Source organism: Streptomyces sp. NPDC020379, from assembly GCF_044387105.1.
Taxonomy (GTDB): domain Bacteria; phylum Actinomycetota; class Actinomycetes; order Streptomycetales; family Streptomycetaceae; genus Streptomyces.
Window position 1 is genome coordinate 57672 of record NZ_JBIRVR010000009.1, and the last position, 229660, is coordinate 287331.

A 229660-nucleotide genomic window follows, 5' to 3' on the forward strand; every position below is an offset into this window, starting at 1 on the left:
CCTCGCGGAGTCCGTGGTGGTCACCCCCACGTGCGGACTCGCGGGCGCTTCGCCCGCATATGCCCGCACCGCGCTCGCCCACTGCGTCCGGGCGGCGAGATCACTCGCGGACAACCCTGAGTGACGGCGCTCATGGGCTCGCCCATGGATCAACGGGAGGACGAGACGGTGGCTGGCGGACAGCACGGCGAGGAACAGCTCGCGGCGGAGGCTGCGCTTGTCGTGGCACCCGCGGAGGTACGGGAGCGGCACGCGCGGCTCGCCGAGCAGATCGAGGAGCACCGCTTCCGGTATTACGTGAAGGATGCCCCGGTCGTCAGCGACGCCGAGTTCGACCGGCTGCTGCGCTCGCTGGAGGCGCTGGAGGAGCGGTATCCGGCGCTGCGCACCCCCGACTCGCCCACCCAGAAGGTCGCCGGGGCGTACGAGACGGAGTTCACGGCCGTCGAGCACCGCGAGCGCATGCTCTCCCTCGACAACGCCTTCGACGACGAGGAGCTGGCCACCTGGGCCGACCGCCTGGCCAAGGAGGTCGGCGAGGGCGCGTCCTATCACTTCCTGTGCGAGCTGAAGGTCGACGGCCTCGCCGTCAATCTGACGTACGAGCACGGCCGCCTCACCCGCGCCGCCACCCGCGGCGACGGCCGCACCGGTGAGGACATCACGCCCAACGTCCGGACGATCGACGAGATCCCGGAGCGGCTCAAGGGCGAGCGGATCCCGGCGCTGGTCGAGATCCGCGGCGAGGTCTACTTCCCGATGGAGAAGTTCGAGGAGCTCAACGCCCGCCTGGTGGAGGCGGGCAAGCCGCCCTTCGCCAACCCGCGCAACGCCGCCGCCGGTTCGCTGCGCCAGAAGGACCCCAGGGTCACCCGGACCCGCCCGCTGCACATGGTGGTGCACGGCGTCGGCGCCCGCGAGGGCTTCGACATCGACCGCCAGTCGCAGGCGTACGAGCTGCTGCGCGAGTGGGGCCTGCCGACCGCCGCGCACGCCGAGGTCGTCGGCTCGCTCGCGGATGTGCGGAAGTACATCGCGCACTACGGCGACCCCGAGGTCCGGCACTCGATGGAGCACGAGATCGACGGCGTCGTCGTCAAGCTCGACGAGATCCCCCTCCAGGGGCGGCTCGGCTCCACCTCCCGCGCGCCGCGCTGGGCCATCGCCTGGAAGTACGCGCCCGAGGAGGTCAACACCAAGCTGGTCGACATCCGGGTGGGTGTCGGCCGCACCGGCCGGGTGACGCCCTACGCGGTGGTGGAGCCCGTCACCGTCGCCGGCTCCGAGGTCGAGTTCGCGACCCTGCACAACCAGGAGGTCGTCAAGGCCAAGGGCGTCTTCATCGGCGACACCGTGGTGCTGCGCAAGGCCGGCGACGTGATCCCCGAGATCCTGGGGCCGGTGGCCGATCTGCGGGACGGCAGCGAGCGGGAGTTCGTGATGCCGGCGGAGTGCCCGGAGTGCGGCAGCGCCCTCCAGCCGATGAAGGAGGGCGACATCGACCTCCGCTGCCCCAACGCCCGCGCCTGCCCCGCCCAGATCCGCGAGCGCCTCTACTACCTGGCGGGCCGCAAGTGCCTCGACATCGAGAACTTCGGCTATGTGGCGGCCACCGCCCTCACCCAGCCGCTGGAGCCGGCCACTCCGCCGCTGCTGAACGAGGGCGATCTCTTCGGCATGACGATCGAGGAGCTGCTGCCCATCAAGTCCTACGTCCTCGACATGGATTCCGGCCTGCCCAAGGTCGATCCGAAGACGGGTGAGAAGAAGGTCGTCACCTTCTTCGCGAATCAAAAGGGTGAGCCGAAGAAGAACGCCCTCGCGATGCTGGAGAACATCCAGGCCGCGAAGGAGCGCCCGCTGGCCCGCTTCCTCACCGGGCTCTCCATCCGCCACGTGGGCCCGGTCGCGGCCGAGGCCCTGGCCCGGGAGTTCCGCTCGCTGGACCGCATCGCCGAGGCGAGCGAGGAGGAGCTGGCCGCGGTCGAGGGCGTCGGCCCCATCATCGCGGAGTCCCTGAAGCAGTGGTTCGCCGAGGACTGGCACCGCGAGATCGTCGAGAAGTGGCGCGCCGCGGGCGTCCGCTTCGAGGACGAGGGGCACGGTAAGGAGGAGGGCCCCCGGCCGCTGGAGGGCCTCACCGTGGTCGTCACCGGCACGCTCTCCGCGTACACCAGGGACGGGGCGAAGGAGGCACTCCAGAGCCGCGGTGCCAAGGTGACCGGCTCGGTGTCCAAGAAGACGGACTTCGTGGTGGTGGGGGACAACCCGGGCTCGAAGTTCGACAAGGCGATGCAGCTGAAGGTGCCGGTGCTGGAGGAGGACGGGTTCGCCGTCCTCCTGGAGCGGGGCCCGGACGCCGCGCGCGAGGCGGCGGTGCCGACGGAGTGAGCGGGGTGCGCCGGAGCGCCCCGTCGGCACCACCGCTACGTGGCGGTGTCCTCAAACGCCGGACGGGCTCGGATGTGCCGCGGGTTGATGATCACCCTCCCCGCGATCCAGCCCGTCCGGCGACTGAGGGCGCGCCCGCCGGGGGTACCTCTGGGGGCACCCCGGACGGAGTCCGGGAGAGGTAGCTGGGGGAGCAGCGGCCCCGTGCGTCCGCCCCGCCACACACGGGGCCCGGATCACTACCAAAACCCAGGCCGCCACCCCACCGGAGTAATGCCCGCATAGGCAGTGGGCATTACCCCTACAGCGCATACCAGATGGCTACAAGAGGTCGGATCCCAATCGGGCAACCGCTGCCGATCGCTGCCCGCCGTAGCCTTCTGCGGCCTACTGTTGAGATGTGCGCCTGCCGTGGCGCGGGCACCGCCGGCTGTGAGAGGGACGGGCATGAAACCCACCGACAGCGCCGAACCGGCATCTCGGCTGCGCCGGGTCCCTCCGCCCGCGCTGCCGACGGTCTGTGTCACCCTGGCCGGCCTCGCGCTGGCCGCCGGAATCGGTCGCGTACTCACCGAAGGCCACGCCCTGTTCCCCGGCCATACCGTGGGCGTGGCCCTCGCCGCCCTCACCGCCCTGATCGTCGCCCACCTCGTCGCCCTCGGCCGCGACCGCTGGTGGGGCGGCACCGGCTCCGGGGCCGCCCTCACCCTGGCCGTCCTGCTGCTCTACGGCTGGCTCCCCGCCGTCCTGATCAGCATCTCCGTCGTGGTGCTCGTGGCCACCGCCCGCCGCCACCGCTGGCGCCAGGCGTTACTCCACGGCGCGGTCGACATCCTCGACATCCTCGGCATCGGGGCCGCGGGCCTGTCCCTGGCCGTGTGCCACATCGTCTCCAGCGTCGAGAACCCCTGGCTGCCCGACACCTGGCCGCTCACCGCGGTCCCCAAGATCGCCCTGGCCGCGTTCCTCTACCTCGTGGTCACCCGCGCCCTGCTCTGGTGTTCGATGGCCCCCCGCACCGGCCTGAGCAGCATCGCCCGCACCGCGCTCGTCCGCCAGGCCCTCGTCGGCGGCGCGCTGCTGGGCATCGCCCCGCTCATAGCCGTCGTCGCCGACCACGCGCCCATGCTGCTCCCGCTGTTCGCCGTGCCGCTCATCGCCCTGGACTCCACGCTCTGGATCGCCCGCGCCCGTGCCGAGGAGCAGCTCCGCGACCCGCTCACCGGCCTGCCCAACCGGCAGTGGCTGCTGGAGCGCACCTGGAACGCCCTCGACGAGGCCGAGCGCGCGGGCAGCCGCGCCGCCCTCGTCCTCATCGACCTCGACCGCTTCCGCTCCGTCAACGACACCCTCGGCCACCTCGCCGGGGACCGGCTGCTGTTGCAGATAGCGGAGCGGCTCCGGCTCGCCCTGCCGCGCGAGGCGGAGGCGGCCCGGCTCGGGGGCGACGAGTTCGCGGTCCTGCTCCCCACCGCCGACTCGCTCACCAGCGCCCAGCGCGTGGCCCGTTCCCTGGTCGCCGCCCTCGGCTCCCCGCTCGACCTGGAGGGGCTCACCCTCGTCCTGGAGGCCAGCGCGGGTGTGGCCGTCTATCCCGACCACGCGCTCGACGCCGGTGACCTGCTGCGCCGGGCCGACGTGGCGATGTATCAGGCCAAGCGCGACCGCAGCGGTGTCGAGGTCTACGAGGCCCGGCGCGACGGCAACACCCTCGACCGGCTCGGCCTGTTGGGCGACCTCCGGCGGGCGCTGGACGCCGGCGAGGTGGAGCTGCACTATCAGCCGAAGGTCGGCTTCGACGGCCATGTCGAAGGGCTGGAGGCGCTCGTCCGCTGGGTCCACCCCGAGCGCGGCAGAGTCTCCCCGGACGAGTTCATCGCCATCGCCGAGTCCTCGGGCCTGATGCCCCGGCTCACGGAGTACGTCCTGGAGACCGCGCTCGGCCAGGTCGCGAAGTGGCGGGCGATGGGGCTGAACGTCCCCGTCGCGGTGAACGTCTCGCCCCGCGACGTCCACACCCCCGGCTTCGCCGGGTCCGTCGCGGCACGGCTGGCCCGGCACGGCGTGCCCCCGGGAGCACTCCAGCTGGAGATAACGGAACACGTCCTCCTGGAGGACCCCCAGCGGGCCGCCGACACCCTCGCCGGGCTCACCGGCCACGGCGTGAAGATGTCCCTCGACGACTTCGGCACGGGCTACTCCTCCCTCGTCCACCTGCGGCGGCTCCCGGTGAGCGAGCTCAAGATCGACCGGTCCTTCGTGGCCCGGCTCGCCATCGACACCGAGGACGCGGAGATCGTGCGCTGCACGCTCGACCTCGCGCACTCGCTGGGCCTGCTGGTCGTCGCCGAGGGCGTCGAGGACGACGAGACGTGGGAGCGGCTGCGCGATCTCGGCTGCGACGCGGTGCAGGGGTGGCTGGTCGCCGCGGCGATGCCGCCGGACGAGACGACGGCGTGGCTGCGGCTGCGCAGCGAGAGCGGCTGGCACCGCGAGGTCGACCGCTTGCGGGTGGCGCCGGTGGCTCCGCCGGAGGAGGCGGAGGTCACCTGACCGGTGGGGCGGAGGTCCGCGGGCCGGTACCGGCCGTGGGCCTTGGAAGAACCGCGCTCCGCGCGGTGTCCTCAGGCGCCGGGCGGGCTGATTGGCTGGTGCGGGCGCGTAGTCGGGCCAGTTTGGTGCCCGAGGCCCCCGCGCGTCGCCGGCGGAAACGGTGCCCCGCCGCAGCGGGGACCGCCCCTCGGGAATATGCGTCGGCCTCGTCCTGGCGGAAGCCATAGGATTGGGCCATCAACCTGCCCAGAAACCGTCACGAACCCTGAGGATCGCCGCATGCCTGGCATCACGCGCGAGGAGGTCGCCCACCTCGCCCGGCTGGCACGTCTGGAGCTCAAGGACGAAGAGCTCGACCACTTCGCCGGACAGCTCGACGACATCATCGGCGCGGTCGCCCGCGTCTCCGAGGTCGCCGACCAGGACGTACCGCCGACGTCCCACCCGCTGCCGCTGACCAACGTCATGCGCGCGGACGAGATCCGTCCGTCGCTGACCCCGCAGGAGGCGCTGTCCGGCGCCCCGGCCCAGGAGCAGCAGCGTTTCAAGGTGCCGCAGATCCTGGGGGAGGACTGACCATGACTGCTGAACTGATCAAGCTGACCGCGGCGGAGATCGCCGCGAAGATCGCCTCGGGCGAGGTCACCGCCGTCCAGGTGACCGAGGCGCACCTGGCCCGCATCGAGGCCGTCGACGAGAAGGTCAACGCCTTCCTGCACGTGGACCGCGAGGGTGCCCTCGCGCAGGCCCGCGCCGTCGACGAGAAGCGCGCCCGCGGCGAGAAGCTCGGCCCGCTGGCCGGCGTGCCGCTCGCGCTCAAGGACATCTTCACCACCAAGGGGATCCCGACCACCGTCGGTTCCAAGATCCTCGAGGGCTGGATCCCGCCGTACGACGCGACGCTCACGCAGCGGCTGAAGGCCGCCGACGTCGTCATCCTCGGCAAGACCAACATGGACGAGTTCGCCATGGGGTCCTCCACGGAGAACAGCGCCTACGGCCCCACCGGCAACCCCTGGGACCTGACCAAGATCCCCGGCGGCTCGGGCGGCGGCTCCAGCGCCGCGCTCGCCGCGTACGAGGCCCCCCTCGCCATCGGCACGGACACCGGCGGTTCCATCCGCCAGCCCGCCGCCGTCACCGGCACCGTCGGCGTCAAGCCGACCTACGGCGCGGTCTCCCGCTACGGCATGGTCGCCTTCTCCAGCTCGCTCGACCAGGGCGGGCCCTGCGCCCGTACGGTCCTGGACGCGGCCCTGCTGCACGAGGCCATCGCCGGGCACGACCCGCTGGACTCCACCTCCATCGACGCCCCGGTCCCGCCGGTCGTCGAGGCGGCGCGGAACGGCGATGTCAAGGGCATGCGCGTCGGCATCGTCAAGCAGTTCCGCGGCGAGGGCTACCAGGCCGGTGTCCTCCAGCGCTTCGACGAGTCCGTGGAGCTGCTCAAGGAGCTCGGTGCCGAGGTCGTCGAGGTGGACTGCCCCTCCTTCGACCTGGCCCTGGCCGCGTACTACCTGATCGCGCCGTCCGAGTGCTCCTCCAACCTGGCCCGCTTCGACGCCATGCGCTACGGCCTGCGGGTCGGCGACGACGGCACGAAGTCCGCCGAGGAGGTCACCGCGCTCACCCGTGAGGCCGGCTTCGGCGACGAGGTCAAGCGCCGCGTGATCCTCGGTACGTACGCCCTGAGCTCCGGCTACTACGACGCGTACTACGGCTCGGCGCAGAAGGTCCGCACGCTCATCACGCGCGACTTCGAGAAGGCGTTCGGCGAGGGCGGTGTCGACGTGCTGATCTCGCCGACCACCCCGACCACCGCGTTCCCGATCGGCGAGCGCGCGGACGACCCGATGGCGATGTATCTCGCCGACCTGTGCACCATCCCGACCAACCTGGCGGGCAACGCCGCGATGTCGCTGCCCTGCGGTCTGGCGCCCGAGGACGGGATGCCGGTGGGCCTGCAGATCATCGCGCCCGCCATGGCCGACGACCGGCTCTACCGGGTGGGTGCCGCGGTCGAGGCCGCGTTCACCGCCCGCTGGGGACACCCGCTGCTCGAGGAGGCACCGTCGCTGTGACCGTCGAAAAGGCCGGGACCACCGGCAAGCTCGCGAAGGCCAAGGGCTTCAAGAAGTCCAAGCCCGGCACGTATCTGTCCATCGGCACCACGCTGTTCGGCGCGGTGAGCGTCGTGAAGCAGGCCAAGAAGGCCCGGGGCGAGCAGGACACGCTCCAGCTCGTGGACGCCATCGTCTCCGCCGCCGCCATCGCCACCGGCGTCGCCCTGCTCGTGCGCGAACTGCGCCGGATGAGCAGCGACGACGTTCTCGCGGACTGAGAGGTTAGTTTTCCGTGACCACCATCGACCTGGTGTCGTACGAGGACGCGCTGGCGTCCTACGACCCCGTCATGGGCCTCGAAGTCCATGTCGAGCTCGGCACCCGGACCAAGATGTTCTGCGGGTGCTCCACCGAGCTGGGCGCCGAGCCCAACTCGCAGACCTGCCCCACCTGCCTCGGCCTGCCCGGCTCGCTGCCGGTCGTCAACGCCGTCGGCGTCGAGTCCGCCGTGAAGATCGGTCTCGCGCTGCACTGCGAGATCGCCGAGTGGTGCCGCTTCGCCCGGAAGAACTACTTCTATCCGGACATGCCGAAGAACTTCCAGACCTCGCAGTACGACGAGCCGATCGCCTTCGACGGCTATCTGGACGTCCAGCTGGAGGACGGCGAGGTCTTCCGCGTGGAGATCGAGCGCGCCCACATGGAGGAGGACACCGGCAAGTCCACCCACGTGGGTGGCGCCACCGGCCGCATCCACGGCGCCTCGCACTCCCTGCTCGACTACAACCGGGCCGGCATCCCGCTCATCGAGATCGTCACCAAGCCGATCGAGGGCGCGGGCGAGCGGGCCCCCGAGGTCGCCAGGGCGTACGTCGCCGAGCTGCGCGAGCTCATCAAGGCGCTCGGCGTCTCCGAGGCCCGGATGGAAATGGGCCAGATGCGCTGCGACGTCAACCTGTCGCTGCGCCCGAACGGCACCGAGAAGTTCGGCACCCGCTCGGAGACGAAGAACGTCAACTCGCTCCGCTCCGTCGAGCGGGCCGCCCGCTTCGAGATCATGCGGCACGCGGCGGTGCTGTCCTCCGGCGGCACGATCGTGCAGGAGACCCGGCACTTCCACGAGGAGGACGGGTCCACCACGGCGGGCCGTATCAAGGACAACGCCGAGGACTACCGCTACTTCCCCGAGCCGGACCTGGTGCCGGTCGCTCCCGCCCGGGAGTGGGTGGAGGAGCTCCGGGCGCAGCTGCCCGAGCTGCCGCGCGTGCGCCGCAACCGGCTGCGCGAGGAGTGGGGCGTCACCGAGCACGACATGCAGTCGATCCTCAACGCCGGTGCTGTCGACCTGATCGTCGCCACCATCGAGGCCGGCGCCGATTCCGCCGCCGCCCGTAAGTGGTGGATGGGCGAGCTGGCCCGCCGGGCCAACGAGGCCGGTACGGACCTCGCGGCGCTGGAGATCACCCCGGCGCAGGTCGCGCGCGTGTGCGCGCTGGTCGCGGAGGGCTCCCTCAACGACAAGCTGGCCCGCCAGGTCATCGAGGGCGTTCTCGCGGGCGAGGGCGACCCGGACGCCGTCGTCGCGGCCCGCGGTCTCGCGGTCGTCTCCGACGACAGCGCGCTGGGCACCGCCGTGGACGAGGCCATCGCGGCCAACGCCGGCATCGCGGACAAGATCCGCGCGGGCAAGGTCGCTGCGGCGGGCGCGCTCGTCGGCGCGGTCATGAAGGCCACCCGCGGCCAGGCGGACGCGGCGCGCGTCCGTGAGCTGATCCTGGAGCGGCTGGGCGTCGAGGGCTGACCTCACGCACCACAGCTGTCACAGCCGTCAATGGCCGTCCCTCGCGTGAGGGGCGGCCATTGTCGTATAGCCGAATAACCGAATTCGGCCGCACTTGGCGGGAGTTGGCCGGATTTAGTCGGTACGTCCGCCGGGTGTGGAAACGGTCCGGCATGATCGCGGGTTGCGGGCTCAGGGTGTGTCCGCGACCAGACGGCTGGGGGTTAGTGATGCGACGGTTGAGCAGGGCGCTGACGGCGCTCGCGCTGGCGGGGGCCGGGGTGACGGCGATGGCTGCCCCGGTCACCGCGGCCGACGGCGGCATGGGGGACGCCGTGCCCGCCGTGCGCTGCGAGGCCGGCTGGGGAAGCCTCGCCAAGGTCGCCACGGACAGCGCCTACAAGTCGCTGCGGGACATCAGAACCGGACAGCACGACTGCTTCGACCGCATGGTCTTCGACGTCAAGGGCAGCGGGGAGCGTCCGATCGGCTACCGCGTGGCCTATGTCGACCGGCTGTATCAGGACGGTTCGGGCGAGCCCGTCCCGGTGGACGGCGGCGCGATCCTGGAGATCCGGGTGGCCGCGCCCAGCTATGAGCCGACCACGGGCCTGCGGACCTACCGCGGCCGGTTCGGTGAGCCGCTGCGGAACGTGGACCTCACGGGCTACCGGACCTTCCGGGACACCCGCTTCGCGGGCAGCTTCGAGGGGGACACCCAGATCGGTCTGGGCGTGCGGGCCCGGCTGCCGTTCCGCGTCTTCCAGTACGGCCACCTCGTGGTCGTCGACGTGGCCCACACCTGGGAGGCCCCGCCCCCGCCGCCGCCCCCGTCGGCGACGGCGGTGCCGCGCGTGCGGAGGTGACCGCCGGCCGGGGCCGTGCGGGCCGTGTGGGCTGAGCCACAAAGCGGACAAAGGATCTTTTTCGCCTGTCACAGTGGTGCGGAAGAGGCCCCCACGCCGTCCGCGTGCCCGCGGCCTCCTCCCCTCCAGCTCCAGCGGTCGGAACCACGGGTCATCACCCGGCGAGGTCGACGCGATATCCGGGAAGCAGGGAATGACCTCACTTGCCCGGTGGTGCCTGCGCCGCCGCTTCGCCGTCATCGTGCTGTGGCTCGTCGCCCTGCTGGGCACGGGCGCGGCGGCCGCGTGCTCCGGTTCCGCGTACTCCGACGACTACGGCGTCCCCGGCACCGAGTCCGCCCGCGCCACCGCCCTGATGGAGAAGGCGTTCCCCCGCGAGGGCGGCGACGACACCATCGTCTGGCACACCGACTCCGGCACCGTCCGCGCCCCCGGCGTCGAGCAGCGCATGAGCTCCGTCCTGCGCGAGGTCGCCGGGCTGCCCGGCGTCGCCGGGGTCAGCGGCCCGTACGGCAGCGACGGCGCGGCCCGTATCAGCCCGGACGGCCGCACCGCCTACGCCTCCCTGAACTTCGTGAACAGCGGTGGCGACCCGGACAAGGCGCAGGTCCAGCGGGTCGTCGACACCGCGCGGGCCGCCGCCACGGACCACCTCCAGGTCGCACTCGGCGGCAGCTCCATCGGCACCACCGAGGCGTCGAGCGGCCACCTCAGCGAGATCATCGGCGTGCTGGTCGCGGCGGTCGTGCTCTTCGTCGTCTTCGGCTCGCTCGCCGCCAGCCTGCTGCCCATCGCCACCGCGCTCGTCGGCGTCGGCACCGCCGCCATGGGCACCGTCCTGCTCGGCCACGTCATGACGGTCGCCGGCTTCGCCCCGATGCTGGGCACCCTCATCGGGCTCGGCGTCGGCATCGACTACGCCCTCTTCATCGTCACCCGGCACCGCAAGGGCCTGCGGGCCGGCCTGTCCGTGCACGAGGCGGCGGAGAAGGCCGTGGCCACCACCGGGCGCGCCGTCGTCTTCGCGGGCGGCACCGTCTGCGTGGCGCTGCTCGGCATGCTGATCCTGCGGCTCAGCTTCCTCAACGGCGTCGCCCTCGCCGCCTCGCTCACCGTCGTCCTCACCGTGGCCGCGTCCGTCACCCTGCTGCCCGCGCTGCTCGGGCTGATCGGCCACCGCGCGCTCAGCCGCCGCGAACGCCGCGCCCTCGCCGAGCGCGGCCCCCGCCCCGAGCTGCCCACCGGGCTCGCCGCCCGCTGGTCCGCCTTCGTCGAGCGCCACCCGAAGCTGCTGGGCGGCCTCGCCGCGGCCATGATGCTGATCCTCGCCCTGCCGGTGTTCTCCCTGCACCTGGGCACCTCCGACCAGGGCAACAACCCGGCGGCCTCCACCACCCGCCAGGCGTACGACATGCTCGGCAAGGGCTTCGGCCCGGGCGTGAACGGTCCGCTGACCCTCGTCGCGCCCCTCGACAGCGCCGCCGACCGGCTCGCCTTCAACCGCCTGCCCGACACCCTCCGCCACACCGAGGGCGTCGCCTCCGTGACCCCCTCGGCCCTGAACCACAGCGGCGACACCGGCGTGATCACCGTCGTGCCCACCACGTCACCGCAGTCCCGCGCCACCAGTGACCTCGTCGACCGGCTGCGCACCACGGTGCTGCCGCGGGCCACCGACGGCACCGGCGCGGAGGTCCAGGTCGGCGGCATCACCGCGAGCTACGACGACTTCGCGGGCGTCATCCTGGGCAAGCTGCCGCTGTTCATCGGCACCGTCGTCGGCCTCGGCTGCCTGCTGCTCCTGCTGGCCTTCCGCAGCATCGGCATACCGCTGAAGGCCGCCCTGATGAACATCGCCGCGGTCGCCTCCTCCTTCGGCCTGATCGTCGCGATCTTCCAGTGGGGCTGGGGCAGCGAGACCCTCGGCCTGGGCGCGGCGGGCCCGGTCGAGCCCTTCCTGCCGGTCGTCATGGTCTCGGTGCTCTTCGGCCTGTCCATGGACTACCAGGTCTTCCTGGTCAGCCGGATGTACGAGGAGTGGCGGGCCACCCGCGACAACTGCCGGGCCGTACGCGTCGGCCTCGCCGAGACCAGCCGCGTCATCAACTCCGCCGCGGTGATCATGATCTCGGTCTTCCTCGCCTTCGTGCTGAGCGGCGACCGTGTGATCGCGATGTTCGGTATCGGCCTGGCGGCGGCGGTGGCCCTGGACGCCTTCGTACTCCGCACGCTGCTGGTGCCCGCGCTGATGCACATGCTCGGCGGCGCGAACTGGTGGCTGCCCGGGTGGCTGGAACGGCTGCTGCCGCGCTTCAGCATCGAGCCGCCGGAAGCACCGGCGCCGCTGCCCGTCCCGCCGCCCCGCGCGGCGGAGTCCGTGCCTCAGCTCTGACGCCGCTCACCCAGCGGCTACGGGGCGGTGGCGCTCAGCCGGCCTGCCGGGGCCGTACGACCACGTGCCCCGAGTCGAGGTCCACCGGGCCGCGGCCGGGGTCGCCGTCGCCGACGTCCTCCCGGGTCAGCTCCAGCCGGTTCTGCTCCTCGTCGGTGTGCTCACGCCCCGGTGTGAACAGTTCCTCGAAGACATTGAACATCTCAACTCCCGTCGCAGCGCTGCCTCTCCAGCATGCCAGACGCGCGTGCGAAACCCGGAGGAGTGCGCGGCGGCCTCAGGACACCTCCAGCCGCAGCACGCGGTCGTCCGTGTCCCCCGGCTTGCCCCGGCCGTCCGTGTTGCTCGTCGTCACCCACAGGCCGCCGTCGTCGGCTGCCACGACCGTGCGCAGCCGCCCGTACCCGCCCGTCAGGAACGGCTGCGGATCCGCCGCCGGAACGGCGCCCCGCAGCGGGATCCGCCACAGCCGCTCACCCCTCAGGGCCGCCATCCACAGGGACCCCTTCGCGTAGGCGAGCCCGCTCGGGGACGCCTCGGAGGGCTTCCACTGCGCGACGGGGTCGCGATAGCCGGGGCGGCCCGCCCTGCCCTCCACGACCGGCCAGCCGTAATTGCCGCCCGGCTCGACGAGATTGAGCTCGTCCCATGTGTCCTGGCCGAATTCCGACGCCCACAGCCGCCGGTCCGCGTCCCACGCCAGCCCCTCCACATTGCGGTGGCCCGAGGAATAGATCACCGAGCCGGCCCGTGGATTGCCGGGCGCGGGCCGCCCGTCCGGCGTCATCCGCAGGATCTTGCCGCCGTACGACCCGGGGTCCTGGGCGCGCTCGCGCTCGCCGCCCTCGCCCGTGCCCGCGTAGAGCATCCCGTCGGGGCCGAAGGCGATCCGCCCGCCGTTGTGGATCTGCCCCTTGGGGATGCCCTGGAAGATCGTGTTCGGCGCGCCCAGCCGCAGCCCGTCGGGCTTGCCCGCGTCGTAGCGCAGCTGCGCGATCCGGTTGTCCGATGCGGTGGTGAAGTAGGCGTACACCAGGTGGTCCGTGGTGAAGCCGGGGGAGAGGGCCAGACCCAGCAGGCCCCCCTCGCCCGCCGCCGCGACGCCCGGCACCGCGCCCACCTCGCTCTGCGCGCCGTCCTTCGCGGCCACCCGGACGATCTTCCCCGTGTCGCGGGAGCCCACCAGCAGATCACCGCCGGGCAGCGGGGCGACGCCCCAGGGGGAGGCGAGCTTGGTGGTGAGCGTGCGGACGACCTTCACCGAACCCTCGGCGGGCGCCGCGGACGCGGAAGGCGCCCCCGAAGCACCGCTCCCGCCAGGGGACTTGACGCCCGAGGGGCCCGATCCCGGCCCGCCGCGGCCCGGCAGGCCCTCGCCGCCCGAACAGCCCGCGGCGCCGAGCAGCGCGCCCACGGTCAGCGCGGCCGTGACAGCGGCGAGGCGGGGGCGCGTCGCACGTCGTCGCATGGTGGGTTCCTCTCGCCGGGGCGGGGCAGGGTGCCGGTCGGCCACGGCACAGTTCCTTATACACGCTCCCACCGGCGTGCCCCCGCGAGGCGCCGCCTCAGTCCCAGGAACCCATGGCCTTCGGCAGGGCCGCGATCTCCGCGAAGTCCTCCGGCGTGAGCCGAAGTTGCGCGGCCGCCGCGTTCTGCCTCACCCACGCGGCCTTCTTCGTCCCCGGCACCGGCACCACGTGCCGGCCCTGCGCCAGCACCCAGGCCAGGGCGACCTGCGCGGCCGTCGCGCCATGGCGCCCGGCGACCCGCCGCAGCCCGGCCACTATCGGCTGGTTGGCCGCCATCATCTCGGCGGTGAAACGCGGGTGCCGCGCCCGGATGTCCTCCGGCTCGAAGCCCTGCCCCGGCGTGAGCGTGCCACTGAGGAAACCGTTCCCCAGCGGCATCGCCGCGATCAGCCCGACGCCCCGCGACGCGCACCACGGCACCAGCGCGTCCAGCGCCTCCCGGGACCACACCGACAACTCCGCCTGCACACAGCTCACCGGGAACACCTGCTGTATTCGCTCCAGCTGGCGGATCGTCGCGTCGTAGAGCCCGGCGCGCGACCGGCGGTGGGTCCGCGCGCCGATCGCGCACCACCCCAGGGACCGGACCTTGCCCGCTGAGACGAGCTCCGCCATCGCCCCCCAGGTCTCCTCGACCGGCACCTCGGGATCCGGCCGGTGCAGCTGATAGACGTCGATCACATCGGTCTGCAGCCGCCGCAGCGAGGCGTCGCACGCCCGCTTCACATAGCCGGGCCGGCCGTTGGCGACGATGTGCTGATCGCCCACCAGCAGCCCGCACTTGGTGGAGACGAAGGCTTCCGCGCGCCGCTCCCGCAGCACCCGGCCGACCAGCAGCTCATTGGTGAAGGGCCCGTACATGTCCGCGGTGTCCAGCAGGGTCGTCCCCGCGTCGAGCGCCGCGTGCACCGTGCGCAGCGCGCCCTCACCGCTCTGCTGAGAGGCGGTGTACGCCCAGTGCATGGGCATGCAGCCGAGGCCGATCGCGCCCACCTCGAGCGCCGCCGCACCGATTGTCCTGCGCTCCACCGGCCGTTCCCTCCCGTTCCTCGACCCCAAACTAACCTCTGCCGGGCAGGCGGCTTCGCATAGCCTCCTGGCATGAGTGCAGATCACAGCGGTTCCACCCGCCCCCTGGCCTGGCTGCCGATCCGCCCCGAGGAGATCGAGGGCCTGCCCGCGGCCCTGGACTACGCCTACTGGAACGGCGAACCCGACTACCCCACCGACCCCGCTCGCTGCGCCTTCTACGTCCCGCCCTATGTGACCAGCGGTGACCTGGTCGTGCGCCCGCTTTCCGCCATGACGGGCCTGCGGGTCGTCCAGACGCTCACCGCGGGCGTCGACCACATCCTGCCCGCCGTGCCGCTGCTGCCGTCGGGCACCCTCCTGTGCAACGCCCGCGGGCTGCACGACACCAGCACCGCCGAACTGGCCCTCACGCTCACCCTCGCCGCGCTGCGCGACATCCCCGGCTTCGTACGGGCGCAGGACGCGGGGGAGTGGGCGCAGGGTTTCCGCCCGGCGCTCGCGGACAAGAACGTGCTGATCCTGGGCTACGGTTCCATCGGATCCGCCATCGAGGACCGGCTCGCGCCCTTTGAGTGCGCGCGGGTCGTGCGCGTCGCGCGCTCCCCGCGCGAAACGCCCCGCGGGCCTGTCCACCCCGTCGCCGCGCTCCCGTCCCTCCTCCCCGCCGCCGACGTCGTGATCGTCGCGGCGCCGCTGACGGAGGGGACCCGCGGTCTGGTGGGCGCGGACTTCCTCGCGGCGATGAAGGACGGCGCCCTGCTGGTGAACATCGCGCGCGGCGGGATCGTCGACACCGAGGCGCTCCTGACCGAGCTGGGGAAGGGCAGGCTGCGGGCCGCGCTCGACGTCACTGACCCCGAGCCGCTGCCGCCGGGCCACCCGCTGTGGAGCGCGCCCGGCACCCTGATCACTCCCCATGTGGGCGGGCCCTCTTCGGCCTTTCTGCCCCGTGCCGAACGCCTCCTGCGTGATCAGCTGGCCAGATTCGCGCTGGACGCACCCCTGCAAAATGTCGTAGTCACTGCCCCCTAGTTGCCACGTAGAGGTACCGTTCGGCTGCACTCAGTGTTCATAACCCCGTTGCTGATTACACTATGTATATGAGCTATGTCCCTGAGTGACGAGTCTGGTGTATCGTCCGGACCGGGGGCTGCGCCGGGCACCGTACGGCGCAGCGAAGTACCGGCACTGAGGGGGGCGACGGGCGATGCACGGCCACTGGACGATCAACCCGACGCGGCTCACGCACCGACCACGGCACCACCGCACGGCGGCTCCACCGTCCCGCTCCCGGCCCCGGCCGGGCAGTCCGGGACGCCGGCGGCCTCATCTCTCCCTCCTCCGGGCCCACTTCGCCTGGCTCGGGGTCCCGCCCGGGGCGGCGACGCGGTGAGCGCCCCCGGAGCGACGCTGTCCCGCCGGCAGGCCGGCGGTTCCGGACCCGCGTCCCAGCTCCTCCTCGCCCTGGTCTGCGGCGGCTATGCCACGGGCGCGGCCTTCGGCTGGGGATCGAGCGAGCTGGCCTCCGCCATGGGCGACTTCGGGCTCGGCGGCGCGGCGGCGCTCGCCGCGGTCTCCTGCTTCTGGTACGGCCGGACGCACAAGACGCGCTTCCGGCTCGCCTGGCTGCTCTTCGCGGCCTCCTCCGCGATGGCGGGCCTCGGCAACATCGTCTGGGGGTGGTACGAGGTCGTCCTCGACGAGCGCGTGCCCACCCCCTCGGCGGCCGACTTCTGCTTCCTGCTCTTCGCGCCACCGGCCATCATCGGCCTGCTCGTCCTCGCCAGGCGCCCCGTCACCCGGGCCGGCTGGGTCTGCCTGGCCCTCGACGCCTGGCTGACCGGCGGCTCCCTGCTGACCCTGTCCTGGAGCCTGGCCCTCGCGCACACCGCGCACTTCGAGGGCGAGACCGTGGCGCACGCGGCCCTCTCGCTCGCCTATCCGCTGCTGGACATCGCCCTGGTGTCGATGGTCCTCGCGCTGCACTTCCGGCGCTCCACGGCCAACCGCTCCGCCATCAATACCGCCATCGCGGCCCTCGCGCTGACCGTCCTGTGCGACGCGCTGTTCACCTCACCGCTGCTGCGCTCGCACTACCGCTCCGGCCAGATCCTCGACGCGGGCTGGTTCGCGGGCTATCTGCTGATGGCGTACGCGCCTTGGGTGGCCCGCGAGGAGGACGACGACGCGGCGCCCGCCCGCTCCGCCCAGCACCTGAACCACCCGAGCCGGCCCATCGCCGGCTCGCTCGCCGCCCTCACGCCCTATCTGGCCGCCGCGGTCTGCACCCTGGGGATCCTCTACAACGTCCTGGACGGCCACCACGTCGACCAGGTCGTGCTCTTCACCGGCTGCACGGTCGTCCTGGCGCTCGTCATCCGCCAGGGCATCATGCTGCTCGACAACATCTCCCTCACCCAGGAACTGGCCCAGAAGGAGAACCACTTCAGGTCCCTCGTCCAGGGCTCCAGCGACGTCATCATGATCGCCGCGCCCACCGGGATACTGCGCTACGTCAGCCCCGCCGCCGCGGGCGTCTACGGCCGCGAGGCCGAGGAGCTCGTCGGGTCCGAACTGGCCTCGCTGATCCACCCGGAGGACCTGGGCAGAGTCGTCCACGAAGTGCGCCGCTTCCTCGCGGCGCCACCCGCCGAGGAGCCCACCACCCGGATCGAGTGCCGCTTCCGCTCCGGCACCGGCGACTGGCTCAACGTCGAGTCCACCGTCAACCGCCACCACGGCGGCCTCATCTTCAACAGCCGTGATGTCACCGAGCGGGTCCGGCTCCAGGCCCAGCTCCAGCACACCGCCGAGCACGACCCGCTCACCGACCTGCCCAACCGGGCCCTGTTCACCAAGAAGGTCCAGCAGGCGCTCGCCGGCCGCAGAGCGACCGACGCGGGCACCGCCGTGCTCTTCATCGACCTCGACGGCTTCAAGGCGGTGAACGACTCCGTCGGCCACCAGGCGGGCGACGAGCTGCTGGTCCAGGCCGCCCGCCGGCTCCAGGACTCGGTGCGCTCCGGGGACAGCACCGCCCGCTTCGGGGGGGACGAGTTCGCCGCGCTCATCATCGGCGACGGCACCCGCGACCCGGCGGCCCGCGAATACCGCATCCACGAGATCGCCGACCGGCTCCGGCTCACCCTCTCCCAGCCGTACAAGGTGGAAGGAGGCACCGAGGTCCGTGTGGCCGCCAGCATCGGCGTGGCGTTCGCGGAGCCCGGCATCACCCCCGGCGCCCTGATGCGCAACGCCGACCTCGCGATGTACCGCGCGAAGCAGGCGGGCAAGGGCCGCGTCGAGCTCTACGCACCGCAGATGCAGGCCGACGTGGTGCGCCGCGCCGAGCTGGCCACCCGGCTGCGCACCGCGCTGCACGAGGGCGAGTTCGCGCTGCTGCACCAGCCGGTGGTGGAGCTCCAGACCGGCCGCGTCACCGCGGTCGCCGCGCAGCCCCGCTGGCGCTCGGCCCAGGGGATACTGTTCACCCCCGCCGAATACCTCCGCGTCGCCGAGAGCGAGCGCGGCGACGAGGCCGCGCGCTTCGCCGAACTCGGCCGCTGGACGGTCGAGAAGGCCGTCGAGCAGGCCGCCCACCGCTGCCGCGCCGGCCACCCCGTGCCGGTCTACGTCCAGCTGTCGGCCACCCGTCTGATGGACAAGTCGCTGCCACCGAAGTACCTCGAAGGGCTGCTCATCCATCACGGCCTGCCCTCCGGCGCGCTCGTCCTGGAGCTGTCCGGCAGCGACCCCCGGGTCTCGCTGGACGAGTTGGAGCGGCGGCTGGTCACCCTGCGCCGGCTCGGCGTGCGGATCGCCCTGGACGGCTTCGGCAGCGGCTATGCCGCGATCAGCGCGCTGCGCAGGCTCCCCATCGACACGCTCAAGCTCGACCGCGGGCTGGTCGACGGCGTGGTGGAGTCCGCCCGGCTGCACAAGATCACCGCGGGGCTGCTGAGGATCGCCACCGACCTCGGGATGCAGTCCGTGGCCGAGGGCGTCGACGTGCCCGAGCAGGCGCTCGCCCTGCGCGCCATGGGCTGCACCCACGGCCTGGGCAAGGCGTTCGCGGGCCCGCTCGACGAACACCGGCTCCGCTACGCTCTCGACCGCGGCAGCTATCCGGTGCCCCGCCCCGCGGACGGCGCGAACGTGCTCGTCGGAGGCGCTCCGCCGGCCCCCGCGATCATGCCGTCGGGTGCCCGGTCGGGCGCGGCGGGCGGCGCGGGCTCCCTCGCACATGCTCCATTGCGCTCAAATAATGAGACGCCCGTCCCACCCGCTTGACACCTCATATGCGGCGGGTGGAGGGTCGGAGCCATGCGCACCCGAATTCTCGTACTTGGAAAGCGCGTCGGCTGAAGCAGGCCACCCAGTAAGTCCTGCTGACCACTCCGGCGCGCTCCCCTCGCTTGCCTCACGGCACGAGGGGTTTTTTGTTGCACCGGATGCACGCAGACCCACCCAAACCGCCCACCGCCGAAGCTGTCGTAACCGTCGAATCCTTACCGTCGAATCCCTCGAGAAGAGAATGTCGATGACCGAGCAGGCCACCGGGGCCCACCATCCGCAGCCGCGGGCCCGAAGCGGCGCGGCGCAGCAGCCCGCCACCGTCGAGCACGTCACGGGGGCGCAGTCCCTCATCCGCTCGCTGGAGGAGGTAGGGGCGGAGATCGTCTTCGGCATCCCGGGCGGTGCGATCCTCCCGGCGTACGACCCGATGATGGACTCCTCGAGGGTCCGTCACGTCCTCGTCCGCCACGAGCAGGGCGCCGGGCACGCGGCCACCGGATACGCGCAGGCCACCGGCAAGGTCGGGGTGTGCATGGCGACCTCGGGGCCGGGGGCGACCAACCTCGTCACCCCCATCGCCGACGCCCACATGGACTCCGTCCCGCTGGTGGCGATCACCGGCCAGGTCGCCTCCAAGTCGATCGGCACGGACGCCTTCCAGGAGGCGGACATCTGCGGCATCACGATGCCGATCACCAAGCACAACTGGCTGGTCACCGACCCCGCCGAGATCCCGCGGACCATCGCCGAGGCATTCCACGTCGCCTCCACCGGCCGCCCCGGCCCGGTGCTCGTCGACATCGCCAAGGACGCTCTCCAGGCGCGGACCACCTTCAGCTGGCCCCCGCACACCGACCTGCCCGGCTACCGCCCGGTCACCAAGCCGCACGCCAAGCAGATCCGCGAGGCCGCCAAGCTGATCACCCAGGCCAGGCGGCCGGTGCTCTACGTCGGCGGCGGCGTGATGAAGTCCGGTGCCACCGCGGAGCTCAGGGTGCTCGCCGAGCTCACCGGCGCCCCCGTCACCACGACCCTGATGGCGCTCGGCTCCTTCCCCGACAGCCACCCGCAGCATGTCGGCATGCCCGGGATGCACGGCGCGGTCGCCGCCGTCACCGCCCTGCAGAAGTCCGACCTGATCGTGGCCCTCGGCGCCCGCTTCGACGACCGGGTCACCGGCAAGCTCGACTCCTTCGCCCCGTACGCCAAGATCGTCCACGCCGACATCGACCCCGCCGAGATCGGCAAGAACCGCGCCGCCGATGTGCCGATCGTCGGGGACGCCCGCGAGGTCATCGCCGACCTGATCGTCGCGATCCAGGCCGAGCACGCCGAGGGGCACACCCCGGAGGCCGCCCGAACGGGATATGCGGCCTGGTGGGCCGACCTCAACCGCTGGCGCGACACCTACCCCCTCGGCTACGACCAGCCCGAGGACGGCAGCCTCTCCCCGCAGCAGGTCATCCAGCGCATCGGGCAGCTCGCGCCCAAGGACACCATCTACGCGGCGGGCGTCGGCCAGCACCAGATGTGGGCCTCGCACTTCATCGACTACGAACAGCCCCGCACCTGGCTCAACTCCGGGGGCGCGGGCACCATGGGCTACGCCGTGCCCGCCGCGATGGGCGCCAAGGCCGGTGCGCCGGACCGCACGGTCTGGGCGATCGACGGCGACGGCTGCTTCCAGATGACCAATCAGGAACTGGTCACCTGCGCCCTGAACGGCATCTCCGTCAAGGTCGCCATCATCAACAACGGCGCCCTCGGCATGGTCCGCCAGTGGCAGACCCTCTTCTACAACCAGCGCTACTCCAACACCGTCCTGCACTCCGGCCCCGGCGCCACCGGCAAGGAGGTGTGCGCCGGCACCCGGGTCCCGGACTTCGTCAAGCTCGCCGAGGCCATGGGCTGTGTGGGCCTGCGCTGCGAGGACCCGGCCCAGCTCGACGCCGTCATCGAGAAGGCCAACGCCATCAACGACCGCCCGGTCGTGGTGGACTTCATCGTCCATCAGGACGCCATGGTCTGGCCCATGGTCGCCGCCGGAACCTCCAACGACGAGATCCTCGCGGCGCGCGGCGTCCGCCCGGACTTCGGCGACACCGAAGACGACTGAGGCCAGGAGAGAGAAAGAGACCATGACCAAGCACACGCTCTCCGTCCTCGTGGAGAACACCCCCGGCATCCTCACCCGGATCGCCGCGCTGTTCGCCCGCCGCGGCTTCAACATCGACTCGCTCGCGGTCGGGGTCACCGAACACCCGGACATCTCCCGCATCACCATCGTCGTCAACGTCGAGTCGCTGCCGCTGGAGCAGGTCACCAAGCAGCTCAACAAGCTCGTCAACGTGCTGAAGATCGTCGAGCTGGAGGACAGCGCCGCGATCCAGCGCGAGCTGGTGCTGGTGAAGGTCCGCGCCGACAACGAGACCCGCTCCCAGATCGTCGAGATCGTCCAGCTCTTCCGCGCCAAGACCGTCGACGTCTCCCCGGAGGCCGTCACCATCGAGGCCACCGGCGGCAGCGACAAGCTGGGCGCGATGCTCAAGATGCTGGAGCCGTTCGGCATCAAGGAGCTCGTGCAGTCCGGGACGATCGCCATAGGGCGCGGCGCCCGCTCCATCACCGACCGCAGTCTGCGCGCCCTGGACCGCACGGCCTGACGGCCGGCCCTTCCGCATCACGAGACCCGAACACTTTTTCCCGCCCACCCGGCATACGGTGGGACGCACAACCGGAATCCCGGAAAACAAGGAGATACCTCAGTGGCAGCCGAGCTGTTCTACGACAACGACGCCGACCTGTCCATCATCCAGCGCCGCAAGGTCGCGGTCCTGGGCTACGGCAGCCAGGGCCACGCCCACGCGCTGTCGCTGCGCGACTCCGGCGTCGATGTCCGGGTGGGCCTGCACGAGGGCTCCAAGTCCAAGGCGAAGGCCGAGGAGCAGGGCCTGCGCGTGGTCACGCCCGCCGAGGCCGCGGCCGAGGCCGACGTCATCATGATCCTGGTGCCGGACCCGATCCAGGCCAAGGTCTACGAGGAGTCCGTCAAGGACAACCTCAAGGACGGCGACGCGCTGTTCTTCGGCCACGGCTTCAACATCCGCTTCGGCTTCATCAAGCCCCCGGCCGGCGTGGACGTCTGCATGGTCGCCCCCAAGGGCCCGGGCCACCTGGTGCGCCGTCAGTACGAGGAGGGCCGCGGCGTGCCGTGCATCGCGGCCGTCGAGCAGGACGCCTCCGGCAGCGCCTTCCAGCTCGCCCTCTCCTACGCCAAGGCCATCGGCGGCACCCGCGCCGGCGTCATCAAGACGACCTTCACCGAGGAGACCGAGACCGACCTCTTCGGCGAGCAGGCCGTGCTCTGCGGCGGCGCCTCCGCCCTGGTGAAGGCCGGTTTCGAGACCCTGGTCGAGGCGGGCTACCAGCCGGAGATCGCGTACTTCGAGTGCCTCCACGAGCTCAAGCTGATCGTGGACCTGATGTACGAGGGCGGCCTGGAGAAGATGCGCTGGTCGGTCTCCGAGACCGCCGAGTGGGGCGACTACATCACCGGCCCGCGCATCATCACGGACCAGACCAAGGCCGAGATGAAGAAGGTCCTGGGCGAGATCCAGGACGGCACCTTCGCCAACAACTGGATGAAGGAGTACGAGGCGGGTCTGCCGAAGTACAACGAGTACAAGAAGGCCGACGAGGACCACCTGCTGGAGACGACGGGCAAGAAGCTCCGCAAGCTCATGAGCTGGGTGGACGACAAGTAGTCGTCCCCGGGTGCGGGTCCCCGTGGCTTTCGGGGACCCGCACCCGATCACGCCGGGGTGACGTTTTTCCGCACGCGCCCGAGCCGGTTCCAACCCCCGATAGACTGCGGAGCATCAACGCGTCAGGCTCACAGCGTCGTGCGTCACACGCGGCTGCCCTTCACCGCCTTCGGCCGTCGGGACGGCCGTCCTCCCCCGTAGCCTGAACGGCGCGGGCGGGGCCCCATGGACTAGTGAGGACCACGTGAGCACTGCTTCGTCCCGTAAACCCGTCGTACTGATCGCGGAGGAGCTCTCGCCCGCGACCGTCGACGCCCTGGGTCCGGACTTCGAGATCCGGCACTGCAACGGCGCGGACCGCGCCGCCCTGCTGCCCGCCATCGCCGATGTGGACGCCGTCCTCGTCCGCAGCGCCACGAGGATCGACGCCGAGGCGGTCGCCGCCGCCAAGCGGCTGCGGGTCGTCGCGCGCGCCGGTGTCGGCCTGGACAACGTCGACGTCGCCGCCGCCACCAAGGCCGGTGTGATGGTCGTGAACGCCCCGACCTCCAACATCGTCACCGCGGCCGAGCTCGCGTGCGGCCTGCTGATCGCCACGGCGCGCAACATCCCGCAGGCCAACTCCGCCCTGAAGAACGGCGAGTGGAAGCGCTCGAAGTACACCGGCGTCGAGCTGTCCGAGAAGACCCTCGGCGTCGTCGGCCTCGGCCGCATCGGCGTGCTCGTGGCCCAGCGCATGTCCGCGTTCGGTATGAAGATCGTCGCGTACGACCCCTATGTGCAGCCCGCGCGGGCCGCGCAGATGGGCGTCCGGCTGCTGACGCTCGACGAGCTGCTGGAGACCGCGGACTTCATCACCGTCCACCTGCCGAAGACGCCCGAGACACTCGGTCTCATCGGTGACGAGGCGCTGCACAAGGTCAAGCCGTCGGTGCGGATCGTCAACGCCGCGCGCGGCGGGATCGTGGACGAGGCGGCGCTGGCCACCGCCTTGAAGGAGGGCCGGGTCGCGGCCGCGGGCCTGGACGTCTACGCCCAGGAGCCCTGCACGGACTCCCCGCTGTTCGAGTTCGACAATGTGGTCGCCACCCCGCACCTGGGCGCCTCCACCGGTGAGGCGCAGGAGAAGGCGGGCATCGCGGTCGCCAAGTCGGTCCGCCTCGCGCTGGCCGGCGAGCTGGTGCCCGACGCGGTCAACGTCCAGGGCGGCGTCATCGCCGAGGACGTCAAGCCCGGTCTGCCGCTTGCCGAGAAGCTCGGCCGGATCTTCACCGCCCTGGCGGGCGAGGTCGCGGTCCGGCTCGACGTCGAGGTCTACGGCGAGCTCACCCAGCACGACGTCAAGGTGCTCGAACTGTCCGCGCTCAAGGGCGTGTTCGAGGATGTCGTCGACGAGACGGTGTCGTACGTCAACGCCCCGCTCTTCGCGCAGGAGCGCGGCGTCGAGGTGCGCCTGACCACCAGCTCCGAGTCGGCCGAGCACCGCAATGTGGTGACCGTGCGCGGCACGCTCTCCGGCGGCGACGAGATCTCCGTCTCCGGCACGCTCGCGGGCCCCAAGCACCTCCAGAAGATCGTCGCGGTCGGCGACCACGACGTGGACCTGGCGCTCGCCGACCACATGGCCTTCCTCCGCTACGGCGACCGCCCCGGCGTCGTCGGCACGGTTGGCCGGATCCTCGGCGAGGCGGGCATCAACATCGCGGGCATGCAGGTCTCCCGCGCCCGGGAGGGCGGCGAGGCCCTCGTCGCCCTGACCGTCGACGAGTCCATCCCGGCCCCGGTCCTCGCCGAGATCGCGGAGGAGATCGGCGCGGTGTCGGCGCGTGCGGTGAATCTGACGGACTGAGGCAGAGCGCTGTACGGGGCCGGGCCCAAGGGTCCGGCCCCGTCCCGGACTCGGACCGGTCGCGGGCCGCGTCCTTGATACCGGCTCCGGCGAGGCCCGGGAACCGGTTGAGGAACTCGGACTTCGCGACGGCCGGACCGATCCCGCGCCCGGAGTGGTCGGGGCGCTCGCAGACCGTCGTCGTGTCGCTCATACGTATTCCACGGCGGTGCACGAATGCGTGAACGTTCCTGCCGGGTAGCCCTCGCACGGGGCCCGTTCGGGCCCCCGTGACGACAGGGGCCCGCGTGCGGAACGGGGCCCTCGGAGAGGGGATGCGGGATGAGGTTCTCCATGCGTACGGCCGTCGCCGCAGTGGCCGTGATCGCCGCGCTCGGCGGCCTGGGCGCCGTCGCCACCACGGCCCAGGCGGCCGGTGACAGAGCCGGGGCGATCACGGAGCCGCAGCGGCCCATGGACAATGTGCCCGCGCCGAGCTGTTCCGACAACAACAACACTGTGCCGTGCTGGGAGTACCAGACCTGGTACTGGACGTACGACAACTGCAACAAGGCGGGCACCAGCGCCGTGGACGCGGACCGGGGCAAGTTCGACAACCACGTGTGCGCGCTCACCGGCAACGGCGTCGGCGTGGGGCTCTGGCTGCACAAGCTGCACGACTGAGCCGACGGCGAAGGCCGTGGACGCGCGCCCGCACCCGGGCGCCGTCCACGGCCTTGAAGTCCGAACGGTCAGCGCTGCCCCGCGTGTTCGGGGGCGGGGGCGGGGCCGGGAGCCGGCGCCGTCTCCATGCGTACGTTCCGCAGCGCCGCCACCGTCAAGGCCGCCGCGACCAGCAGGATCAGCGTGCCGCCGGCCGCGGCGACGTTCATGCCGTGGGTGAACGCCTCGCGGGCCGTGGCCAGCACGCTCTCTCCCGCGCGGCCCGGCAGCCGGGCCGCCGCTCCCGCCGCGCCGCCGAGCGTCTCGCGCACCGCGGCGAGCGTGCCGTGCGGCAGGCCGGCGGGGAGCGAGGCGGTGACGTCGCGGCGGTAGACGGCCACGCCGACGCTGCCGAAGAGCGCCATGCCGAGCGCGCCGCCGAACTCCTGGCCGGTCTCCAGCAGGGCGGCCGCCCCGCCGGCCTTCTCCGGCGGGGCGGTGCCCAGCGCCATGTCGGAGACCAGCGCCATCACGGTGACGATGCCGCAGCCGACGACCGCCGACGCGACCAGCGTGAGGGCGAGCGAATCCGTGCCGCAGAGGCCGAGCAGCGCGTAGCCCGCGGCGGCGGTCACGAACCCCGCGGCGATGACGTACGCCTTGTGGATCCGCGCGCCCGCCGCCGTGGCCAGCGGCGCGGCAGCGCCCACCGCGAGCGACGGCAGGACGCCCCACAGCGCGGCCTCCAACGGGCTCTTGCCCAGGACCGACTGGAGGTACTGCGTGGTGAAGTAGGCGGAGCCCATCATCCCGAACGCGGCGACGGTGTTGACCGCGATGCCCGCCCCGAAGGCGGGGTGACGGAAGAGCTCGCGGCTGATCATCGCGTCCCGCCGGGAACGCTGGCGGTGGACGAAGACGGCGCCGACGGCCACCCCGGCGACCACGCACACCACCCTGGGCAAGGTGAACCCTCCCCCGGACCCCGTCGGGGAGGTGCCCCCGGCCGCGATCTCCTTCAGGCCGTAGATCACCGGCAGCACGGCACCCATGGACAGCGGCACGCTCAGCAGGTCGAAGCGGCCCGGCGCGGGGTCCTTGAACTCCGGTACGAGCAGCGGGACCAGCACCAGCAGGAGCGCCATCGCGGGCACGTTGACCAGGAAGACCGAGCCCCACCAGAAGTGGTCGAGCAGCAGCCCGCCCAGTACGGAGCCCAGCGCGATGCCACCCGCCATGGCCCCGGACCAGATCCCGACCGCCTTGGTGCGCTGCCCGTCGTCCTGGAACATATTGCGCACCAGCGCCATCGTGCTGGGCATCAGGGTCGCGCCGCCGATGCCGAGCACGGCCCGCGCCGCGATGAGCATCTCCGCGCTCTGCGCGTAGGCGGCGGCGACCGAGGCGGCGCCGAACGCCGCGGCCCCGAACAGCAGCAGCTTGCGGCGGCCGATCCGGTCGCCGAGCGACCCCATGGTGATGAGCAGCCCCGCGAGGGCGAAGGCGTAGCTGTCGAAGATCCACAGCTGCTGGGTGGCGCTCGGGGCGAGCTCCCTGCCGATGGCCGGGATGGCGAAGAAGAGGACGGACACATCCATGGAGACCAGGAGGAGGGGGAGCAGGAGGACGACGAAGGCCGTCCACTCCCTGCGCCCGGCACGTGGGCTGGGGTTTGTCATGACAGGAAATATACAAGCGTCTTAGACGCTTGTATAGAACGCTTGTATAAGACGGCTGTCTAGTACGTGTGTATGGTCCGGCGCTAGGCTGCTGACATGGGACATCGTGAAGATCTGCTCGCCGGCGCGAAGGCGTGCCTGCTCGAAAAGGGCTGGGTGCGCACCACCGCGCGCGACATCGTGGCGGCCTCCGGCGCCAACCTCGCCTCGATCGGCTACCACTACGGTTCGAAGGACGCGCTGATGATGACCGCGTTCGTCAAGATGACCGAGGAGTGGGGTGACGCGATGACCCGCGCCCTGGAGGCCGGCTCGCCCCCGGGTGCCTCGCGGGCGGAGCTCTTCACGGCGAAACTGAACACGCTGACGGCGGGGTTCGAGGAGAGCCGGCGGTTCTGGGAGCTCCAGCTGGAGGTGGTCGGTCAGCTGGGGAGCAGCCCGGAGTTGAAGAAGTGGCTGTCCGGCGTGTTCCCGGAGGGCCGGGAAGGCATGCTGACGATCTTCGAGGGCCTGGAGGGCAGCCAGGTGAGCGAGGAGGCGAAGCGGACCACGGGCGCCTTCTATCACGCCCTGTTCATCGGGATGTGGGTCCAGTGGGTCATCGAGGCCGAGTCCGCGCCGACCGGCGCGGAGCTGGTCGAGGGGATGCGCCAAGCGCTGGCCGGGCAGATCCTCGGGACGCCGTCGCCCTCGGCCGACGGAACTCCGGGCGGCCGCGAGGGCGCCTGAGCTCGGTGGTCCGGCGCCCAGGGTCGCCGGACCTCAAGGCTCACCGATATGAAGTGATCAGCCTGGCCAGGTGCCGCCCGGCGATCACCAACGGCTCGTCGCTCCGCGCGACTTGAGCCGCCAGCTCCGCGCCCTCCAGCGTGTGGATCACCGTGTGCGCGAGCTCGTAGGCGTCCTCCTCGGCGATCCCGCAGGCGCGGAGCTTGTCGGACACCAGCCCGCGCCAGCGCTCGAACGCTTCCGCCGCCGCCTGCTGGATGTCCGGCGCGTGCCCGGCCGTGCCCACGCTCGTCGCCGTGACCGGGCAGCCGTCGATCCAGTCGGAGGCGCGCAGCTCGCCGGCGACGGCACGGGCCACCGCGGCCACCGCCTCCGCCGGGTCCTCCTCGCCGGCCAGCACCGACCGCAGGATGTCCGCGAACTCCCGGTCGCCGTGCCGGATCGCCTCCGCCGCCAGCTCCTGCTTGCCGCCGGGGAAGAAGTGGTAGACCGAGCCGAGCGTCGCCTCGGCCTCCCGGGAGATCTGCTTGATCCCGGTCCCCTCGTAGCCCTGACGCTGCATCAGCCGTGACGCGGCCCGGACGATCCGTTCGCGTGTGCCGAGAGCGTCCGCGCCCGCCTGTGTAGTGGTCTTCACCCGGCAAGGATATCGAATAGAGCGTTCGTTCCAGAGCGTGCTAGGTTCCTCTCTGGATAGAGCGTTCGTTCTAGCGGGGGGATCTCCCATGTCTTTTCAGAGCAAGCAGGCCGTCACCGTCATCGGTCTCGGGCCCATGGGCACGGCGATGACCGAGGCGTTCCTGGCCGCAGGGCACCCGGTGACCGTGTGGAACCGCACCGCCGCCAAGGCCGACGCCCTCGTCGCCAAGGGTGCCGAGCGGGCGGCGACGGTCGAGGAGGCGCTGCGCGCCCATGAGTTGGTGGTGCTCAGCCTGACCGACTACGACGCGATGTTCGCGGTCCTCGGGCCCGCCGCCGCGGCGCTGTCCGGCCGGGTCCTCGTCAACCTCAGCTCCGACACCCCGGCGCGCGCCCGCGAGGCCGCCGCCTGGGCCGAGGAGCACGGCGCGCGCCACCTCACCGGCGGGGTGCAGGTGCCGCCCTCGGGCATCGGCTCGTCCGAGTCGGCCACCTTCTACAGCGGCCCCCGGGATGTCTTCGAGACCCACCGGCCCACACTGGAGGTGCTCACCGGCACCGACTACCGCGGCGCCGACCCGGGCCTGGCCGCGCTCCACTACCAGCTCATGATGGACATCTTCTGGACCACGATGAGCGGCTGGCTGCACGCCGTCACCGTCGCCGAGGCGCACGGCATCACCGCCGAGGAGGTCCGGCCGTACGCCACCTCGATCGTGTCGTCGGTCCCGGGCTTCCTCTCCTTCTACACCCCGCGCGTCGACGCCGGGCAGCACGGCGGTGACGTCGACAAGCTCGCCATGTGCACCGCTAGCGTCGACCACATCACGCAGACCGCGAAGGACGCGGGGGTCGACTCCTCACTGCCGGCCGCCGTCCTGGAGATCTTCCGCCGCGGACTCGGCCAGGGCCACGCGGACGACAGCTTCACCAGCCTGATGGAGACCCTCAGGAAGCCCGCGGCCTGACGCTTCGGGCGGTGCGGCCGTGACATCGGGGGTGTCACGGCCGCACCCGTGTGTGCGGACCTGTCCCGGAAGGCGTAGCGGTGTGCCGTATTCCGTCGTTGTGCGGGATGTGGCCGGATCGCGCGTAGCCGAGCGCTGCGGAGCGGCCTGCACTGGATGTACCGGCGGCCTGCGCCGAACCCGTCGTGACGACTTCACGGAACGGAAACCACCATGAGCACCTTCCGCATCTCCATCGACTCCGACCTCTGCGTCGGCTCGGGTCAGTGCGCGCTGACCGCGCCCGGCGTCTTCACCCAGGACGACGACGGCTTCGGCGCGGTGATCCCCGGCAATGAGGACGGCGGCGGCGACCCGCTGGCGCGCGAGGCGGTGCGCGCCTGCCCGGTCCAGGCGATCAGCGCCGAGGAGGACTAGCCTCCGCTCCTACAACCGGTCCGCCTTCAGGGCCATGTGGAGCAGCAGGCGGCCCTCGCCGTCGTCCAGGTCCAGGCCCGTGAGCTGCTCCACCCGGGAGAGGCGGTAGTAGAGCGTCTGCCGGTGGATGCCCAACGCCGCCGCCGTGCGGCCCGCCTGGCCCGCGCAGTCGAGGAAGACCTCCGCCGTGCGGGCCAGTTCCGTGTGCGCCGGGGCCAGCAGCGGGCGTACGGAAGGGTCCGCCGCGGCCTGTGCCGGCAGCGCGGACAACACGCGGTACGGGCCGATGCCCGACCACTCCGCCACCGGCCCCAGCCGCGCCTCCGCCCCGGCCGCCCGCGCGGCCGCCAGCGCCTCGCGCCAGGCGGCCGGCAGCTCCGCGAGCCCCCGGCGGGGAGCGCCGAGCCCGGCCGTGGCCCGTACGGGACGGCCGCCCGCACCGCCCGCGCGGGGCGAGCGCAGCAGCCGGTCCGCCGCCGTGAGCGCGGGCGCCGGGGCCGTCGTCGCCCGCAGCCGGATCAGCGCGGCCAGCGTCGCCGAGCCGTCCGGGAGGGCGTCCGGCACCGCGCACAGCGCCGCCACCCCCGGCTGCCCGGCCAGCGCCGATCCCGCACCGGGCCCCTCCGCGTCCCCCGCCTCACCCTCGGTGTCGCCGGCCGCCCGCCACGGCGCCACCGCGACCACCGCCAGCGGTCCGTCGCCCGCCGCGCCCAGCGCGTCCCGCAGGGCGGCCCGCGCCGAGTCCCGGCCCGCGGGCCGCCCGGTCAGCAACTCCCGCAGCAGCTCGCCCAGCTCCGCGCCCGCGCGGGCCTCGGCGGCCAGCAGCGCCCCGATCCGGGTGGTCGTCTCCATCGCCTGCGCGAGCCGCGGGTCCGCCAGCGGCACCGAGAGGTCCAGCCCGGACAGGTGCTCGTCGTCCAGCAGCCACACATAGCCGAGCACCACCCCCCGGTGGCGTACGGGCAGGCAGATGCGGCCCTTGAACACCCCCGCCGCGGGATCCGGCGGGATCCGCAGCGGAGCCTGGGCCCGCGCGATGCCGAACGCCTCGAACCACGCCCGGACGGCCGCGGTCGACCGGCGCTGGAGGATCGACCGGGTCCGCACCGGGTCCATCGTCAGCTCGATGTCGTCGTCACTGTCGTGGGCGCCGAAGGCGATCAGCCCGAAATCCCGGTCCTCCAGGGTCGCGGGCGCGCCGAGCGCGGCCGATATCTCGTCCACGAGCTGCTGATAGTCGCCGCGCATCGCCCCGCCGCGCTCCCTCCGGACCTGGGGCCCCTTCGTGCGGACCCGTTATGGCCCGATTTCGCCCCCCGGTTTCATGTGCCGCTCACTATTGTCATACATGTGTCTGAGATCCGGGCCACGGATGCGTGACAGCTGTCGATGGCCGAGGATCGCTGTGATCTCTAGTTTTCACGATGAGTTACTTATGCCGCCCCCACCGTGGGGCCGGCCGTCATCGTGGAGGTGCCCAGTGCTGGGTCCTGTGCTGCTCGCCGCGTCCCGCAGCGACGCCGTCCGCCGTCTCGTCTCGGCCGCGCCGGGCACCAAGCAGGTGGTCGCCCGCTTCATCGCCGGCGAGACCCTCGACCAGGTCATCCCGATCGTGAAGGACGCCGCGGCCGAGGGCCTGGAAGTCACTCTCGACGTCGTCGGCGAGGACATCACCACGGTCGAGCAGTCGTACGCCGCCCGCGACGCCTACCTCGAACTGATCGAACGCCTCAAGGAGCTCGGCCTCGGCACCAAGGCCGAGATGTCGGTCAAGCTCTCCATGTTCGGGCAAGCACTGGAGGGCGGCCACGAGCTGGCGCTCGCCAACGTCCGCCCGGTCGTCGAGGCCGCCGCGGCCATCGGCACCACGGTCACGCTCGACGCCGAGGACCACACCACCCTCGACTCGATGTTCGCGATCCACGAGGAGCTGCGGCGGGACTTCCCGCAGACCGGCTGCGTCATCCAGGCGTACCTCTTCCGCACCGAGGACGACGCCCGCCGCCTCGCCGCCGCCGGCAGCCGGGTGCGTATCGTGAAGGGTGCGTACAAGGAGCCCGCCTCCGTCGCGTATCAGGACAAGGCCGAGATCGACAAGGCGTTCGTCCGCATAGTCAAGATCCTGATGGCGGGTGAGGGCTACCCCATGATCGGCTCGCACGACCCGCGGCTGATCGCCATCTCGCAGGAGCTGGCCCGGCAGGCGGGGCGCAAACTGGACGAGTACGAGTTCCAGATGCTCTACGGCATCCGCAGTGAGGAGCACGTCCGGCTGGCCGCCGAGGGCCACCGGATGCGCGTCTACACGGCGTACGGGACCGACTGGTACGGCTATTTCATGCGCCGCCTCGCCGAGAAGCCCGCCAACCTGCGGTTCTTCGCCCGCTCCATCCTCACCAAGGGCTGAGCCGCCCGACCCCCCTGACGAGCCCCGAAGGAGAAACGGAACCCATGGACGCCGTTACCCAGGTCCCCGCCCCGGTCAATGAGCCGGTGCACAGCTACGCCCCCGGTTCCCCCGAGCGCGCCCGTCTCGAGGCCAAGCTCAAGGAGCTGGCGGGCAACCCGATCGACCTGCCGATGACGATCAACGGCGAGAAGCGGATGGGCGGCGGCGAGCCGTTCCAGGTCGTCCAGCCGCACAACCACGCCGCCGTGCTCGGCACCTTCAACAACGCCACGCGGCAGGACGCGCAGGACGCCGTCGACGCCGCGCTGGCCGCCGCCCCGGCCTGGCGCGCGATGTCCTTCGACGACCGCGCCGCGATCATCCTGCGCGCCGCCGAGCTGCTGGCCGGCCCCTGGCGCGAGACGCTGGCCGCCTCGACCATGCTGGGTCAGTCGAAGACCGCGCAGCAGGCCGAGATCGACACCCCGTGCGAGCTCGTCGACTTCTGGCGCTTCAACGTGCACTTCGCGCGCCAGATACTCGCCGAGCAGCCGGTCGCCAACTCCACCGGCGTGTGGAACCGCAGCGACCACCGGCCGCTGGAGGGCTTCGTCTACGCGATCACGCCCTTCAACTTCACCGCCATCGCCGGCAACCTGCCGACCGCCCCGGCCCTCATGGGCAACGTGGTCGTATGGAAGCCGTCCCCGACGCAGACCCACTCCGCCGTGCTGCTGATGCGGCTCCTGGAGGAGGCGGGCCTGCCCAAGGGCGTCATCAACCTGGTGACCGGTGACGGCCTCGCCGTCTCCGAGGTGGCCCTGAACCACCCCGAGCTGGCCGGCATCCACTTCACCGGCTCGACCAAGACCTTCCAGTACCTCTGGAAGACGGTCGGCAACAACATCGAGAACTACCGTTCCTACCCGCGCCTGGTCGGCGAGACCGGCGGCAAGGACTTCGTCGTCGCCCACCCGAGCGCCGACCGCGGCATCCTGAAGACCGCGCTGACCCGTGGCTCCTTCGAGTTCCAGGGCCAGAAGTGCTCGGCCTCCTCCCGTGCCTACATCCCGCGCTCCATCTGGGAGGACGGCTTCAAGGAGGAGTTCGCGGCCGAGGTCGACGGCATCACCATGGGTGATGTCACCGACCTGTCGAACTTCATCGGCGCCGTCATCGACGACCGCTCCTTCGCGAAGAACAAGGCCGCGATCGACCGCGCCAAGGCCGACCCGAGCTGCACGATCGTCGCCGGCGGCACGTACGACGACTCCGTCGGCTACTTCGTCCGCCCCACGGTCATCGAGTGCACCGACCCGGCGAACGAGGTCTTCACGACCGAGTACTTCGGTCCGATCCTCGCCGTGCACGTCTATGAGGACGGCGACTTCGACGCGATGCTGGCGCAGATGGAGTCCGTCTCGGCCTACGCCCTGACCGGCTCGGTCATCGCGCAGGACCGCGCCGCGGCCGCCGACGCGATGGAGAAGCTCCGCTTCGCCGCGGGCAACTTCTACATCAACGACAAGTCGACGGGTGCCGTCGTCGGCCAGCAGCCCTTCGGCGGCGGCCGTGCCTCCGGCACGAACGACAAGGCCGGTGCCGCGTCCAACCTGATGCGCTGGACGTCGACCCGCTCCATCAAGGAGACCCTGGTCCCGCCGACCGACTACCGCTACCCGCACATGGGCTGACCTGCCCTTCGCTGATCCCCGCCCCCGTCCGGCCCCCCAGCCGGGCGGGGGCGGCGTCATGTCCCGGGCACGCCCGCCGTCTCAGATAGTAGGAAGACCGAGTATTCCTGGAGACACCGCCGCCGCCCTGTCCTAGCGTGGAGGAAGCCGAACCTTCCGCTCCATCGAGCGACAGCGGCCCCGGCCGGTGTGCCCCCGAGCAGGTGATCCCTGCGGCACCCGCCCCGCGCCCTCCTCCCGGCTCCGTCCGCCCCCTCCCGGGGGATTCAGCCAGACGCCACAGCCAGCCGACTCAAGCAAGAGGAGACGTGACTTCCATGCCCGAAACCGCAGCCCGCAGGACCCGCCGCGCCCCCCGTCCGGCCGAGAGCGCCGAGCACAAGGCCGACCGGGTGAACGCCGCCGCAGCCCTCCAGCGCGCGCTGGACCGGCGCGACAACGGCGGCGTGACCGGTCACTAGCTCTTCGACCCTCCGCTCCGCGTCACGTCGCTGTGCTAGCCCTTCGACCCTCCGCTCCGCGTCACGTCGAAGTGATCGATGCGCTCGCCGCTCTCCGCCAGCGCCGTCACCCGCATCCGCGGCCGCGGGCCGGGCTGGACCTCGACCGCCAGGAACGAGTAACCGGTGTAGCGCACGCGGGACCACTGCACCGTCTCCTTCTGCCGGCCCCCGCCCTTCACCCAGTGATACGTGGGCACGCTCTCCTGGTCCTTGACGTGGCCCTCGTAGCTGTCCGGCGCCGGGAAGTCGTACAGCGACTTCCCCGCGCCGCCCGCGGTGACGTAGACGATGCCGTCACGGGTGGAGTCGGCGGTCTCCCCGATCGGGAGCTTCTTGCCGACCTCGGTGCCCCGGATCGCGTCGGTCCGCTCGTAGACGTGGTTGTGGCCGTTGATGACGAGGTCGACCTTGTGCTTCTCGAAGAGCGGCAGCCACGCGTCGCGCACGCCGCCGTCCGAGGCGTGGCCGTTGGTGGTCGAGAAGGCGCAGTGGTGGAAGAAGATCACGATGAAGTCGACGCCCCGCTGCTTGCGCAGCTCGCCCAGGCGCCGGTCGAGCCAGCGGGTCTGCTTGCCGCTGGTGTAGCCGGTGTTGGCGGTGATCTCGTACGAGACGTCGTTGGCGTCGAGCGAGACGACGCCGACGTTGCCGTAGACGAAGGAGTAGACGCCGGGCGAGTTCTTCGGGTCGATGCCGTTGCCCGGCAGCGTCCAGCGGGCGTTCTGGCCGCCGTAGCCGTTGGGCGAGTACCAGGCTTCCATGTCGTGGTTGCCGGTGGCCACCATCCACGGCACGCTCTTGGCCACGGACTCGGTCTGGGCGAGGAACTGGTCCCACTGGCGGGCGTCGTAGACGTCGGTCGGCTTGCCCTCGCCGCTGTCGTCGGCGTAGCAGATGTCGCCGGCGTGCAGGTGGAAGGCCGGGTTCTGGCCCAGGATCAACTGGTCGTTGGCGAGGGCGTGATAGCTGACGCCCTGGTCGCCGAAGGCGGTGAAGACGAACTTCTCCGCGCGCGCGGGAGCGGTGGTGAAGGTGCCTATGGTCGAGAAGTGCGTGGGGTCGGCCGGGTCGAAGCCGTCGTGGCCGACGCCGTAGTAGTACGTACGGCCGGGGCGCAGGCTGTCCAGGGCCGCGTGCAGATAGACCTGGTCGACGGCCGGGAGCTTCTTGGACAGCGACGGGGTGTGCAGATCCCGCACCTCCGCGTCGATGCGGTGGCTGAGGTCCCACGGCTTCAGGCCCACCCGCACGAACGGTCTCCGGACGGCGAACGGCACCTGCCAGGAGATCCGCATCTGCGTCTTGGGGTCGGCGCCGAAGGCGAGGTGGCGGCCGAACGGCGCCACGTGCTTGCCGTCCACCTTGGTGGTCGCGGCAGAGGTGAGCAGGGTGGGGGAGAGCGCGGCCGGTGCCGCGGCGAACGCGCTCGTACCGCCGCCCAGCAGGCCCGCGCCCGCGACGGTGCCCGCCGTCAGGGCTCCGGCGCGGAGCATGCCGCGCCGCGTCAGCCTGGTCCGCAGATACTCGTGCTGCTCGGCCATCGTCATGCGGTTCGCGAGCTGTTGGGGGATGCCTACCCGTGGTGTGTCCATGACGCAGAACGTGCCAGGGATCGGCGACCTGAATGAGGACTTTGCATGAACGCGACCTATACGGATCGCAATGTGTCCGTATGGTGGACGTGGAGTGTCATCCAGCGGGACGGCGGAGTACGGTCCGGTCATGTCTCGCAGCCTTCGCCTCGCAGTCATCCCCGGTGACGGAATCGGCCGGGAAGTCGTCTCCCAGGGCCTCAAGGTCCTTGGTGCCGTGCTCCCTTCGGACGTCAAGCTGGAGACCGAGGAATACGACCTCGGTGCCCGCCGCTGGCACGCCACCGGCGAGACCCTGCCGGACGCCGAGCTGGAGTCCCTCAAGCGGCACGACGCGATCCTGCTCGGCGCGATCGGCGACCCGTCCGTCCCCTCGGGGGTGCTGGAGCGCGGGCTGCTGCTCAAGCTGCGCTTCGCCTTCGACCACTACGTGAACCTGCGCCCGTCGAAGCTCTTCCCCGGCACGGCCACCCCGCTCGCCGGCCGCCCCGAGATCGACTTCGTCGTCGTCCGCGAGGGCACCGAGGGCCCGTACACCGGCAATGGCGGCAGCCTGCGCACCGGCACCCCCGCCGAGGTGGCGACCGAGGTCAGCGTCAACACCGCGTACGGCGTGGAGCGCGTGGTGCGCGACGCCTACGAGCGGGCCAGGACGCGGCCGCGCAAGAAGCTCACCCTCGTGCACAAGAACAACGTCCTCGTGTACGCCGGCCACCTGTGGAAGAGCGTCTTCGACCGGGTCGGCCAGGAGTACCCCGACGTCACCACCGATTATCTGCACGTCGACGCCGCGACGATCTTCTTCGTCACCCAGCCCGAGCGCTTCGACGTGATCGTCACCGACAACCTCTTCGGTGACATCCTCACCGACCTCGCGGCCGCCGTCACCGGTGGCATCGGCCTCGCCGCCTCCGGCAACATCAACCCCGGCGGCGCCTTCCCGTCGATGTTCGAGCCGGTCCACGGCTCCGCGCCGGACATCGCGGGCACCGGCAAGGCCGACCCGACGGCCACCGTCCTCTCCGTGGCCCTGCTGCTGCGCCACCTCGGCCACGAGAGGGAGGCCGCGCGCATCGAGACCGCGGTGAGCGAGGACCTCGCGGAGCGCGGGAGCGCGTTCCGCACCACGGACCAGATCGGCGACGCGCTCGCGCTGCGAGTAGCCGCCGGCTAGTCCCACCTGCTGTGCTACCGCGCGGTTGGGTGCGACCATCGACCCGGGCCGCGCAACACATTTTCCGTCCACGGCCCCACGAGCGATAATCGAACGTGGGGCCGCGGTACGAGGGGAATCTCGAACGTCCCGTACCGAACGGGGCGGAGTGAGTTCGCGGTCCGCCACACACAAAGGTGAAGGACACGGATTCATGACGACGCCCACGATCGAGCTCAAGCCCTCCTCGCACCCGCTGTCGGACGCCGAGCGGGAACGGATCCTGGCCGCCCCCGGTTTCGGCCGCCACTTCACCGACCACATGGTGACCATCAAGTGGACCGAGGGCCGCGGCTGGCACGACGCCCAGCTCGTTCCCTACGCGCCGCTGTCGATCGACCCCGCCAACATGACGCTGCACTACGCGCAGACGATCTTCGAGGGCGCCAAGGCGTACCGCCAGCCCGACGGTTCGGTCGCCATCTTCCGCCCGGAGGAGAACGCCAAGCGCCTCCAGGCGTCCGCGCGCCGCCTGGCCATGCCCGAGCTGCCCGTCCAGACCTTCATCGAGGCGTGCGACGCGCTCGTCACCCAGGACAAGGCGTGGGTGCCGAGCTCCGGCGAGGCTTCCCTCTACCTCCGTCCCTTCATGTTCGCCACGGAGATCGGGCTGGGCGTCCGCCCGTCCAACGAATACCTCTTCGTCGTGATCGCCTCGCCCGCCGGCGCCTACTTCCCGGGCGGCGTCACGCCCGTCTCGGTGTGGCTCTGCGAGGAGTACGTGCGCGCCGCTCCCGGCGGCACGGGCGCCGCGAAGGCCGGCGGCAACTACGCGGCCTCCCTCGTCGCCCAGGCCCAGGCCGCCGAGAAGGGCTGCGACCAGGTGGTCTGGCTGGACGCCATCGAGCGCCGCTGGATCGAGGAGATGGGCGGCATGAACCTGTACTTCGTGTACGGGGACAAGATCGTCACCCCGGAGCTCAGCGGCTCCCTCCTGCCGGGCATCACCCGCGCCTCGCTGATGACGATCGCCGCGGACCTCGGCTACGAGGTCACCGAGGGCCGCATCTCCGTCGACGACTGGAAGAACGGCAACGCCGACGGCACCCTCACCGAGGTCTTCGCCTGCGGCACCGCCGCCGTGATCACCCCGGTCGGCTCGGTCAAGTCCACGCGCGCCGACTGGACGGTGGCCGACGGCAAGCCCGGCGAGGTCACCATGAAGCTCCGCAAGGCGCTCCTCGACATCCAGACCGGCGCCACCCCGGACACCCACGGCTGGATGCACCCGCTCGGCGGCTGAGACCGCTCCGGCGGTCGCGTACTTGCGTGCGTGGTGATCACAACGCACGCAAGTACGCATGATCGTTGTCGCTCGGACCCTTGTCCGAAACCCTGCTGTTCCGCCACCGTGATCGACCATGGGACAGCACTGGAAGAAGATCTGGGTCGGCTCGGCCGGCAACATGGTCGAATGGTTCGACTGGTTCGTCTACGCGAGCTTCGCGACCTACTTCGCGGGAGCCTTCTTCCCCGCGGGCAACGACACCGCCAAGCTCATGAACACCGCGGGCATCTTCGCGGTCGGCTTCTTCATGCGGCCGGTCGGCGGCTGGCTGCTCGGCCGGGTCGGTGACCGCAAGGGCCGCAAGGCGGCGCTCACCCTGACCGTCTCGCTGATGTCGGCGTCCGCCGTGCTGATCGCCGTCGCCCCCACCTATGGGGTCGCGGGCTACGGCGGAGTCGCCGTCCTGCTGATCGCGCGGCTGCTCCAGGGCCTCTCCGTCGGCGGCGAGTACGCGGCCAGCGCCACCTATCTCACCGAGGCGTCCGCGCCGGGCCGCCGCGGCTTCGCCTCCAGCTTCCAGTACGTCTCGATGACCGCGGGCCAGATCCTCGGCCTCGCCCTCCAGATCCTCCTTCAGCACACCCTCTCCAACGGCGAACTGCACAGCTGGGGCTGGCGCATCCCGTTCGTGATCGGCGCGCTCGGCGCCGCCGTCATCTTCTACCTCCGGCGCAACATGCTGGAGACGGAGGCGTACGAGGAGATCGGCGACGCGGACGCCGCGGAGCGGGAGGAACGCGGCACCATCCGCGCGCTGCTGCGGCACAAGCGGGAGGCGCTGCTGGTCGTCGCGCTCACCATGGGCGGCACGGTCGCGTACTACACGTACACCACCTACCTCACCAAATACCTCTCCAACAGCGCCGGTCTGTCCAAGCAGACCGCGACGCTGGTCAGCTTCTGCGCGCTGATCGTCTTCGCCTGCCTCCAGCCGCTGGCCGGGGCGCTCTCGGACCGCATCGGCCGCCGCCCGCTGCTGATCACCTTCGCGGTGGGCTCCACCTTCCTGACCGTGCCGATCATGACCATGCTCAAGCACGCGGGCTCCTTCTGGCCCGCGCTGGGCCTGTCGCTGCTCGCCCTGGTCGTCGTCACCGGCTACACGTCGATCAACGCGTGTGTGAAGGCCGAGCTCTTCCCGACCGCCATCCGCTCCCTGGGCGTCGCTCTGCCCTACGCCGTCGCCAACGCCCTCTTCGGCGGCACGGCGGAGTACGTGGCCCTGTGGTTCAAGAACGCGGGCGTGGAATCGGGCTTCTACTGGTACGTGGCGGGCTGCGCCGCCGTATCCCTGGTCGTCTATCTGACGATGCGGGAGACGCGGGACATCGACCTCAAGGGGAAGCGGCACCAGGAGGCGTCCCGGGCGCCCGAGGTGACCGCATCGTGAGACCGGACCGCACCGCGACCGGCCTCGTGCCAAGATGGCCCCGTGCTCAACCTCGCCATGATTATGGGCAGTGAGCGCGCCGGTCCGCAGTGACCCCGCCGTACCCACGACGTACGGCGCGGCCACCGTCGTCCCAGACCCGCGCGCAGACCTCTCGCACCCGCGAGAGGTCTTTTCGTTTCCCGGCACCACCTCCGCCGGAGGCGAGGGCGCGCGACCATGAGGGGACGGTGGAACCGGTCAGTCCGGTAGACCGAGATCCGACAGGAGCCAGAGCAGCATGACGGACGCAACCGACGACAGCTTCCACGTCTTCGACACCACCTTGCGTGACGGCGCGCAGCGCGAAGGCATCAACCTCACCGTCGCGGACAAGCTGACCATCGCCCGGCACCTGGACGACTTCGGCGTCGGCTTCATCGAGGGCGGCTGGCCGGGCGCGAACCCCCGGGACACCGAGTTCTTCCAGCGGGCCCAGGAGGAGATCGACTTCAAGCACGCGCGGCTCGTCGCGTTCGGCGCCACCCGCAAGGCGGGCGTCCGCGCGGAGGGCGACCCGCAGGTCGCGGCGCTCCTCGCCTCGGGCGCCCCCGTCATCACACTGGTCGCCAAGTCCCACGACCGCCACGTCGAACTCGCGCTGCGCACCACGCTGGAGGAGAACCTCGCGATGGTGCGCGACACCGTCTCCTACCTCCGGGCGCGCGGCCGACGGGTCTTCGTCGACTGCGAGCACTTCTTCGACGGCTACCACGCCAACTCCCGCTACGCGACGCAGGTCGTGCGCACCGCGCACGAGGCGGGCGCCGACGTGGCCGTCCTCTGCGACACCAACGGCGGGATGCTGCCCGCGCGGGTCGAGGCCGTCGTGCGCGCCGTGGCCGCCGACACCGGGGCGCGGCTCGGCATCCACGCGCAGGACGACACGGGCTGCGCGGTCGCCAACACCCTCGCCGCCGTGGACGCGGGCGCCACGCACGTGCAGTGCACGGCCAACGGCTACGGCGAGCGCGTCGGCAACTCCAATCTCTTCCCCGTCGTCGCCGCTCTGGAGCTCAAGTACGGCCGCAAGGTGCTGCCGGAGGGCTCGCTCGCCGAGATGACCCGCATCTCGCACGCCATCGCCGAGGTCGTCAACCTCACGCCCTCCACCCACCAGCCCTACGTCGGCGTCTCCGCCTTCGCGCACAAGGCCGGGCTGCACGCCTCCGCGATCAAGGTCGACCCGGACCTCTACCAGCACATCGACCCGGAGCGCGTCGGCAACACCATGCGGATGCTGGTCTCCGACATGGCCGGCCGCGCCTCCATCGAGCTCAAGGGCAAGGAACTGGGCATCGACCTGGGCGACGACCGCGAGCTGATCGGCCGCGTCGTCGAGCGCGTCAAGGAGCGCGAACTGGCGGGCTACACCTATGAAGCGGCCGACGCCTCCTTCGAGTTGCTGCTGCGTCAGGAGACGGAGGGGCGGGCGCGCCGCTACTACCGGGTGGAGTCCTGGCGCGCCATCGTGGAGGACCGCCCCGACGGCACGCACGCCAACGAGGCGACCGTGAAACTGTGGGCCAAGGGCGAGCGCATCGTCGCCACCGCCGAGGGAAACGGCCCGGTCAACGCCCTGGACCGGGCCCTGCGCGTGGCCCTGGAGCGCATCTATCCCCAGCTCGCCGCCCTGAAGCTCACCGACTACAAGGTCCGCATCCTGGAAGGCAGCCTGGGCACGGGCTCCATCACGAGGGTCCTGGTCTCGACGAGCGACGAGAGCGGCGAGTGGTCGACGGTGGGCGTGGCGGAGAACGTCATCGCGGCCTCGTGGCAGGCGCTGGACGACGCCTACGCGTACGGCTTGCGAAGGGCGGGGGTGGAACCGCAGGAGTAAGGGGAGGGAAGGGCTGATTCAGGGGTCCGGTCCGGGCGCCCACCCTCCTGGCTCGTCCGGCGTTCGAGGACAACGCGGCGAAGCCGTGTCGCGGGGTCTGGGGCGCGGCCCCGGTTCCGGGGTGCGCAGCGTTGTGGGGGTCTGGGGGCTTGCCCCCCCACGCGGCGGAGCCGCACATCAGACGCGGCCGGGAAGGGGCGGGGCTGGGAACAAACCCCGTCCGCCTCAGCCGTACACAGCCCCCACCCCGCCTTCCAACAACCCGTAAGCCACATCCGCGTCCGCACGCGCGAGAGGCAACGCCTCAGCCGCACTCAACCCCCCGTTCAGCCGCCCCCAGTTCACCCGGGCCAACCGCTGCTGCACCGCCACGATCTGCGCCGCCGCCAGCCGAGCCGTGAGCTCGCCACCGCCGGATCCGGCGAGCACCGAGGCCAGCTCCTCCTCGTCCCGCTCCGCGTACCGCACCAGCCGTGCCACCAGGCTCGGCGTCGTGAAGACCATGTCGTGGAAGGCCAATACGGCGGGGTGGTCGCAGAGGCCCGTGACCGGGTCGTGGGCGTCGAGGCGGTCGTGGAAGTGCGTGCGCAGCGCGGCCAGTGGCGACCGCCCGGCCGGCCGCTCGCGCACCACGCGGGCCGCTTCGCCCTGGTGATCGGCGATGCGGTGCAGGACGAGGTCTTCCTTGGCCGGGAAATAGCGGAAGAGCGTCGGCTTGGAGACCTCCACCGCGGCGGCCACATCCGCGACCGACACCTGGTCGAAGCCGCGCGCGAGAAAGAGCTCGATCGCCGTCTCGGACAGCGCCTGCCGTGTGCGCTGCTTCTTGCGTTCCCGCAGTCCGGTCTCGTCGGTCACGGGTTCACTCTATCAGGTCGTGTTACTTGGAATCGTTTGTTACTCGGTTGCGTTTTCTTCTCGCGAGGGCTTTCATGGAGGCACCGAACGACGGAGGGACACCGTATGACCACCACCGCAGTGCTGATCGTGGGCGCCGGACCGACGGGCCTGACGCTGGCCTGCACACTCGCCCGCGCCGGGGTTCCGGTGCGGATCGTCGACAAGTCGCCGGAATTCCACGGTGGTTCGCGCGGCAAGGGGCTCAACCAGCGCAGTCGTGAAGTGCTCGCGGACCTCGGCATGGGAGAGGAGTTCACGGCCGCGGGCAACCCCCGCCTGACCCTCCGCAAGTACCGGGGCGGTGCCCTGATCGCCGACCACACGCCCCAGGAGGACGCGGCCCCCACGCCCGACGTGCCGTACGCGACGGGGCTGTGGATACCCCAGTGGCGGACCGAGGAGATCCTCAGGGCGAAGCTCGCTTCGTACGGGGTCCGGGTCGAACTGGGCACCGAGGTGGCCGAGTTCACGCAGGACGAGTCCGGGGTGACGGCCACGCTGGCCGGCGGGCGGCGCGTCCGGGCCGCGTATCTCGTGGGCTGCGACGGTGCCCGCGGCATGGTCCGCAAGGCGCTCGGGCTGTCCTTCGACGGGGAGACCGCGCCGGAGCTGGCCCTGGTCGGGGATGTCGAGGTCGAGGGCGGCCTGGACCGCGGGTACTGGCACCAGTGGATCGACGAGGACGGTGCCGTCCTGCTCTGCCCCCTGCCGGGCACCGAACGCTGGCAGCTCCAGAGCTCGCCGGAGCGTGACGCCGAGGGGCGGTACGAGGAGCCGTCGCTGGAGGTCTTCCAGCGTCAGCTCGACCGCCACGCGCGGATACCCGGGCTGCGGCTGACCAACCCGGGCTGGCTCTCCACCTACCGCGTCAATGTCCGGATGGCGGAGCGCTTCCGGGTCGGCCGGGCCTTCCTCGCGGGTGACGCGGCTCATGTCCACTCGATAGCCGGCGGCCTCGGTATGAACACCGGCATCCAGGACGGCTACAACCTCGGCTGGAAGCTCGCCCTCGTCGCGCGCGGCCTGGCGGGGGAGGGGCTGCTGGAGACCTACGAGGAGGAGCGGCTGCCAGTGGCCGCCTGGACCTTGAAGACCACCAACGAGCGGCTGCGGGCCGTCATGGAGGGGACGCGGACGGCGGGGGTCGGCACGGAGGCGGGGTTCAGCCGGGACCTCACCACGCTGGGCGTCGGCTACGGCTGGGGCTCGCTGGCGTGGGGCGGGCGGGCGGCGGGGGAGCGGGCGCCGGACGCGCCGTGCCGCGACGCCACGACCGGCGAGCCGGTCAGGCTCTTCGAGGTCTTCGCGGGCTCCCGGTTCACCCTGCTGGGCTTCGGTCCGCGCAGTGCCGAGGCGCTCGCGCGGGCGTCGGCCGCCTGCGGCGATCTGGTCCGCGCCTGTCTGATCGACGGGGACGGGGAGGGGCTGGTGGATCCCGACGGGCACGCGTGGCGGGCGTACGGCATGAGGGGGCGGGAGGAGCCGGCCGTGGACGGGCCGGGGGAAGGAGGGGCGGGCGGCCTGGTGCTGGTGCGGCCCGACAACCACATCGCGTGGACGGCGGCGGTGGACCGAGGCGCTGAGGTCGTCGACCGTCTGGAGCGCCTCGGCCGCTGACACCGCATGGGGTCAGGCCAGGGGAGCGGACTTGACGGCGGAGATGTCGAAGGTCAGCTTCACCTTGTCGCTGACCATCACGCCACCGGTCTCCAGGGCGGCGTTCCAGGTCAGGCCCCAGTCGGAGCGCAGGATCTCGGCGCTGCCCTCGAAGCCGACCCGCTCGTTGCCGTAGACGTCGGTGGCCGAGCCGTTGAAGTCCAGGTCGATGGAGAGCGGGCGGGTGACGTCCTTGATGGTGAGGTCGCCGGTGATGCGGTAGCGGTCGCCGCCGAGCTGCTGGGCGCTGGTGGAGCGGAAGGTCATCAGCGGGAAGCGCTCGGCGTCGAAGAAGTCGGCGCCGCGCAGGTGGGCGTCGCGGTCCTTCATGCCGGTGTCCACGCTCTCGATCCGCACGTCGAGGGAGGCGGTGGAGCGGGAGGGGTCGGAGCCGTCGAGGCGCAGGGTCCCCTCGTGCTCGGTGAACGAGCCCTTGACGTTGGTGACCATGGCGTGCCGGACCGTGAAGCCGATGCTGCTGTGGGTCGGGTCGACGGTGTATTCGCCGGTCAGGGCGGCCAGCGCGGGGTCCACGGCGAGAGGGGCGGCCGAGGCGGCCGAGGCGGCGGGGGCGTCGAGGGTGGCGGTGGCTGCGGAGGTGCCGCGCTTGCGGGCGAAGAGGGTCATGACTGCTCCTGGGGGGAGAAAGGTAGTCGTTGAAGGTTCAACGAGAATGACGTTAGCGCGACCTGATTCAAGTTTCAACATCTGGCGAGGGTGATTTCCCGGAGTGATTTCCTGGCCCATTCCGTTCCGGTGCGGTCGTGTCCCTTGTGAGCCCTGCCGGGGCGTGCCACGGTGTGCCCTCTCCATCCGTCCCACGGCTCTCTCGCCCCTGCCCTGCCTCTGCCGCGCCTCGCTCCTGCCCTGCCCCGCTCGCCCGGCCGCGCGGCCCCGGGGTGCTGCCGCCCCGCGCGGCGTCCCGCGTCGCACCGTCCGCGTCACCCCGTCCGTGCCACCGCTTCCCGCGCCATCTCCCGTCCCTGCCGCCCGTCCCCGCCCCCGTCCCCCGTCCCCATCCCCGTCGTCCCCGCCACCGCCGCCCGTCGGAAGGATCCCGTCGTGCCGACCGCCCCCGCCTGGACCCGTCGTGGCTTCCTCGCCGCCTCCGCCGCCGGTGCGCTCGGCTTCGCCTCCGCCGGGCCGGGTGAGGAATTCCCGGCGCTGCGGCGGCGGTGGCGCGAGATCATGCTCGGCACCGGGTTCGACGCCACCGCCGAGCCCTACGCCGGTGTCCTGCGCGGCACGGGGGAGCTCGCCCGTGTCCACCGCGCGGGCATGAGACCCGCGCCCGGCTCGCTCTGGCCCGACGCCCCCTTCGACCCGCCGAGCGGGATCACCCAGAGCTTCGCCCGGCTGCACGTCATGGCCCAGGCGTACGCCCAGCCGGGCACGGGGCTCACGGGGGACGCCGGCCTCGCCGCCGATGTCCTCGCCGGTCTCGACCACGTGCGGGAGCGCGTCTACAACCCGGGCACCACGCGGTACGGCAACTGGTGGGAGTGGCAGATCGGCAGCCCGCGGCTGCTCCTCGACACCCTGACGCTCCTGCACGACGAGGCCGGTCCCGGGCGGCGCGCCGGAATCCTGGACGCGGTCGGCCACTTCGTCCCCGACTCCGAGCTCGGTCATTACTCCGGCACCAGCACCGGGGCCAACCGCGTCGACCTGTGCCGCGTCGTCGCCCTGCGCGGCATCCTCGGCACGGACCCCGGCAGGACCGCCCTCGCCCGCGACGCCCTCTCGCCCGTCTTCCCCTATGTGACCCAGGGGGACGGTCTCTACGCCGACGGCTCCTTCGTCCAGCACACCTGGGTCGCCTACTCCGGCACCTACGGCCAGGTCCTGCTCGACGGGCTCGGGCGGCTCTTCGCCCTGCTGCGGGGATCGGCCTGGGAGGTCACGGACCCGGCCGCGCGGCACATCCACGACAGCGTCGAGAACGCCTACGCGCCCCTGATCCACAACGGTCTGATGATGGACAGCGTCTCCGGCCGCGCCATAAGCCGGGGCGTACAGCGCGCCGACCCACGCGGGCTGCCGCAGAGCGACCGGCAGCGCGGCCACGCGGTGATCGCCGCCATCGCCCTGCTGGCGAGCGGCGCGCCCCCGGCCGACCGCGACCGGTGGTACGCGCTGATCAAGGGGTGGGCGGACCGCGGCACCGGCCTGCGGGCCGACCCGCAGTTCGGCGTCGCCGACCTCGCCCGCGTCGCGGCCGCGCTCGACGCCCCGGGCCCGGCCGCGCCCGAGCCCGTCGGGCACCGGCTGTTCGCCGCCATGGACCGAGCCGTGCACCGCCGCCCCGGCTGGACCGTCAACATCGCCATGGCCTCCGACCGCATCACCCACTACGAGAACGGCAACGGCGAGAACCCCCGCGGCTGGCACACCGGCGCCGGAATGCTCTCCTGGTGGGCGGCGCCGGGCGGCGACGGGCAGTACACGGACGCCTTCTGGCCCACCGTCGACCCGTACCGCCTGCCCGGGACGACCGTCTCCGCCAAGCGGCTCGCCGACAACGAAGGCGGCGGCTGGGGCGCGCCCAGGCCCGCCGTGCGCTGGGTGGGCGGTGTCACCGACGGGGAGTTCGCCGCCGTCGGCCAGCACCTCAAGGGGCTCGCCTCCACCCTGGAGGCCCGGAAGTCCTGGTTCTGCGCGGCCGATACGGTCGTCTGCCTCGGCGCGGGCATCACCGCGCGCGACGGCACCCCCGTGGAAACGGTCGTCGACAACCGATCCCTGGGGGAGCGCGGGGAGCCGGTCCTGACCGTCGACGGCGCGCCGCAGGGCGCCGTCGCCGGCTGGGCGCGGTCCTACGCCCGCGCCCGCTGGGCCCACCTCGCGGGCCACGGCGGCTACGTCTTCCCCGGCGGCGCGCCCCTGGACGCCTTGTGCGAAGCCCGCTCGGGGGCCTGGCACGACATCAACTCCGGTGGCAGCCCCGACCGTCTGACCCGCCGCTATCTCACCCTGCTCAGCCGCCACGGCACGGACCCGGCCGGTGCCTCCTACGCGTATCTCCTGCTGCCCGGCGCCGGACCGCGTGCCGTGGCGGCGCGGGCCGCGGATCCCCACTGGCTCACCGTGCTCGCCAACTCCCCGGCCTGCCAGGCGATTCGCGTCCCCTCGCTCGGCCTCACCGCCGCCAACTTCTGGGCGGCGGGCGCCACCGGCGCGGCCGGGGCCCTCGCCGTCACGGCCCCGGCGGCCGTGCTCGTCAGAGAGACACCCACGGCGCGCGGGCGCACCGCGACGCTCCACCTCGCCGAGCCACCGCGCACGGGCGCTCCCGTCGACCTCACGTGGCACCGCCCGGTGCGCGGGGTCACCGCCCACGATCCCTCGGTGCGGGTGCTGGCCACGGGCGACACCCTGCGGATCAGAGTCACCCCGGGAACGGCCTGCGCCGCCCACCGCTGTACGGTCACCCTGGCGTGATCATGGATGGGGCGCCCCGGCGCGAGAGGGCCGTCAAGTTGCCCAGCCTACGGCTCCGGGCGCCGTCTTTTGTGAGGTATTCACAATGGGTACCCCCTATCGGGGGTGGGGCGGACCTCGGCCCCTGTGCGCTTCTGTGACGCCTGCCCACCAAATCGCACAGGACGTTGTATGGAACCGACATGAGTTTCCGGCCGTCCCGCCGCGTACCGTCTATGCATGAGCAATCTCGAAGGTGCGCCCGTAGAGGCGAGTGACGTCCGTGGGCGCGTCGCCGAGCTGCACGCCATCCGCGAGCAGGTTCGGCGTGGTCCGAGCGAGCGGGCGACCCAGGCCCAGAAGGCCAAGGGGAAGCTGACGGCCCGGGAGCGGATCGACCTGCTCCTGGACGAGGGGTCGTTCTCCGAGGTGGAGCCGCTGCGGCGGCACCGGGCTTCGGGGTTCGGACTGGAGAGCAAGAAGCCTTACACCGACGGTGTGATCACCGGCTGGGGCACCGTCCACGGCCGTACGGTCTTCGTCTACGCCCACGACTTCCGGATCTTCGGCGGTGCGCTCGGCGAGGCGCACGCCACCAAGATCCACAAGATTATGGACAAGGCCATCGCGGCCGGGGCGCCCCTGGTGTCCCTGAACGACGGCGCCGGAGCCCGCATCCAGGAGGGCGTCTCGGCGCTCGCCGGCTACGGCGGGATCTTCCAGCGCAACACCCGGGCCTCCGGCGTCATCCCGCAGATCAGCGTGATGCTCGGCCCCTGCGCCGGTGGCGCGGCCTACAGCCCGGCGCTCACGGACTTCGTCTTCATGGTCCGTGAGACCTCGCAGATGTTCATCACCGGCCCCGACGTCGTGCGCGCCGTCACCGGCGAGGAGATCAGCCAGAACGGCCTGGGCGGCGCGGACGTGCACGCCGAGACCTCCGGCGTGGCCCACTTCGCCTACGACGACGAGGAGACGTGCCTCGAGGAGGTGCGCTACCTCCTGTCGCTGCTGCCGCAGAACAACCGCGAGAACCCGCCCCGCGTGGCGAGCGAGGATCCGGCCGACCGCGTCGGCGAGGCCCTGCTCGACCTGGTCCCGGCCGACGGCAACCGCCCGTACGACATGCGCAAGGTCATCGAGGAGATCGTCGACGACGGCGAGTACCTCGAGGTCCACGAGCGCTGGGCCACCAACATCATCTGCGCGCTGTCCCGGCTGGACGGCCAGGTCGTCGGCATCGTGGCCAACCAGCCGCAGTCCCTCGCCGGCGTGCTGGACATCGAGGCGAGCGAGAAGGCCGCCCGTTTCATCCAGATGTGCGACGCCTTCAACATCCCGATCATCACTCTTCTGGACGTACCGGGCTTTCTCCCCGGCGTCGACCAGGAGCACGGTGGAATCATCCGGCACGGCGCCAAGCTGCTGTACGCGTACTGCAATGCCACGGTGCCGCGGATCTCGGTGATCCTGCGCAAGGCGTACGGCGGCGCGTACATCGTCATGGACTCCCAGTCCATCGGCGCCGACCTCACCTACGCCTGGCCGACGAACGAGATCGCCGTCATGGGCGCCGAGGGCGCGGCCAACGTGATCTTCCGCAAGCAGATCGCCGAGGCGGACGACCCCGAGGCGATGCGGGCCCGGATGGTCAAGGAGTACAAGGCCGAGCTCATGCACCCGTACTACGCCGCCGAGCGCGGGCTGGTGGACGACGTGATCGACCCGGTCGAGACCCGGTCGGTCCTCATCAGGTCGCTGGCGATGCTCGCCACGAAGCACGCCGACCTGCCCTCCCGCAAGCACGGCAACCCGCCCCAGTAAGGGAGTCACAGCATGGAGAACACGCTCGTACGCGTCGAGAAGGGCATGGCCGACGCGGAGGAAGTGGCCGCGGTCACGGCCGTCCTGCTCGCCCGTGCGGCTGCGTTCGGCACCGACGCGGCCCCCGCGCGGCCCCGCCGCACGGCCGCCGGGTGGCGCCGCCTGGAGCGCACGCCCGGCTTCAGGGCGCCGCACAGCTGGCAGGGCTGACACCCACCACCGAAGCGCCGGACGGGCCGACTCCTCGGCCCGTCCGGCGCTTTCGCGTGCCTGCCCCCGTCCGGCCAGGCGGAAGTCCCGGATACGCAGAAGGTCCCCGCACTCCGTGAGTGTGGGGACCTTTTCGCGTCGGCGCAGCCGACCCGCTCATCGCAGGCGCGCCATCAGGGCGTGCTCGACCAGGGTGATGAGGGCGCTCTTGGCCTCGTTGCGGTGGCGGGCGTCCGTCGTGATGATCGGCGCGTCCGGGCCGATCTGGAGGGCCTCGCGCACCTCCTCCGGGGTGTACGGCTGGTGCCCGTCGAAGCCGTTGAGGGCGATGACGAAGGGCAGGCCGCTGTTCTCGAAGTAGTCGACCGCGGGGAAGCAGTCGGCGAGCCGGCGGGTGTCGACGAGGACGACGGCACCGATCGCGCCGCGCACCAGGTCGTCCCACATGAACCAGAAACGGTCCTGGCCCGGGGTACCGAAGAGGTACAGGATCAGGTCCTGGTCCAGGGTGATACGGCCGAAGTCCATGGCCACGGTCGTCGTGGTCTTGTCCGGCGCGTGCGTGAGGTCGTCGATCCCCGCGGAGGCGGACGTCATCACGGCTTCGGTGCGCAGCGGGTTGATCTCCGAGACCGCGCCGACGAACGTGGTCTTGCCCACGCCGAATCCACCCGCCACCACGATCTTCGCGGAGGTGGTGGAGCGGACTGCCTCGCCGCTAGAGGTTCCGAAGTCCACTGAGCACCCTTTCGAGCAGTGTCACGTCAGGCTGGCCGCCGGCGGACTCGTCGCCGCCGGGCTGATGGATGGCGACGAGCCCGGCCTCCGCCAAGTCGGCGACGAGGATTCGGGCGACGCCGAGGGGGATGGAGAGAAGTGCCGAGATCTCGGCGACCGACTTGATCTCACGGCACAGATGGCAGATGCGCTGGTGTTCCGGCAACTGCCCTTGGAGCTGGGACGGCTGGGCCGTGGTGTGCACCAGCGCCTCGATGGCGAGCTGGTACCGCGGCCGGGTCCGGCCGCCGGTCATCGCATACGGGCGGACCAGCGGATTGTGCTTCTTGGCCCCCGAGGGGGACCCCGCGGCCGCACGCCGCTGCTGCTGTTGCTGCGGTACCTGCTGCATGTGCTGCGGCGGGCGCGGCGGCTCCGCGTGCGCTTGATGGCTCGGCGCCGAAGGGAAGTTGAAGCGGTTCAACGGGGGCTGACCCTGCTGTTCATTGCCATACGGGTAACCGCCTGGGGGCGTTGCCACGTCAATCCTCCTCCAACTCGCCTGTCTGCTGCTGGTCGCGCCACCGCACCTTATGGCGCGGTGGCGCGAAACGCACTGCCTCTTTGCTAGTTGAGAAGGCTCCCCTGCAGTTCGGCGCGGAGATCGGGGGTGAGTACGGTGCCCGCGCGGTCGACGAGGAGGGCCATCTCGTAGCCCACGAGGCCGATGTCGCACTCGGGGTGCGCCAGGACGGCCAGGGAGGATCCGTCGGAGACGGACATGATGAAGAGGAAGCCGCGTTCCATCTCCACGACGGTCTGGTTGACCGCGCCGCCCTCGAAGATCCGGGAGGCTCCGGCCGTGAGCGAGGTCAGGCCGGAGGCGACCGCCGCCAGCTGGTCCGCGCGGTCCCGCGGGAAACCTTCGGACATGGCCAGAAGGAGTCCGTCGGCGGAGACCACGACGGTGTGGGACACCCCTGGGGTGTTCTCCACGAAACTGGTGATCAACCAGTTCAGGTTTTGCGCCGCCTGGCTCATCGGGCTCACACTAACGCTCCTGATCGTAGGTACCGCCGGGGCCGAAGCCCTGGTCGTGTTGCTCATGCTGCTCCTGCGCGCCGACGGTGTCGCCGCCCGCGCTGCGTCCCTGCTGGATGCCGCGGCGCAGATTGCTCAGCCTGCCGCGTACGTCCTCCGGGGCACGGGATATCTGGGCGCCGCTCTGGGGGGTCTGCTCCGCCTTGCCCTCGATCAGATTGGCCTTGGGCACGCGGCGGGGGAGACCAGAGGGGGTGATTCCGCCGGCTTTCGGCTCACGGAGCTGCTCGGCGCGATGCCAGCGCTCGTCGTTCGCCGATCGCCAGTCGGGCTCGCTGCCCTCCTGCGGCTGCTGTGGGACGTCCTGCTGAGGCTGCTCCGCATCGCCGGCCCCCGCGGCGTCCTCGACTGAATCGGACTGCTGCCACTGCTTCGCGCGGCGCGGCAGACCGGACCCGGTCAGCGAGTGGGAGCCGCTCGAGGCGGGGCCCGGACGGTCGAACTCTACGCGCTCCGGCTGTGCCGTGTCAGCGGGCGACAGGGTTTCCGAATCCGCTCCGTAACCCTGCTGGGTGGCGTTCCGGTACGGACCTGACTCCTGCCACCCGCCCTGCTGGGCCGGGGCGGCGAAACCGTCGAAGCCCTGCTGCCGGCCGGGGTAACCCGGTTCCGCATACCCGGCGTCCGGATAGCCGGCCTCGGGGTAGGCGTGCTGGCCCGTCTGCTCGTAGGACTCGTAGCCCTGCTGCGGCGCCTGGTGCTGACCCGTCGAGTGCTGGTCCTGGGGCACCGCGTGCTGCCCGGTCGCGTGCTGACCGTGCTGCGGCACCACGTGCTGGCCCGTCGCGTGCTGACCGGGGTACGGGACGGCGTGGCCGCCGGTGTCCTGGTCGGGCTGCTGCTCGTAAGGCTGCTGCTGGGCGGTCTGCTGCTCGTAACCCTGCTGCTCGAACGACTGCTGCTCGAACGGCTGCTGGGTGACCTGGTCCTGGAACAGTGGGCGGCCTTCGGCCACCTGCGCCTCCAGGGCCGCGCGGCGCTCCTCACGCAGTCGCGAGCGGCCGAGCGGATCCAGCGCCGGAGCGCCGGAGTTCTCCTGCCGGGGCTCGTAGCGCGAGTCGTCGAAGCCGAGCTCGGCAGCGGTGCGGGCCCGGCCCATGGGCGTCGCCTGCTGCTCGGGCACCATCCGGGAGACCGTGAAGTCGTCACCGGACAGCTCGTCCTCGCCGCCGCCACCGTGCGTGATGGCGTCCGGGAGCATCACCAGCGAGGTGGTGCCGGCCTGCTCGCCGGAGGGGCGCAGCTGGACGCGGATGCCGTGGCGGGTCGCCAGGCGGCCGACCACGAAGAGACCCATGCGCTGGGCGATCGCGACGTCCACGGACGGCGGGTTGGCCAGGCGGTGGTTGATGTCCGCGAAGTCCTCGGCGGTCAGGCCGATGCCCTTGTCGTGGATCTCGACCATGACGCGGCCGTCGGGCAGCCGGGTCGCGGTGACGCGGACCTTGGTGTGCGGCGAGGAGAACGAGGTGGCGTTCTCCAGCAGCTCCGCGAGGAGGTGCACGAGGTCGGTCACGGCCAGGCCGTGGATCTCGGCGTCCGGGACGCCGGAGAGCTCGATGCGCTCGTACGCCTCCACCTCGGAGGACGCGGCGCGCAGCACGTCCACCAGCGGGACCGGCTGGTCCCAGCGGCGGCCGGGCTCCTCGCCGGCGAGGACCAGGAGGTTCTCGCCGTTGCGGCGCATGCGGGTGGCCAGGTGGTCCAGGCGGAAGAGGTTCTCCAGCTGGTCCGGGTCGGCCTCGTTCTCCTCCAGCTCCGTGATCAGGGTCAGCTGGCCCTCGATCAGGGACTGGTTGCGGCGCGAGAGGTTGGTGAAGATCGCGTTGACGTTGCCTCGCAGCAGGGCCTGCTCGGCGGCGAGCCGGACGGCCTCGCGGTGCACCTGGTCGAAGGCGCGGGCGACCTCGCCGATCTCGTCCCGGGTGGTGATCGGGATCGGCTGGATCCGGGTGTCCACGCGGCCGGGGTCGGTGCGCGAGAGCTGGTCGACCAGCGCGGGCAGCTGCTGCTCGGCGATGTCGAAGGCGGCGCGGCGCAGGTGGCGCATGTTGCGGCTCATCGAGCGCGCCATCATGCCGGCCACGAAGAACGCGATGATGAGGACCGCGATCAGGATCGAGGCGTTGATGTACGCGGTCTGCTGGGCGTCGGACGAGACGCTCTCGGCCTCGTTCACCGCCTTGTCGGCCAGTTCCTTCTCGACGTCGCGGTAGGCGTCGAACTTCGCCGTGGCGGCCGTGAACCAGCCGTCCGCGGTGATGTCCGCGGCCTTCAGCTGCTTCTGCGTGCTGCCCGCGGCGATCGCGTTGAAGATCTTGTCCTGTTCGGATGTCTTGGCCTTGGTGGCCATGATGTCGTTCAGGCGGCTGATGTCGTCCTCGCTGCCGGCGGCGTCGTACTCACGCCGGGCGATGGACTCCAGGAAGTTGTACGAGATGAACGCGGTCGTCAGGGCGGCCCGGTCGGACTCGCTCTCGACCGGCTTGACCAGCAGGTGGGTGCCGATGGAGCGCTGGAGCGACTCGGCGGCCTTCGCCAGCTCGATCGCGTAGACCATGCGGCCGTAGGAGTTGTTGCCGGTGCCCAGGCCCAGCTCGTTGGCGAAGGTCATCAGCGGCTGCTGGATGGCGCCGTAGCCGTCCTCCGACTCCACCTTCGGCATCTCGGAGGTGAACGCCTTCTTACGCAGCTTCGGCAGCGTCAGCTCGGCCTCGCGGAAGAGCTTCAGGCGGCGCTTCAGGGTCGGGGTGCCCGGCGCCTTGGAGACGGCCTTGTCGAAGTCCGCCTTGGCGGCGTCCGTCGCGGCCTGCGCCTTCTTGACGACGGCGGCGTCGCGGTTGCCCAGCAGCATCGGCTGCGCGCTCAGGTCGCGCTCGTCGAGGACGGCGTGGGCATACGTGGCGGCGGCACGGACCAGACGCGCGGTGTTCGCCGCGTCCTTGGCCTCGGTCCAGGTGTCCACCGAGCCCTTGACGTCCAGTCCGCCGAAGACCAGGGCCACCAGCACCGGGATCATCAGGATCGCGTTCAGGCGGACGGGCACACGCCAGTTGCGGGGCGAGAAGCGGCCGCCACGGGCCGCGGCCGGCGGGGCGGGCGTTTCGGGCACGTCGGAAGGCGGCACCGCTGTGCGCGACGGCGGGGTGAAGTTGCCCCGCTCGTCCCGCGCCTGCTGTGCGGCGCCCGTCTTTCTGCGCGTCACTCGACCAACAACCTCTCGGCGTCGGCACCTGCGTTGTGTGCCGTTTTTCGAACTGAGCCGTTACCGCTCAGTTCCTGGAATTCCAGCACGTCAGGCGTGCGCATTCCAAACAGTGCGCGCAGCCGACGGCCGAAGCGATTTGCCCGACATAAAACGGGCATTAAGAGCGAGCGGCGCCAAATGGCGGGCGAATCATGAGCAGAGCGAAGCGGGCCGAACGCAGACGGTGTCCACGTCCGGCCGATTCTCTGTCGAAACGTTATGAACGCCCCGCCGGGTCGTGTTCAATACCACAACCCATTTCCGACAACCAGGAGATTGTGCGGAGCTACTTCAACCGCGCCATCAGGGCGTGCTCGACAAGAGTGATGAGGGCGCTCTTCGCCTCGTTGCGGTGGCGGGCGTCCGTCGTGATGATCGGGGTGTCCGGGCCGATCTGGAGCGCCTCGCGCACCTCTTCGGGCCCGTACGGCTGGTGCCCGTCGAAGCCGTTGAGGGCGATGACGAAGGGCAGGCCGCTGTTCTCGAAGTAGTCGACCGCGGGGAAGCAGTCGGCGAGCCGGCGGGTGTCGACGAGGACGATCGCGCCGATCGCGCCGCGCACCAGGTCGTCCCACATGAACCAGAAACGGTCCTGACCCGGCGTCCCGAACAGATAGAGGATCAGATCGTCGTCCAGCGTGATGCGGCCGAAATCCATCGCCACGGTCGTCGTGGTCTTGTCCGGCGCGTGCGTGAGATCGTCGATCCCCGCGGAGGCGGACGTCATCACGGCTTCGGTGCGCAGCGGGCTGATCTCCGAGACCGCGCCGACGAACGTGGTCTTACCGACGCCGAAACCGCCCGCCACGACTATCTTCGCGGACGTGGTGGAACGGCCGACGCCCCCGCTAGAGCTTCCGAAGTCCACTGAGCACCCTTTCGAGCAGTGTCACATCCGGCGTCCCGCCGGACTCGCCGCTGCCGCCCGGCTGGTGGATCGCCACCATTCCGGCCTCCGCCAGGTCCGCGACGAGGATGCGAGCCACGCCCAGGGGCATGTTCAGCAGCGCCGAGACCTCCGCGACGGACTTGACCTCCCGGCACAGGTGACAGATCCGCTGGTGCTCGGGGAGCAGCCCCTGGAGGTGCGCCGGATCGGCCGTGGAGCTGACCAGGGCCTCGATGGCGAGCTGGTAGCGCGGCCGGGTGCGGCCACCCGTCATGGCATAGGGGCGGACCAGCGGCTGGTCGCCTTCACTCCCGTACGACGCGTGATGAGAAGCGCCGTACGGGCCGGGCGAGGCGGGCGGGGTCATGAATCCTCCGGACGGGACAGCAGGATGGCAATAATGCCGTCGAGCGGTGGCCGGTGGGGGGTTTTCGGCCGTGCGGTCGGACGGTATCTGCGGGGTGCGGGGGTCAGTTCAGCAGGCTGCCCTGGAGCTCGGCGCGGAGATCGGGGGTGAGTACGGTGCCCGCGCGGTCGACGAGGAGGGCCATCTCGTAGCCCACGAGGCCGATGTCGCACTCGGGGTGCGCCAGGACGGCCAGGGAGGATCCGTCGGAGACGGACATGATGAAGAGGAAGCCGCGTTCCATCTCCACGACGGTCTGGTTGACCGCGCCGCCCTCGAAGATCCGGGAGGCTCCGGCCGTGAGCGAGGTCAGGCCGGAGGCGACCGCCGCCAGCTGGTCCGCGCGGTCCCGCGGGAAACCTTCGGACATCGCCAGAAGGAGTCCGTCGGCGGACACCACCACCGTGTGGGAGACCCCCGGGGTGCTCTCCACGAAGTTGGTGATCAACCAGTTCAGATTCTGCGCCGCCTGGCTCATCGGACTCAACTAACGCTCCTGCTGGTAAGTGGGGCCAACGTTGTGGCTGCCGGTGGCCGAGGCGTTGCCGGCCTGACGGCCCTGCTGGATGCCCCGGCGAAGGTTGGTCAGACGGCCGCGCACGTCGTCGGGCGCGCGCGAGACCTGCGGACCGGTCGGTTGGTTCTGCTGCTGCTCCGCGGTGCCCTCGACGAGGTTCGCGCGCGGCACGCGGCGCGGCAGACCCGACGGGGTGATCCCGCCCGCGGCCGGCTCGCGGACCTGCTCGGCCCGGCGCCAGCGCTCGTCGTTGGGGGAGTCGCGCCAGTTGTCCTGCGCGGCCGGCTGCTGCCGGTCCGCCCGCGGGGCGGGCGGGACCTGCGAGCGCTGCGGGTCGTCGAGGGTCTGACGCGGCTCGCGCCGCGGCAGCCGCTGCGGGGTGCCCGCCGGGGGCACCGGCGCGGCGGGTGGCTGGTTCTCGTCCGTACCGCGGAACCAGTTGGACTCCAGCTCCTCGAAGAGCGGGGTCCGGGCGTCGCCCTGCGGAGCCCGGTCGGCGCCGGGACGGGCGTGACCGCCGTCACCGGCCAGTGGCCAGTCGTCCACCGGGGCCTCGGGCCGCGCGTACTGACCGGACGTGCTGTTCGGGGCCTCGTCCGTACCCGGCACGGCGAACTGCCCCGTGCCGCCTGGCCGCGCGTACTGGCCCGTGTCGCCGGGCCGCGCGTACTGGCCACTGGTGCTGTTCGGCGCGTCCGTGCCCGCGGGCAGGGCGAACTGGCCCGTCGTACCGGGGCCGTTCGGCTGCGCGTGCTGGCCGCTCGTGCTGTCCGGGAGGTCGAACCCGCCCGTGGAGCCCGTGCCGTCGGGCCGCGCGTGCTGGCCCGACGTGCCGCCGGACGGCTCGGGCGTGGAACCGATCGCGGGGAACTGGGCGGTGTCGCCGGGGCCGGCGGCGGGCAGGGCGAAACCGCCCGACGTGCCGTCCGCGGGCACGGGGTAGGTGCCCGTGGAGGCGGCGTCGACGTCCTGGTGACCGCGCGGGGTGTCCTGCGCGGCGCGGCCCGCGGCGTCCGCGGACGGCATCGGCCAGTCGTCGGCCGGCGGCTTCGGGGCGGCCTGCTGCTGCTCGTTGCCCCAGCTGGGGGTCTTGCGGGTCGGCAGCCCGGGCGCGGAGCCGGGAGCCGCCGCGGGACCGCTGCCCCGGCGCCTCGGCATCTGCGGGCGGCGGACGTTCTCGCTCGCCGGGGGGATGGCGGCGGGGCCGCCGTCACCACGGGACGGCAGCGTGGGACGGCCGTCGGCACCCGGGGCGCCCTTGGCGTCCGGGCCACCGCGCGGCGCGGCGTCGAAGAGGCTGCCACCGGTCGGACCGGCGGCGGGACCGGCGCCGTTGCCCGCGCCGGGCGCGGGGACGGGGCGCGTCGGCAGACCGCTCTCCGTCGTGGCGGGACGGCCGGCCAGCGCCGGGCGCGGGCCGCTGCCCGGGACCTGGCGGCGCGGCGCGGAGCCGCCCATCAGGCCGGGGCCGCCCTTGCCGCCGGCGGGGGCCGGGGGCATGCCGGCCGGGGCGGGCGTGCCGGTGGCACCCGGCATCGGCCGCTTGCCGCCCTGGGCGACGTCGACCGGCAGCATGACGAGCGCGGTCGTGCCGCCCGAGTCGGAGGGGCGCAGCTGGATGCGGACGCCGTGTCGCAGGGACAGGCGGCCGACCACGAACAGACCCATGCGGCGGGAGACCGAGACGTCCACGGTCGGCGGGCTGGCGAGCCGCTCGTTGATCGAGGCGAGGTCCTCGGGGGAGAGGCCGATGCCGGTGTCGTGGATCTCGACCAGCACGCGGCCGTCGGGCAGCGCGTGGCCGGTGACCTTGACCTTGGTCTGCGGGGAGGAGAACGACGTCGCGTTCTCCAGCAGCTCGGCGAGGAGGTGCACGAGGTCGTTGACCACGCGGCCGGCGACCTCGGTCGGCGGCACGCCGCTGAGCTCGATGCGCTCGTACTGCTCCACCTCGGACGCGGCGGCACGCAGGACGTCGACGAGGGGCACGGGCCGGGTCCACCGGCGGCCGGGCTCCTCACCCGCGAGGACGAGGAGGTTCTCGCCGTTACGGCGCATGCGGGTCGCGAGGTGGTCGAGCTTGAACAGCGAGGAGAGCTGGTCGGGGTCGGCCTCGCGGCTCTCCAGCTCGGAGATCAGCGACAGCTGACGCTGGATGAGGCCCTGGCTGCGGCGCGAGAGGTTGGTGAACATCGCGTTGACGTTGCCTCGCAGCAGCGCCTGCTCGGCGGCGAGGCGGACGGCCTCGCGGTGCACGTCGTCGAAGGCCGCGGCCACCTTGCCGATCTCGTCCGTGCTGTGCACGCCGACGGACTCCACGGACGTGTCGACGTCCTGCGGGTCGGTCTCGGAGAGCTGCTTGACGAGCTCGGGCAGCCGCTCCTGGGCGACCTTCTGCGCGGTGTCCTGCAGGCGGCGCAGCGAGCGGACCATGGACCGCGCCACGACGAAGGCGCCGACGAGCGAGATGCCGAGGACGAGCACGATCAGCACACCGTTGAGGATGGCTTCCTGCTGGGCGTCGTCGCGCAGCTCACGCGCCTTCTGCACCATCTGGGAGAGCAGGTCCTGCTCGACCTTGGACATCTCGTTGAGCTTGGTGCCGGACTGGTCGGACCAGTCGCGCCAGGACGTCTGGGCGTCCTTGATGCCGCCGTCCTTGGACAGGATGCGATCGGCCAGGGCGTTCGCCGCGGTGACGTCGGCGACGCCGCCGTCGAGCGCCTGGAGCAGCGTCTTCGCGTCGTCGGCGTGGATCTGTGAGAACCGCTTCATCGTCTGGGCCTCGGCCTGCCGCGCCTCGTCGCCGTACTGGCGGTCGTTGGCGGAGAGGCTGGGGCCGCCCTTGGCGGCCAGCGCCGCGGTGATCACGGCGCGCTGGATGGAGGCGTACTCCTTGGCGGCGGAGAAGGTCGCCAGCGAGCGGGTCGCGGTGATCATGTCGCTGTTGCTGGTGGCCTGGGCCATGTCCTGCGAGAGCGACAGCAGGGAGTTGATCAGCGAGTCGTAGTTGTTGACGGTCTGGGCGATGTAGCCCGGATCGTGGAAGGCGCTCTCCCGGACCGACTGGATCTTCTTCAGCTGGCGGGTGATGTCCACCAGGGTGGTCTTGACACCGACCATCGTCGGGTCGTTCGGCTTCAGCTCCTCGGTGGCCTGGCCGAACGCCTGGATGTTCTTGTCGGTGCGCTGCCGGGTCGAGACGACGCTGTCGTCGTCCGTGGAGCCCGCGGACAGCGGGCCCGCGGACTTGTCGCGCTCGTCCTGCAGGGCGCTGGCCAGCGCGGTGGCCTTGCTCGTCATGTCCGTCAGGAGCTTCATGTGGTCGAGCTGGTCGACGTTCTGAAGCGAGCTGTCGATGCGCATCGCGCCCAGGGTCGTCGCTGCGACGACGGGGAGGGCGAGCAGGGAGACGAGTCGGGTTGAAATGCGCCAGTTGCGCAGGGCTATTCGTGAGCCCGGCCCGCTGGGCCCCTTCGCCTTCGACGTGGACTTCGACCGTTCGGCGGATTCGCCACCGGTCGGCGCGTCGACGGACGTGCCGCGGTCGGTCGCACCGCGCGGCTCCGGCTCCGCCGCAGCGCTGCCATCCCTCTTGAAACGTCCCTGCACTAGCGTCGCAACCTCTGGACCAGGCGTCCCACCGGCGGAGCGGCGGGACGGTGTCGAGTCGTGGGGGGACCGCGGTTGCCCCCTGGCGGTCCGTGGAATTCCAGCACAGTGCCGGATCCCCCAACAAGGCCGGTGCACGACCCCCTCCGGTGCGTGACGCTCGGTGGCGTGAACCGTCACGGGTTGTAGAGGACCAGAGCCTTTATATGGGGCCATACGCAACAATTCGGCCCGACGGCACCCATGGCCGCCCCGTGTCCCAGTCGCCATGATCAGGAGCGGAACGTCAGGTTCAGCGATGCAATGTCCGTTTCGTGAAGGCGTAATGGGCGCCCGCTATGCGGCATTTTTCGGCAAGCTCGTGAGCAAACTCACAAGCAACTCATGACTTCTCGCGCGGACGGCTGGGGATAGGCGCGCCTAGCCTGGTCCTTTACACAGGCCGCGAAAACGACCGCGCCACACGACACCGCGAGGCAGCAAGTGCAGACGACGACCAAGAAGACGAAGACCACGACGACGCTGGTGTCCCGCAAGACCGCCAATCCGCGCCGCACGACGCTCGCCCACCTGGAGAGCGCCCAGGCGCTGCGCACCCTGGAGCCCCGCGAGCACGCCGTCGAGCTGCCCGCCGTCACGGCCAACCCGCGCCGCACCGTCCTCATGACCGCGCCGGTCGCGGCCCCCCAGGACTGACGTCCGGCGGCGCACGGGCCGCACACGCCCCCCGCGATAGCCTGATGTGGTCAGACTCCGGCCGGATCAGATAAGGGGCAACAGCTTCCCGTGCGCATCGCCAGGTTCTCCATCGACGGCAACGTCGCCTTCGGCGTCGTGGAAGGGGACGCCTCAACCGAAGGCGGCCCCGTCCTCGACATCATCAAGGGCCACCCCTTCGCCGAATTCGAGCGCTCGGGGCAGAAGATCCCCCTCTCCAAGGTGCGGCTCCTGCCGCCCGTGCTGCCCAACAAGGTCGTCGGCATCGGGCGCAACTACGCCGAGCACGCCGGCGAGCTGGGCAACGAGGTCCCCGACGCCCCCGTCGTCTTCTTCAAGCCGTCCACCACGGTGATCGGCCCCGGCGACCCCATCGCCTACCCCTCCTTCTCCGGCGAGGTGCACCACGAGGCCGAGCTGGCCGTGGTCATCGGGCGGATGTGCCGCGAGGTCCCGCGCGAGCGCGTGAAGGACGTCATCCTCGGCTACACCTGCGCCAACGACGTCACCGCGCGCGACATCCAGCGGAGCGAGCACCAGTGGGGCCGCGCCAAGGGCTTCGACAGCTCCTGCCCCCTGGGCCCCTGGGTGGAGACCGAGCTCGACCCGGGCGACCTCGGCATCATGTGCACGGTCAACGGCGAACAGCGCCAGCTGGGCAGCACGAGCGCCATGGTGCGCTCCATCGAGGACCTGATCGTCCACATCACCGAGGCGATGACGCTGCTCCCCGGCGACGTCGTCCTCACGGGCACCCCGGCCGGCGTCGGGCCCCTGAACGTCGGCGACGAGGTCGCCGTCACCATCGAAGGCATCGGCACTCTCACCAATAAGGTGATCAAGCGTGGCTAGCGCAACTCCTGTACGCGTCCGTTTCTGTCCCTCGCCGACCGGCAACCCTCACGTGGGTCTGGTCCGCACCGCCCTCTTCAACTGGGCGTTCGCCCGCCACAACGGCGGCACCATGGTCTTCCGCATCGAGGACACCGACGCGGCGCGCGACTCGGAGGAGTCGTACGAGCAGCTGCTGGACTCGATGCGCTGGCTGGGCTTCGACTGGGACGAGGGCCCCGAGGTCGGCGGCCCGCACGCCCCGTACCGCCAGTCGCAGCGCATGGACATCTACCGGGACATCGCGCGCAGGCTGCTGGACGGCGGCTACGCCTACCCGTGCTACTGCACCACCGAGGAGCTCGACGCCCGCCGCGAGGCCGCCCGCGCCGCCGGCAAGCCGTCCGGGTACGACGGCCAGTGCCGCGACCTGACCGCCGAGCGGAAGCAGGCGTACGAGGCCGAGGGCCGCAGCCACATCGTCCGCTTCCGCATGCCGGACGAGGCCACCACCTTCACGGACCTGGTCCGCGGCGAGATCACCGTCCAGGCGGAGAACGTCACCGACTACGGCATCGTCCGTGCCAACGGCGCCCCGCTCTACACGCTCGTCAACCCCGTCGACGACGCCCTGATGGAGATCACGCACGTGCTGCGCGGCGAGGACCTGCTGTCCTCCACCCCGCGCCAGATCGCGCTCTACAAGGCGCTGATCGAGCTGGGCGTCGCCAAGGACATCCCGGCCTTCGGCCACCTGCCGTACGTCATGGGCGAGGGCAACAAGAAGCTCTCCAAGCGCGACCCGCAGGCGTCCCTGAACCTCTACCGGGAGCGCGGCTTCCTCCCCGAGGGCCTGCTCAACTACCTCTCGCTGCTGGGCTGGTCGTTCTCGGCCGACCAGGACATCTTCTCGATCGACGAGATGGTGGCGAAGTTCGACCTCGCCGACGTCAACGCCAACCCGGCGCGCTTCGACCTGAAGAAGGCCGAGTCGATCAACGCCGACCACATCCGGCGTCTCGATGTGAAGGCGTTCGCCGAGGCGTGCGCCCCGTGGCTGCGGGCCCCGCACGCCAACTGGGCCCCGGAGGACTTCGACCCGGCGGCCTGGGAGGCGATCGCCCCGTACGCCCAGACCCGCGTCACGGTGCTGTCGGACATCACGGCCAACGTCGACTTCCTCTTCCTCAAGGAGCCGGTGCGGGACGAGGCGTCCTGGGCCAAGGCCATGAAGGAGGGCTCCGACGCGCTGCTGCGCACGGCCCGCGAGAAGCTCGAGGCGGCCGACTGGTCGAGCCCCGACGCCCTCAAGGACGCCGTGCTGGCCGCCGGTGAGGCGCACGGCCTGAAGCTCGGCAAGGCGCAGGCCCCGGTCCGCGTGGCCGTCACCGGCCGCACGGTCGGCCTGCCGCTCTTCGAGTCCCTGCAGATCCTGGGCCGCGAGCGCACCTTCGCCCGCATCGACGCGGCGCTGGCGAAGCTGGCCGCGTAGCCGTAGCGGCATACGTCCGGGCCGAGGGCCCTCTCCAGCGGTACGCGACCGCGGGAGAGGGCCCTCGGCCTTCGCGGCGCCAGGGCCCTTACGGGGCGCGCGGGGGCCGCCTGGCGCCCTTGCGTGACGCCCCGGGCGCCTCGCGGAGGTGTCCCGGCCGCTGCGCGGGCTTATCGGTTTTGGAGCACCCTCCACCTTCGGGTAATGTTCTTCCTGCGCCGCCCGAGAGGGCCGAGAGGCCGGAACGGACGGAGCAAGCCCGAACAAGACCCCTTCAGGGAGGTCGAGTTCTGGTGGGGTATGGTGTAATTGGCAGCACGAGGGTTTCTGGTTCCCTTAGTCTAGGTTCGAGTCCTGGTACCCCAGCAAAAGAAATTCACTCGGATTTCTTTTGATAAAGTAGGAAACGCGGTAAACAAAGCAGTAAAGCGCAGTGCGAGCCCCCGTTGTGTAGCGGCCTAGCACGCCGCCCTCTCAAGGCGGTAGCGCCGGTTCGAATCCGGTCGGGGGTACAGATCCTGAATTCATCACCATCCGGAGATTTCCCGGAGGCGAGGAATGGATCGCTAGGGCCCCCGTTGTGTAGCGGCCTAGCACGCCGCCCTCTCAAGGCGGTAGCGCCGGTTCGAATCCGGTCGGGGGTACGGGTAACACCATGGGCTATGGTGTAATTGGCAGCACGAGGGTTTCTGGTTCCCTTAGTCTAGGTTCGAGTCCTGGTAGCCCAGCGCAGAGAGCGACAGCTCTGCAAAGCAGCAAAGCAGGCCCCCGTTGTGTAGCGGCCTAGCACGCCGCCCTCTCAAGGCGGTAGCGCCGGTTCGAATCCGGTCGGGGGTACAAAAAGGAAAGATGCCTCCCGCATAAGCGGGGGGCATTTTTTCGTGTGGGCTTCCGCAGGCACGTACCGGGCCCGATAATCCACGCATGGCCCATACCGACGGCGCGCGACACCTCGGCGGCACGAGCGGCACGGCCGGCACGGTCCACGTCGGTGACCTCCGCCCCGGCGACCATGTCTGCGCCCTCTACGCCACGGACGAGGAACGGGCGTCGGTCCTGCGGGGATTCCTGCTCGCGGGCCTGGACGCGAAGCACAAGATCCTCTATCTGGCGGGCGCGGACGGCCCCGGGGGGCCGGGAGAGCTGCTGGAGCAGTGCCGCTTCACCGGGCCGCCCCCGGTGCCCGCCGGGCAGCTGGAAGTGCTCCGGGCGGCCGAGCTCGCCCCGCGGCAGGGCGAGTTGGACCCCGAGGCGTTAGTCGGCTCGCTGCGGGCGGCCGTCGACCGCTCCCGCAGCGAGGGCTATTGCGCGCTGCGCGTCACGGGGGATCTGTGCACCGCTCTGTGCGACGGCCGGGACGTCTCCCGGCTGCTGCGCTACGAGGCCCTGCTGGCCGCGGAGTTCGGCGCCGGGGAGGCGCTGGCGGTCTGCCAGTGCGACACCCGCCGCTGCGACCCCGCCGCCCTGGACGCCTTCGCATCGGCTCATCCCAGGAGCGTCGAAGTGGATCCCCTCATCCGCACCGCCGAACTCGTCGTCGTCCGCACCTTCGACCCGCCGGGCCTGCGCATCGAAGGGGTGGTCGACACCGCCTCGCACCGGCACCTGCGCGACGCCCTCCAGTCCGTCGCCTCCGTCCGGGGGGATGTCCGGCTGGAGATGTCGCGAGTGGAATTCCTCGACCTGACGGGGCTGCGGCTGCTGATGACCTTCGCCAGGGCCCGCGCCGCCCGCCACTGCACCGTCGAACTGGCGGGGATGCCACCCCATCTGCTGCACGTCATCACCCTCATCGGCTGGGACCGCACCCCGGGCCTGCGGCTGGGGGCCGCCCATGCCTGCTGAGCACGGGGGGCCCGACGAGCCGGCGGGGCCCGGGCGGGGGTTCGTCCACCACGCCTGTCTGTACGGGAGCGACGCGGAGTTCCTGGCCATGGCGGTGCCCTTCGTCCGCGCCGGGCTGGCCGCCGGGGAACCGGTGCTGGCCGCGACGACGTCCGCCAACATCGAGCTGCTGCGCGCCGCCCTCGGGGACGGCGCGCGCGCCCTGGACACCGCCGAGACCGCGTACTTCGGCCGCAGGCCCGTCGAGCGGGTCCTCGCCTTCCTGCGCTACCACGAGCGCCGTGCCCGGCCCGGCCTGCGCATGCGGATGATCGCCGAGCCGGTGTGGAGCGGCAGATCCGCCCGCCAGAGAGCCGAGTGGAAGCGCATGGAGTCCGGCCTGAACCTGCTGCTGGCCGCGCTGCCGCTGTGGATGGTCTGCCCTTACGACACCCGCACCGTGCCGGCCGACGTGATCGAGGCGGCCTGCGCGACCCATCCCGCACGGCTGGACGGCGAGCACGTGACGCCCTGCGCCGCCTACCGCGACCCGGCGGCTTATACGGCCTCGCCGCCGCCCCCGGACCCCCCGCCGCCGGCCTCGGCCGTCCTGGCCCCGCCGACGGCCGACCCCGCGGCCCTACGCCGCTTCGCCCGTGCCCGGGCCGCCGCCGCGGGCCTGGGCGGCGAGCGGCTCGCCCTGGCCGAGCTCGCCGTCCACGAGGCGGCGGACCACCTGCTGGAGGCCGCCGAGGGCGCGCGGGTCACGCTGAGCGCCTGGCAGGAGCCGGGGGCCCTGGTGTACGACCTGTGGCGCCCCGGACCGCACAGCGCCCCCGTGCCCGCGCTCGCGGGCTATCTCCCGCCCGGGGCGGACCGGGGCGGCGAGGACGGCCTCTGGCTCGCCCGCCGCCTCAGCGACTTCCTGGACGTACGGCTCCGGGACGGCGGCACCAGGATCACCCTGCGCGTAGCCGGCCCGACGGACGCGGAAGCCCTGTGAGGGCGGGCGCCGTGCCCGCCCTCACAGGGCTTCCGTCACGGGGCCCGGCCGGTCAGCCGTTGCGGCGCAGGGCCTCGCTGAGGCGCACGGCCGCGTCGATGACCGCCTGGGCGTGCATCCGGCCCGGGTGCCGGGTGAGGCGCTCGATGGGACCGGAGACCGAGACGGCGGCGACCACGCGGTTGGACGGGCCGCGCACGGGCGCGGAGACCGAGGCGACGCCGGGCTCCCGCTCGCCGATCGACTGGGCCCAGCCGCGCCGCCGCACGCCCGAGAGCGCCGTCGCCGTGAAGCGGGCCCCCTGGAGCCCGCGGTGCAGCCGCTCGGGCTCCTCCCACGCCATCAGCACCTGCGCCGCGGAACCGGCCTTCATCGGCAGCGTCGAGCCGACGGGCACCGTGTCCCGCAATCCGGACAGCCGCTCGGCGGCCGCCACACAGATCCGCATGTCGCCCTGCCGGCGGTAGAGCTGCGCGCTCTCGCCCGTCACGTCCCGCAGGTGCGTGAGCACCGGCCCCGCCGTGGCCAGCAGCCGGTCCTCGCCCGCCGCCGCGGCGAGCTCGCTCAGCCGGGGGCCGAGGATGAAGCGGCCCTGCATGTCCCGCGCCACCATGCGGTGGTGCTCCAGCGCGACCGCCAGCCGGTGCGCCGTCGGGCGCGCGAGCCCGGTCGCCGTGACCAGTCCGGCCAGCGTCGCCGGACCGGACTCCAGCGCGCTCAGAACCAGAGCCGCCTTGTCGAGTACGCCCACACCGCTCGAGGCGCCACCAGAGTTGTCCATGAAACGATACTTGCGTCTCACACTGTGAAACGCAAGTTCAATTTTCCGGCGGACCCGCCAACCTGGGGGGACAGCAACCCACGAGCCATACGAATGGGACCGGCGGCGACGCCGGCCGGAGGGACAGCGATGGGACGGACACTCGCGGAGAAGGTCTGGGACGACCACGTCGTCACGCGCGCCGAGGGCGAGCCCGACCTCCTCTTCATCGACCTGCACCTGCTCCACGAGGTGACCAGCCCGCAGGCGTTCGACGGGCTGCGCAAGGCGGGCCGCCCGGTGCGCCGCCTCGACCTCACCATCGCCACCGAGGACCACAACACGCCCACCCTCGACATCGACAAGCCGATCGCGGACCCCGTCTCCCGCACCCAGCTGGAGACCCTGCGCAAGAACTGCGCGGAGTTCGGCGTGCGGCTGCACCCGCTGGGCGACGTCGAGCAGGGCGTGGTCCACGTCGTGGGACCGCAGCTGGGCCTGACCCAGCCCGGCACCACCGTCGTCTGCGGCGACAGCCACACCTCCACCCACGGCGCCTTCGGCGCGCTGGCGTTCGGCATCGGCACCAGCCAGGTCGAGCACGTCCTCGCGACCCAGACCCTGCCGCTGGCCCCCTTCCGGACGATGGCCGTCACCGTCGAGGGCGAACTGCCCGAGGGCGTCACGGCGAAGGACCTGATCCTGGCGGTCATCGCCCGCATCGGCACCGGCGGCGGCCAGGGTCACGTCATCGAGTACCGCGGCCCGGCCATCGAGAAGCTCTCGATGGAGGCGCGGATGACCGTCTGCAACATGTCCATCGAGGCGGGCGCCCGCGCCGGGATGATCGCCCCCGACGACACCACCTTCGCCTACCTCGAAGGCCGCCCCCACGCACCCCGGGGCGCCGACTGGGACGAGGCCGTCGCCTACTGGCGCACCCTGCGCACCGACGACGACGCCGTCTTCGACCACGAGGTGGTCATCGACGCCACCGAGCTCTCGCCGTTCGTCACCTGGGGGACCAACCCGGGCCAGGGCGCGCCCCTGTCGGCGCACGTCCCGGACCCCGCCTCCTACGCCGACCCCTCCGACCGCTTCGCGGCCGAAAAGGCCCTGGAATACATGGGGTTGACGGTAGGTCAGGCGCTGCGTGACATCAGTGTGGACACCGTCTTCGTGGGCTCCTGCACCAACGGCCGCATCGAGGATCTGCGCGCCGCCGCCGCGGTCCTCGACGGCCGGCAGGTCGCCGACGGTGTCCGGATGCTGGTCGTCCCCGGCTCCGTGCGCGTCTCCCTCCAGGCCGTCGCGGAAGGGCTGGACAAGGTGTTCACCGCCGCCGGGGCCGAATGGCGGCACGCGGGTTGCTCCATGTGCCTGGGCATGAACCCCGACCAACTCGCGCCCGGCGAGAGGTCCGCGTCGACCTCCAACCGCAACTTCGAGGGCAGGCAGGGCAAGGGCGGCCGCACCCACCTGGTCTCGCCCCAGGTCGCCGCCGCCACCGCGGTCCTGGGCCGGCTGGCCTCCCCGGCCGACCTGACCGACGCGTCCGACGTCCGCACTTCCGTAGGGGTCTGAGAGACATGGAAGCCTTTACCACGCACACCGGCCGGGCCGTACCGCTGCGCCGCGGCAACGTCGACACCGACCAGATCATCCCGGCGCACTGGCTCAAGAAGGTCACCCGCGACGGCTTCGAGGACGGGCTCTTCGAGGCGTGGCGCAAGGATCCGGAGTTCGTGCTGAACCGTCCGGAGCGCCAGGGGGCCACCGTCCTGGTCGCGGGCCCCGACTTCGGCACCGGCTCCTCCCGCGAACACGCCGTCTGGGCGCTCCAGAACCACGGCTTCAAGGCGGTCATCTCGTCCCGGTTCGCCGACATCTTCCGCGGGAACTCGCTCAAGAACGGGCTGCTGACCGTCGTCCTGCCGCAGGAGGCCGTCGACGCCCTGTGGCGGCTGACCGAATCCGACCCCACCGCCGAGGTGACGGTCGACCTCGTCGGGCGCCAGGTCCGGGCCGCGGGCATCACGGCTGGTTTTGAGCTTGACGAGAACGCGCGCTGGCGTCTGCTGGAGGGTCTGGACGACATCGGACTGACCCTCCGGCACGAGGCCGACATCGCCGCCTTCGAGGCTCGCAGGCCCGCGTACAAGCCGTCCACGGCCCAGTTCTGACACGGATTTCAGACCCGTTCGGCCCCTGGCCGACACGCTTGCGGGGACCCGGATTTTCGCTGCTCACCCAGGGTTTGACATGATGCGCCCCCTGTCTTCGGACAGGGGGCGCATCGCTTTGTTGAGGCCCTGTGAAGCGACAACTCGCCTCAGATGGCACAATCGGTGCATGGAACGCGGCAGCCAACTCGAGCTTTACCGGCTCGTCGCCGACCAACTCAAGCAAGCGCACACCAGGGTGCGCACACTGCAAGTCCCGGAGGGCGTACGGATGGCGCTGTCCCGGAAGCTGCTGGCCATCACGGCTGCGGCAAAGCACGATCTCTCAGGCGCGGCAAAGCGTCTGGACCGGCTGATGAACGACCTCGACGAGGGCCGTTTCCCCGAAGAGCCCGACCGTGACGGAACTCCGTGATGGTCGAGTTCGTTGCGGCACAAGGGTGATTAGACCGTTTCGTGTTTGATTTGCGGTATATATCTGCCTAACGTGCGAAAAGGCTGGAACGCATTCGTTCCAGCAATGTCTCCGAAGGGGAAGACGTGAACAAGGCGCAGCTCGTTGAAGCGATTGCCGACAAGCTCGGTGGCCGTCAGCAGGCCGCAGACGCGGTCGACGCGGTACTCGACGCGATCGTCCGTGCAGTTGTCGCCGGGGACCGGGTCTCGGTCACCGGCTTCGGCTCGTTCGAGAAGGTCGACCGTCCGGCCCGTTACGCCCGCAACCCGCAGACGGGTGAGCGCGTGCGGGTCAAGAAGACCTCCGTGCCGCGCTTCCGCGCGGGCCAGGGCTTCAAGGACCTGGTGAGCGGCTCGAAGAAGCTGCCGAAGAACGACGTCGCCGTGAAGAAGGCGCCGAAGGGCAGCCTTTCGGGCGGCACCAAGGTGACGGCCAAGGCCGCGGCCAAGAAGGCCACCGCCAAGAAGGTCACCGCGAAGAAGGCCACCCCGGCCGCGAAGAAGACCACGGCGAAGAAGACCACCGCCAAGAAGACGACGGCCACCGCCACCAAGGCCGCCGCGAAGAAGACCACGGCGAAGAAGGCCACCCCGGCCAAGAAGGCCACCACGGCCACCAAGGCCGCCGCCAAGAAGGCCACCACGACGGCCAAGAAGGCGACCGCCACCACCAAGAAGGCGGCTGCGAAGAAGACCGCGCCCGCCAAGAAGGCCACGGCGACCAAGGCTCCGGCGCGCAAGACCACGGCGCGCAAGACCACCGCCAAGAAGGCCGCCGCCAAGAAGTAAGGCTGCGACCGCGTCACGCGCCGGGCCGGGCTCCCTCCGGGGAGCCCGGCCCGCGGTGTGTGCGCGGCCCCTGGAGGGCCGTTCAGAAGGTCTGGAGCGTCACCAGGGAGATGGTCCCGGCGCTCTCGCCCTGACCCGCGTACTCGATCCGCACGCGCTGGCCGGGCCGCAGCAGCCGCAGACCGCCGGCGTCGAACGCCGCGGCGTCGAAGGGCACCGGGGTGCCGTCGTCCAGCAGCACACTGCCGGAGCGGGTCTGAGGGTCGTAGGTGTACGCGGTGGCCTGCATGGGTCGAGCCTACGCCCGCGGCGCCGGGTGGCCCGCCCGTCCCCGGGCCCGGCGGGCGGGAGGAGCCGGGCGGTGGCGGCGAGCGGTGGCCGGGACGCCGGGCGACATCGGGTGACCTGGTGCGGCACCGGGCGGCCTCGGGCGGCTACGGGCGGCGGAGAACCCTCAGGGCACCGCCTGGCCGGCCAGTCCCGGCCCGCCCGCCGGCAGGCCCGCCGCCGCGGCGGCGGTCCGCGGGCCGAGGCCCAGCGCCCGCGCCGCCCGCAGATCGGCCTCCGTGTCCACGTCCTGGCGCACGGAATCGACCCCTGTCAGCTCGATCTCCCGGGCTCCCGACGCACGGTGACGGGCGCGCGAACGGCCCTCGAACGCCGGAGCCAATTCCATTCCGGGAGCCGCCGCGAGAAGCGTCGTCCCGATTCCCGCCGCGTCCGCGAGAAAAGCCCGCGGGAATTCCGCCGCGGAATCGAGCACCCGCCCGAGTTCCACCGGCCGCAGCGCCGGCAGGTCCGCGTTGAGCGTCGCCACCGCGGACCGCGGACTTCTCGCCCGCACGGTGCGCGCGCCGTGCGCCAGCGCGCCGTTCAGCCCGCCGGGCCCCGCCGGCTCGGGCAGCACCCGGGCCCCGAGGGCCGTCAGCTCCGCACCGGCGAGCGGATCGTCCGTGACGACCACCACACCCCCCACCGCCGGACAGGCCAGCGCGGCCGCCACCGTGTCCAGGGCGAAAGCCAGCGCGAGGGCGGGCCGCGGAGCGTGCCCGGTGCCCTCCGCGAGGCGGCTCTTGGCCTGGGACAACGGCTTCAGCGGCACCACCAGGGTCCAGGCCACATCCGCCCCCTCTCTTCGCGTCAGCCTCATTGTCACCCGCTGCCTCAGTCACGCGAGGGGCGCGGGGTTACGGTGTTCTCGACAGACCGGGTACCTGGGGCGACACTTGTGCGGCCCCCGGGTTCATACAGCTCCCAGGTCCCGAGAGAAGGGTGTCCGAGTGTCCCGCCACAGAATCGGCTTCTGGTACCGCTTTACGGCGGTGTTGGCAAAACCGCCGCTCGTGGTTCTGTTCAAGCGGGACTGGCGCGGAATGGAGCACATTCCGGCCGACGGCGGGTTTATCACCGCGGTCAACCACAACTCGTATCTCGACCCGCTCTCCTACGCGCACTTCCAGTACAACACCGGCCGCGTCCCCCGCTTCCTGGCCAAGGCGGCGCTGTTCAAGGGCAGCTTCGTCGGCGCGGTGCTGCGCGGCACCGGGCAGATCCCGGTCTACCGCGAGACCACCGACGCCGCCACCGCCTTCCGGGCCGCCGTCGACGCCATCAACAAGGGCGAGTGCGTGGCCTTCTACCCCGAGGGCACCCTCACCCGCGACCCCGAGATGTGGCCGATGGAGGGCAAGACCGGCGCCGCCCGTGTGGCACTGCTCACCCAGGCGCCCGTCATCCCGGTCGCCCAGTGGGGCGCCAACGAGGCCATGCCGCCGTACGCCAAGGAGAACAAGCTCCGGCTCTTCCCCCGCAAGACGCTCAAGGTCCTCGCGGGCCCGCCCGTCGACCTCTCCGCGTACTACGGCAAGGAACCCACCGCCGAGGTGCTGCGCGCCGCCACCGACGAGATCATGGCCGCCATCACCGCCCTCCTCGCCGAACTCCGCGGCGAGAGTGCCCCCGCCGAGCCGTACAACCACCGCAAGGCGCGCGCCGCGGCCCGCCGCCAGGCCCAGGAGGACACCAAGTGACGCGCTGCGCCGTCTACGGCACCGGATCCTGGGGCACCGCCTTCGCGATGATCCTCGCCGACGCGGGCTGCGAGGTGACGATGTGGGGCCGCCGGGAGTCCCTGGTGACGGCGATCAACACCACCCGCGTCAACGCCGACTACCTCCCGGGCACCGAGCTCCCCGCGGGCGTGCGGGCCACCACCGACCCCGCCGAGGCCGCCGCCGGCGCGGACTTCACCGTCCTCGCCGTGCCCTCGCAGACCCTGCGCGGCAATCTCACGGAGTGGGCGCCCCTGCTGGCCGCCGACACCGTCCTCGTCTCGCTGATGAAGGGCGTCGAACTGGGCACCGCCAAGCGGATGAGCGAGGTCGTCGAGGAGGTCGCCAAGGTCTCCGCCGACCGCGTCGCCGTCCTCACCGGGCCCAACCTCGCCAAGGAGATCGCCGCCAGGCAGCCCGCCGCGGCCGTCGTCGCCTGCCGGGACGAGACCGTGGCCAAGCGGCTCCAGGCGGCCTGCCACACCCCGTACTTCCGCCCGTACACCAACACCGACGTCGTCGGCTGCGAACTGGGCGGCGCCGTCAAGAACGTCATCGCGCTCGCCGTCGGCATCGCCGACGGCATGGGCCTCGGTGACAACGCCAAGGCGTCGCTCATCACCCGCGGCCTGGCCGAGACGACCCGGCTCGGCCTCGCCATGGGCGCCGACGCGCACACCTTCGCCGGCCTCGCCGGGATGGGCGACCTCGTGGCCACCTGCTCCTCGCCGCTCTCCCGCAACCACACCTTCGGCACCAACCTCGGCCGCGGCATGACCCTCGCCGAGACCATCGCGGTCACCAAGCAGACCGCCGAGGGCGTCAAGTCCTGTGAGTCCGTGCTGGATCTGGCGCGCAGGCACGACGTCGACATGCCGATCACGGAGACCGTCGTGGAGATCGTCCACGAGGGGAAGCCGCCGCTGGTGGCCCTCAAGGAGCTGATGTCGCGCAGCGCCAAGCCCGAGCGGCACTGACTCACCCCGTACCACCAGGTAGTCTCGTCGCGATATGAGCAGCGAGACCACCACCCAGAGCCCTGACCGGAGCCGTAAGCCGCGCATCGCGGTCGTGTTCGGCGGTCGCAGTTCCGAGCACGCGATCTCGGTCGTCACCGCCGGCGCCGTCATGGGCGCCATCGACCGTACGAAGTACGACGTGCTGCCGATCGGCATTACCACCGACGGCCGTTGGGCGCTCACCGCCGACGACCCCGAGCGGATGGCCATCGCCGGCCGCACGCTGCCGAGCGTCGCCGAGCTCGACCGCTCGCCCGACGGCACCGTGGTGCTGCCGGTCGACCCCGCCTCCCGCGAGGTCGTCTACACCGAGCCGGGCACCGTCCCCAAGGCGCTGGGCGAGGTCGACGTCGTCTTCCCCGTGCTGCACGGCCCGTACGGCGAGGACGGCACCCTCCAGGGCATGCTGGAGCTCTCCGGCATCCCCTACGTGGGCGCCGGTGTGCTCGCCTCGGCCGTCGGCCAGGACAAGGAGTACATGAAGCGGGTCTTCATCTCCTACGGCCTGCCCGTCGGTCCGTACGAGGTGGTCCGCCCGCGCGAGTGGCAGGCCGACGCCGCCGCCGCCCGCAAGAAGATCGTCGACTTCGCCGGTGAGCACGGCTGGCCGCTCTTCGTGAAGCCCGCCCGCGCCGGTTCCTCCATGGGCATCACCAAGGTCGACGACCTCGCCGGCCTGGACGACGCCATCGCCGAGGCCCAGCGCCACGACCCCAAGATCATCGTGGAGTCGCTGCTGCGCGGCCGGGAGATCGAGTGCGGCGTGCTGGAACTCGCGGACGGGCCGCGCGCGAGCGTCCCGGCCGAGATCCCGCCGGTCACCGCCCACGACTTCTACGACTTCGAGGCGAAGTACATCGACTCCGCCGCGGGCATCGTCCCGGCGCCGCTGACGCCGGAGCAGACGGCGCGCGTCCAGGAGCTGGCCGTCCAGGCATTCGACGCCGTCTCCTGCGAGGGCCTGGTCCGCGCGGACTTCTTCCTCACCGAGGACGGCGAGTTCGTCATCAACGAGATCAACACCATGCCCGGCTTCACGCCCATCTCGATGTACCCGCGGATGTGGCAGGAGAGCGGCATGAGCTACCCCGAGCTGGTCGACGCGCTGATCCAGGCGGCGCTGCGCCGCTCCACGGGCCTGCGCTAGTCGACGTAGCCGAAGGGGATCGTCTTCTTGACGGCGTCGGCGAGATCGGTGAGCGCACCGAGATCGCCGGCGTCACCGACGACCTTCTTCGGCAGCGTCACCTCCACCCACACCTCGCGGTGCACGGTGGTGCAGCGGATGCTCCCGTCGGACTGCCGCTCCGGCAGCCACTCCACACCGTCGGCCTCGACCGAGCCCGTGGAGGGCGCGTACGTCCTGGACCCCTCCCGGATGATCTCGGGGCGCCGCACCCCGCAGCGCAGCGCGATCGGCGGGTCGCCCCAGACAGCGGTGAAGTCCGAGACGGGAGCGGCAGCGCGCCGCTTCATCCCGTCCACGGACTCCGGAAGTGCCTTGTGCAGTGCCCGGCAGGGCTCGACCGCCCGCGCCGGCGGCGTGGGAACCGCGGGGCCCGCCGTGTCGTTGCCCGAGGAACAGCCAACGGCGGCGAACAGTACGACGACAGCGGGCAGGCCGAGCGACCGGCGGGGCGAGAACTTCACCGGGCGAGCATACGGGGGACCTACAGATGGACGACCGGGCAGGTCAGTGTGCGGGTGATGCCCTCCACCTGCTGGACTTTCGCGACCACCATCCGGCCGAGCTCGTCGACCGTCTCGGCCTGGGCGCGCACGATGACGTCGTACGGACCGGTCACGTCCTCGGCCTGGATCACTCCCGTGATCTTTCCGATGACTTCGGCCACGGTCGACGCTTTGCCGACCTCGGTCTGGATCAGGATGTACGCCTGTACCACGGAACCTCCAGGGCGGCTACGAGGATCATGTGGGGAGAAGAGACGCCACGGTACCGCGTCGCCGTACGGCGCGGGGAGACCCGCGCTGACCGCGCGGCGCGGCGAATGTCACAACCGATACTCCTAGGAGGAGCTCAGTGAAAGGCACCGTGGGCGAGTTGGGGGAGTTCGGGCTCATCAGAGAGCTTACTTCCCGGCTCACCACCACCCCGGCGGTCCGGCTCGGGCCGGGTGACGACGCCGCGGTGGTCGCCGCGCCCGACCGGAGGGTCGTGGCGAGTACGGACGTGCTGCTGGAAGGGCGGCACTTCCGTCGCGACTGGTCCACGGCGTACGACGTCGGCCGCAAGGCCGCCGCGCAGAACCTCGCCGACATCGCCGCCATGGGCGCGGTCCCCACCGCCGTCCTGCTCGCCCTCGTCGTGCCCGCCGAACTGCCCGCCACCTGGCCGACCGAGCTGATGGACGGCATCCGCGACGAGTGCCAGGTCGCGGGCGCCGCCGTGGTCGGCGGCGACGTGGTGCGCGGTGACACCATCACCGTGGCCATCACGGCCCTGGGCGACCTGCGCAACCACGAGCCGGTCACCCGCTCCGGCGCACAGCCCGGCGACGTCGTCGCGGTCACCGGCTGGCTCGGCTGGTCCGCCGCCGGACTCGCCGTGCTCGTCCGGGGCTTCCGCTCGCCGCGCGCCTTCGTCGAGGCCCACCGGCGCCCGGAGCCGCCCTACCACGCGGGCCCCGCCGCCGCCGGGCTCGGCGCCACGGCGATGACCGATGTCAGCGACGGCCTGATCGCCGACCTCGGGCACATCGCCGAGGCCAGCAAGGTCCGCATCGACCTGCGGACCGCCGCGATCGATGTGCCCACCCAGATGTCCGACATCGGGCAGGCGGTCGGCGTCGACCCCCTGCAGTGGGTGCTCACGGGGGGAGAGGACCACGCCATCGTGGCCACCTTCCCGCCGGATGTGAAGCTCCCGGCCCGCTGGAAGGTCATCGGCGAGGTCGTCAGCCCCTCCGCGCTCCCGCAGGTGACCGTCGACGGCGCCCCCTGGGACAAGACCGGCGGCTGGGACCACTTCGGCGACGCCGAGCCCGACGAGTAGATTCGGCGGCATGCCGATACCTCCACGCGTGCTGACCGTCGCCGGATCCGACTCCGGCGGCGGTGCGGGCATCCAGGCCGACCTCAAGACGATGCTCGCCCTCGGCGTGCACGGCATGAGCGTGCTCACCGCCGTCACCGCGCAGAACTCCCGCGGGGTGCAGGGCGCCTGGGAACTGCCCGCCGAGGCGGTGCGCGCGCAGTACCGCAGCGTCGTCGACGACATCGGCGTCCAGGCCGTGAAGACCGGCATGCTCGCCTCGGCCGGGCTCGTGGAGACCGTCGCGGAACTCCTCACCGGACTCGACGCCCCCGTGGTCGTCGACCCGGTGGGCATCTCCAAGCACGGCGACCCCCTGCTCGCCGCCTCCGCGCTCGACGCGCTGCGTACGAAGCTGCTGCCCGTGGCGACCGTCGCGACCCCCAACCTCGACGAGGCCGCCTGGCTCACCGGCGTCCACGTCACCACGGAGGCCGGCCTGCGCCGGGCCGCCGACGCGGTGCTCGCCTTCGGGCCGGAGTGGGCCCTCGTCAAGGGCGGCCACCTCGACGGCGCCGAGGCCGTCGATCTGCTGACCGACGGCACCGAGGAACACTGGCTGCGCGCCCCCCGCCACGACAACCGCCACACACACGGCACCGGCTGCACCCTCGCCAGCGCCGTCGCGGCGGAACTGGCCAAGGGGAGCGGGGTGCCGGAGGCCGTCGCCGCGGCCAAGGACTACGTCACGGGCGCCATCGCCGCGGGCTTCCCGCTGGGCGCCGGGATCGGCCCCGTGGACCACGGCTGGCGCCTCTAGACGACGAAGGCTCCCGGGGCAGTGCCCCGGGAGCCGTGCGGGCCGCGTCCGGACATGCGAAAAACCGGCCCACCCACAGGTGGACCGGTGTCCGCTTGCGCGGGAAAGATCACGCGTTTCAGCGCGAGACCTTGCCGGCCTTGATGCACGAGGTGCAGGCGTTGATCCGCTTCGGCGTGCGCCCGATCACTGCGCGCACCCGCTGGATGTTGGGGTTCCAACGACGGGGGGTACGGCGGTGCGAGTGCGAAATAGCGTTGCCGAAGCCCGGCCCCTTGCCGCAGACGTCGCAGTTGGCAGCCACGGGTTACTCCAAAGACGGGTCATCCCCACTTGCGCGGGAACAACAGGCACGTACGGTGAATCCCTGCGTGCCGAAATCTGAGTGACCGGCAGTATCAGGGGATGTTCCTGATTTACATCAGGCAACCGGAGCAGCATACATCGGCTGCTCCCGTACAACGAAACTACCATGGCCGCCCGTGACCGGCCGGGCCCGTACCGGCGGCCCGCGGCTCCCCGTCCAGGCCCCTCCCGGCCCTGTCCGCGGGGTTCCCGCCGGCCGCCCGCACCGGCCCGCCGCGGGACTACGCTGCCGGTCACTGCCCACCGCCCCGAGGAGTCCGAGGAGGACACAGGTGCCGCACACGCTGGACGCCACCGCGGTACGCACCTGGTGCGCTCTGGCCCTCGACGCGCTCGGGCGGGCCCGCGAGGAGATCGACGCGATCAACGTCTATCCGGTCGCGGACGGCGACACCGGCACCAACCTCTACCTGACCGTCGAGTCCGCCGCCCGCGCCGTCGAGGCGGTCTTCGACGGCCACGCCACGGCGGGCCCCGCCGCCCGGGACCGGCTCCCCGGCCTGGCCGACGCCGTACGGGCCATGGCCCACGGCGCCCTCATAGGCGCGCGCGGCAACTCCGGCACGATCCTGGCCCAGCTCCTGCGCGGCATGGCGGAGGTGCTCGCCGCCGAGGAGCCTCCCGGCGGCCCCGACGGCGGGGAGGCGCTGCGCGCGGCGCTGCGACGGGCCGTCGCGTCCGCGTACGAGGGCGTGGCCCGGCCCGTCGAGGGCACGGTGCTCACGGTCGCCGCGGCCGCGGCGAAGGCCGCCTCGAACGCTCCCGGCGGCGCCCCGGAAGTGGCCCGCGCCGCGGACGAGGCGGCCCGCGCCGCCCTCGCGGTCACCCCCGGTCAGCTGGACGTCCTCGGCCGGGCGGGCGTCGTCGACGCGGGCGGCCTCGGCCTGGTGGAGGTCCTGGGGGCGCTGTCCCGCGCGCTGTCCGGCGAGAGCGCCCCGCCCGAGGCCCGCCGCGAGCGCGGCCACCGCGCCGGCCGGCAGGATGCCGGAGGCGAGGCGCCGGCCACGCGCGCGTGGTGCACGGAAACGGAACCCACGACAGGCTGCCGCCCTGCCCCCGCCTTCGAGGTGATCTACCTCCTGGACGCCGACGACACCGCCGTCGCCCGCCTGCGGACCCGGCTCGACGCGCTCGGCGACTCGCTCGTCGTCGTCGGCGGCGACGGCCTGTGGAACGTCCACGTGCACGTCGACGACGCCGGAGCGGCCGTCGAGGCCGGGATCGAGGCCGGGCGTCCGCACCGCGTCCGCATCACCCACTTCGGCCCCGCGGCCGGGACCGCGGCCCGCACGCGGGAGCCCGTACAGCGCGCCGTGGTCACCGTCGTGCCCGGGGACGGGCTGGCCGGGCTGTGCGGGGAGGCCGGTGCCACCGTCGTCCCCGCCGGGCCGGGCGAACCGCCCGCCAGCGGCGAGCTGGTCGCGGCCATCCGGCGCGCGCACGCCCGCGAGGTGGTGCTCCTGCCCAACGACCCCGAGCTGCGCCACACCGCGGCGGCCGCCGCCGAGCAGGCCCGCACCGAAGGCGTACGCGTCGCCCTCATCCCGACCCGCTCCGCGGTCCAGGGCATCGCCGCGCTCGCCGTCCACGAGCCGGAGCGGGGCTTCGACGAGGACGTCGTCGCCATGACCGCCGCCGCGGGCGCCACCCGCTACGCCGAACTGGCCGTCGCCGAGCGGCAGTCCTGGACCATGGCCGGCGTCTGCCAGGCCGGGGACGTGCTCGGCCTCATCGACGGCGACGTGGCCGTCATCGGCACGGAGCTCGCCGGGACCGCCGAGACCGTCCTGGACCGCATGCTCGCCGCGGGCGGCGAGATGGTCACCCTGGTCCTCGGCGCGGGCGTCCCCGGCTCCGTCGCGGACCGCCTGGAGCGGCACGTACGCGAGGGCCACCTCGCCGTGGACACGGTGGTCTACCGCGGGGGCCAGCAGGCGGCGCCGCTGCTCATCGGCGTCGAGTGACGCGCTGTACCCGCCCCGGCGCGGCGGAGGAGCGTGGTTTGTCAGTGCCGTGGTGTGCAATAGGGGCGTGCCCGCGCTAGACGAACCCCTGAAGAAGATCCTCGGCGGCAACACCGCGAAGGTGATGGCCGAGCACCTCGACCTGCACACGGCCGGCGACCTGCTGCACCACTATCCGCGCCGCTACGCCGAGCGCGGCGAGCTGACCCGGCTCGCCGACCTGCCGCTCGACGAGCACGTCACCGTCGTCGCCCAGGTCGCCAAGGCCGCCATGAAGACCTTCAACCACGGCAAGGGCGTCCGCCTGGAGGTCGTGGTCACCGACGGCAGCGGCGCGCTGACCCTCGTCTTCTTCGGCCGCGGCGCCTACGCGCGGGAGATGGAACTGCTGCCCGGCCGCCGGGGGATGTTCGCGGGCAAGGTCTCCCTCTTCAACCACACCCGTCAACTCCTGCACCCCGACTACGAACTGCTCGACAAGGAGAGCGGCGCCGACGCCGCCGAGTCCTTCGCCGGGAAGCTCCTGCCGATCTATCCGGCGTGCAAGCAGTTCCAGTCCTGGAAGCTGACCAAGGCCGTCGACACCCTGCTCGACCTCTTCGAGGCCGAGCACTGGCAGGGCCTCGCCGACCCGCTGCCCCCGGCGCTGCGTGACGGCCGGGGCCTCGCCGGGCTCCCCGACGCCTTCCGCAAGGTCCACCGCCCGCGCTCGAAGGCCGACATCGAGGACGCGCGGGCCCGCCTGAAGTGGGACGAGGCGTTCGTCCTCCAGGTCGCCCTCGCCCGCCGCCGGCACGCCGACTCCCAACTGCCCGCCGTCGCGCGCAAACCCGTGCCCGGCGGCCTCCTCGACGCCTTCGACGCGAAGCTCCCCTTCACCCTCACCGACGGCCAGCTCAAGGTCTCCGCGGAGATCTTCACCGACCTCGCCGCCGAACACCCCATGCACCGCCTCCTCCAGGGGGAGGTGGGCAGCGGCAAGACCATGGTCGCCCTCCGGGCCATGCTCGGGGTCGTCGACGCCGGCGGGCAGGCCGCGATGCTCGCGCCCACCGAGGTGCTCGCCCAGCAGCATCACCGGTCGGTCACCGAGATGATGGGCGAGCTCGCCGAAGGGGGCCTGCTCGGCGGCGCCGAGCAGGGCACCAAGGTGGTGCTGCTCACCGGCTCCATGGGGACGGCGGCCCGGCGGCAGGCCCTGCTCGACCTGGTCACCGGCGAGGCCGGCATCGTCATCGGCACCCACGCGCTGATCGAGGACAAGGTGCGGTTCCACGACCTCGGCCTCGTCGTCGTGGACGAACAGCACCGCTTCGGTGTCGAGCAGCGCGACGCGCTCCGCTCCAAGGGCAAGCGGCCGCCCCACCTGCTGGTGATGACCGCGACCCCGATCCCGCGCACCGTCGCCATGACCGTCTTCGGCGACCTGGAGACCTCGGTGCTCGACCAGCTCCCCGCCGGGCGCTCGCCCATCGCCACCCACGTCGTGCCCGCCAAGGACAAGCCGCACTTCCTGGCCCGCGCCTGGGAGCGGGTGCGCGAGGAGACCGAGGGCGGCCACCAGGCGTACGTGGTCTGCCCGCGCATCGGCGACGACATCGCGGACGAGGGCGACAGTCCCAAGGCCGCCAAGGCCCCCAAATCCCGCAAGAAGTCCGAGGAGGGCGAGCCGTCCGCCGAGGACCTGGCCGAGAAGCGCCCGCCCCTCGCCGTCCTCGACATCGCCGCGCAGCTGGGCGCGGGGCCCCTGCGCGGGCTGCGCGTGGAGGTGCTGCACGGCCGGATGCAGCCGGAGGCGAAGGACGACGTCATGCGCCGCTTCGCCGCCGGCGAGGTCGACGTGCTCGTCGCCACGACCGTCATCGAGGTCGGGGTGAACGTGCCCAACTCCACCGTCATGGTGATCATGGACGCGGACCGGTTCGGCGTCTCCCAGCTCCACCAGCTGCGCGGCCGGGTGGGCCGCGGCTCGGCGCCCGGCCTGTGCCTGCTGGTCAGCGAGATGCCCGAGGCGAGCCCCGCGCGCGCCCGGCTGGCCGCCGTGGCCGCCACCCTCGACGGCTTCGAGCTCTCCCGCATCGACCTGGAGCAGCGCCGCGAGGGCGACGTCCTCGGCCAGGCGCAGTCCGGTGTCCGGTCGTCGCTGCGGATGCTCACGGTCATCGAGGACGAGGAGGTCATCGCCGCCGCCCGCGAGGAGGCCGCCGCGGTGGTCGCCGCGGATCCCGAGCTGACACGACTGCCCGAGCTGCGCACGGCGTTGGAGGCGCTGCTGGACCGCGAGCGCGAGGAGTATCTGGACAAGGGCTGAGACGGGGGCGCCCGGCGGGCGTGGGTGAGCGGGCCCCGCACGTTCTAGGCTGAGTGGACGGCGGGCCCACCGGCCCGCCGACCGACCGCGAAGGACCGAGGACCCCATGACCCGCGTGATCGCCGGTACCGCCGGCGGACGCCGCCTGGCCGTGCCGCCCGGCACCGGCACCCGCCCGACCTCCGACCGGGCGCGCGAGGGCCTGTTCTCCACCTGGGAATCGCTCTTCGGTCCCCTGGAGGGCACCCGGGTGCTGGATCTGTACGGCGGCTCCGGCGCGGTCGGCCTGGAGGCCCTCTCGCGCGGCGCCGCGCACGTCCTCCTGGTGGAGGCCGACGCCCGCGCGGTCCGCACGATCCGCGACAACGTCCGCGCCGTGGGGCTGCCGGGTGCCGAGGTGCGCGCGGGCAAGGCCGCGCAGGTCGTCGCCGGGCCGGTGCCCGCCGCCCCGTACGACGTGGTCTTCCTCGACCCGCCCTACGCCGTCGGGAACGACGATCTCCGCGAGATTCTCCTCACACTCCGTGCCCAGGGCTGGCTTGCGGACGACGCGCTGGTCACCGTGGAGCGCAGCACCAGGGGCGGGGAGTTCCCCTGGCCGGACGGCTTCGAGCCCCTGAGGGCCCGTCGCTACGGCGAGGGAACGCTTTGGTACGGTCGCGCCGCCTCGACGTGCGCCGAAGAGACGACATCTCCCCGCGCGTCATGAATGGACCGGAGAGCGAGGAACCACAGTTGCGCCGCGCCGTCTGTCCGGGGTCGTTCGACCCCGTCACCAATGGACACCTCGACATCATCGCCCGCGCTTCCAAGCTGTACGACGTCGTGCACGTCGCCGTGATGATCAACAAGTCGAAGCAGGGCCTGTTCACCGTCGACGAGCGCATCGACCTGCTCCGCCAGGTCACGGCGGAGTACGGCAACGTCGAGGTGGAGGCGTTCCACGGGCTGCTCGTCGACTTCTGCAAGCAGCGCGACATCCCCGCCATCGTGAAGGGCCTGCGGGCGGTCAGCGACTTCGACTACGAGCTCCAGATGGCCCAGATGAACAACGGGCTGTCGGGCGTGGAGACCCTCTTCGTCCCCACCAACCCCACCTACAGCTTCCTGTCCTCCAGCCTGGTCAAGGAGGTCGCGGCCTGGGGCGGCGACGTCTCCCACCTGGTGCCTCCGCTGGTGCTGGAGGCGCTCGGCGAGCGGCTCGGCCGGGACTGACGGGCTGACAGCCCGTCACCCGGTGTCGGGCGAGGGGCGACTGGCCGTACAGTCGTCCCCGTTCGTGCCCATCGTCAGAAGAGAGTGGCGAGCGCCAAGGTGGACGTGCAGAAGAAGCTCGACGAGATCGTCCGGGCGGTCTCCGGCGCCCGGTCCCTGCCCATGTCGGCCTCCTGCGTCGTCAACCGGGCCGAGCTGCTCGCCCTGCTGGAAGAGGTGCGGGCCGCCCTGCCCGACTCCCTGGCCAGGGCCGAGGAGCTGATCGGGGGCCGGGAGCGGCTCGTCGCCGACGCCCGCGAGGAGGCCGAGCGGATCATCGAGTCGGCCCGCGCCCACCGCGGCTCGCTGATCTCCCACACCGAGGTCGCCCGCCAGTCCCAGGAGGAGGCCGACCGCATCCTCGCGGAGGCCCGCCGGGAGGCCGAGGAGATCCGCGCCGAGGCCGACGACTACGTCGACGGCAAGCTCGCCAATTTCGAGGTCGTCCTCACGAAGACCATCGGCTCCGTCGACCGCGGCCGGGAGAAGCTGCTGGGCCTGCCGGGTGCGGACGGCCAGGACGCGGAGGAGCCGGACGACGGCCCCGAGCGCAGCTCGGACCCCGGGCTCCAGCGGCAGCGCGCCGACGCCTACGTCGACGCCAAGCTCGGCGCGGTCGCGGCCGTGCTGGCCAAGACCCTCGAGGCCGTCGGCCGGGGCCGGGAGAAGCTGACCGGAGCCCGCCCGACGGACGAGCTGGGCGCCCACATGGCCGCCCAGGACGGCCTCCCCGGCGGCCGCCACACCAGCGACGCCGACTTCCTCGCCGAGCTGGCCGCCCCCCAGGAGCCCGCCGGTCCGCCGCCCGCGCCCGCGCAGCCGGACTACTACCCGGCCCAGGGCTACGAGCCCGACCCGTACGCCTACCAGGCGTCCTACGGGCAGCCCGACCCGTACGCGGTCCAGGGCGGCTACGCGCAGCACGACCCCTACGCCTGGCCCGCCCCGGCCGCCTCGGGGGGCTACGACCAGCACGGCGGGTACCCCGCTCCGGTGGGCCACCAGGACCACGAGCAGCGGCCTCCGCAGGACCCGCGGCACCAGCCGTCCCAGCAGCCCCAGCTCGACGAGACGAGTCTCTTCGACACGAGCATGATCGACCTCGATCAGCTCCGCCGGTACGAGCAGGGGCGCTGACCCGCCGCGGGGCGGCGTCGGCCGGGGTCCTGGCCGGTCGCCGATTGGGTGTACGGCGGCCCGTCGAGTATTCTGGCTCTTCGGTCGCGTGTGCATTCGCGATCAGGGCTGCCCGGGACGCGTTTTCCGCGTCGGGCGGCCGTCGCCGCAGCGTAGAAAGCAGGAAACCCTGAACGCCCACCTTGATCACCGTTCCCCTCTCGTGTTCGACACACGCGAGCTGGGCCGGCGTCCCGGTGCGCTGAAGCGGGTCTCCCGTTCGATCGAGGCGCCCGCCGATCTCGGTATCGAGGTCATCGGGGTCGCCGAGGGCGCGACGGTGGAAATCGACCTCCGCCTGGAGTCGGTCATGGAAGGGGTGCTTGTCACAGGCACCGCCCGTGCACCGCTGACAGGGGAGTGCGTAAGGTGTCTGGAGCCGCTGGAGCGAGAGCTCGAAGCGGACTTCCAGGAGATGTTCTCCTACCCCGACGCCGACGCCCGGAGCCGCACCGCGGACACGGACGACGACGCCGAGGACGACGAGGAGGACATGCTCTTCCTCGAGGACGACCTGTTCGACCTCGAACCCGTGCTGCGTGACGCGGTGGTGCTCGCACTGCCGCTGCAGCCGGTGTGCCAGGAAGACTGCCCTGGTCTGTGCTCCGAGTGCGGAGCGCGGCTGGCGGACGACCCGGAGCACCACCATGAGTCCGTCGACATTCGTTGGGCGGCACTGCAGGGACTCGCCGGGTCCAACCAGGACGGCGAGATGGACAACGCACCCCGCTCCGGCGGGGATGACTCACAGGAGAAGTAGCCGTGGCTGTTCCGAAGCGGAAGATGTCGCGCAGCAACACGCGCCACCGCCGGTCGCAGTGGAAGGCTGCGGTCCCCACCCTGGTGGCATGCGCTAGCTGCCACGAGCCGAAGCTGCAGCACATCGCGTGCCCGAGCTGCGGCACCTACAACAAGCGCCAGGTCCTCGAGGTCTGATCGGCGGGTGACAGGCTCAATGTCAGACGCCATTACGCCGAAGAAGGCGCCGGCGGACACGGCCTCGTCTCACACGCTTCTGGAAGGGCGGCTCGGGTACAGACTCGAGACCGCCCTTCTGGTGCGTGCGCTGACTCACCGTTCCTTCGCGTACGAGAACGGCGGGCTGCCCACCAACGAGCGGCTGGAGTTCCTCGGTGACTCCGTGCTCGGCCTGGTGGTCACCGACACGCTGTACCGCATCCACCCCGACCTGCCCGAGGGCCAGCTGGCCAAGCTGCGGGCCGCGGTGGTCAACTCCCGCGCGCTGGCGGAGGTCGGCCGCGGTCTCGACCTCGGCTCCTTCATCCGGCTCGGCCGGGGCGAAGAGGGCACGGGCGGCCGGAACAAGGCGTCCATCCTCGCGGACACGCTGGAAGCCGTGATCGGGGCGGTCTATCTCGACCAGGGCCTCGAGGCCGCCGGGGAACTGGTGCACAGGCTCTTCGATCCGCTGATCGAGAAGTCCTCCAACCTCGGTGCGGGCCTGGACTGGAAGACCAGCCTCCAGGAACTGACCGCCACGGAGGGCCTGGGCGTCCCGGAGTATCTCGTCTCCGAGACCGGCCCCGACCATGAGAAGACCTTCACGGCTGCTGCCCGCGTCGGTGGTGTCGCGTACGGCACCGGCACCGGCCGCAGCAAGAAGGAAGCGGAGCAGCAGGCGGCGGAAGCCGCCTGGCGCGCCATCCATGAAGCGGCGGAGGCGCGGGCCAAGGCCACGGCCGAAGCCGCCCCGGAGGCCACGGCCACCGGGACCGACCCGGCGGCTTCCGAGCCCGCCGACGGTGTGCAGGGCGCGTCGCACTGACGCGTGTTCGTCCGTGATCGCCGGGCGGGTCCTCAAGACCCGCCCGGCGATCACGTTTCACCGAGTGCCCGGGCGCGGCCCTGGCGAACCCTTGCGAAGGAGTACCGCTGCCGTGCCCGAACTGCCCGAGGTCGAGGTCGTACGGCGCGGTGTGGCGCAGTGGGTCAGCGGGCGCACCATCGCCGACGTGGCGGTGCTGCACCCCCGGGCGATCCGCCGTCACCTGGCCGGGCCCGACGACTTCGCCGCCCAGCTGACCGGGCGCACGCTCGGCACCGCGCACCGCCGCGGCAAGTATCTCTGGGTGCCACTGGAAGCACCCGGGCAGGACGCTCCCGACCGGTCCCTGCTCGCCCACCTCGGGATGAGTGGCCAACTCCTCGTCCAGCCGGGGGAAGCGCCCGACGAGAAGCACCTGCGGATCCGGATCCGCTTCGCCGACACCCTCCCCACCGAGCTGCGCTTCGTCGACCAGCGCACCTTCGGCGGCCTTTCGCTGCACGAGCCCGTGCCGGGCGACCCCGACGGGCTGCCCGACGTCATCGCGCACATCGCCCGCGACCCGCTCGACCCCGCCTTCGACGAGGCCGCGTTCCACGCCGCACTGCGCCGCCGCCGTACGACCGTCAAGCGGGCCCTGCTCGACCAGTCGCTGATCAGCGGCGTCGGCAACATCTACGCCGACGAGGCGCTGTGGCGCTCCCGGCTGCACTACGACCGCCCGACCGCGACGCTGACCCGCCCGCGCAGCGCGGAACTGCTCACGCACATCCGTGAGGTCATGAACGAGGCGCTCGCCGTCGGCGGCACGAGCTTCGACAGCCTCTACGTCAACGTCAACGGTGAATCCGGCTATTTCAACCGGTCGTTGGACGCGTACGGCCGTGAGGACGAGCCGTGCCGCCGCTGTGGCACGCCGATGCGACGGCGCCCGTGGATGAATCGCTCCAGCTACTTCTGCCCCCGCTGCCAGCGCCCGCCGCGCGGGGTCTGACGCCGGCGGCGGGGCGCGCGCTCCTTCGTGCCCAATCGCTCAATAGCCGAAGTCCTGTGTCCACCAAGGCCCGCCCGACCCGGGGTTCATCCCGATCCCCAGCGTGCGGTACTCCCGGTTGAGGATGTTGGCCCGGTGCCCCGTGCTGTTCATCCACGCCTCCATGACCGCCTTGGGGTCGGGCTGGCCGCGCGCGATGTTCTCGCCGCCGAGATTCCCGATGCCGCGGCCCGCCGCGCGGTCCCACGGGGTGCGCCCGTCCGGGTCGGTGTGCGCGAAGAAGCCGCGCCGGGCCATGTCGTCGCTGAACGACTGTGCCAGTGAGGCGAGTCGGGGGCTGGGCGCCAGCGGCCGGGCGCCCACCTTGGCCCGCTCCTGATTGACCAGGGCGAGGATCTGGGCGACGGGCGCCGCCTGGAGGCTGACCGCCTCGGTCGCCGTGCCCGGATCGCCGGGGTCCGCCCTGGGCGGCTCGGGGACCGTGGCCGGGAGGGTGTGCGCCTCGCTGCCGGGGTCGATGCCCGAGTCCTCCGGGTCGGGCGAGGGCGCTTCGGGGGAGGGGGCAAAGGACGGGGGAGCGGCATCGGCGGAGGGCGTGGGCCGCGCCTCAGGCCGCTGGGCCCCGCGGCTCACCGGGAGCTCGCCGCGGTCGGGGGCGGGGGCCTGCGCGCGCGGCTGCGGGTCGCTCTGGAGGACGGGCGGGTCGTCGGCCCGCACCTGCCCGCCGGGGCTGCCGCCGCCGAGCTGGAGGGTGTCCCCTCCGGAGAACAGCCCCGAGGCCATGGCGACCACACCTATGGCCATCGCCGCCGAAGCACCGAGCAGCCCGGTCCGCACGGGAGCGCTCACCCGGCCGCGCCGTCGCGTGGTGCGGTGCCGGCCGGCATCGGTGGGTTCGCCGGGCCCGTAAGGCGGCCCGGTGCCGGAGGTCCCGGTCACCGAGAGGGTCTCGGCCGGCGGGGGAGCGGCTGCGGGGTGACCGGTGGCTTGGTGGGCAGAGCGTCGATGGCGACCCATCCGCTGCCTTCCTCACGTGTTCGGCGTCGTCGTGCGTCACTCGTACGGGGGTGGGACCTGTCGACCGGCGACTGTACGGCAATAGGGCCAGGGTCTAAGCGCTTCGTATGCAATTGGTCGGTTAACGTGCAGACATGAACGAGAATGTCCGTCTGACGGCCTGGGTCCGGGGCCATGTGCAAGGTGTCGGCTTCCGATGGTTCACGCGGGAGAACGCCTTGCGGATCGGTGGGCTCGAGGGCTTCGCCTCGAATCTCGCCGACGGCCGGGTCCAGGTGGTCGCCGAGGGCGCGCGCGGAGGCTGTGAACAATTGCTCGAATGGCTGCGCGACGGGAACACGCCCGGCCGCGTGGACGGCGTCACGGAGATCTGGGATGTGCCGCGCGGCGGCTATGACGGCTTCGAGATCCGCTGACCGCGCCTGCCGAAAGGGGATTTTTCCCCGGGCGGGGGCGGGGTCGAACCTCATGAAGAAGGGGTGGCCGTGGGTCGCGATGACCTTATTGATATGCCATTGGCATATGCGAACAGAAGAAATTCCCTGATGGTTGCCAACTCGCCGCTCTCGTGGAAGGCTGCTGCTCAACGGATGATCTCTACGCCCCTCCGGGCCCGGGAGTGACTGCGCCGCGTATTCACCGCCGCGCACCCCTGGGACGCCCGCCGATACGGGGTGTGATCGTGTTGACCGTCAAACTTTTTGGTGAGACTCTGGAAGCCCCGCGCACCTTAGCTGTTTGGCATTGAACACCGCAGTAGTGATGGCAGACACCGCGGGTGCGAATCCCTCACGACCCACACCGCTTCGGTCGGTCACTCAGTGTGGAGGACCATCCATCATGGCAAAGGCGCTTCTCGGTTACGTCGGCGGCTCCGACCCCCGAGTCCTCTCCGAGATGCGACGGCTTCAGCAGCGTGTCCAGGACCTTGAATCCGAGCTCATCCGGATGCAGGCCGAGAACGACGCGCTGACTGCCGCCGCTCACCACGGCGACTCGTTGCTCGACAGCATCGACGTATCCCAGGCGGAGCCTGCGCTCGCCTGACCAGCCGCCCTGCCCCGGGGCGTGGTCGGGCTGCACTGTCAGCCGCTTGAGAGTTGCAAGGGACGCTCCGGCGTCCCTTCGTCGTATCCGGCGCGCCTCATCCGATCGTCGTATCACCGTGCCGTTTCCGGCCGTTTTCCTCCCGTCCCCTTGGACTGATGTGCCCTGCCCCTTCCCGGGTGAAACCGGAAAATTGAAAGGGGCAGCTTGTTGTCGCCCCCGGCTGCCTCGTGCCGGGCGGTCGTGGGGGGCGCGCGGCCGGTAGAGTCCTTCCGCGTGCACCTCAAGAGCCTGACCCTGCGAGGGTTCAAATCCTTCGCCTCCGCGACGACCCTGCGCTTCGAGCCCGGGATCACGTGTGTGGTGGGACCCAATGGCTCCGGAAAGTCCAATGTGGTCGACGCGCTTTCCTGGGTCATGGGAGAACAGGGCGCGAAGTCGCTGCGCGGCGGCAAGATGGAGGACGTCATCTTCGCCGGGACCACCGGCCGCCCCCCGCTGGGCCGCGCCGAGGTCTCCCTCACCATCGACAACTCCGACGGCGCGCTGCCCATCGACTACGCCGAAGTGACCATCACGCGGATCATGTTCCGCAACGGCGGCAGCGAGTACCAGCTCAACGGCGACACCTGCCGGCTCCTCGACATCCAGGAGCTGCTCTCCGACTCCGGCATCGGACGCGAGATGCATGTCATCGTCGGCCAGGGTCAGCTGGACTCCGTCCTGCACGCCGACCCCATGGGCCGCCGCGCCTTCATCGAGGAGGCGGCCGGCGTACTCAAGCACCGCAAGCGCAAGGAGAAGGCGCTGCGGAAGCTCGACGCGATGCGGGCGAACCTCGCGCGCGTCCAGGACCTGACCGACGAGCTGCGCCGCCAGCTCAAGCCGCTCGGCCGGCAGGCCGCGGTCGCCCGCCGGGCCGCGGTCATCCAGGCGGACCTGCGCGACGCCCGGCTGCGGCTGCTCGCCGACGACCTGGTGACCCTGCGCCGGGTCCTGCACACCGAACTCGCCGACGAGGCCGCGCTCAAGACCCGCAAGGAGGCCGCCGAGAGCGAGCTGCGGGCGGCCGCGCAGCGCGAGACGGCCCTGGAGGAGCAGGTCCGCGCCCTCACGCCGCGCCTCGCCGCGGCCCAGCGGACCTGGTACGAGCTGTCGCAGCTCGCCGAGCGGGTGCGCGGCACGATCGGCCTGGCCGACGCCCGGGTCACCAGCGCCACCGCCGCGCCCGCCGAGGAGCGGCGCGGCCGCGACCCCGAGGACCTGGAGCGCGAGGCGGCCCGGGTCCGTGAGCAGGAGGCGGAGCTGGAGGCCGCGCTCGAAGCGGCGGGCACGGCCCTGGAGGAGACCACCGCGCACCGGGCCGAGCTGGAGCGCAGGCTCACCGAGGAGGAGCGGCGGCTGCGGGACGCCGCCCGCGCCGTCGCCGACCACCGCGAGGGCCTCGCCCGCCTGCACGGGCGCGTCACCGCCGCGCACGGCCGGGTCGCCTCCGCACAGGCCGAGATCGACCGGCTGACCGCCGCCCGCGACGAGGCCCGCGAGCGCGCGGCCACCGCCGAGGAGGAGTACGAGCGGCAGCGGGCCGAGGTCGAGGGGCGGGGCGCGGGGGACCAGGAGCTCGCCGCCCGGCACGAGGACGCCAAGCGCGGGCTGGCCGCGGCCGAGGCGGCGCTGACGGAGGCCCGGGAGGCGGCGACGGCCACCGAGCGCCGCCGCGCGGCGACCGCCGCCCGCCGCGACGCGCTGGCGCTCGGCCTGCGCCGCAAGGACGGCACGGGCGCGCTGCTGTCCGCGCAGGATCGTTTGTCCGGAGTGCTCGGACCGGCCGCCGGACTCCTCACGGTCGCCCCCGGCCACGAACTCCCCGTCGCCACCGCCCTGGGCGCGGCCGCCGACGCCCTCGCGGTCACCGACACCGCCACGGCCGCCGAGGCCCTGCGCCTGCTGCGCAAGCAGGACGCCGGGCGCGCGGCACTGCTGGTGACGCACGGCCTGAGCCGCGCCGAGGCGCAGCGCGCCGACGCGGCCCCCGCCCCGGCACCCGCCGGCCCCGGCCCCCGGCCCGCGCTCGAACTCGTCCATGGGCCCGCCGAGTTGCTGGCCGCCGTGGCGCCGCTGCTGCGGGACGTCATCGTCGTCGGGACGCTGGAGGAGGCCGAGGAACTGGTGGCCGAGCGGCCGGGGTGCACGGCCGTGACCGCCGAGGGCGACCTCCTCGGGGCGCGGTTCGCGCAGGGCGGCTCCGGCGGCGCGCCCAGCCTGCTGGAGGTGCGGTCCGCCGTCGACGAGGCCACCGCCGAGCTGGCCGAACTGGACGCGCGCTGCGAGGAATTGGCGCTCGCCCAGCGGGCGGCGGACGAGCGGCGCACCGAATGCGCCGCCCTGGTCGAGGAGCTCGCGGCCCGGCGCAGCGCCGCGGAACGCGAGAAGTCGCAGGTCGCCCAGGCGCTCGGGCGCCTCGGCGGACAGGCGCGCGCGGCGGCCGACGAGGCGGGCCGGACGGCGGCCGCCGTGGCACGGGCCGAGGAGGCCCTCGTCCGCGCCACCGAGGAGGCCGAGGAACTGGCCGAGCGGCTGGCGGTGGCCGAGGAGGCGGGCCCGGAGGGCACGGAGGAGCCGGACACCTCCGTACGCGACCGGCTCGCGGCCGACGGGGCCAACGCCCGGCAGACCGAGATGGAGGCCCGGCTCCAGGTCCGTACGCACGAGGAGCGGGTGAAGGCGCTCGCCGGACGGGCGGACGGGCTGGACCGGGCGGCGCGCGCCGAACGGGAGGCGCGGGCGCGCGCGGAGCAGCGGCGCGCCCGGCTGCGCCACGAGGCGCGCGTCGCCTCCGCCGTCGCCGCGGGTGCCCGGCAGCTGCTGGCGCACGTGGAGGCGTCGGCCGTCCGCGCCGACGAGGAGCGCGGGCACGCCGAGGCGGCGAAGGCCGAGCGCGAACGGGAACTGGTCGCGGAGCGCGAGCGGGGCCGCGAGCTCAAGGGCGAGCTCGACCGGCTCACGGACTCGGTGCACCGCGGTGAGGTGCTCGGCGCGGAGAAGCGGCTGCGCATCGAGCAGTTGGAGGCCAGGGCCCTGGAGGAGCTCGGTGTGGAGCCCGCGGCGCTCGTCGTGGAGTACGGGCCGGACCAGCCCGTACCGCCGTCGCCGCCGGCCGAGGGCGAGGAACTGCCCGAGGACCCGGACGACCCAAGGAACCGGCCGGTGCCCTATCTGCGGGCCGAGCAGGAGAAGCGGCTCAAGGCCGCGGAGCGGGCGTACCAGCAGCTGGGCAAGGTCAATCCGCTCGCGCTGGAGGAGTTCGCGGCGCTGGAGGAGCGGCACCAGTTCCTGTCCGAGCAGCTCGAAGACCTCAAGAAGACGCGCAGCGACCTGCTCCAGGTGGTGAAGGACGTCGACAAGCGGGTCGAGGAGGTCTTCACGGAGGCGTACCACGACACCGCGCGGGAATTCGAGGGCGTCTTCTCCCGGCTCTTCCCCGGCGGGGAGGGGAGGCTCGTGCTCACCGACCCGGACGACATGCTGGCGACCGGGGTGGACGTGGAGGCGCGGCCGCCGGGCAAGAAGGTCAAGCGGCTGTCGCTGCTGTCGGGCGGCGAGCGCTCCCTGACGGCGGTGGCGCTGCTGGTGGCGATCTTCAAGGCGCGGCCCAGCCCGTTCTATGTGATGGACGAGGTCGAGGCGGCGCTGGACGACACCAATCTGCAGCGGCTGATCCGGATCATGGAAGAGCTCCAGGAGAGCTCCCAGCTGATCGTGATCACTCACCAGAAGCGGACCATGGAGGTCGCGGACGCGCTCTACGGCGTGTCCATGCAGGGCGACGGAGTTTCCAAGGTCATCAGCCAGCGGCTGCGTAGTTCCTGACCGCTACTTCAAGTGTTGAACGCAACGCTCGGGAAGCCGCTAGGAAACTTCTTGGTTACGACCTATTGACTTAGAAAATTGAAGGCATAAGGTCTGCAACGTTGCTAATACCTTCAAGTGGTGGGCCCCCCGGAGTTATGCCCCACTTGAAGGGCCAGCCCCCACGCCCGGCAATGCCGCCGGGCCTCAGGAGTACACGTTGACCAGCACTGCGATGGCGCAGGGGTCCGAGGGCCACAAGGCCCAGCCGGACCACCTCGGCCATGTCATCTTCATCACCGCGGCCGCGGCCATGGGTGGCTTCCTCTTCGGCTACGACAGTTCCGTGATCAACGGTGCCGTCGAGGGCATCCGCGGGAAGTACGACATCGGCTCTGCCGCTCTGGCCCAGGTCATCGCGATCGCCCTGATCGGCTGCGCGATCGGCGCCGCCACCGCGGGCCGTATCGCCGACCGCATCGGCCGGATCCGCGTCATGCAGATCTCCGCGACCCTCTTCACCATCAGCGCGATCGGCTCGGCACTGCCCTTCGCGCTGTGGGACCTCGCCTTCTGGCGCGTCCTCGGCGGCATCGCCATCGGCATGGCCTCGGTCATCGGCCCGGCCTACATCGCCGAGGTCTCGCCGCCCGCCTACCGCGGCCGTCTCGGCTCCTTCCAGCAGGCCGCGATCGTCGTCGGCATCGCCGTCTCGCAGCTCGTGAACTGGGGCATCCTCAACCTCGCGCACGGTGAGCAGCGCGGCCACGTCATGGGCATCGAGGCGTGGCAGCTCATGCTCGGCGTCATGGTCGTCCCGGCCGTCCTCTACGGCCTGCTGTCCTTCGCGATCCCCGAGTCCCCGCGCTTTCTGATCTCCGTCGGCAAGACCGACCGGGCGAAGGCCGTGCTGGCCGAGGTCGAGGGCCGCACCGTCGACCTCGACAAGCGGGTCGCCGAGATCGAGCTGGCCATGCACAGCGAGCAGAAGTCCACCTTCAAGGACCTGCTCGGCGGCAAGGCGGGCTTCCTGCCCATCGTCTGGATCGGCATCGGCCTCTCCGTCTTCCAGCAGCTCGTCGGCATCAACGTCGCCTTCTACTACTCGGCGACCCTGTGGCAGTCCGTCGGCATCGACCCGAGTGACTCCTTCCTCTACTCCTTCACCACGTCGATCATCAACATCGTCGGCACGGTGATCGCGATGATCTTCGTCGACCGCATCGGCCGCAAGCCGCTCGCGCTCGTCGGCTCCGCCGGTATGGCACTCTCCCTCGCGCTGGAGGCGTGGGCCTTCGCCTCCAAGGCGTCCGACGGCTCGCTGCCGACCACGCAGGGCACGGTGGCGCTCGTCGCGGCCCACGCGTTCGTGCTCTTCTTCGCCCTGTCCTGGGGCGTCGTGGTCTGGGTCTTCCTCGGCGAGATGTTCCCCAACCGCATCCGCGCCGCGGCGCTCGGTGTGGCCGCGTCCGCGCAGTGGATCGCCAACTGGGCCATCACCGCGAGCTTCCCGAGCCTGTCGGACTGGAACCTCTCCGGTACGTACATCATCTACGCGGTCTTCGCCGTGCTCTCGATCCCCTTCGTGCTGAAGTTCGTGAAGGAGACCAAGGGCAAGGCGCTGGAGGAGATGGGCTGACCACCCCGCCGCTCTCTCCTCGAAGGCCGCTGCCCCCGCTCATCCATGTGAGCGGGGGCAGCGGCCGTTTTTGTCGCGCTTCCGCCTGCGGCGGGAGCGCCCTGCGGGCGCGTCCTCAAACTCCCCCAGCTACCGCTGGGAGGTGCCCCCAACGGGCTGAATGTGCTGGCTACGGTCCCGCACAATCCAGCCCGTCCGGCGTTTGAGGACAACGCGGCGAAGCCGTGTTGCTGGGGGTCTGGGGGCTTGCCCCCAGTTTCGGGAAGGGGCGGGTAGGGGAACAAGCCCGCCGCAGGCGAAAGCAACCCGCACACGCGAACGTCCCCTCCCGCCAGGGAACGGCGGAAGGGGACGTCAGGGTGGAACAGAACGCTACGCGGAGACCTTCTCGCGGGCCGGGGCCGCGGGAGAAGCCTCGGCCACGGACTCCCGCGGCGTCGGCAGCAGGAGCATCACCAGCGCCGCGATGGCGATCGTGGCCGCCCAGCCCAGCCCGTACTCACCGATGAACGTGCCGGACAGCGGACCGGCGAACCAGTCGCACTTGGTGAAGCAGCCGCCCGCGATCAGGGCGACTGCCCACGCGGTCATCGCCTGCCAGCAGAAGCCGCCCGCGTACCAGTAGCGGCTGGTGCGGCCGGTGTCCATCAGGGCCTCAGCGTCGTAGCGCACGGCGCGGACCCGGCGGCGGGCCATGTCGACGGCGTAGACGCCGATCCACGCGGAGAAGGAGACCGCGAGCAGGATCAGGAAGGTGATGAAGGAGCTGAGGAAGCTCTTGGCGACCAGCATCAGCAGCAGACCGCCGACGAGGGAGATCACGGCGTTGATGCTGACGGCCATGGCGCGCGGCAGCTTGACGCCCATCGTCTGGGCGGTGAAGCCGGCCGAGTACATCGACAGGCTGTTGATCAGCAGCATGCCCACGATCGCGGTGGCGAGGTAGGGCACGGCCAGCCAGGTCGGCAGGATGTCGCCCAGGAAGGAGACCGGGTCCGGCGCCTTTGCCAGATCCGGGGTCGCGACGGCCATGACCGCGCCCATGAGCACCATCGGGACCATCACCAGACCGGCGCCGGAGACCGTCGCGCCGACGATCTTCTTGCCGGACGCCTTGTGCGGCAGGTAGCGCGCGAAGTCGGGACCGGTGGGCACCCAGCTGATGCCGCCGGCGGCGATGGTGCCGATGCCGGTGATCATCATGGCGGTGGTGCCCGCCGGCTTGGAGAAGACCTCGCTCCAGTTCATGTGGACGATCAGATAGCCCAGCACCAGCACGGAGAAGACCCCGAAGAGGTACGTCGACCACTTGTTGCACACGTTCAGGGCCTTGCGGCCCATGCCGCTCACCAGGAAGGTGCTGGCGACGAACAGGAACAGCGTGACGACGATCAGCGGGGTGTTGCTCTTGATGCCGAAGAGCAGGTCCAGGACGGTCAGCACGGCGTAGGCGCCGGTGACCGCGTTGATCGTCTCCCAGCCGAAGCGGGCGACCCACAGGATCGCGCCCGGGAAGAGGTTGCCGCGGACGCCGAAGGTCGCGCGGGAGAGCATCGCGCCCGGGGCGCCGCCCCACTTGCCGGAGACCGACAGCACGCCGACCATGCCGAACGACGCGAGCGCGGCGCATCCGGCGACGATCAGGACCTGCCAGAAGTTCAGCTGGTTGAAGACGACCAGTGCCGCGCCCATGGTGAGCAGCAGCACACTGATGTTGGCGGCGACCCAGGTGGGGAACAGCTCCCGGACGCGACCGTGCCGCTCATGGTCCGGGACGGGCTCGATGCCGCGTGTTTCTATCGCGCCGTCGGACTCGGCGGGGACGACGTTGTCCATGTGGGGGGCTCCGTGCGGGTGAAGCGGGGCAAAAGCCACAGCGGAAGGGCCGGGGCAGAAAGAGACGCTGCGGACTCTACGCGCGTCACAACGTCGACCGCCATCGTACTTTGCTCCAACTTTGGCCAGATAGTGCCTTTGGTCCTCGTTGCTTTGTACGAATCCACAGGTCGCGGAGGCGGCGGCGCGATGACGGCCGGGTGTCCGATACTGGGGACGTTATGGAAATCGTCATCCTTGCTGTAGTCATCGCTGTGGTCGCGCTCGGCGCGATCAGCGGGCTCGTGGTCAGCAGCCGTAAGAAGAAGCAGCTGCCCCCGGCCCCGCCGAGCAGCCCGTCCGTTACCGCGCCGCCCGCCGAGCCGCACGTCGGCGAGGAGGCCGAGACCTCGCGCCCGGAGCCGCGCCGCACCGTCGAAGAGGTCGAGCTGCCCGCGGCCGACGCTCCGGTGGCCGAGGCGCCCGTCGCGGAACCCGAGGTCCCCCAGGCCCCCGAGGCCCCGGCGGCGCCCGAGATCGAGGTCCCGGAGCCCACCGCGGGCCGGCTCGTCCGGCTGCGCTCCCGGCTCTCCCGGTCGCAGAACTCCCTCGGCAAGGGTCTGCTGACCCTGCTCTCCCGCGAACACCTCGACGAGGACACCTGGGAGGAGATCGAGGACACCCTGCTCACCGCCGACGTGGGCGTCGCCCCGACGCAGGAGCTCGTGGAGCGCCTCCGCGAGCGGGTGAAGGTGCTCGGCACCCGCACCCCCGAGGAGCTGCGCGCCCTCCTCCGCGAGGAGCTGGTCGCCCTCATCGGCGCCGACACCGACCGCAGCGTGCACACCGAGCCCGGCGTGGGTGTGAACGGCGAGGAGAAGCCCGGCGTCGTGCTGGTCGTCGGCGTCAACGGCGTCGGCAAGACCACCACCACGGGCAAGCTCGCGCGCGTCCTCGTCGCGGACGGCAAGTCCGTGGTCCTGGGCGCGGCGGACACCTTCCGCGCCGCCGCCGCCGACCAGCTCCAGACCTGGGGCGAGCGCGTCGGCGCGCGCACGGTCCGCGGGCCCGAGGGCGGCGACCCGGCGTCGATCGCCTTCGACGCGGTCAAGGAGGGCATCGCCGAGAACGCGGACGTCGTCCTCATCGACACCGCGGGCCGCCTGCACACCAAGACCGGGCTCATGGACGAGCTCGGCAAGGTCAAGCGCGTCGTGGAGAAGCACGGCTCGGTCGACGAGGTGCTGCTGGTCCTCGACGCCACCACCGGGCAGAACGGCCTGGTGCAGGCGCGGGTGTTCGCCGAGGTCGTGGACATCACGGGCATCGTGCTCACCAAGCTGGACGGCACCGCCAAGGGCGGCATCGTCATCGCGGTCCAGCGCGAGCTGGGCGTGCCGGTGAAGCTGGTGGGCCTCGGCGAGGGCGCGGACGACCTCGCGCCGTTCGAACCGGGCGCGTTCGTGGACGCCTTGATCGGCGACTGACCGGGACGCGTGCCCGCAGGACAACAGGGGCCCCACAGCTTCGGCTGTGGGGCCCCTGACGTCTCGCGGCCGTGCTCCGTTTCCGCATCACCGCCGCCGGAGGGCCTCGGCTGCCGCGGGCGGGCGGTCACGCGGGCATCCGGCCGGCCCGGCGGTCGAGGACGCGCCCGGGCTCCACGGGCTACAGCCGGGGCGGCAGCCTCAACGGCACAGCGGCGCGCGGTGGCAGACGTACGCCAGTGTGCCCAGCAGCAGCCGTGCCTGCGGTGGCCGGCCCGCCGTGTCGAGGGTCGGCGGGCGCAGCCAGCGCATCGGGCCGAGGCCCGCGAGGTCGGAGGGCGGCGCGGTGACGTGGTCGCCCGGACCGAGGCAGCGGAGGTCGAGCCGGGCGTCGTCCCAGCCCATGCGGTAGAGGAGCTGGGGGAGTTCGGCGGCGGCGCCGGGTGCCACGAAGAACAGGGCCCGCCCGTGCGGGGTGAGGGCCACCGGGCCGAGCCGCAGCCCCATGCGCTCGAGCCGGGCGAGGGCGTGCCGCCCGGCGGCCTCCGCGACCTCCAGCACGTCGAACGAGCGGCCCACGGGCAGCAGCACGGCCGCGCCCGGCACCTCGCCCCACGCGGCCGCGGCGGCGCCCAGGGTGGCGCCCGCCGGGACGGGCGGGGCGAAGGGGAGCGGATGCGCGCCGGGGGCCGGGCAGTCGGCGGTGCCGCAGGAACAGGCCGGACGCCCGCCGCGGGAGGCACGGGCGCCCGGGACCACATCCCATCCCCACAGACCGGTGTACTCCGCCACCGCTGTCACGGTCTCGGACGCGCGTCCGCGGCGCCGAGAGCCCGAGCGCAGGTCCCGGATGCCGCCGATAGTGAAGCCCATGCCCCCTCCAACGGGTCGTGCTCGCCGATGGTTACGACTCGGAGTGTCTCGGACACGGACGGTCGCCGAAGCCTCCATGCGACGGCGTGACGGTGTGCGGACCGGGGTGCGCCGCCGGGCGTGCGCCCTGGCGCGCATCGGTCCGACCTGCCCCTGACCGGTATGTGTCAAGTCAATCGCGTGGAGGTGCGGTTGAGTTCATTCCTTGGGGTGGCGAATGGTGGCGTTTCCTGGACTGCCCTCGCGTGACCCGTGATCGTAGGATTACTTTCGGTGCACGGACCTCGGAGATGCACCCGCCGACTGCCACACGTCGGAGGCGCGGCCCGTATCGCCGCCCGGCCGGCCAACCCCCGGCCGGGGTGGAGCATCACCGGTACAGGCCGCCGCGGTGGCGGCAGGCTGTTTGCGGGTCACGCACTGAGACAGAGTTCGGGATGGGGGCTTCCAGGTGGGCGGCAACGGCAGCGGCACCAGTGGTGCCGAGAAAGCTGAGAAGGCCGGGTCCGACCGGGCCGAGAAGCGTCCCAACGAGCAGTTGGGCTCCTGGTTCCTGCGCAGCGGCTGGTCGAAGGGCGAGCTGGCGCGCCAGGTCAACCGCAGGGCGCGGCAGTTGGGCGCCCACCACATCAGCACGGACACCTCGCGGGTGCGCCGCTGGCTCGACGGCGAGCAGCCGCGCGAGCCGATTCCCAAGATCCTCTCCGAGTTGTTCTCCGAGCGCTTCGGCTGCGTCGTCGGCGTCGAGGACATCGGGCTGCGGGCCGCGCACCAGTCGCCCTCCGTGGCCGGTGTCGACCTGCCCTGGGCCGGCCCGCAGACCGTCGAGCTGATCAGCGAGTTCTCCCGCAGCGACCTGATGCTGGCCAGGCGCGGCTTCCTCGGTGCCTCGCTCGCCCTCGCCGCGGGCCCCTCGCTGATCGAGCCGATGCAGCGCTGGCTCACGCCCGGCCCTGTCGGCCGGGATCTGCACAGCGTGCAGGACCGCTCCCCGCGCGCCTCCAGGCTCTCCGCGCCCGAGCTGGATCTGCTGGAGTCCACGACCGTGATGTTCCGGCAGTGGGACGCCCAGTGCGGCGGCGGGCTGCGCCGCAAGGCCGTGGTCGGGCAGCTCCACGAGGTCACCGACCTGCTCCAGGAGCCCCAGCCGGAGGCCACCTCCAAGCGGCTGTTCAAGGCCGCCGCCGAACTGGCCCAGCTGGCGGGCTGGATGAGCTACGACATCGGCCTCCACCCCACCGCGCAGAAGTATTTCGTGCTCGCCCTGCACGCCGCGAAGGAGGCCGGCGACCGCCCCCTCGGGTCGTACATCCTCTCCAGCATGGGCCGTCAGATGATCCACCTCGACCGGCCCGACGACGCCCTGGAGCTCATCCACCTCGGGCAGTACGGCTCGCGGGAGACCGCCACCGCGCGCACCCAGGCGATGCTCTATGCCGTGGAGGCCCGGGCCTACGCCAATATGGGCCAGCCCGCCAAGTGCAAGCGCGCGGTCACCATGGCGGAGGACTGCTTCGCCGACTGCGGCACCGGTGACGAGGACCCCGACTGGATCCGCTTCTTCTCCGAGGCCGAGCTCAACGCCGAGAACGCCCACTCCTACCGCGACCTCGCCTATGTGGCCGGCCGCAGCCCCACATACGCCTCGCTCGCCCGGCCCAAGATGGAGCGGGCGGTCGAGCTCTTCGAGCAGGACGGCGACCACCACCGGTCGTATGCACTCAATCTCATCGGCATGGCCACCGTGCACCTGATGCAGCGCGAGCCGGAGCAGGCGAGTGTCGCGGCCGGCAAGGCTCTGAAGATCGCCAAGCAGGTGCGCTCGGAGCGGGTCAACAACCGCCTGCGCAAGACCGTGGGCACCGCCGCCCGTGACTTCGGCGAGGTGCACGAGGTCGTCGCCCTCACCGAGCAACTCGGCATTCACCTGCCGGAATCCCCGGAAGCCGTGCAAGCGGTCTGATCCGGTCACCGTGCCGGCCGACCTCCGCACGTCCTTCTCCACCCCCGACCCCGACCGCGGCGACCCTCCCGTACAGCCCGACTCGGCTCCCCCACGCCAGGTCCGACAGGGCGGTCGCCGCGGCCGGTCCGAGCCCCCATGGACCGCCACCGCGAAGCACCACACGTCGCGGGCCGACCCACCGCAGTTCATCGGGGCGTAACACCTACGACGCCATCGTCACCCCGGTGAAACAACCGGCCGCACCGGCTGAAACCGCGCTGCGTCAACCTCTTGGCGAAACCCGGCCCGCTGACCATCCGCCCGTACGGGCCGCCGCTTTCGAGGAGACGTCGCGTGAATGGCGCAGATACCGCATTCGTATTGATCAGTGCCGCGCTCGTGATGCTGATGACCCCGGGCCTGGCCTTCTTCTACGGCGGCATGGTGCGGGTCAAGAGCGCGCTCAACATGCTGATGATGTCGTTCATCTCGCTCGGCATCGTCACCGTGCTGTGGGTGCTCTATGGCTACTCACTCGCCTTCGGGGACGACGTCGGCGCCGGGCTGCTCGGCAATCTCGACCACATCGGCCTCAAGGGCATCAGCCCGGAGACGCTGACCGGCAAGGGCGGCATCCCGGTCTTCGCCTTCGCCCTCTTCCAGCTGATGTTCGCCGTCATCACCCCCGCCCTGATGAGCGGGGCGCTCGCCGACCGTGTGAAGTTCAGCGCCTGGGCCCTCTTCATCACCCTCTGGGTGACGGTCGTCTATTTCCCCGTCGCCCACTGGGTCTGGCAGCCCGGCGGCTGGCTCTTCAAGCTGAAGGTGATCGACTTCGCGGGTGGTACGGCCGTCCACATCAACGCGGGCATCGGCGCCCTCGCCGCCGTGCTCGTCGTCGGCAAGCGCATCGGCTTCAAGAAGGACCCCATGCGGCCGCACAGCCTGCCGCTGGTGATGCTCGGCGCGGCGCTGCTGTGGTTCGGCTGGTTCGGCTTCAACGCCGGTTCCGCGCTCGCCGCCAACGGCACCGCGGCCAATATGGCGCTCAACACCCAGGTGGCCACCGGTGCCGCCATGATCGGCTGGCTCGCCTACGAGCGCGTCCGGCACGGCGCGTTCACCACCCTCGGCGCGGCCTCCGGCGCCGTCGCCGGCCTGGTCGCCATCACACCCTCCGGCGCCGCCGTCAACGCCTTCGGCGCGCTCCTCATCGGCGTGGTCGCCGGAGCGGTCTGCTCCTGGGCCGTCGCCTGGAAGTTCAAGCTCGGCTTCGACGACTCGCTCGACGTGGTCGGCGTCCACCTCGTCGGCGGCGTCATCGGCACCCTCCTCGTCGGCCTCCTCGCCACCGGCGGCATCGGCGGGGCCACCCAGCTCGGGCGGCAGGCCGTCGGGGCGTTCGCGGTGCTGGGCTACTCCTTCACCGTCTCCTGGCTCCTGGCCAAGCTCGTCGACAAGGTCATCGGCTTCCGGGCGAGCGAGGACGACGAACTGAGCGGTATCGACCAGGCGTTCCACGCCGAGACGGCCTACGACTTCAGCGCGGTCGGCGGCGTCTCGGCGGTCCCCCGGACCGCCGCACACCCCTCGTCGGACCCGTCCTCGGAGACCGGTCGCGGCACGTCCGGCCACACCCCGGACAACGGCACGGCACAGCACAAGAAGGTGGACGCATGAAGCTCATCACCGCGGTCGTCAAGCCGCACATGGTCGACGACATCAAGGCGGCGCTGCGGAGCTTCGGCGTGCGCGGCATGACCGTCAGCGAGGCCAGCGGGTCCGGCCGCCAGCGGGGTCACACCGAGGTCTACCGCGGCGCCGAGTACACCGTCGACCTCGTGCCGAAGATCCGGATAGAGATCCTCACCGAGGACCACGACACCGAGGACGTCGTCGACATCATCGTGAAGGCCGCCCGCTCCGGCGACACCGGCAAGATCGGCGACGGCAAGGTATGGGTCGTCCCGGTCGAGGACGTCATCCGCGTGCGCACCGGCGAGCGCGGTCCGGACGCCCTCTAGGCCCGCGGCCGTCCGAAGCCCCGCCGGACACGGATCGGCCGGCCCCCTTCCACGAGCACTCTCAAGGAGTCCCGACGTGACGGACACCGCTTCCCCGGCGACCGGCTCGGAACCCGGCGGTTATGCGGCGGCCCGGCTGCGCCTCCTGCACCAGGGGAGGACGGCCGGGCCGCCGCGCCGCGCCGCCCTCGCCCGGCTCACCGACCAGTGGCTGGGGTCGCTGCTGGGCGAGACGCACGGCGTGGCACTCGTGGCCGTCGGCGGCTACGGCCGCGGCGAGCTGTCGCCGCGCAGCGACCTCGACGTCCTGCTGCTGCACGACGGTTCGGCGGACCCGTCGAAGATCGCGGCGATCGCCGACCGCGTCTGGTACCCCGTATGGGACATGGGCCTCGCGCTCGACCACTCCGTGCGCACCCCGGCCGAGGCGCGCCGGACCGCCGCCGCCGACCTCAAGGTCCACCTCGGACTCCTCGACGCCCGCCACCTCGGCGGCGACGAGCACCTCACGGCCGGGCTGCGCGCCACCGCCTATGCCGACTGGCGGGCCCAGGCCCCCTCCCGGCTGCCGGAGCTGCGCGAGCTCGGCGAGGAACGGGCCAGGCTCCAGGGCGAGTTGCGCTTCCTGCTGGAGCCCGACCTCAAGGAGGCGCGCGGCGGCCTCCGGGACGCCACCGCCCTGCGGGCCGTCGCCGCCTCCTGGCTCGCGGACGCGCCCCGCGAGGGCCTGGAGAGCGCCCGCGCCCTGCTGCTCGACACCCGCGACGCCCTCCACCTGGCCACCGGCCGCGCCACCGACCGGCTCGCCCTCCAGGAGCAGGACCAAGTGGCCGCCGCCATCGGCCTCCCCGACGGCGACACCCTGCTGCGCGAGGTCTACGAAGCGGCCCGCACCGTCTCCTACGCCGCCGACGTCACCTGGCGCGAGGTCGGGCGCGTCCTGCGCGCCCGCTCGGCCAGGCCGCGCCTGCGGCGGATCCTCGGCGGGCGCGGCGGCCGCGGGGGGTTCGTGGAGCCGGAGCGCCTGCCGCTGGCCGAGGGCGTCGTCGAGCAGGACGGCGAGGCGGTGCTCGCCCGTGCGGCACGGCCCGAGCGCGACCCCGTGCTGCCGTTGCGCGCCGCGGCCGCCGCCGCGCGGGCGGGACTGCCGCTGTCCCCGCACGCCGTGCGCCGGATGGCCGCCACCGCCGCCCCGCTGCCGGTGCCCTGGCCGGACGAGGCGCGCGAGGCGCTGATCACCCTGCTCGGCGCGGGCCCTCCCACCGTCGAGGTCTGGGAGGCCCTGGAGGCGGAAGGGCTCATTTCGCGCCTGCTGCCCGAGTGGGAGCACGTGCGCTGCCGCCCGCAGCGCAACGCCGTGCACCGCTGGACCGTCGACCGGCACCTGATCGAGACGGCCGTCCGGGCCGCCGCCCTCGCGCGCGACGTCGGCCGCCCCGACCTGCTGCTCGTCGCCGCCCTGCTGCACGACATCGGCAAGGGCCGCCCCGGTGACCACTCCGTGGTGGGGGAGGCCCTCACCCGGGACATCGCCGCCCGGCTCGGCTTCGGCCCGGCGGACACCGGGACTCTCGCCACGCTCGTACGCCACCACCTGCTGCTCGTCGACACCGCCACCCGGCGCGACCTCGACGACCCGGCGACCATCCGCACCGTCACCGACGCCGTCGCGCGCACCGACACGCTGGAGCTGCTCCACGCCCTCACCGAGGCCGACGCGCTGGCCACCGGGCCCGCGGCCTGGAGCGCCTGGCGGGCCTCGCTGGTGACCGGCCTCGTCCGCCGCGCCGCGGCCGCGCTCACGGGCGACGCCCCGGGCCGTACGCGGGCGGAGCCGCCGGGCGCCGGGCACGAGCGCCTGGTGGCCGAGGCGCTGCGCACCGAAGGCGTCGTGCTGGAGCTGCGCGAGCGGCCGGAGGGCGAGGAGGCCCGCGAGGCTTCGGGCACGGTGGGCGTGGAACTGGCCATCGCCGTCCCCGCCCGGTCGGGAGTGCTGGCCGCGACCGCCGGAGTGCTCGCGCTGCACCGGCTGACCGTCCGCGCGGCCGACCTGCGGTCGGTCGGTGGCGCGCTGCTGCTGCGGTGGCGGGTGGCCGCGGAGTTCGGCTCCCTGCCGGAGTCCGTACGGCTGCGGAACGATCTCGTACGGGCCCTGGACGGCGGCCTGGACCTCGTCGGCCGGCTCGCGGAGCGGGAGGCGGCGTACGCCAGGCGGCGCCGGGGCGTGCACTGGCCGCCGCGGGTGACGGTGGCCGCCGGTGGCTCACGGGACGCGACGGTCCTGGAGGTACGGGCCCAGGACGCCCCCGGCCTGCTGCACCGCATCGGGCGGGCCCTGGAGGACGCGGGGGTGTGGGTGCGGAGCGCGCACGTGAGCACGCTCGGGGCCCATGTGGTGGATGCCTTCTATGTGACGCGGGTGGACGGCGGGCCGCTGCCCGACGAGGAGGCGACGGCGGTGGCGCGGGCCGTGGAGGCGGCATTGGCCTGAACGGCCGTGGCCACGGCCGTTCTCCACGCCCGCCCGGGAGCACGCCGGGCGCCGCGCCGTCCCGTCCCGTCCGTTCCGGTTCGTCATATCCGGTGGGCGAGGACACCGGGTCGGCGGGGCCAGATACTCTGGAGGGCGATTCACCCCGCCCCCGACCCCGAGGACCGACGAGCGCTGTGTTCGATACTCTTTCCGACCGCTTGGCGGACGTATTCAAGAACCTCCGGAGCCGGGGCCGACTGTCCGAGGCGGACATCGACGCCACCGCCCGCGAGATCCGTATCGCGCTGCTCGAAGCGGACGTCGCCCTGCCGGTCGTCCGCGCGTTCATCCGCCAGGTCAAGGAGCGGGCCAACGGTGCCGAGGTCTCCGCGGCGCTGAACCCCGCCCAGCAGGTCATCAAGATCGTCAACGAGGAGCTCATCGGCATCCTCGGCGGCGAGACCCGCCGGCTGCGCTTCGCCAAGACCGGCCCGACGGTCATCATGCTCGCCGGTCTCCAGGGTGCCGGTAAGACCACCCTGGCCGGAAAGCTCGGCTTCTGGCTCAAGGGCCAGGGCCACGCCCCGCTGCTGGTCGCCTGTGACCTCCAGCGCCCCAACGCCGTCAACCAGCTCTCCGTCGTCGCCGAGCGCGCGGGCGTCGCGGTCTACGCGCCGGAGCCGGGCAACGGCGTCGGTGACCCGGTGCAGGTCGCCAAGGACTCGATCGAGTTCGCGAAGTCCAAGCAGTACGACGTGGTCGTCGTCGACACCGCCGGCCGCCTCGGCATCGACGCCGAGCTGATGCAGCAGGCCGCGGACATCCGCGACGCCGTCGGCCCCGACGAGGTCCTCTTCGTCGTCGACGCCATGATCGGTCAGGACGCGGTCAACACCGCCGAGGCGTTCCGCGACGGCGTCGGCTTCGACGGCGTGGTGCTCTCCAAGCTCGACGGTGACGCCCGCGGTGGTGCCGCCCTGTCGGTCGCGCATGTGACCGGCAAGCAGATCATGTTCGCCTCCAACGGCGAGAAGCTGGACGACTTCGACGCGTTCCACCCGGACCGCATGGCGTCCCGCATCCTCGGCATGGGTGACATGCTCAGCCTCATCGAGAAGGCCGAGCAGACCTTCAGCCAGGACGAGGCCGAGAAGATGGCGGCCAAGCTGGCGAAGGGGCCGAAGGAGTTCACGCTCGACGACTTCCTGTCCCAGATGGAACAGGTCCGCAAGATGGGCTCCATCTCCAAGCTGCTCGGCATGCTGCCCGGCATGGGGCAGATCAAGGAACAGATCAACAACCTCGACGAGCGCGACGTCGACCGCACCGCCGCGATCATCAAGTCGATGACCCCGGCCGAGCGCCAGGACCCCACGATCATCAACGGCTCGCGCCGTGCCCGTATCGCCAAGGGCTCGGGCGTGGACGTCAGCGCGGTCAAGAATCTGGTGGAGCGCTTCTTCGAGGCGCGCAAGATGATGTCCCGCATGGCCCAGGGCGGCGGCATGCCGGGGATGCCCGGGATGCCGGGCATGGGCGGCGGCGCGGCCCGTAAGAAGAAGCAGGTCAAGCAGGCCAAGGGCAAGCGCAAGAGCGGCAACCCGATGAAGCGCAAGGCCGAGGAGGAGGCCGCGGCCGCGCGCCGCGAGCAGCAGGCGGCCAACCCGCTGGGCCTGCCCGCCGCGGGCCAGCAGCCGGAGAACTTCGAACTCCCCGACGAGTTCAAGAAGTTCATGGGCTGATCCCGTCGTACGAAAGCGTGAGGTCCTACTGACGTCAGTAGGACCTCACGCTTGTGCGGGGCCGGGCTAGACGCGGGCTATGAGATAGCGGAAGACGTTGGGCATCCACACGGTGCCGTCGCGGCGCAGGTAGGGGTGGAGCGCCTCGGAGAGTTCCTTGGTGACCTGCTCCTCGTCCGTGGCCTCGATCGCCGCGTCGAAGGCGCCCGTCGAGAGCATCCCGCGCACCGCGCTGCCCAGGTCGGCGTAGCCGTACGGGCAGGCCACGCGGCCCGAGCCGTCCGGGCGCAGGCCGGCGCGCTGGGCCAGGTTCTCCAGGTCGTCGCGGCCGCTCGGCCGCCAGCGGGAGGGCGCGCACATGGGGTCCGCGAGCCGGGCCGCGACCCGAAGCGCTCCCGAGGCGGCGCAGCGCTCCTGCGGGCCCCAGCCGGCCAGCACGACGGGCGCGCCGTATTCGGCACAGGCGGCCGCCTCGGCGAGGGCGCCCGCCAGGTGGCCGGCGCCGCCGCCCGCGCAGTACAGCGGGTCGAAGGCCGTGACGAGGTTGAAGGCAGGGGTGCCGGGCTCGGTGACGGATCCGGGGCCGCCGTGCCCGAGGCGCGCGCCGGGTCCGGCGCGGCCGCCCTCGGGGGACAGCCGTTCGCGGGCCAGGTCCAGCCGCCGCCGGTCGGAGTCGACGCCGCAGACCGTGGCGCCCCGGGCCGACGCCATCAGCAGGGCCAGCCCGGAGCCGCAGCCCAGGCTGAGCAGCCGGGTGCCGGAGGAGACCTCCAGCCGTTGGTACACCGCTTCGTAGAGCGGCACCAGCATCCGTTCCTGGATCTCCGCCCAGTCGCGGGCCCGGGAGCCGGGCGACGCAGCGGACGGCCGGTGCGGCCGCACGAGCGTTGGTGTCATCGAAAGCGCCCCAATCCGCCGAGAGACGTGTATGTGCCGAATCGGCCCCCCGATGTGCTGCCGTGCGCGCTGCTGTGAAGCACCCCCGTATGCCAGAGAACTCCGCTTCCGTCCCCGAGTCCAGGGGGCGGCGCGAGAACGTTCCCGTCCGCCCACGATGGCATGTGCCGGGCGCTCTCGCACGGGCAGCGGGGTCGCGGCCCGCCGGTGGGCGGGTGGCCGCGGGGAGGGGATTCACGCTCCGGTGGATCGGCCCCGTACCATTCGCACCATGGCAAAGGCTCCCATTCTCACCCCCCAGGCGGAAGACTTCCCGCGCTGGTACCAGGACTTGATCAACAAGGCCGAGCTGGCCGACAACGGCCCGGTGCGCGGCACCATGGTCATCCGCCCGTACGGGTACGGGCTCTGGGAGCGCATGCAGCAGGAGATGGACGCGCGCATCAAGGACGCGGGCGCCTCCAACGCGTACTTCCCGCTGTTCATCCCGCAGTCCTACCTGACGCGGGAGGCCGAGCACGTCGAGGGCTTCGCGCCCGAGCTCGCGGTCGTCACGCACGGCGGCGGCAAGGAGCTGGAGGAGCCGGTCGTCGTCCGGCCCACCTCCGAGACGATCATCAACGAATACTTCTCCAAGTGGGTGCAGAGCTACCGCGACCTGCCCCTGCTCATCAACCAGTGGGCCAACGTGGTGCGTTGGGAGATGCGCCCGCGTGTCTTCCTGCGCACGAGCGAGTTCCTCTGGCAGGAGGGCCACACCGCCCACGCCACCTACGAGGACGCGCGCGACTACGCGGCCCGCATCCACCGCGACGTCTACTACGACTTCATGGTGAACGTGCTCGGCATCGACGTCGTGCTGGGCCGCAAGACGGCCAAGGAGCGCTTCGCGGGCGCCATCAACACCCTCACGCTCGAAGGCATGATGCGGGACGGCAAGGCGCTCCAGATGGGCACCAGCCACGAGCTCGGCCAGAACTTCGCCAAGGCGTTCAACACCTCCTACCTGTCCAAGGACGGGCAGCAGGAGATGGTCTGGCAGACCTCGTGGGGCGTCTCGACCCGCATGGTCGGCGGTCTGATCATGTCGCACGGCGACGACAGCGGCCTGCGGGTGCCGCCGCGCCTCGCCTCCGTCCAGGCCGTCGTCCTGGCGATCAAGGGTGACGACGCCGTGATCGCCAAGGTCCGCGAGATCGGTGACCAGCTGAAGGCCGCCGGGATCCGGGTGCAGGTCGACGACCGCACCGACACCCCCTTCGGCCGCCGCGCCGTGGACTGGGAGCTCAAGGGCGTTCCGGTGCGCATCGAGGTCGGCCCGCGCGACCTGGAGAACGGCACCGCGATGCTGGCCCGCCGGATCCCCGGCGGCAAGGCGCCGGTCCGCCTCGACGAGCTGGTCGCGCTGCTGCCGAAGGTCCTGGAGGAGGACCAGGAGCTGCTGCTGACCCAGTCGCGCGAGCGCCGCGAGTCGCTGACGTCCGACGTGCGCACCATCGCCGAGGCCGCGGAGGCCGCCGTCGCCGGTGGCTGGGCGCGCATCCCGTGGGCGGACCTCGGTCCCGAGGGCGAGGCCAAGCTCGCCGAGCAGGCCGTGTCCGTGCGCTGCCTGATCGCCGAGGACGGCTCGGTGCCGGAGGCCGACGACGCCCCGGGCACGATCGCGATCGTCGCGCGCGCGTACTGATCGCGCCGGTCCCCGCGCCGGCCGCACACGGCCGGCGCGGGAGAGCGCCGATGCCGGAACGGATCACTCCCGGGGCGGGCAGGCGCATGGAAGCGCGCGGGGGCGCACGCCCCCTGATGCGCGCTTACTCATGAGTCAGTACGTCCCATGTTGCGAACAGGTGCGCGGGTTCTCCATAGATCTGCGCACCCGCCCTCGTCGGGACGCATGAGCGTGAAACTGACTGGTACGTGCAAATTATTTGGGATGGCCCGGTATCGGAACACCGGGCCATCCCTGCTCGTTGTCACGACGTGAGCACGACACCACCTGTTCTCGCCGCAGAGCTGGCGCAGGCGTGGGCCGACATTCAGCGGTACCACCCCGAGCTGCCGGATCTAGCCGCGCCCGAATCGCTGATCGGGGAGTCGTCGTCCGCCTGCGGCGCCGAGCTCTCCTTCGAACGGCTGCTGCACGAGGCAGTGCACGGCATCGCGGCCGCCCGCGGTGTCCGTGACACGTCACGTGCGGGCCGCTACCACAATCGCCGCTTCCTGGCGATCGCCGAGGAGCTGGGTCTCGACCATGGGGACGAGCCACATCCCAGCAGCGGCTTCTCGCTGGTCGTGCTCAACCCGGAGGCGCGCAAGCGCTACCGCCCCACCATCGAGAGACTCCAGCGCGCCCTGAAGGCGCACACGGTCGCCACCACCGCCGACACCTCGCGCACCTTCCGGGGCCCGGCGGCGCGGCACGGCTCCTCCGGCGGGGGAGTGCGGGTCAAGGCGGTGTGCGACTGCGGCCGTAACGTCCGCGTTGTGCCTTCCGTGCTCGCGCAGGCGCCGATCATGTGCGGCGGCTGCGGGCAGCCCTTCCGTATCCCCGAGGCCGTATCGGTCGGCTGACCTGGAGCGGTGTGGCACAATGGGACGCTGTACTCGACAGTCGCACAGGACCCCTCTCTCCTCCGGCTGACGCGTCCATCGGGCACCCCGAGTACCGCAACCCCACGTGGCATCTCGTTGTGCCCAACCACGTCAAGACCAGGAGACACCACTCCAGTGGCAGTCAAGATCAAGCTGAAGCGTCTGGGCAAGATCCGTTCGCCTCACTACCGCATCGTCGTCGCCGACTCCCGTACCCGCCGTGACGGCCGGGCCATCGAGGAGATCGGTCTGTACCACCCGGTGCAGAACCCCTCGCGCATCGAGGTCGACACCGAGCGTGTCCAGTACTGGCTGGGTGTCGGCGCGCAGCCGACCGAGCCCGTCATGGCCATCCTCAAGGTCACCGGCGACTGGCAGAAGTTCAAGGGCCTGCCGGCCCCGGCCCCGATGCTCCTCCCCGAGACCAAGGAGGACAAGCGTCGCGCGTTCGACGAGTTCGCCAAGGGCCTCGAGGACAGCGCCGCGAAGGGTGAGGCCATCACCCCGAAGGCCAAGAAGTCGGAGAAGAAGGACGAGGCCGCCGCGGCCGAGTCCGCTGAGTCGACCGAGGCCTGAGGATGCTCGAGGAGGCCCTTGAGCACCTCGTGAAGGGCATCGTCGACAACCCCGACGAAGTGCAGGTGGCCTCGCGCAACCTGCGGCGCGGGCGCGTGCTGGAGGTCCGGGTCCACCCCGACGACCTCGGCAAGGTGATCGGCCGCAACGGCCGCACCGCGCGCGCACTGCGCACCGTCGTGGGAGCCATCGGCGGCCGTGGCATCCGCGTCGACCTCGTCGACGTGGACCAGGTCCGCTGAGAAGCGATTGAGCACCGGCACGGGCCGGGAGGGGCTTATGGCCCCTCCCGGCCCGTTGTCGCGTTCGCCCGTCGTGTTCGTACAGCAGAAGCTTCGTACAGCAGAAGCAGAGAAGGAACGGCATGCAGCTGGTAGTCGGCAGGATCGGCCGCGCCCATGGGATCAAGGGTGAGGTCACCGTTGAGGTGCGCACGGACGACCCCGAGCTGCGGCTCGGGCCGGGCGCCGTGCTGGCCACGGACCCCGCCGGAGTGGGCCCGCTGACCATCGAGACCGGGCGGGTGCACAGCGGTCGGCTGCTGCTGCGCTTCGCCGGCGTCAAGGACCGTACGGGCGCCGAGGCGCTCCGCAACACGCTCCTGATCGCCGACGTGGACCCCGAGGAGACCCCCGAGGACCCCGAGGAGTTCTACGACCACCAGCTGATGGACCTCGACGTCGTCACCGCCGACGGCACCGTGATCGGCCGGATCACGGAGATCGCGCATCTGCCGTCGCAGGACCTCTTCATCGTGGAGCGGCCCGACGGCGGCGAGGTCATGATCCCCTTCGTCTCCGAGATCGTCACGGAGATCGACCTCGACGCGCAGCGCGCGCTCGTCGAGCCGCCGCGCGGCCTGATCGACAGCGAGCAGGCCGAGGTCGCGAGCTCCCGCGACGCCGAGGCCGGCGCGCAGGACGAGGACGACACGGCGAAGGGTGACGCGTGATGCGGCTCGATGTCGTCACGATCTTTCCCGAGTACCTGGAGCCGCTGAACGTCTCGCTCGTCGGCAAGGCCCGAGCACGCGGACAACTGGACGTCCGCGTCCACGACCTGCGGGACTGGGCGCACGACAAGCACAACACCGTCGACGACACCCCGTACGGCGGCGGCCCCGGCATGGTGATGAAGCCCGAGCCCTGGGGCGAGGCGCTCGACTCCGTCATCGCCTCCGGCGAGGGCCTGCCGACCCTGGTCGTGCCCACGCCCAGCGGCAAGCCGTTCACCCAGCAGCTCGCCGTCGAGCTGTCCGAGAAGCCGTGGCTGGTCTTCACCCCGGCCCGCTACGAGGGCATCGACCGCCGCGTCATCGAGGAGTACGGCGACCGCCTCGACGTGCGCGAGGTCTCCATCGGCGACTACGTGCTGGCCGGCGGCGAGGCGCCCGTCCTCGTGATGGTCGAGGCCATCGCCCGGCTGCTCCCCGGCGTGCTGGGCAACGCGGAGTCGCACCGCGACGACTCCTTCGCCCCCGGTGCCATGGCCGACCTCCTCGAAGGGCCCGTCTACACCAAGCCGCCCGAGTGGCGCGGCCGGGGCATCCCGGACGTCCTGGTGAGCGGTCACCACGGCAAGATCGCCCGCTGGCGCCGCGACGAGGCACTCCGGCGCACGGTCGTGAACCGGCCCGACCTCATCGAGCGCACCGAACCGGCGGCCTTCGACAAGAAGGACCGCGAGATGCTCTCGATCCTGGGCTGGGGTCCGGGCCCCGACGGCCGATTTGGGCGAGTGGCCCCGGACGTGGAAGAATAAGCCGTTGCCTTGCGCCCGGCGCGCGCCCCTGCCACAGGGGGAACGACGTCCGCCCGGCTCATGCACCACCCCAGCATCATTTCGATTCCGCTGATGACCTGTGGCATCGGCGAGGAAGCAGACGAACATGTCCTCCCTGCTCGACAACGTCAACGCCGCGTCGCTGCGCACCGACGTCCCGGCCTTCCGTCCCGGTGACACCGTGAACGTCCACGTTCGCGTCATCGAGGGCAACCGCTCCCGCATCCAGCAGTTCAAGGGTGTCGTCATCCGCCGCCAGGGCGCGGGCGTCAGCGAGACCTTCACGGTCCGCAAGGTCTCCTTCTCCGTCGGCGTCGAGCGCACCTTCCCGGTGCACAGCCCGATCTTCGAGAAGGTCGAGCTGGTGACCCGCGGTGACGTCCGCCGCGCCAAGCTGTACTACCTCCGTGAGCTCCGCGGCAAGGCCGCGAAGATCAAGGAGAAGCGCGACAACTGAGCTTTTGTCCGGAGTCCGGGCCCGGCCGGATAAGCTTTCGGCTCGATGGACACCGACGCACAGCTTTCGGAGCGCGACCGCTCTCCAGAACCCGCACAGGGGGAGGAGCAGGGGTCGCGCTCCTCGCGTTTTCCCGGAAAGACGCCTCCGGCGGAGATACCCGGCCGGAGCCGGCCGGCGCGGATCCGGGACTGGCCGGCCGGCGGCGGACCGCTGCGCAGGACCGGCCTGCTGCTCACCGCCTGCCTGGTCTTCCTGCTGCTGCTCAGCAGCTACGTCGTCCAGCCCTTCCTGATCCCGAGCGGATCCATGGAGAACACGCTCCAGGTCGGCGACCGGGTGCTGGTCAACAAGCTCGCCTACAGCTTCGGCGACGAGCCGGTCCGCGGCGACGTGGTGGTCTTCGACGGCACGGGTTCGTTCGTCCAGGACGCCCCCTCGGAGAACATGATCACCGGGCTGATCCGCAAGGGGGCGTCGTCGGTCGGCCTGATGAGCCCCGCGCGGACCGACTACATCAAGCGCGTCATCGGTGTCGGCGGCGACCGGGTCACCTGCTGTGACGCCCGCGGCCGGCTCCAGGTCAACGGGCGGCCGATCGACGAGCCGTACCTCTTCCCGGGGGACGCGCCCTCGCGGGTGCCCTTCGACATCGTCGTACCGCCGGGGAAGCTCTGGGTGATGGGCGACCACCGGAGCGGCTCCCGCGACTCGCGTGATCACCTGGGCGAGCCGGGCGGCGGCACGGTCCCGGTCGGCCGGGTCGTCGGGCGGGCCGACTGGATCGGCTGGCCGTTCGGCCGGCTCACCTCCCTGCGCAGGCCGGACGCCTTCGCGGACGTACCGGACCCGTCCGGGCGGCGGCATGGGTAGCCGGGGGCGTACGGGTCCGCCGCGCCCGCCGGACACCGGGGGCCCGGCCGCCGGGCACGCGGGCGTGGAGACGGGCGGGCGCGCGGCGCGGCGGAAGGCGGCGCGGCGGGTCACGCGGCGCCGGCGGAGGTCCGCGGTCAAGGAGGTGCCGATCCTCATAGCGGTGGCCCTGCTGATCGCCCTCGTGCTCAAGACATTCCTGCTGCAGGCGTTCGTGATCCCGTCCGGCTCGATGGAGCAGACGATCCGGATCGGCGACCGGGTGCTGGTCGACAAGCTGACCCCGTGGTTCGGGTCCAAGCCCGAGCGCGGCGATGTGGTGGTCTTCCAGGACCCCGGCGGATGGCACACGGGGGAGGGGACCACGGCCGGGCACGACCCGGTGGGCATCAAACAGGGCAAGCAGTTCCTGACCTTCATCGGGCTGCTTCCCTCCGCGAAAGAGCAGGATCTGATCAAGCGGGTGATCGCCGTCGGCGGCGACACGGTCAAGTGCTGCGACAAGAACGGCAAAATCACAGTCAACGGAACACCGCTCGACGAGCCGTATATCAACCCGGGGAACCCGCCGTCACAGATCGAATTCTCCGTACGGGTACCGGCGGGGCGCCTTTTCGTCATGGGTGACCACCGTTCCGATTCGGCCGATTCCCGCTACCACTTGACGGAAGCCGGGCAGGGCACCGTCCCGGAGAGCCTTGTGGTGGGGCGGGCGATGGTGATCGCCTGGCCGTTCGGCCACTGGCGGAGCCTGTCCGAACGGGACACCTTCGCATCGGTCGGGGACGCGCCGCGTACGGGGGCGCGAGCGGGCGCTTCGCCGAATAGTGTGTCCTCCATGGATCAGGACGGATTGATCCAGCTCCCGACCCCTGCGGAACTCCCGCTCGTTATGGGAGTGGTGGGCCTGCGTCGTATGTACGACAGGCGGCAGAGTGGAGAGAGGAGCGGATGTGGGGGACTTGGCGGTCGGCGCACGTTCCGGTCATGGAGAGCCCGAGAAACGACCCGGAGGGACCGATGAGTCATCCGGGGGCGGCGCGCCGGAGGATGCCGCCTCGTCCCAGGCGGCCCGGTCGGCCCAGGCGTCCCGGTCGGCGGCGGACGGACCGGTGAACCCGGAGAACGACAAGGCGGCCCCCGGCGACGCCGAGGAGCCGGGTGGACGGCAGGCCAAGAAGCAACGGTCCTTCTGGAAAGAGCTGCCGATCCTCGTCGGCATCGCCCTGTTGCTCGCGTTGTTCATCAAGACTTTCCTCGTCCAGGCGTTCTCGATTCCTTCCGATTCGATGCAGAACACCCTTCAGCGGGGCGACCGGGTGCTGGTGGACAAGCTGACCCCCTGGTTCGGGTCCAAGCCCGAGCGGGGCGAGGTGGTCGTCTTCCACGACCCGGGCAAGGGCGACCAGAGCTGGCTCGGCCCCGATACCCAGCAGCAGAATTCCGGCCCTCTCGGGCGCGGTGTGCAAAAGGTCCTGAGCTTCATCGGCCTGATGCCGTCGGCCGAGGAGAAGGACCTCATCAAGCGGGTCATCGCGGTCGGCGGCGACACCGTGGAATGCCAGGGCCAGGGCGGTCCGGTGAAGGTCAACGGCAAGGCGCTCGACGAGAAGTCGTACATCTTCCCGGGCAACTCCCCGTGCGACGACAAGCCGTTCGCCCCGGTGAAGGTCCCCAAGGACCACATCTGGGTGATGGGTGACCACCGCCAGGACTCGCTGGACTCCCGCTACCACCCGGACCTGTACAACGGCACGGTGCCGGTGAAGGACGTCGTGGGCCGCGCCTTCAGCGTCGCCTGGCCGATCGACCGCTGGTCCTTCCTCTCGGTGCCCGGCACCTTCGACCAGTCCGGCCTGAACGCCGCCGCCACGGCGACACCCGCCGCGCTCGGTCTCGCGGGCGCGGTGCCGCTGGTGCTGTGGCGCCGCCGCCGGATCATCGGGAAGACCGGCCCGAAGGGCTGACTCGCCTCCGTACCGCCCGGTAAGGTGCGATCCCATGCCTCAGGGCATGCGGAATCCGATCTTTACGGGGGCGGGAGCCGGAATGGGCGCAGCGGGACGTGACGACGACGGCCACGGCCGCGCGGGCAGGGTGCTGTCCGGGCTGGCCGTGGCCGTCGGCTGTGTGCTCTTCCTCGGCGGATTCGTCTGGGGAGCCGTGCTTTACCAGCCGTACACGGTCCCCACCGACTCGATGGAGCCGACCATCGCGCGCGGCGACCGGGTGCTCGCCGAGCGCATCGACGGCAGCGAGGTGCGGCGTGGGGATGTCGTGGTCTTCAAGGACAAGGTCTGGGGCAATGTGCCCATGCTCAAGCGCGTCGTCGGTGTCGGCGGCGACAAGATCGAGTGCTGCGACCGGCAGGGCCGGATGACGGTCGACGGCAAGCCGGTCGACGAGACCTATCTGGCGGCCGGGAGCCCGGCGTCGGTCATGCCCTTCTCGGCCACCGTGCCCGAAGGGCAGCTCTTCCTCATCGGCGACCACCGCACGACCTCGATCGACTCCCGCTCCCACCTGTCCGATGCCACGCACGGCGCGGTGCCCGCCTCCGCGGTGAAGGGGCGGGTGGACGCCATCGCCTGGCCGATGGGCAGCTGGGGGATGATGGACAGACCCCAGGCGTTCGCCGCGCTGCCGGGCGGCACGTCCCGCCCCGGGCCGCTGCCCCTGGTGCTGGCCTCGGTGATCGCCGGCGCGGTGCTCATCCTGGGCGGCGCGGCGTACGGGCCGATGGCGCGCCGCCTGGCGCCACGGGGCGGAGCCGGGCGGAACGGCCGCTCCGGCGGTCCGGGAAGCGGGAAGGGAGTGACAGCGGGTGTCGGGTGAGGTGCTGCTGTCCGAATCACCGGGCACGGGGCCGCGCAGGGCCGCGCGGGTCATCCTGCTCGACCCGGAGGACCGGGTGCTGCTGCTCCACGGCTTCGAGCCCGACGACCCCGGTACCACCTGGTGGTTCACGCCGGGCGGCGGGCTGGAGGGCGACGAGACCTGGGAACAGGCGGCCCGCCGGGAGCTGGCCGAGGAGACCGGGATCACCGGCATCGAGCTGGGCCCGGTGCTGTGGCGGCGCAGCTGCTCCTTCCCCTTCGACGGACGCCGCTGGGAGCAGGACGAGTGCTACTACCTGGCCCGCACCCGGCAGGCCGCGGTGTGGACCGGAGGCGGTACGGAGCTGGAGCGGCGCAGCGTCACGGGGCTGCGGTGGTGGACGTGCGGAGAACTTCTCGCGACCCGTGAGACGGTGTATCCGACCAGGCTCGCCGAGCTGCTGCGTACGCTGCTCGACGAAGGACCCCCGAGTACGCCGGTGCTCCTGGAGACGGAGCGGGCCTGACGCACAATAGGGGGACGCACGGCTGAAGGGGAACATGCCATGAGCGCCGAGGACCTCGAGAAGTACGAGACCGAGATGGAGCTGAAGCTCTACCGGGAGTACCGCGATGTCGTCGGTCTGTTCAAATACGTGATCGAGACCGAGCGGCGTTTCTACCTCACCAACGACTATGAGATGCAGGTGCACTCCGTCCAGGGCGAGGTCTTCTTCGAGGTCTCGATGGCCGACGCCTGGGTGTGGGACATGTACCGGCCGGCCCGGTTCGTCAAACAGGTGCGGGTGCTCACCTTCAAGGACGTGAACATCGAGGAGCTCAACAAGAGCGATCTCGACCTCCCGGGTGGCTGAGTTATCCACAACCGGCGGGTTATCCACCAAGATCCAACAGCGGGGCGCGGTCACGGCACAGTCGGTGCCGGAGGTGGTGACCATGCTTCGATCACAGCGGCCCGCGGAGCCGGGGGAGCCCGCCGTGCCGACGGCACGGGCGGGGGCCGCGAAGCCCGCCGGACCCCGCGGGGGACTGGCGCGCCAGGCGCTCGGCCGTTATGGCGAGGAGCTGGCGGTGCGCCGGCTCAGGGAGGCCGGGATAAGGATCCTGGACCGCAATTGGCGCTGCCGGGACGGCGAGATCGACATCGTCGCGTCGGACGGTGACGCCCTGGTGGTCTGCGAGGTCAAGACCCGGCGCGCGGGCCCCTACGAACACCCCATGGCCGCGGTCCGCGCGGTGAAGGCCGGCCGATTGCGCACGCTCGCCGGGCGCTGGCTGGAGGGACACGGCGGGCCGCCACCGCCGGGCGGGGTGCGGATCGACCTCGTGGGTGTGGTCGTCCCGGGCCGGGGAGCCCCCGTCGTGGAGCACGCCAAGGGGGTGGCGTGATGGCCTTCGCCCGTACGTGCTCGGTGGCCCTGGTCGGGGTCGAGGGCGTGGTGGTCGAGGTCCAGGCCGGTCTGGAGCCGGGGATCGCCGCCTTCACACTGGTCGGCCTGCCGGACAAGAGCTTGCAGGAGAGCCGCGACAGGGTGCGCTCCGCGGTGGTGAACTCCGGGGCGGAGTGGCCGCAGAAGAAGCTGACGGTGGGGCTCAGCCCGGCGTCGGTCCCCAAGGGCGGCAGCGGCTTCGACCTCGCGGTGGCCTGCGCGGTGCTGGCCGCCGCCGAGCGGATCGACCCCCGCCAGATCGCCGGCCTGATGATGATCGGCGAGCTCGGTCTCGACGGCCGGGTCCGGCCGGTCCGCGGGGTGCTGCCCGCGGTGCTCGCCGCCGCCGACGCGGGCTACCGCCAGGTGGTCGTCGCCGAGCAGACGGCCGCGGAGGCGTCCCTGGTGCCCGATGTCTCGGTCCTCGGAGTCCGCAGCCTGCGCCAGCTGATCGCGGTGCTCTCGGATGAGCCCGTGCCGGAGGAGGCGCCGGATGAGGAGGGACGGCCGGATCCGGCCCTGGCGGGCCTGTCGGTCGCCGGGGCCGGGATCGGCACGGGCGTGCTCTGCGGGGTCGGCGCCGCGCGCCACGTCCCCGACATGGCGGAGGTGGCGGGCCAGCACCTCGCCCGCAAGGCGCTGGAGGTCGCGGCCGCGGGCGGCCACCACCTCTACCTCAAGGGCCCGCCGGGCGCGGGCAAGACGATGCTGGCCGAGCGGCTCCCCGGCCTGCTGCCGCCGCTGACGCCCCAGGAGGCCCTGGAGGTCACGGCGGTGCACTCCGTCGCCGGTGTCCTGCCACCCGGCAAGCCGCTGGTGGACACCGCGCCGTACTGCGCTCCCCACCACTCGGCGACGATGGCGGCACTCGTGGGCGGCGGCGTCGGCCTCCCACGGCCCGGCGCGGTGTCCCTGGCTCACAGAGGTGTGCTGTTTCTGGACGAGGCCGCGGAGTTCAGCGGACGGGCGCTGGACGCCTTGCGGCAGCCGCTGGAGGCGGGTCGCGTCGTGGTGGCGCGCTCGGCGGGCATGATGCAGATGCCCGCGCGGTTCCTGCTGGCCCTGGCCGCGAATCCCTGTCCTTGCGGGCGGCACTCGCAGCTTGGGGAGGAGTGCACGTGCTCGCCGACCGCCATCCGCCGCTATCAGGCCAGGTTGTCCGGCCCGCTGCTGGACCGGGTCGATCTGCGCGTCAGGGTGGAGGCGGTGACCCGTGCCGAACTCACCGGTCAGGACGGGGCGGAGAGCACCGAGACGGTGGCCGCACGGGTGCGCGAGGCACGGGAGCGCGCTGCCGCCCGGTATCGGGCCACTCCGTGGAGCACCAACGGCGAGATGCCGGGCCATGAATTGCGGACCCGATGGCACCCCCTTCCCGGAGCCCTCGCCGAGGCCGAACGCGACATGGAGCGCGGCATGCTGACGGCCCGGGGCCTCGACCGGGTCCTCAGGGTCGCCTGGACCGTCGCCGACCTCGCCGGACACGACCGCCCGGACGCCGAGGACGTGGCCCAGGCCCTGTATCTGCGCACCGGTGTCGTCAGAGGTGTCCCGGCCGCGGCGGGAGCGAGCTGATGCGCGGCCGCCGGAGAGCGGGGGAGGGGCCGGGCGGCGGAGGCGGACGAACGGGGGCCGGGCCGGGGCCGAGGAGCCCGGAGCCGGAACTGCCACGGCCGTCCGGGTCGTCGGAGCCGCCGGAGCCGGAGGACCCCGCGCCCGGCCTCGGGGAGCGGCTCGCGCGCGTGGCGCTGACGCGGCTCACCGAACCGGGGGACGAGAGGGTGGGGCGGTGGCTGCGCGAGCTGGGCGCCGAGGAGTTGGTGCGGGGACTGACCGGAGCGGGACCGCCGCCCCCGGGCGCCGGTAAAGAGCGGCTCGCGGGATGCCGGGCGCGGGCGGCGGCGCTCGACCCACGCCGTGACCTCGGCATCGTCGCCGGACTGGGCGGCCGCTTCCTCTGCCCCGGCGACCGGGAATGGCCGGCCCAGCTGAACGATCTCGGCGACGCCCGGCCCATCGGTCTCTGGGCGCGGGGAGAGGCCAACCTCCGGCTGTGGGCCCTGCGGTCCGTCGCCGTCGTCGGCGCCCGGGCCTGCACCGACTACGGCTCCTATGTGTCGGCCATCCTCGGCACCGGACTCGCCGAGCTCGGCTGGGCGGTCGTCTCCGGCGCCGCCTACGGCGTGGACGGCGCCGCGCACCGAGGGGCGCTCGCCGCGGGCGGGGCCACCATGGCCGTGCTGGCCTGCGGGGTGGACGTGCCCTATCCACGGGGGCACACCGAGTTGATCGGCAGGATCGCGGAACAGGGTCTGGTGCTGGCCGAGTTGCCGCCCGGCGGCCATCCGACGCGCAGCCGCTTCGTCCTGCGCAATCGTGTCATCGCGGCGTTGACCCGGGGGACGGTGGTCGTGGAGGCGCAGTACCGCAGCGGGTCCCTGGTCACGGCACGGCGCGCCCGGGATCTCGGCCGCCACACGATGGGCATTCCCGGCCCCGTCACCTCGGGGCTCTCGGCGGGCGTCCATGAACTCCTGCGCGAGGGCGCCTGCCTGGTGACCGACGCGGCCGAGATCGCCGAACTGGTCGGCGGAATGGGTGAGCTCGCCCCCGAGCGGCGCGGCCCCGTCGTGCCCCGGGACCTGCTCACTCCCGCGCTGGCCGCGGTGCTCGAAGCGGTGCCCGGAGGAGCGGGCGGCGACCGCGAGCTCATCGCCCGCGATGCGGGCCGCGACCGGGACCGGACCCTCCACCACCTCCACGAACTCCAGGCCCTCGGCTTCGTCGAACGCTGCGGTGATCAATGGAAGTTGACCGGCCCGACGTCAACATCCGGCACCGGCAAGCCCCCCGGACGGCGCCCCTCCGTGCGGCGAGGCGGTTCTTGACCTGGGGCGATCGGGTGAAAGGGTTAAGGGGGTGACCGCGGGAGCCGATACGGCCGACCCGCCGCGACCGCCGGGCGATCTCCGGCAGCCGCACTTCGGGAGCGCGGCCAGGGAACGTATCCGCATATCGACCGAAGGGGGCTTCCTCGCGCACCGCAGTGCGTCAGTCACGCTACGCTCACGGGAATCCAGCCATTCGTACCACTCCATTCACATCCCCATTCATGTCACGTCTCCATTCACGTCACAGCAGAACGGCTCAAGACGACGAATGCCCCAGCACACCTCCGGGTCCGATCGCGCGGCGGCACCGCCCGCAGCACGCGGGCCCGTGCGCCCTCCCGCACCCTCGACGCTCGATGAGCTGTGGCGGTCGTACAAGGCCACGGGCGACGACCGGCTGCGGGAGCAATTGATCCTCCACTACTCGCCGCTGGTGAAGTATGTGGCGGGGCGGGTCAGCGTCGGTCTGCCGCCCAATGTCGAGCAGGCGGACTTCGTTTCCTCCGGGGTCTTCGGACTCATCGACGCCATCGAGAAGTTCGACCCCACGCGCGAGATCAAGTTCGAGACCTATGCCATCACCCGTATCCGCGGCGCGATGATCGACGAATTGCGCGCCCTGGACTGGATTCCGCGCTCGGTCCGCCAGAAAGCGCGTGCCGTCGAGCGCGCGTACGCCACCTTGGAGGCGGCGCTGCGCCGTACGCCCTCCGAGGCCGAGGTGGCGGCGGAGATGGGCATCGCCGTCGAGGAACTGCACAGCGTCTTCAGTCAGTTGTCGCTGGCCAACGTCGTGGCGCTGGAGGATCTGCTGCACGTCGGCGCCGAGGGCGGTGAGCGGCTGAGCCTGATGGACACGCTCGAGGACACCGCCGCGGACGACCCCGTCGAGGTGGCCGAGGACCGCGAGCTGCGCCGGCTGCTCGCCCGCGCGATCAACACCCTTCCCGAGCGGGAGAAGACGGTGGTCACGCTTTATTACTACGAGGGCCTCACCCTCGCCGAAATCGGCCACGTGCTCGGTGTCACGGAGAGCAGGGTCAGCCAGATCCACACCAAATCCGTCCTCCAGCTGAGGGCGAAACTCGCGGACATAGGACGCTGACCGGGCTCCCCGGCCGCCACGGACCTTTCGCCCGGACCTTTCGAGGGACCGCCCGCGCGGTGCGGCGCGCGCCCCGGTCTTCGCAGGGCCTCTTCGCGGGCCCGCCCGGGCGCGGTCCCGTGGGAAAAGGTGCCGTCGGCGTCGTCCAGGCCAGTGGATATCCGTAAAGTGGAGGCGTGCCCAGGATTCGAGCGGCCTCAGTGGCCGAGCACCGGACGATGCAGCGCGACGCCTTGCTGGACGCCGCACGCTCCCTGCTGTCCGAAGGCGGAACGGAGGCGTTGACCTTCCCCGCGCTGGCCGAGCGCACCGGGCTGGCACGCTCCTCCGTCTATGAGTATTTCCGGTCGCGCGCGGCGGTGGTCGAGGAGCTGTGTGCCGTCGACTTCCCCGTCTGGGCCGCCGAGGTGGAGGCCGCCATGGAGCGCGCCGAGACCCCTGAGACGAAGATCGAGGCGTATGTGCGCCGGCAGCTCGCCCTGGTCGGCGACCGGCGCCACCGTGCCGTGGTCGCGATCTCCGCGGGCGAGCTGGACCCCGGCGCCCGGGAGAAGATCCGCGCCGCGCACGGCGGACTGGTGGCGATGGTCGTCGAGGCCCTGGTCGCTCTCGGCCATGAGCAGCCCCGCCTCGCCGCGATGCTCCTCCAGGGTGTGGTCGACGCCGCGGTCCGCCGCATCGAGCTCGGCGCGGCCGAGGAGCCGCACCGCATCACCGAGGCGGCCGTTTCCATGGCCCTGCGCGGGGTGCGGGGCTGAGACCCGCGCGAGGAGCGCCCCGAGCGGGCCGGTGAGCGGCAGCAGCCGGGAGGGCGGGCGGCGGAGCATCCACGGCGGCAGCAGCGTCAGGGGATCGAGGTAGGTGTCCCCGCGGAGCAGCCCCCAGTGCAGACAGCCCGCCGGGCAGTGGAAGGGGCCGGCGGACACCGTGCCCACCGGCGCTCCCGCGGCCACCTGATCCCCTTCGCGGACGCTCGGCCGCACCGGCTCGTAGGTGATCCGCAGCGGTGGGTCGCCCGTGCCGGACAGGGTGACGGCCACGACTCCCCGTCCCGCGACCGTGCCCGCGAAGGACACCGTCCCGGGGGCGGCCGCGCGCACCGGCTGCCCCGCCCTGGTGTCGAGGTCCACCCCGCGGTGGCCCGCGGCCCAGCGCACCGGGGGCGGGTCCCACGCCCGCACGATCAAGGGCCGGCCGCCATGCGCCCCGGTGACCGGCCAGGCCCGGTCACCCGCCGCCCCGCCGGTCCCGGGAGGGCCCGCGGCGGCGGTCACGGTGGTGGCCGTGAGCGGTGCGGTGGCCATGGGTGGTGCGGCGGCCGCGAGCGGTGCCGGTGCCGCGAGGCGCGGGGCCCATGTGAAGCGTGTGACGACGCAGGCGGTGAGCGCCGCCACGGCCAGTAAGGCGCTCAGGGCCGCCGTGACCGCGGCTGTGGAGCGTCGCGTGGAAGATCGCATGGGAGAACCGTGACGCACGGCGCCGATTCGTGGGGATCTTGACCAGGATCTGTGGACTACTCGCGGGTTGTGCACAACGTCGTCACCCGGGCCTTCCCGGGTCCCGTACACTTCTCATGGCGATCCGGGTCACCGGATCGACTTCGCACGCCCCGCTACCGGCGCGTCAGTCCCTTTCGGGCAGCCCGGTGGCCGTGTCTCTCGGTCCGCGGAACGGTCCCTCGCAAGGGCACCTTTCACGGCGGGCACGTCGGGGCGTCAGGAGCGGCGGCCGCCCGGCCGCCGTGGAACCGAGTATTTCAAGGAGCGCGGCCATGGCCGTCGTCACGATGCGGGAGCTGCTGGAGAGCGGCGTCCACTTCGGTCACCAGACCCGTCGTTGGAACCCGAAGATGAAGCGTTTCATCTTCACGGAGCGCAACGGCATCTACATCATCGACCTGCTCCAGTCGCTGTCGTACATCGACCGCGCCTACGAGTTCGTCAAGGAGACCGTCGCGCACGGTGGCTCCATCATGTTCGTCGGCACGAAGAAGCAGGCCCAGGAGGCCATCGCCGAGCAGGCGACCCGCGTCGGGATGCCGTACGTCAACCAGCGCTGGCTGGGCGGCATGCTCACCAACTTCTCGACCGTCTACAAGCGCCTGCAGCGCCTGAAGGAGCTCGAGCTCATCGACTTCGAGGATGTGGCCGCCTCCGGCCTCACCAAGAAGGAGCTGCTCGTCCTCTCCCGCGAGAAGAGCAAGCTCGAGAAGACCCTCGGCGGCATCCGCGAGATGCAGAAGGTGCCCAGCGCCGTCTGGATCGTGGACACCAAGAAGGAGCACATCGCCGTCGGTGAGGCGCGCAAGCTGCGCATCCCGGTCGTCGCGATCCTCGACACCAACTGCGACCCCGACGAGGTCGACTACAAGATCCCGGGCAACGACGACGCGATCCGTTCCGTCACGCTGCTCACCCGCGTGATCGCCGACGCCGTCGCCGAGGGCCTCATCGCCCGCTCCGGTGCCGCCACCGGTGACGCCAAGGCCGACAAGGCCGCCGGCGAGCCGCTCGCCGAGTGGGAGCGCGACCTGCTCGAGGGCGAGAAGAAGGCTGACGAGACCGAGGCTCCGGCCGCTGAGGCTCCGGCCGCCGAGGCCGAGAAGCCGGCCACGGACGAGCAGGCCTGACAACTCAGTCGCGGTAGATGACGGCGGGGGTCGGCGCGAGCGCGCCGCCCCCGTCGCGCACCCGTAGTCACAACGACTTCCGAGAGAGATTCACCATGGCGAACTTCACCGCCGCTGACGTCAAGAAGCTCCGTGAGCTCACCGGCGCCGGCATGATGGACTGCAAGAAGGCGCTGGACGAGGCTGCCGGCGACCTGGACAAGGCCGTCGAGATCGTCCGCGTCAAGGGCCTGAAGGGCGTGGCCAAGCGCGAGAGCCGCACCACCTCGAACGGTGCCGTCGTCTCGGTCATCGCCGACGACAACACCTCCGGTGTGCTCGTCGAGCTGAAGTGCGAGACCGACTTCGTCGCCAAGGGCGAGAAGTTCAACGACGTCGCCGCGGCGCTGGCCGCCCACGTCGCTAAGACCGCTCCGGCGGACCTCGAGGCGCTCATGGCGTCCGAGATCGAGGCCGGCAAGACCGTCCAGGCGTTCGTGGACGAGGCCAACGCCACGCTCGGTGAGAAGATCGTCGTCGACCGCTTCGCGCGGTTCGCCGACGGCTTCGTCTCCGCGTACATGCACCGCACCGCCGCGGACCTCCCGCCGCAGGTCGGCGTCCTGGTCGAGCTCGACAAGGACAACGCCGAGGTCGCCAAGGACATCGCGCAGCACATCGCCGCGTTCGCGCCGAAGTTCCTCTCCCGTGAGGACATCCCGGCCGACGTGCTCGAGAACGAGCGCCGTGTCGCCGAGGCCACCGCCCGCGAGGAGGGCAAGCCCGAGGCCGCCCTGCCGAAGATCATCGAGGGTCGCGTCACCGGCTTCGTCAAGGAGAACTCCGTTCTCGAGCAGGCGTTCGCCAAGGACAACAAGAAGACCGTCCAGAAGGTTCTGGACGAGGCCGGTGTCACGCTGAAGCGCTTCTCGCGCATCCGCGTCGGCGCCTGAGCCGTCAGCAGGGCAGCGAATGACCTGCGACCCGCTAGGGTCGTACGCAGCCGACCCTCCACCGGTCGGCCGCTGATGTGACGAGGAGGCCATTGCCGTCAAGGGATCTGATAAAGACCCATCCGGCAATGGCCTTCTTCGTATGTGCACGAGGAGATCTCCAATGAATCAGGGTGCGGACGCCCGGCCGGCAGCCGACGACAAAAGCGACGACCACGGCAAGCGCCGTCGGTTTATGCTCAAACTGTCCGGCGAGGCATTCGCCGGCGGCGGGGGCCTCGGTGTCGACCCCGATGTCGTGCACGCCATCGCTCGCGAGATCGCGGCAGTCGTCCGCGACGGCTACGAGATCGCCGTCGTCATCGGCGGCGGCAACTTCTTCCGCGGCGCCGAGCTCCAGCAGCGCGGAATGGACCGTGCCCGCTCGGACTACATGGGCATGCTCGGCACCGTGATGAACTCGCTCGCCCTCCAGGACTTCCTGGTCAAGGAAGGCGTCGAGACGCGGGTGCAGACCGGCATCACCATGGGCCAGGTCGCCGAGCCGTTCATCCCGCTGCGCGCGGTGCGCCACCTGGAGAAGGGCCGCGTCGTCATCTTCGGCGCCGGCATGGGCATGCCCTACTTCTCCACCGACACCACCGCCGCCCAGCGCGCCCTGGAGATCCACGCCGAGGCGATCCTGATGGGCAAGAACGGCGTCGACGGGGTCTACGACTCCGACCCGAAGAAGAACCCCGACGCGGTGAAGTTCGACGCCCTCGAGTACAGCGAGGTGCTCTCGCGCGGCCTCAAGGTCGCCGACGCCACCGCCATCTCCCTGTGCATGGACAACAAGGTGCCGATCCTCGTCTTCGAGCTGCTCGCCGAGGGCAACATCGCGCGTGCGGTCAAGGGTGAGAAGATCGGCACGCTCGTGAGCGACCAGAGCACGCGGGCCTGACAGCCCGGACAACCGCCGTCCTGGGCGATCACGCCGCACAGGGACGGCAACACCGTGCCGTGGGAAGACCCCGGCACGGGGATGGACAACTGCCTGCCGGTCGGACACCGTGCAGGAGAAGACGCGCGCAGGGGCGAGGCTCTGCTTACTGATAACACCAGGAGCAAGTGGTGATCGAAGAGATCCTCCTCGAGGCCGAGGAGAAGATGGAGAAGGCCGTTGTGGTCGCCAAGGAGGACTTCGCGGCGATCCGCACCGGGCGTGCGCACCCCGCGATGTTCAACAAGATCGTGGCGGACTACTACGGCGCGCTGACGCCGATCAACCAGCTGGCGTCCTTCTCGGTGCCGGAACCGCGCATGGCCGTCGTGACGCCCTTCGACAAGAGCGCGCTGCGCAACATCGAGCAGGCCATCCGCGACTCGGACCTCGGTGTCAACCCGAGCAACGACGGCAACATCATCCGAGTGACGTTCCCCGAGCTGACCGAGGAGCGCCGCCGCGATTACATCAAGGTGGCCCGCACCAAGGGCGAGGATGCGAAGATCTCGATCCGCGCCATCCGCCGCAAGGCCAAGGACGCCCTCGACAAGCTCGTCAAGGACAAGGAGTCCGGCGAGGACGAGGTGCGCCGCGCGGAGAAGGAGCTCGACGACACCACCGCGAAGTACGTCACGCAGGTGGACGAGCTGCTCAAGCACAAGGAAGCCGAGCTCCTCGAGGTCTGATGAACGACACATCCTGGGGGGCCCCGTCGAGCGCCGGGTACTGGGGGTCCACCGACCGCGGACCCTCCCCCTCGCTCGGAGGGGACGCGCGCCCGGGCTCGGCGGGTCCTGTGCATGAGGCGGGCGCCGCGGCGCAGACTCGGCCCATGCCCATCGTGCCCTCCTCAGGCGGAGACCAGGACGACCGTGACGAGGGGGCCGCCCACCTGCGCGGCCCCCTGTTCCGTGATGAACAGGAGCCCGACATCCGGCCCCAGGATTCTGCCCCGGAGCCTGCAGTTCCCCAGGCGCCCAAGGCCGGGAAGAAGAGCGCCGGCCGCGACCTCCGGGCCGCGATAGGGGTGGGACTGGGCCTCGGCGCGGTCATTCTCGCCTCTCTGTTCATCTACAAGCCCGTCTTCCTCGGCGTGATCGTCGTCGCCGTCGTCGTCGGGCTGTGGGAGCTGACCTCCCGCCTGGCCGAGCGGAAGGCGATCAAGGCCCCGCTGGTGCCGCTCGCGCTCGGCGGTGCCGCCATGGTCATCGCCGGCTACGCGAGCGGTGCCGAGGGCGCGTGGGTGGCCATGGCGTTCACCGCGCTCGCCGTGCTGGTGTGGCGGATGCCCGAGCCGCCGGACGGCTATCTCAGGGATGTCACGGCGGGCATTTTCGCCGCGTTCTACGTGCCCTTCCTGGCCACCTTCGTGGCCCTGATGCTGGCCGCGGGCGACGGCGCGTGGCGGGTGCTCACCTTCCTGATCCTGACGGTCGTCAGCGACACGGGTGCGTACGCGGTGGGCTGGAAGTTCGGCAAGCGCAAGCTGGCGCCGCGCATCAGCCCCGGCAAGACGCGCGAGGGCCTGCTGGGGGCCGTCCTGTTCGCCATGGTGGCGGGCGCGCTGTGCATGCGCTTCCTGATCGACGACGGGAAGTGGTGGCAGGGCCTGCTGCTCGGCCTCGCCGTCGCGGTCAGCGCCACCCTGGGCGACCTCGGCGAGTCCATGATCAAGCGTGACCTGGGCATCAAGGACATGGGCGCCCTGCTGCCCGGCCACGGCGGGATCATGGACCGGCTGGACTCCCTGCTGCCCACCGCCCCCGTGGTGTGGCTGCTCATGGTGATCTTCGTCGGCAGCGCATAGGGCTCCGGCCTGCGCTTTCCTCGGTGAAGGGCTCGTTGTCCACAGGGCGGCGGGCCCCTCTCCGCACGTCTGCGACACTGGTAGGACCATGCCTGCACCTGGAGAACTCACTTTCGTCGCGCCGCGCGGGGCCAAGCAGCCCCCGCGGCACCTTGCCGACCTCTCGCCCGCCGAGCGCCGCGAGGCGGTTGCCGCGATCGGCGAGAAGCCGTTCCGCGCGAAGCAGCTGTCGCAGCACTACTTCGCCCGGTATGCGCACGACCCCGCGGCATGGACCGACATCCCCGCCGCCTCCCGCGAGAAGCTCGCGGCCGAGCTGCTGCCCGAGCTGATGAGTGTCGTCCGGCACATCTCGTGCGACGACGACACCACCCGCAAGACCCTCTGGCGGCTGCACGACGGCAAGCTGGTCGAGTCGGTGCTGATGCGCTATCCCGACCGGGTCACCATGTGCATCAGCTCCCAGGCCGGCTGCGGGATGAACTGCCCGTTCTGTGCCACGGGCCAGGCCGGTCTCGACCGCAATCTGTCGGCCGCCGAGATCGTGCACCAGATCGTGGACGGCATGCGCGCGCTGCGCGACGGTGAGGTGCCCGGCGGGCCCGCGCGCCTGTCCAACATCGTCTTCATGGGCATGGGCGAGCCGCTCGCCAACTACAAGCGGGTCGTCGGCGCCATCCGCCGGCTCACCGACCCCGAGCCCGACGGCCTCGGCCTCTCCCAGCGCGGCATCACCGTCTCCACCGTCGGCCTGGTCCCCGCGATGCACCGCTTCGCCGACGAGGGCTTCAAGTGCCGCCTCGCGGTCTCGCTGCACGCGCCCGACGACGAGCTGCGCGACACCCTGGTGCCGGTCAACACCCGCTGGAAGGTCCGCGAGGTCCTCGACGCCGCCTGGGAGTACGCGGAGAAGTCGGGCCGCCGCATCTCCATCGAGTACGCCCTGATCCGCGACATCAACGACCAGGCGTGGCGCGGTGACCTGCTCGGCCGGCTCCTCAAGGGCAAGCGCGTGCACGTCAACCTCATCCCGCTCAACCCCACCCCGGGCTCGAAGTGGACGGCCTCCCGGCCGGAGGACGAGCGGGCGTTCGTCCAGGCGATCGCCGCGCACGGCGTGCCGGTGACCGTCCGCGACACCCGCGGCCAGGAGATCGACGGCGCCTGCGGGCAGCTGGCGGCGGCCGAGCGCTGAGCGCGGCCCCCGGAGCGGCACTGATACGGTGCCTTCGCGCCTTCGAGCGCACAAACGAACGCACAAATGAACAATCCGACAGGGGAGCGCGAGAGCGCTGAGAGTGCGGCACGGGCCGCAGACCCTCGGACCTGATCCGGGTCATACCGGCGTAGGGAGTCAGACGCACCATGAACACCAACCTCCGGCGTGCCCTCGGCGCGGCGGCCGCCGTCGCGCTCGGCCTGCCCGCGCTGGCCGCCTGCGGCTCGGGCGGCTCCGGCGGGACCGACGGCGGCAAGACCGTCACCCTGGTCTCGCACGACTCGTTCCAGATCTCGGACAGCGTGCTCAAGGACTTCGAGAAGCAGAGCGGCTACACCGTCAGGACGGTCAAGAGCGGTGACGCCGGAGCGGCCGTCAACCAGGCGATCCTCTCCGCCAGGCACCCCCAGGGCGACGTCTTCTTCGGCGTCGACAACACCCTCCTGTCGCGCGCCCTGGACAAGGACCTCTTCACGCCGTACGAGGCCAAGGGCCTGGACCGCGTCCCCAAGGATCTCCAGCTCGACGCCGCGCGGCACCGGGTCACCCCGATCGACACCGGCGACATCTGCGTCAACTACGACCGCGCGTATTTCGCCGGCCACAAGCTGGCCCCGCCGCAGTCCTTCGACGACCTGATCAAGCCGGAGTACAAGAACCTCCTGGTCACGGAGAACTCCGCCACGTCCTCGCCCGGCCTGGCCTTCCAGCTCGCCAGCATCGCGAAGTACGGCGACGCCGGCTGGCAGGACTACTGGAAGAAGCTCAAGGCCAACGGCGTCGAGGTGGTCGACGGCTGGGAGCAGGCGTACAACCAGCGCTTCTCCGGCTCCGCCGCGGGCCGGAAGGCCAAGGGCGACAAGCCGCTGGTCGTCTCCTACGCCTCCAGTCCGCCCGCCGAGGTGATGGATGTGAAGCCGGAGCCGAAGGAGGCCCCGACCGGTGTCGCGACCGGCACGTGCTTCCGCCAGATCGAGTTCGCCGGACTGCTGTCCGGCGCGAAGAACACCGAGGGCGGCAAGGCGCTGGTCGACTTCCTGCTGAGCAAGAAGTTCCAGGAGGACATGCCGCTGACGATGTTCGTCAAGCCCGCCGCCGAGGACGCCGCGCTGCCGGAGCTGTTCACCAAGTACGGCGCGAAGGTCACCGACCCCGCGACGCTCGCTCCCGAGAAGATCGCCAAGAACCGCGAGCAGTGGGTCAAGGCATGGTCCTCGATCGTCCTGAAGTAGACGCCACGGGAAAGCCGTCCGAGGGCCCCAGGAGCGCCTCCGGGCGGTCCCGGCGGCCCTGGCGGCCGACGGCGGTGCGGCTCGGCCTGATGGCCGTGCCGCTCGCCTTCTTCGGGGTCTTCTTCGCCTACCCCGTCGCCGCGATCGTCTCCCGCGGTCTCAAGGACGGCGGGCACTGGCAGTTCGGCCGCATCGGCGAGGTCGTCACCGACCCCGCCATCGGCCACGTCCTGTGGTTCACGACCTGGCAGGCCCTCGCCTCCACCGCGCTGACCCTCGCCCTCGCGCTCCCCGGCGCGTACGTCTTCGCGCGCTTCGACTTCCCCGGCAAACAGCTGCTGCGGGCCGTGGTCACCGTTCCCTTCGTCCTGCCGACCGTCGTCGTCGGCTCGGCGTTCCTGGCGCTGCTCGGGCGCGGCGGGCTGCTGGACGAGCTGTGGGGCGTGCGCCTGGACACCACGGTGTGGGCCATCCTCCTCGCCCATGTCTTCTTCAACTACGCCGTTGTCGTACGGACCGTCGGCGGCCTCTGGGCGCAGCTCGACCCGCGCCAGGAGGAGGCGGCACGGGTGCTGGGAGCAGGCCGGTTCGCCGCCTGGCGGCGGGTGACGCTGCCCGCCCTGACGCCCGCCGTGGCCGCCGCGGCGCTGATGGTCTTCCTCTTCACCTTCACCTCCTTCGGCGTCGTGCAGATCCTGGGCGGCCCGCGCTACTCCACGCTGGAGGTGGAGATCTATCAGCAGACCGCGCAGCTGCTGGACCTGCCGACCGCGGCCGTGCTCACGCTCGTGCAGTTCGCCGCGGTGGCCGTGCTGCTCGTCGTGCACGGCCGGACCGTGCGCCGCAGGGAGTCCGCCCTGAGGCTCGTCGACGCCGCGCGCACCGCCCGCCGGCCGCGCGGCGCGGCGCAGTGGGCGCTGCTCGGCTCCGTGCTGGCCGTGATCGCGCTGCTGGTGCTGGTGCCGCTCGTCGTCCTCACCCTGCGTTCCTTCGACGGCCCGGACGGCTACGGCCTGACCTTCTACCGCGCCCTCGCCTCGGCGGGGGACAACGGCGGGACGTTCGTCGTCGCCCCGCTGGAGGCCATCGGCAATTCGCTGTCGTACGCGCTGGCGGCCACCGGCATCGCGGTGGTCGTGGGCGGCCTGGCCGCCGCCGCCCTCACCCGGCGCGCGGGGAAGCTCGTCCGCGGCTTCGACGCGCTGCTGATGCTGCCGCTCGGCACCTCCGCCGTGACCGTCGGCTTCGGCTTCCTGATCACCCTGGACGAGCCGCCGCTGGATCTGCGCACGTCGTGGATCCTCGTGCCGCTCGCGCAGGCCCTGGTGGGTGTGCCGTTCGTCGTGCGGACCATGCTGCCCGTGCTGCGCGCGGTGGACGCCCGGCTACGCGAGGCCGCCGCGGTGCTCGGCGCCTCACCGCTGCGCGCCTGGCGCGAGGTCGACCTGCCGCTGGTGGGCCGCGCCCTGGCGGTCGCGGCCGGTTTCGCGTTCGCCGTGTCACTGGGCGAGTTCGGGGCGACCGTCTTCATCGCCCGGCCCGACAACCCGACGCTGCCCGTGGCCGTGGCCCGCCTGCTCGGCCGGCCGGGCGAGCTCAACTACGGCCAGGCGATGGCCCTCAGCACGATCCTGATGCTGGTGTGCGCGGTGGCGCTGCTGGTGCTGGAGCGCGTACGCACCGACCGTTCGGGAGAGTTCTAGATGTCCCTGCTGCGACTGGACGGCGTGACCGTCCGCTTCGGCGAGCGCGCGGCGCTGGACGGGGTCGGCCTTCAGGTGGCCGAGCACGAGACGGTGTGCGTGCTCGGACCGAGCGGCAGCGGCAAGTCCACGCTGCTGCGGGTCGTCGCCGGCTTGCAGCGGGCGGACGCCGGGCGGGTGTTCCTCTCCGGGCACGACCAGACCGGTGTGCCGACGCACCGGCGTGAGGTGGGCCTGATGTTCCAGGACCACCAGCTCTTCCCGCAGCGGGACGTGGGCGGCAATGTCGGCTTCGGGCTGCGCATGCGCGGGACCGGCCGCGCCGAGGCGGAGCGCCGGGTGGCCGAGCTGCTCGACATGGTGGGCCTGCCGGGCGCGCAGCGGCGGTCCGTGGCGGCACTGTCGGGCGGCGAGCAGCAGCGCGTCGCGCTCGCCCGCGCGCTCGCCCCGCGGCCGCGGCTGCTGATGCTCGACGAGCCGCTGGGCCAGCTCGACCGGAGCCTGCGCGAGCGCCTCGTGGTGGAGCTGCGGGAGCTCTTCGGGCGGCTGGGCACCACCGTGCTGGCCGTCACCCACGACCAGGGCGAGGCGTTCGCGCTCGCCGACCGCGTCGTGGTGATGCGGGACGGCCGTATCGCGCAGGCCGGGACCCCGCTGGACGTCTGGCAGCGGCCGGCGTCGGAGTTCGTGGCCCGCTTCCTCGGCTTCGACAACGTGGTCGAGGCGACGGTCTCCGGGGAGCGCGCCGACACGGTGTGGGGCAAGGTCCCGGTGCCCGCCGGGACCCCGGACGGCCGCTGCCGTCTGCTCGTACGGCCTACCGGTGTGCGCCTGGCACCGGAGGCGGAAGGGCTGCCCTGCACGGTCACCGGGCGGACGTTCCGGGGCGACCACGTGGTGGTGCTGCTCAGGCCCGCGCAGGGCCCGGAGCTGGAGGCCGCGTGCGGGTTGCGGGACGCGCCGGAGGCGGGTGACCGGGTGGGCGTGGTGTTCCGCGCCGACGACGTGGTGGTGCTGAGCGGTTCCTGACCGTACGGGAACGGGCCGGCCGCCTGGTCCGTGGGGGACAGGCGGCCGGCCCGTACTCCCGCGTCCGGCGGAGCGTCAGCCGCCGGACGCCGGCTGGAGTTCCCTCTGTTCCGCCTCCGCCGCGGGCGCGCCCTCCGGTTCGCCGAACCACGCGACCGCCACCGCGCCGGTCACCGCCAGCAGGAAGCCGAGTACCGCGACCCAGGCGAAGCCGGGGCGGGAGCTGTCACCGAGCAGGAGGACGCCGATGATGCCCGGCAGGACGGTCTCGCCGACCACCAGCGCCGCGGTGGCGCCGTTGACCGAGCCGATCTGGAGGGCGACCGTGTGCAGGTACATGCCGACGGCGCCGGATATGAGGATGGCGTAGAGGGCCGGGTCCGCGAGCAGGGTGGGCAGATCGAACGGGTCGATGCCGTCCAGGACGCGCACGCCCACACCGATCGCGCCGAAGCCGAGGCCGGACAGCAGACCGGCCAGGATCGCCGCCCGGGAGCCCATGAGGCGTACGGCCACCGTGCCGCCGCCCATCAGCACGACCGAGATGACCAGCAGCCACCAGTGGGTGGACCGCGCGGCGTCACCGCCGCCCTCGTGGCCCGCGGCGGTCGCCAGCAGCACCAGCGCGGAGCAGACCACACCGATCGACGCCCACTCGGGCTTGGTCAGCCGGATGCCCAGGAGCTTGATGCTCAGCAGGGCCGTGACGACGAGGTTGGCGCTGATGACCGTCTGGGACAGGAACAGCGGCAGCATCCGGGCGGCCAGCGCGCCCAGCCCGAAGCCTATGAAGTCCAGGACCGTACCGACCATGAACTCCCAGGTCACGGCGGCCTTCGCGGTGGAGGAGAGGCTCGGCCCGCCGTGCTGGGTGGTGCCCGTGGACGAGGCGGTGGCGGCCTCCCGGCGGGCCGATTTCCGCGATCCCACGGCTTGCAGGACCGAACCCGTTCCATAACAGGCCGAGGCCGCGACAGCCGTCACTAGGCCGATGATCACCAATTGCTCCGTTCGCCTGATAAACCGTCGTGCTTCTGAGCCAGACGTGCTTTTCGGCGCGGAAGTTGCCTTGGGTCAAGAAAAGGTCAAGAACGGGTCCGTCGAGGGACCGCGATGCCGGCCGCCTGTGGGAGCCCGTGGGACCGGCCGCCCGCGCCGGTGCCTCCTCGCGAAGGAGTCCACCGGCGCGACCCGGCCGCCGTCGGCCGTCCCGCGGCCGACGCCTCCGGCAGGGGCCACGCGGGAAGCGTACGTGTCCGGTGCGCGCGACCGGACAGCGCCTCGGGCGCCGGCTCAGCGGACCGTCAGCGGCGGTCTCCCGGGCGGTGCCACCGTCACCTGCTCATGGGCAGCGCCGCCAGCTCGGCGATCGCCCATGTCAGAGGGGTGAGCACGGCCAGCAGCACACAGGTGCGCAGCACCGCCGCGCCCCGGAGCATCGAGACGGGGAGCCCCAGGCGCTGGAGCGCCGCCGTGGTGCCCGACCGGCTCTGCCGGCTGTCCAGGGCGGCGGTGATGGCGGTGGCGGTCACACAGGCCATCACCAGGGCCGCGCCGAGACCGGTCAGCGGGCCGAAGGGGCGGGGCCCGGAGCCCTCCCAGGCCGCGCCGTAGAGCTCCGACGCCGCGAGGGCGCCCGAGGCCACGGCGCACAGCACGCCGAGAGGCCGGCCGATCCGGGTGGCCGCGTCCTGCAGTATGCGCCCGGCCAGCAGTCGTACGGCGCCGGGCCGCCCGGCCGACAGCAGGACCCCGCACCAGTGCGTCAGGCCGGGCCCGGCGAGGACCAGCCCGAGCGAGGCCAGGAGCCAGCCGCCGACGACACCGGGGGAGGCGCCGTCGCCGCGGCCGGGCAGCGACAGCAGGGTGTCGGGGTCGGGTGCGGGGCCGCGGGCCACGTACGCCTCCATCGCGAGGCCGACCGAGATGATCGCGATGCCCCAGGGCAGACCGGCGTACGCGGGCCTGGGCGCGGGCGGGACGGCCGGTTCCGGCACGGGCGCCCCCGCCTCCGCCTCGGGATCCACGGGCTGCCGGCCGGCCGCGCTCTCGCGGCGCGGGCGCAGCGCGACGGCGCAGGTGGCCGACGCCAGTACCGGCAGCAGGCCGAGGAGGGTCAGCGTCGCGCCCCACGGCAGGTGCGCGTGCCCGTCCAGCACCCGCTCGGCGGAGCCGCTCAGCGGAGTGCCGCCGAGGCCGCCGCGGAGCTCCAGATAGACCAGCAGGGCGAAGCCGCTGCCGAGCGTGCAGGAGATCGCCGTCGAGGCCGCCGCGAGGAGGGACATCCGCACCGGCCCGAGGCCCGCGGCGTCCAGCCCCGCGCGCGGGCGGGTGGAGGGGTCCGTACGGGCCACGGCGAGGGCGAACTGCACGACGGCGGCGAGCGGTACGGCGCACCACACCAGCCGTACGACGGACTGCCCGGTCTCCTTCGGGTGCGCCGCCGCGTACCCCAGGGTGCACAGCAGCAGGAAGCCGACGCCCGCGGCGGCCGCCGCGACCAGCAGTCTGCGCAGCAGGACGAGCGGGTGGGCGCCGAGCGCTAGGCGGAGACTGAGCACGCCGCCCTGCCCTCTCCGCCGGGCGCGTCGGGCGCCGGGATGCCGCTGGCCCGGCGGCCGTCGGCCAGGGCGACCGTACGGTCGGCGAGCGTGGCGATCTCGTCGTCCAGGGTGGCGATGACGACCGTGATCTGGTGCGAGCGCGCGGCCGTGGTCAGGGTGCGCAGCACCTGCGCCCGGTCGGCGTTGTGCAGGGGCGCGGTGGGCTCGTCCGCGAAGATGACGGTCGGTTCGGTGGCCAGCGCGCGGGCGATGGCGATCCGCTGACGCTGCGCCATCAGCATGGCGCCCGGCCGCTTGCGGGCGCAGTCGCCGACGTCGAGGCGCTCCAGCCACTCACCGGCGGTCCGTTTGGCGGCCCGGTGGCCGATGCCGCGCAGCAGCAGCGGCAGGGCGGCGTTCTCCCAGCCGCTGAGCTCCGGGACGAGATGGGGTTCGCTGTCGATCCAGCCGAACCGCTCCCGGCGCAGCCGCTCCCGGGCGGGGCGCGAAAGGGTGTGCACGGGCGCGCTGTTGAACCACACCTCGCCGGGCGTGGGCAGCAGCTGGCCCGAGAGGCATTTCAGGAGTGTGCTCTTCCCGGAACCACGTGTCCCGGTGACGGCGAGGATCTCGCCCTCGCGCACGCCCACGGAGACCCCGGCGAGAGCGGGAGAGCCGTCGTACGCGTAATGCAGGCCACGTGCCCAGAGCACGTCGTTGTCCGGCGGGGCCACCATATCGAGCACCTCGGGTCGCTTGAGAGGGTCCGTTCCCCTGTCCGGGTGAACGAACCGGAGGCCATTGGGTCACTGGCACCGTACGGAACCGGGATCCTAGCCCTCGCCCAGGCTCGGCGCTGGAGGGCCCCATTTCCTCCGGTCGGCCTCATCCTCGGCGCTCGCCCGTCCGTCGGAGCGCATACGCGCGGGACGTGCGAGCGGAGGTGCGGCCGGAGCGCGGTCGCTCCGGCCGGGAGCCGTGGCTCACGCGCGCGTGGAGCGAAGGGGGTCGCGCGGGGCCACGGCGGAGGGACGGGCCGGGTGGTGGGGTCCGGCCCGTCCTGGTCGCTCAGACCTTGGTCCACGCCTCCGTGAGGACGCCGCGGACTATCTGCTCGATCTCGTCGAACGTCGACTGGTCGGAGACCAGTGGCGGCGACAGCTGGATGACCGGGTCGCCGCGGTCGTCGGCCCGGCAGTACAGGCCGTTCTCGAACAGCTGCTTGGAGACGAAGCCGTAGAGCAGGCGCTCGCACTCCTCGGGCGTGAAGGACTGCTTGGTGGCCTTGTCCTTCACCAGCTCGATGCCGTAGAAGAAGCCGTTGCCCCGCACGTCGCCGACGATCGGCAGGTCGTTCAGCTTCGACAGAGTGGCGCGAAAGGCCGCTTCGTTGTCCAGAACATGCTGGTTGAGACCCTCACGCTCGAAGATGTCGAGGTTCGTCAGCGCGACGGCGGCGGAGACCGGGTGACCGCCGAAGGTGTAGCCGTGCAGGAAGGTCGCGTCGCCCTTGAAGAAGGGCTCGGCGATCCGGTCGGAGATGATGGCGGCGCCGATCGGGGAGTAGCCCGACGTCATGCCCTTGGCGCAGGTGATGATGTCCGGGACGTAGCCGAACTTGTCGCACGCGAACATCGTGCCGAGGCGGCCGAAGGCGCAGATGACCTCGTCCGAGACCAGCAGGACGTTGTGGCGGTCGCAGATCTCGCGCACCCGCTGGAAGTAGCCGGGCGGCGGCGGGAAGCAGCCGCCCGCGTTCTGCACGGGCTCCAGGAAGACCGCGGCGACGGTGTCCGGGCCCTCGAAGAGGATCTCCTGCTCGATCTGGTCGGCGGCCCAGCGGCCGAACGCCTCGGGGTCGTCACCGTGGATCGGGGCGCGGTAGATGTTGGTGTTGGGCACCTTGTGCGCGCCGGGGACCAGCGGCTCGAACGGCGCCTTCAGGGCCGGCAGGCCGGTGATGGACAGCGCGCCCTGCGGGGTGCCGTGATAGGCGACGGCCCGTGAGATGACCTTGTACTTGGTGTGGTTGCCGGTCAGCTTGTGGAACTGCTTCGCGAGCTTCCACGCGGTCTCGACGGCCTCGCCGCCGCCGGTGGTGAAGAAGACCTTGTTGAGGTCGCCGGGGGCGTAGTGGGCCAGTCGCTCGGCCAGCTCGACGGCCTTGGGGTGGGCGTAGCTCCACACCGGGAAGAAGGCCAGCTCCTGCGCCTGCTTGGCGGCGGCCTCCGCCAGCTCGGCCCGGCCGTGGCCGGCCTGGACCACGAACAGCCCGGCGAGGCCGTCGAGATAGCGCTTGCCCTTGTCGTCGTAGATGTAGGTGCCCTCGCCGCGCACGATGGTGGGCACGGGGGCGTTCTCGTACGACGACATGCGGGTGAAGTGCATCCACAGGTGGTCGTACGCCGTCTGGGAGAGGTCCTTGCTCACGGCTATCGGGTTCCCCATGTGTAGGTCTGCTTGCGGAGCTTGAGGTAGACGAAGCTCTCGGTGGAGCGCACGCCGGGGAGGGTCCGGATGCGCTTGTTGATCATTTCGAGGAGGTGGTCGTCGTCCTCGCAGACGATCTCGATGAGGAGATCGAAGGAGCCGGCGGTCATCACCACGTACTCCACCTCGTCCATCGCGGTCAGGGCGTCGGCCACCGGGTCGAGGTCGCCCTCGACGTTGATGCCGACCATCGCCTGCCGCCGGAATCCGACGGTGAGCGGGTCGGTGACGGCGACGATCTGCATCACGCCCTGGTCGAGCAGCTTCTGCACCCGCTGCCGGACGGCCGCCTCGGACAGCCCGACGGCCTTGCCGATCGCCGCGTAGGGGCGGCGGCCGTCCTCCTGGAGTTGCTCGATGATCGCCAGGGAGACGGCGTCGATCGGGGGCGTGCCCTGCACGCTCTTCGGGTCTGCGCTACGAGTGGCCACGGACTCCACTGTGCATGGGACTCGTCTGTGTGGCAACCCTTGGGCGATGAAATTCGTTGCGAGGAGGCTCTTGAATCACTGATTCCGTTGTTTCCGGGTGGTAGGTATGTCGAAAGCGTCGCCTCACTGACTAGGCTGGTGTCTCGCCCATCGGACAGCTGACAGAAAGGGTGGCGCACGTGACCACCGAGCTGCGACGTCTTCGCAACTACATCGCCGGAGAATTCCGGGACGCCGCCGACGGGCGGACCACCGAGGTGGTCAATCCCGTCACCGGCGAGGCGTACGCCACCGCCGCCCTGTCCGGTGCCGCCGACGTCGACGCCGCGATGGCCGCGGCCGAGGCGGCCTTCCCGGCCTGGCGCGACCTGGTGCCCGGCGACCGGCAGAAGGTCCTGCTCAAGATCGCCGACGCCTTCGAGGCGCGGGCCGAGGAGCTGATCGCCACCGAGTCGGAGAACACCGGCAAGCCGCTCGCGCTCACCCGCAGCGAAGAGATCCCGCCCATGGTGGACCAGATCCGCTTCTTCGCCGGCGCCGCCCGGATGCTGGAGGGCCGCTCCGCCGGTGAGTACATGGAGGGGATGACCTCCATCATCCGCCGGGAGCCGATCGGCGTCTGCGCGCAGGTCGCGCCGTGGAACTACCCGATGATGATGGCCGTGTGGAAGTTCGCCCCGGCGCTCGCCGCGGGCAACACGGTCGTCCTCAAGCCCTCCGACACCACGCCCGCCTCCACGCTCCTGATGGCCGAGATCATCGGCGGGGTGCTGGAGGAACTGGGCCACTCCAAGGGCGTCTTCAACGTGATCTGCGGCGACCGGGAGACCGGCCGCCTCATGGTGGAGCACCCGGTGCCCGCCATGGCCTCGATCACCGGCTCCGTGCGGGCCGGCATCCAGGTCGCGGCGTCCGCCTCCAAGGACGTCAAGCGCGTCCACCTGGAACTGGGCGGCAAGGCACCCGTCGTCGTCTTCGAGGACGCCGACATCGCCAAGGCGGTCGAGGACATCGCGGTGGCGGGCTACTTCAACGCCGGCCAGGACTGTACGGCCGCGACCCGCGTGCTCGTGCACGAGTCCGTGCACGACGAGTTCGTGACCGCGCTCGCCAAGGCGGCCGCCGACACCAGGACGGGCCTGCCGGACGACGAGGACGTGCTCTACGGCCCGCTCAACAACGCCAACCAGCTCCAGCAGGTGACCGGCTTCATCGAGCGGCTGCCCGCCCACGCCAAGGTGGAGGCCGGCGGTCACCGCGTCGGCGACCGGGGCTACTTCTTCGCGCCGACCGTCGTCTCCGGGCTCAAGCAGGACGACGAGATCATCCAGCACGAGGTCTTCGGCCCCGTCATCACCGTCCAGTCCTTCACGGACGAGGAGCAGGCCGTCGCCTACGCCAACGGCGTCGAGTACGCCCTGGCCTCCTCGGTGTGGACGAAGGACCACGGGCGGGCCATGCGGATGTCCCGGCGGCTGGACTTCGGCTGTGTGTGGATCAATACCCACATCCCGCTCGTCGCCGAGATGCCGCACGGCGGCTTCAAGCAGTCCGGCTACGGCAAGGACCTCTCGGGCTACAGCTTCGAGGACTACACGCGCATCAAGCACGTGATGACGTCGCTGGGCTGACCCCCTCGCCAGGCCACCGGCCGCGGCCCCCACCGGATCTCCGGCGGGGGCCGCGGCCGTTTCCCCGCCCGGCCGTTTCCCCGCGGCCGGGAGCCCCCGGCGTGGCCCCGCTCACGTCGCTCCCCGCGGGCTCGGCGGCGGCCCGGTCGCCGGTACCATCGAACGCCCGGACGATGAGCCCGGTGGAGCACGCCCGGCCCGGCACGCGGCCGGATTCCGCTCGCCCCGGCGGCCCGCCCCGTCAAGGTGTCGGGGGAGGGGAGCCGCTCCCGGACAGGCCGTACATTGCCCGCGAAGATCAGAACCGCCATGCTGCCGAAATGCGAGTGAGCCCCGTGAACACGCTGTCCCGCCGGTCCCTGCTGCGCGCGCTCGGCGCCGGCGCGGGGGCCGCCGCACTCGCCGGTTGCGGGGTGCCCGCCGCGTACGTCCAGCCGGGCGACCGGAGCGCGCAGGACCGGTCCGGGAGCGACAAGCGGCTCGTCTTCGCCAACTGGCCGCTCTACATCGACACCGATGAGAAGGACCCCCAGCGCAGGCCCACGCTGGAGGGCTTCGAGAAGAGCAGCGGGATCTCGGTGAAGTACACCGAGGAGATCAACGACAACGACGAGTTCTTCGGCAAGATCAGCCCCGCCCTGATGAACCACCAGGCGACCGGCCGGGATCTCGTCGTCGTCAGCGACTGGATGTGCGCGCGCTACGTTCGCCTGGGCTGGGTCCAGGAGATGGACCGCGCCCGCCAGCCGAACGTGGAGCGGCGGCTCGACCCCCTGCTGCGCAAGCCGCACTTCGACCCCGGGCGGCTGCACAGCGTCCCCTGGCAGTCCGGTATCACCGGCATCGCCTACAACCGCAAGAAGCTCGGCCGCGAGATCCGGCACACCTCCGACCTGTGGAAGAGCGACCTCCGGGGACGGGTCACCCTGCTCGCCGGGATGGACGAGGCGTTCTCGCTGCTCATGCAGGGCAACGGCGTGGACGTCACCCGCTGGACCGCCGACGACTTCCACACCATGGCCGACCAGCTCCGCGACCTGGTCCGCAAGCGCCACATCCGCCGTTTCACCGGCAACGACTACATCAAGGACCTCTCCTCCGGGGACGTCCTGGCGTGTCAGGCGTATTCCGGTGACGTCATCCAGCTCCAGGCCGACAACCCGGACATCGAGTTCGTCGTCCCGGAGGAGGGCGCGGAGCTGTGGGCCGAGAGCCTGATGATCCCCAACCTCGCCCGTCACAAGCGCAACGCGGAAGACCTCATCGACTACTACTACCGGCCCGACGTCGCGGCCCGGCTGGCGGCCGCGGTCAATTACGTCTGCCCGGTGCCGGACGCCCGCGAGGTGCTCGCCTCGTCCAAGGACAAGGACCTCGCCGCGCTCGCCGAGAATCCGCTGATCTTCCCCAGCCAGGAGATGCGCAAGCGGCTCGCCACCGCCCGCGACATGACGGCACGGGAGCGCCCCGGTTTCACCAAGGAGTGGAACGAGATCGTCGGTCTCTGAGGCCGGCCTTCCGAGGGACCCGGGCCGATCAAGGGGCCCTTGGCGCAAGGGGGTTGAGGGTGGCTGATTCCGTTTCCCCGGGTGAATTCCGCCACCGAATCCGTCGCCGGATCGGGTCTTGACCGGTGATCTCGCGGATGGTCAGACTGTCGAAATCGCCGAGAGGCCATCGGCGTGCAGACCACCGGGGGAGTGATCGCACTGAACGGCAACAGTTTCGGCATGCTCGCACAACCCTCCGTCGTCGAGGCCCTGGAAGCCCTGCCGCGGACCGCCCGCGGAGCGGGGCTCGGGGCGGACATCGACGCGGCGCACGAGGAGATGTTCGCGCCGGGCGCCCGGCAGGAGGCCCGGGAAGCGGCCCTGCTGGCCTGGCTCGAGCAGGCGCGGCCGTGCTCGTACGGCCGGTTCGTGGCGAAGATCGGCCATCCGTCGGCCGCCCGCAGGCGCAGGGGCCTCGACCTCTGCTGGATCCTGGAGGACGACCTCGCCAGGGGCCACGACCACGTCGCCGCCAAGGTGTGGACGGCCCGCGCCGCCTGGAAGCGGCGGGCGGTCAACGGCGAGACCAGCGCCTTTCTGATCGTCTTCAGCGACAGGCGGCTCGCGTTCGCGCGGCCCAGCCGCGAACTGGGCGAACTCTGCCGCGCTTTGGCCGGCACCTATCTCTCCGAATGCGCGCCGGTCGCATACGACACCGTCTACGCCGAAGCGCTGCCACTGCGGCGGCCCGACGGAAGCGTGTCCCTCTTCAAGGCGGGCACCCGGCTGCTCTACACGGGAGCGCACGGGAGCGCCCGGCCCGAGCGCCGGATCCCCGGGGGTGTGGCGATATCGGTCAACTCGCCCGGCCATTACGCGCATTCCCTCGGCCACCGCGGGTTCGTGCCGGGCCCGGAGGCCGCGTCCGCGTCGTACCACGTGGACGTGCTCGTGCCCCGCGGCATCGTCGGGGGCGACGGCGACCGGCGGGGGACAGGCGACGAGGCGCTGCGGCTGGACTGCCTCACGCCCAGGGAGTTCTCCGTGACCGACCCCGAGCACGGGTGGTCGAGCGGGCTGCCCATAGGGGATGACGCGGTGCTGACCAACCCCTGGGAGCCCGTGGGGGTGGGCTGAGCCCGGCGGGCCGTACGGCCCTCAGGCGCCGGCCGGGCCCGGCACCAGCGAGCGCAGCGCCGTGATGCGGTTGGTGGTGATGGAGTCCACGCCCGAGGCCAGCAGGCGGCGCATCGTGCGGCGCGTGTCCGCCGTCCACGCCGAGACCAGGAAGCCCTGGGCGTGGTGAGCCGCGACGAGCTCGGGGCTCAGCAGGCCGAAGCGGTAGTTGATCCAGTGCGGGCGCACCCGGTCGAGCAGGGCGGCGCGCGGCGGGGCGAGTGTGGTCCAGGTGAGCGCGATCTCGGCCTCCGGGTCCGCCCGGCGGACGACGAGCATCGACTCCGGGCCGCCGCAGTAGTACACCCGCCCGGCCGCCCCGCTCGCGTGGACCTCGGCCACGGCCGTCTCCGCGGCCGAGACGTCCGGCAGGTCGACGAAGAGCCGCCGGCCCGGGGCCGCCTCCGCCCCGGCGAGCGCGAGCGCCTCACGCAGCGTCGGCACCCCGCCGCCCGTCAGCCCCCGCAGCTCGTCGGCCGAGAGCGAGCCCAGGAAGCGGGAGTGCTCCCAGAGCCGCTCCAGCGTCGCGTCGTGCAGCAGCACGGGCACGCCGTCCCGCGTCAGCCGCACATCGACCTCGACCGCGTCCGCCCCCGCCCGCAGCGCCGAGCGGATCGAGGCGAGCGTGTTCTCGCGGTGCGCGTACGGGTCGCCGCGGTGGGCGACGGCGGTGAAGGCGGGAGGGGCGGAGCGCGGGGTGGGCATGCGGCCATTGTGACCGGAGAGCCACCGCTCCGGCGTCAGTTCAGGTGGCCCGCCGTGTAGGAGTCGATCTCCGCACGCAGCGCCGCCTTCCCCGCGGGGTCCATGAAGGACGCCTCGACGGCGTTCTTGGCCAGCTTGGCGACGCCCCGCGCGTCGAGGTCGAGCAGCCGGGCCGCGACCCCGTACTCCTTGTTGAGGTCCGTGCCGAACATCGGCGGGTCGTCGCTGTTGACGGTGACCAGGACACCCGCCGCGACCATCTCCTTGACGGGGTGCCGCTCCAGATCGGTCACCGCCCGGGTGGCGAGGTTGGAGGTGGGGCAGACCTCCAGCGGGATGCGGTGCTCGGCGAGATGGGCCAGCAGCTCGGGGTCCTGCGGCGCGCTCGTGCCGTGGCCGATGCGCTCGGCGCGCAGGTCCACGAGGGCGTCCCAGATCGTCTGCGGGCCGGTGGTCTCCCCGGCGTGCGGGACGCTGTGCAGCCCGGCCGCGATGGCCCGGTCGAAATACGGCTTGAACTGCGGCCGCGGCACCCCGATCTCCGGACCGCCGAGCCCGAAGGAGACGAGCCCCTCGGGCTTGAGCTCACAGGCGATCCGGGCCGTCTCCTCGGCGGCCTCCAGACCGGCCTCGCCCGGGATGTCGAAGCACCAGCGCAGTATCACGCCCAGTTCGGCCTCGGCCGCCTTGCGGGCGTCCTCGATCGCCTCCACGAACGCCGCGTCCGGGATGCCGCGCCGGGTCGAGCTGTAGGGGGTCACCGTCAGCTCGGCGTAGCGGATGTTCTGCCGGGCCATGTCGCGGGCGACCTCGTAGGTGAGCAGCCGCACGTCCTCCGCGTCCCGGATGAGGTCGACCACCGACAGATACACCTGGATGAAGTGCGCGAAGTCGCGGAAGGTGAAGAAGTCCGCGAGTGCCTCGGGGTCGGTCGGCACCGGTGAGTCGGAGTGGCGGGCGGCCAGCTCGGCGACGATGCGCGGGGACGCGGAACCGACGTGGTGCACGTGCAGCTCCGCTTTCGGGAGCCCTGCGATGAACGAGTCGAGTACGGACATGCGGGCCTCCACGGCTGTGCGGTCGACGAGTGGCGATCATCGTATGCGGGGCGGGCGCCGGGCCCGGGCTCAGGCCTTAGCATGACGGGGAGAACGACTGGGGAGGACTATGTCCGACAAGGGGTCCGAGACCGGGTCCGACAAGGGCGCCATGGCCGACGGGCGGCCGGAGTCCGGGGGCCGCGATCCCTGGGCTCCGCCGGAGCACCGCGCGCCGCTCGACGGGACCGGCGAACAGCAGGTGCCCCGGCAGCGCGTGCCTCTCGACAAGCCCGGCGCACGGACGGCGCCCGGCGCACAGGCAGCGCCCGGGGCGCACGGCGCCGTGCCGCCGAGCGCTCCCCAGGGCCCGCCTCCGTACGCCTTTCCCCCGGCCGGGCCGGCCGCCTCCGCCGTGCCGCCGGTGCCGCAGGCGCCCACCGGGCCGGGCACGCCGAGCGCGTATCCCCTGGGCCCGTACGGGCAACAGCCGTACGGTCAGCCGCCGTACGGTCAGCCTCCCTACGGCCACGCCGGCCCCTACGGGCAGCAGCCTCCCTACGGCTACGCGCCGCCCGGCTCCTACGGCTATCCCACGGCGCCCTACGGGCCCGGCTGGCACCAGCCCGTGCCCGCGGCCGGGAACAGCCTCGGTGTCGCCGCCCTCGTGCTCGGCATCATCGGGACCGTGCTGTCGCCGACGGTCTTCCTCGGGGTCGTCCTCGGCATACTCGCGATCATCTTCGGCGGCATAGGCCGGTCCAAGGTGAGCAACGGCGAGGCGGACAACGGCGGGCAGTCCCTCGCCGGTCTGATCCTCGGCGGTGTGGGGCTCGTCGCCAGCGTGCTGATGCTGATCTTCTACATCAACGTCGGCCACAGTGAGCACAAGTCCCCCGCTCCGGAGGACGACCCGGGCGCGACCTACGGGGCGTACCTGTCCGCCGCCGTGCGGGTCGTGGACCGCGCCCCGGGCCGCTGATCAGGCCGCCAGCCGCTCCCGGGCCGCCATCAGGGCGAAGCCCAGCAGATTCTCCCCGCGCCAGCGCGCGGGGTCCCGGGCCCGCTCGTCGTCGGCGGCCAGGCCGATGCCCCAGACCCGGTCGAGCGGGCTGGCCTCGACCAGCACCCGGTCACCCGTGCCGAGCAGATACGCGCGGAGCTCCGCGTCCTGCGCGAACTTGTGGACGCTGCCCTCCACCACGAGCGCGAAGCGGTGCCGCCGCCAGACCTCCTCGTCGAAGCCGCGCACCGTGCGGCCGGCGTCCTTCGCCTCCTTGGGGTGGCCGGCCGCGAGCACCCGGGCCAGCGCCTCCCCGTCGTCGAAGAGCCGGGCCTTGCCCGCCATCATCCAGTGCTCGGCCGTGGCGTAGACCGTGCCGTCCACCGTGAACGGCGACGGCCACCACTGGCTGAAACACCCCTGCCCCACGCTGCCGTCCCGCCGCGGCCGGTGGCCCCAGAAGCAGACGTACTCCACGTGCTCGCCGCGGGCGACCGCCTCCTTCAGCTGCTCCACCGACCGTGGTCCGCGCGCGTCCCCCTTGATCTTCATGCCCGTCATTCTGGCACCGGCCACTGACAAGCGGCCGGGAATATTCCGGTGGTCCTGGCGGCCTCGCGAGCGCACCGCTCCCGCACACTGAATTCGTCGCGCTTTCAAAACATTGCGACGGAATCCCTTGTTGCTCACCGACTCCTCTGCCAGGATCGGCATCCGAATCCGGTTGGAGCTACGCCTTCCACAGGTCTCTGCGGTCGGCGGAGGAGTGCGCGATGGATCGACGGTTCGACGGGGCGGAACGGTTCGCCGAGGGCGCGCAGTACATCGGCGGACGACTGAGGCCCGGGAGTTCGGGCCGTACGCACGCGGTCGTGGACCCGGCCACCGGAGCGGAGCTCCTGAGCTACGAGCTCGCCGGGCCCGCAGACGTCGACGCGGCCGTCGCCGCCGCGGCCGACGCCTTCCCCGCCTGGGCGGGAGCCACCCCCGGCGAGCGCTCCGACGCACTCCACCGGTTCGCCGGGGTCCTCGCCGAACGGGCGGCCGACCTCGCGCTCGCCGAATCGGTCCAGTGCGGCAAGCCCATCCGCCTGACCACCGGCTTCGACGTCCCCGGCACGGTCGACAACGCGGCGTTCTTCGCGGGCGCCGCCCGCCACCTGGAGGGCAGGTCGGCCGCGGAGTACAGCGCCGACCACACCTCGTACATCCGCCGCGAGCCGATCGGTGTCGTCGGCTCGATCGCCCCCTGGAACTACCCCCTCCAGATGGCCGCCTGGAAGGTGCTCCCGGCGATCGCCGCGGGGAACACGGTCGTCCTCAAGCCCGCCGAGCTCACGCCGCTGACCTCCCTGATGTTCGCTCAGGCGGCGACCGCCGCCGGGATCCCCGACGGTGTCGTCAACATCGTCAGCGGCGCGGGCCGGGACGCGGGCGAGCACCTCGTCGGCCACCCGTCCGTCGCCATGACCTCCTTCACCGGCTCCACCCCGGTCGGACGGCGGGTGGCCGGGATCGCGACGGCCACCGTCAAGCGGCTGCACCTCGAACTCGGCGGCAAGGCCCCCTTCGTCGTCTTCGACGACGCCGACCTGGAGGCCGCCGTCCATGGCGCGGTCGCCGGCGCGCTCATCAATACCGGCCAGGACTGCACGGCCGCCACCCGCGCCTATGTCCAGCGGCCGCTCTACGAGGCGTTCGTCTCCGGTGTCGCCGACCTCATGGCCGGCGTCCGCCTCGGCGACCCCCTCGACCCGGCCACCGACCTCGGCCCCCTGGTCTCGCACGCCCAGCGCGACCGGGTCGCCGGCTTCGTCGACCGGGCCCGCTCCTACGCCACCGTCGTCACCGGCGGCGAGGCCCCGGCCGGTGAGCTGGCGAAGGGCGCCTACTACCTCCCCACGCTCGTCACCGGCGCCGCCCAGGACAGCGAGATCGTCCGGGACGAGGTCTTCGGACCCGTCCTCGCCGTGCTGCCCTTCGACAGCGACGACGAGGGCATCGCGCTCGCCAACGACACGCCCTACGGTCTGGCCGCCTCCGCGTGGAGCCGCGACGTCTACCGCACCGGCCGCGCCACCCGGGAGATCGAGGCGGGCTGCGTCTGGATCAACGACCACATTCCGATCCTCAGTGAGATGCCGCACGGCGGCTCCAAGGCGTCCGGCTACGGCAAGGACATGTCCGCCTACTCCTTCGAGGAATACACCCAGGTCAAGCACGTCATGTCCGACAACACGGCCGTCGCGCGCAAGGCGTGGCACCGCACCGTCTTCACGGTGGGCTGACCCGGTGGCGGCGCGGCCGCCCGTGCCACGCCACGGCGATCGCGCCGCCCCGATTTCCGGCGACAATCTTCTGGTCCCTCCGCAACGCCCGTCACCAGCAGAACGCAGAATTCTCCGAGCTCCCCGGCGCCAGACCGCCATACGGGCCACCGGCGCGGCACCCGCCCCCGGACATATGAGAACGTACGCGGCTGTACGTGCCGTACGCGCTCACGCCCCCGACACCCCTGGACCAGACCCATGACAGCAACCGCCCCCACCGTCAGCAGCAGCGGCACGGACGTCCGCCTCACCGCCATCAGCAAGCGCTACGGCTCGTTCACCGCGGTCCACCCGCTCGACCTCGCCATCCCCGCCGGCTCCTTCTTCGCACTCCTCGGTGCCTCCGGCTGCGGCAAGACCACCACCCTGCGGATGATCGCCGGCCTGGAGGACCCCACCACCGGCAGCGTCGAGCTCGCCGGCAAGGACGTCACCGCCCTCCCCCCGCACAAGCGGCCCGTCAACACCGTCTTCCAGAGCTACGCGCTCTTCCCCCACCTCGACATCTACGAGAACGTCGCCTTCGGCCTCCGCCGCCGCGGCATCAAGTCGGTGCGCAAGCAGGTCGACGACATGCTCGACCTCGTGCAGCTCGGCGACTTCGCCCGCCGCAAGCCGCACCAGCTCTCCGGCGGCCAGCAGCAGCGCGTCGCGGTCGCCCGCGCCCTCATCAACCACCCGCAGGTGCTGCTCCTCGACGAGCCGCTCGGCGCCCTCGACCTCAAGCTGCGCCGCCAGATGCAGCTGGAGCTCAAGCGCATCCAGACCGAGGTCGGCATCACCTTCGTGCACGTCACCCACGACCAGGAGGAGGCCATGACCATGGCCGACACCGTCGCGGTCATGAACGGCGGCCGGGTCGAGCAGCTCGGGGCCCCCGCCGACCTCTACGAGACGCCCCGTACCACCTTCGTCGCCAACTTCCTCGGCACCTCCAACCTCATCTCCGCCGACGTACTCGGCACCTCCGGCGACGACATCCTTCTGCGCGCGTCCGATACCAAACTCACCCTTCCGGCGACCCGATGTACGACCACCGCCCGCACGGGCGAGAAGCTTCTGCTCGGCATACGGCCCGAGAAGATCACTCTCACCCACGCCGACGACGCCGGCTCCATCCCCGAGGGCCGCAACCGCGTCACCGGACGCATCGCCGACTCCAGCTTCATCGGCGTCTCCACGCAGTACGTCGTCGACAGCCCCGTCGGCCCCGGCCTGTCCGTCTACGAGCAGAACATCGAGCGCGACAGCCGCCTCGCGCCCGGCGCCGAGGTCGTCCTCCACTGGAACCCCGGCCACAGCTTCGGCCTGGACGCGGCGCAGAGCGTCGAGGCCGGCACGGACGCGGGAGAGGGCACGTGACGACCACGACCACGGCCTCCGCCGACACCGAAGCGCCCGCCGCGGGCGCGTCCGCCCGCCGCAAGAAGCTCGTCCCCTACTGGCTGCTGCTCCCCGGCATCCTGTGGCTCCTCGTCTTCTTCGCCGCGCCCCTGGTCTACCAGGCGTCCACCTCCGTGCAGACCGGGTCGCTCGAAGAGGGCTTCAAGGTCACCTGGCACTTCGCCACCTACACGGACGCCCTGAGCGAGTACTACCCGCAGTTCCTGCGCTCCGTGGCCTACTCCGCCACCGCCACCGTGCTCTGCCTCGCCCTCGGCTATCCGCTCGCCTACCTCATCGCCTTCAAGGCGGGCCGCTGGCGCAACCTGCTGATGATCCTCGTCATAGCGCCGTTCTTCACCAGCTTCCTGATCCGCACCCTCGCCTGGAAGACGATCCTCTCCGACGGCGGCCCGGTCGTCTCCACGCTGAACAGCCTGCACGTCCTCGACCTCACCAACGCCCTGGGCGTCACCGAGGGACACCGCGTGCTCGCCACCCCGCTCGCCGTCGTCTGCGGCCTGACCTACAACTTCCTGCCCTTCATGATCCTGCCGCTCTACACCTCTCTCGAACGCATTGACCCACGGCTCCACGAAGCGGCCGGAGACCTCTACGCCACCCCCCTCACCACCTTCCGCAAGGTGACCTTCCCGCTGTCCATGCCCGGCGTCGTCGCCGGCACCCTGCTCACCTTCATCCCCGCCACCGGCGACTACATCAACGCCGAACTGCTGGGCTCCACCGACCAGAAGATGATCGGGAACGTCATCCAGTCCCAGTTCCTGCGCGTCCTGGACTACCCGACCGCCGCCGCGCTGTCCTTCATCCTCATGGCCGCCATCCTCGCCATGGTCACGCTCTACATCCGCAAGTCCGGGACGGAGGACCTCGTCTGATGAGCGCTGTGACGCGCTGGGTGCGCCGCAACCTCGTGGTGATCGCGGGCCTTTGCACCCTCGGCTATCTGATCCTGCCCAACGTCATCGTGACGGTCTTCTCCTTCAACAAGCCCAACGGCCGCTTCAACTACGAGTGGCAGCGCTTCTCCACCGACGCCTGGACCGACCCCTGCGGCGTCGCCGACCTGTGCGGCTCGCTCTCGCTGAGCCTGCGCATCGCCGTCTGGGCGACCGTCGGCGCGACCGTGCTCGGCACGATGATCGCCTTCGCGCTCGCCCGCTACCGCTTCCGCGCCCGGTCCTCCGTGAGCACCCTGCTGTTCCTGCCGATGGCCATGCCCGAGGTCGTCATGGCCGCCTCGCTGGCCACCCTCTTCCTCAACATGGGCGTCACCTTCGGCTTCTGGACGATCCTCATCGCCCACATCATGTTCTGCCTGAGCTTCGTGGTGACGGCGGTGAAGGCGCGGGTGATGTCCATGGACCCCCGCCTGGAACAGGCCGCCCAGGACCTCTACGCCACCCCGTTCCAGACCTTCCTGCGGGTCACCCTCCCGATCGCCGCCCCCGGGATCGCGGCCGGTGCCCTGCTGTCCTTCGCCCTGTCCTTCGACGACTTCATCATCACGAACTTCAACGCCGGCTCGACTGTGACCTTCCCCATGTTCGTCTGGGGATCCGCGCAACGGGGCACACCCGTTCAGATCAATGTCATCGGGACGGCGATGTTCGCCGTCGCCGTGCTGTGCGTCCTCGCCGGTCAGCTGGTCGGCAGGCGCCGTAGAAGGAGCTGAGACCATGGCCTCTCGTGCCATGAACCCTGCACAATCACTTTCCGAAGCCGCCCCCCGGCCCTACTGGCTCGACGACCCCTCCCGGCCGGAGGCACTCCCCTCCCTCGTCGGCGACGAGCACACCGACCTGCTCGTCGTCGGCGGCGGCTACTCCGGGCTGTGGACCGCGCTCCGGGCCAAGGAGCGCGACCCGGCCCGGGACGTCGTCCTCATCGAGGCCCAGGAGACCGGCTGGGCCGCCTCCGGCCGCAACGGCGGCTTCTGCTCCTCCTCCCTCACCCACGGCTGGGCCAACGGCCAGGCCCGCTGGCCCGGTGAACTCGCCGCCCTGGAACGGCTGGGCCGCGGCAACCTCGACGCGATCGAGGCCACCATCGCCCGCCACGGCATCGACTGCGACTTCGAGCGCACCGGCGAGATAGACATCGCCACCGCCCCCCACCAGCTCCAGGAGCTCCGCGAGGCCGCCGACGAGGTCGCGGAACTGGGCCTGCCGCACTACGAGTTCCTCGACCGGGACGCCCTGCGCGCCGAGGTCGACTCCCCGACCTTCCTCGCCGGCCTCTGGGACCGCACCGGTGTGGCCATGCTCCACCCCGCCCGGCTCGCCTGGGGCCTCAAGCGCGTCTGCCTGGAGCTGGGCGTGCGGATCTACGAACACACCCCCGGCACCGAGCTGTCCTCGCGCTCCGCCGGTCTCGCCGTCCGCACCCCGTACGGCCGCGTCTTCGCCCGCCACGCCGCCCTCGGCACCAACGCCTTCCCCTCGCTCGTCAAGCGCGTACGGCCGTACATCGCGCCCGTCTACGACTACGCGCTGATGACCGAGCCGCTGAGCGAGGAGCAGCGCGCCGCCATCGGCTGGCAGCGACGGCAGGGGCTCGGCGACGCCGCCAACCACTTCCACTACTTCCGCATCACCCGCGACCACCGCATCCTGTGGGGCGGTTACGACATCGTCCACCACTACGGGGGCGGCGTCCGGCCGGAGTACGACCACCACCCGGCCACGTATCAGAAGCTCGCCGAGCACTTCTTCCGCTGCTTCCCCCAGCTCGAAGGGATCCGCTTCACCCACAACTGGGGTGGCGCCATCGACACCTGCTCGCGCTTCTCGGCCTTCTTCGGCACCGCTCACGGCGGGCGGGTCGCCTACGCGCTCGGCTACACCGGCCTCGGCGTCGGGGCGAGCCGGTTCGGCGCGGACGTGATGCTCGACCTGCTGAGCGGGGAGCGCACCGAGCGGACCGAGCTGGAGATGGTGCGCAGCAAGCCGCTGCCCTTCCCGCCCGAGCCCGTGCGGACCATGGGCATCGGCATCACGCAGTGGGCGATGACCCGCGCCGACGAGAACGGCGGCCGCCGCAACCTCTGGCTCAAGGCCATGGACAAGGTCGGCCTGGGCTTCGACAGCTGAGCCGTCCCACCGCCGCGCGCCGGAGTGTCCGGCAGCGCCCGGCGGTGAAACGTTCGCCTCAGGTCGTGCCGCGAACCCGTGTAATGATCCGCCCTCCCGGCCCTCTCATCCGTGAATGCAGAAACAGGCACTCACGGAACGGAGGACCTCATGAGCGACGGAGCGGGGAGGCGGAGCGCGGTGGAGTGGCTGGTGACGGCCGCCCCCGACCCCGGGACCTGCCGATGGGAGTGGGAGCGCAATCCGCTGGGGATCGCGCTCCTGCCCGCCGGGCGGGTCTGGGACGTGCTCATCCTCCCCAGCGTGCTCGGTCACCCCACCCTGGACGTCCTGTCGCGGTGCACCGACCTGATCGGTCCCGTCCTGGCCGACTACGGGGACAGCCGGATGGGTTTCTTCGTCCCACCGGGCACGGCCGCCGGCTGGGTCGCGACCGGCGTGCGGTCCGTGGGGAGAGGCAGTTGGGTCGTCGTCCCGCACCCCGGCCGGGCCGCCTCCGGCATCCGCTGGATCGTCCCGCCGGACGGCAGCGGAACCCTCACGGATCCGGCGGTCCTTGAGCTGTCGATGCACGAGGCGGCCGTGCTCCTCGCCGGTGATCCGCGCCGGGAGGACGGCTGAGTGCGCGTGCCAGGCCCCACAGCAACACCCCCGACAGGCACCAGCTGCCGAGTACGTCCAGGGGCCAGTGGAAGCCGCACCGGACGAGCCCGACGGCCACGCCCGCGTTGACGGCGGCATACGACGCCACCGCGAAGGCCCGTACGCGGCCCGGCCGGTGGAGCAGGAACAGCAGCGCGGCCGCTCCGTAGGCGACCGCCGCCGTGGCGGCGTGGCCCGAGGGGAAGAAGCCGTCCCGCACGCCCGCCATGGCGGCCGGTCCCGGCCGCCCGACGGCGTCCTTGACGGGCACGACCAGCGCGGGGACGGCGGCCATGGTGAGCGCCGCGCACAGCGGCGGCCACCAGCGCCGGGCGCCGGTGGCGCGCAGCGCCGAGACGGCCATGGCCAGTGCGAGCACGGGCAGGGCGACCGTCGCGTCGCCGAGGTCGGCGAAGAAGTGGGCGGCGCCGCCCGGCAGGGCCGAGCCGGATACCGCGCGGCCCGCCCGCTCGTCGAGGGCGCGCAGCGGTCCGTGGGTGACGACCTGCCAGGTGAGCAGCGCGAAGAGGAGGGCGCAGAGGCCGGGGAGGAGTCCGGAGCGGAGAGGTCCCCGGGCCGACGGCCCCGGAACAGGGGGGGAGGTTCCGAGGCCGCCGTGGTGACCGGGGTGCCGCGCGCCCCGGGGGGTATGGGGCGGGCGGCCGTCCGATCGGTGAGGATGCCCGGAGCCGAGGGCTCCGGTGATGCTGTGCGCGAAGGCACGACCGGGTCGGCGACGGGGATTCGCCGGCACGGCGGTGTCCGCAGTCCCCTGCGGACGGGGTGTTGCATTCATCTGCAGAAACCGTACGGCAGGGCGGGGCGTCCGGACAGCCGGATCACCCCTCCACCACCCGCCCCGCACAGGTTCTTCACCCCATGACGACCCCAAGCCGCGATTACCGCGGCATTACCGCCGGTTACAGACGTGTGAACGCGGTCTCGATGATGTCCAGGCCCTCGTTCAGCAGGTCCTCGCCGATCACCAGCGGCGGCAGGAAGCGCAGCACGTTGCCGTACGTGCCGCAGGTCAGGACCAGCAGGCCCTCCGCGTGGCACGCCTTCGCGAGCGCGCCGGCCGCCTCCGGGTTCGGGTCCTTGGTGCCCGGCTTGACCAGCTCGATCGCGATCATCGCGCCGCGGCCGCGGATGTCACCCACGATGTCGGTCTTCTCCCGCATCGTGGCCAGGCGGCCCTTCATGACCTCCTCGATGCGCTTGGCCTTCGCGTTGAGGTCCAGCTCGCGCATCGTCTCGATCGAGCCGAGCGCCGCCGCGCACGCCACCGGGTTGCCGCCGTACGTGCCGCCCAGGCCGCCCGGGTGCGCCGCGTCCATGATCTCCGCGCGGCCGGTGACGGCGGCGAGCGGCAGGCCGCCCGCGATGCCCTTCGCCGTCGTGATCAGGTCCGGGACGATGCCCTCGTCCTCGCACGCGAACCACTGGCCCGTACGGCAGAAGCCGGACTGGATCTCGTCCGCGACGAAGACGATGCCGTTGTCCTTCGCGAACTGCGCGATGCGCGGCAGGAAGCCCTTGGCCGGCTCGATGAAGCCGCCCTCGCCGAGCACCGGCTCGATGATGATCGCGGCCACGTTGTCCGCGCCCACCTGCTTGGTGATGGCGTCGATGGCCTGGGCCGCGGCCTCCTCGGCGCAGTTCTCCGGGCCGGTCGGCCAGCGGTAGCCGTACGCCACCGGCACGCGATAGACCTCGGGGGCGAACGGGCCGAAGCCGTGCTTGTACGGCATGTTCTTGGCGGTGAGCGCCATCGTCAGGTTGGTCCGGCCGTGGTAGCCGTGGTCGAAGACGACGACCGCCTGGCGCTTGGTGTACGCGCGGGCGATCTTCACCGCGTTCTCCACCGCCTCGGCGCCGGAGTTGAACAGTGCCGACTTCTTGGCGTGGTCGCCCGGCGTCAGCTCGGCGAGCTGCTCACAGACCTCCACGTAGCCCTCGTACGGCGTCACCATGAAGCAGGTGTGGGTGAAGTCGGCGAGCTGCGCGGACGCGCGGCGCACGACGGCCTCCGCGCTGGAGCCCACCGAGGTCACGGCGATGCCGGAGCCGAAGTCGATGAGGGAGTTGCCGTCGACGTCCTCGATCACACCGCCGCCGGCGCGCACGGTGAACACCGGCAGCGTCGAGCCCACGCCCGCCGCGACCGTCGCCGTCCGGCGGGCCTGCAGCTCCAGCGACTTCGGGCCGGGGATCGCGGTGACGACGCGGCGCTCCTGGGGGAGGGACGGGCCTCCGGTCAGTGCGGTCATGAGGGGCTCCAGGGGGATGAACGAGATCAGTCGGGCTTGCAGTCGCAGGCTAGGGGTGCCGGGCGGGGCCGGGCATGTTCCGTTCGGGAGAAGTGCGCGCGCCGCCTTGTCCGCGGCGGACATGGCGGGCCGCCCGCTCCGGCGGCGCGCCACCTGCGGGTGATCATGACCATACGGGGGCGTGGCATCCCGCGGGTCACCTGAACTCCCCGCGTACGCCTATTAGATTGAGCGGCGGCGCGCACGTCGGACACGCGGTACACGAGTTCTGGTGGGGGCAAGGCAGCGATGGACACTGAGGGCACGTTCGACTCGCCGGGCGCACGGGGGCCGCAGGAGCCGGCCGGGCACCGGGGTGTGCCGCCGAGGCCCGCCGCGCCGCCGCGCGTGCCGGCCGTCCCCCCGCAGGGCGCCCCGCCGGCCGCGCACCAGCAGGAATCGCCCTTCATGGCCTGGCTGCGCGCCCCGCGCGCCGAGGCCCAGCCCGGCGTCTGGGCCTTCGACCACCGGCCCAGGGCCCCCGAGGAGCCCGGCCGGGTGCCCGGCAGGCAGCTGATCAGCGGCGCGGTGATCGCCTTCCTGTGCGGCTGGCTGTTCTGGTCACTGCTGTGGCACGGCTATCTCGGCCCGTACTGGAAGTGGCCGCTGCGCGCCATGGCGCCGGGGTCGTGGCAGGACGGCACCGAGGAGTGGATGATCGCGTCGTACATCTACTACGCGCTCGCCGCCTGCGTCCTCGCCGTCGGCTTCGGCCGCGTCGGCCGGTGGCCCGAACTGTGGCGCCGCTTCGTCACCCCCCTGTGGGAGCGCTTCTGGCGCCGGATGCCGCCCTCCGTCAGCCCGCCCCGGCCCGAGCGCCTCGCGCGGGGGACACTCCTCGGCCGGGCGGCCGCGGCCTTCGCCGGCGTGTGGGTGGTGTGGCTGCTGTGCTGGAACGGCGCGGTGGGCAGCGCGTGGATCTGGCCGCTCGTCGCCTTCACCCCGGACTCCTGGGACCCGCTCTCCCGGCTCTACGCCGGATACACCTACTACGCCCTCTTCACCCTCCTGCTGCTGTCCATCGCCTGCCGCGTCGGCTGCTGGCGCGAGGTCCGGCGCCGCTTCGGCCCCGCCGACCAGCGCGGCCGCCGCCACGACCCGGGCCACCCGGCCCGCACCACCGCCCACCCGCAGGGCGACCCGGCCGAGTGGCCCGAACTGCGGGCCGCCGGGGCCCACGACGCCGCGCGGCTGCTGGCGGCCGAGGCGCGGTCCGGGGCGATGAACGACGTCGACCACTCCCGCATCCAGCGCGCCTGGGAGTCGGTGCGCGGCCGGCCCGGCCGGCTCGCCTCCTTCACCGAGGCCGTGCTCCGGCACGGCGCCGCCGCCTGCGCCCATCCCTCCGGGGCGCGCGACCTGCCCGTACGCGCCGCCCGGCACGACCTCGTCACCCGGCAGGTGCGGCTCGGCACCGCCGCCGACGACCAGCGCAACCCCTACGCGCACCGGGGCGCGGGCTGCGCCCTCGACCCGGAGCTGCTGGGCACCTCGCTGCTCGCCGTCGGCCCGCCCGGCAGCGGCAAGACCGACCGGCTGGTGCGCCCGGTGCTGGAGTCGCTCTGCCTCCAGGCGCTCGCCGGACGCGCTGCGGTCGTCGCGGTCGGCGCGGCGGGCGCGGGGCTCGCGCCCGACGAGGCGTTCGACATCGTGGTGCGGATCGGGCGCCCGGACTCGGCGTACGACCTCGACCTCTACGGCGGGACGGACGACCCGGACGAGGCCGCCGCCGTGCTCGCCGAGGGGCTCGTCGGCGACCTCACCGCCACGCTCCCCGGCGAGGGCGGCCGCCGCGCCGCGACCGCGCTCGCCCAGATCCTCGGCCCCTACCGCGCCGCCCACGGCCGCTTCCCCTCCGTGCCGGAGCTGCGCGAGCTCCTCGACGGGTCGGCCACCGCCATCGGCGCGCTGCGGAACGCGCTCGTGGCCGCCGGGCAGGACGCGCAGGTGCGCGAGCTCGACGCCCGCGAACGGCAGGCGCGGCGCGACGGTGACGCCGGGCCGCTGCTCGCCGACCGGCTGGCCCTCCTCGACCGGCCCGCCTTCGCGCGCTTCTTCGACACCACCCGGCCCGGCCGCACCTTCTCGCTCCGCACCCTCGAACACCCCCTGCGCGTGCGGATCGACCTGCCGGAACGGGGGCACGCGGAGGCGTCCCGGATGCTGGCCCGGCTCGTCCTCGCACAGTTCACCGAGTGCACCGTCGGCCGCGCCGACCGCTCGCTGTTCGCCTGCCTGGTGCTCGACGACGCGACCCACGCCGTCACCCCCGAGGCCGTGCGCGGGCTCGGCCGGCTGCGCTCGGCCAACGCGGGGGCCGTGCTCACCCTCCGCACGCTCGACGACGTGCCCGAGGCGCTGCGCAGCGCCCTGCTCGGCGCGGTCGGCTGCCGGATGGCGTTCTCGGGCGTGACCACCTGGGACGGCGCGCGGTTCGCGGAGGTCTGGGGCAAGGAGTGGGTGGAGGCCCGGGACATCACCGACCGTCAGGTCATCGCCCACGAACCGCTCACCCGGGCCACGCACATCCTGCGCCGCCTGGTCACCGGCCGGGCGGTCACCGCGCAGTCCGTGACCGTCCGCAAGGTGGAGCGCGAGCGCTGGTCCGCCTCCGAACTGGCGCACGCCGTGCCGGCCGGGCACGCGGTGCTGTCGGTGACCTCCGTACGGGGGGCGAGCGCGCCACCGGTGCTGGTCGACCTCATGAAGTGAGCCGGGGAGCGGAGGGAGCGCGAACGGAGGCGGTCCGGAATGCGACGTACGCGTTCCCCGCGAATCCTCCATTGAGGCAGAATCGGGAACAGCCGTTCATACGGGACGGCACAGTCGCCCTCTTCCGAAGGTGCCATGCCTCCCACCCTCGCCTCCCTCGTCCGCCACTCCGCGCTCAAGCTCGCCGTGCTCGCGGGGGCGGACCGGCTGGACACCCCCGTCCGCTGGGCACACGTCAGCGAGCTCGCCGACCCCGTGCCGTGGATGGACGGCGGCGAGCTCCTCCTGATCACCGCGATGAAGATCGACGCGGCCGACCCGGAGGTGACGCGGCCGTACGTGCGCCGCCTGGTGCGGGCCGGGGTGGTCGGGCTCGGCTTCGCGGTCGGCGTCAACTACGACGAGGTGCCGCGGGCGCTCGTCGAGGCCGCCGAGGAGGAAGGGCTGCCGCTGCTGGAGGTGCCCCGGAAGACGCCGTTCATCGCCATCAGCAAGGCGGTCTCGGCGGCCATGGCGGCCGATCAGTACCGCGCCGTGACCGCGGGCTTCGAGGCACAGCGCGAGCTGACACGCGCCGCGCTCGGCCCCGACGGCCCCGCCGCCCTGCTGGCCCGGCTCGCCGCGCACCTCGACGGGTGGGCCGCGCTCTACGACACCTCGGGCGCCGTCGTCGCCGCGGCCCCCGACTGGGCCGCGCGCCGGGCCGCCCGGCTGACCCGCGACGTCGAACGGCTGCGGGAGCGCCCCGCGCCGGCCACCGCCGTCGTCGGCGCCGATCCCGCCGAGGAGGGTGCCGACCGGGTCGAGCTCCAGTCGCTGGGCTCCGGCCGCCGGGCCCGTGGCGTCCTCGCCGTCGGCACGGCCGCCCCGCTGGGCACCGCCGAGCGCTACGCCGTGCAGTCCGCGATCGCGCTGCTCACCCTCGCCACCGAACGCTCCCGTGCCCTCCAGGACGCCGAGGCGCGGCTCGGCGCCGCGGTGCTGCGGATGCTGCTGGCCGGGGAGCCGGACCACGCGCGGGCCGTCGCCGGGGATCTCTACGGGAGCCTGCTGGACGCCCCCTTCCGGGTGCTCGTCGCGGAGGCGGCGACGGAGGAGAAGGAGCAGGCCGGCGACGCGCCCGGCCCCCTCTCGGTGCTCGCGGACGCCGTCGACACCGCGGCGGGCCGGGTGGCGGAGGCCGTCCTGGTCGTGCCGGACGGCGAGCGCCTCGTCGTCCTCGCCTCCGACGGCGGCGCGGCCGTCGCGGCCTGCGCGGAGCACGCACGGGCGATCGAGGAGCGGCGGGGCACGAAGGCCCGGCCGCGGGACCGCAGCGCGGCGGCGCCCGACGACGACCTGGTCGTCGGCCTGTCGGCCCCCGTCGGGACCGTCGCCGCCGCGTCCGCCTTCCGCCAGGCCGAACAGGCCCTGTCCGTGGCCCGCCGCCGGGGCCGGGTCCTGGTCGAACACGAGGAGGTCGCGGCCGGCTCCGTCCTCCCGCTGCTCGCCGACGACGCCGTACGGGCCTTCGCCGACGGGATGCTGCGGGCGCTGCGCGAACACGACGCGACGGGCCGCGGTGACCTCGTCGCCTCCCTGCGGGCGTGGCTCTCGCGGCACGGCCAGTGGGACGCGGCGGCGGCGGATCTGGGCGTGCACCGGCACACGCTGCGGTACCGGATGAGGCGGGTGGAGGAGATTCTGGGGCGCTCCTTGGACGACCCGGATGTGCGGATGGAATTGTGGCTGGCGCTGAAGGCGACGTCGTCGCCGGCGGAGTAGGCGGGGCGGTTCGCGCCCGCGGCGGGCTTTTTCCCTGCCCGCCCCTTCCCGGCTGCGTCTGATGTGCGGCTCCGCCGCGTGGGGGCTGCGCCCCGGACCCCGCAACACGGCTTCGCCGCGTTGTCCTCGATCGCCGGACGGGCTGATGGTGCTGGTTACGGTCCGCGCCATCAGCCCGTCCGGCGATCGAGGGCGCACCCCCAAGCGAACCCCAGCCCTACAAATCGGCGCGCCGCCGCACCCCGCCGCTCCACCAAGGACAATCCGCCGCCACCCGCCCCGCCCCTACCGTGGGGGAGCCACAATCATCCGTACCCCCCGGAGGGAAAACCGTGACTGCTCCCCACGCGTTCTGGCTGGCCGGCCGCGAGGCCCTCGGCGAGGAGACCTTCGACGTCACGAACTCCTGGGACGGCCGTCTCGTCGGCACCGTGAGCGTGCCCACCGAGGCGCAGGTCGAGGAGGCCGTGGCCGCCGCGCACGCCGTGCGGGAGGAGTTCGCCGCGACCCCCGCGCACGTACGGGCCGCCGCCCTCGACCATGTCGTGAAGCGGCTCACCGAGCGCACCGAGGAGATCGCCCAGCTGATCTCCGCGGAGAACGGCAAGCCCATCAAGTGGGCCCGGGGCGAGGTCGGCCGCGCGGTCTCCGTCTTCCGCTTCGCCGCCGAGGAGGCCCGCCGCTTCAACGCCGGTGACGCCCAGCGCCTGGACACCGACGCGGGCGGCACCGGCCGCCTCGCGCTGACCCGCCGCTTCCCCCGGGGCACCGTCCTCGGCATCGCGCCCTTCAACTTCCCGCTGAACCTGAGCGCCCACAAGGTCGCCCCGGCCATCGCGGTGGGTGCGCCGATCATCCTGAAGCCCGCCCCGGCGACGCCGATCTCCTCGCTGGTCCTCGGCGAGATCCTCGCGGAGACGGACCTGCCCGCGGGTTCCTGGAGCGTGCTGCCGGTCCCGAACGACCGGATGCCGGCCCTCGTCAAGGACGAGCGCCTGCCGGTCATCTCCTTCACCGGCTCCGGCCCGGTCGGCTGGTCGATCCTGGACTCGGCGCCGCGCAAGCACGTCACCCTGGAGCTCGGCGGCAACGGCGCGGCCGTCGTCCTCGCCGACTGGTCCTCCGAGGAGGACCTCGACTGGGCGGCGCAGCGCATCGCCACCTTCTCCAACTACCAGGGCGGCCAGTCCTGCATCTCCGTGCAGCGCGTCATCGCCGACGCCTCGCTCTACGAGCGGCTGCTGCCGAAGGTCGTGGCCGCCGTCGAGGCGCAGGTCACCGGTGACCCGTCCGACCCGGCGACCGAGGTCGGCCCGCTGGTCAGCGAGGACGCCGCCAAGCGCGTCGAGTCCTGGGTGGACGAGGCCGTCGCGGCCGGCGCCAAGCTGCTGGCCGGTGGCAAGCGCGAGGGCGCCACGTACGCCCCGACCGTGCTCGCCGACGTCCCCGCCGACGTGACGATCGCGTGCGAGGAGGTCTTCGGCCCGGTCCTCACCCTGACCAAGGCGGACGGCGAGGCCGCTGCCTTCGCCGCCGTCAACGACTCGCCGTACGGCCTCCAGGCGGGCGTCTTCACGCACGACCTCCAGACCGCCTTCCGCGCGCACCGCGCGCTGGAGACCGGCGGTGTGATCATCGGCGACGTGCCGTCCTACCGCGCGGACCAGATGCCGTACGGCGGCGCCAAGCAGTCCGGCGTGGGCCGCGAGGGCGTGCGCTACGCGATGGACGACTACACCTACGAGCGGGTGCTGGTCATGACGGGCCTGGCTCTGTAGGTCCGCGAGGCAGGTCCCGCGAGGCAGGTCCCGCGGGCGGTCGAGGACGGCCGGGGTGCGCACGGGGGCACCCCGGCCGTTCGCGTGTCCGGCCGCACCTCATGGCCCGATCCTTGCGAACCATGACAGTCAGGCCACTCGTCGGGGCGCGCCCCCCGCGACAGGCTGGACACGTCGAAGAGCACGATCGCAAGGAGCCCCACCGCCATGACCGCCACCTCCGCAGCCCCCGCCCGCATGCGCGCCGTCATCCAGGAGACCGCCGGCGGCCCCGAGGTCCTGAAGCTGGTCGAGACCGACCGCCCCGCGCCCGGCCCGACCGAGATCCTGGTCCGGGTGCACGCCGCGGGTGTCAACCCCACGGACTGGAAGACCCGCGAGCGCGGCTCCTTCTACACCGGCGACACCGTCCCCTTCACCCTCGGCTTCGACGTCTCCGGCGTGGTCGAGGCGATCGGTGACGGCGTCACCCTCTACGCCCCCGGCGACGAGGTCTACGGCATGCCCCGCTTCCCGCACCCGGCCGGTGCCTACGCCGAATACGTGACGGCGCCCGCGCGGCACTTCGCGCCCAAGCCGCGCGGCCTCGACCACGTCCAGGCCGCCGCCCTGCCGCTCGCCGCGCTCACCGCCTGGCAGGCGCTCGTCGACACCGCCGGTGTCCGCGAGGGGCAGCGGGTGCTGATCCACGCGGCGGCGGGCGGCGTGGGCCACCTGGCCGTACAGATCGCCAAGGCCCGCGGCGCGTACGTCATCGGCACGGCGAGCGCCGCCAAGCACGACTTCCTCCGCGGGCTCGGCGCCGACGAGCTGATCGACTACCGCGAGCAGGACTTCGCCGAGGTGGTCCGCGACGTCGACACCGTCCTGGAGGCCATCAGCGGCGACTACCCCGCCCGCTCCCTGCGCACCCTGCGCCCCGGCGGCACCCTCGTCTCCCTGCTGGCCCTGACCGACGAGGTGCGCGCGGAGGCCCGCGAGCGGGGCATCCGGGCCACCCGCATGGTGGTCGAGCCCGACCTCGGGGGCCTGAAGGCCCTGACCGAACTGGTCGAGACCGGGCGGCTGCGTACCGAGATCGCCGCGGCCCTGCCGCTGGCCGACGTCGCCAAGGCGCACCGGCTGGGCGAGACCGATCGCACGTCCGGGAAGATCGTACTGACGGTCGAGGGCTGAGGCGGCCGCCGTCGCCCGGGAGCGGGAGGCTCCGGGCCGGGGGCCGGAACGTTGCGCGAGGTCTGGTAGACGTCCCGCGGAACGGGTACATACGGTCGAGTAGCACCGGTCGGTAGCCGACCGGGACGGCCCCGACTGAAGCGGCGAGGTGCCTCTCATGACCGCACCATCCGTACGACCGGTCTCCGAGCGCGAAGCACGCCAGGTCGCCGAAGCGGCCCGGGAACAGGACTGGAAGAAGCCCAGCTTCGCCAAGGAACTGTTCCTGGGACGCTTCCGGCTCGATCTCATCCACCCGCACCCGACGCCCGCCATGGAGGACGTGCGGCGCGGCGAGGAGTTCCTCGCCAAGCTCCGCGACTTCTGCGAGACGCGCATCGACGGCGCGCTCATCGAGCGCGAGGCGAGGATCCCGGACGAGACGGTCAATGGGCTCAAGGAGCTCGGCGCCTTCGGGATGAAGATCGACACGAAGTACGGCGGCCTCGGCCTCACCGCCGTCTACTACAACAAGGCCCTCGCCCTCGTCGGCTCCGCCAGCCCCGTCGTCGGCGCGCTGCTCTCGGCGCACCAGTCCATCGGCGTACCGCAGCCGCTCAAGCTCTTCGGCACCCAGGAGCAGAAGGAAGCCTTCCTGCCCCGCTGCGCCCGCACGGACATCACCGCCTTCCTGCTCACCGAGCCGGACGTCGGCTCCGACCCGGCCCGGCTGGCGACCTCGGCCGTCCCCGACGGCGACGACTACGTCCTGGACGGCGTCAAGCTGTGGACCACCAACGGCGTCGTCGCCGACCTCCTGGTGGTGATGGCCCGGGTGCCGAGGAGCGAGGGCCACAAGGGCGGCATCACCGCCTTCGTGGTCGAGGCGGCGGCGGAGGGCGTGACCGTCGAGCGCCGCAACGCCTTCATGGGCCTGCGCGGCATCGAGAACGGCGTCACCCGCTTCCACCAGGTCCGGGTGCCCGCCGCCAACCGCATCGGCCCCGAGGGCGCGGGCCTGAAGATCGCCCTGACCACCCTCAACACCGGCCGGCTGTCCATCCCGGCCATGTGCGTCTCCGCGGGCAAGTGGTCCCTGAAGATCGCCCGCGAGTGGTCGGCCGCGCGCGAGCAGTGGGGCAAGTCCATCGCCCGCCACGAGGCCGTCGGCGCGAAGATCTCCTTCATCGCCGCGACGACCTTCGCCCTGGAGGCCATCCTCGACCTGTCCGGCCAGATGGCCGACGAGGACCGCAACGACATCCGCATCGAGGCCGCGCTCGCCAAGCTCTACGCCAGCGAGATGGCCTGGCTGATGGCCGACGAGCTGGTCCAGATCCGCGGCGGCCGCGGCTACGAGAGCGCCGCCTCCCTCGCCGCCCGCGGCGAGCGCGCCGTGCCCGCCGAGCAGATGCTGCGCGACTCCCGCATCAACCGGATCTTCGAGGGCTCCACCGAGATCATGCACCTGCTGATCGCCCGCGAGGCCGTCGACGCCCACCTCTCGGTGGCGGGCGACCTCATCGACCCGGACAAGTCGCTGGGCGACAAGGCGCGCGCGGGGGCGCGCGCGGGCGGCTTCTACGCCCGCTGGCTGCCCAAGCTCGTCGCCGGGCCGGGACAGCTGCCTCACACCTACGCGGAGTTCCACCCGGCCGGTCACCGCGACCTGGCCACCCACCTGCGCTACGTCGAGCGCTCCTCCCGCAAGCTCGCCCGCTCCACCTTCTACGCCATGTCCCGCTGGCAGGGCCGGATGGAGACCAAGCAGGGCTTCCTCGGCCGCGTCGTCGACATCGGGGCGGAGCTCTTCGCCATGAGCGCCGCGTGCGTGCGCGCGGAGCGGCTGCGTGCCGAGGGCGACCACGGGAGCGAGGCGTACGAGCTCGCCGACGTCTTCTGCCGCCAGTCCAGGATCCGCGTCGAGGAGCTCTTCGGCCGGCTGTGGACCAACACCGACGAGCTCGACCGCGAGCTCGTCTCCCAGGTCATGTCGGGTGCCTACGAATGGCTGGAGGCCGGCATCGTCGACCCCAGCGGCGACGGCCCCTGGATCGCCGACGCCACCCCGGGCCCGGCCCGGACGGAGAACGTCCACCGGCCCATCCGCTGACCCGCTCCCGGCCGGTACATGACCTCGCGGACGGCGGGCGGGGGGATCCCTGTCCGCCCTCCGGCCGGGAGAGGCAACAATGGAGTCCATGACGGACTCCCTCGCTGACCCGCATCTGCGCTACTCCGCCCCCACCGCCGCGGGCGAACCGCGCGAGATCGTGATCCTCGGTTCCACCGGCTCGATCGGCACCCAGGCCATCGACCTCGTGCTCCGCAACCCCGGCCGCTTCACGGTGACGGCCCTCTCCGCCGCCGGGGGCCGGGTGGGGCTGCTCGCCGAGCAGGCGCACCGGCTGCGGGTCCGTAGGGTCGCCGTCGCCCAGGCCGACAAGGTGCCCGCGCTGCGCGAGGCGCTGGCCGCGCGGTACGGCTCCGAGCGGCTGCCCGAGATCCTGGCGGGGCCCGACGCGGCCACCGAGCTCGCCCGCGGCGAGTGCCACACCGTGCTCAACGGCATCACCGGCTCCATCGGCCTCGCGCCGACCCTCGCCGCCCTGGAAGCGGGCCGGACGCTGGCCCTGGCCAACAAGGAGTCGCTGATCGTCGGCGGCCCGCTGGTCAAGGCGCTGGCCAAGCCGGGGCAGATCATCCCGGTCGACTCCGAGCACGCCGCGCTCTTCCAGGCGCTGCTGGGCGGCACCCGCGCCGAGGTCCGCAAGCTGGTCGTCACCGCCTCCGGCGGGCCCTTCCGGGGCCGCACGAAGGCCGAGCTGACCGCCGTCACCCCCAAGGACGCCCTGGCCCACCCCACCTGGTCCATGGGCCCGGTGATCACGATCAACTCCGCGACCCTGGTCAACAAGGGCCTGGAGGTCATCGAGGCGCACCTCCTCTACGACATCCCCTTCGAGCGCATCGAGGTCGTCGTCCACCCGCAGTCCTACGTCCACTCGATGGTGGAATTCACCGACGGCTCCACGCTCGCCCAGGCCACCCCGCCGGACATGCGCGGGCCCATCGCCATCGGCCTCGGCTGGCCCGAGCGGGTCCCGGACGCGGCCCCCGCCTTCGATTGGACCAAGGCGTCCACCTGGGAATTCTTCCCGCTCGACGACGAGGCGTTCCCCTCCGTCGGCCTCGCCCGGCACGTCGGCACCCTCGGCGGCACCGCGCCCGCGGTGTTCAACGCCGCCAATGAGGAGTGCGTCGACGCGTTCCTCTCCGGCGCGCTGCCGTTCAATGGCATTGTCGATACCGTCGCCGAGGTGGTGGCGGAACACGGCACACCCGCCGCGGGAACTCGCCTCACCGTCCCGGACGTCCTGCAAGCGGAGACCTGGGCCCGCGCCCGGGCCCGTGAACTGGCAGCGCGTACGGGCCCGGCGGCCCGTACCGCGCACACGACCTCGGAGGCCCGCGCATGACAACCCTGATGACGGTCCTCGGGATAGTCGTCTTCGTGGTGGGCCTGCTCTTCTCGATCGCCTGGCACGAACTGGGACACCTCTCCACCGCGAAGATCTTCGGCATCCGGGTGCCGCAGTACATGGTCGGCTTCGGGCCGACGATCTTCTCGCGGAAGAAGGGCGACACCGAGTACGGCATCAAGGCCGTGCCGCTCGGCGGCTACATCCGCATGATCGGCATGTTCCCGCCCGGCGCGGACGGGAAGATCAGCGCCCGCTCCACCTCGCCCTGGCGGGGCATGATCGAGGACGCCCGCTCGGCCGCCTTCGAGGAGCTCCAGCCGGGCGACGAGACGCGGCTGTTCTATACGCGCAAGCCGTGGAAGCGCGTGATCGTGATGTTCGCGGGCCCCTTCATGAACCTCGTGCTGGCGGTCGCGATCTTCCTCGGCGTGATGATGTCCTTCGGCATCAACACCCAGACCACCCAGGTCTCCACCGTCTCGGCCTGCGTGGTCAAGGCGACGGACAAGACCGACGCCTGCCCCAAGGGCGCCAAGGACTCCCCGGCCAAGGCCGCCGGCCTCCAGCCGCGCGACAAGATCGTCGCGTTCAACGGGCACCGCACCGACGACTGGGCCACGCTCCAGGCCGAGATCCGCAAGACCACCGGACCGGCCACGATCACCGTCGTGCGGGACGGGGCGCGAAAGACCCTGAACGCCGACCTGATCTCCAACCAGGTCCAGAAGTACGACGGCAAGGGCAGCCCCGTCAAGGGGCAGTACGTCACGGCGGGCTTCCTCGGCTTCACGCCCGCGACCGGTGTCGTACCGCAGTCCTTCGGCCAGTCCGTCGACCGGATGGGCGACATGGTCCAGTCCGGCGTCGAGTCGCTGATCGCCCTGCCCGGCAAGATCCCGGACCTGTGGAACGCGGCCTTCGACGGCGGCGAGCGCAAGGCGGACTCGCCCATGGGCGTGGTGGGCGCGGCCCGTGTCGGCGGCGAGGTCTTCAACCTCGACATCCCGCCGTCGCAGCAGGTCGCGACCATGCTCTTCCTGGTCGCGGGCTTCAATCTCTCGCTGTTCCTCTTCAACATGCTGCCGCTGTTGCCGCTGGACGGCGGGCATATCGCCGGAGCGCTGTGGGAGTCCCTGCGCAGGGCCTTCGCCCGGGTCTTCCGCCGCCCCGACCCCGGCCCCTTCGACGTCGCGAAGCTGATGCCGGTGGCCTATGTGGTGGCCGGGATCTTCGTCTGCTTCACGCTGCTGGTGCTGATCGCGGACGTGGTGAACCCCGTCCGCCTCACCTAGCCCACGGACCCGCGCGGCATGGCCGGGCGGGCGGGATTGCGCGAGCCCGCGTTTTCCAGCCCGTCCGGCCTTGCCGTAACCTCGAAGACCGGAGCCCGCCGATCTCGGGACCTTGATTCACACCTTGGGGTTGCTCGCCAGATGACAGCGATTTCGCTTGGAATGCCTTCCGTTCCGATCAAGCTCGCCGACCGCAGGGTCAGCCGCAAGATCCAGGTCGGTTCCGTGGCCGTCGGAGGCGACGCACCCGTCTCGGTGCAGTCGATGACGACGACCAGGACCTCGGACATCGGTGCCACGCTCCAGCAGATCGCGGAGCTCACCGCGTCCGGCTGCCAGATCGTGCGCGTGGCCTGCCCGACCCAGGACGACGCCGACGCGCTGGCCGTCATCGCCAAGAAGTCGCAGATCCCCGTGATCGCCGACATCCACTTCCAGCCGAAGTACGTCTTCGCCGCGATCGACGCGGGCTGCGCCGCCGTGCGGGTCAACCCCGGCAACATCAAGCAGTTCGACGACAAGGTCAAGGAGATCGCCAAGGCCGCCGGCGACGCCGGCACCCCGATCCGCATCGGCGTCAACGCCGGCTCCCTGGACGCCCGCCTGCTCGCGAAGTACGGCAAGGCCACCCCCGAGGCGCTGGTCGAGTCCGCCCTGTGGGAGGCGTCCCTCTTCGAGGAGCACGGCTTCCGCGACATCAAGATCTCGGTCAAGCACAACGACCCGGTCGTCATGGTCAACGCCTACCGGCAGCTGGCCGCCCAGTGCGACTACCCCCTCCACCTCGGCGTCACCGAGGCGGGTCCCGCCTTCCAGGGCACCATCAAGTCCGCCGTGGCCTTCGGCGCCCTGCTCTCCGAGGGCATCGGCGACACCATCCGCGTCTCCCTCTCCGCCCCGCCGGCCGAGGAGATCAAGGTCGGCATGCAGATCCTGGAGTCGCTCGGCCTGCGCCAGCGCCGCCTGGAGATCGTCTCCTGCCCGTCCTGCGGCCGCGCCCAGGTCGACGTCTACAAGCTGGCCGAAGAGGTGACCGCCGGCCTGGAGGGCATGGAGGTCCCGCTGCGCGTCGCCGTCATGGGCTGCGTCGTCAACGGCCCCGGCGAGGCCCGCGAGGCCGACCTGGGCGTCGCCTCCGGCAACGGCAAGGGCCAGATCTTCGTCAAGGGCGAGGTCATCAAGACCGTCCCCGAGTCCAAGATCGTGGAGACCCTCATCGAGGAAGCCCTCAAGATCGCCGAGCAGATGCGCCAGGACGGCGTCGCCTCCGGCGAGCCCGAGATCAGCGTCAGCGGCTGAGCCCGCCCCGCCCGTCGTCGCACCGTGCCCCGCTCCCCGGAGCGGGGCACAGCGCGTCCCGGGTGGTCCTCGAACGGCGAAGGGCAGGCAGGGGAGGTGTAAGGGGTACCAGAGAGGTACAGTTCCAAGACCTGTTCCCATGGCCTCCGGCCCGCGACGGTGAGGCATTCCGACACGTGTTGACGACGACCACCACCAAGGTCCTGGAGCCCGGCGAACTCGACGACGCGCTCGCCGTCCTCGACCGGGATCCCGTCGCCAACGCCTTCGTCACCGCCCGTGTCCAGGTCGCCGGGCTCGACCCCTGGCGGCTCGGCGGCGAGATGTGGGGCTGGTACGCGGGCGGCCGTCTCGAATCCCTCTGCTACGCCGGCGCCAACCTCGTCCCCGTCTGCGCGGGGCCCGAAGCCGTGCGGGCCTTCGCCGAACGCGCCCGTCGCGCGGGCCGCCGCTGTTCCTCCATCGTCGGCCCCGCCGACGCCACCGCCGAGCTGTGGTCGCTCCTCGAAGCCCACTGGGGCCCGGCCCGCGAGGTCCGCGCCCACCAGCCGCTGATGCAGACCCGGTCCATGCCCGCGGACATCGCCCCCGACCCGCTCGTCCGCCGTATCCGCAAGGACGAGATGGACGTGATCATGCCCGCGTGCGTGGCCATGTTCACCGAGGAGGTCGGGATCTCGCCGCTGGCGGGCGACGGCGGGCTGCTCTACCAGGCGCGCGTCGCCGAGCTCGTCGGCTCGGGGCGCTCCTTCGCCCGGATCGAGAACGGCCGGGTCGTCTTCAAGGCGGAGATCGGCGCCGCCACCGCCCACGCCTGCCAGATCCAGGGCGTCTGGGTCGCTCCCGAACACCGCGGCCGCGGCCTGTCCGAGACCGGGATGGCGGCGGTGCTCAGGTACGCGCTGACCGAGGTGTCGCCCGTGGTCAGCCTCTATGTCAACGACTACAACACCGCGGCCCGGGCCGCTTACCGGCGCGTGGGCTTCGAGGAAGTCGGCGCGTTCATGAGCGTGCTGTTCTGACGGTTCCGGTCGGCGTGCGGCGCGCGTTCAGCCCGTCCGGCGTTCGAGGACCCGTCGCGCGGCGGCGGTGCGGACGGTGCGGCCCGCGGGCCGGCGCACAAGACCAGCCGGAACCCAGGCCCGATCCGGCCGCCCCGCCCCGCGGGAGAGGTAGCCTCCCCGCATGGATGACATTGCGGTCGGGCCGCTCGACCTCGCCGCGCGCGTCGACGACGCGCTGGGCGTACAGGCGCTGGCCTTCGGGCTCACCGAGGAAGAAGTGGGCGTACGCCGCCACATCGTGCTCCGGCACCTCGGCTGTCCCGGCGCCCGCGCCCTCGGGGCGACGACGCCGGAGGGGCGGCTCGTCGGCTTCGTCTACGGCATGCCGAACAGCCGCGGCCACTGGTGGTCCAGCGTCGTCGAACCGTATCTGCGGAACACCGGCTCCGACGGCTGGCTCGACGACGCCTTCGTCATCACCGAGCTGCACGTCCACCCGGACTACCAGAAGCACGGCATCGGGCGCGCCCTCATCACCGCCATCACCGCGACCGCGGCCGAGCCCCGCAGCATCCTCTCCGCCATCGACACCGAGAGCCCGGCCCGCGCCCTCTACCGCAGCCTCGGCTACCGCGACCTCGCGCGGCAGGTCGTCTTCCCCAGCGCCCCGAGCCCCTATGCGGTGATGGGCGCGCCCCTGCCCCTGCGGGGCTGAGCACGCGAAACCCGTTTCTGTGCCGTCATCGCCTGCGGCTAACCTCCTGCCAGTCCACTACGCACGCAGGAGACCACGATGGCCCACGTCCAGCGCATGTCCACGACGATGCTCAAGACACTGCGCGACGATCCGGCCGACGCGGAGACCGCCAGCCACAAGCTGCTGGTCCGCGCCGGTTACGTCCGCCGCTCCGCCGCGGGGATCTGGACGTGGCTCCCGCTCGGCAAGAAGGTGCTGGACAACGTCTCCCGGGTGGTCCGGGAGGAGATGGACGCCATCGGCGGCCAGGAGGTCCTGCTGCCGGCGCTGCTGCCCAGGGAGCCCTACGAGGCGAGCGGGCGCTGGGAGGAGTACGGCGACCTGCTCTTCCGGCTGAAGGACCGCAAGGGCGCCGAATATCTCCTCGGCCCCACCCACGAAGAGATCTTCACACTCACGGTCAAGGACCAGTGCACGTCCTACAAGGACCTGCCGGTGATCCTCTATCAGATCCAGACGAAGTACCGCGACGAGGCGCGGCCCCGCTCGGGCGTGCTCCGCGGCCGCGAATTCCAGATGAAGGACTCGTACTCCTTCGACACCACCGACGAGGGCCTCGCCGAGTCCTACCGCCTGCACCGCGAGGCGTACATCCGGATCTTCACCCGGCTCGGCCTGGACCACCGCGTGGTCTCCGCCGTCTCGGGTGCCATGGGCGGCTCGGCGTCGGAGGAGTTCCTCGCCCCCGCCGCGGCCGGTGAGGACACCTTCGTGGACTGCCCGCAGTGCGACTACTCCGCCAACACCGAGGCGGTGACCGTACGGATCGAGCCCGCCGAAGAGGCCGGGCACGGCCCCGTCGAGGAGCTGGACACCCCGGACACCCCCACCATCGAGGCCCTCGCCGACCACCTCGGCGTGCCCGCCTCGGCCACCCTCAAGAACCTCCTCGTCAAGATCGACGGTGAGATCACCGCCATCGGCGTGCCCGGCGACCGCGAGGTGGACCTCGGCAAGCTGGGGGAGCACCTGGCGCCCGCCGTCGTGGAGTTGGTGACGGCCGAGGACTTCACGGACCGGCCCGACCTCGTACGCGGCTACGTCGGCCCGCAGGGACTGACGGTGCGCTATATCGCCGACCCCCGCGTGGCGCCCGGCACGGCGTGGATCACCGGCGCCAACAAGCCGGACACGCACGCCCGGAACGTGGTCTGCGGACGGGACTTCAAGCCCGACCGGTACCTCGACGTCGTCGTGGTCCGCGAGGGCGACCCCTGCCCCCGGTGCGGCGCGGGCCTGGAGATCGGCCGGGCGATCGAGATCGGGCACATCTTCCAGCTCGGCAGGAAGTACGCCGACACGTTCGGCCTCGACGTCCTCGGACAGCAGGGCAAGCCGGTCCGGGTCACCATGGGCTCGTACGGCATCGGCGTCTCCCGCGCGGTGGCCGCGCTCGCCGAACAGACCCACGACGAGGCGGGCCTGTGCTGGCCGCGCGAGATCGCCCCGGCGGACGTGCACGTGGTCGCGGCGGGCAAGGCGGCGCAGACGGAGCTGGCGTCCTCACTGGCCGAGCGGCTGGCCGAGGCGGGGGTGCGCGTCCTGCTCGACGACCGGGCCGGGGTGTCCCCGGGCGTGAAGTTCACGGACGCGGAGCTGATCGGGGTGCCGACGATTCTGGTGGTGGGGCGGGGGGCTTCCGCGGGGGTCGTCGAGCTCAAGGATCGGCGGACGGGGGCTCGCGAGGAGCTGCCGGTGGAGGAGGCGGTGGCTCGGCTGACGGGGGTTTGACCTTTGGCCGAGGGGGCCCGCGGCGGGAGCGGCCTGCGGCCGCGTCCTCGAACTCCCCCAGCTACCTCCCGCAGACTCCGTCCGGGGGTGCCCCCAACGGGCTGGTTGTGCTGGCTACGGTCCGCGCAACCGGCCCGTCCGGCGTTTGAGGACAACGCGCGAAGCGTGGTGCGGGGGTCCGGGGGCTTGCCCCCCACGCGGCGGAGCCGCACGTCAGACGCAGTCGGGAAGGGGTGGGCAGGGGGGGAAAGCCCGCCGCAGGCGCAATCGGCCCGCATTCCCCTACAGCAACCCCCCGAACTCCAGCAGGAGTTCACCCCGCGACCGCCGCCCGAAGGAAAGCTCGGCCACCCCCGACGACACCGCGCGGAAAACCGCCCACCCCCGCACCCGCTCCCCATCGACATCCAGCGAATCCGAAAGTTTCGACACCCGCCGCCGCGCGGCCGCCGCGGCCCCCGGTGAGGCCAGCAGCGTGTCCACGCGATCGCCGATCAGCCACGCCAGGTCGTACGCCCGCTCGCCCACCAGCGGCCGCGGGCCGATGGCCAGCCACGGTGACCGGTCGCCGGCCAGCACATTGCCCTGGTGGAACTCCCCGTGCAGCAGCACCGGTTCCTCCGCGGAATCCGTCGTCAGCGCGTCCCGGAGCTCCAGTGCCTCGTCGGCGAGTGCCCGCGCGTCGGCCGCCCACGGCTGCTCCCGGTGCTCCCGGAGACGCGCCGCGAGAGCCGCCGTGTGCTCGGCGACGCCGGCGAACGGATGGCCGTCACCCGCCGGCACCCACAGCCGCTGGAGCACCGCCGCGGCCTCCAGCTGAGCCTTCGGCTCCGCGAGCGAGCGCAGGCTGATGTCACCGTGCAGCCGTTCCAGCAAAAGCGCCCCGCCGTCCGGGTCCACCCGCAGCGGCCGCACCGCGTGCCGGCCGTCCCACCGGGTGAGCGCCGCGTGCTCCAGTGCCGCCGTGCCGTCGGGCGGGGTCAGTTTGAGGGCCGCGGGCGTGCCGTCGGACCGGCGGACAAGGAGGACCAGGCTGGTGCGCCCGCCGGGCTCCTGTACCCGATCGAGTGTCAATTCCCAGCGTCGCAGCCACTCCTGGGCGGTCTCGGGCAGGGCGGCCAGCCACCGGCGGGCAGGGCTGTCCGCCGGCTCGAAGCTCAGGGTCCGCACCAGCCGCTCCGGCGGTTCGAGGCGGTTGTTCGCGTGGGTCATCCCTGGGCTGTCCTTTTCGTCTTCGCTGGTCAGGTGCGGTCCGGCGAACCGCTGGGGGAGGCCCGCTCGACGAGCCCAGGGAAGGCTACGCTCCCCCCGCGCCAGCGCACCGCCCGCACCGCCGCCTCCCGCAGCGCGGCGGCCGCGTCCCGGCGGAGGGCGCCCGTGGCGTCCCGTACGAGATCGGCGTAGACGTCCGCGACCCGGCTCTCCAGCTCCGCGCCCAGCCGCACCGCGGCCGCCGCGTCGGACACCGCGAACGGCAGCGCGTACCCCGCGGCCGCCGCCTCGGGCGTGCCGCCCAGGTCCCGTACGGCCCGGCTCATCGCGTCGCGCCGTACGCGGTGCGCGTCGTACGCCTCGCGGGCCAGCGCGGCGTGCGGTTCGTCGACGCGCGCTCCGACCACCCCGTAGCCGTACACCGCCGCGTGCTCGGCGGCGAGGGCGGCCTGGGCCGCGTCCAGGGTCCGGGTCCGCGCCGTGGCGGACGGCGACCGCGTCATGAGCCGCCTCCGAGCAGGAAGACGTGACCGGCGCCCGCCGCCGCGACGGACGCGAGGAGCCGGGCGAGCGCGGGCGGCGCGCCGACGAGCGCGGCCGTACGGGCGTCCAGCGCGCGGCGCTCGGCCTCGGCGAGGTCGGCCAGGGCCTCCTTCTCGTCCCCGGGAACCTCCGGGGGAGCGGAAGCGGAGGGTGACGGCGAGGCGGACGCGGAGGTTCCGAACGCCTCGGCGTGCCGGGCGACTTCGGCCCGCAGCGGCAGCAGCCGGGGCGCGAGCGCTTCGTGCGCGCCGATCGTCGCGTCGTACCGCGCCAGCAGCTCCGCCGAGTCCCGGCCCGCGGCGGCCCGCAGCCGGTTCGCCGCGGACGTCCGCTCGTCGCTGCCCCCGGTCGTGTCCGAGCAGCCGGTCAGCAGCGTCGAGGCGCCGCCGGTCAGCAGGGCCGCGCCGCCCGCCAGTACCCCGCGTCTGCGCGGACCGGCAGCGCCCCGCGTCGTCGTCGTGAGCGCCACGAGCCCCTACTTTCTGTGTGTCCGCCAGGTCCCGCCATGATCACCGCCCGCGAGCGTACCCGCGCGCGGGCGCGAGGCCGGGGAGCGGGGACCGAATCGTCAGTCGGCTGCCGGAACAGATAGGCTTTGACCTGACACGCGACTTTCCCACAACAGCACACGCGGCCGAGGAGTCACCCGGATGAGCACCACCCAGAGCGAGAGGCTGCGCGAGCTGCTGGCCCCTCTCGTCAGCGCGCGAGAGCTGGATCTGGAAGAGGTCGAGGTGACCACCGCCGGCAAGCGCCGCGTGCTGCGCGTCGTGGTGGATTCCGACGCGGGCGTCGAGCTGGACGAGTGCGCCGATGTCAGCCGCGCGGTCTCCGAGAAGCTCGACGAGACGGACGCCATGGGCGGGACCCCGTACGTCCTGGAGGTCACCTCTCCCGGCGCCGACCGTCCCCTGACCGAGCACCGTCACTATGTGCGTGCCACCGGCCGCCTGATGAAGGCGCAGCTGACGGAGGGCGGCGAGCTCGTCGCCCGTATCGTCGCGGTGGACGATGCGGGCCTGGACCTGGAGGTTCCCGGGGTGAAGGGCCGCAAGCCCACCGCCCGCCGGATCGCCTTCGGTGAGATCGCCAAGGCCCGCGTCGAGATCGAGTTCAACCGCAAGTCCGACGACAAGGCCGCCAAGGCCGAAGACGAAACCGACGAGAGCCAAGAGGAGGCGTAGCCGTGGACATCGACATGAGTGCCCTGCGGGGTCTGGTGCGAGAGAAGGAGATCTCCTTCGACCTGCTGGTCGAGGCGATCGAGTCGGCCCTCCTCATCGCGTACCACCGCACCGAGGGAAGCCGCCGCCGCGCCCGTGTGGAGCTGGACCGGTCCACCGGCCATGTGACGGTCTGGGCCAAGGAGGACCCGCAGGACCTGGAGGAGGGCGAGGAGCCCCGCGAGTTCGACGACACCCCGTCCGGCTTCGGCCGGATCGCCGCGACCACCGCCAAGCAGGTCATCCTCCAGCGTCTGCGCGACGCCGAGGACGAGATCACTTTCGGTGAGTTCGCGGGCCGTGAGGGCGACGTCGTCGCGGGCATCGTCCAGCAGGGCAAGGACCCGAAGAACGTCCTGGTCGACATCGGCAAGCTGGAGGCCATCCTGCCGGTGCAGGAGCAGGTCCCCGGCGAGGAGTACAAGCACGGCACCCGCCTGCGGACGTACGTCGTCCGGGTGGCGAAGGGTGTCCGCGGCCCGTCCGTGACGCTCTCGCGCACCCACCCCAGCCTGGTGAAGAAGCTGTTCGCCATGGAGGTGCCGGAGATCGCCGACGGTTCGGTGGAGATCGCGGCCATCGCCCGCGAGGCCGGCCACCGCACCAAGATCGCGGTGCGCTCGACCCGCTCCGGGCTGAACGCCAAGGGCGCCTGCATCGGCCCGATGGGCGGCCGCGTCCGCGCGGTCATGGCCGAGCTGCACGGCGAGAAGATCGACATCGTCGACTGGTCGGACGACCCGGCCGAGCTCGTCGCCCACGCGCTGTCCCCCGCACGGGTGAGCAAGGTCGAGGTCGTGGACCTCGGCGCGCGCTCCGCCCGGGTGACCGTGCCGGACTACCAGCTGTCGCTCGCCATCGGCAAGGAGGGGCAGAACGCCCGCCTCGCCGCCCGCCTCACCGGCTGGCGCATCGACATCCGGCCCGACACGGAGCAGTCCGACCAGGACTGATCCTCATGAGGCCGGCGCCCCTGGGCGCCGGCGACAAGACTTCGGGGCCCGCCGCGGCGGGCCCCGGAAGACGGCCGCGCAGGGTGGCCGAAACGTATTCGTGCCCGATCACGGCCCCCCAGGGGTGAGGTCGGCGCGGGGAGGTAGACTTAATCAGTGTCTGGCCGGACGCATGCCCGCGCATGCCCTGAGCGAACCTGTGTGGGATGCCGGGAGCGAGCGGCCAAGGGCGATCTGCTGCGGATCGTGATGATCGAGGGCGCCTGCGTCCCCGACCCTCGCGGTACGCTGCCCGGCCGGGGTGCCTCCGTGCACCCCACACTGGTCTGTCTCGACCTGGCGGTCCGCCGCAGGGCGTTCCCCCGGGCCTTCAAGGCCCAGGGCCCGCTCGACGTGACGGAACTGCGCCGATTCATCGAGCGGATCGATGAGTAAGGGCAGCACCGACAGGCAACACCGTAAGAAGAACGGCACGGGAAACCGTGCGGTCAGGTACCTCGCGAGTTGGAAGTAGGTCGAGATTGCGATGAGCACTCGATGAGTACGCGATGAGTACGCCCATGAAGTAGCGACGGTCCGGTGGACACCCCGGACCTAGAAGGAGCGAAGTGGCTAAGGTCCGGGTATACGAACTCGCCAAGGAGTTCGGAGTAGAGAGCAAGGTCGTCATGGCCAAGCTCCAAGAACTTGGTGAATTCGTCCGTTCGGCGTCCTCGACTATCGAGGCGCCGGTCGTCCGCAAGTTGACTGACGCATTGCAGGGTCCTGGCGGCAACGCCAAGTCCGCTGCGAAGCCCGCGGCGCCGCGCAAGGCCGCGCCCGCGAAGCCGGGTGCCCCCACTCCGGGCGCGCCCCGTCCCGCTGCCCCGGCCCCCAAGCCGGCCGCGGAGACCCCCTCCACCCCCAAGCCCGCAGGCGGCGCGCCGACCCCCGGTCCGCGCCCCGGCCCGAAGCCCGCTCCGGCGGCTCCGGCCAAGCCTGCCCCTGTCACCCCGGTCCCGGCCGCGGAGTTCTCCGCCCCGGCCCCGGCCCAGCAGGCCCCCTCCGGTCCGCGCCCCGGCGCCACCCCCGGCCCGCGCCCGGCCCGTCCGGCGCCCGCCGGTCGTGACGGCGGTCAGCGTGACGGCGGTCGTCCCGAGCGCGCCCCGCGCCCCGGCGGCCAGGGTGCCCCGCGCCCCGGTGGCGCCCGTCCGGCCGGTCCCCGTCCGGGCAACAACCCCTTCACCTCCGGTGGCTCCACCGGCATGGCCCGTCCGCAGGCCCCCCGTCCCGGTGGCGCCCCGCGTCCCGGCGGCGAGCGCCCCGGTCCGGGTGCCCCGCGTCCGCAGGGCGGCCCCGGTGGCGCCCCGCGTCCGCAGGGTCAGGGCGGCGCCCGTCCGACCCCGGGCGGCATGCCCCGTCCGCAGGGCGGTCCCGGTGGCGCTCCGCGTCCCGGTGGCGCCCCCGCGGGCAACCGTCCGAACCCCGGCATGATGCCGCAGCGTCCGGCCGCGGGTCCGCGTCCGGGCCCCGGCGGCGGCGGTCGCGGTCCCGGCGGCGGCGCCGGTCGTCCCGGCGGTGCCGGTCGTCCGGGTGGCGGCGGCTTCGCCGGCCGTCCGGCCGGTCCCGGTGGCGGCGGTCGTCCCGGTGGCGGCGGCGGCTTCGCCGGTCGTCCCGGTGGCGGTGGCCCCGGTGGCGGTGGCGGCGGCTTCGGCGGCCGTCCCGGCTTCGGCGGCCGTCCCGGCGGCCCGGGTGCCCGTGGCGGCACGCAGGGTGCCTTCGGCCGTCCCGGCGGTCCGGCGCGCCGTGGCCGCAAGTCGAAGCGGCAGAGGCGCCAGGAGTACGAGGCCATGCAGGCCCCGTCCGTCGGCGGCGTGATGCTGCCGCGCGGTGGCGGCGAGACCATTCGCCTGTCCCGCGGTGCCTCCCTCACCGACTTCGCGGAGAAGATCGGCGCCAACCCGGCGTCGCTCGTCGCCGTGATGATGAACCTCGGCGAGATGGTCACGGCCACCCAGTCGGTCTCCGACGAGACGCTGACGCTCCTCGGCGACGAGATGAACTACACCGTTCAGATCGTCAGCCCCGAGGAGGAGGACCGCGAACTGCTCGAGTCGTTCTCCATCGAGTTCGGTGAGGACGAGGGCGGCGAGGAGATGCTCGTCTCCCGTCCGCCGGTCGTGACCGTCATGGGTCACGTCGACCACGGTAAGACCCGACTGCTGGACGCCATCCGCAAGACGAATGTCGTCGCGGGCGAGGCCGGCGGTATCACGCAGCACATCGGTGCGTACCAGGTCGCCACCGAGGTCAACGGCGAAGAGCGCGCGATCACCTTCATCGACACCCCGGGTCACGAGGCGTTCACCGCCATGCGTGCCCGTGGTGCGAAGTCCACCGACATCGCGATCCTCGTGGTGGCGGCGAACGACGGTGTGATGCCGCAGACGATCGAGGCGCTGAACCACGCCAAGGCGGCCGACGTGCCGATCGTGGTCGCGGTCAACAAGATCGACGTCGAGGGTGCCGACCCGACCAAGGTGCGCGGTCAGCTCACCGAGTTCGGTCTGGTGGCCGAGGAGTACGGCGGCGACACCATGTTCGTCGACATCTCCGCCAAGCAGGGCCTGAACATCGACAGCCTGCTGGAGGCCGTGGTCCTCACCGCGGACGCCTCGCTCGACCTGCGCGCCAACGCGGAGCAGGACGCGCAGGGTATCGCCATCGAGGCCCACCTCGACCGTGGCCGCGGCGCCGTGGCCACCGTGCTCGTCCAGCGCGGTACCCTCCGCGTCGGTGACACGATGGTCGCCGGTGACGCCTACGGCCGTGTCCGCGCGATGCTCGACGACAAGGGCCAGAACGTCGAGGAAGCGGGTCCGTCGACCCCCGTCCTCGTCCTCGGTCTGACCAATGTCCCGGGCGCCGGCGACAACTTCCTCGTCGTCGACGAGGACCGCACGGCTCGCCAGATCGCCGAGAAGCGCGCCGCGCGTGAGCGCAACGCCGCCTTCGCCAAGCGCACCCGCCGGGTGTCCCTCGAGGACCTCGACAAGGTGCTCAAGGCCGGTCTGGTGCAGGACCTCAACATCATCATCAAGGGCGACGCGTCCGGTTCGGTGGAGGCTCTCGAGTCCTCGCTGCTCCAGCTCGACGTCGGCGAAGAGGTCGAGATCCGGATCCTGCACCGCGGTGTCGGTGCGGTCACCGAGTCCGACATCAACCTGGCGACCGGCTCCGACGCCATCGTCATCGGCTTCAACGTCCGCGCCGAGGGCCGTGCCACGCAGATGGCCGAGCGCGAGGGCGTCGACGTCCGTTACTACTCGGTCATCTACCAGGCGATCGAGGAGATCGAGGCGGCCCTGAAGGGCATGCTGAAGCCGGAGTACGAAGAGGTCGAGCTGGGTACGGCGGAGATCCGCGAGATCTTCCGCTCGTCCAAGCTGGGCAACATCGCGGGTGTTCTCATCCGCTCCGGCGAGGTCAAGCGCAACACCAAGGCGCGACTCATCCGCGACGGCAAGGTCATCGCGGAGGAGCTCAACATCGTCGGTCTGCGTCGTTTCAAGGACGACGTCACCGAGATCCGCGAGGGCTTCGAGGGCGGTATCAACCTCGGAAACTTCAACGACATCAAGATCGACGACGTCATCGCGACGTACGAGATGCGCGAGAAGCCGCGCGGCTGATCCGCGTAGCGACTGCCGCGGGTCGCGCGTCCACCAGGGATGGTGGCCGCGCGGCGCGCGGGACGGGGCCGGTCGGCGGGAGAAATTCCCGTCGATCGGCCCCGGCCGTTGCATGTACGGTTCTAGGAGCTCGTACACAACAGCTCATGCCTCACGCCTCCCGGGTGGGCCTCACCCGTCACGCATGTATGTAGGGACACTGTCCTTCGACCTGCTCCTCGGCGACGTCCGGTCGCTGAAGGAGAAGCGCTCCGTCGTCCGCCCGATCGTCGCCGAGCTGACCCGCAAGTTCGCGGTCAGTGCGGCGGAGGTCGGTGACCAGGACCTCCACCGCAGGGCCCGGATAGGGCTCGCGGTGGTCTCCGGGGACCCGGGGCACCTCACGGATGTACTGGACCGCTGCGAGCGGCTTGTCGCCGGGCGGCCGGAGGTGGAACTGCTGTCGGTCAGACGGCGGATCCACGGCGACGACGACTGATGACTGAACCGAAGAAGAAAGAAGTAGGCGCATGACCGACAACGCGCGGGCGCGCAAGCTGGCCGACCGTATCCGGGAGATTGTCGCGGAGACGCTCCAGCGCCGGATCAAGGACCCGCGGCTCGGCTATGTGACCATCACGGACACCCGGGTCACCGGCGACCTCCGCGAGGCGACCGTTTTCTACACGGTCTACGGCGACGACGAGGAGCGCGCCGCCTCCGCGGCCGCCCTGGAGAGCGCCAAGGGCATCCTGCGCTCCACCGTGGGCCGGGAGACCGGGGTGCGCTTCACCCCGACCCTGACCTTCGTGGCGGACGCCCTGCCCGACAACGCCCGGACGATCGACGACCTGCTCGCCAAGGCCAAGGCCAAGGACGCGGAGGTCCGTGAGGTCTCCTCCGGCAAGACGTACGCCGGCGACGCGGACCCGTACCGCAAGCCCGGTGAGGACGAGGACGAGGACGCGGCGTCCGAATGAAGCAGAAGGCACCGGCTCCGCCGGACGGTCTGATCATTGTCGACAAACCGGCCGGCTTCACCTCGCACGACGTGGTCGCCAAGATGCGCGGCATCGCGCGGACGCGGCGCGTCGGCCACGCGGGGACGCTCGACCCGATGGCGACGGGCGTGCTCGTCCTCGGCATCGAGCGGGCGACCAAGCTGCTCGGCCACCTCGCGCTGACCGAGAAGGAGTACGTCGCGACGATCCGCCTCGGGCAGAACACCGTGACGGACGACGCGGAGGGCGAGATCACCTCGTCCACCGACGCCTCCGGGGTCACCCGCGAGGCGATCGACGCGGGCGTGGCCAAGCTGACGGGCGCCATCATGCAGGTCCCGTCGAAGGTCAGCGCGATCAAGATAGACGGCAAGCGGTCCTACGCCCGGGCCCGCGAGGGCGAGGACTTCGAGATCCCCGCCCGCCCGGTGACGGTCTCCTCCTTCGCGGTGCACGCCGTGCACCCGGCCGAGGCGGAGGACGGCACCCCGGTGCAGGACCTGCTGGTCTCCGTCGTGTGCTCCTCCGGCACCTATGTCCGGGCCCTCGCCCGCGACCTGGGCGCGGACACGGGCGTCGGCGGCCACCTGACCGCGCTGCGGCGCACCAGGGTCGGCCCGTACGGCCTGGGCGAGGCCCGGACGCTGGAGCAGATCCAGGAGAAGCTGGACGTCATGCCGGTCGCCGAGGCGGCCGCCGCGGCCTTCCAGCGCTGGGACGTCAATGAGGAGCAGGCGCGCCTGCTCGGCAACGGCGTGCGGATCAAGATGCCGCTCTTCGAGCGCACCGGCGCGGTCGCGGTCTTCGGGCCGGACGGCCGCTTCCTCGTCCTGGTCGAGAGCCAGGGCGGCAAGGCCAAGAGCCTGGCCGTCTTCGGCTGAGGCCGGACGGCCTCACCACGGCGCCGGGGCCCGGGCTCCGGCACGATCGTGGGACGGGGCGCGCAAGCACGCGCCCCGTCCCAACGATGCCCTTCTCCTCGCTCCCCATCCGCCGCATGCCGAGGATTCACCCCATTGGGCAGGCGCTCGGAGTGAACCGAGGGGGTGGAAGGGGGCGCGTTCCGGGTGCGATCTGTCCTGCCGATCATCCGCTGCCTACCGTCGACGTAAGTGCACGGCGGGGAGGTTCGACGGATGAACGGTCGGCGGACCGATGCGGACGAGTACCTGGTGCGCATCAGAGACCTCGCCGGGCGACCGCGCGGCACGGGGTTCCTCGCGGACGACCGCGGCACGATGATCACCAGCCATGAGGCGGTCGACGGGCTCGCGCGCCTCGTCCTGCTCGCGCCGGGCGACCGCACCTGCCTGGTCGGCGCGGACGCCGTGACCCAGCTGCCCGGCTGCGACCTCGCGCTCGTACGGACCGAGGGGCTCGGCGTGCGGCCGCTGCCCATCGCCGCGGCCGAGTGGATCGAGGACGGCACGGAGGTGCGGCTGCGCGCGGGCCGCTGGCAGACCGCGCGGATCGTCGGCGAGGCGCTGGTGACGTACACCGCCACCGACCGCTTCCACCTGCTGGACGCCGCCGTCGAGCTGTCCCTCGGCGAGCGCGACGGCCTGCGCCTCGGCGAGGAGGCCACCGGCGGACCCGTCATCGACGCCCGTACGGGAACGGTGGCCGCCGTCCTCGGTACCGCGCTGCACGCCGAGCGCCGGTCGGGCGGATTCGCGATCCCGCTCCGGGCCGCCGCCGGTGCCACCCCGGACGGCCCGCTGGCGGCCCTCCTGGAGCGCAACGCCGCCACCGTCCCGGCCTACGGCCCCGACCTCAATCTCGCCGGCGCCCTCCAGCTCACGGCCACCTCCCTCGGGCAGGTCACCACCGCGCGCGCCTGGCGCGACCCCGTTCCCCGGCCGGAGATCGCCAGGGAGTTCGAGCGCTTCCTGGCGGTCCCGCGCGCGCCGTTCACCGACGCGGACGGCGGGCCGGATCCCGCGGGCGGCGCGGACGCCCCGGAAGGCGGCCTCCCGTGCGGAACCGACGCGGCCGAGCCCGCGCCCCCGCCCGGTGACCCGGAAGCCGGCACCGAAGCGGACGCCGCTTCCGGGCCGGAAGCGGAACCGGAGACCCGCCCGCCGCTCGGGCCCCTGGTCCTGGGGCTCGTCGGCGGGCCGGGCACCGGCCGTACGACCGAGCTCGGCGCGCTCGCCTCCCGGCGGGCCCTCGGCTCGGAACCCGCGCCCACGATCTGGATCCGCGGCGCCGACCTGCGCGACGGCGACGAGAGCGTACGGGACGCCGTCGCGCGTGCCCTGGAGGCCGCCGCGCGGATCGTCACCGCCTCGGCGGGCACGGCCGGCACGGTGGGGGATCCGGCCGAGGCCACCCCGGAGGCCGTCGCCGCGCTCGCGCACCGCGTGGGGCGCCCGCTGCTGATCGTCCTCGACGGGCCCGAGGAGCTCCCCCCGGTCCTCGCCCACGGGCTGCCCGCCTGGACGGCCGCCACCGCGGAGTGGCTGGGGGAGGTGTCGGCGCGGATCATCGTCGCCTGCCGCCCCGAGCACTGGGAGACGGCGGGCGCCCTCTTCCCGCCGTCGGCCCTCTACGTGCCGGACGACGCCCCCGCCCCCCGGGGCCTGCCGCCCTGCGTCCGCCTCACCGACCTCACCCCCCGGCAGGCCGCCGAGGCCAGGGCCGTCTACGGCGTCCCCGAGGAGGCCATCCAGCAGGCGGACGCCGCCCACCCGCTGGCCCTCCGGCTGCTCGCGGAGGTCCGTGCCGCGCTCCCGGACGCGGCCGCGTCCGGGGAGGACGAGGGCGCCCGGCCGCCCGACCGCTGGGACATCTTCTCCGCCTTCCTCGACCTGACCTGCCTGCGCATCGCCGTACGGCTCTCCGCCGACCGCAGGCCACCGCTGCGCGGCACGACGGTGCGCCGGCTCGCCGCCCGGGTCGCCGGGCAGGTGCACGAGGCGGCCCGGCGCTGCCTCGGGCCCGGCCAGGGGGAGCTGGAGCGCGAGGCGTTCGAGGAGCTCTTCCCCTGGCGCAACGGCTGGGCCTCCGCCGTGCTCACCGAGGGCCTTCTCGTCCCCGCCGGCAGCGGCTACCGCTTCGCGCACGAGGAGTTCGCCGACTGGCTCCAGGGCGCGCACCTCGACCTCGACGCGGCCCTGCACGCGCTGGTCCACCGGTGGTACGAGCACGAGAGCGCGGGCCTGGAGGCGGAGGAGAGGCTTCCGTCCCGGCCGGGCACCGGGGCCGCCCCCGAGGGCCACGTCCCGCCGCCCCCCGGTTCCAAACGGCCGCCCCGCACCGGCGCGGGCCGCCGCCGCACCAAGCGCGGTGCGGCCGAGCAGGAGAAACCGAAACCCCTGCCCGTGCCCCGGCACCGCATCGGCCCCGTGCTCCAGTCGCTGCTCCTGCTCGCCCGGCGCTCCGGCCCCGCCGCCCTGGCCGAGCGCCTCTGCGCCCTGGTCCACGCCGTGGAGGCGCTCTCCCCGGCCGGGCGCTCCGCCCTCGGGCAGACCGCCGCCGTCACCGACGCACCGGCCCCCGCCCTTCCCGACCCCGCCTGGTGGGCCGCGCACCTGCTCGGCGAGACGCTGCTCCGCGTCCCCGACGCCGCCCCCTATCTCGGCGCGCTGCGGCTGCTCGCCGAGCGGATCACCGCCCGCGCCGTCGACCTCGGCGGCTTCGACAGCGACGCGAGCCGGGCGCTGGGCGGGCTCGCCGAGTTCGGCCCCTGGTTCTGGCTCCGGCTGCCGCTCGGCCTCGCCGACCGCCTCGACCTGCTGCGCCTGCTGCTCCCCGCCGACGGCCCGCCGCCCGGGGCCGCCCCGCACGTCCACTCGCAGCTCGCCCCGCACCAGGGCGCCCACGCGCCCCAGAGCGACCGCTTCCTGCCCGCCGTCGCCACCGTCCTCGCCGAGGACCCCTGCGCGGCACAGACCCTCATCTGCCGCTGGTTCACCGACGAGCGCCCCCTCCAGGCCGCGCCCTACCCCGACAGCGCCCGCCTCACCGTCTCCACCGCCGCCCAGGTGCTGCTCCACACCCACCGCCACCGCGCCGTCGACGACCTCGCCGAGGCCCTGGTGGAGGCCGGGCACCCGCGCGCCGACGAGCTCCTCAACGCCCTCGCCGAGGACGAGCCGTCCGCGCTCTGCCGGGCCGTCGACCGCTGGGCCCACGACGACCGCCTGGAGCGGCACGTGGCCGCCGCCGCATACGCCCTGCGGACCGCGCCCCACGTCACCATCGACGCCGACCGTGAGCTGCTGCGCTACTCCGCGCTCGCCCTCCTCGCCCGCCCCGCCGAGGGCGCCCTGCACGGCACCGCGCTCGCCCTCCTCGTCCGGGACACCGAGACCCGCGCGAAATATCTCCCGCAGGCCATCGTCCGCTTCGCCGCCGGTGATCCGCACCTGCCCGCCGAGGCCCTGGCGGCCGCCCTGACCACCCACCCCGAGCCCGTCTTCGCGATCTTCCGGGCGCGGCTGTACGAGCCGGGCGACGGCCCGGCCCTGGTGCTGCGCGCCCTCGCCGGGGTCACCGCCCCCGCCCTGGCCCGCCGGGCCGCCGCGCTCGTCCAGGAGCACATCGAGCACCGCCCCGAGGGCGCCGTCCACGCCGCGGCCTTCGTCGACCGGCGGCTGGAGGAGGGCCCCGCCGCCCGGTCCGTGCTCTTCCCGCTGGTCGTGCACCTGCTGAGCAGCCGCCCCGCGCAGGTGCGCCGGGCCCTCGCCCCCGTCCTGGCGGCCCCCGGCACCGCGCTGTCCCGGCCCCTGCGCCAGGAGCTGCTGGAGGTGCTGCTGGAGCGCGAGCAGTACGGGCCGTACGAGCGCGACGTCACCGTCCTCGACGCCCTGCTGCGGGCCGTCGCCGCGGGGGCCGGCGAGCGCACCGAGGCGCGCACGCGCGACCTCGTGCACCGCACCGGCCTGCTGATGGCGCGCACCGCGGAGGGGGCGGCCTGCTTCGACCGGCGGCTGACGCAGCTGGCCCGCGAGGTCCCGGTCTTCGGCGAACAGGTGCGCCGCTGGCTGAAGTCCGCGCCCGCGCAGTGGGCCGTGGTGGTGGGGCCGCGGGCGCGGATCAGGCTGACCGCCGGGGCCGGGACGGACGGGGCGAGCGCCGGTGGACCGGCCGATGCGGACCGCCGCGAGCCAGCATGGCACTCTTAGTCCTGCGTATATCGACAGACAACAGTTCGGGTTCGGGCGAGGAGCGGGCACAGTGCAGCGCTGGCGTGGCTTGGAGGACATCCCCCAGGACTGGGGGCGCAGCGTCGTCACCATCGGCTCGTACGACGGGGTGCACCGGGGGCACCAGTTGCTCATCGGGCGCGCGGTGGAGCGGGCGCGGTCGCTCGGCGTCCCCGCCGTCGTGGTGACCTTCGACCCGCACCCCAGCGAGGTCGTGCGGCCGGGCAGCCACCCGCCGCTGCTGGCCCCGCACCACCGGCGCGCGGAGCTGATGGCGGAGCTGGGCGTGGACGCGGTGCTGATCCTGCCGTTCACGGCGGAGTTCTCCAAGCTCTCGCCCGCGGATTTCGTGGTCAAGGTGCTGGTCGACAAGCTGCACGCGAAGCTGGTCGTCGAGGGCCCCAACTTCCGCTTCGGCCACCGGGCGTCGGGCGATGTCGACCTCCTCAAGGAACTCGGCGTCACCTACGACTACGACGTCGAGGTCATGGATCTCTATGTGACCGGTGAGGCGGGCGACGGACTGCCGTTCTCCTCCACCCTGACCCGGCGCCTGGTCGCCGAGGGCGACGTCGCGGGCGCGATGGAGATCCTCGGCCGCCCACACCGCGTCGAGGGCGTCGTCGTCCACGGCGCGCAGCGCGGCCGCGAACTGGGGTACCCCACGGCCAACGTCGAGACCCTCCCGCACACCGCGATCCCGGCGGACGGCGTCTACGCGGGCTGGCTGACCGTCGACGGCGAGGCGATGCCCGCGGCCATCTCGGTCGGCACGAACGTGCAGTTCGACGCGACCGAGCGGACGGTGGAGGCGTACGCCATCGACCGCACCGACCTGGACCTCTACGGCCTGCACGTGGCTGTGGACTTCCTCGCCTATCTGCGCGGCATGGAGAAGTTCGACTCCATCGAGGCGCTGCTGCAGTGCATGGCCGGCGATGTGAAGCGGGCGCGTGACCTGGTGGCGGCGCACGCCGCCGCGCACGTCACGGCGTGACCGGCTGACGGAACGACGGAAGGGCCCCGGGCGACGAACGCCCGGGGCCCTTCGCCATCCGCTCAGGTCTGCTGCGGCGGATACTGCTGGGGGTAGCCGTAGCCGCCACCGGGCTGCGGCTGACCGCCCGCGGGCGGGTAGGCGCCGCCCGGCTGCGGCTGGCTGTACGGATACGGCTGCTGCGGATACGGCTGGGCCTGCGGCTGTCCGCCCGCGTACGGGTCGTACGGCTGCTGGTACGGACCGGGGACGTACGCGCCCGGCACCGGCGGCGCCTGGTGCGCGGGCGGGTTCTCCCCGGTCCACAGCCCGTGCTGCTGCTGGGCCCGGGTGAAGTCCTCCGCGACCAGCGCGGACAGGTGGAAGTACGCCTCGCGCGTCTTCGGCCGCATCATGTCCAGGTCGACCTCGGCACCCGCCGCCAGGTGCTCGTCGAAGGGCACGACCACGACACCGCGGCACCGCGTCTCGAAGTGGGAGACGATGTCCTCCACCTTGATCATCTTGCCGGTCTCGCGGACCCCCGAGATCACCGTGACGCTGCGCGAGACGAGATCGGCGTAACCGTGCGCGTGCAGCCAGTCCAGCGTGGTGCTGGCGCTGCTGGCACCGTCGACGGACGGCGTGGAGACGATGATCAGCTGGTCCGCGAGGTCGAGGACGCCGCGCATCGCGCTGTAGAGCAGGCCGGTGCCCGAGTCGGTGAGGATGACCGGATACTGCTTGCCCAGCAGGTCTATCGCCCGCCGGTAGTCCTCGTCGTTGAAGGTCGTCGAGACCGCCGGGTCCACGTCATTGGCGATGATCTCCAGGCCGGACGGGGCCTGCGAGGTGTAACGCCGGATGTCCATATAGCTGTTCAGGCTCGGGATCGCCTGGACGAGGTCGCGGATCGTCGCCCCCGTCTCCCGGCGCACGCGGCGGCCGAGCGTACCGGCGTCCGGGTTGGCGTCGATCGCCAGGATCTTGTCCTGCCGCTCGCTCGCCAGCGTCGCCCCGAGCGCGGTGGTGGTCGTCGTCTTGCCGACGCCGCCCTTGAGGCTGATGACGGCGATCCGGTAGCAGGACAGCACGGGAGTGCGGATCAGCTCCAGCTTGCGCTGCCGCTCGGCCTCCTCCTTCTTGCCGCCGAACTTGAACCGGCTGGTGCTGGGCTGCTTCTTCGGCTTCGGCTTGTTGCGCAGCAGCCGCTCCGACGACAGCTCCATGGACGCCGTGAACCCCAGCGGGGCCCCGTGCACGGACCGCTGCCGCTGCTCGGGCGTCACGGTCGGCCAACCGCCGGACCGTGGGTCCACGGGGACGCCGGGCTGCGGCTGCTGGGGCTGAGGTTGCGGCTGTTGCTGCTGCTCGGCGAGCGGCGGGAGGGCACCGTTGTCCGGCGCGACAGCGGGCGGCAGCGCGTAACCGCCGGGCTGCACGCCCGGCTGCGCCTGAGGCGTCTGCGGCGCTTGAGGTGCCTGCTCACCGGGCCGCACGCCGGGCTGAGCCTGCGGTACCTGCTCGCCCGGCACGCTCTGCGGCTTCGGCGCGGGCACCTCGCCGGAACCCTCCGGAGCGACGGGTGCCTGAGGCGGCGTCACAGGGGAGGTCGGCGGGGCGTACGGGGAGGGCGCGGCCTGCGGGGTGTACGGGACGGGGGCGCCCTGCGCGTACGGATCCGGGTGGGCAACTCCCGGGTGCGGAGCGGGCATCGGGGCGTACGGCGAGGGTGCCGGGGCCGCGTCGGGACGGGGGTAGCCGTAACCGCCCTGCGGCGCGCCCGGCGGCTGCGCGTACGGGGACTGGGGTGCCTGGGGCATCTGGGGTGTCCGAGGTGCCGGCTGGCCGGGATAGCCGTAGCCGCCTTGCGGCGCGGCGGCAGGCGCGGGCGGGGGAGTGGGCGCCGCGGGGGCGACGTCGGGACGCGCCGGCAGGGACGGTGCGGGCGCCGGTGCCGGTGCGGGTGCCGGGGGAGCGTCGGGGGCCGGGACGGCGGGCTGGAAGTCCGGGGGCAGCGGCGGCAGCGCGCCCTGAGGCACGGACGGCGGTGCCCACGGCTCGGGGGCCGGTGCCTCGGGAGCCGGTGCCTCGGCGGTCTGCTCCGCGATGCCTTCCGGCGGCGTCACGGCGGAGAACCGCATGGTTCCCTCGCTGCGGACACCCGGCCCTTCCGCGCGTCCGGCGGCCTCGTCGCGCAGCGCGGCCGCGGAGAAGCGCATGGTGCCCTCGGCGCGGGGCGCGTCGGTGGGAGGCTGCGGCTCCTCGGCCCGGTCCGGGGCGGCGTCCCGCGGGGCGACGGCGGAGAACCGCATCGTCCCCTCGCCGCGCACGTCACCCTCGCGAGCGTCACTGTCCGCTTCGCCCTGCGGGACGCCGGGGGAGAACCGCGTCGTCCCTTCGTCACGCACGTCGCCATCGGCCTCGGAGGCGTCCGCTCCGAACGGAAGAGGGTCGGCGTCAGCGGTGTCCACCACGCCGTTGTCGTCGGACACTTCAGATACATCCGACGCGGTGGCAGCCGCCGCGGCGGCCGGGGAACGGTCCGCACCGTGCTCCGCGAGCGCGTCGGCCGCGGGTGCTTCGCCGTCGGTGTGCGCGTCGGCCGCGTCCGGCGCCTCGGCCGACGAAGGTGGCGTGCTCTCCGTCACCGGCGGCCCGGTCGCCTCCGCCCCGAACGGCAGCTCGTCCGCGGAGGATTCGCCCTGCGAGGCGGCGGGCGGGAGCCCGGCCGCCGCACCGGCACCGAGGGGCAGGCTGTCCGCCACCGGCGCACCGGCGGGCTCCTCGGCCGGGGTCGCGGCCGCAGCCGGCTGCGGCGTCCACACGGGCGGCAGACCAGGCGGAGCCGACGGCGGAACCGGCGGAGCCAGCGGTTCACCCGAAGGCGGGGGCGGGGCCGTCCGGCTCGCGTCACCCTCGCCGACGGCCGGGCCACCGGCGGAGCCGGCCGCACCAGTGGCCTGCGACACCGCGTTCTGCGTGTACCAAGCCGGTGGTGTGTAGTCGATCGTGAACTCACCCGTGTGGTCGGGTTCGTTCTCGTGGCCCGCGTCGGACCGGTCCTCGCCGGCTGTGGTCCCGCCCGCGCGGAGCTCGTCCCGATCGCTGCTCACATTGCCTCCTGCTGATGTGGTCTGACGCCCATGTGCTGCCTGTCGGGCCCGACCGTTCCCGTCGTCCGACCGCCCGGGGTTCCCCCTGTTCCGACGGGAGGAGTCCGGTCCGCGGTTCTCCCGTACGTACACCCGTCAAGACTAATCGTCATACGCGCCGCGACGGCAGGGCCGCCCCCACCTCCTCAACAGCCCCGTGGCAACCGGCCCCGGGTGGCGCCGCGACCGGGTGATAGAAAGATTTCCCGCTCGAAAGCCGTAACGGCGCGGGATCCGCGCCCGATTCGCTCCTTTTCGTTGGAATGCTGACGTTCCATCGGATCGCGGGGGGAGGCAGAACGGACGCCGGGCCCGCACAGCAAGAGGTATGCGCTGATGGTCCAGCCGCCCCCACCCCCACCGATGCCGCCGAACCAGCCCTCCGAGGGCGGCTTCGGGGCACCGCAGGATCCGGCCGCGAACGCTCCGCAGGCGCCCCACCAGCCCCCCACCGCTCCGGCCGGACCCCCGGCTCCCGCTGAACCCCCGGCTCCCGCCGGCCCCCCGGCTGCGGCCGGTCCTTCGAATCCGGCCGGTCCTTCGGTTCCGCTGACGAAGCCCGCGGCACCCCCGGCACAGCCGCCCGCGCCCCCGGCCCAGGCCCCCGCCGCGCCCCCCACGCCCGCGGCCCCGCCCGCCTGGGGCGCCCCTCCGGCGCCGGGCCGGCAGGGTCCGGCCGGTGGCGTGCCGTATCCGCCGAACCCGTACACGCGACAGCCCGGCGCGCAACAGCCGAACCCGTACGGTGCCTTCCCGCCGCCCCCGGGCCGGCCCTTCGGTGCCCCGGGCCCCCAGCCCTCCGGCGGCCCGGACAAGAAGCGGACGGCCCTTGTCATCGGCGCGGCGTTCGCGGTCCTGGTCGCGGCGGCCGGTGGTGTGTGGGCGCTGACCGGTGACGACAAGGGCTCGGACAAGCCCAGCGCCCACGGCGGCACTGCCCCGGCCAAGCGCGGCGAGGGCGGTGGCGACGAGGGCACCGCGGGCCCGCGCGACGGGGGCGAGAGCGACCCGAACGACGCCCGCCAGGCCGGCGAGGCGAAGGTCCTCATCGATCAGAAGGGCCCCGACGTCGACCGGGCGGGCGCCGATGTCCCGGGCATCTGGGTGATCGGCGACCACGTGGTCAAGACCGTGCAGGACAAGGTCGTCGCCTATTCCACCGACGACGGCAAGGAGAAGTGGTCCGTCCCGCTGCCCAAGCGGGTGTGCGCGGCGCCCAAGGACACCACGGACGACGGCAAGGTCGTCGTGGCGTACGAGGGCGACAAGAAGGACGAGTGCGGCAACTACGCCATGCTCGACCTGAAGGCGGGCAAGAAGGTATGGGACAAGCCCATCCCCAAGTCGGGCGGCTTCGCCGAGAGTTTCATCGGCCTCGACATGGCCATCAGCGGCAACGCCGTGGGCGCCGCCTGGTTCGGCGGCTCCGGCATGATCCGGGTCAGTGACGGCGAGACCATCGCCACCCCCGACATCCAGTCGGGCTGCGGCATCGACGGCTACGCGGGCGGCAAGGCGCTGCTGCGCTCCTGGAGCTGCGTGAGCGACAACACCTCGCACATCGAGAAGGTCGACCCGGCCACCGGCAAGGCCACCTGGACCTGGGACGGCCGCAAGGGCCTCCAGACCAAGAAGATCTACTCAAGCGAACCGGCCGTCGTCTCCCTCCTGTCGGACGACAAGAAGTCCGGCGGCGTCATCGCGCTCAAGGACGGCAAGGAGCGCTCGGTCATCGACTTCGCCGGCCAGTCGTACGCGCCGACCTGCGGGCTCTCGATCGTGAACCACGACCTCGGCGGCTGCCAGGGCGTGGCCGTCACGGACAACACCCTGTATCTGCCGACCGAGGGCAACTACTCCTCGGGCAACGAGATCCACGCCTTCGACCTCGACAGCGGCAAGCGCAAGTGGGCCGCCAAGAACACCAGCAAGCGCGAGCTGATGCCCCTGAGGGCGGACGGCGACAAGGTCATCGCGTATCAGAAGGCGTCGTACGACAAGGCGGGCGCCGTCGTCAGCGTCGGCTCCGACGGCGACCCCAAGGTGCTGCTCCAGATCCCGGCGTCCATGACGTCCGCCGAGAACAACTTCTTCAGCGCGCGCTACCTCTACGACAACGACCGCTTCTACATCGCCACGACGCGGCTGTCGGGCGGCAATTCGGGGGACGGCAACAGAATGCTGCTGGCCTTCCGCAAGTGACCCCCCGGGGTGGGGCGGGGCAAGCACCCGGCCCACCCCCGGCTCAGTCCATCCGCCGGGCCGCACCCAGCAGCCCGGCCTCCGGTCCCGTCGCCCGGGTGTCGACATACATCCGCGACCGACGGCCCGCGCACCACAGCGTCACCCCGTCCTGGAGCGTCGGCAGCGCCGCGACGTCCTCCGGCGGCAACCCCAGGAGCCGGCCGAGCTGTGCCGCCTCCTCCGGGGAGACCTGCTGGACACCCACCAGATCCGCGCTCGCCATCAGGCGCGGCGCCTCCGGGCCCACGAACGGCAGCAGGGTGAGCACCGGCTGCCAGGGCGCCGCGACGACCCGGCCGCGCGGCGGCCGCGCACCGCAGTCACGGACGACGAGCACCGGGCTGTGCACCGACGCCCCTTGCGGCGGCACCCTCCCGACATCGTGCAGAGTCACGCACGGCTGACCGCTGTTGGCGGCCTGCGCGAGCGACGTCCACAGCTGGCGGCGGCCGGTCTCCACGGCGACGCGGGCCCCCGTGCCGACCGTGCGCAACGCGATCACCTGTGCCGTCCACGCACCGCCGACCAGGACGGCGTCGAAGGGGGCGGGGCGGCCGATCCCGAGAACGGCGGGCGAGCCCTGGGGATCGGTGCCGATCACCACGCCGTCGTCCCCGACCGGCAGGGCCAGCGCCTCGAACTGCTCCGGCGCGATCTCGTGCCGCCCGCGGCGCGGACCCAGCAGCCCGAAGCCGGGACGCCGCCGCGCGGACGCGGGCGGCGGGGGAGCTGTGGTCATGAGCGCGTCCCTCCCAGGGGCAGCGTGGCGAGGACACCGGGCACCTGCTCGTGATCCAGCCGCACCAGAGATGCCTTCGCGCCGCGCGCGGCCCGCTCCAGCTCCCGCCGGGCATCGGCCAGTTCGTCCGAACTGCGGCCGGTGACCCGTACGTGCGCGGCCACGCTCGGCGCGTGCCGGCCGCCCGGTGTGCGGCCACGCCCGAGGGTCAGGCTCAGTGTCGTCGACAGCGCCGGCAGCGAGGTGAGCAGTGCGGCCAGCTGCGGCAGCGGAGTGGCCTCCGGCCCCAACTGCGGCCAGCGGGAGACCCAGTACGTGCTGTGCCAGCGGTCGTCGCACCGCCAGGCCCGGGAGCTCTCCGCGGTCCGCCGCACCGGCGTGCCACTGCGGCCCGCCTGCGCCGAGGCGGTCGGATTGACGTTCGCCGCGGTCGCGACGGCCGCCGTGAGCCCCTCCTCGGACAGCAACTGGGCGCGGAAACCCGCCCCCTGCAAGCGGCTCGCGAGCTGGTCCGCCGCCCGCAGCAGACAGCGCCGCGCACCCTCCACACCCGAACCACGCGCCTCGACGGCCTCACGGCACAGCTCCGGGTCGAGCTTGAGCGCCACCCACGTCAGCCGTACGGCGGGGGTCCCGGCCATCGCCTGGAGCGGCGCGTAGTTACGGGCCGCCAGGGCCTCCGACGACAGGTGCGGAGCGGGCGCGGGCAGCGTGCTCTGCACCACCTGCACGGACTCCAGCCGGATCCCGTCCACGTCCATCGCGTCCCGCAGCAGCGCCAGCGGCAGCGCCTTCTCGGCCCGTAGCGGACGCAGCGGGGCGTCGACGGCGTCGATGCGCATCACCACCGTCAGGAATGTGCCGTCCCCGACCAGGCCCACCTCGCGCCGCTCACGGTCGGTGAAGGAGCCGGTCCGCAGCGCCGGTTCGCACTCCAGGACCGGGGCCAGCCCTGTGTCCGTACCCACCGGGGCGGACGCCGCCCGGCCCGCGCGCCGCCGCAGCGACACCGCCGTGGCCAGCCAGTCCGCTATCGGCCGCTGCCCGCGGCGCACGAGCGCGAGGAGCACCAGCACCGCGGCCACCACACCCGCCGGCACCAGCCACACCGGGCCCGCGGCCCACGCGGCCAGCACGAGCGCCGCCGCCACCTCGACCAGCACCAGCTGCTGCACCCGGACCGGCCCCACGCCGCCGGGCCGCGACACGGCCCGTGGCACGACCGCGCCCGGCTGCGCGGTGACCTCCGGCGGCCGTACGCGCGTTGCGGCACCCATGCCTGACAAACCCCCTCGCCTCACGCTGATCCCCTACCGGCATAGTAGGGGGCCGGTACGACAACCGGACCGACGGCAGGGTCCGGCAGCACCCCGTCAACCGAAGCCGACCACTGGGGAGAAGCGGCGACACATGGCATCACGCCGGGATCAGCTCAACGCGTACACCTTCGCGAAGAAGCGAACGGTCGCAGCTTTCCTGCAACCTTCCCCCAGCGGTACGGAGGAAGGGGCCCCGCGCCCGCTGCGCGCGGTTCTGCCCGGCGTTGTCGTCGGGGCGCTGCTCGTCGCCGGATTCGGCGCCTGGGGCCTGTTCCGGCCGGTCGCGCCCAAGGGCTGGGACGACACCGCCGCGCACGTCATCGTCGGCAGTGAGTCGACCACGCGCTATGTGGTCCTGGAGACGGACAACAAGAAACAGCTGCACCCCGTCCTCAACTTCGCCTCCGCCAAGCTGCTCCTCACCCCCGACAAATCCACCGTCATCAAGGTGAAGGAATCCGAGCTCGACAACGGCCACATCCCGCGCGGCCCGACCCTCGGCATCCCCTACGCCCCCGACCGCATGCCCGGCGCCGCCGAAGCCGGCCGGAAGAAGCAGTGGGCCGTCTGCGAACAGCCCGGCGGCACGAACGGGAACACCACGCAGAAGGCCGTCTTCCTTTTCGCCGACCGCGACCCGAAACTCAGGAAACTCACCGGCCCGGACCGCCTGCGGGGCAATCAGGCCCTCTACGTACAGGGCCCCGACGACGCCCGCTACCTCATCGATCCGCAGGGCACCAAATACCTGCTCGGCGGCCCGGAGTGGAAGGCCCTGGACACCTCGGACTACAACCTGCTGTTGCGCTCCCTCTTCCAGGACGGCGCCCGTCCGCAGCGCGTCACCAAGGACTGGCTGAGCACGTTCAACGACGGCGCCCCCATCGTCTTCCCCGAGATCCGCGGCGACATCGGCCAGAACGCCGGTGTCACCACCCTGCCCGGAACGGCCAACCGCGTCGGCACGGTCCTCGAAGCCCCCACCGGCACGGGCACCCAGCACTACGTCGTGCTCCAGGGCAAGGTCCAGCGCGTCTCCGAATTCGTCGCCAAGCTGCTCCTCAACAGCAAGATGCTCACCTCGCTCGGCCAGGCGGGCACACCCCAGCACGTCAGCGCCGCCACCTTCACCCCGGACGACGAGGAGTTCTACGGGAAGTACCACTGGCCCTCGCGCGTGCCCCAGCAGGCCAACGCGCAGGAGGCGCCCGCGGGAGGCGCTGCCAAGACGACGGTGTGCAGCATCTTCGGCGGCCTCTCGGCCGGCGGCACCCCCGACCTCGCCACCTGGGCGGGCACGGAATACCCGGCGACCATTCCCGACGGGGCGACGAGCGCCTATGTCACCCCCGGCTCCGGGCTGCTCTACCGCCAGGTGACCGGCCACCAGACCACCAGCGGCTCCATCTTCCTCGTCACCGACACGGGGCTGCGCTATGCCGTGCAGTCCAATGGCGACAGCGGCACCGGAAAGTCGAAGATCGGTGAGAATTCCGCGCCGTCCCCGGGCGCGGACGGAAGCGCTCCTGAGAGCTCGCCCTCGGCCGCGCCCGAATCGGGAACGGCCCGTGCCCGGCTCGGCTATCAGAACGTGAATCCCATGGCCGTACCCGCCAATTGGTCGCAATTCCTCCCCACGGGGCCGCGTTTGGACGCCAACAGTGCCCTGCAGCCCCAGGGATCGTGAGGAGCGGCATGCGACGCATCACCACGGCGCTGGCGGCCGCCGCGCTCATGACCCCCTTGACAGGGGCGTCGGCCGTATCCGCCCCGCTCCCCGTCACCCTCGACGGCAGCGGCGAGTGCACCTACCCCGCGAAGCCCATCAAGGGCACCCCCTGGTCGCTCCAGCGCGTCCTCCTCGACCAGCTCTGGCAGGACACCAAGGGCAAGGACAGCGACGGCAAACCGGTGCGCGTGGCTGTCATCGACACCGGGGTCGACACCCACAACCCCCAGCTCAAGGACGCGGTCGACGCCAAGAGCGGAGCGGATCTGCTGACCGGCAAGCAGGCGGCGGCCGCGGACGGCGTGGGGGTGCGCGAGGCCACCGAGGACCGCCGCGAGGCAGCCTCGAAGGACCAGGCGAAGAAGGAGCCCAAGCCCGCTCCGAAGACCACGCCCAAGCCCTCGGAGCAGCCCAAGGCGGCGCCGACTCCCAAGCCCTCCGCCTCGGCGTCGGCTCCGGCCACCCCGAAGCCCTCGGAGAAGCCCACACCCAGACCCGAACCCGAGAAGCCGGCCGTCCAGCTCGACCCCACGCTCGACCTCGTCGGCCACGGCACGAAGGTCGCCGGCATCATCGCGGCCCGCCCGTCCGCCACGAGCGGCTTCGTCGGCCTCGCGCCGGAGTCCGTCATCATCCCGATCCGGCAGAACGACGAAAAGGGCACCGGCGACTCCCGGACCCTCGCTCAGGGCATCAACCTGGCCGTCGCCGCCGGGGCCCAGGTCATCAACATCTCCCAGGACACGGCGAAGGCGCTCAAACCCGATTCCGATCTGGAACTCGCGGTGAAGGACGCCCTCGCCAAGGACGTCGTCGTGGTCGCCTCCGCGGGCAACGACGGCCTCGACGGCAGCGTCAAGGAAACGTACCCCGCCGCCTACAAAGGCGTTCTCGCCGTGGCCGCCTCCGACCGCAACAACGAGCGCGCCGCTTTCTCCCAGCCCGGCGAATTCGTGGGCGTCGCGGCCCCCGGCGTGGAAATGGTCTCCACCGTCCCGCTCGGTGGCCAGTGCGTCGACAACGGCACGAGTTTCTCCGCCCCTTATGTGGCCGGCGTCGCCGCCCTCATCCGCGCCAAACACCCCGACTGGAAACAGCACCAGGTCGTCGCCCAGATCGAGCAGACCGCGGAACGCGCCACGAACGGCCATGACCGCTACGTCGGCTGGGGCGTGGTCGACCCGGTCCGCGCCCTGACCGACGACGCCCACCCCCTGGACAGCGTCACCGCCGCCCAACCCACCACCCGCCACGCCAAGCCCCCCACTCCGGCCCCCCTGGCCACAGGAGAATCCCCGTCCCAACGCCAGGAACGCCTCGCCACGTACGGCCTGGGCGGCACGGCGCTGCTGGTGGCGGCGATCGCGGGGGTGGCGGTGGTGCTACGGGATCTGCGGCGGCGCCGGGCGGCTTGAGCGGCTAGGTAGCGATACCTAGGGAACATGAGTGCGCTTGCTCGTATTGACGCCCTAATCCTTGCGTAGAGTTGCGCCTCGTAGCGGAGAGCACTGCAAGGGTTTAGATAGTCAGGGAGACACGGCTGCCCATGAGTTCCGAGGATGTTTCAGGACACCGGCTGCGACTCGCCCAGGTGAACGGCGCTGGTGGGCAGACCGGTGACGGGGCATTGGCGAGCTCCGCGGGGGACAAGAAGCGCGCCGCGGCGTTCATGGAGGAGCACCTGCTGCCGGACACCCAGGCCGCAGCCCGGATGGGGGAGGGCGGCGGTGCGGCGCATCCCCCGCTGGTCGCTCCCGCGGGCTCATTGCCGGGTCTGCTGAAGCCGGATACCGGGTTGCAGGGGCTGTCGGCCTGGGCCACACAGAAGGGCCTGTCCGAGGCGATGTCCACCTGGCAGGGGCAAGCCGGCCGCCTCATGGGCAAGCTGCACGGTGAGCTGACCGCGCTGCGTGGCACGGGCGCGCTCTTCCAGGGCCAGGACCTCTCCACCGGGACGCAGTTCAGCTCGGGTGGTCTCGCGCAGATACCTTTCCGCAGTCGTATCGACGAGATGTGACCGAGGGAAGACAACCGTGTCACTGAGCTACCACGACGTGATGGCCGCCGATCTGTCGCCGCTTTCGGCCGTGTCGGAGGTGTGGCGGAAGATGGGCGAGCGTTTCGGCGAGCTGAAGTCCGCTTACGAACAGCAGGTGCAGGGGGCCCTGGCCAACGGCAACTGGCAGGGTCAGGCATTCGGCGCGCATCAGATCAGAGCCAGAGCGACGGCCGTCGAATACGCGGCGGCCAAAACGGAGGCGCTTGCTGTCGCCGGCCTCTTGAAGCAGGCACACGCCGAACTGACCCGCCTGCAGAAGGCCGTGAAGGACCTGGTCACCGACGCCGAGACCAAGGACTACAAGGTCGACAGCTCCGGCAAGGCCACCTATATCGGCTTCGACAAGCTCTCTGCGAAGGACCAGGCCACTCTCCGCCACGACCCGGATTACCCGGCCTTGCAGGCCCAGGCCGCCCGAGGCGCCCGGGAATGGACCGACAGCCTCGCCGCGGCGGTCAAAGCCGTCGACGAAGCGGACCAGGGCGTGCAACGGGCCTTGTCCCGCGCGTCCAGCGCTGCCTCACTGGACAGTACCGGCGTCGGCGGATTCAACGCACATGCCGAGAGCGACTTGGCGAAGGCCGGGGCGCCGGAGGCAGCCAAGTCCGGCACGACGACTGACGGGTGGACCGGCGGCGGCACGATCACGGCGACGGGGCCGGGAGGGGGCTTTTCCACCTCCGGCCCTGGTTACGGAAAAGAAGGCACGGCCAAGGCGTATTTCGACCTCTTTCACCTGACCGAAAAGGGCTCGGCGAGCAATGGTTCGGTGAAGCTCTCCGGAGTTGTCGATGCCAATGCGGGAGCCAAGGCCAACGCGAGTGTCGGCATTACGGAAAAGGGTATCTCCGGGAGCACCGAGGCATCCTTGGCGGCACGGGGCCTGGCCGAGGAGCGAGTCGGAGCTGGGCCTGTCAGTTTCTATGGAAGGGAATCCTTGTTCGCCGGTGGCGAGGCCGGCGTCAACGCCAAGGCGACCAGGGAGGAGTTCACGGTCGGAGGCAAGGCGTTCGCCGGAGGGAAGGCCGCCTTCGCGACGGGTAGGGAGTTCGCCGGGATCAGCATCGGCGCGTCCGGCGAGGGGTGGGTCGGCCCCGGCGCGGAGGCATGGTGGGGTTACAAGAAGGACAAGGACACTGGTGTGTGGACGATTGGTGGCCACATGGGCGCCTCCCCTATCGTCGGCCTCGGTACGGGATTCGAGATCACTGTTGATCCGGACAAGGTAGCTAAGTCCGTCGGCGATGCGGCCGACGCGATCGGTCATGCCACCAGCTCCGTCAAGAAAACTGTCAGCAGTTGGTTCTGATGCACCTCCCTGTGAAAGGAGGGGGCCAGATGCCCTCGACATTGCCGGTTCCGATTGAATTCCGCCTGCCAGAGGGCTGGCGTCCGGCTCGACCGGAAGGGGGCGAGGCTTCGGGGGTGGCCTTCGCCGCGGTGCATCCCCAGGCAGATACCGAATTCACTGCCAACATCACCATCCACGGAGACATCCTGTCGGACACAGTGACGTTGGCCGACCTCGCCGTGGAGTCGACGGAACGCCTGCGCGAGGCCACCGAATCGGTGGTGGTGGCTGAGCGTCGCGAGCTCGGTTCCGCCGAGGCACCGGCCCTGACACAGCGGCTGGCCTTCTCGACAGTCCTGGGCGGCGTAACCCTGGATCTGATCCAGTCCCAGGTGTACCTGTCCCTGATGGACACCGAGGTTCCATACGAGCGTGCGGTGATCCGGCTGACCCTGACTGCCACCGCGCCCCAGCACGACAGTGTGCTGAGAGACTTCCAGGACTTCGTGCGCACAGTACGTCCGATCACCGCAGCGGGGGCCTGACAATGGGTCGTCTATGGGACAAGTACATCGGCACCAAGTACCCGGACAGCGGTGTTACGCCGCTTCTCGCCGCTGATGTCCGAGTTGCGTTGCTGGCGCTCAATGGTCCGGACGTGCCCTGGTCCGTTCGCAACGCCTTTCCTGCGGAGAAGGCTGACCTGGTGGCAGAGTGGCAGATCCGGGACCCTGTCACGAGCTCCCTCGTCACCCATACCCGGCTGGACCGAACCCTCAAGACACGGATGCGCTTGGTCCCGTCCAAGCACGAGGTGAGGGCTCTCGATGAGCAGTGGGAGGTGAGGCGCGTCGGGAACGCGCCCGGGACGACCACATCGCGGACGTACTCCCGTGGGCAGGTGACCTCGCTCTCGCGGGAGTGGACGTACGAGCGGGGGTCTGACGGCCGTCGGCACAAGGTCGAGACCTTCCGCTTCGACTCGCGGGCCATGAAGAATCCGCTGCGGGACGCGGTCCTCGCCGCGGGATGGACCTGGCGCGGAGTGATGCGCAAGCTGTGACGTGGCGGTGGAGTGCCGCGTGCCCCGCGTTCCGGCGTGATCGTGAGGGAGCGCCCGGCGCCGCCCGTCGGCCCCGATTGAGTACGCGTACTCAGGCGGCGAGGGGATACCGGGCGGCACCATGTAACTCATGCAGGGAGTGGCTGGAGTGGCGTAGTGTCGCGCTGGATGCCACAGGGGAGGGGCAGGGTGCAGCAACAGGGTTCGGGCGATCAGGACCAGAGGCCGTTCGGCAACGGCAATCTGGTGAAGGAAGCCGAGACGCTGGCGAAGTTCAAGGGCCGGATCGACACCATCGTGTCCGAACTGGAGAAGTCGCCCGCCTCGCAGAAAGCCATCGCCCATCAGACGATCGCCAAGGGCGCTTACGGCACCGGATTCGGCTCCGCCGACGACCTCGCCAAGCTCTATGACAAGGTCCACGACCAGCTGAAGACGCTGTCCCAGACCTTGGGCGACCAGGTCGAGGCGATGGGGATCGCCGCCGTGGTCGCCGAGCGCGGATACGACGGGATGGACGCCGAACAGGCCGCCCGGCTGAAGGCGATCGAAGAGCGCGTCCGCAAGAACTACCACGACCCGACGACTGGAAAGCCCTCCCCGGCCAAGGGCGGACACGAGCCCAAGCCGGAGCGCAGCGGTGCCACCGATCTCGGGTCCGAGACCGCGTAAGGGGGGCGGCACACGGATGGGCAAGGGGAAATTCGACGACGCCACGCACGAAGAGCTCTACGCCATGGTGGCGGGCGGTCAGCCGCAGCAGATCAATGACGCCGCGGACGCGTTGCTGAAGGCGTTCACCGACATCTATGACCTCGGCGGGGAACTCCAGGCACATGTCGAGCGCGTGAAGTGGGAGGGCGAGGGCGGCGAGGCATTCCGCAACTGGGGTGCGGAGCTGGCAAAGCAGACGCTCAAGCTCGCCGACTACACATTGAAGGTCGGCATCAACATAGGCTTCGCGGGCCAGAGCCTGAGCGACGCAAAGAAGGCGATCCCGGCACCGGAACCGTGCTTCGCGGACCCGGACAAGGAAAAGGCGCGCTTGAAGGGCGCGGAATCCAACCGGCAAGAGGCCATCAATCAGATGGAGCGGCTGGATTCCTACTACCGGACGGTGCATACGGATGTGGCGGGGTTGGAGGTGCCGCGGTTTCCGACGTTGCCTGCTGGTCTCGTACCTGTATACCAAGACTATGAGTTCCCCGACGGGGGCTCGGCGCCGACAGGGGGAGCGGCAGCAGGCAGCAACGCGTCAAGGCCGAGCGCCGAAGGCGTGAGGGGCACGGCTCGTAATGAGGTCTTGCACCCTTCTGATGAAGGACGACACGGACCGACAGGCGCGGTGGTGGGGGCTGACGGGCACGCGAATACCGCGATCGACGCTGTGGCATTCCCGCAGTCTCCGGACAGCGCAACCAAGCATGTCGTCAAGCACCCTGCTATCGATGGTCCGGATCCAAGAGGCCCCGGGCTTGCCATGCCAGGCCCCCTGGTGCCCGCCAGCCCGTCCGCCCCGCGACGTGGCATCGAAGTGCCACGTGGACCCGCTGCTGGTCGCCCCGAAAGGGTGAGTACGCCGCGGCCCGGAGGTATCCCTCGGGCAGGAGGGAAGGACGGAATCGTCGGCGGTATGCCCACCCGGTCGGGCAGTCAGCCCGCGATCCCACGATTGCCGCGAGGGACGGTCGTGGGCGAAGAGCGGACCGTTTCGGGGCCTCAGGCGGGCGCAGCGACGGCACCACGGGGGCCGGCTGGGGCTCCAGGTGCGCGGGCAGGAGGCCCCATGGGTATGGGGGGTCATCCTGTTGGCGGTAACACTCCCGGCCCGAGGAACGGTTACACCGGCCGAAGGTTGGCCACAGAGCCAGGTGGTACTGCTGGTGGCCTGCGTGCACCGCGTGAAGGACGCTCCGAGTTCACACCGGGTGGCTCAGGTCTCGTACGAGGAAATCAGCCGCCGGGTGTGATGCCACACTCGGGAACCAACTCTTCCGGGGGTAATCGCCGTCGCTCCACCAGACCCGACTATCTGGTGGAAGACGAAGAGACCTGGACCAGAGGCCGCGGAAGTGTCGTGCCTCCAGTCATCGAATAGCTCACGAGACCTCACGAAGGGGACCACTGCCTCATGCGATTTCCGGCTCAGCGCGTCCTGCTGGCCTCGGCGTTGCTCGGGGCGATGCTCATGCCTCTCGAATGCGTCGTGGCCCCTGCCGTGGCGCAAGACGAGCACTCGAGGCAGTGGTTCTTGGACGATATGCAGGCCGAAGAGATGTGGAAGGTGAGCAGAGGGCAGGGCGTCACAGTTGCTGTGATCGATACGGGCGTAGACGGATCGCTTCCCGAGCTGCGCGGACAGGTACTGGAAGGCACAGACGCCTCTAACCACCCCACAGACCCGCATGTGGATACTGCAGGCCATGGAACTAACATGGCCACCTTGATCGCCGGTTCAGGGGTTGACGGCGGTATACAGGGCTTGGCTCCTGAAGCAAAGATCTTGCCCATCAAGGCCGTGCCCGACCAGAGAGTCGATGCCGTTGACGACTTGGTGAGTAGGGCCATCCGATATGCGGCGGACCATGACGCCAGGGTCATCAATATCTCTGCTGGGCCTCTGGGCGTTCCTGCAAACTTCCCCAAGATGCAATCTGCTGTCAACTATGCACTTGGAAAAGGAAGCTTGATCTTCGCCAGCACTGGAAACGACGGAGACAAGAAGAACGAGCCGGCCTTTCCTGCGGCCCTCCCCGGTGTCGTCGGCGTAGGAGCAATCGACCGCCAGGGAAAAATCGCCAAGTTCTCCACCTACGGCAACCAGGTCGGCCTCGTCGCCTTCGGTGACGAGATCGTCCAGCACTGCGAGAAGGGCCCCGGCTACTGCGTAGCAGGTGGCACCAGCCAAGCCACAGCCATCGCCTCAGCCTCAGCCGCCCTCATCTGGGCCAAGCACCCGGACTGGACCAACAACCAAGTCCTCCGCGTGATGATGGAGACCGCCGGCAAGCCCGCAGGTGCCAAGATGCCCAGCAAATACCTCGGCTACGGCAGCGTCCGCCCCCGCAAGGTGCTCGTCGACGGTGAAGGCGACCCCGGCCCGGCGGACGTCAACCCCCTTCTCGCGGCCAACGCACCCAAGTCGTCCCCCTCCGATTCGAATTCGTCCGCGGTCGGCAAACCCATCGCCGCAAAGTCCGGTTCGGGCGGAGGAATCGGCACCACCACCTGGGCCGCCCTCGGCGCGGGCGCCGCAGTGGTCCTCGCCACGGCCATCGGCTTTGTCGTCGTACGCCGCCGCACCAGCCAGCCCTAACAACAAGAAAGGCGAAGCATGTCGGACACTCAGAAGATCAGTGATCCCGCATTCACCAAGTTCGAAGGCAAGATCCGGGAAACCAGCGAGGCCCTTTCCGCCAACCTCCGGTCCCTGGCCGATGCCATCGCCACGGTCGAGGCGGCCTGGACCGGTGCTGGCGCTCAGGCATTCCGCACCGCGCAGACCGCGCTCAACGAGGACCACGACGCCCTGCGCCGGCTGATCGACGGCATTCACGACGCCGTGGCCCTGACCCGTAAGGCCAGCCACGCGAACGACGCCGACATCATGGCGACCTTCAACAAGATCGACGTGAACGGCTCGGCCGCGGGCGGACACCTCGGTTCCCTGGGTGCCGGCGCGGGCGTCAGCGCCGGTCTCGAAAGCAAGATCAGCAGCTACTAGCAGTACTTCCGCATTCCACGAAGCAATCACCACCACGAGGGGGGTACATGTCCGGGGCGAATGACGACCTCAAGGTTCATTACAGCTCGGTCGAGAAGACCGCCGATGACATCAGCAAGGCGGCCGGCGTCGTCGACCAGCAGCTGAAGGACATCTGGGCCGCGGTCAACGAGGTCACCGAGGGCTGGCAGGGCGAGGCCCACCAGAAGATGCTCCAGGCGAAGGCGCAGTTCGACGCGCGCGGTACGCACATCCACTCGATCCTGACCGAGATCGCATCCAAGATCAAGCAGGGCAGCATGGATTACCGGCACACGGACCGCAAGGCTTCCCAGCTGTTCGACATCAGCTACTGACGGTCGACGGGGGTAGGGCGGGCGGGTAAAGGCCCGCCCCACCCCCAGGCTCAGGTCAGATCGAACTCGCCGTCCCGCGCGCCGAGTACGAACGCCCGCCACTCGCTCTCCGTATAGCGCAGCACGGTGTCCGGATCGGCCGACGACCGCATTGCCACCGCACCACCCGGGAGATACGCGATCTCGACGCGCACCTCGGTCGTGGCATCCGGCGCGCTCAGCCACTCGACGCCGGAGATGTCCATCGCGTAGAGCTCGTCCTTCTCATGTGGGTCCATGACGCAGGGGCCGCCTTTCGGAGTGCGCGATCGCCGTCATATCGCGGCGCGCGAAGGTGAGTTGGCGCCGCGGAGTTCCTCGTGAGCAGCGTACTCCCGGCGGCGCCGCGATATCCCTGGATCACCGATCACGCTCACCCCTCAGAGCCGCTCGTAGTTCCGTGCCGTCTTCCGCGAGAACGCCACCCACATCTTGTTCCCCGCCAGCGGGCCGCCGACTTCGTCCAGACCACAACAAAGGCTCTCGCACGCGGCCAGTGCCGCATCCAGGGTCGAAAGCGCCGCCCGCCGCCGTGCTTGACAGGCATCCCGCACGTTCCGAGGGTGCCGGGGATGCTCGTCGAACACAGTGAGGCGGAGTACGCCGAACCGCCACCGGATGGACAGGCTCGTCGGCTTCCCGGGAGTGAACAGGTAGGCGTTGGTGAGCAGTTCGGACGTCGTGAGCACGGCGAGTTCGGCCATGTCGGCGAGGTCGTGTGCGCGCAGAAGGCGATCGACGGTCTTACGGGCCATGCTGAGGCAGTACGCGCCGCCGGGGAGCCCGAGGGTGTAGTCGAGGTTACTGGGGACGGGATCAGCGGAGGACACGTCCGACGAATCGGGCATGCAGGGTGCGAAGTTCATGCGTGGTCACTCCAGACGCTAGGCAGGGGAGAGCCCTCGCACGCGGAACGGGCGCCGGTGGCCTGCCTCCCTGGGCGTGAGCGCGTCCACTCCAGGGAAGGTGGGCATGCTCGCGCGGTGCACTTCCGGCTCCACGGCGTGTGAGCTTGGCAACACTGACGGTAGCGCAGTCGGGAAGCCCTGTGCTACCTCCCTTGGGGAAGCCCTGTGCTCCGAGGTGATCACTGGAACTCGCCGCTACCGGCGGGCAGACTGGTCGCCGGTTCGAGAGAGGGGTCCTATGCCGCCGAGGAGCAGTCCGACGATCCGCCACCGTCGATTGGGGGCGGCGCTACGCCACTTGCGAGAGCAGGCAGGCATGTCAGCTTTGGACGCGGCAGCGGTGCTCGGCGTCGACCGGACGCGCATCTCCAACACCGAGGCAGGGCGCTTCGGTATCAGCCCGGCCCGCGTCCGCATGCTTGCCTCCAACTATGGGTGCACGGACGACGCCTTGGTGACTGCTCTTGCCGCGATGGCGCAGGATCACACCAAGGGCTGGTGGGAGGCGTACAGAGCTTCCCTGCCCGCCTTCTTCCTGGACATTGCCGAACTTGAGTGGCATGCGGCCAGGATCCGCAACGCCTTGACGTCCCACATTCCCGGTCTGCTTCAGACGGCTGACCATGCGCGAGCCATCTTCGACCTGGTGATTCCGGAGATGCCGGCTGATGAGATCGAACTCCGCGTGGCCCACCGCTTGGAGCGGCGCCGGGTCCTCGACCGTGACGACCCGCCCGCTTACGACGCGATTGTCCACGAGAGCGCTCTGCGTATGCAGTTCGGCGGCCGTACAACTGCGCGCGCACAGTTGAAGCACCTCCTGGAGGCGAGCGAGAGAGAGGGCGTCAGCCTCAGGGTGATCCCATTCGCGATGGGCGGCTTCCCCGGAGCAGGACAGACGATCCTCTATGCCTGTGGGCCGGTTCCCCAACTCGACACCGTTCAGTTGGACACGTCCCATGGGTCTGTCTTCGTGGATTCTGAAACGCAGCTTGCCAACTACCGATTGCTCTTCGACATGATGGAACCCTGCGTGCTCGACGAGAACGAGTCACGCGAGTTCATACACGAGATCGCTCGGCAACTTTGAAGGGCTCGTCATGTCCGAAATTCGTTGGCAGGAACCGCTCTGTGCCAATGGAGGTAATGCCTGCCTCCAAATTGGCCACACCGCAACCGGAGCCCCCATACTCCGTGAAACAACCCGCCCCGACGAACTGATCACCACCACCCGCGAGGGCCTCCGCAACCTCATCGAAGCCGCCAAGCGAGGCGAACTCGACCACCTCGTCCAGTAGCCCGGGCGACCGGCAGTACGGCCAGTGCGCCACCCAGCAGAAGTGCCGCCCCGTGGATGTTCTGAGCAACCGCCAGCGCCGCTCCGACGATCGGCACGACGAGGGCCGCGGGCCGGTGGACCGAGATGCCCCGCTCCTTGCCGACGCTGACGAGCGCTGAGGCGACGGCGCAGGTGACGAACGCCGGTATGAGGGCGCCCGGCCAGAGGGTGCCGAGCATGGCAGCGCTCCAGAGCAGCAGTATTTGCGCGGCACTGCCGGGCAGCCGCGGGTCGGCGCGCCAGAGGGCCGGGGCGGCGGCGCCGGCCAGCGCGCAGATCGCGATGGAATTGCCGCCGCCCGTGGGCTGCCAGGCATAGGCGACGAACTCGCAGACGACGCCGACCCCGAAGTAGTGCGACAGCCAGCGCGACCTGGACAGGACCTGCTCCGCGACCGCCCCCACCAGCAGGAGGAAGAGCAGGTTGCTCACGGTCCCGAGCGCCCCGCCGTCCTGGACGAACAGCGACGTGCCGGAGCGCCACCACTCCCCGTGCAGTCCGGCGGGGGTCCGCTGCAACTCCCCGAGTACCCCGTGCACGGCGAATTGCAGGAGATTCACCGTGGCCGTCGCGGCGAACACCACGACAGTCACCACGGGGAACCGCCGCAGACCTGCGCGTTCAGTGATCGTCATGATCAGAAGTATCCGGTCCGGCACCCCAGCCCTACCAGTGAGCTAGCTCATGTATCCGTCATGACAAATGTCCCGCGACGAGCACGAAAGTGGCGAACCCGTCCCAGCGGAAGGGACGGGCCGCGAGGGCGAAGGAAGGCCACTCTCAACCCGTGACGCGGCGGCGGAACTCGTTCATCGACATCGTCTTGTCGTCGGACGGCATGGTGATGCTAAACGTGTCGCCGAACGAGTCGTACGTCGTGGTGCTCGTCCGACCGTCACGAGTGGACCGCAGTTGGAGCAGGTAGGACTTGTCTTCTGCCGCTATTTGATAGACGTCACTTGTCGGTCCGGCGGCAGCAACGACCGCATGCGTTTTGGTGCCATTGACCGAGCCGTCCTGGTCGGGAGCCCGTTGGGCTGTCTCCGCGATCGCGTAGAAGCTGCTGCACCCCTGCTGCCCCGGGGTCCCCAGAACGTAGACATCCGTGAGAGCAGGCGGAAGCGTGATGTTCTGCCCGGACTGCCGCAGGCTGTCTGCAAAGAGGGGCGCACTCGTATAGGTCGCGCCCTCCTTGCAGAACATCTCGCCGCTCTGCCCCGACTTGCTCGACGTGGCCTTCAGCCGCAACCCCTGCCCAGGATCAGACCACATCTCCAGACTCCCGCCACCGAGAGTGGTAGTGGTCCCTGATGCGTGAAACGACGTGTTCCGCATAAGTAGATTCGTACTCTTGATTTTCAACGTATCCCTGTCGTTACCGACATCGGGCGTGGGCCTGTCCGCCGGGGCGGAGGGAGTATCAGGCGCTGCGTCCTTCGACGCGGAGCTGCTACCGCAGCCCGTCACGGCCATGCCGAATACGTCCAGGAGAGCCGCTGATTGGGTGAGCATCTTCTTGGACACGAGCGATCCCTCGATCGGTATTCGATGCGCTATGCGGGTCAGCACGCACCTTTGCGTGCTGTGGGAAGCAGGCTGAAGTATTGCACTTCTTCCGGAGCGGACTCCGGGCCGATGCCCGTGGTAACGGACAGGCAGTAAGGATTTCCGGTTGCCCGGGACGACAGGGTGAACTTCTCGCTGCCGTCCTTTGTTTTCCCCTTGAGATCGATCTGTAGATCGCTGAGCGGGCCTCCGGTGACCTGCTGCACCGCGGCGTTCACGGATGTGTAGTAGTCGGGCGACAGAATCTTGCTCTGTGGAACTTTGTCCTGCTCCAGCAGACTGACTACCTTGCTCACAGCCGTTTCCATGTCGCCGGCGTCGTAGGTGTCGCTCTTCTCCTGCTCGTACAGAACCCAACCCCCGATCCCGAGGACGAGGGCGCCGACGAACGCCCCGACTCGCTGAAATGCGTAGAACGCTTCTGAGGGTTCGTTCGCTTCGGGTTTGCGGTACTGCCAGGCGCGAGTTCCCCAGTAGACGGCACGCGGATTGATGCACCCGAGCAACAGGAAAACCCCGGCGAGTACCCAGCAGAAGGTGGCCAACTTCATGGTCGGGGTCATGGCGTTACGTTCCCGCAGCCAAGTTTTCTGCTGGTTGTGCTGATGAATGAAGTGAAGAGGGACTGGGAAGCAGCCTCATCCCATCCCGCCTTTGTATCGGAAAGATGCATGGAGAGATAGGTGTCCTCGCCCTTGCACGAGGTGACGAGCCCTGTCCGCATGTCGCCACGGGCCTTCCAGCCATGCGGCGGTTGGACACGCAAGTGGTCGATGCTTTGCGTGAGGGCGGACACCAGGGTCTTGTCACGCACCACGGCAAAGCTGACGGAGGGGGATCGTGCCTCACGAGGCAACAAGTCGCAGGTCCATACAGGAGCATCGAAGTTTCCCGACCTCTCGCGCGAGCCGCTCCGCTCTACTCCTGCCACAGTGGGCAGAGAGAATCCTTCGATTCCACATGTATCGGAAAACTTCGTGGCCTTGGGCTCGGCCACCGGCGTAATATAAGCCGGGGCCTTCAGCTTCTGATCGGAGCAGCCATCGAGGCGGGCAGCATTATTCGCAGCTTCCACCAGGAGACGGGCCATCTCCAAACTTTCCAAGCGGTGGCCGGGCGAGCTCACCTCCACCGTACGTACGTGCGGAACTGCGGTGCCGTCATACCTCGTTGGTTGTCGCCAGCAGGATTCGGGCAGCAGAATCCAGCCGTCGGACGGTGATACCGCCCCCGTTGCGGGACCGGAAAAGAACGACATCTCGGCCGGATAAGCCCAGCGCGGCTGAACGAAGGGGAAGTTCGCCAGTTGCTGGTTTCCGTCTACCCATAGATAAGAATTATCGTGCCCGAGCAGAGCGGACCTCTGCTCGATCTTGCAGTGAAACTCTGGCGCGCTCCCCCCGGTGGCGAACCCGTTGTCTGCCAGCCGGCCGGTGTGTCCGAGGGTGCGCTGAGCTTGTTTTGCCGATATCAGCCCCCCGCAGAGGTCGTCGGGTCCCAGGGCGTTGGTGTTCAATGCGAGGTTGAGGGACCCGGCCAGCAACGTCAGGGCGGCACCTGCGAATGATATCTTCTTCCACAGCGGAAGGTTCTCAATCCTTTTCATCAGGACTGCGTCCTCAGTGCAGTGAGGGCCGCGTCCCGGCCGGCGGTATAGCTCTGCTCCGCCTCGTGCCTCATGGAGTTCACGGCAACGACGTCCTTGTCCATTTTTCGCCCGTCAGCCCAATTGTTGATGAGTTCATAGGTTCCGTCGATACCGATTGCGTAGTTCCTGCTGCTGTCCTTCCTCGCCTCATTGTTGGCCTCGGCGATGGCATCCTTGGACCATTCGTAAGTCATCGTGTCAACCAGGCGTTGGGCCTCATCACCAACTATCGGTACCTTGTTCGCGAGCGTGCCCAGCCCGTGATATCCGTAGCGAGCGGCATCGTTGGCCCACGTGACCTTGTTGTCCCGCTTGTCGAGGATTGCATCCGCTCCGATACTGTTGTAGACGCCACGTACCTTTCCGACCTCGGATGCTCGATTGTTCCAGTCGCCGATGCTATTGCTGGTGTCGCCGTCTCGGGTTCCGTGGGCAAGAACGTCTGCCGAGTAGGAATTCTCCGACTTGTAGAGCATGGCGAATGTTTCGTCGTCATCGGAGGCACCTCTGAGGACGCGAATCAGGCTGGCCTGGCTGTTCGCTATGTGTGAGTTGTTTCCTGACCCTCGGATTCCGTCCGAACCCTGAGTGCCGTCTTGCCCGTGCAAAATATAATGGGTGTCCGCTACATAGTCATTGAGAGCGCGACCGATCGGTTTCTGTAGATTGCTGGAGATCGAGTCGCCCTTTCCGTCAGTATCCAGAGCGCTGACGGTCTGTTGCAGCACGCGCGCCTGCCCCTCGGAATGGGGTCCAGGCTTCCCCATGGCCGCGTTCGGTTCGTGACCGGTAGCGGCTGCTTCGATTGCCAGCCCTAGACCGGCCTTGCTGTCGGGGTCGTCCTTGAAGCTCAACATTCCCGGCCCATTTACGGCCTCCTTGGGCCAGGTGCGATCCATCAAGAGGTACTTGAGGTGATCGTTCTTCCCCTCCGCCCCCGGGTCCAGGAATGACGTCGCCGCGTCCGGGTTCTTGCTCATCACGCCCAGCAGGTGGTCGAGCGGGTCGCTCGCCGTGCCGGGGTGGTCACGCCACTTCGTCCAGACGTCCTTGTCCTTCTTCTCCGCGGCGATGATGTCGTCGCCGAGGTCATTGAGGAACTGCTTCCCGTACCGCTTGTTGTGTTCCATAAGGCCGACGAACGACTGGTAGCCGTAGACCGGGTCGGTCTTGCTGCCGAAGTTCTTGGTGCCGGCCTTGCGCAGGCCGTCGCGCCACTTCTCGTAGAAGGGCGACCTCGGGTCCGAGGTGGCGGCCGACACCGTGCCGGCCAGGCCGGACCTGATGGCGTCGTACGCCTCTTTGTGGCTCTTGTCGCCCGACCCGGCCAGGCCGTTGAGCCGGTTCGTCAGCTCGATCGTTCCGTCGGGGCCGATCGTGTCCAGGACGAGCCGGCTGGCCTTCTTGTCCTGAGCGACATCGCGGAAAAGCCAGGGGGCCGCGGCGAGTTCATCCGGGTCGAGCTTTTCGCCGGACTTGAGCTTCTCGGCCAGCCTGATGGTTTCCTTGGCCTCGGCCTTTCCGAGATCGCCCTCGGCCTTCGCGTTGAAGCCATTGGGGGTGCCGTCCCAGAAGTCCGTGTCCTGGACGGCGGCGGTCAGGGCCATCCTGACCCCGTGATCGGCATCGTCGAACATCTTGACCATGTCGGTGATGTTCTGGGCCCAGTCAGCCCGTTTGGCCGCTTCTTTGGCAAGCACGGCCTGGTAGTCCGGATCGTGAAGTGCGGCGCTGTTGACGGGGGTGGTGGAGGAGACAGTGCCGTCCTCGCTCACCTTCAGGCCGTTCTTCTCCGCCTCGGCGACCACCGACTTCAATTTGCCGCGCAGCTCGGTGAACTGTGCCTGCGCGTCGCGCAGAAGACCGGCGACCGCACGTGCCTCCTTCGCCGCGGCGACGTACTGGTCGGACGTCTGCTGCATGTTGGGCCGGGCGCTCAGGTTGGCCTGACCGGTCCAGGTGCCGTCGAATCCGACGCTCTTCACCTGGCCGTCATAAGCCTTCTGCACGCCCTCGAAGTCCTTCGCCGCCGACTCCCACTTCGCCGCCGCTGTGGCCAGGAGGGACAGATCCGTGGTCATGGCCTGGTGGTACGTGAGCATGCCGTGCCGACTTCCCCTCAGTATTCCGACAGCCGCGACTGGAAGGGCGGTTGGATGCCCTTTCCGTCCTGCGGGACGAGCAGCGGGATCTGGTTGCCCGTGTGGATGTCCGTGCCCTGGAACAACCGGTTGGCGCCGCTCAGTGCCGCCTTCTCCGCGGAGAGCCGCCCCTGCAACGCCTTCACCGAGGCCCGCCACCCCTTGAGCGCCTCATTGATTCCGGCCCCCGTCGCCCACTCCGTGAATCCCTTGGCCGCGGCTTCCGTCGCCTCGTCCATGGAGCTGCCCGCCTTCTGGACGTCGGGCTGTATGTGCTGCTCCAGCGCGGAGACGGCCGACTGCTTCTTCGCCGCGGAGGACTTGAGCTCCGCGTCGCCTCCCGGGCCCGGCAGGCTGTTGAGTCGTGTCCGCGTCGCGTCACCCTGCAACGCGGCCCATTCGTCGTGGAATGTCACCGCTGCCTCCTGCCTGTCGCACCCACGAGTGCCCTCGAAAAGCCTTTGCACCAGGCACTTTTGCGTTCGAACCTAACAACAGGACCTCGCCTGGCGCAGCCGCTTCTTGATCTCTTGGCGTGCTTCTGTCGTGACCCTACGCACGCATATGTGGAAGGGGCATGAGTACGCGTACTCATGCCCCTTCCACGGCGAACAGCCGGTCCCTGCCTACTCCTCCGGCAGCCACCCCACCTGCACCAGCGGAGCTCCCCTCTTCCGCGATACGAAGAAGCCGCGGCCCGGCGGCATCGGGCGGGGGCGTACGCCGCCCAGCAAGTCGCCCTCGCCCGGGTCGCCGGAGAGGACCACGCCCTGGGCGCCGAGTTCCTTCACGCGTTGCATGAAGGACTCGAACATCGAGCGGGACGCGCCGGCGGAGCTGCGGGCGATGATGAAGCGGATGCCGACGTCGCGGGCGAAGGGGAGGTTCTCGGTCAGGACCGAGAGGGGATTTCCGCTGCTGGTCGAGACGAGTTCGTAGTCGTCGACGATGACGAAGAACCGCGGGCCCGACCACCAGCTCCGGTCGCGCAATTGCTGCGGGGTGATGTCGGGCTGCGGAGCGCGCCTTTCCATCAGGCCGTTGAGGGCGTTCGCGTGGACGGCCAGCGCAGAGGCGAGCGGCGCGTACTCCAGCAGATGGGTGTCGGGAATGACATCGAGGAGGGTGCGGCGGAAGTCGCCCACCACGATCTTCGCCTCCTCCGGCCCGTAGCGCTCGGTGATCTGCTTGGCCAGCAGCCGCAGCAGCGCCGTCTTGCCCGATTCGCTCTCGCCGAAGACGAGGAAGAACGGGTCGGTCTCGAAGTCGACGTAGACCGGCTCCAGATTGGTCTCGTCGATACCGATGGCGACGCCCTGCTGCGGATTCTCGAAGCCCTTGGGGAGCTCGTCGGCGCGCAGCTTGCGGGGGAGGAGCCGGACCCCGGGAGCGTGGGGCCCGGTCCACGCCTCGTCGACGGCGCGGACCAGTTCGGCGGTCGCGTCCGTCAGGGTCTCGGGGTCGTTCTCGGCGTCGATGCGCGGCAGCCCGGCCATGAAGTGGAGCTTTTCCGGGAGCTGGCCCCGGCCGGGCACCCCGGCGGGGACGTTCGCGGCGACCTTGCGGTCGAATTCCGAATCCATGGTGTCACCGAGCCGCAGCTCCAGCCGGTTCAGGAGCTGGTCCTTGAGCGAGGCGCGGACCTCCATATTGCGGGAGGCGGTCACCACGACATGGATTCCGTAACCCAGGCCCCGCCCCGCGATATCGGTGACGACGCCTTCCAGCATGTCGTATTCCTGCTTGAAATTGCCCCAGCCGTCGACGATGAGGAAGACATCGCCCCACGGCTGATCGGAGAATCCGCCCGCCGCCCGCTGCCGTCGGTAGGTCGTGATCGAGTCGATGCCCTGGGCCCGGAAATACTCCTCGCGCCGGGCCAGGATGCCCGCCACCTCGGCGACCGTACGGCGCACGCGCTCCGGGTCGAGGCGGGACGCGACCCCGCCGACGTGCGGCAGTCCCGCGATGGCGCTCATGCCGCCGCCGCCGAAGTCGAGGCCGTAGAACTGCACCTCCGCGGGCGTGTGGGTCAGCGCGAAGGACGCCACCAGCGTCCGCATGAGCGTGGACTTGCCCGACTGGGGGCCACCGACGACGAGCATGTTGCCGGCCGCGCCCGAGAAGTCGCGGTGCAGGACGTCGCGCCGCTGCTCGAAGGGCTTGTCGATGAGACCGATGGGGACGACGAGACGGCCGAGGCGCCCGTGCCCGGGGGCGGTCAGCCCGCGGCCCTCCACCGTGGACAGCGGCGGCAGCAGCTCGTCCAGGGAGGCCGCCCGGTCCAGCGGCGGCAGCCACACCTGGTGAGCCGGCGGCCCCTGGCCCTCGATCCGCCGGACAACGACGTCCAGGACCGTCTCCGCCTGCGGTTCCTCGCCCGTACGGACCGTGGGCCCGGCCGTGGGCTCGGGCGCGGTGTAGGTGACCGGCACGGGATCGGCGGTGAAGAGCACCGGGCGGCGCTCGATGGGCAGCGCGCTCCCCCCGGCGCCCGCGGCCGGAGCCGTGCGGTACGGGCCGGAGACGTACGCCGCCTTGAAGCGCGTCATCTCGTCCGTGCCGAACTTCAGATAGCCCGAACCCGGCACCGACGGCAGGTGGTAGGCGTCCGGGACGCCCAGCGCCGTACGCGACTCGGCGGCCGAGAACGTCCGCAGGCCGATGCGGTACGACAGATAGGTCTCCAGGCCGCGCAGCCGGCCCTCCTCCAGGCGCTGCGACGCCAGCAGCAGATGCACACCCAGCGAGCGGCCGATGCGGCCGATCTGGATGAACATGTCGATGAAATCCGGCTTGGCCGTCAACAGCTCGCTGAATTCGTCGATCACCAGGACGAGTGAAGGCAGCGGCTCCAGCGCCGCACCGGCCGCGCGCGCCTTCTCGTAGTCGTGCATGTTGGCGTAGTTGCCCGCCGAGCGCAGGAGTTCCTGCCGCCGCTGGAGCTCACCGGTGATCGAGTCACGCATGCGGTCGACCAGCGTCAGGTCGTCCGCCAGGTTGGTGATCACGGCCGCCACGTGCGGCAGCGCCGACATGCCCGCGAAGGTCGCACCGCCCTTGAAGTCCGCGAGGACGAAGTTCAGCGTCTCCGAGGAGTGCGTCACCGCGAGCCCCAGGACCAGCGTGCGCAGCAGCTCCGACTTGCCGGAACCCGTCGCGCCGACGCACAGCCCGTGCGGGCCCATGCCGTCCTGCGCGGCCTCCTTCATGTCCAGCATCACCGGCGTGCCGTCCTCGCTGACGCCGATCGGCACCCGCAGCCGCTCCGCCGAGGACCGCGGGCGCCAGGTGCGCGCCACGTCCACCGAGCCCGCGTCGCCCAGCCCCAGCAGATCCGTGAAATCGAGGTTGGCGAGCAGCGGCTCGTCGCCGTCACCGCCGCCCATGCGCAGCGGCGCGAGCTGGCGCGCGAGCGCCTCCGCGGCCTCCATGGACAGCGTGTCCGGCACACCGTCGTACGCCGCGACCTGTGACAGCAGCCGCAGCTCGCCCGGCTCCACCACGACAGACAGCCCGCCCCGCGGCTCCCCGAGATCCCCCGGCACCACCTCGACGATGGTCACGCCCTGGAGCCCCTCGGGCGCCGCGAAGACCGACTCGGCCGGCACCGTACCGCCGTCGAGCACGAGCACCACGTGCGGCTGGTCGAGCACCGGCTGCCCGTCCCGGCTGAAGCGCGTGCGCCCCTCCAGCCGGGGCCGCAGCAAATCCTCCAGCTCGCCGAGCTCGTCACCGATCAGCCGGCGCGCGCCCGCCCCGTCGACCGCGCCCGGCACCTGCACGTGCGGCAGCCACTTCGTCCACTCCCAGTACGACGCCGCCCCGCGCGCCGCGACCACCGCGACCACCAGGTCGTCCGGCGAGTGCAGCGTCACCAGCTGCGCGACGAGCGCGCGGGCCGTCCCGTGCACCGTCTCCGGGTCGCCCGAGAGCGTCACGTGGTAGAAGGCGCGCAGCGACAGCGCCATCGGCATGCCGTCCAACGACCCGTGCGTGGCCAGGAACTGCTGCATCGCGCCCGTCGTCAACGGCTCCAGGTCGTCTATCGGAGCGGTCTCCGGAGCCACCAGCGGCGTCGCGAGCTGCTGCGCCCCCAGCCCGATGCGGACCTGCCCGAAGTCGTCGTCGCCCGCACGCCGCTCCCACAGCCGGGTGCCCTCGGCGACCACCGACCACAGCTGGTCGGGGGAAGGGTGCAGATAGAACTGCGCGTCCCGCTGCGCACGCGCCGTCCGGCGCACGGTCCGCCGCGTCTGCGCGAGGTATTTGAGGTAGTCCCGGCGCATGTCCGCGGTCTGCCCCTGGGAGCCCTGACGGTGCCTCACGACCATCGCGATCGTCATGCCCAGCGTCGAGCACATCATCATGACGCCCATGATCTTCATCATGGGAGCGGCACCCGGCATGAAGAAATAGACCATCGACGAGGCCATGCCCAGCGTCGGCAACAGCTGCATCAGCACACTGTCCTGACGCCCGCGCGGCAATTCGGGCGGCGCCTCCAGCCGGATCTCCTCACCGGGCACGTCCGGCGGCAGACTCCGGGGCGGGCGATGGACGACGACCTGGCTCACCGGATGCCTCAACCCCTCCACGCGGTGGGGAATCTCCGAGCGGCACCCCTCCGGCACCGGCCTCCCCTCCGCGGAACGGCGATCCTATCGACGTGCGCCGACGGGCTCCCGATAGGGTGGCCGCCGCGCGTATGCATGAGCGAAGGCTCGGAGTGGAGCAGGGGGCCCCGACAGGTGAGTACGTCCACTGGGACAGGTTTCTGCCGGGTGACCGTCGTCGCTCCGGACAGCCGGATCGACGTCGCGCTGCCGGACGACATCGCGGTCGCCGACGTCTACCCGGAGATCCTCCGCCTCACCGGCCAGACCCAGCCGGTCGGCACCCCCACCGGCTACCACCTCGTACGCCGCGACGGCACGGTCCTCGACAGCGCCCGCTCGCTGGCCGCCCACCGGGTCCTCGACGGCGAGCTGCTCTCGCTGCGTCCCTTCGCGGAGTCCCTGCCGCCCGCCGTGCACGACGACGTGACGGACGCCGTGGCCGCCGCGGTCACCCGCGACCGGACCCTGTGGAACGATCAACTCCTGCGCGCCGCCGGACTGTTCGGCGGCGCCCTGCTGCTCGCCCTGATGGCCTTCGCCCTGTGGTTCGCCGATCCCGTCCGGCACGACATGCACGGCACCCCCGGCGCGGTCGCGGCCGCCGCCGGCGTGCTGCTGGCCGCGCTCGCGGGCGTACGGGCACGGGTCTACGGAGACCGCGCCTGCGCCGTCGCCCTGGGACTCGCCGCCATGCCGCACCTGATGATCGCCGGCTCAGGGATCCTCGCGCCCGACCCGGGGCAGGGCGCCGGCCGGCTGCAGTTCCTGCTCGGCTGCGCGGCCGTCCTCGTCGCCGCCGCGGCCCTGGTCGCCACCGTGCCCACAGGCGACGCGCCCTTCGTCGCCGCCCTCACCGCGGCCGTCACCGGCACCCTCGCCGCCTTCGGCCTGATCCTCGGCGGTGGGAGCCCCGCGGGCGCGGCCGCCGTCTGCGGCGTCGTCGCGATCGGCGCCATCGCCTTCCTGCCGGGCCTCTCCGCCCGCGTCGCCCGGCTGCCCATCGGCTACGCCGCCCCCCACTCCGCCTCCGGCGGCGACCCCGATCCGGCCGCCCGCACCACGCCCGACCCGGTGGACGCCGAGCGCGTCGCCGAGCGCGTCCGCCGCGGCCACGAGCTGCTGCTCGGCCTCGTCGGCGGCTGCGCGGCCGTCGTCACCGCCTCCGCCGCCGTCCTCGCCTTCTCGGCCGGCGGCGGCCCCTGGGCCCGCCTCCTGGCCCTGGCCGCCGGGCTCACGATGCTGCTGCGCGCCCGCCTCTTCCGCTACACCGCCCAGGTCGCCGCCGTCCTGGCCGCCGGGCTCGCCGCCCTGGCCCTGCTGGTCCTCGGCATGTCCCTGAACCCGCCCGCCGGCGGCTCCACCGACATCCGCACGGTCTGGCTCGCCGCGGCCGTCACGCTCGGCGGCGGCCTGCTCACCGCCGTCGCCCTGATCGTCCCCCGCAAGGGCCTGTCACCCTTTTGGGGGCGCGTCTCCGACATCTCCGAGAGCGCGCTCCTCCTCGCCCTCGTACCGCTCGCCCTCGCGGTCCTCGGCATGTACGGGAGGGCCCGCGGCCTGTCGGCGGGCTGACGGGCCCCGGAGCGGCCCCGGGGCGGGGCCCGGGAGCCGGGCTGGTACTGTGTGCAGTGGCCGTTTGTGTACGCGCCTCCGGAAAGCCCCGTGGGGCTTCTGGGGACAGCGCCCAGCGGACCCCGCCTCCCGAGTAACGGAAGCTCCCCTGAGACCAAGACCAGGGGCACTCGGTGGCTGAAAACGAGAATTCCAAGGAGTACGCGTGTCGCTCGACGCCGCTACGAAGAAGCAGATCATGGCCGAGTTCGCCACCAAGGAGGGCGACACCGGCTCCCCCGAGGTCCAGGTCGCGATGCTCACCCGTCGCATCTCGGACCTGACGGAGCACCTCAAGCAGCACAAGCACGACCACCACTCGCGTCGTGGCCTGCTGCTGCTGGTCGGCCAGCGCCGCCGCCTGCTCCAGTACCTGGCCAAGAAGGACATCACGCGCTTCCGCGCCCTGGTGGAGCGCCTCGGCATCCGCCGCGGTGCCGCGGGCGCCAAGTAAGACATCGTGAAGGGAGCGGTTCCCACCTCTGGGGGCCGCTCCCTTTGCGTATCTCGTGCGACGCCGAAGCTTTGTAGTCTGGTGTCCACGAAGGACTGAACAAAAGAACAGCATGAGGAGGAGCGCTCCGCTCGCCGCCGGTCCTCGGTAGTGGCCCCCGGATCAGGGAAATCCGGGTGCTTCGATCGAAGACCGGCCAGCCCGGCGCACCTCCGCCAACGTCCCCGCCACACGGGCGGGGACGCAGACGAGGAGATATCCCTGGTGGAGAACGAGACCCACTACGCCGAGGCCGTCATCGACAACGGCACCTTCGGCACCCGCACCATCCGCTTCGAGACGGGCCGCCTGGCCAAGCAGGCCGCCGGCTCCGCCGTGGCGTACCTGGACGACGACACCATGGTGATGTCGGCGACCACCGCTTCCAAGAAGCCCAAGGACCAGCTCGACTTCTTCCCCCTGACGGTCGACGTCGAGGAGCGGATGTACGCGGCCGGCAAGATCCCCGGCTCCTTCTTCCGCCGCGAGGGCCGGCCCTCCGAGGACGCGGTCCTCACCTGCCGCCTGATCGACCGCCCGCTGCGCCCCTCCTTCAAGAAGGGCCTGCGCAACGAGATCCAGATCGTCGAGACGGTCATGGCGCTCAACCCCGACCACCTCTACGACGTGGTCGCCATCAACGCCGCCTCCTGCTCCACGCAGCTCGCGGGCCTGCCCTTCTCCGGTCCGATCGGCGCCACCCGCGTCGCCCTGATCAAGGGCCAGTGGGTCGCGTTCCCGACCCACACCGAGCTCGAGGACGCCGTCTTCGACATGGTCGTGGCCGGCCGTGTCCTGGAGGACGGCGACGTCGCGATCATGATGGTCGAGGCCGAGGCCACCGAGAAGACCATCCAGCTGGTCAAGGACGGCGCCGACGCCCCCACCGAGGAGGTCGTCGCCGCCGGTCTCGAGGCCGCGAAGCCCTTCATCAAGGTGCTCTGCCGCGCCCAGTCCGAGCTCGCCGCCAAGGCCGCCAAGCCCGAGGGCGAGTTCCCGGTCTTCCTGGACTACCAGGACGACGTCCTGGCCGCCCTGACCAAGGCTGTCCGTGACGAGCTCGCGCAGGCGCTCACCATCGCCGGCAAGCAGGAGCGCGAGACCGAGATCGACCGCGTCAAGGAGATCGCCGCCGAGAAGCTGCTCCCGCAGTTCGAGGGCCGCGAGAAGGAGATCTCCGCCGCGTACCGCTCGTTGACGAAGTCCCTGGTGCGCGAGCGCGTCATCAAGGAGCGCAAGCGCATCGACGGCCGTGGCGTGACGGACATCCGCACGCTCGCCGCCGAGGTCGAGGCCATCCCGCGCGTGCACGGCTCGGCGCTGTTCGAGCGTGGCGAGACCCAGATCCTGGGCGTCACCACCCTCAACATGCTCCGCATGGAGCAGCAGCTGGACACCCTCTCCCCGGTGACCCGCAAGCGCTACATGCACAACTACAACTTCCCGCCGTACTCCGTCGGTGAGACCGGCCGCGTCGGTTCGCCGAAGCGCCGCGAGATCGGCCACGGCGCCCTGGCCGAGCGGGCCATCGTGCCCGTGCTGCCGACGCGCGAGGAGTTCCCGTACGCCATCCGCCAGGTCTCCGAGGCGCTCGGCTCCAACGGCTCGACCTCCATGGGCTCGGTCTGCGCCTCCACCATGTCGCTGCTGAACGCCGGTGTGCCGCTGAAGGCCCCCGTCGCCGGTATCGCCATGGGCCTGATCTCCGAGGAGATCGACGGCAAGACGCACTACGTCGCCCTCACCGACATCCTCGGTGCGGAGGACGCGTTCGGCGACATGGACTTCAAGGTCGCCGGTACGAAGGAGTTCGTCACCGCGCTCCAGCTCGACACCAAGCTGGACGGCATCCCGGCCTCCGTCCTGGCCGCGGCCCTCAAGCAGGCCCGCGACGCCCGTCTGCACATCCTCGATGTGATGATGGAGGCCATCGACACGCCGGACGAGATGTCCCCGAACGCCCCGCGGATCATCACCGTCAAGATCCCCGTGGACAAGATCGGTGAGGTCATCGGCCCCAAGGGCAAGATGATCAACCAGATCCAGGAGGACACCGGCGCCGAGATCACGATCGAGGACGACGGCACCATCTACATCGGTGCCGCCGACGGCCCGGCCGCCGAGGCCGCCCGCGCCACGATCAACGGCATCGCCAACCCGACCATGCCGGAGGTCGGCGAGCGCTACCTGGGTACGGTCGTCAAGACCACCACCTTCGGTGCCTTCGTCTCCCTCATGCCGGGCAAGGACGGCCTGCTGCACATCTCGCAGATCCGCAAGCTCGCCGGTGGCAAGCGCGTGGAGAACGTCGAGGACGTGCTCGGCGTCGGTGCCAAGGTCCAGGTCGAGATCGCCGAGATCGACCAGCGCGGCAAGCTCTCGCTGATCCCGGTCATCGAGGGCGAGGACGGCGACGACGCTAAGGACGAGTCCGCCAAGTGACGTCCCGTAGTACACGGAAGACGGCCCGCACCTCTTCGGAGGGGCGGGCCGTCGCCCGTACCCAAACGCTTCTCAAGGGCGAGCACGGCATCGGCACGGTCCGCCGCACCACCCTGCCCGGTGGGCTGCGCATCGTCACCGAGACCCTGCCGTCCGTCCGCTCCGCGACCTTCGGTATCTGGGCCAACGTCGGCTCCCGCGACGAGACCCCGACGCTGAACGGCGCCACCCACTATCTGGAGCACCTGCTCTTCAAGGGCACCGCCAAGCGCAGCGCGCTGGACATCTCCGCCGCCATCGACGCGGTCGGCGGTGAGATGAACGCGTTCACGGCGAAGGAGTACACCTGCTACTACGCCCGTGTCCTCGACACCGACCTGCCGCTCGCCATCGACGTCGTCTGTGACATGCTCACGGGCTCGCTCATCGACGCCGCCGATGTCGACGCCGAGCGCGGTGTGATCCTCGAAGAGATCGCGATGACGGAGGACGACCCCGGCGACTGCGTGCACGACCTGTTCGCGCACACCATGCTGGGCGACACCCCCCTCGGCCGGCCGGTCCTCGGCACCGTCGAGACCATCAACGCCCTCGGCCGTGACCAGATCGCGCGCTTCTACAAGAAGCACTACGACCCGACCCACCTGGTCGTGGCCGCCGCGGGCAACGTCGACCACGCCAAGGTCGTCCGCCAGGTGCGGGCCGCCTTCGAGAAGGCCGGCGCGCTCGGCCGCACGGACGCGGCCCCGGTCGCGCCGCGCGCGGGCGCCCGTACGATCCGCACCGCCGGCCGCGTCGAGCTGCTCGGCCGCAAGACCGAGCAGGCGCACGTCGTCCTCGGCATGCCCGGCCTGGCCCGCACCGACGACCGCCGCTGGGCGCTCGGCGTGCTCAACACCGCCCTCGGCGGCGGCATGAGCTCGCGGCTCTTCCAGGAGGTCCGGGAGAAGCGCGGACTCGCCTATTCCGTCTACTCCTACACCTCGGGCTTCGCCGACTGCGGCCTCTTCGGCGTCTACGCCGGCTGCCGCCCGAACCAGGTCCACGACGTCCTCAAGATCTGCCGCGACGAGCTCGACAAGGTCGCGTCGGACGGTCTGACGGACGAGGAGATCACCCGCGCCGTCGGGCAGCTCTCCGGCTCCACGGTCCTGGGCCTGGAGGACACCGGCGCGCTGATGAACCGCATCGGCAAGAGCGAGCTGTGCTGGGGCGACCAGATGTCCGTCGACGACATGCTGGCCCGCATCTCGGCAGTCACCCCGGACGAGGTCCGCTCGGTGTCCCGCGATGTACTGGGGCAGCGTCCTTCGCTGTCCGTCATCGGCCCGCTGAAGGACAGGCAGGCGGCCAAGCTCGACGAAGCCGTGGCCTAGAGCAGTCTCCGAGCCCGAGAGAAGGAAGCACCAAGGATGAGCAAGCTGCGCGTGGCGGTCATCGGCGCCCACGGCCGTATCGGCTCCGAGGCCGTACGGGCTGTGACGGCCGCCGAGGACATGGAACTGGTGGCCGCGCTGGGCCGGGGCGACAAGCTGGAGACGCTGACCGAGGCGGGCGCCCAGGTCGTGGTCGAGCTGACGCACCCCGACTCCGTGATGGACAACCTCGAGTTCTGCGTCGCCCACGGCATCCACGGCGTCGTCGGCACGACCGGCTGGACCGAGGACCGCCTCGCGCGGCTGACCGGCTGGCTCGACGCCAAGCCGGGCACCGGAGTGCTCATCGCGCCCAACTTCTCCATCGGCGCCGTGCTCACCATGGCCTTCGCCCGGCAGGCGGCCCGCTTCTTCGAATCCGTCGAGGTCGTCGAGCTGCACCACCCGAACAAGGCGGACGCCCCCTCCGGCACCGCCACCCGCACCGCCCAGCTGATCGCCGAGGCCCGCCGGGAGGCGGGCTGCGCCCCGCAGCCCGACGCCACGACGACGGCCCTGGAGGGCGCGCGCGGCGCGGACGTCGACGGCGTGCCGGTGCACGCCGTACGGCTGCGCGGCCTGCTGGCCCACCAGGAGGTGCTGTTCGGTGACACCGGCGAGACGCTCACGATCCGGCACGACTCGCTGCACCACAGCTGCTTCATGCCGGGCATCCTGCTGGGCGCGCGGCGCGTCGTCAGCACGCCGGGGCTGACGTTCGGCCTGGAAAACTTCCTGGATCTGGACTGAGCACCGTGCGCGCAAAGATCGTCTATTTCGCCCTGGCCGCCGTCCTGGTCGTCTACTTCGTCCTGGTCGGCAGCCGTGGCGTCATGCTCATCGAGCAGGGCACGGCCATCACCGTCACCTTCGGTGCCGCGGTGCTGGTGCTGCCGTTCATCGGTGCCTGGTTCCTCTACCAGACCACCAAGTTCGCGCGGGACGCCAACCGGCTGGCGCGGGAACTGGAGGCCGAGGGCGGCCTCCCCGTCGACGAGCTCGTCCGCACGCCGAGCGGTCGCATCGACCGCGACTCGGCGGACGAGGTCTTCGCCCGCCGCCAGGCGGAGACGGAGGACGCCCCCGGTGACTGGCGCACGTGGTTCCGCCTCGCGGTGGCCTACCACGACGCCCGCGACACACCCCGCGCCCGCAAGGCGATGCAGCGGGCGATCGCCCTGCACGACGGCAGGCCGGTGCGCGCGGACGCGTGAGGCGAAGGGGCTCAGGCGGGGGAGTCCGCCCGCTGTCCCCGCGTGCCCGGCCGCACCAGCCGCAGCGCCGCCGCGATCACGACAGCCGCGACGATCACGCAGACCCCGCCGACCGGCAGCGAGCCGGCCAGCACGATGATCAGCGCCGAGAAGAGCAGATACGCGGCGAGGAGCAGCAGCAGGGCGGCGCCGCCCACCTGCCAGGAGCCGGGCCGATGAGCACGGTGCCCGAGCGGGGCCTCCTCGTGCGGCAGGGGCTCGGCGGCGGTCGTGACGGAGGCACCGTCGCGGGCGGCTGTCATGAAGGGCAGGGGCATTGGGCGAGGCTATCGATGCGCGAGAGGTCCGGCCACGTCAGGGTGGCCGGACCTCGGTCGTGTCGCTGATCGGCGCGCGTCAGCGGCTGTCCTTCGCCTCCGACTGCTGCGTGTGGTGCGTGCTCTGCGCACCGGTCTGGAGCGAGGGCATTCCGAACAACAGCGCCCCCACGAGCCCCGCCGCGACCGTCAGCCCCACCAGCGCGCGGCCGGCTATCTGCGAGCGGCTCGCGCGGTCTCGGGGCGGCGGCGTGACGTTGCTGCGGTAACGCTCTGCCTCGGCTACAAAGGCGAACGGCACGGGCTCTCGCCGGCGGAACATGAAGCGCTCTCCTAGGAAGCTCGAGTGTGTGCTCTGTCAGTGCTGTCACACATAAGGACGTTCGAATCGCTTCGGTGGTGCCCGATTTCTGTGACTTCTGTGAAAAATCTCAACCGGGGCCACCGCATTCCCCGCGGCCCCGCTCTGCCGGAGCCCGAGTGTCAGTGGCGGCCCGTAGGCTGGGCGCCGCCCCAGCAACGCGATTGGAAGGACCCCGCCGGTGACCGACAGCCCCACCGAGAACGCCAAACCCACATTCCGTGGCGATGTGACCGTCGAGCTGGTCAAGCACAGCGCTGCCGACTCCGACGTCCTGTGGGCGGCTCGCGTCTCCACCGCCGGTGAGCAGTCCCTGGAGGAGATCACCAAGGACCCCGAGCGGTCCAAGGGGCTCATCAATTACCTGATGCGGGACCGCCACGGCAGCCCCTTCGAGCACAACTCGATGACGTTCTTCATCAGCGCCCCGATCCTCGTCTTCCGCGAGTTCATGCGCCACCGCGTCGGCTGGTCGTACAACGAGGAGTCCGGCCGCTACCGCGAGCTCCAGCCCGTCTTCTACGTCCCGGGCGCGGACCGCAAGCTGGTCCAGGAGGGCCGCCCCGGAAAGTACGTCTTCGTCGAGGGCACCGAGGCACAGCACGAGCTGACCACCCGCGCCATGGAGGACTCCTACCGCCAGGCGTACGAGGCGTACCAGGAGATGCTCGCCGCGGGCGTCGCCCGCGAGGTCGCCCGCTCGGTGCTGCCGGTCGGTCTCTTCTCCTCGATGTACGCCACGTGCAACGCCCGTTCGCTGATGCACTTCCTCGGGCTGCGCACCCAGCACGAGCAGGCGGCCGTCCCCTCCTTCCCGCAGCGCGAGATCGAGATGGTCGGCGAGAAGATGGAGGCGGAGTGGGCCAAGCTCATGCCGCTCACCTATGAGGCGTTCAACAAGAACGGCCGCGTCGCGCCGTAGCGCCCGGTACGCGCGGTAGTGGGGGCACCGGAGAGGGTGACGCCCGGGCCGCGTACGCACCGGTAGCAAAGGTGTCCGTATTGCGGCTTTTCGTTACCTTCATCTAGGCTGAACAAACGGACCCGGTACTGCTTGAACCCCCGAGCAGGCAGTGCCGGGCTCCCTTTCCCACTCCCCGAGGGAGCACCTCACGGTGAGCAACGAGTAGCGTGGCCCCCATGGCTCCGACCTCCACACCGCAGACGCCCTTCGGGCGGGTCCTGACCGCCATGGTCACGCCCTTCACCGCAGATGGCGCCCTTGACCTCGAAGGTGCCCAGCGACTCGCCGCGCACCTGGTGGACGCCGGCAATGACGGCCTTGTCGTCAACGGCACCACCGGCGAGTCCCCGACCACCAGCGATGCGGAGAAAGCGCAGCTCGTACGTGCCGTGGTCGAAGCGGTCGGAGACCGCGCCCACGTCGTCGCCGGAGCCGGCACCAACGACACCCAGCACAGCGTCGAGCTCGCCCGCGCCGCCGAGAAGGCGGGTGCCCACGGCCTGCTGGCCGTCACCCCGTACTACAACAAGCCCCCGCAAGAGGGCATCTTCCGGCACTTCACCGCGATCGCGGACGCCACCGGCCTCCCGGTGATGCTGTACGACATCCCCGGCCGCAGCGGCGTCCCGATCAACACCGAGACCATCGTCCGGCTGGCCGACCACCCCCGGATCGTCGCCAACAAGGACGCCAAGGGCGACCTGGGCCGCGCCAGCTGGGCCATCGCCCGCTCGCGCCTCGCCTGGTACTCCGGCGACGACATGCTCAACCTGCCGCTGCTGTCCGTCGGCGCCGTCGGCTTCGTCTCCGTCGTGGGCCACCTGGTCACCCCCGACCTGCGCTCCCTGCTCGGCGCCTACCTCGACGGCGACGTCGCCAAGGCGACCGCGATCCACCAGCAGCTGCTCCCGGTCTTCACCGGCATGTTCCGCACCCAGGGCGTGATCACCACCAAGGCGGCCCTCGCGCTGCGGGGCCTGCCCGCCGGCCCGCTGCGGCTGCCGCTGGTGGAGCTCACCGCCGAGGAGACGGAGCAGCTCAGGCGCGATCTCTCCGCCGGCGGGGTCGAGCTCTAGCGGCCGCGGGCACCCCCGGGCGCCCGCCCACACACTTCACAACTGAACATCGACAACAACTGCAAGTGCACGAATGTCACGCGCGCCATGTGTCCCAGGAGGGCATGTGGCGTGCGTGGTGAGGAGAGTCTTTTGAGTCACCCGCATCCTGAACTCGGTCCCCCGCCGCAGCTCCCCGAGGGCGGCCTGCGCGTCACACCCCTCGGCGGTCTCGGCGAGATCGGCCGCAACATGACCGTCTTCGAGTACGACGGCCGCCTGCTGATCGTCGACTGCGGAGTGCTTTTCCCCGAGGAGGAGCAGCCCGGAGTCGACCTGATCCTGCCGGACTTCAGCTCGATCCGTGACCGTCTCGACGACATCGAAGGCATCGTGCTCACGCACGGCCACGAGGACCACATCGGCGGTGTCCCGTACCTGCTTCGCGAGAAGCCGGACATCCCGCTGATCGGCTCCAAGCTGACCCTCGCCCTGATCGAGGCGAAGCTCCAGGAGCACCGCATCCGCCCCTACACCCTGGAGGTCCAGGAGGGGCACCGGGAGGGCATCGGCCCGTTCGACTGCGAGTTCATCGCGGTCAACCACTCCATCCCGGACGCCCTCGCGGTCGCCATCCGCACCCCGGCCGGCATGGCCGTGCACACCGGCGACTTCAAGATGGACCAGCTCCCGCTGGACCGCCGCCTCACCGACCTGCCCGCCTTCGCGCGGCTCGGCGAGGAGGGCATCGACCTGCTGCTCGTGGACTCCACGAACGCCGAGGTCCCGGGCTTCGTCCCGCCCGAGCGCGACATCTCCAATGTGCTGCGCACGGTCTTCGCGGGCGCCCAGAAGCGCATCATCGTGGCCAGCTTCGCCAGCCACGTGCACCGCATCCAGCAGATCCTGGACGCCGCGCACGAGTACGGCCGCCGGGTCGCCTTCGTGGGCCGCTCCATGGTCCGCAACATGGGCATCGCCCGTGACCTGGGCTATCTGCGCGTCCCCGCCGGTCTGGTCGTCGACGTCAAGACGCTGGACGACCTGCCGGACGACGAGGTCGTGCTCGTCTGCACCGGCTCCCAGGGCGAGCCGATGGCCGCGCTGTCCCGGATGGCCAACCGCGATCACCAGATCCGGATCGTCCAGGGCGACACGGTCATCCTGGCCTCGTCCCTCATCCCCGGCAACGAGAACGCGGTCTACCGCGTGATCAACGGCCTGACCCGGTGGGGCGCCAACGTCGTCCACAAGGGCAACGCCAAGGTCCACGTCTCGGGCCACGCCTCCGCGGGCGAGCTGCTGTACTTCTACAACATCTGCAAGCCCCGCAACCTCATGCCGGTCCACGGCGAGTGGCGTCACCTGCGGGCGAACGCGGAGCTCGGCGCCCTGACGGGCGTGCCGAAGAACCACATCGTGATCGCCGAGGACGGCGTCGTGGTGGACCTGGTGAACGGCTCGGCGAAGATCGTCGGCAAGGTCCAGGCCGGGTATGTGTACGTCGACGGCCTCTCGGTCGGCGATGTCACCGAGACCTCACTCAAGGACCGCCGCATCCTCGGTGACGAGGGCATCATCTCCGTCTTCCTCGTCGTGGACAGCACGACGGGCAAGCTGGTGGGCGGCCCGCAGATCCACGGACGCGGCTCGGGCATCGAGGACTCCACGTTCGCGGCGGTGGCGCCGAAGATCGAGGAAGCCATCGCCAAGTCCGCCTCCGACGGCGTGCTGGAGCCCCACCAGGTGCAGCAGCTCGTCCGCCGGACCGTGGGCAAGTGGGTGTCCGACACCTACCGCCGGCGCCCGATGATCCTCCCCGTGGTCGTCGAGGTCTGACGCACGATCAGCCGTACGGACGGCCGCCCCGGACTCGATTTGCATCCGGGCGCGGCCGTCCAGTACGTTTACGGCTCCACCGCAGCGGGAACCCCCGAACGCCTTGTGCGTAAAGGATCGTTCCGCGGCGGACGGGAAAACCGACCCGGAGTGATCTGATAAAGTCGGTGAAGCCGGAAAGCGAAAAGCTGGAAGGCGAACCCCGCTCCAACAGGGGGCCGGAAACGGAATTCGGACCGGAAACGGGCCGGAAAACGGATCTGGTAAGGTTGGAAACACGAAATACCGAAGGGAAGCGCCCGGAGGAAAGCCCGAGAGGGTGAGTACAAAG

General features: G+C 71.5%; 195 protein-coding genes, 5 tRNA genes, 1 pseudogene and 1 riboswitch (1 of these 202 running past the window's edge). Of the genes and pseudogenes, 146 read left to right on the forward strand and 55 right to left on the reverse strand.

What is annotated here, in order from left to right; translation table 11 throughout:
• The 9 genes from ACH427_RS14430 to ACH427_RS14470 all read left to right on the forward strand — a co-directional run.
• Positions 1-124, forward strand: partial view of a methionine synthase gene (locus tag ACH427_RS14430; RefSeq protein ID WP_398869778.1) — the 3' portion only. Its footprint begins 899 nt before the window's first position; 124 of the gene's 1023 nt are visible here — the last part of the coding sequence; the start codon falls outside the window, past its left edge; the stop codon is at positions 122-124.
• A 20-nt stretch (positions 125-144) separates the two neighbouring features.
• The gene (gene ligA / locus ACH427_RS14435; RefSeq protein WP_398869779.1) at positions 145-2391 is read left to right on the forward strand and encodes an NAD-dependent DNA ligase LigA; all 2247 of its coding nucleotides are present in this window, start codon (positions 145-147) and stop codon (positions 2389-2391) included.
• Between the two features lie 447 nt (positions 2392-2838).
• Positions 2839-4944 (forward strand): putative bifunctional diguanylate cyclase/phosphodiesterase, encoded by a 2106-nt coding sequence (locus ACH427_RS14440; protein WP_398869780.1) that lies wholly within the window; start codon positions 2839-2841, stop codon positions 4942-4944.
• 279 nt (positions 4945-5223) lie between these two features.
• Positions 5224-5520, forward strand: a complete 297-nt coding sequence (gatC, locus tag ACH427_RS14445; protein WP_116214038.1) for an Asp-tRNA(Asn)/Glu-tRNA(Gln) amidotransferase subunit GatC — start codon at positions 5224-5226, stop codon at positions 5518-5520.
• A 2-nt stretch (positions 5521-5522) separates the two neighbouring features.
• Entirely contained in the window at positions 5523-7025 is a 1503-nt protein-coding gene (gene gatA, locus ACH427_RS14450; protein ID WP_398869781.1) for an Asp-tRNA(Asn)/Glu-tRNA(Gln) amidotransferase subunit GatA, read from the forward strand.
• Positions 7022-7285 (forward strand): hypothetical protein, encoded by a 264-nt coding sequence (locus tag ACH427_RS14455; protein ID WP_398869782.1) that lies wholly within the window; start codon positions 7022-7024, stop codon positions 7283-7285. Before gatA ends, ACH427_RS14455 begins: the two co-directional genes overlap by 4 nt.
• A gap of 14 nt (positions 7286-7299) precedes the next feature.
• Positions 7300-8808: an Asp-tRNA(Asn)/Glu-tRNA(Gln) amidotransferase subunit GatB gene (gene gatB, locus ACH427_RS14460; RefSeq protein WP_398869783.1), complete on the forward strand. Its 1509-nt coding sequence runs from the start codon at positions 7300-7302 to the stop codon at positions 8806-8808.
• A gap of 209 nt (positions 8809-9017) precedes the next feature.
• Positions 9018-9653, forward strand: coding sequence for a hypothetical protein (locus ACH427_RS14465; RefSeq protein ID WP_398869784.1), 636 nt, complete (start codon positions 9018-9020; stop codon positions 9651-9653).
• A 193-nt stretch (positions 9654-9846) separates the two neighbouring features.
• Positions 9847-12045, forward strand: coding sequence for an MMPL family transporter (locus ACH427_RS14470; protein WP_398869785.1), 2199 nt, complete (start codon positions 9847-9849; stop codon positions 12043-12045).
• 34 nt (positions 12046-12079) lie between these two features.
• On the opposite strand, the gene ACH427_RS14475 is transcribed toward ACH427_RS14470, so the two are convergent.
• The 3 genes from ACH427_RS14475 to ACH427_RS14485 all read right to left on the reverse strand — a co-directional run bounded on the left by ACH427_RS14475 (position 12080) and on the right by ACH427_RS14485 (position 14603).
• Complete coding sequence (locus tag ACH427_RS14475; RefSeq protein ID WP_398869786.1) at positions 12080-12247, reverse strand: DUF6191 domain-containing protein; 168 nt, start codon at positions 12245-12247, stop codon at positions 12080-12082.
• Positions 12248-12322: 75 nt separating this feature from the next.
• Positions 12323-13513 (reverse strand): PQQ-dependent sugar dehydrogenase, encoded by a 1191-nt coding sequence (locus tag ACH427_RS14480; RefSeq protein ID WP_398869787.1) that lies wholly within the window; start codon positions 13511-13513, stop codon positions 12323-12325.
• Between the two features lie 97 nt (positions 13514-13610).
• Positions 13611-14603 carry an aldo/keto reductase gene (locus tag ACH427_RS14485; RefSeq protein WP_398869789.1) on the reverse strand — a complete coding sequence of 331 codons (993 nt, stop codon included), beginning with the start codon at positions 14601-14603 and terminating at the stop codon, positions 13611-13613.
• A 72-nt stretch (positions 14604-14675) separates the two neighbouring features.
• On the opposite strand from ACH427_RS14485, the gene ACH427_RS14490 reads away from it, so the two are divergent.
• From ACH427_RS14490 to ACH427_RS14520, 7 genes are all read left to right on the forward strand, one after another.
• Positions 14676-15638: a 2-hydroxyacid dehydrogenase gene (locus ACH427_RS14490; RefSeq protein WP_398869790.1), complete on the forward strand. Its 963-nt coding sequence runs from the start codon at positions 14676-14678 to the stop codon at positions 15636-15638.
• 357 nt (positions 15639-15995) lie between these two features.
• Entirely contained in the window at positions 15996-18896 is a 2901-nt protein-coding gene (locus tag ACH427_RS14495) for a putative bifunctional diguanylate cyclase/phosphodiesterase (RefSeq protein ID WP_398869791.1), read from the forward strand.
• A 250-nt stretch (positions 18897-19146) separates the two neighbouring features.
• Positions 19147-21018: an acetolactate synthase large subunit gene (locus tag ACH427_RS14500; RefSeq protein ID WP_398869792.1), complete on the forward strand. Its 1872-nt coding sequence runs from the start codon at positions 19147-19149 to the stop codon at positions 21016-21018.
• A gap of 22 nt (positions 21019-21040) precedes the next feature.
• Positions 21041-21565, forward strand: a complete 525-nt coding sequence (ilvN, locus tag ACH427_RS14505) for an acetolactate synthase small subunit (RefSeq protein ID WP_361528134.1) — start codon at positions 21041-21043, stop codon at positions 21563-21565.
• Between the two features lie 102 nt (positions 21566-21667).
• On the forward strand, positions 21668-22666 hold the full coding sequence (gene ilvC / locus ACH427_RS14510; protein WP_398869793.1) for a ketol-acid reductoisomerase: 999 nt from the start codon (positions 21668-21670) through the stop codon (positions 22664-22666).
• 244 nt (positions 22667-22910) lie between these two features.
• Entirely contained in the window at positions 22911-24515 is a 1605-nt protein-coding gene (serA, locus tag ACH427_RS14515; RefSeq protein ID WP_398869794.1) for a phosphoglycerate dehydrogenase, read from the forward strand.
• A gap of 321 nt (positions 24516-24836) precedes the next feature.
• Positions 24837-25178 (forward strand): hypothetical protein, encoded by a 342-nt coding sequence (locus ACH427_RS14520; protein WP_398869795.1) that lies wholly within the window; start codon positions 24837-24839, stop codon positions 25176-25178.
• A 68-nt stretch (positions 25179-25246) separates the two neighbouring features.
• Here the strand turns inward: ACH427_RS14520 and ACH427_RS14525 are convergent, their stop codons facing one another.
• Positions 25247-26836, reverse strand: a complete 1590-nt coding sequence (locus ACH427_RS14525; protein WP_398869796.1) for an MFS transporter — start codon at positions 26834-26836, stop codon at positions 25247-25249.
• A gap of 96 nt (positions 26837-26932) precedes the next feature.
• Here ACH427_RS14525 and ACH427_RS14530 point away from each other — a divergent pair, with 96 nt between their 5' ends.
• Positions 26933-27565 carry a TetR/AcrR family transcriptional regulator gene (locus ACH427_RS14530; RefSeq protein ID WP_398869797.1) on the forward strand — a complete coding sequence of 211 codons (633 nt, stop codon included), beginning with the start codon at positions 26933-26935 and terminating at the stop codon, positions 27563-27565.
• A 40-nt stretch (positions 27566-27605) separates the two neighbouring features.
• Here the strand turns inward: ACH427_RS14530 and ACH427_RS14535 are convergent, their stop codons facing one another.
• The gene (locus tag ACH427_RS14535) at positions 27606-28202 is read right to left on the reverse strand and encodes a TetR/AcrR family transcriptional regulator (RefSeq protein WP_398869798.1); all 597 of its coding nucleotides are present in this window, start codon (positions 28200-28202) and stop codon (positions 27606-27608) included.
• Positions 28203-28290: 88 nt separating this feature from the next.
• On the opposite strand from ACH427_RS14535, the gene ACH427_RS14540 reads away from it, so the two are divergent.
• On the forward strand, positions 28291-29172 hold the full coding sequence (locus ACH427_RS14540; protein WP_398869799.1) for an NAD(P)-dependent oxidoreductase: 882 nt from the start codon (positions 28291-28293) through the stop codon (positions 29170-29172).
• A gap of 213 nt (positions 29173-29385) precedes the next feature.
• Positions 29386-29589, forward strand: coding sequence for a ferredoxin (locus ACH427_RS14545; RefSeq protein WP_398869800.1), 204 nt, complete (start codon positions 29386-29388; stop codon positions 29587-29589).
• A gap of 9 nt (positions 29590-29598) precedes the next feature.
• Here ACH427_RS14545 and ACH427_RS14550 read toward each other — a convergent pair whose 3' ends face one another.
• The gene (locus ACH427_RS14550; RefSeq protein ID WP_398869801.1) at positions 29599-30837 is read right to left on the reverse strand and encodes a PucR family transcriptional regulator; all 1239 of its coding nucleotides are present in this window, start codon (positions 30835-30837) and stop codon (positions 29599-29601) included.
• A gap of 232 nt (positions 30838-31069) precedes the next feature.
• Here ACH427_RS14550 and ACH427_RS14555 point away from each other — a divergent pair, with 232 nt between their 5' ends.
• The 3 genes from ACH427_RS14555 to ACH427_RS14565 all read left to right on the forward strand — a co-directional run bounded on the left by ACH427_RS14555 (position 31070) and on the right by ACH427_RS14565 (position 34133).
• On the forward strand, positions 31070-31996 hold the full coding sequence (locus ACH427_RS14555; protein WP_398869802.1) for a proline dehydrogenase family protein: 927 nt from the start codon (positions 31070-31072) through the stop codon (positions 31994-31996).
• 44 nt (positions 31997-32040) lie between these two features.
• Positions 32041-33672 (forward strand): L-glutamate gamma-semialdehyde dehydrogenase, encoded by a 1632-nt coding sequence (pruA, locus tag ACH427_RS14560; RefSeq protein WP_398869803.1) that lies wholly within the window; start codon positions 32041-32043, stop codon positions 33670-33672.
• 317 nt (positions 33673-33989) lie between these two features.
• Positions 33990-34133, forward strand: coding sequence for a hypothetical protein (locus ACH427_RS14565; protein WP_398869804.1), 144 nt, complete (start codon positions 33990-33992; stop codon positions 34131-34133).
• Positions 34134-34168: 35 nt separating this feature from the next.
• On the opposite strand, the gene ACH427_RS14570 is transcribed toward ACH427_RS14565, so the two are convergent.
• Positions 34169-35767: a purple acid phosphatase family protein gene (locus tag ACH427_RS14570; protein WP_398869805.1), complete on the reverse strand. Its 1599-nt coding sequence runs from the start codon at positions 35765-35767 to the stop codon at positions 34169-34171.
• Between the two features lie 130 nt (positions 35768-35897).
• Between ACH427_RS14570 and ACH427_RS14575 the strand changes: the two genes are divergently transcribed.
• From ACH427_RS14575 to cimA, 4 genes are all read left to right on the forward strand, one after another.
• Positions 35898-36941, forward strand: coding sequence for a 3-isopropylmalate dehydrogenase (locus ACH427_RS14575; protein WP_398869806.1), 1044 nt, complete (start codon positions 35898-35900; stop codon positions 36939-36941).
• Positions 36942-37134: 193 nt separating this feature from the next.
• Positions 37135-38223, forward strand: a complete 1089-nt coding sequence (locus tag ACH427_RS14580) for a branched-chain amino acid aminotransferase (RefSeq protein ID WP_398869807.1) — start codon at positions 37135-37137, stop codon at positions 38221-38223.
• 118 nt (positions 38224-38341) lie between these two features.
• On the forward strand, positions 38342-39658 hold the full coding sequence (locus ACH427_RS14585; RefSeq protein WP_398869808.1) for an MFS transporter: 1317 nt from the start codon (positions 38342-38344) through the stop codon (positions 39656-39658).
• Positions 39659-39938: 280 nt separating this feature from the next.
• Positions 39939-41537, forward strand: coding sequence for a citramalate synthase (gene cimA / locus ACH427_RS14590; RefSeq protein WP_398869809.1), 1599 nt, complete (start codon positions 39939-39941; stop codon positions 41535-41537).
• Positions 41538-41762: 225 nt separating this feature from the next.
• On the opposite strand, the gene ACH427_RS14595 is transcribed toward cimA, so the two are convergent.
• Positions 41763-42395, reverse strand: coding sequence for a TetR/AcrR family transcriptional regulator (locus ACH427_RS14595; RefSeq protein WP_398869811.1), 633 nt, complete (start codon positions 42393-42395; stop codon positions 41763-41765).
• 105 nt (positions 42396-42500) lie between these two features.
• Between ACH427_RS14595 and ACH427_RS14600 the strand changes: the two genes are divergently transcribed.
• Positions 42501-44054 carry an FAD-dependent monooxygenase gene (locus ACH427_RS14600; RefSeq protein ID WP_398869812.1) on the forward strand — a complete coding sequence of 518 codons (1554 nt, stop codon included), beginning with the start codon at positions 42501-42503 and terminating at the stop codon, positions 44052-44054.
• A gap of 12 nt (positions 44055-44066) precedes the next feature.
• Here the strand turns inward: ACH427_RS14600 and ACH427_RS14605 are convergent, their stop codons facing one another.
• On the reverse strand, positions 44067-44720 hold the full coding sequence (locus ACH427_RS14605; RefSeq protein ID WP_398869813.1) for a YceI family protein: 654 nt from the start codon (positions 44718-44720) through the stop codon (positions 44067-44069).
• 435 nt (positions 44721-45155) lie between these two features.
• On the opposite strand from ACH427_RS14605, the gene ACH427_RS14610 reads away from it, so the two are divergent.
• From ACH427_RS14610 to ACH427_RS14620, 3 genes are all read left to right on the forward strand, one after another.
• Positions 45156-47534: a polysaccharide lyase 8 family protein gene (locus ACH427_RS14610; RefSeq protein WP_398869814.1), complete on the forward strand. Its 2379-nt coding sequence runs from the start codon at positions 45156-45158 to the stop codon at positions 47532-47534.
• Positions 47535-47753: 219 nt separating this feature from the next.
• A complete protein-coding gene (locus tag ACH427_RS14615) occupies positions 47754-49337 on the forward strand; it encodes an acyl-CoA carboxylase subunit beta (protein WP_398869816.1) in 1584 nt (527 codons plus the stop codon).
• A gap of 12 nt (positions 49338-49349) precedes the next feature.
• Positions 49350-49547, forward strand: coding sequence for an acyl-CoA carboxylase subunit epsilon (locus tag ACH427_RS14620; protein ID WP_398869817.1), 198 nt, complete (start codon positions 49350-49352; stop codon positions 49545-49547).
• A gap of 156 nt (positions 49548-49703) precedes the next feature.
• On the opposite strand, the gene ACH427_RS14625 is transcribed toward ACH427_RS14620, so the two are convergent.
• From ACH427_RS14625 to ACH427_RS14660, 8 genes are all read right to left on the reverse strand, one after another.
• Positions 49704-50285: an ATP/GTP-binding protein gene (locus ACH427_RS14625; RefSeq protein WP_116214070.1), complete on the reverse strand. Its 582-nt coding sequence runs from the start codon at positions 50283-50285 to the stop codon at positions 49704-49706.
• A complete protein-coding gene (locus ACH427_RS14630; RefSeq protein WP_398869818.1) occupies positions 50266-50805 on the reverse strand; it encodes a DUF742 domain-containing protein in 540 nt (179 codons plus the stop codon). Before ACH427_RS14630 ends, ACH427_RS14625 begins: the two co-directional genes overlap by 20 nt.
• Positions 50806-50891: 86 nt before the next feature.
• Positions 50892-51305 carry a roadblock/LC7 domain-containing protein gene (locus ACH427_RS14635; RefSeq protein WP_162890378.1) on the reverse strand — a complete coding sequence of 138 codons (414 nt, stop codon included), beginning with the start codon at positions 51303-51305 and terminating at the stop codon, positions 50892-50894.
• Positions 51306-51315: 10 nt separating this feature from the next.
• Positions 51316-54570: a nitrate- and nitrite sensing domain-containing protein gene (locus tag ACH427_RS14640; protein WP_398869819.1), complete on the reverse strand. Its 3255-nt coding sequence runs from the start codon at positions 54568-54570 to the stop codon at positions 51316-51318.
• Positions 54571-54898: 328 nt separating this feature from the next.
• Entirely contained in the window at positions 54899-55480 is a 582-nt protein-coding gene (locus tag ACH427_RS14645; protein ID WP_398869820.1) for a GTP-binding protein, read from the reverse strand.
• Positions 55461-55868 (reverse strand): DUF742 domain-containing protein, encoded by a 408-nt coding sequence (locus ACH427_RS14650; protein ID WP_116214075.1) that lies wholly within the window; start codon positions 55866-55868, stop codon positions 55461-55463. Before ACH427_RS14650 ends, ACH427_RS14645 begins: the two co-directional genes overlap by 20 nt.
• A 103-nt stretch (positions 55869-55971) precedes the next feature.
• Positions 55972-56385 carry a roadblock/LC7 domain-containing protein gene (locus ACH427_RS14655; protein ID WP_301894302.1) on the reverse strand — a complete coding sequence of 138 codons (414 nt, stop codon included), beginning with the start codon at positions 56383-56385 and terminating at the stop codon, positions 55972-55974.
• A 9-nt stretch (positions 56386-56394) separates the two neighbouring features.
• Positions 56395-60036 carry a nitrate- and nitrite sensing domain-containing protein gene (locus tag ACH427_RS14660; protein ID WP_398869821.1) on the reverse strand — a complete coding sequence of 1214 codons (3642 nt, stop codon included), beginning with the start codon at positions 60034-60036 and terminating at the stop codon, positions 56395-56397.
• Positions 60037-60519: 483 nt separating this feature from the next.
• Here ACH427_RS14660 and ACH427_RS14665 point away from each other — a divergent pair, with 483 nt between their 5' ends.
• From ACH427_RS14665 to ACH427_RS14710, 10 genes are all read left to right on the forward strand, one after another.
• Positions 60520-60732 (forward strand): hypothetical protein, encoded by a 213-nt coding sequence (locus ACH427_RS14665; protein ID WP_398869822.1) that lies wholly within the window; start codon positions 60520-60522, stop codon positions 60730-60732.
• Between the two features lie 90 nt (positions 60733-60822).
• Positions 60823-61605, forward strand: coding sequence for a fumarylacetoacetate hydrolase family protein (locus ACH427_RS14670; RefSeq protein ID WP_398869823.1), 783 nt, complete (start codon positions 60823-60825; stop codon positions 61603-61605).
• Entirely contained in the window at positions 61598-63076 is a 1479-nt protein-coding gene (gene gltX / locus ACH427_RS14675; RefSeq protein WP_398869824.1) for a glutamate--tRNA ligase, read from the forward strand. Before ACH427_RS14670 ends, gltX begins: the two co-directional genes overlap by 8 nt.
• Positions 63077-63370: 294 nt before the next feature.
• Positions 63371-63442, forward strand: a tRNA-Gln gene (locus ACH427_RS14680).
• 73 nt (positions 63443-63515) lie between these two features.
• Positions 63516-63588, forward strand: a tRNA-Glu gene (locus tag ACH427_RS14685).
• A gap of 59 nt (positions 63589-63647) precedes the next feature.
• A tRNA-Glu gene (locus tag ACH427_RS14690) sits at positions 63648-63720 on the forward strand.
• A gap of 12 nt (positions 63721-63732) precedes the next feature.
• Positions 63733-63804, forward strand: a tRNA-Gln gene (locus ACH427_RS14695).
• Between the two features lie 36 nt (positions 63805-63840).
• Positions 63841-63913: transfer RNA gene (locus ACH427_RS14700), tRNA-Glu, on the forward strand.
• An 87-nt stretch (positions 63914-64000) separates the two neighbouring features.
• Positions 64001-64921, forward strand: a complete 921-nt coding sequence (locus ACH427_RS14705) for an MEDS domain-containing protein (protein ID WP_398869825.1) — start codon at positions 64001-64003, stop codon at positions 64919-64921.
• Complete coding sequence (locus ACH427_RS14710) at positions 64911-65903, forward strand: anti-sigma factor RsbA family regulatory protein (protein ID WP_398869826.1); 993 nt, start codon at positions 64911-64913, stop codon at positions 65901-65903. Before ACH427_RS14705 ends, ACH427_RS14710 begins: the two co-directional genes overlap by 11 nt.
• Positions 65904-65955: 52 nt before the next feature.
• Here the strand turns inward: ACH427_RS14710 and ndgR are convergent, their stop codons facing one another.
• The gene (ndgR, locus tag ACH427_RS14715) at positions 65956-66684 is read right to left on the reverse strand and encodes an IclR family transcriptional regulator NdgR (RefSeq protein ID WP_087926089.1); all 729 of its coding nucleotides are present in this window, start codon (positions 66682-66684) and stop codon (positions 65956-65958) included.
• A 129-nt stretch (positions 66685-66813) separates the two neighbouring features.
• Between ndgR and leuC the strand changes: the two genes are divergently transcribed.
• The 4 genes from leuC to ACH427_RS14735 all read left to right on the forward strand — a co-directional run bounded on the left by leuC (position 66814) and on the right by ACH427_RS14735 (position 70091).
• Complete coding sequence (gene leuC, locus ACH427_RS14720; protein WP_398869827.1) at positions 66814-68247, forward strand: 3-isopropylmalate dehydratase large subunit; 1434 nt, start codon at positions 66814-66816, stop codon at positions 68245-68247.
• Between the two features lie 5 nt (positions 68248-68252).
• Positions 68253-68846, forward strand: a complete 594-nt coding sequence (gene leuD, locus ACH427_RS14725; protein WP_398869828.1) for a 3-isopropylmalate dehydratase small subunit — start codon at positions 68253-68255, stop codon at positions 68844-68846.
• A gap of 169 nt (positions 68847-69015) precedes the next feature.
• Positions 69016-69261, forward strand: a complete 246-nt coding sequence (locus tag ACH427_RS14730; protein ID WP_398869829.1) for a hypothetical protein — start codon at positions 69016-69018, stop codon at positions 69259-69261.
• A gap of 125 nt (positions 69262-69386) precedes the next feature.
• A complete protein-coding gene (locus tag ACH427_RS14735; protein WP_398869830.1) occupies positions 69387-70091 on the forward strand; it encodes an HU family DNA-binding protein in 705 nt (234 codons plus the stop codon).
• Between the two features lie 82 nt (positions 70092-70173).
• Here the strand turns inward: ACH427_RS14735 and ACH427_RS14740 are convergent, their stop codons facing one another.
• A complete protein-coding gene (locus tag ACH427_RS14740; RefSeq protein ID WP_398869831.1) occupies positions 70174-70380 on the reverse strand; it encodes a hypothetical protein in 207 nt (68 codons plus the stop codon).
• 165 nt (positions 70381-70545) lie between these two features.
• On the reverse strand, positions 70546-71211 hold the full coding sequence (cofC, locus tag ACH427_RS14745; protein ID WP_398869832.1) for a 2-phospho-L-lactate guanylyltransferase: 666 nt from the start codon (positions 71209-71211) through the stop codon (positions 70546-70548).
• Between the two features lie 160 nt (positions 71212-71371).
• Here cofC and ACH427_RS14750 point away from each other — a divergent pair, with 160 nt between their 5' ends.
• The 3 genes from ACH427_RS14750 to ACH427_RS14760 are packed head-to-tail and all read left to right on the forward strand — an operon-like array spanning position 71372 to position 74308.
• On the forward strand, positions 71372-72121 hold the full coding sequence (locus tag ACH427_RS14750; protein WP_398869833.1) for a lysophospholipid acyltransferase family protein: 750 nt from the start codon (positions 71372-71374) through the stop codon (positions 72119-72121).
• Positions 72118-73119 (forward strand): NAD(P)H-dependent glycerol-3-phosphate dehydrogenase, encoded by a 1002-nt coding sequence (locus tag ACH427_RS14755; protein ID WP_398869834.1) that lies wholly within the window; start codon positions 72118-72120, stop codon positions 73117-73119. Before ACH427_RS14750 ends, ACH427_RS14755 begins: the two co-directional genes overlap by 4 nt.
• A gap of 34 nt (positions 73120-73153) precedes the next feature.
• Positions 73154-74308 carry a D-alanine--D-alanine ligase family protein gene (locus tag ACH427_RS14760; protein ID WP_398869835.1) on the forward strand — a complete coding sequence of 385 codons (1155 nt, stop codon included), beginning with the start codon at positions 73154-73156 and terminating at the stop codon, positions 74306-74308.
• Here the strand turns inward: ACH427_RS14760 and ACH427_RS14765 are convergent.
• Both ACH427_RS14765 and ACH427_RS14770 read right to left on the reverse strand, forming a co-directional pair.
• Positions 74305-74811 carry a DUF3515 domain-containing protein gene (locus ACH427_RS14765; RefSeq protein WP_398869836.1) on the reverse strand — a complete coding sequence of 169 codons (507 nt, stop codon included), beginning with the start codon at positions 74809-74811 and terminating at the stop codon, positions 74305-74307. The genes ACH427_RS14760 and ACH427_RS14765 overlap by 4 nt on opposite strands.
• Before the next feature lie 20 nt (positions 74812-74831).
• Positions 74832-75065 (reverse strand): Lrp/AsnC ligand binding domain-containing protein, encoded by a 234-nt coding sequence (locus tag ACH427_RS14770; protein ID WP_361527676.1) that lies wholly within the window; start codon positions 75063-75065, stop codon positions 74832-74834.
• Between the two features lie 137 nt (positions 75066-75202).
• Here ACH427_RS14770 and ACH427_RS14775 point away from each other — a divergent pair, with 137 nt between their 5' ends.
• Together ACH427_RS14775 and thiD are read left to right on the forward strand one after the other, a co-directional pair.
• Complete coding sequence (locus tag ACH427_RS14775) at positions 75203-76174, forward strand: thiamine-phosphate kinase (protein ID WP_398869837.1); 972 nt, start codon at positions 75203-75205, stop codon at positions 76172-76174.
• Between the two features lie 10 nt (positions 76175-76184).
• Complete coding sequence (gene thiD / locus ACH427_RS14780; protein ID WP_398869838.1) at positions 76185-76973, forward strand: bifunctional hydroxymethylpyrimidine kinase/phosphomethylpyrimidine kinase; 789 nt, start codon at positions 76185-76187, stop codon at positions 76971-76973.
• A 118-nt stretch (positions 76974-77091) separates the two neighbouring features.
• Here the strand turns inward: thiD and rpmB are convergent, their stop codons facing one another.
• Positions 77092-77277 (reverse strand): 50S ribosomal protein L28, encoded by a 186-nt coding sequence (rpmB, locus tag ACH427_RS14785; RefSeq protein WP_087926075.1) that lies wholly within the window; start codon positions 77275-77277, stop codon positions 77092-77094.
• 334 nt (positions 77278-77611) lie between these two features.
• Between rpmB and ACH427_RS14790 the strand changes: the two genes are divergently transcribed.
• The 9 genes from ACH427_RS14790 to mutM all read left to right on the forward strand — a co-directional run bounded on the left by ACH427_RS14790 (position 77612) and on the right by mutM (position 86824).
• Positions 77612-79303 (forward strand): DAK2 domain-containing protein, encoded by a 1692-nt coding sequence (locus tag ACH427_RS14790; protein ID WP_398869839.1) that lies wholly within the window; start codon positions 77612-77614, stop codon positions 79301-79303.
• Between the two features lie 124 nt (positions 79304-79427).
• Entirely contained in the window at positions 79428-81614 is a 2187-nt protein-coding gene (gene recG / locus ACH427_RS14795; RefSeq protein ID WP_398869947.1) for an ATP-dependent DNA helicase RecG, read from the forward strand.
• Between the two features lie 106 nt (positions 81615-81720).
• Positions 81721-82323: a 16S rRNA (guanine(966)-N(2))-methyltransferase RsmD gene (rsmD, locus tag ACH427_RS14800; RefSeq protein ID WP_398869840.1), complete on the forward strand. Its 603-nt coding sequence runs from the start codon at positions 81721-81723 to the stop codon at positions 82321-82323.
• Between the two features lie 26 nt (positions 82324-82349).
• Entirely contained in the window at positions 82350-82829 is a 480-nt protein-coding gene (coaD, locus tag ACH427_RS14805) for a pantetheine-phosphate adenylyltransferase (RefSeq protein WP_361527703.1), read from the forward strand.
• Between the two features lie 99 nt (positions 82830-82928).
• Positions 82929-84005: a cell division initiation protein gene (locus ACH427_RS14810; RefSeq protein ID WP_398869948.1), complete on the forward strand. Its 1077-nt coding sequence runs from the start codon at positions 82929-82931 to the stop codon at positions 84003-84005.
• Between the two features lie 202 nt (positions 84006-84207).
• Positions 84208-84804, forward strand: a complete 597-nt coding sequence (locus ACH427_RS14815; RefSeq protein ID WP_398869841.1) for a YceD family protein — start codon at positions 84208-84210, stop codon at positions 84802-84804.
• Positions 84805-84806: 2 nt separating this feature from the next.
• Positions 84807-84980 (forward strand): 50S ribosomal protein L32, encoded by a 174-nt coding sequence (gene rpmF, locus ACH427_RS14820; protein ID WP_030087884.1) that lies wholly within the window; start codon positions 84807-84809, stop codon positions 84978-84980.
• A 19-nt stretch (positions 84981-84999) separates the two neighbouring features.
• Positions 85000-85830: a ribonuclease III gene (rnc, locus tag ACH427_RS14825; RefSeq protein WP_398869842.1), complete on the forward strand. Its 831-nt coding sequence runs from the start codon at positions 85000-85002 to the stop codon at positions 85828-85830.
• Between the two features lie 112 nt (positions 85831-85942).
• Complete coding sequence (gene mutM / locus ACH427_RS14830; RefSeq protein ID WP_398869843.1) at positions 85943-86824, forward strand: bifunctional DNA-formamidopyrimidine glycosylase/DNA-(apurinic or apyrimidinic site) lyase; 882 nt, start codon at positions 85943-85945, stop codon at positions 86822-86824.
• A gap of 39 nt (positions 86825-86863) precedes the next feature.
• Here the strand turns inward: mutM and ACH427_RS14835 are convergent, their stop codons facing one another.
• Positions 86864-87763, reverse strand: a complete 900-nt coding sequence (locus tag ACH427_RS14835) for a CAP domain-containing protein (protein ID WP_398869844.1) — start codon at positions 87761-87763, stop codon at positions 86864-86866.
• A gap of 212 nt (positions 87764-87975) precedes the next feature.
• Here ACH427_RS14835 and ACH427_RS14840 point away from each other — a divergent pair, with 212 nt between their 5' ends.
• The 4 genes from ACH427_RS14840 to ACH427_RS14855 all read left to right on the forward strand — a co-directional run bounded on the left by ACH427_RS14840 (position 87976) and on the right by ACH427_RS14855 (position 94376).
• The gene (locus ACH427_RS14840; protein ID WP_398869845.1) at positions 87976-88257 is read left to right on the forward strand and encodes an acylphosphatase; all 282 of its coding nucleotides are present in this window, start codon (positions 87976-87978) and stop codon (positions 88255-88257) included.
• Between the two features lie 424 nt (positions 88258-88681).
• Entirely contained in the window at positions 88682-88888 is a 207-nt protein-coding gene (locus tag ACH427_RS14845) for a hypothetical protein (protein ID WP_361527654.1), read from the forward strand.
• A 276-nt stretch (positions 88889-89164) separates the two neighbouring features.
• Positions 89165-92758 carry a chromosome segregation protein SMC gene (smc, locus tag ACH427_RS14850; RefSeq protein WP_398869846.1) on the forward strand — a complete coding sequence of 1198 codons (3594 nt, stop codon included), beginning with the start codon at positions 89165-89167 and terminating at the stop codon, positions 92756-92758.
• Between the two features lie 199 nt (positions 92759-92957).
• Complete coding sequence (locus ACH427_RS14855; protein ID WP_398869847.1) at positions 92958-94376, forward strand: sugar porter family MFS transporter; 1419 nt, start codon at positions 92958-92960, stop codon at positions 94374-94376.
• A 372-nt stretch (positions 94377-94748) separates the two neighbouring features.
• Here ACH427_RS14855 and ACH427_RS14860 read toward each other — a convergent pair whose 3' ends face one another.
• Positions 94749-96212: a purine-cytosine permease family protein gene (locus ACH427_RS14860; RefSeq protein WP_398869848.1), complete on the reverse strand. Its 1464-nt coding sequence runs from the start codon at positions 96210-96212 to the stop codon at positions 94749-94751.
• Between the two features lie 221 nt (positions 96213-96433).
• Here ACH427_RS14860 and ftsY point away from each other — a divergent pair, with 221 nt between their 5' ends.
• Positions 96434-97678, forward strand: a complete 1245-nt coding sequence (gene ftsY, locus ACH427_RS14865; protein WP_398869849.1) for a signal recognition particle-docking protein FtsY — start codon at positions 96434-96436, stop codon at positions 97676-97678.
• A gap of 201 nt (positions 97679-97879) precedes the next feature.
• Here ftsY and ACH427_RS14870 read toward each other — a convergent pair whose 3' ends face one another.
• On the reverse strand, positions 97880-98551 hold the full coding sequence (locus ACH427_RS14870) for a bifunctional DNA primase/polymerase (RefSeq protein ID WP_398869850.1): 672 nt from the start codon (positions 98549-98551) through the stop codon (positions 97880-97882).
• Between the two features lie 451 nt (positions 98552-99002).
• Here ACH427_RS14870 and ACH427_RS14875 point away from each other — a divergent pair, with 451 nt between their 5' ends.
• The 5 genes from ACH427_RS14875 to ffh all read left to right on the forward strand — a co-directional run bounded on the left by ACH427_RS14875 (position 99003) and on the right by ffh (position 106735).
• Positions 99003-100514, forward strand: coding sequence for a hypothetical protein (locus ACH427_RS14875; RefSeq protein WP_398869851.1), 1512 nt, complete (start codon positions 99003-99005; stop codon positions 100512-100514).
• 336 nt (positions 100515-100850) lie between these two features.
• Positions 100851-102176 carry an ammonium transporter gene (locus tag ACH427_RS14880; RefSeq protein ID WP_398869852.1) on the forward strand — a complete coding sequence of 442 codons (1326 nt, stop codon included), beginning with the start codon at positions 100851-100853 and terminating at the stop codon, positions 102174-102176.
• Positions 102173-102520: a P-II family nitrogen regulator gene (locus ACH427_RS14885; protein ID WP_398869853.1), complete on the forward strand. Its 348-nt coding sequence runs from the start codon at positions 102173-102175 to the stop codon at positions 102518-102520. Before ACH427_RS14880 ends, ACH427_RS14885 begins: the two co-directional genes overlap by 4 nt.
• A gap of 76 nt (positions 102521-102596) precedes the next feature.
• Positions 102597-105011: a [protein-PII] uridylyltransferase gene (locus ACH427_RS14890; protein ID WP_398869854.1), complete on the forward strand. Its 2415-nt coding sequence runs from the start codon at positions 102597-102599 to the stop codon at positions 105009-105011.
• Between the two features lie 176 nt (positions 105012-105187).
• Positions 105188-106735, forward strand: a complete 1548-nt coding sequence (gene ffh, locus ACH427_RS14895) for a signal recognition particle protein (protein ID WP_398869855.1) — start codon at positions 105188-105190, stop codon at positions 106733-106735.
• Between the two features lie 66 nt (positions 106736-106801).
• Here the strand turns inward: ffh and ACH427_RS14900 are convergent, their stop codons facing one another.
• A complete protein-coding gene (locus ACH427_RS14900) occupies positions 106802-107632 on the reverse strand; it encodes a class I SAM-dependent methyltransferase (protein WP_398869856.1) in 831 nt (276 codons plus the stop codon).
• Positions 107633-107903: 271 nt separating this feature from the next.
• Between ACH427_RS14900 and proS the strand changes: the two genes are divergently transcribed.
• The 18 genes from proS to ACH427_RS14990 all read left to right on the forward strand — a co-directional run bounded on the left by proS (position 107904) and on the right by ACH427_RS14990 (position 122933).
• Positions 107904-109319 (forward strand): proline--tRNA ligase, encoded by a 1416-nt coding sequence (gene proS / locus ACH427_RS14905; protein WP_398869857.1) that lies wholly within the window; start codon positions 107904-107906, stop codon positions 109317-109319.
• A 293-nt stretch (positions 109320-109612) separates the two neighbouring features.
• Positions 109613-110203 (forward strand): hypothetical protein, encoded by a 591-nt coding sequence (locus ACH427_RS14910; protein ID WP_361525204.1) that lies wholly within the window; start codon positions 109613-109615, stop codon positions 110201-110203.
• Between the two features lie 156 nt (positions 110204-110359).
• Positions 110360-110800, forward strand: coding sequence for a 30S ribosomal protein S16 (gene rpsP / locus ACH427_RS14915; RefSeq protein ID WP_361525207.1), 441 nt, complete (start codon positions 110360-110362; stop codon positions 110798-110800).
• 2 nt (positions 110801-110802) lie between these two features.
• Entirely contained in the window at positions 110803-111042 is a 240-nt protein-coding gene (locus ACH427_RS14920; protein WP_020868149.1) for an RNA-binding protein, read from the forward strand.
• Between the two features lie 122 nt (positions 111043-111164).
• A complete protein-coding gene (gene rimM, locus ACH427_RS14925; RefSeq protein ID WP_398869858.1) occupies positions 111165-111752 on the forward strand; it encodes a ribosome maturation factor RimM in 588 nt (195 codons plus the stop codon).
• Positions 111752-112561: a tRNA (guanosine(37)-N1)-methyltransferase TrmD gene (gene trmD, locus ACH427_RS14930; RefSeq protein ID WP_398869949.1), complete on the forward strand. Its 810-nt coding sequence runs from the start codon at positions 111752-111754 to the stop codon at positions 112559-112561. The genes rimM and trmD overlap by 1 nt, the downstream gene beginning before the upstream one ends.
• 127 nt (positions 112562-112688) lie before the next feature.
• On the forward strand, positions 112689-113039 hold the full coding sequence (rplS, locus tag ACH427_RS14935) for a 50S ribosomal protein L19 (RefSeq protein ID WP_168096161.1): 351 nt from the start codon (positions 112689-112691) through the stop codon (positions 113037-113039).
• 45 nt (positions 113040-113084) lie between these two features.
• On the forward strand, positions 113085-113912 hold the full coding sequence (gene lepB / locus ACH427_RS14940) for a signal peptidase I (RefSeq protein WP_398869859.1): 828 nt from the start codon (positions 113085-113087) through the stop codon (positions 113910-113912).
• The gene (lepB, locus tag ACH427_RS14945; RefSeq protein ID WP_398869860.1) at positions 113905-114936 is read left to right on the forward strand and encodes a signal peptidase I; all 1032 of its coding nucleotides are present in this window, start codon (positions 113905-113907) and stop codon (positions 114934-114936) included. The genes lepB (ACH427_RS14940) and lepB (ACH427_RS14945) overlap by 8 nt, the downstream gene beginning before the upstream one ends.
• Positions 114866-115879, forward strand: a complete 1014-nt coding sequence (gene lepB, locus ACH427_RS14950) for a signal peptidase I (protein ID WP_398869862.1) — start codon at positions 114866-114868, stop codon at positions 115877-115879. The genes lepB (ACH427_RS14945) and lepB (ACH427_RS14950) overlap by 71 nt, the downstream gene beginning before the upstream one ends.
• 82 nt (positions 115880-115961) lie before the next feature.
• A complete protein-coding gene (lepB, locus tag ACH427_RS14955) occupies positions 115962-116747 on the forward strand; it encodes a signal peptidase I (RefSeq protein WP_398869863.1) in 786 nt (261 codons plus the stop codon).
• Positions 116737-117255: an NUDIX hydrolase gene (locus tag ACH427_RS14960; protein WP_398869864.1), complete on the forward strand. Its 519-nt coding sequence runs from the start codon at positions 116737-116739 to the stop codon at positions 117253-117255. Before lepB (ACH427_RS14955) ends, ACH427_RS14960 begins: the two co-directional genes overlap by 11 nt.
• Positions 117256-117294: 39 nt before the next feature.
• Positions 117295-117603 carry a DUF2469 domain-containing protein gene (locus ACH427_RS14965; RefSeq protein ID WP_009714730.1) on the forward strand — a complete coding sequence of 103 codons (309 nt, stop codon included), beginning with the start codon at positions 117295-117297 and terminating at the stop codon, positions 117601-117603.
• Between the two features lie 82 nt (positions 117604-117685).
• Complete coding sequence (locus tag ACH427_RS14970) at positions 117686-118138, forward strand: YraN family protein (protein WP_398869865.1); 453 nt, start codon at positions 117686-117688, stop codon at positions 118136-118138.
• Complete coding sequence (locus ACH427_RS14975) at positions 118138-119754, forward strand: YifB family Mg chelatase-like AAA ATPase (protein ID WP_398869866.1); 1617 nt, start codon at positions 118138-118140, stop codon at positions 119752-119754. The genes ACH427_RS14970 and ACH427_RS14975 overlap by 1 nt, the downstream gene beginning before the upstream one ends.
• The gene (gene dprA / locus ACH427_RS14980) at positions 119754-121067 is read left to right on the forward strand and encodes a DNA-processing protein DprA (RefSeq protein ID WP_398869867.1); all 1314 of its coding nucleotides are present in this window, start codon (positions 119754-119756) and stop codon (positions 121065-121067) included. The genes ACH427_RS14975 and dprA overlap by 1 nt, the downstream gene beginning before the upstream one ends.
• 271 nt (positions 121068-121338) lie before the next feature.
• Positions 121339-122175, forward strand: a complete 837-nt coding sequence (gene whiG, locus ACH427_RS14985) for an RNA polymerase sigma factor WhiG (protein ID WP_301892012.1) — start codon at positions 121339-121341, stop codon at positions 122173-122175.
• A 200-nt stretch (positions 122176-122375) separates the two neighbouring features.
• Positions 122376-122933, forward strand: a complete 558-nt coding sequence (locus tag ACH427_RS14990) for a TetR/AcrR family transcriptional regulator (RefSeq protein ID WP_398869950.1) — start codon at positions 122376-122378, stop codon at positions 122931-122933.
• A gap of 150 nt (positions 122934-123083) precedes the next feature.
• Here ACH427_RS14990 and ACH427_RS14995 read toward each other — a convergent pair.
• Positions 123084-123632, reverse strand: a pseudogene (locus ACH427_RS14995) (peptidoglycan DD-metalloendopeptidase family protein); the annotation flags it as partial.
• A gap of 314 nt (positions 123633-123946) precedes the next feature.
• Here ACH427_RS14995 and rpsB point away from each other — a divergent pair.
• From rpsB to ACH427_RS15040, 9 genes are all read left to right on the forward strand, one after another.
• Complete coding sequence (gene rpsB, locus ACH427_RS15000) at positions 123947-124804, forward strand: 30S ribosomal protein S2 (RefSeq protein WP_398869868.1); 858 nt, start codon at positions 123947-123949, stop codon at positions 124802-124804.
• A gap of 95 nt (positions 124805-124899) precedes the next feature.
• Entirely contained in the window at positions 124900-125736 is an 837-nt protein-coding gene (gene tsf, locus ACH427_RS15005; protein WP_398869869.1) for a translation elongation factor Ts, read from the forward strand.
• Positions 125737-125899: 163 nt separating this feature from the next.
• Entirely contained in the window at positions 125900-126679 is a 780-nt protein-coding gene (gene pyrH, locus ACH427_RS15010) for a UMP kinase (protein WP_398869870.1), read from the forward strand.
• A gap of 170 nt (positions 126680-126849) precedes the next feature.
• The gene (frr, locus tag ACH427_RS15015; RefSeq protein WP_398869871.1) at positions 126850-127407 is read left to right on the forward strand and encodes a ribosome recycling factor; all 558 of its coding nucleotides are present in this window, start codon (positions 126850-126852) and stop codon (positions 127405-127407) included.
• Positions 127407-128528, forward strand: coding sequence for a phosphatidate cytidylyltransferase (locus ACH427_RS15020; RefSeq protein WP_398869872.1), 1122 nt, complete (start codon positions 127407-127409; stop codon positions 128526-128528). The genes frr and ACH427_RS15020 overlap by 1 nt, the downstream gene beginning before the upstream one ends.
• Positions 128529-128616: 88 nt before the next feature.
• On the forward strand, positions 128617-129723 hold the full coding sequence (gene rlmN / locus ACH427_RS15025; protein ID WP_361525243.1) for a 23S rRNA (adenine(2503)-C(2))-methyltransferase RlmN: 1107 nt from the start codon (positions 128617-128619) through the stop codon (positions 129721-129723).
• 70 nt (positions 129724-129793) lie between these two features.
• A riboswitch (TPP riboswitch) is annotated at positions 129794-129898 on the forward strand.
• Positions 129894-130979, forward strand: coding sequence for a thiamine ABC transporter substrate binding subunit (locus ACH427_RS15030; RefSeq protein WP_398869873.1), 1086 nt, complete (start codon positions 129894-129896; stop codon positions 130977-130979). It overlaps the preceding riboswitch by 5 nt.
• 89 nt (positions 130980-131068) lie before the next feature.
• Entirely contained in the window at positions 131069-132682 is a 1614-nt protein-coding gene (locus ACH427_RS15035; protein ID WP_398869951.1) for an ABC transporter permease, read from the forward strand.
• The gene (locus tag ACH427_RS15040; RefSeq protein ID WP_398869874.1) at positions 132683-133711 is read left to right on the forward strand and encodes an ABC transporter ATP-binding protein; all 1029 of its coding nucleotides are present in this window, start codon (positions 132683-132685) and stop codon (positions 133709-133711) included.
• Positions 133712-133786: 75 nt separating this feature from the next.
• On the opposite strand, the gene ACH427_RS15045 is transcribed toward ACH427_RS15040, so the two are convergent.
• From ACH427_RS15045 to ACH427_RS15065, 5 genes are all read right to left on the reverse strand, one after another.
• Positions 133787-134710: a hypothetical protein gene (locus tag ACH427_RS15045; protein ID WP_398869875.1), complete on the reverse strand. Its 924-nt coding sequence runs from the start codon at positions 134708-134710 to the stop codon at positions 133787-133789.
• Between the two features lie 335 nt (positions 134711-135045).
• On the reverse strand, positions 135046-136272 hold the full coding sequence (locus ACH427_RS15050; RefSeq protein WP_398869876.1) for a hypothetical protein: 1227 nt from the start codon (positions 136270-136272) through the stop codon (positions 135046-135048).
• Positions 136254-136991, reverse strand: a complete 738-nt coding sequence (locus ACH427_RS15055) for an ABC transporter ATP-binding protein (RefSeq protein WP_398869877.1) — start codon at positions 136989-136991, stop codon at positions 136254-136256. Before ACH427_RS15055 ends, ACH427_RS15050 begins: the two co-directional genes overlap by 19 nt.
• 331 nt (positions 136992-137322) lie before the next feature.
• Positions 137323-138702, reverse strand: coding sequence for an aspartate aminotransferase family protein (locus ACH427_RS15060; RefSeq protein ID WP_398869878.1), 1380 nt, complete (start codon positions 138700-138702; stop codon positions 137323-137325).
• Entirely contained in the window at positions 138687-139175 is a 489-nt protein-coding gene (locus tag ACH427_RS15065) for an Lrp/AsnC family transcriptional regulator (RefSeq protein WP_116215956.1), read from the reverse strand. The genes ACH427_RS15060 and ACH427_RS15065 overlap by 16 nt, the downstream gene beginning before the upstream one ends.
• Before the next feature lie 179 nt (positions 139176-139354).
• Between ACH427_RS15065 and ACH427_RS15070 the strand changes: the two genes are divergently transcribed.
• The 3 genes from ACH427_RS15070 (at position 139355) to ACH427_RS15080 (ending at position 143433) form a co-directional block, all read left to right on the forward strand.
• Positions 139355-140806, forward strand: a complete 1452-nt coding sequence (locus tag ACH427_RS15070) for a gamma-aminobutyraldehyde dehydrogenase (RefSeq protein ID WP_398869879.1) — start codon at positions 139355-139357, stop codon at positions 140804-140806.
• 344 nt (positions 140807-141150) lie between these two features.
• Positions 141151-142314 (forward strand): PotD/PotF family extracellular solute-binding protein, encoded by a 1164-nt coding sequence (locus ACH427_RS15075; RefSeq protein ID WP_398869952.1) that lies wholly within the window; start codon positions 141151-141153, stop codon positions 142312-142314.
• A gap of 222 nt (positions 142315-142536) precedes the next feature.
• Positions 142537-143433, forward strand: a complete 897-nt coding sequence (locus tag ACH427_RS15080) for a hypothetical protein (protein ID WP_398869880.1) — start codon at positions 142537-142539, stop codon at positions 143431-143433.
• Positions 143434-143454: 21 nt separating this feature from the next.
• Here ACH427_RS15080 and ACH427_RS15085 read toward each other — a convergent pair whose 3' ends face one another.
• Both ACH427_RS15085 and ACH427_RS15090 read right to left on the reverse strand, forming a co-directional pair.
• On the reverse strand, positions 143455-144177 hold the full coding sequence (locus ACH427_RS15085; protein ID WP_398869881.1) for a glycerophosphodiester phosphodiesterase: 723 nt from the start codon (positions 144175-144177) through the stop codon (positions 143455-143457).
• 35 nt (positions 144178-144212) lie between these two features.
• Positions 144213-145235 (reverse strand): adenosine deaminase, encoded by a 1023-nt coding sequence (locus ACH427_RS15090; protein ID WP_398869882.1) that lies wholly within the window; start codon positions 145233-145235, stop codon positions 144213-144215.
• A gap of 109 nt (positions 145236-145344) precedes the next feature.
• Between ACH427_RS15090 and ACH427_RS15095 the strand changes: the two genes are divergently transcribed.
• Positions 145345-146196, forward strand: a complete 852-nt coding sequence (locus ACH427_RS15095; RefSeq protein WP_398869883.1) for a DUF4190 domain-containing protein — start codon at positions 145345-145347, stop codon at positions 146194-146196.
• On the opposite strand, the gene ACH427_RS15100 is transcribed toward ACH427_RS15095, so the two are convergent.
• Complete coding sequence (locus tag ACH427_RS15100; RefSeq protein WP_398869884.1) at positions 146197-146769, reverse strand: NADAR family protein; 573 nt, start codon at positions 146767-146769, stop codon at positions 146197-146199.
• Between the two features lie 221 nt (positions 146770-146990).
• Here ACH427_RS15100 and ACH427_RS15105 point away from each other — a divergent pair, with 221 nt between their 5' ends.
• The 6 genes from ACH427_RS15105 to ACH427_RS15130 all read left to right on the forward strand — a co-directional run bounded on the left by ACH427_RS15105 (position 146991) and on the right by ACH427_RS15130 (position 153664).
• Positions 146991-148505 carry a gamma-aminobutyraldehyde dehydrogenase gene (locus ACH427_RS15105; protein ID WP_398869885.1) on the forward strand — a complete coding sequence of 505 codons (1515 nt, stop codon included), beginning with the start codon at positions 146991-146993 and terminating at the stop codon, positions 148503-148505.
• Positions 148506-148745: 240 nt separating this feature from the next.
• Positions 148746-149909: an ABC transporter ATP-binding protein gene (locus tag ACH427_RS15110; protein ID WP_398869886.1), complete on the forward strand. Its 1164-nt coding sequence runs from the start codon at positions 148746-148748 to the stop codon at positions 149907-149909.
• Positions 149906-150829, forward strand: a complete 924-nt coding sequence (locus ACH427_RS15115; protein ID WP_398869887.1) for an ABC transporter permease — start codon at positions 149906-149908, stop codon at positions 150827-150829. Before ACH427_RS15110 ends, ACH427_RS15115 begins: the two co-directional genes overlap by 4 nt.
• Positions 150829-151626, forward strand: a complete 798-nt coding sequence (locus ACH427_RS15120; RefSeq protein ID WP_398869888.1) for an ABC transporter permease — start codon at positions 150829-150831, stop codon at positions 151624-151626. The genes ACH427_RS15115 and ACH427_RS15120 overlap by 1 nt, the downstream gene beginning before the upstream one ends.
• 4 nt (positions 151627-151630) lie before the next feature.
• Positions 151631-153043, forward strand: coding sequence for an NAD(P)/FAD-dependent oxidoreductase (locus tag ACH427_RS15125; protein ID WP_398869889.1), 1413 nt, complete (start codon positions 151631-151633; stop codon positions 153041-153043).
• Positions 153044-153193: 150 nt separating this feature from the next.
• Entirely contained in the window at positions 153194-153664 is a 471-nt protein-coding gene (locus tag ACH427_RS15130) for a hypothetical protein (protein ID WP_398869890.1), read from the forward strand.
• Here ACH427_RS15130 and ACH427_RS15135 read toward each other — a convergent pair.
• Positions 153582-154481, reverse strand: coding sequence for a phosphatase PAP2 family protein (locus ACH427_RS15135; RefSeq protein WP_398869891.1), 900 nt, complete (start codon positions 154479-154481; stop codon positions 153582-153584). The genes ACH427_RS15130 and ACH427_RS15135 overlap by 83 nt on opposite strands.
• 124 nt (positions 154482-154605) lie before the next feature.
• Positions 154606-155955: a 4-aminobutyrate--2-oxoglutarate transaminase gene (gabT, locus tag ACH427_RS15140; RefSeq protein ID WP_398869892.1), complete on the reverse strand. Its 1350-nt coding sequence runs from the start codon at positions 155953-155955 to the stop codon at positions 154606-154608.
• Between the two features lie 288 nt (positions 155956-156243).
• Between gabT and ACH427_RS15145 the strand changes: the two genes are divergently transcribed.
• The 11 genes from ACH427_RS15145 to ACH427_RS15195 all read left to right on the forward strand — a co-directional run bounded on the left by ACH427_RS15145 (position 156244) and on the right by ACH427_RS15195 (position 172971).
• Entirely contained in the window at positions 156244-158706 is a 2463-nt protein-coding gene (locus tag ACH427_RS15145; protein WP_398869893.1) for an ATP/GTP-binding protein, read from the forward strand.
• A 135-nt stretch (positions 158707-158841) separates the two neighbouring features.
• Positions 158842-160470 carry a PucR family transcriptional regulator gene (locus ACH427_RS15150; RefSeq protein WP_398869894.1) on the forward strand — a complete coding sequence of 543 codons (1629 nt, stop codon included), beginning with the start codon at positions 158842-158844 and terminating at the stop codon, positions 160468-160470.
• 332 nt (positions 160471-160802) lie between these two features.
• A complete protein-coding gene (locus ACH427_RS15155; protein WP_398869895.1) occupies positions 160803-162248 on the forward strand; it encodes an aldehyde dehydrogenase family protein in 1446 nt (481 codons plus the stop codon).
• 207 nt (positions 162249-162455) lie between these two features.
• On the forward strand, positions 162456-163424 hold the full coding sequence (locus ACH427_RS15160) for an NADP-dependent oxidoreductase (protein ID WP_398869896.1): 969 nt from the start codon (positions 162456-162458) through the stop codon (positions 163422-163424).
• A 157-nt stretch (positions 163425-163581) separates the two neighbouring features.
• Positions 163582-165516, forward strand: coding sequence for an acyl-CoA dehydrogenase family protein (locus ACH427_RS15165; protein ID WP_398869897.1), 1935 nt, complete (start codon positions 163582-163584; stop codon positions 165514-165516).
• Between the two features lie 88 nt (positions 165517-165604).
• A complete protein-coding gene (gene dxr, locus ACH427_RS15170) occupies positions 165605-166882 on the forward strand; it encodes a 1-deoxy-D-xylulose-5-phosphate reductoisomerase (protein WP_398869898.1) in 1278 nt (425 codons plus the stop codon).
• Positions 166879-168180: a M50 family metallopeptidase gene (locus ACH427_RS15175; RefSeq protein WP_398869899.1), complete on the forward strand. Its 1302-nt coding sequence runs from the start codon at positions 166879-166881 to the stop codon at positions 168178-168180. The genes dxr and ACH427_RS15175 overlap by 4 nt, the downstream gene beginning before the upstream one ends.
• 141 nt (positions 168181-168321) lie before the next feature.
• A complete protein-coding gene (gene ispG, locus ACH427_RS15180) occupies positions 168322-169479 on the forward strand; it encodes a flavodoxin-dependent (E)-4-hydroxy-3-methylbut-2-enyl-diphosphate synthase (RefSeq protein ID WP_366004958.1) in 1158 nt (385 codons plus the stop codon).
• A gap of 176 nt (positions 169480-169655) precedes the next feature.
• Positions 169656-170501: a GNAT family N-acetyltransferase gene (locus tag ACH427_RS15185; RefSeq protein ID WP_398869900.1), complete on the forward strand. Its 846-nt coding sequence runs from the start codon at positions 169656-169658 to the stop codon at positions 170499-170501.
• 163 nt (positions 170502-170664) lie between these two features.
• Positions 170665-171198 (forward strand): GNAT family N-acetyltransferase, encoded by a 534-nt coding sequence (locus ACH427_RS15190; protein ID WP_398869901.1) that lies wholly within the window; start codon positions 170665-170667, stop codon positions 171196-171198.
• Between the two features lie 78 nt (positions 171199-171276).
• Complete coding sequence (locus ACH427_RS15195; protein ID WP_398869902.1) at positions 171277-172971, forward strand: proline--tRNA ligase; 1695 nt, start codon at positions 171277-171279, stop codon at positions 172969-172971.
• A gap of 282 nt (positions 172972-173253) precedes the next feature.
• On the opposite strand, the gene ACH427_RS15200 is transcribed toward ACH427_RS15195, so the two are convergent.
• Genes ACH427_RS15200 through ACH427_RS15210 form a run of 3 tightly spaced genes read right to left on the reverse strand, consistent with a single transcriptional unit; the run spans position 173254 to position 175195 of the window.
• Positions 173254-174183, reverse strand: coding sequence for an aminoglycoside phosphotransferase family protein (locus ACH427_RS15200; RefSeq protein ID WP_398869903.1), 930 nt, complete (start codon positions 174181-174183; stop codon positions 173254-173256).
• 29 nt (positions 174184-174212) lie between these two features.
• The gene (locus tag ACH427_RS15205) at positions 174213-174686 is read right to left on the reverse strand and encodes a ferritin-like domain-containing protein (RefSeq protein WP_398869904.1); all 474 of its coding nucleotides are present in this window, start codon (positions 174684-174686) and stop codon (positions 174213-174215) included.
• On the reverse strand, positions 174683-175195 hold the full coding sequence (locus ACH427_RS15210) for a hypothetical protein (RefSeq protein ID WP_398869905.1): 513 nt from the start codon (positions 175193-175195) through the stop codon (positions 174683-174685). The genes ACH427_RS15205 and ACH427_RS15210 overlap by 4 nt, the downstream gene beginning before the upstream one ends.
• A 181-nt stretch (positions 175196-175376) precedes the next feature.
• Between ACH427_RS15210 and rimP the strand changes: the two genes are divergently transcribed.
• The 9 genes from rimP (at position 175377) to ACH427_RS15255 (ending at position 187700) form a co-directional block, all read left to right on the forward strand.
• Positions 175377-175910, forward strand: a complete 534-nt coding sequence (gene rimP, locus ACH427_RS15215; RefSeq protein ID WP_398869906.1) for a ribosome maturation factor RimP — start codon at positions 175377-175379, stop codon at positions 175908-175910.
• 2 nt (positions 175911-175912) lie between these two features.
• Positions 175913-176902, forward strand: coding sequence for a transcription termination factor NusA (gene nusA, locus ACH427_RS15220; protein WP_361533448.1), 990 nt, complete (start codon positions 175913-175915; stop codon positions 176900-176902).
• 156 nt (positions 176903-177058) lie between these two features.
• Positions 177059-177337: a YlxR family protein gene (locus ACH427_RS15225; protein WP_390752716.1), complete on the forward strand. Its 279-nt coding sequence runs from the start codon at positions 177059-177061 to the stop codon at positions 177335-177337.
• 173 nt (positions 177338-177510) lie between these two features.
• On the forward strand, positions 177511-180573 hold the full coding sequence (gene infB, locus ACH427_RS15230; RefSeq protein ID WP_398869907.1) for a translation initiation factor IF-2: 3063 nt from the start codon (positions 177511-177513) through the stop codon (positions 180571-180573).
• 184 nt (positions 180574-180757) lie between these two features.
• The gene (locus tag ACH427_RS15235; protein ID WP_398869908.1) at positions 180758-181051 is read left to right on the forward strand and encodes a DUF503 domain-containing protein; all 294 of its coding nucleotides are present in this window, start codon (positions 180758-180760) and stop codon (positions 181049-181051) included.
• Positions 181052-181082: 31 nt separating this feature from the next.
• A complete protein-coding gene (rbfA, locus tag ACH427_RS15240) occupies positions 181083-181532 on the forward strand; it encodes a 30S ribosome-binding factor RbfA (RefSeq protein ID WP_398869909.1) in 450 nt (149 codons plus the stop codon).
• Positions 181529-182434, forward strand: coding sequence for a tRNA pseudouridine(55) synthase TruB (gene truB / locus ACH427_RS15245; RefSeq protein WP_398869910.1), 906 nt, complete (start codon positions 181529-181531; stop codon positions 182432-182434). Before rbfA ends, truB begins: the two co-directional genes overlap by 4 nt.
• A 255-nt stretch (positions 182435-182689) precedes the next feature.
• The gene (locus ACH427_RS15250; protein WP_398869911.1) at positions 182690-186682 is read left to right on the forward strand and encodes a serine protease; all 3993 of its coding nucleotides are present in this window, start codon (positions 182690-182692) and stop codon (positions 186680-186682) included.
• Positions 186683-186734: 52 nt separating this feature from the next.
• Complete coding sequence (locus tag ACH427_RS15255) at positions 186735-187700, forward strand: bifunctional riboflavin kinase/FAD synthetase (RefSeq protein WP_398869912.1); 966 nt, start codon at positions 186735-186737, stop codon at positions 187698-187700.
• 62 nt (positions 187701-187762) lie between these two features.
• On the opposite strand, the gene ACH427_RS15260 is transcribed toward ACH427_RS15255, so the two are convergent.
• Positions 187763-190795 (reverse strand): SCO5717 family growth-regulating ATPase, encoded by a 3033-nt coding sequence (locus ACH427_RS15260; protein WP_398869913.1) that lies wholly within the window; start codon positions 190793-190795, stop codon positions 187763-187765.
• A gap of 723 nt (positions 190796-191518) precedes the next feature.
• Between ACH427_RS15260 and ACH427_RS15265 the strand changes: the two genes are divergently transcribed.
• Positions 191519-193036 (forward strand): PQQ-binding-like beta-propeller repeat protein, encoded by a 1518-nt coding sequence (locus ACH427_RS15265; protein WP_398869914.1) that lies wholly within the window; start codon positions 191519-191521, stop codon positions 193034-193036.
• A gap of 43 nt (positions 193037-193079) precedes the next feature.
• On the opposite strand, the gene ACH427_RS15270 is transcribed toward ACH427_RS15265, so the two are convergent.
• Positions 193080-193817: a hypothetical protein gene (locus ACH427_RS15270; protein ID WP_398869915.1), complete on the reverse strand. Its 738-nt coding sequence runs from the start codon at positions 193815-193817 to the stop codon at positions 193080-193082.
• Positions 193814-195094: a type VII secretion protein EccE gene (gene eccE / locus ACH427_RS15275; RefSeq protein ID WP_398869916.1), complete on the reverse strand. Its 1281-nt coding sequence runs from the start codon at positions 195092-195094 to the stop codon at positions 193814-193816. The genes ACH427_RS15270 and eccE overlap by 4 nt, the downstream gene beginning before the upstream one ends.
• A gap of 133 nt (positions 195095-195227) precedes the next feature.
• Between eccE and eccB the strand changes: the two genes are divergently transcribed.
• The 10 genes from eccB (at position 195228) to ACH427_RS15325 (ending at position 205358) form a co-directional block, all read left to right on the forward strand.
• On the forward strand, positions 195228-196823 hold the full coding sequence (gene eccB, locus ACH427_RS15280; protein WP_398869917.1) for a type VII secretion protein EccB: 1596 nt from the start codon (positions 195228-195230) through the stop codon (positions 196821-196823).
• A gap of 47 nt (positions 196824-196870) precedes the next feature.
• Positions 196871-198280: a type VII secretion-associated serine protease mycosin gene (mycP, locus tag ACH427_RS15285; protein WP_398869953.1), complete on the forward strand. Its 1410-nt coding sequence runs from the start codon at positions 196871-196873 to the stop codon at positions 198278-198280.
• Positions 198281-198411: 131 nt separating this feature from the next.
• Positions 198412-198882: a hypothetical protein gene (locus ACH427_RS15290; protein ID WP_398869918.1), complete on the forward strand. Its 471-nt coding sequence runs from the start codon at positions 198412-198414 to the stop codon at positions 198880-198882.
• Between the two features lie 16 nt (positions 198883-198898).
• Complete coding sequence (locus ACH427_RS15295; RefSeq protein ID WP_398869919.1) at positions 198899-200233, forward strand: hypothetical protein; 1335 nt, start codon at positions 198899-198901, stop codon at positions 200231-200233.
• A 29-nt stretch (positions 200234-200262) separates the two neighbouring features.
• Positions 200263-200760, forward strand: a complete 498-nt coding sequence (locus ACH427_RS15300) for a hypothetical protein (protein ID WP_398869921.1) — start codon at positions 200263-200265, stop codon at positions 200758-200760.
• A gap of 356 nt (positions 200761-201116) precedes the next feature.
• A complete protein-coding gene (locus tag ACH427_RS15305; RefSeq protein ID WP_398869922.1) occupies positions 201117-201278 on the forward strand; it encodes a hypothetical protein in 162 nt (53 codons plus the stop codon).
• Between the two features lie 189 nt (positions 201279-201467).
• Entirely contained in the window at positions 201468-201950 is a 483-nt protein-coding gene (locus ACH427_RS15310; protein WP_398869923.1) for a hypothetical protein, read from the forward strand.
• A gap of 1459 nt (positions 201951-203409) precedes the next feature.
• Positions 203410-204594, forward strand: coding sequence for a type VII secretion-associated serine protease mycosin (mycP, locus tag ACH427_RS15315; RefSeq protein WP_398869924.1), 1185 nt, complete (start codon positions 203410-203412; stop codon positions 204592-204594).
• Positions 204595-204612: 18 nt separating this feature from the next.
• Positions 204613-205002, forward strand: coding sequence for a WXG100 family type VII secretion target (locus tag ACH427_RS15320; protein WP_398869925.1), 390 nt, complete (start codon positions 204613-204615; stop codon positions 205000-205002).
• 47 nt (positions 205003-205049) lie between these two features.
• The gene (locus tag ACH427_RS15325) at positions 205050-205358 is read left to right on the forward strand and encodes a WXG100 family type VII secretion target (protein ID WP_398869926.1); all 309 of its coding nucleotides are present in this window, start codon (positions 205050-205052) and stop codon (positions 205356-205358) included.
• A gap of 50 nt (positions 205359-205408) precedes the next feature.
• Here the strand turns inward: ACH427_RS15325 and ACH427_RS15330 are convergent, their stop codons facing one another.
• Positions 205409-205636: a DUF397 domain-containing protein gene (locus ACH427_RS15330; RefSeq protein WP_366004983.1), complete on the reverse strand. Its 228-nt coding sequence runs from the start codon at positions 205634-205636 to the stop codon at positions 205409-205411.
• A 141-nt stretch (positions 205637-205777) separates the two neighbouring features.
• A complete protein-coding gene (locus ACH427_RS15335) occupies positions 205778-206263 on the reverse strand; it encodes an ATP-binding protein (RefSeq protein WP_398869927.1) in 486 nt (161 codons plus the stop codon).
• A gap of 280 nt (positions 206264-206543) precedes the next feature.
• Here ACH427_RS15335 and ACH427_RS15340 point away from each other — a divergent pair, with 280 nt between their 5' ends.
• Entirely contained in the window at positions 206544-207395 is an 852-nt protein-coding gene (locus ACH427_RS15340; RefSeq protein WP_398869928.1) for a helix-turn-helix domain-containing protein, read from the forward strand.
• Positions 207396-207556: 161 nt separating this feature from the next.
• Here ACH427_RS15340 and ACH427_RS15345 read toward each other — a convergent pair whose 3' ends face one another.
• The 7 genes from ACH427_RS15345 to eccCa all read right to left on the reverse strand — a co-directional run bounded on the left by ACH427_RS15345 (position 207557) and on the right by eccCa (position 217576).
• Entirely contained in the window at positions 207557-208279 is a 723-nt protein-coding gene (locus ACH427_RS15345; RefSeq protein ID WP_398869929.1) for a rhomboid family intramembrane serine protease, read from the reverse strand.
• Between the two features lie 145 nt (positions 208280-208424).
• On the reverse strand, positions 208425-209168 hold the full coding sequence (locus ACH427_RS15350; RefSeq protein WP_398869930.1) for a hypothetical protein: 744 nt from the start codon (positions 209166-209168) through the stop codon (positions 208425-208427).
• A 38-nt stretch (positions 209169-209206) separates the two neighbouring features.
• Entirely contained in the window at positions 209207-209773 is a 567-nt protein-coding gene (locus ACH427_RS15355) for a hypothetical protein (RefSeq protein WP_398869931.1), read from the reverse strand.
• Positions 209770-210816 (reverse strand): hypothetical protein, encoded by a 1047-nt coding sequence (locus tag ACH427_RS15360; protein WP_398869932.1) that lies wholly within the window; start codon positions 210814-210816, stop codon positions 209770-209772. The genes ACH427_RS15355 and ACH427_RS15360 overlap by 4 nt, the downstream gene beginning before the upstream one ends.
• Entirely contained in the window at positions 210816-212939 is a 2124-nt protein-coding gene (locus ACH427_RS15365) for a hypothetical protein (RefSeq protein ID WP_398869933.1), read from the reverse strand. Before ACH427_RS15365 ends, ACH427_RS15360 begins: the two co-directional genes overlap by 1 nt.
• Positions 212940-212977: 38 nt before the next feature.
• Positions 212978-213415 carry a hypothetical protein gene (locus ACH427_RS15370; protein WP_398869934.1) on the reverse strand — a complete coding sequence of 146 codons (438 nt, stop codon included), beginning with the start codon at positions 213413-213415 and terminating at the stop codon, positions 212978-212980.
• Positions 213416-213625: 210 nt separating this feature from the next.
• Positions 213626-217576 carry a type VII secretion protein EccCa gene (gene eccCa / locus ACH427_RS15375; RefSeq protein ID WP_398869935.1) on the reverse strand — a complete coding sequence of 1317 codons (3951 nt, stop codon included), beginning with the start codon at positions 217574-217576 and terminating at the stop codon, positions 213626-213628.
• Positions 217577-217750: 174 nt separating this feature from the next.
• Between eccCa and eccD the strand changes: the two genes are divergently transcribed.
• The 6 genes from eccD to ACH427_RS15405 all read left to right on the forward strand — a co-directional run bounded on the left by eccD (position 217751) and on the right by ACH427_RS15405 (position 224793).
• Positions 217751-219190, forward strand: coding sequence for a type VII secretion integral membrane protein EccD (eccD, locus tag ACH427_RS15380; protein ID WP_398869936.1), 1440 nt, complete (start codon positions 217751-217753; stop codon positions 219188-219190).
• Positions 219191-219395: 205 nt separating this feature from the next.
• Positions 219396-219683 carry a 30S ribosomal protein S15 gene (gene rpsO / locus ACH427_RS15385; protein ID WP_045934183.1) on the forward strand — a complete coding sequence of 96 codons (288 nt, stop codon included), beginning with the start codon at positions 219396-219398 and terminating at the stop codon, positions 219681-219683.
• 264 nt (positions 219684-219947) lie between these two features.
• Positions 219948-222164, forward strand: coding sequence for a polyribonucleotide nucleotidyltransferase (locus ACH427_RS15390; protein WP_398869937.1), 2217 nt, complete (start codon positions 219948-219950; stop codon positions 222162-222164).
• Positions 222161-223540 carry a M16 family metallopeptidase gene (locus ACH427_RS15395; RefSeq protein WP_398869938.1) on the forward strand — a complete coding sequence of 460 codons (1380 nt, stop codon included), beginning with the start codon at positions 222161-222163 and terminating at the stop codon, positions 223538-223540. The genes ACH427_RS15390 and ACH427_RS15395 overlap by 4 nt, the downstream gene beginning before the upstream one ends.
• Before the next feature lie 36 nt (positions 223541-223576).
• Positions 223577-224329: a 4-hydroxy-tetrahydrodipicolinate reductase gene (dapB, locus tag ACH427_RS15400; protein ID WP_398869939.1), complete on the forward strand. Its 753-nt coding sequence runs from the start codon at positions 223577-223579 to the stop codon at positions 224327-224329.
• Between the two features lie 5 nt (positions 224330-224334).
• Positions 224335-224793, forward strand: coding sequence for a hypothetical protein (locus ACH427_RS15405; protein ID WP_398869940.1), 459 nt, complete (start codon positions 224335-224337; stop codon positions 224791-224793).
• Positions 224794-224804: 11 nt separating this feature from the next.
• On the opposite strand, the gene ACH427_RS15410 is transcribed toward ACH427_RS15405, so the two are convergent.
• Both ACH427_RS15410 and ACH427_RS15415 read right to left on the reverse strand, forming a co-directional pair.
• Positions 224805-225110: a hypothetical protein gene (locus tag ACH427_RS15410; protein ID WP_398869941.1), complete on the reverse strand. Its 306-nt coding sequence runs from the start codon at positions 225108-225110 to the stop codon at positions 224805-224807.
• Between the two features lie 79 nt (positions 225111-225189).
• Complete coding sequence (locus ACH427_RS15415; protein ID WP_366007571.1) at positions 225190-225432, reverse strand: hypothetical protein; 243 nt, start codon at positions 225430-225432, stop codon at positions 225190-225192.
• A gap of 220 nt (positions 225433-225652) precedes the next feature.
• On the opposite strand from ACH427_RS15415, the gene thyX reads away from it, so the two are divergent.
• From thyX to ACH427_RS15430, 3 genes are all read left to right on the forward strand, one after another.
• A complete protein-coding gene (gene thyX, locus ACH427_RS15420) occupies positions 225653-226393 on the forward strand; it encodes an FAD-dependent thymidylate synthase (RefSeq protein WP_366007570.1) in 741 nt (246 codons plus the stop codon).
• A 218-nt stretch (positions 226394-226611) separates the two neighbouring features.
• Positions 226612-227511 (forward strand): 4-hydroxy-tetrahydrodipicolinate synthase, encoded by a 900-nt coding sequence (gene dapA, locus ACH427_RS15425; protein ID WP_398869942.1) that lies wholly within the window; start codon positions 226612-226614, stop codon positions 227509-227511.
• A gap of 132 nt (positions 227512-227643) precedes the next feature.
• Complete coding sequence (locus ACH427_RS15430) at positions 227644-229329, forward strand: ribonuclease J (protein ID WP_398869943.1); 1686 nt, start codon at positions 227644-227646, stop codon at positions 229327-229329.
• Positions 229330-229660: the final 331 nt, after the last annotated feature.

Excerpts from the sequence above, each read along its gene's own strand:
- ligA (WP_398869779.1), top strand. The coding sequence starts at position 145 with ATGGATCAACGGGAGGACGAGACGGTGGCTGGCGGACAGCACGGCGAG.
- ACH427_RS14440 (WP_398869780.1), top strand. The coding sequence starts at position 2,839 with ATGAAACCCACCGACAGCGCCGAACCGGCATCTCGGCTGCGCCGGGTC.
- gatC (WP_116214038.1), top strand. The coding sequence starts at position 5,224 with ATGCCTGGCATCACGCGCGAGGAGGTCGCCCACCTCGCCCGGCTGGCA.
- gatA (WP_398869781.1), top strand. The coding sequence starts at position 5,523 with ATGACTGCTGAACTGATCAAGCTGACCGCGGCGGAGATCGCCGCGAAG.
- ACH427_RS14465 (WP_398869784.1), top strand. The coding sequence starts at position 9,018 with ATGCGACGGTTGAGCAGGGCGCTGACGGCGCTCGCGCTGGCGGGGGCC.
- ACH427_RS14470 (WP_398869785.1), top strand. The coding sequence starts at position 9,847 with ATGACCTCACTTGCCCGGTGGTGCCTGCGCCGCCGCTTCGCCGTCATC.
- ACH427_RS14475 (WP_398869786.1), bottom strand. The coding sequence starts at position 12,247 with ATGTTCAATGTCTTCGAGGAACTGTTCACACCGGGGCGTGAGCACACC.
- ACH427_RS14480 (WP_398869787.1), bottom strand. The coding sequence starts at position 13,513 with ATGCGACGACGTGCGACGCGCCCCCGCCTCGCCGCTGTCACGGCCGCG.
- ACH427_RS14490 (WP_398869790.1), top strand. The coding sequence starts at position 14,676 with ATGAGTGCAGATCACAGCGGTTCCACCCGCCCCCTGGCCTGGCTGCCG.
- ACH427_RS14500 (WP_398869792.1), top strand. The coding sequence starts at position 19,147 with ATGACCGAGCAGGCCACCGGGGCCCACCATCCGCAGCCGCGGGCCCGA.
- ilvN (WP_361528134.1), top strand. The coding sequence starts at position 21,041 with ATGACCAAGCACACGCTCTCCGTCCTCGTGGAGAACACCCCCGGCATC.
- ACH427_RS14520 (WP_398869795.1), top strand. The coding sequence starts at position 24,837 with ATGAGGTTCTCCATGCGTACGGCCGTCGCCGCAGTGGCCGTGATCGCC.
- ACH427_RS14525 (WP_398869796.1), bottom strand. The coding sequence starts at position 26,836 with ATGACAAACCCCAGCCCACGTGCCGGGCGCAGGGAGTGGACGGCCTTC.
- ACH427_RS14530 (WP_398869797.1), top strand. The coding sequence starts at position 26,933 with ATGGGACATCGTGAAGATCTGCTCGCCGGCGCGAAGGCGTGCCTGCTC.
- ACH427_RS14540 (WP_398869799.1), top strand. The coding sequence starts at position 28,291 with ATGTCTTTTCAGAGCAAGCAGGCCGTCACCGTCATCGGTCTCGGGCCC.
- ACH427_RS14545 (WP_398869800.1), top strand. The coding sequence starts at position 29,386 with ATGAGCACCTTCCGCATCTCCATCGACTCCGACCTCTGCGTCGGCTCG.
- ACH427_RS14550 (WP_398869801.1), bottom strand. The coding sequence starts at position 30,837 with ATGCGCGGCGACTATCAGCAGCTCGTGGACGAGATATCGGCCGCGCTC.
- pruA (WP_398869803.1), top strand. The coding sequence starts at position 32,041 with ATGGACGCCGTTACCCAGGTCCCCGCCCCGGTCAATGAGCCGGTGCAC.
- ACH427_RS14565 (WP_398869804.1), top strand. The coding sequence starts at position 33,990 with ATGCCCGAAACCGCAGCCCGCAGGACCCGCCGCGCCCCCCGTCCGGCC.
- ACH427_RS14570 (WP_398869805.1), bottom strand. The coding sequence starts at position 35,767 with ATGGACACACCACGGGTAGGCATCCCCCAACAGCTCGCGAACCGCATG.
- ACH427_RS14575 (WP_398869806.1), top strand. The coding sequence starts at position 35,898 with ATGTCTCGCAGCCTTCGCCTCGCAGTCATCCCCGGTGACGGAATCGGC.
- ACH427_RS14580 (WP_398869807.1), top strand. The coding sequence starts at position 37,135 with ATGACGACGCCCACGATCGAGCTCAAGCCCTCCTCGCACCCGCTGTCG.
- ACH427_RS14585 (WP_398869808.1), top strand. The coding sequence starts at position 38,342 with ATGGGACAGCACTGGAAGAAGATCTGGGTCGGCTCGGCCGGCAACATG.
- cimA (WP_398869809.1), top strand. The coding sequence starts at position 39,939 with ATGACGGACGCAACCGACGACAGCTTCCACGTCTTCGACACCACCTTG.
- ACH427_RS14600 (WP_398869812.1), top strand. The coding sequence starts at position 42,501 with ATGACCACCACCGCAGTGCTGATCGTGGGCGCCGGACCGACGGGCCTG.
- ACH427_RS14605 (WP_398869813.1), bottom strand. The coding sequence starts at position 44,720 with ATGACCCTCTTCGCCCGCAAGCGCGGCACCTCCGCAGCCACCGCCACC.
- ACH427_RS14615 (WP_398869816.1), top strand. The coding sequence starts at position 47,754 with ATGAGCAATCTCGAAGGTGCGCCCGTAGAGGCGAGTGACGTCCGTGGG.
- ACH427_RS14620 (WP_398869817.1), top strand. The coding sequence starts at position 49,350 with ATGGAGAACACGCTCGTACGCGTCGAGAAGGGCATGGCCGACGCGGAG.
- ACH427_RS14635 (WP_162890378.1), bottom strand. The coding sequence starts at position 51,305 with ATGAGCCAGGCGGCGCAAAACCTGAACTGGTTGATCACCAGTTTCGTG.
- ACH427_RS14650 (WP_116214075.1), bottom strand. The coding sequence starts at position 55,868 with ATGACCCCGCCCGCCTCGCCCGGCCCGTACGGCGCTTCTCATCACGCG.
- ACH427_RS14655 (WP_301894302.1), bottom strand. The coding sequence starts at position 56,385 with ATGAGCCAGGCGGCGCAGAATCTGAACTGGTTGATCACCAACTTCGTG.
- ACH427_RS14705 (WP_398869825.1), top strand. The coding sequence starts at position 64,001 with ATGGCCCATACCGACGGCGCGCGACACCTCGGCGGCACGAGCGGCACG.
- ACH427_RS14710 (WP_398869826.1), top strand. The coding sequence starts at position 64,911 with ATGCCTGCTGAGCACGGGGGGCCCGACGAGCCGGCGGGGCCCGGGCGG.
- ndgR (WP_087926089.1), bottom strand. The coding sequence starts at position 66,684 with ATGGACAACTCTGGTGGCGCCTCGAGCGGTGTGGGCGTACTCGACAAG.
- leuC (WP_398869827.1), top strand. The coding sequence starts at position 66,814 with ATGGGACGGACACTCGCGGAGAAGGTCTGGGACGACCACGTCGTCACG.
- leuD (WP_398869828.1), top strand. The coding sequence starts at position 68,253 with ATGGAAGCCTTTACCACGCACACCGGCCGGGCCGTACCGCTGCGCCGC.
- ACH427_RS14730 (WP_398869829.1), top strand. The coding sequence starts at position 69,016 with ATGGAACGCGGCAGCCAACTCGAGCTTTACCGGCTCGTCGCCGACCAA.
- ACH427_RS14740 (WP_398869831.1), bottom strand. The coding sequence starts at position 70,380 with ATGCAGGCCACCGCGTACACCTACGACCCTCAGACCCGCTCCGGCAGT.
- ACH427_RS14760 (WP_398869835.1), top strand. The coding sequence starts at position 73,154 with ATGAGCAGCGAGACCACCACCCAGAGCCCTGACCGGAGCCGTAAGCCG.
- thiD (WP_398869838.1), top strand. The coding sequence starts at position 76,185 with ATGCCGATACCTCCACGCGTGCTGACCGTCGCCGGATCCGACTCCGGC.
- recG (WP_398869947.1), top strand. The coding sequence starts at position 79,428 with ATGGCCGAGCACCTCGACCTGCACACGGCCGGCGACCTGCTGCACCAC.
- rsmD (WP_398869840.1), top strand. The coding sequence starts at position 81,721 with ATGACCCGCGTGATCGCCGGTACCGCCGGCGGACGCCGCCTGGCCGTG.
- rnc (WP_398869842.1), top strand. The coding sequence starts at position 85,000 with ATGTCAGACGCCATTACGCCGAAGAAGGCGCCGGCGGACACGGCCTCG.
- ACH427_RS14840 (WP_398869845.1), top strand. The coding sequence starts at position 87,976 with ATGAACGAGAATGTCCGTCTGACGGCCTGGGTCCGGGGCCATGTGCAA.
- ACH427_RS14845 (WP_361527654.1), top strand. The coding sequence starts at position 88,682 with ATGGCAAAGGCGCTTCTCGGTTACGTCGGCGGCTCCGACCCCCGAGTC.
- ACH427_RS14860 (WP_398869848.1), bottom strand. The coding sequence starts at position 96,212 with ATGGACAACGTCGTCCCCGCCGAGTCCGACGGCGCGATAGAAACACGC.
- ftsY (WP_398869849.1), top strand. The coding sequence starts at position 96,434 with ATGGAAATCGTCATCCTTGCTGTAGTCATCGCTGTGGTCGCGCTCGGC.
- ACH427_RS14870 (WP_398869850.1), bottom strand. The coding sequence starts at position 98,551 with ATGGGCTTCACTATCGGCGGCATCCGGGACCTGCGCTCGGGCTCTCGG.
- ACH427_RS14885 (WP_398869853.1), top strand. The coding sequence starts at position 102,173 with ATGAAGCTCATCACCGCGGTCGTCAAGCCGCACATGGTCGACGACATC.
- ACH427_RS14900 (WP_398869856.1), bottom strand. The coding sequence starts at position 107,632 with ATGACACCAACGCTCGTGCGGCCGCACCGGCCGTCCGCTGCGTCGCCC.
- proS (WP_398869857.1), top strand. The coding sequence starts at position 107,904 with ATGGCAAAGGCTCCCATTCTCACCCCCCAGGCGGAAGACTTCCCGCGC.
- ACH427_RS14920 (WP_020868149.1), top strand. The coding sequence starts at position 110,803 with ATGCTCGAGGAGGCCCTTGAGCACCTCGTGAAGGGCATCGTCGACAAC.
- rimM (WP_398869858.1), top strand. The coding sequence starts at position 111,165 with ATGCAGCTGGTAGTCGGCAGGATCGGCCGCGCCCATGGGATCAAGGGT.
- trmD (WP_398869949.1), top strand. The coding sequence starts at position 111,752 with ATGCGGCTCGATGTCGTCACGATCTTTCCCGAGTACCTGGAGCCGCTG.
- rplS (WP_168096161.1), top strand. The coding sequence starts at position 112,689 with ATGTCCTCCCTGCTCGACAACGTCAACGCCGCGTCGCTGCGCACCGAC.
- lepB (WP_398869859.1), top strand. The coding sequence starts at position 113,085 with ATGGACACCGACGCACAGCTTTCGGAGCGCGACCGCTCTCCAGAACCC.
- lepB (WP_398869860.1), top strand. The coding sequence starts at position 113,905 with ATGGGTAGCCGGGGGCGTACGGGTCCGCCGCGCCCGCCGGACACCGGG.
- lepB (WP_398869863.1), top strand. The coding sequence starts at position 115,962 with ATGGGCGCAGCGGGACGTGACGACGACGGCCACGGCCGCGCGGGCAGG.
- ACH427_RS14965 (WP_009714730.1), top strand. The coding sequence starts at position 117,295 with ATGAGCGCCGAGGACCTCGAGAAGTACGAGACCGAGATGGAGCTGAAG.
- ACH427_RS14970 (WP_398869865.1), top strand. The coding sequence starts at position 117,686 with ATGCTTCGATCACAGCGGCCCGCGGAGCCGGGGGAGCCCGCCGTGCCG.
- ACH427_RS14975 (WP_398869866.1), top strand. The coding sequence starts at position 118,138 with ATGGCCTTCGCCCGTACGTGCTCGGTGGCCCTGGTCGGGGTCGAGGGC.
- dprA (WP_398869867.1), top strand. The coding sequence starts at position 119,754 with ATGCGCGGCCGCCGGAGAGCGGGGGAGGGGCCGGGCGGCGGAGGCGGA.
- whiG (WP_301892012.1), top strand. The coding sequence starts at position 121,339 with ATGCCCCAGCACACCTCCGGGTCCGATCGCGCGGCGGCACCGCCCGCA.
- rpsB (WP_398869868.1), top strand. The coding sequence starts at position 123,947 with ATGGCCGTCGTCACGATGCGGGAGCTGCTGGAGAGCGGCGTCCACTTC.
- tsf (WP_398869869.1), top strand. The coding sequence starts at position 124,900 with ATGGCGAACTTCACCGCCGCTGACGTCAAGAAGCTCCGTGAGCTCACC.
- pyrH (WP_398869870.1), top strand. The coding sequence starts at position 125,900 with ATGAATCAGGGTGCGGACGCCCGGCCGGCAGCCGACGACAAAAGCGAC.
- ACH427_RS15020 (WP_398869872.1), top strand. The coding sequence starts at position 127,407 with ATGAACGACACATCCTGGGGGGCCCCGTCGAGCGCCGGGTACTGGGGG.
- rlmN (WP_361525243.1), top strand. The coding sequence starts at position 128,617 with ATGCCTGCACCTGGAGAACTCACTTTCGTCGCGCCGCGCGGGGCCAAG.
- ACH427_RS15030 (WP_398869873.1), top strand. The coding sequence starts at position 129,894 with ATGAACACCAACCTCCGGCGTGCCCTCGGCGCGGCGGCCGCCGTCGCG.
- ACH427_RS15035 (WP_398869951.1), top strand. The coding sequence starts at position 131,069 with ATGGCCGTGCCGCTCGCCTTCTTCGGGGTCTTCTTCGCCTACCCCGTC.
- ACH427_RS15040 (WP_398869874.1), top strand. The coding sequence starts at position 132,683 with ATGTCCCTGCTGCGACTGGACGGCGTGACCGTCCGCTTCGGCGAGCGC.
- ACH427_RS15055 (WP_398869877.1), bottom strand. The coding sequence starts at position 136,991 with ATGGTGGCCCCGCCGGACAACGACGTGCTCTGGGCACGTGGCCTGCAT.
- ACH427_RS15060 (WP_398869878.1), bottom strand. The coding sequence starts at position 138,702 with ATGGGGAACCCGATAGCCGTGAGCAAGGACCTCTCCCAGACGGCGTAC.
- ACH427_RS15080 (WP_398869880.1), top strand. The coding sequence starts at position 142,537 with ATGCTCGCACAACCCTCCGTCGTCGAGGCCCTGGAAGCCCTGCCGCGG.
- ACH427_RS15085 (WP_398869881.1), bottom strand. The coding sequence starts at position 144,177 with ATGCCCACCCCGCGCTCCGCCCCTCCCGCCTTCACCGCCGTCGCCCAC.
- ACH427_RS15090 (WP_398869882.1), bottom strand. The coding sequence starts at position 145,235 with ATGTCCGTACTCGACTCGTTCATCGCAGGGCTCCCGAAAGCGGAGCTG.
- ACH427_RS15095 (WP_398869883.1), top strand. The coding sequence starts at position 145,345 with ATGTCCGACAAGGGGTCCGAGACCGGGTCCGACAAGGGCGCCATGGCC.
- ACH427_RS15100 (WP_398869884.1), bottom strand. The coding sequence starts at position 146,769 with ATGAAGATCAAGGGGGACGCGCGCGGACCACGGTCGGTGGAGCAGCTG.
- ACH427_RS15105 (WP_398869885.1), top strand. The coding sequence starts at position 146,991 with ATGGATCGACGGTTCGACGGGGCGGAACGGTTCGCCGAGGGCGCGCAG.
- ACH427_RS15110 (WP_398869886.1), top strand. The coding sequence starts at position 148,746 with ATGACAGCAACCGCCCCCACCGTCAGCAGCAGCGGCACGGACGTCCGC.
- ACH427_RS15120 (WP_398869888.1), top strand. The coding sequence starts at position 150,829 with ATGAGCGCTGTGACGCGCTGGGTGCGCCGCAACCTCGTGGTGATCGCG.
- ACH427_RS15125 (WP_398869889.1), top strand. The coding sequence starts at position 151,631 with ATGGCCTCTCGTGCCATGAACCCTGCACAATCACTTTCCGAAGCCGCC.
- ACH427_RS15130 (WP_398869890.1), top strand. The coding sequence starts at position 153,194 with ATGAGCGACGGAGCGGGGAGGCGGAGCGCGGTGGAGTGGCTGGTGACG.
- ACH427_RS15135 (WP_398869891.1), bottom strand. The coding sequence starts at position 154,481 with ATGAATGCAACACCCCGTCCGCAGGGGACTGCGGACACCGCCGTGCCG.
- gabT (WP_398869892.1), bottom strand. The coding sequence starts at position 155,955 with ATGACCGCACTGACCGGAGGCCCGTCCCTCCCCCAGGAGCGCCGCGTC.
- ACH427_RS15145 (WP_398869893.1), top strand. The coding sequence starts at position 156,244 with ATGGACACTGAGGGCACGTTCGACTCGCCGGGCGCACGGGGGCCGCAG.
- ACH427_RS15150 (WP_398869894.1), top strand. The coding sequence starts at position 158,842 with ATGCCTCCCACCCTCGCCTCCCTCGTCCGCCACTCCGCGCTCAAGCTC.
- ACH427_RS15160 (WP_398869896.1), top strand. The coding sequence starts at position 162,456 with ATGACCGCCACCTCCGCAGCCCCCGCCCGCATGCGCGCCGTCATCCAG.
- ACH427_RS15165 (WP_398869897.1), top strand. The coding sequence starts at position 163,582 with ATGACCGCACCATCCGTACGACCGGTCTCCGAGCGCGAAGCACGCCAG.
- dxr (WP_398869898.1), top strand. The coding sequence starts at position 165,605 with ATGACGGACTCCCTCGCTGACCCGCATCTGCGCTACTCCGCCCCCACC.
- ACH427_RS15175 (WP_398869899.1), top strand. The coding sequence starts at position 166,879 with ATGACAACCCTGATGACGGTCCTCGGGATAGTCGTCTTCGTGGTGGGC.
- ispG (WP_366004958.1), top strand. The coding sequence starts at position 168,322 with ATGACAGCGATTTCGCTTGGAATGCCTTCCGTTCCGATCAAGCTCGCC.
- ACH427_RS15190 (WP_398869901.1), top strand. The coding sequence starts at position 170,665 with ATGGATGACATTGCGGTCGGGCCGCTCGACCTCGCCGCGCGCGTCGAC.
- ACH427_RS15195 (WP_398869902.1), top strand. The coding sequence starts at position 171,277 with ATGGCCCACGTCCAGCGCATGTCCACGACGATGCTCAAGACACTGCGC.
- ACH427_RS15200 (WP_398869903.1), bottom strand. The coding sequence starts at position 174,183 with ATGACCCACGCGAACAACCGCCTCGAACCGCCGGAGCGGCTGGTGCGG.
- ACH427_RS15205 (WP_398869904.1), bottom strand. The coding sequence starts at position 174,686 with ATGACGCGGTCGCCGTCCGCCACGGCGCGGACCCGGACCCTGGACGCG.
- rimP (WP_398869906.1), top strand. The coding sequence starts at position 175,377 with ATGAGCACCACCCAGAGCGAGAGGCTGCGCGAGCTGCTGGCCCCTCTC.
- ACH427_RS15235 (WP_398869908.1), top strand. The coding sequence starts at position 180,758 with ATGTATGTAGGGACACTGTCCTTCGACCTGCTCCTCGGCGACGTCCGG.
- rbfA (WP_398869909.1), top strand. The coding sequence starts at position 181,083 with ATGACCGACAACGCGCGGGCGCGCAAGCTGGCCGACCGTATCCGGGAG.
- truB (WP_398869910.1), top strand. The coding sequence starts at position 181,529 with ATGAAGCAGAAGGCACCGGCTCCGCCGGACGGTCTGATCATTGTCGAC.
- ACH427_RS15250 (WP_398869911.1), top strand. The coding sequence starts at position 182,690 with ATGAACGGTCGGCGGACCGATGCGGACGAGTACCTGGTGCGCATCAGA.
- ACH427_RS15270 (WP_398869915.1), bottom strand. The coding sequence starts at position 193,817 with ATGACCACAGCTCCCCCGCCGCCCGCGTCCGCGCGGCGGCGTCCCGGC.
- eccE (WP_398869916.1), bottom strand. The coding sequence starts at position 195,094 with ATGGGTGCCGCAACGCGCGTACGGCCGCCGGAGGTCACCGCGCAGCCG.
- eccB (WP_398869917.1), top strand. The coding sequence starts at position 195,228 with ATGGCATCACGCCGGGATCAGCTCAACGCGTACACCTTCGCGAAGAAG.
- mycP (WP_398869953.1), top strand. The coding sequence starts at position 196,871 with ATGACCCCCTTGACAGGGGCGTCGGCCGTATCCGCCCCGCTCCCCGTC.
- ACH427_RS15290 (WP_398869918.1), top strand. The coding sequence starts at position 198,412 with ATGAGTTCCGAGGATGTTTCAGGACACCGGCTGCGACTCGCCCAGGTG.
- ACH427_RS15300 (WP_398869921.1), top strand. The coding sequence starts at position 200,263 with ATGCCCTCGACATTGCCGGTTCCGATTGAATTCCGCCTGCCAGAGGGC.
- mycP (WP_398869924.1), top strand. The coding sequence starts at position 203,410 with ATGCGATTTCCGGCTCAGCGCGTCCTGCTGGCCTCGGCGTTGCTCGGG.
- ACH427_RS15320 (WP_398869925.1), top strand. The coding sequence starts at position 204,613 with ATGTCGGACACTCAGAAGATCAGTGATCCCGCATTCACCAAGTTCGAA.
- ACH427_RS15325 (WP_398869926.1), top strand. The coding sequence starts at position 205,050 with ATGTCCGGGGCGAATGACGACCTCAAGGTTCATTACAGCTCGGTCGAG.
- ACH427_RS15330 (WP_366004983.1), bottom strand. The coding sequence starts at position 205,636 with ATGGACCCACATGAGAAGGACGAGCTCTACGCGATGGACATCTCCGGC.
- ACH427_RS15335 (WP_398869927.1), bottom strand. The coding sequence starts at position 206,263 with ATGAACTTCGCACCCTGCATGCCCGATTCGTCGGACGTGTCCTCCGCT.
- ACH427_RS15340 (WP_398869928.1), top strand. The coding sequence starts at position 206,544 with ATGCCGCCGAGGAGCAGTCCGACGATCCGCCACCGTCGATTGGGGGCG.
- ACH427_RS15345 (WP_398869929.1), bottom strand. The coding sequence starts at position 208,279 with ATGACGATCACTGAACGCGCAGGTCTGCGGCGGTTCCCCGTGGTGACT.
- ACH427_RS15355 (WP_398869931.1), bottom strand. The coding sequence starts at position 209,773 with ATGACCCCGACCATGAAGTTGGCCACCTTCTGCTGGGTACTCGCCGGG.
- ACH427_RS15360 (WP_398869932.1), bottom strand. The coding sequence starts at position 210,816 with ATGAAAAGGATTGAGAACCTTCCGCTGTGGAAGAAGATATCATTCGCA.
- ACH427_RS15365 (WP_398869933.1), bottom strand. The coding sequence starts at position 212,939 with ATGACCACGGATCTGTCCCTCCTGGCCACAGCGGCGGCGAAGTGGGAG.
- dapB (WP_398869939.1), top strand. The coding sequence starts at position 223,577 with ATGAGCAAGCTGCGCGTGGCGGTCATCGGCGCCCACGGCCGTATCGGC.
- ACH427_RS15410 (WP_398869941.1), bottom strand. The coding sequence starts at position 225,110 with ATGCCCCTGCCCTTCATGACAGCCGCCCGCGACGGTGCCTCCGTCACG.
- ACH427_RS15415 (WP_366007571.1), bottom strand. The coding sequence starts at position 225,432 with ATGTTCCGCCGGCGAGAGCCCGTGCCGTTCGCCTTTGTAGCCGAGGCA.
- dapA (WP_398869942.1), top strand. The coding sequence starts at position 226,612 with ATGGCTCCGACCTCCACACCGCAGACGCCCTTCGGGCGGGTCCTGACC.